Here is a 230686-nt window from a genome sequence, read left to right as displayed (position 1 = left end):
TAAATTGCGGTCGAAGGCTGTCCGCGGTCGCGCAACTCGCGGTGCAGTTCCGTCAGGCGCACGCGCATCGAGGCGCGCAGCTTGGCGTCGAGGTTGGACAGCGGTTCGTCGAAGAGGAACACTTCCGGCCGCTTGACGATGCAGCGACCAACGGCAACACGCTGCGCCTGTCCGCCGGAGAGTTGGCGCGGCAGGCGGTCGAGCAGGTGCTCCATTTCCAGCATTTTGGCCGCCTGCGTGACCCGCTCGTGGATCTCCTGCTTGGGAAGACCGGCCAGTTTCAGGCCGAAGGCCATGTTGTCATAGACTTTCATATGCGGATAAAGCGCATAGTTCTGGAACACCATGGCGATCCCACGTTCTTTGGCGCGAAGGTTGTTGACGACCGTATCGCCGATTTTCAGTTCCCCGCCGGAGATCGATTCCAGTCCGGCGATCATGCGCAGGATGGTGCTTTTCGAGCAGCCGGAAGGGCCGACGAAGACCATGAACTCGCCGTCGCGCACTTCAAGGTCGACGCCATGCACCGCCTCGAAACCGTTGGGATATGTCTTGACGATCTTTTCGAGATTAACGCTAGCCATGATTGGCTCCTTTTCCTCAACCCTTGATGCCGCTCGAGGTCGCGCCCTCGATGAAATAGCGCTGCGCCAGGAAGAACACGGTCAGTGACGGCAGCAGGGCTACGATGGAAATTGCGATGATATTGGCCCACTCGACCTCGCCGCTGACGTCCATGCTCATCTTGAGCGCCAGCGACACGGGGTATTTCTCGACGGTCGAGATGTAGATCAGCGGCCCGATGAAGTCGTTCATCGTCCAGATGAACTGGAAAAGCGCGACGGAAATCAGCGCCGGTTTCAGGAGCGGTACGACAATGTGCCACAGGAGCTGCAGCGCGTTGCAGCCGTCGATGATCGCGGCCTCTTCCATGTCGCGCGGTGTGCCGCGCAGGAACTGGACAACGAGGAAGGTGAAGAAAGTATCGACGGCAAAGGCCGAAGGCAGGATCAACGGCCAGTAGCTGTCGATCATCCCCAGTTCCTTGAACATCAGATATTGCGGCACGCGCAATACGATCGGCGGCAGGAGCATGGTGCCAATCATGATCGAGAACAGGAATTTGCGGCCGGGATATTCAAACCGGGCGAAGGAATAGGCCACCAGCGTGCACGAGATCAGCGTGACGATGACCCGCGGGATAACGATCAGGAACGAGTTCAGGAAATAGGTGGCGAAGGTGTATTCGGTCCGCGTCATCCAGCCGTTGTAATAGGCGCTGAAATCGAGCAGCCGGGTGAGGTCGCGCGGCAGGAACCAGATCGTGGTGAAGATTTCCTGGTTCGACTTGAACGACGCGCCCAGCAACCAGAACAGCGGGTAGAGCATCAGCAAGCCGACGCCTCCCAGTATGAGGTAGCGCAAGGCAAGCGAGATCCGCTCCTTGCGTTGCGTGCGCAGCACTTCCGCGTTGGACGGAATTCGTGTTTTCGGCATCACGCTTACGGCCGTGTCGCTGCTCATCGCGCTCTCTCCTTTTCGCCTGAATAGAAGACCCAGTATTTCGAGGACCAGAACAGGACGCCTGCAATACCAACGATCAGGAAGAACAGGACCCAGGACAGCGCACTGGCGTAGCCCATGTTGAAATATTTGAAGGCTTCGTCGTAAATGTAGAGGGCCATGAAATAGGTGGAATAGAGCGGCCCGCCCTCGGTGATCATGAAGGGAGCGTTGAACTCCTGGAAGCAGTTGACGATCTGCATGATCATGTTGAAGAATATGACCGGCGTGATGATCGGCAGGGTGACATTGCGGAACTGCTGCCAGAACGAGGCGCCGTCGATTTCCGCCGCTTCATAAAGCGATTTCGGCACGCCCTGCAGGGCTGCGAGAAAGATCACCATGGCCGCACCGAATTGCCACGTGTTGAGCGCCACGATGGTCCAGACGGCATAACGCTCGCTCGCCAGCCACGGGATCGGATCGATGCCGACGGTGTCGAGGATGATGTTGACCAGCCCCTTTTGCTGGAAGAGGAACTTCCACATGACGGAGATGGCGATCGAACCGCCGAGGATCGTCGGCAGGTAATAGGCGGCGCGGAAAAAGTTGATGCCGCGCAGCTTGAAGTTCAGCACCTGCGCGATGAAAAGCGCGACCGCCAGTCGTGCCGGAACGACGATCAGGGCGAAGGACACCGTAACCGTCAGCGACTTCCAGAACAGATCATCGTCGAAAACCATTTTTTCGTAGTTTTCGAACCCGATATAGGTCGGCGATCCGATCAACGGATAGTCGGTAAAGCTCAACGCGAACGAGGCCGCGAAAGGAAATAGATTGAAGGCGAGGATGCCCAGAATAAAGGGCAGCACAAAAAGATAGCCTAGGCGTTTGCTTTCATACATCCGCATCACCTGAGAAATGTTCGGCAGCTGGCCGTGTGGAAGGGCGAGTGCTCCGGCAAAAGCCGCTGCACTCTTCCGGAAAAGTCAGGCAGATCCGGCCCTTGCGGGCCGGAGACCGCTGCCGCGCTAAAGGCGGGACAATATCCGGTTGGCTTCCTTGATCAGCTTCGGTGCAGCTTCCTCCGGCGTGGTCTTGTCGAAGGACAGTTCCTCGAACGTGTTGAACAGAAGCTTGTAGATCAGAGGATGCTCGAAATAGAGCGAGAAGCGCGGCACCAGGCCTTTCTCGTCAAGTTCCATGATCTGCCCCGTACCGATTTTCTGGATTGCCGGGATGAGATTTTCGTTGGTCAGAACATCCCACTGCGTTTTCGAGGCAGGGATTGCACGTGCTGTGCCGATGATACGGGCGGCTTCCGGGTCGGTCGTCAGGAAGTTGATGAACTTTGCCGCCGCTTCCGGTTGCTTGCTGTGTTTACTGATCGAATAGACGAAGCCGGTGCGGCTCATCGTGCCGGCGGTCTTGGCGTCCGGCAGCATGATGTAGGGGCCGACTTCCAACTGGTCGAGACCGCCTGTCAGCGTGTCGGCGCGCGATGTCAGCGTCGAATCCTGGGAGTAGACGCCACCCCATTTGCCTTCCACCCAGTCGGGCATCTGCGATGTCGGCTTGGAGGCACCACCCATGGCGGCGCGTGCTCTGATGCTGACCAGTGCATGCTCGTTTTCGAGCCTCTTGAAGAAGCGCAGCCAGTCGGTGACCTGTTCTTCATTCATCGAAACCTTGGGCTCGTCGGGATCGATGAAATTGACATTGTATTTCTGCATCGCCCAGGACAGTGAAATGAGGAAGCTGCCCTGCGTGGTCGGATCAAGCGGGTAATATTCGTCACCGAGGCGCTCGCGCATCAGTTTTGCAGCTTCGAACAGTTCGTCCCAGGTTTTCGGATAGGCGATCTTGGCCTTCTGCCATGGCTCCTTGTTGTAGAGGAACAGGAAGCCGGTCGAGCCGATCGGCACGCCCTGTATCTTGCCGCCGACCGTCACCTGCTCCAGCGTGGTCTTGGGGAACTCCTCAAGATTGATCAGGTTGGAGAACTTGTTGATATCCGCGAAGCCGTCGCCATTCTTCGAGAACATCGGCAGCCATGCCAGCAGCATCTGCATGATGTCGGGCTCGGCGCCGCCGGCAAATTGCGTGCTCAGGCGTGTCTGGTAACCGTCATAGCCGGAATATTCGGCTTTCACCGTGATGCCCGGATTCTTTTCCTCGAAAAGCTTGATGACCTTCAGCGTGTTTGCGGCACGTGCTTCGTTGCCCCACCAGGCGAAGCGGATTGACGTATCCTCCGCGAAGGCCGCGGACGTCAATGAAACCAGCGCTGTGAATGTCAGCGCCGCCAGTGTCTTTCGTTTGAACATTGTCTCCTCCTCAATATCCTCTTTAACTTGTTATGATCGCCCTCCGGCGGTCAGGTATGTGCGCAGCAGACTGCGGCCGGCGGGTATGGAGCCGAGCAGGGCAGGCACTGCGGAATGGGGGTGGATAAGATTGGTGTTCGGCGCGCTTGGCAGTACGCGGCGCAGCAGTTTTCCGTCGAGATCGCGCAGATCGCTGAACAGCGTGGCGCCTTCGGCTGCCGGCTTGTCGTCGCGAAGTTCGTCTCCTTCGATCACCTGCTGCAAGGACCGCGGCGTGATCCAGAGGTCTGCGGAATGGCCCGTTGCAAGAACCTTGAGCGGAAAATCCGCTTCAACCGTGCTTTCGCGCAGCTCTCCCGCTTCGCTTGGGCGCTGTCGGGTGGTCACGCGGCAACCGGCAAAGGGCGACCAGACCGTCGTCAGTTCACCACCTTCGAGAAAGGCCTCTTCGACCTTCGTGCGAAATGCCCAGCTGAGACCATCGCGACTGAAAGCGAGAATGTTGTCGCCGGCAAAGCCGCTTGCGATCCAATCCAGCGATTCCACGCAAAAGCCGTGGTGCGAGGAATAGGCGAATTTGGCGTATTTATCGGAGACATGCCGGACCTCGCGATGTTTCGGCGGGGCCGCGGCCAGATAGGCGATACCGTTGGTGCGCCAGGTGATCTGGTGCGATACGGCAACGGTATGGGTTGCGGCTGGTTCGTCTGCTTCTTCTTCTGCGCTCCAGAACGGATGGTCAGCCGGCAACGCCAACGGCGCAAATGCCTTCAGTGCCCAGAGCGGCGACTGCGCGCTGTTGTAGAACTCGCTCATCAAAAGATTGGGGTAGCCGTAGCCAACCGTCAGCTGTCCTTCGGCATCAAAGACCGGCTGCGCAAGCCACCAGCGCATCGCGCGTGACCAGAGCCCACGCAGTGATCCGGCACTCAATTCGGGATGGTCGACTTCGGCAAGTAAGCCCCAGAAACCGGCGGTTCCGAAGCGATAGGTCATCGAGCGGCCATAGGCGATTGCGGCGCCGTCTTCTGCAAACCAGTGACGGTAGGAAAGGGCAAACGTTCGCGCCCGTTCGATATAGCGCGCCGAGCGTTCGGGATCGTCGGCCGCGTGCCAACGTGCATAAAGAAGGCCGTAGAAATGAAAGGCGAAGGGATTGTAGTAGTCGAACCGTCCGACCTCGGCGCCGTCCTTGTACCATCCGTCGCCGACATACTGGCTGTCGATGAAATCAAGTTCTTCGGCGAGGCGATTGCGGTCGACCGGCCAGCCAGTGGTTGCGAGTGCATCGATCACCAGAATCCGAAAGAAGCGCCAGTTGCTCGGATTGATACGCACGTCCTGGATTTTTGACAGCCAGCGGAAAAGGTTCTCTTTCGCCGCCTGCGGCATCAGCCTGTTCAGAACATCGGGCGCCTCACGCAGGAAGACCGCGATTGCGGCCATCTCGACCAGGCGCTGATCCATGTCTCCGGCCTCGCCCCAATAGGTCGGGTGGGCCGGGTCGGTGCCGTTGGCGAGCCCTTCAACAATACTTTCCACTCCCGGCATCGGGCATCCGCCGGCCAGCGCAGGCACCACGCCCCATAGCAGGCGCGAAAGCCCTTCGAGACGGGCAGCACCTTCATCATAGGCCGCAACAGTCGATCCGAGCTTTAGCCCGGCATTGCCTTGCGTGAAAGCGCCAAGGTGATTGCCGACAAGCCAGGACAAAAGGCGTGCGGCGGCATCCCGGTTTATTGGAGCATCTGGATCGATTGGAAGGGGAGGGTGCATCATCGATCTCACCAGCAGAAACGGGAATGGCCGAGCGACCGCATCAGCGCTTCCATGAAATAGTAGTCGCCATAGGGCAGCATGTTGCGCACCGAGCCGCGCCGCACATGGGCCGCGCCATAATCGAGCAGTCCCTGTGCCCCTTCAATCTGCGTAAGGTCGCAGGTCTCGATCAAGCCATTGAGCAGTCGTTCGGCAAAGGCGCGCCAGCGGATTTTCTCGTCTCCGCTGGTCATGTCAGCCAGAATGAACAGCCCTGCCGAAAGAATGGCGCCGGCCGAGCTGTCGAGATGTTGCGGCGCATCGGCAGGCAGGCGGAAGTCCCAAAGAGGAACGGCGTCATCGCCCATCAACTCTTCGGCCTTCGCCGCCACCTGCCGTGCCGCATCGAGATAAGCGGGATTGCCGGTCGTGCGAAAGGACTGGGCAAAACCATGGACAAGCCATGCCTGACCACGCGCCCAGCAGGAATCATGTGCATAACCCTGATGGGTTTCACCGCGCAGCGGTGCACCAGTCGTGGCGTCGAAGACGAATGTGTGGAAGGACGTGCCGTCATCACGGATCAGATGGCGGCGGGTTGTCTCCGCATGGGCGTCGGCGATCGTCTTGAAGTCAGGTGTACCCGTTTCTTCATGCGCCCAGTAAAGCAGCGCGAGGTTTTGCATCGTGTCGGCAATGATGCGGCCGGCCACAAATTTGGATCGCGCCGTATCGGACGTTCCGTGAGCGTTCCAGGCCTGGATATAACCGCCGGCTGGCCGGAAACGGGCACGCAGCGCTTCGGCCGCACGCAATGCCATCTGCCGCGCCGTCTGCGACCCGGTCAGCTTCCAATCCGCGACGCAATTCAGCGAGAAGATGAAGCCCAGATCATGATCCTGCGCGGCAAGATTGGAGAGAAGCAGATTGAGATCGGCCTGGCGGGCACGGGCAAGATTGGCCAGTCCTGGTTCGCCGTTGAACTGATAGGCAAGCCAAAGCTGGCCTGCATAAAAGCTGATGACCCAATCGAACGGGTTGCAATATTCCCAACCCTTTTCCGCGCTGCCGATCTGCGGGTTGCGCAGTCCGAAGATGCGCGATGTAGACCGGACCCGCTCGACAGCCCGCTCAAGAACTGCCTGGCGGCTATGTGGCGTCGCCAGAGCAGGTGTTGGGGCGGAATGGGAAAGGGTGGCGGTGAGCATGCAGGTTTCCTCGCTGACTATGGCGAAGAGTTTGGCATCAACGAAAATTTTGTCAATTAAGAAAAACTTTCGCACTTACAGCGAAAAATATTCGCACTAGATGATCCTTAGCTAGTTTTCGAAAATGAAAATGGACAACGAGTGTTGATTAAACTAGGAAAATTCACGAAAACTTCGACTTGATGGGAGCAGCTTTTATCCCGAAAATTTTCGTGATAGACATTCTGTCGCGCAATGTGTCGATGCCTGTGACGACCGCAGAAACAAAGTAGACGATGAGCGATCCAGACTCGTATCTTTCAACGGCGACCCTTCACGATGTTGCAGCCGCAGCCGGAGTATCGGTGGGGACCGTATCGAAGGCGCTCAATCGGCGCGGCGGTGTCAGCCAGACCGTTGCCGCACAAATCATCGATACGGCACGCCGGCTCGGGTATCAGAAGCGCCAACTGCCGCCTGAGCCTGCCTACACCGTTGCGGCCACGACGATCATCACCTTTGACCGCTTTGTCGTGAGTGGTCAGTTTTACGGCGAGATCCTCGAATCGATCCTCAAGGAGGCCGAAAGGCGCGGTATTGCCACCAATGTGGAACTTCTCCCCTCCGTGGAAATCCCGACGCTGCTCGCCCAGGAAAACTGGTTCGGACAGCAGCGCCCTGAAAGCTTGATCGTACTCGGGATCGACACACCGGAAATGCTGGATGCAATCAGCGAACTCGGCTGTCCGGCAGTGATCGTGAACGGTGCGGACCGCCGCATGCGGATCCCGAGCGTGTCACCCGACTATCACTTCGGCGGCTGGCTGGCCGCACGTCACCTTCTGGAGCAGGGGCACCGCAAGATCGTGCATGTAACCCATCCTTGGCGCGTATCCTTCGCGCTTCGGCTTGATGGCTTTCGCGATGCCCTGTCGGATTTCGGCATCACTTTCGATCCGGAGGTTCATCTGATCGACACGCAGAGCCGGGCGTTGATGAGCCTCGATGCGCGCCGTGCGGTGGAGGCGAGGCTGGCAGCAGGCACGCTCGATTGCACAGGCTTCGTCTGCGCGGCCGATATGCTGGCACTGGGGGTCATACAGGCCGCGACAGCGGCAGGTCTCTCGGTCCCAGGCGAGATCTCGGTCATCGGCTTCGATGATCTGCCGGTCAGCAGCCATTCGACGCCACCACTCAGTTCGATCCGCATCGACAGGCAGGAAGTGGGCCGCACGGCCGTCGATCTTCTGCTCGAGCGGGCTGCAATGCCGGATCGCGTGGCGCGCCGCGTCGGTATCGGCGTCTCGCTGGTTGCCCGCGCGTCCGTCAAGCCTATCTAGGCTGCACCGGAATACATATAAACGGTCGCGCCAACGCCGCTCGGATGAGCGCTTAAACGCCTGGTCACGTTGACCCGCAAAGCGAGATAATTCGTGTTCCCGTAATTTTGGATCATTCTTCTGCCACATGCGTTAGTCAACGCTGTGAACCATCCGCACCCGAACGGATGAACATAATATTATAAGGAGTACAGGGATGAAAAAGACAATCGCCGCGGCTTTGGCCGCTCTTCCGGTCGCATTTGTTGCAACGGCAGCTCCGGCAGCCGACGTCATCAGCCGTCGCGATACCGTGCCGACCTATCAGGAGTCTGATCAGCGCGGCGGTGTTCGGATCGGCTATCTCGATTGCTCCATCGGTGGCGGCGTCGGTTATGTCCTGGGTTCTGCCAAGGAAGCAGATTGCGTCTTCAAGTCGACCATGGGCAGCGAGCCGCTTGATCGTTACACTGGCGTTGTCCGCAAGATGGGCGTCGATCTCGGCTTTACGACACGTAGCCGACTGATCTGGGCGGTGTTCGCGCCGACTGCAGGTTATCACCATGGTTCGCTCGGCGGCCTCTATCAGGGCGCGACCGCGGAAGCCACGGTTGGAGCCGGCATTGGCGCCAACATTCTGGTTGGCGGTACCTCCGGTTCGATCCATCTCCAGACGGTCAGCGTGACAGGCCAGCTCGGCCTTAACGTTGCCGCCACGGGTACGTCGGTAACGCTGTCTCCGGCTGATATGTAAGCCATAAAGTGGCCTGCCTCGTTAATTTGGCGAGGCAGGCCGAAATCTATTCCGCAGCAGAAGTTACTGTGACAGCAGCTTTGCCTGACGTAGGCAAATCCTCCGATAATTGGCCGAATTCAAAGCGACGCCGCGGCGCGGGCGGCTTGGTCATAATGTCCAGAGAGTGCGCGCAGCCTCGCTGCGACCTGTGAAAGGCTATCGGTAGAAACCTCGGTCGACAGGACCGACTTGACCAGAAGGCTCTCACGCGTCGCCTTGTAGCGGGCACACGCATCCGCACCGGCCTCAGTCACCATGACGAGCTTTTCCTTGCCGCGTCGGCCGGACTTGATCAGCTTCAGCCGTTCGAGCTTTTTCAGCGCATAAGTCACGACATGAGTATCCTCGATGTTCAATACGAGGGCGATATCGGCAAGCGTCTTCGGCTTGTTGCGGCTGTTGATATTGTGCAGGACGAGGATATCGACCGGCGACAGATCCGGCACGCCGGTCGCCGCCATGCAGCGAACCATCCAGCGGCTGAAGGCGTGATTGAGCATAACAAGGCCGAATTCGATCTCGGACAGAGCGGGCAATGCGCCGCTTGCCAGATGTTCCGATGACACGATCGGACCAAGGCTATGTTCTGCCAAAGGCTCTTTTTCTTGTGACATGCTCCTCTCCTATTCAAGAAAAGCGCCACGGCGTGATCGCCGCGGCGCCGTTCGATTACTTCTTGTAGGCGTCGAGAATGGCCTGACCTTCGGCACCGGCCTTTTTCGACCAGTCTTCCGTCAGCTTGGCACCGACCTCTGCGAGGCCGCTCTTCAGTTCGGCGCTCGGCTCAAGCACCTGCATGCCGTTCTTCTTGAGCGTATCCATGTAGGACGCGGTCTTTTCGGCAGCGAGTGCCCAGCCCCGGGCTTCGGCCGCGGCGGCTGCATCCGTCACCGCTTTCTGGGTGGCCGGGTCGAGAGCGGCGAAGGCGGCCTTGTTGACGAAGATGGCGTTCTTCGGGATCCAGGCCTGGGTATCGTAGTAGTGGGTCAGCGATTCCCAAATTTTGCTATCGACGCCGGTGGCCGACGAGGTCATGAGTCCATCGACAACGCCTGTTGCCAGCGCCTGCGGCAGTTCGGCCGCCTGGACGGTGACTGGCTGGGCGCCGACGATTTCGGCGATGCGCGAGGTACCGACATTATAGGCGCGCCACTTCAGGCCCTTGAGGTCGGCAACCGAGCTGACGTCCTTCTTGGTGAAGATGCCCTGCGGCGGCCATGGGGTCGTGTAGAGAAGTTTCAGTCCCTGCTTGTCCAGTGCCTGCTCTATTGCCGGCTTCGAAGCGGCGTAAAGCTTCTTCGACTGTTCGAAGCTGGTTGCCAGAAAGGGGACCACGTCGAGGCCAAAGACCGGGTTTTCGTTTTCGTGCAGCGACAGCAGAACTTCGCCGACCTGCGCTTGGCCGGTTTGGACGGCACGCTTGATGTCCGGCGCCTTGAACAGCGAGGCGTTCGGGTGAACGGTGATCTTCAGCTCACCCTTGGTCGCCGTATCGATATCCTTGGCGAACTGGTTGAGATTCTCGACATGGTAGTTCGCCGGCGGATAAGCGGATGGCAGAACCCAATTGGCCGCGAATGACGGAGCGGTGGTTGCAAGGAGCGTGGCGGCAGCAAGACCCCAGCGCGCAAATTTTGCAGTGACGTTCATGGTGTTCAGTTCCCTCTCTCTTGTTATCCCGGAAACGCCATTCTCGGCAGTACCATCACGATATCCGGGAAAACCGTGATGATGGCGACTGTCGCCACAAGCAGGAAGAAGAACGGCAGCGAGGCCTTCGCCACCGTCAGGCTGTCACGCCCGCTCATCGTCTGCAGGACGAAGAGGTTGAAGCCGACCGGCGGCGAGACCTCGGCCATCTCGACGATCAGCACGAGGAAGATACCGAACCAGACAAGGTCGAAACCGGCCTGCTGGATCATCGGCAGGACGACGACGGTCGTCAGCACGATCATCGACAGGCCGTCGAGTGCGGCGCCAAGCAGGATGTACATGACGGTCAGGACCGCGATCAGCGCGAATGGGCTCAGGTTGAAGCTGTCCACCCAAGCGGCGAGTGCGTTCGGAATACCCGTATAGCCCATGGCAATCGACATGAAGCCGGCACCGGTGAGGATCAGCATGATCATGCAGGTCAGACGGGTTGCCCCCATCACGCTGTCCCAGAAGGATTTCCAGGTCAGAGACCGCGACCATGCCGCGATGCCGAGCGAACCGAGCACGCCCCAGGCGGCGCATTCCGTGGCCGTCGCCCAGCCGAGCAACAGCGTCGCGAAAACGAGGATGATCAGCAGCGAGACGGGGATGAGATTGGCCGATTCCTTCAGCTTTTCCTTGAAGCTCATCTTCGGCGGTGCCGGCGGCGTCTTGTCCGGGTTGAGCAGCGACCAGACAGCGATATAGCCGCAATAAAGAACCATCACGATCAGGCTCGGCAGAAAGCCGGCGAGAAAAATCTGGATGATCGAGACATTGGCGGCCACCGCATACACCACCATGGTGATCGATGGCGGAATGAGAATGCCGAGTGTGCCTGCGCCGGCAAGCGAACCGAGGCTGACCATTTCGTCATAACCACGCTTCTTCAATTCCGGCAGGGCAATCTTGGCGATCATCGCCGTCGTCGCGGCCGAAGAGCCGGAGATCGAGCCAAAAAGGCCGCAACCCAAGACGTTGACATGCATGAGGCGGCCCGGAAGCCAGCCGAGCCACGGAGCAAGGCCCCGGAACATCTCTTCGGACAGTTTTGTCCTGAACAGGATTTCGCCCATCCAGACGAACAGCGGCAGAGCCGCGAGTGACCACGAAGCGCCGTTGCTCCAGGAGTTGGTGGCGAGCACGGCACCGATCGGGATACCCGGCATGAACAGCATGGCGATGAAGCCGCAGATCAAAAGGGAGAAACCGATCCACACGCCGCTTGCCAGCAGCGCCAGAAGGGCAACCAGGATGATGCCCGAAATTTCAACGAGTTCGACTGTACCCATAAGATCAGGCCCCGCTCTGTATGGCGCGTTCGATGGCTTCTTCAGGCGTGTCCGGTGCCGGCTTTTCGTAGCGGGGGAGGCCGCCAAACAGCACATGCACAAGCTCGTCGACCATGGCGATAGCAAGGATGATCAGCCCGCCGGAAAAGCCGATCTGCGGGATCCATAGCGGCATGGCGATGACGCCCTGGGCGAGGTCGTTGAATTCCCAGGAAGTGCGGTTCATGTCGAACGCATACCAGGCGAAATAGACCGCCGCGGTAGATCCGATCAGCAGGGCCAGGATTTCGAAGAGCTGACGGGTCCTGCCGGTCAATCGTTCGACGAGCAGGCCGACGCGGATCATCTCTCCGGAGCGGAAAGTGTGCGCAAGGCCCAGAAAGGCGGATGCCGCCATGGCCCAGGAGGCGAAGTCGTCACCGGCCGGCACGTCGATACCGAGAGGCCGGCCGGCGGAAAGTGCCAGCATGATGACAAAGATCGAAATGAGGAAAAGCCCGGCCGCCCAGCCGGAGAGGAGATAAAGTCCGTCCAGCCCCTTGCGGAGCCATTCGGGAAAAATGCTGTGGTGCGGATCAGCGGCGGACATGGGATGTCCTCCGCTCGAAAATGCGGAAATCGCTCATGTGGCTTCCCCTCGGTTGCCGTTGCGAGCGAGGCTCTTTGAGGCCTTTTGCCCGTTCGATAGGCATGATGCAGCAATAGGCATTTTGCTGTCAATCAATCATTGACGTTTTGTCGACGAACTGTTTTCGTTAGGTCGGACGCAGCTTTCAGAGGGGCGGAGATGACCGGCAACGTATTCGGCGCGAAATGGGATTTCTGGATCGATCGCGGCGGCACGTTTACCGATATCGTTGGCCGCAGGCCGGACGGATCATTGGTTGCGCACAAACTTCTCTCTGAAAATCCAGGGGCTTATCGGGACGCCGCGGTGCACGGCGTTCGCGAACTTCTCGGTGTCTCCACCGGGGATACCATTCCGTCCGGCCTGATCGGCGCGGTGAAGATGGGAACGACGGTCGCCACCAATGCGCTTCTGGAGCGCAAGGGCGAAAAGACGCTACTGGTCACCACACGCGGTTTTCGCGACGCTCTGGCGATCGGTTATCAGGCCCGAGCCGACATCTTTGCCAAGAAGATCGTCAAGCCCGAGTTGCTCTACAGCGTAGTGGTCGAGGTTGACGAGCGCGTCCGTGCCGATGGCACGATCGAGGCGGTGCCGGATGAAACCGCCGTTCGCACCGATCTGCAGGCACAGTTTGATGCCGGCACCCGCGCCATCGCTATTGTTTTCATGCATGCCTATCGTTACCCGGCTCATGAACGGCTCGTTGCCCGCATAGCCGGCGAGATCGGCTTTTCCCAGATCTCCGTCAGCCACGAGGTTTCGCCGCTGATCAAGCTTGTCGGTCGCGGTGACACAACGGTCGTCGACGCCTATCTTTCGCCGATCCTGCGCCGTTATGTGGAGCAGGTGGCGGACGAGCTGGGAGCGGACGCCAACGGCACCGGTGATAGCGGCCCGCAGGTGATGTTCATGCAATCTTCCGGCGGCCTCACGGCAGCGCGGCTGTTCCAGGGCAAGGATGCGATCCTTTCCGGTCCGGCCGGCGGCGTGGTCGGCGCGGTGGAAACCTCACGGCTTGCCGGTTTCGACAGGATCGTCGGTTTCGATATGGGGGGCACGTCCACCGACGTTTCCCACTATGACGGGGAGCTGGAACGCTCATTCGAAACAGAAGTGGCCGGCGTTCGCATGCGTGCGCCGATGATGTCGATCCATACGGTTGCGGCCGGCGGGGGCTCGATACTGCATTTCGAGAACGGCCGTTTTCGTGCCGGCCCTGATTCAGCCGGCGCCAATCCCGGCCCGAAGGCCTATCGCCGTGGCGGGCCGCTGACGGTTACGGATGCCAATGTCATGCTCGGCAAGCTGTCGCCCGATCTCTTCCCGAAAATCTTTGGGCCTAATCGCGATGAGCCGCTGGATGCGGATGCGGTGCGGATTGCCTTCGAGGAGATGGCGAAGGTGGTCGGTGATGGTCGCACGCCGGAACAGGTGGCCGATGGCTTTCTTGCCATCGCGGTGGAGAATATGGCCAATGCGGTAAAGAAGATCAGCGTCCAGCGGGGTTACGACGTTACCCATTATGCGTTGACCTGCTTCGGCGGCGCCGGTGGCCAGCACGCCTGCCTGACAGCGGATGCACTCGGAATTTCGACGGTTCTGATCCACCCGTTCTCCGGCATTCTTTCGGCCTATGGCATGGGACTTGCCGATATTCGCGCCACCCGTCAGCGCACGGTTTCGCAAGCTCTTGCTGCAGCGCTCGCTTCGCTTGGCCCGGTTCGCGACGAGCTGACCGCTGCAGTTCTCACCGAAGTGAAAAGCCAGGGGGTTGCCGAAACGGATACGCAAGTGCTGCACCGTGCCCATCTTCGCTATCAGGGCACGGACACGACCTTATCCATACACATTTCCGACGTGGCCGAGATGAGCGCCGCTTTCGAGGCCGCACATAAAAAGCAGTTCGGTTTCATCTTCGAGAAACGCGAGATCATTTTCGAGGCTTATGAAGTCGAGGCGATCGGTGGGGGTGCGGATTCCTTCGAGCCGGAATTTTCACTCGACATGGCGGCTCCTGCATCCAGCGACGCGACGAAATTTTTCTCAGGCGGCGCATGGCGCGACGCTCCGATCTATCGCCGCGCAGAGATTGCACCCGGTGCGCGCGCCACCGGCCCCTGCCTGATCGTAGAACCGCACCAGACGATTGTCATCGAAGATGGCTGGGCCTTCGAAATTACAAAGCTGAACCATGTGGTTCTGAAGCGCGTAGCGGAACTCTCCCGCGCCGGTGCCGTCGGCACGCATGCCGATCCGGTTCTGCTCGAAGTGTTCAACAACCTGTTCATGTCGATCGCCGAGCAGATGGGCGTGACGCTGCAGAATACGGCGTCCTCGGTCAACATCAAGGAACGGCTCGACTTCTCCTGCGCCGTGTTCGATGAGAACGGCGCGCTTGTTGCCAATGCTCCGCATATGCCGGTGCATCTCGGCTCGATGGACCGTTCGGTCGAAAGCATCATTTCGCAGAACCATGGCAAGATCCGCCCCGGCGATGTGTTCGCGCTCAACGCGCCCTATAATGGCGGCACGCATCTACCGGATATCACCGTCGTGACGCCGGTCTTTGATGAGGTCGGCGAAAAAATTCTGTTTTACGTCGCCTCTCGCGGTCATCACGCCGATGTCGGCGGCACGGCTCCGGGGTCGATGACGCCGCTTGCGACCACCGTTGACGAGGAAGGCGTGCTGTTCGACAACGTTCTGCTCGTCGATCGTGGAAGATTCAATGAGGGTAGCATCACGAAACTGCTTTCCGATCATCCATACCCCGCCCGCAACGTCGCCCAAAATGTTGCCGATCTTCGTGCCCAGATCGCCGCCAACGAAAAGGGCGTGCATGAAATGCGCAAGATGATCGCGCAATTCGGGCTGGATGTGGTGCAGGCCTATATGGGCCATGTGCAGGACAATGCGGAGGAAAGTGTCCGCCGGGTGCTGGAAAAGTTGAGCGACGCGGAATTTTCCTATGCTACCGACCAAGGCAGCACGATCCAGGTGAAGATTTCGATCGACCGGGAAAGGCGCGAGGCGACCGTCGATTTCACCGGCACCAGCGAGCAGAAAACGAACAATTTCAATGCGCCGGAACCGGTCACGCGGGCGGCGGTTCTTTATGTCTTCCGGGTGATGGTGGAAAGCTCGATCCCGATGAATGCCGGCTGCCTCAAGCCGATCAGGATCATCGTGCCGGACGGCTCGATGCTGAAGCCGCAATATCCGGCAGCGGTCGTAGCCGGCAATGTGGAGACCTCGCAGCACGTTACCAATGCGCTGTTCGGTGCTTTGGGGGCGATTGCCGCGAGCCAGGGGACGATGAACAATCTCACCTTCGGCAACGCGACCTACCAGTATTACGAGACGTTGTGCTCCGGGTCTCCGGCCGGGCAGTTTAACGACGGCACCGGTTTTGCCGGCACGGATGCGGTGCATGTGCACATGACCAATTCACGGCTCACCGACCCGGAAATCCTGGAGACCCGCTATCCGGTCCTGCTGGAGGATTTCCATATCCGCGAGAATTCCGGTGGCAAGGGTGCGTTTCCATCTGGCGACGGGACGAAGCGGACGATCCGCTTCCTCGAAACGATGGATTGCGCCATCCTGTCGTCGCACCGGACGATCCGGCCGCACGGGCTTGCCGGCGGTGGCGAGGGTGAGCTTGGCCTGACCACTGTGCGCCGTCTCGACGGTTCGGTGGAGGAACTGGCCGGCTGCGCCCAGACGCTGATCGAGGCTGGCGAAGCGGTGACCGTGGTGACGCCGACGGCCGGAGGTTATCTAGGGACGGAGTAACGGTCACTGACCACGCCGTAGGTGTTTGATCCCGTCAATTGCCTGACCGGAAGGCCCCGCCTTGTCTTTGGCTCCAAGTGTTGTGCTCAGCGTCGGACCACCGAGGCCACGGCCTTTTCGGCACCACCATCTCGCTCCAGTTCTTCCACCAGCATGGCAAGAAGACCTGGAAACCGGGCCTCGATGTCGTTCTTTCGAAGCGATGAAGCACGCCGATTTCCATAGTCGATCTGGCTTATAAGGCCCGCTTCGCGGAGAACCTTGAAATGATGGGTGAGGGACGCTTTCGCGACCGGAAAGCCGAATGAAACGCAGTTGCGCTCCGTGCATTCGGGAAGTGTTGCCAGAATGGCAATTGCGGTGCGCCGGAGAGGATCGGACAGTGTGGAAAAAACGACACTGAGGTCGATCTCATCCCTTGCAGGCTGGGGAAGCAGATCTGGCATGGGCTGATTCTACCGGGAAGGACGCTTATGCGCAAGCATAAGGTACGACTTGACGCATACCTTGAGGAGGATTAGGTATGGATTTCACCATACCAATATGTCTCTGTGAGATTGATGGTACCGGTCAAGATCGTACGTCGTCCCTGGCGTCCCTTTTCGGGCCGTCGGGATAAGAACGTCAAACTCGTCATGCTAAGAGTAAGTCAAATGCCCCAGCCGCAGCTTTTCACGCCGTTCAAGATCCGCAACCTCGATCTCGAGAACCGTATCACGATCGCTCCGATGTGCACCTATTCCGCCGTCGACGGTTGCATGACGGACTGGCACCTGATCCATCTGGGGCAGCTCGCCCTTTCCGGTGCCGGCTTGCTGACAATCGAGGCGACAGCGGTCGTTTCCGAGGGTCGCATCAGCTACGCAGATGTCGGGCTCTATAACGACGCGACAGAGGCCGCTATGCGCCGGACGCTGGATGGTATCCGCAAGTGGTCGAATATTCCCATTGCCGTACAGCTCGCCCATGCCGGTCGGAAGGCGTCTTCGGATCTGCCGTGGCGCGGTGCCGCGCAGATTGCGGCCGACCGCAAGGACGGGTGGCAGACCGAGGCCCCGTCTGCGATCCCCTTCAAATCTACGGATACGGTACCGACGGAACTTACCCGCAAGCGTATGGAGGCGATCCGAGATGCTTTCGCACAGGCGGCCGTCCGTGCAGCGCGTATCGGGATAGACGCCGTACAGATCCATGCCGCGCATGGCTATCTCCTGCATTCCTTCCTGTCGCCACTCTCAAATCAGCGGACTGACGAGTATGGTGGAAGCCTCGAGAATCGCATGCGTTTCCCGCTCGAAGTTTTCGACGCGGTGCGGGCTGCCTTCCCGGCCGACAAGACCGTAACGGTTCGTGTTTCCGCAACCGACTGGTATGATGGCGGCTGGGATATCAACCAGACGATCGAGTTCGCGAAAGCCCTGGAGCTTCGCGGTTGCGATGCCATCAACGTATCGACCGGCGGCCTGCATATCGATCAGAAAATTGCGGTCTCGCCCAGCTATCAGGTGCCTTTCGCGCGTGCAGTCAAGGCCGCGGTAAAGATGCCGGTCGTGGCTGTCGGGCTGATCACGGAACCTGCCCAGGCTGAAGCGATCATCGCGACGGGTGACGCCGATCTGGTGGGGCTTGCCCGTACAATCCTCTATGACCCGCGCTGGCCGTGGCACGCCGCTGCAGCTCTCGGTGGAGAGGTTTCCGCAGCTCCTCAATATCACCGCAGCCAGCCCTCGACGCTGAAGTCGCTGTTCAAGGTGTGATCATTTGTTATGGAGGGGCTGCGGCAGATCCGATGCCGTAGCCTCAGCTGGCTCCCCTTTTGAAGGATAACTCAGCGCTCAATGAGATGATGAATGACACGCTGGCGAACTTCAGTAAGGATATGCCAGCTGAGATGCCGGTAAGAGCTAGCCTGCTGCGTTGTTGATAACGGGCCGGGGCTTGATTGTCGATGACGTCGTGCATGCGAACGGTGGTGCGATCGAAGTGATAAACATAGCGCCGTATGGGGACCTACCGTCGCGGAAACGGCCTATGCCCAGCCAAGCTTTGGGGTGCTTGGCCGGGCTGCTGGGATCAGCCGAGAAACTCAATCAGATCCTTGTTCAGACGGTCCGGCACGGTGGCGAACAGGCCATGCGGCTCGCCGTCATATTCAATCAGTTTCGCGCCGGAGATGCCGCGTGCCGCGGCCCGGCCTGCGGGATCGATCGGCACGGTCTTGTCGGATGTGCCGTGGATGACGAGCGTAGGAACCGAGAATGAAACAAGGTCCGGGCGAAAGTCCGTTTTGCCGAAAGCATCGATGCAGTCAGTCGTCGCCTTGGGGCTGGCCATGACGCCGAGCACGAACGACCAGTCAAGCACGCCCTGACTGACAGGCTTGCTGACAAGACCCACGCCGTAGAACGTTTTGGCAAAACTCTGGAGGAAGGCGAAGCGGTCCTCCCGAACCTGCTTCTTCATGTCGGCGAAGATGCTGTAATCGACACCGTCAGGGTTGCTGTCGTCTTTCAGCAGATACGGCACGACCGACGACACGAGTACAGCTTTCGAAACACGAGAAGCACCATGTCGGGACAGATAGCGGGCGATTTCGCCACCGCCCATCGAAAAGCCAACCAGATGGACCTTGTCGACGTTCAGGCCTTCCAGCACCGAGGCAAGATCGTCGGCGAAGACGTCGTAATTGTAGCTGTCGGCCGGGTGGCTGGACTGACCAAAGCCTCGGCGGTCGTAAGTGATCACCCGGTAGCCGGCTTCCAGCAAAGCGACGGTCTGGTATTCGAACATGTCGCCGGTCAACGGCCAGCCGTGGATGAGAACGACCGGATGGCCCTTGCCCATATCCTTGACGTGCAGCTGCGTTCCGTCTTTCGCTTCGATAAATGCCATGTTGGGATCCTTTTAGATGACGCAGGACAACCTGTTCGTTTGATCTTGGTTCCTTACCTCTGCAATATCGTGGATCGCCGATACCAATCCCGCATCCCGTGTTTTTAGATCTCCCGTCGCGGAACAGCCGTGCCCGTCGCGCATTGTGCTGCGCGATAAAGCCCCGTTTGACAGGAGTTCGATCATGAAATTTTCCACCAGCATTCTTGCGCTGATATTGCTGGGGTTTGGGACAGGAGTCTGCCATGCTCAGACCAATAACGATGCGGCGGCTCAGGCATGCAAATCGACCGGGCTTCTTGCCTTGAAGGAAAAGTCCCCAGACATCACAGACCTCGTGCTGGATATGGAGACACTGGCGGTCAGTGCTGCTGATACGAAGGTAGAGGACGTCCCGGTCAAAACCGTGATCATGGGAGATGCTTATATCGCCAGAAAAGGGCAGACTGGAAAACCCGATAGGTTCGTCTGCCTGCTTGGCGAAAAGGGCAAGGTGTTGCTGACATTCTTCACGGCTCAGTAAGTTGGTTCCTTCCGGCTTGGTCGCCGTTGGGTGTGTCGGCCGAACCTATTCGCACCACGTTCCGTTATCGTCCAGAACGGCGACGCTCACACCTTCGTCGATGCCAGCGATGGCTGTGCCACAGATTTCATGGGACGCAACGAGGCGTAAATGGCGCTTGCCATTGGTATCGCACGGGCAGGTTCATCATTCTGTCGAGCTTAATGCTGGCGATCCGGGACGGTTATTCTCGCGGTGTTGGTTTGGCGCAATTGCGCCTCCATCGTCAGGATTTCTTCGGTCGACAGCAGGTTCTCCTGCCCGCGTGGTGCCAGCAGGCCCTTTAACTGCAAATCGATATAGCGCAGGCAGCACACCCGCAGGAACGACGTGAAATTGCCGAGATCGTGCCCTTCGTCGATCGACTCATTGTAGAGTTGATGCAGAAGCTGCGGCACGTTCATGTCGTCTTTGGCGGCGATCTCTTCCAGAACCGTCCAGAACATCGTTTCAAGGCGGACGCTGGTAACCATGCCGTCCATGCGGATCGACCGCGTCTGGCTTTCCCAAAGCTGGGAATTGGCGCCGATGAACAATCTACACATGTTTCTCTCCTCAATCGCGCCCTTCGCCACGACGATAGGACAGCCTGACGATCGGGAGGGGCCGCAGCAGGCGGCGGCCCCTCGAAGGTTTTAGAGAGTGCCTTTTTTCAGCTCGCCGGCGATGTACTCAGCCTGCCGGATGGCCAATGCGACGATGGTGAGCGTCGGATTGGCAGCAGCTCCTGTCGTCATCACCGAGCCGTCCGAGACGAACAGGTTCGGCACATCATGGGCACGGCCCCAGCGGTCAACGACACCATCTTCGGCCTTGGCGCTCATGCGGCAGGTGCCGAGATTGTGGGTGGACGGATAGGGCGGCGTCCGGTGCGAGTCGATCGCGCCAACCGCTTTGTAGAGTTTCTGGGCATGATCGTAGGCGTAGTTTCGCATGGCCACGTCGTTCTTGTGGTCGTCGAAATGGACGTTCGGGGCGGCAAGGCCCCATTGGTCTCTGACCGTTTCGGATAGGGTCACGCGGTTGGTGGCTTGCGGCATGTCCTCGCCGACGATCCACATGCCCGCCGTCCTGTCATAAGCGTCCATGATCTCGGCAAACTCCGGCCCCCATCCACCCGGCTCGGCAAAGGCCGCCAGGAAGGACGGACCGAGAGACAGCGTTTCCATGTAATAACCGCCGACGAAACCGCGGTCAGGCTTGTGAGCCGCCTCGTCGGCAATGATGCCCGCCATCGTCTCGCCGCGGAACATGTGGACCGGCTTGTCGAAGCGCGCATAGACCGAACCGGTCAGGTGCCGCATGTAGTTGCGGCCAACCTGGTCAGAGCTGTTGGCAAGCCCTTTGGGGAAGCGGTTGCTTTCGCTGAGCAGCAGCAATCGCGCCGTCTCGATGGAGTTGCCGGCAACGCAAACGATATGGGCAGCCTGCTCGTGCAGAGCGCCGCTCTTGTCCGCGTAAACCACGGTATCGACCTTGCCGGAGGCGTCATGGGTGATCCGCACGACGTGGCTTTCAGGGCGAAGATCGAGCAGCTCGGTTTCCAACGCGCGCGGAATTTCACGCACAAGCGTGCTCCATTTCGCCTTACTCTTGTCGCCTTGGAAGTTGAACCCGTCCTGGATCGAGGCGGGCCGACCGTCATAGGGCTCGGCATTGGTGGCATAAGGCCCGGTTGCGTAGAGCTTGTAACCAACCCGCTCGGCACCGTTGGCAAACACCTTATAATTGTTGTTTGCCGGCAGGGCCGGGCGACCGTGGCGATGTGTCGATCCCATCGCGATCTCGGCCTTGTCGTAGTAGGGCGCAAGGTCCTCAAGCGTGATCGGCCAGTCGAGGAGCGTCGCCCCGGCAACGTCGCCATAGGTGGTGCGTGCCTTGAACTCGTAGTCCTTGAAGCGCGGCGTGGCCCCTGACCAGTGCGTCGTGGTGCCGCCGACAGCCTTGACGATCCAAGCCGGCAGCGTCGGAAAATCCTTGGCGATCCGCCACGAGCCGCTGGTGGTGCGGGCATCGAGCCAGGCCATCTGCTTGAAGGCTTCCCACTCGTTGTTGTGGTAATCCTCGTTTTTCAGATAGGCGCCGGCCTCGAGAAGCACGCAAGCGATGCCTGCCTTGGTCAGTTCATAGGCCAGCGTACCACCGCCGGCGCCCGAGCCGATGATGACAACGGCCTTTTCGTCCTTGGCAATCTGTTTCATTGGCCAGCTCCCGCGTATTCCTCGATCCGTGGTTCCGGCAGCCATGTCAGGTCGTTGAACCCTCTCTTGACATAACCACCCTTGTCGAAGCTCGGCCCCTCGTAGCCAAGCAGGCCCCAGACCTCGGGATCGTCATAAAGCGTGGTGACAGTGGTGCCCTTGACCAGCTTGAAGAAGGCTGTGTCCTCGATGGACTTCAGCTTTGCGAGAGCGGCCTTGTCGTCGAGTTCGGTAAAGCCGCTTGCCTGAAGGTCGTGTAATGCCGCCGAAAAAGCGACCCTGTCAGCAGGCGTTTTGCCGGCTGCGGCCAGTACGGCATCGGCCGTGCGCTGGTATGGGCCGTCGCCGAAACGCTTGTGGGGAAACATCACCCGGATCATACGGACCAGAGCCTTATCGCTTGCAGGATCTCCTCCCCGCGCAAGCGGCAATTTGGCAATGGCCACTTTGGCGAACGTCGATGCCATCATCGTCGCCGCCGCGCTGCCGATCAGCAGTCGCCGTTTTGTGGTTTTCATGGTTCTCCTCCCATATTGAAAACGAAATGTCAGTTCGCCGTCAGCGATATCGTCCGTGTTTTTGAATGACCTCGATCTGATAGCCGTCCGGATCCTGGACGAAGAAAAAACGCGCAAGCCTGGTTCCATTGTGCTCGAAATCCACGAGCTTGCGCGGGGCTAAACCGGCCTCCTCAAACCGGGCATGTTCGGAAGCGACATCGTCCACGACGAAGGCGGAATGGCCGTAGCCGTCGCCAAGTTCGTAAGCCTGCTTACGATCCTTGTTGATGGTCAGTTCCAGTTCGAAAGTGTTTTCGGCATTGGATAGATAGACCAGCGTGAAGCCATCGAAATCCAGCCGTTCCGCGACCTCCAGTGCGAATGCGCGATGATAAAAATCCACCGACCGGGCCTCATCGAGTACCCGGATCATGCTGTGCACGAACTTCGCCATGCCCCTCCCTCTTCGTTGTCTCCTGGTCCAGACTATAGAGACGGAAAAGAACTGCGGGTATTATTCTGCTACTACCTAAGCGATTTTGCTAGAGGTTATGGTTCCTTGGAGAAAATGCGACCTTGACTCGCACTATTCCACGTCTTGGGAGGGACCATGAATTACGACAGTCTGATACGGACGGTGACGGCCATCGTCGGCACCGCACACTGCTTGACCAGCCCGCGACAGACGGAGCGGTTTCGCAAGGGGTTTCGCTCGGGCGAGGGCGATGCCGTGCTGGTGGCGATGCCCGGCAGCCTTGTCGACATGTGGAAGGTCCTGCAGGCGGCGGTGGCGGCCGATTGCGTTGTCATCATGCAGGCCGCTAATACCGGGCTGACGGAAGGTTCGACCCCGAATGGCAGCTATGACCGCGGCGTTGTTATCGTTTCGACCTTGCGGCTGGACAGGATCCACGTGCTCGACGAGGGACGGCAGATCGTCAGCCATGCGGGAGGCACGCTGTTTCGTCTGGAAAAACTGTTGCAGCCCTATGGGCGACAGCCGCATTCGGTGATTGGTTCATCCTGCATCGGCGCGTCTATCGTCGGCGGCGTCTGCAACAATTCCGGTGGCTCTCTGGTACGGCGCGGCCCGGTCTACACAGAGCTTTCGCTTTATGCCCAGCTGACGGAACTGGGCGAATTGCGGCTCGTCAACCATCTCGGTATCGATCTCGGCAAGACGCCGGAAGAGATGCTGGCGCGGCTCGATCGCGGCGACATCGATCCCAGCATGGTAAGGGACGGTCGGGGCCGTGCTTCGGACGACGGTTACGCATCGCGCGTCCGGGATGTCGATGCACCGACGCCGGCGCGTTTCAACGCCGATCCCCGCGGCCTCTTCGAGGCATCGGGTTCGGCGGGCAAAGTGGCGGTGTTTGCGGTGCGCCTTGATACCTTTGCGATTGAAGCCGACACACGGGTCTATTATGTCGGGACGAACGACACGGCCCGACTGACAGCGCTGCGACGCAGTTTGCTGACCGCTTTTCCGGAACTGCCGATCAGTGGTGAATATCTCCATCGCGATTGTTTCGACGTCACGCGGCGATATGGCAAGGACACCGTGCTGATGATCCATTGGTGGGGAACAGACAGGCTTCCGACATTTTTTGCACTTAAGGGTGCCATCGATGCATGGCTGAAGAAGGTACGGTTCCTGCCGCGTAACCTGACGGACCGTCTTATCCAGGGTCTGACGAACTTGCTGCCGGAAGTTCTGCCGCACCGACTTCTATCGTTCCGCGAGATGTTTGAACATCACCTTATCCTCAAGGTTCCAGGAACGATGGCGGAAGGGGTGGACCAGGTCCTCAACGCGGCCGTTGGGGAGAGTTCGTGGTTTCTCTGCGATGCGGAAGAGGGCAAGAAAGCCATGCTCCATCGTTTTGCCGCTGCCGGTGCGGCCATTCGTTATGCCGCTGTAAACCCGCAGGTGGGCCAAGACATTCTTGCGCTGGATATCGCCCTGCGTCGCAACGATACCGATTGGTTCGAGCACCTGCCGGCCGACATAGACGACTTCATTGAAAAAAAGCTCTATTACGGCCACTTCCTTTGCCACGTCCTTCACCAAGATTATATCGTGAAAAAAGGTATTGACGTGAGGGCGCTCAAGCGGCGGATGCTGGAACGTCTCGATGCGCGCGGGGCGGAGTATCCGGCGGAGCATAATGTCGGTCATGTCTATCACGCCAAGCCAACTCTGTCGGACCACTATGTTACGCTCGATCCGACCAACAGTTTCAATCCGGGGATCGGGCGAACCTCACGCGTAAAATTTTATCAGCAGGCTTGCTCATGCGAAAAAAAGCCCACAATCCACCAAAACGGCTAGGGGGAAGACCGACCAGCATGCCATTTGCGGCCGGTGCTTTGTTTGCGAGGGATTCATGGGTTTCCGTCCCTCCAACGGAAAGATCAATACCTCTTTCGCGATGATGGCGATTGATGTGGCTGCGGTTCAGTCTCTGGAGCACGGCGACGAACCGAAGCTGATTCACCATCCCAACCGAGAAGTGGATGATCGCACAGACATTGAGCGATGATCTTCGACTAAGCGTGTTGACAGCATCGGCGGCAGGCAGGGCGGCTATACCAGGCGGCGTTCCGTTGTGAGGTTGGCATTTTGGCACCGGCTACGGCACGTTCGGGCTGGCATATCCATATTATGAAAAGCTGCGGGATATTTATCTGGCATACGTGAACCATGCCCATAATGTTTTTCTGGAAGTGGCGCTGGAAGGCGGTCTGATCGAGGCCGCTCTCGTGATGTTTTACCTAGTCGTGGTTGTCCAGCGCCTTTCTAGAGTAAGTGACAGGCTGTTACCGCGGCTGTCGTTTCTTTCGATCTGCGTCGTGCTGGTGCATTCCACAGTCGATTAACCGCTGCGAACAATGAGGGATGCCGTTTCCTTTGCATTTTTCAACGCAATCTTTTTCGTCAGAAACAGAGATCCGGCATCGGATTCGAAGTTGTCGCCCGACGTTTGGAATGGAAAGACCGATGTCTCGGGGGTGGCTCTATATCGGCGTTAGCTCCCGGGAACGCAAACCTCGCGTCGTTCGGCCCTGGAGTGCTGCTCGTCAGTTGCTATGCAATAATCAGATTTGCGTCGGTAAAGTTGTACATTGCATGCCGCTTGGGATCGACATTGTTTATAGCGACGAGAATATCCGTGCTGCGCGATCTCTGCAGATGCTGAACGCCAATTTCAACGGTTCTGCACGTCGTTTTTGCCCATTTTACAACCAGAATCGTTCGCTCCACCAAGCTCGCCAGATGCATCGTGTCGGCCGATTCCAGCGCAGCCGCACTGTCAAATATGACCGTTTGACCTTTGATGCGTGCCATCTCGATAATTTCAGAGACATCTGCCAAATATGCACGCCGATAGAGATCGGGCGTTCCCGCCGGAATGAAATCTATGCCGGTTGGGCCATGATGATGCACGATATCCGTCAGTCTCGTCTTGCGCCTTATGAATTCATTTAATCCATGCACCTGCTCGGAATTGAACAACGAAACAAGATTTCCACTTCGAAGGTTGCCATCAATGAGAATTACTCCAACGCCGCTCGTAGCGATTTCAATTGCGAGCGATCTGGCGATGGTAGACTTGCCTTCGCCCTTCTGAGATGACGTCACAATGATGCTGCCGGGCAACTTCCCTCCACAGGATTGCTTGAGCGAAACGATAAGCGTTTGAATAGCGTCATCGAACTTGCCGCCCCGCATCCGTCTCAGTAGCTGCAATCGCTCTTTGCGCCGTAAACGTGGAATAAGGCCGATTGGCACGATGTGGTTTAGGCCGGATAGCTGGTCGAAGCTGCGGACAGTTTTATCGAGCATCTCGATGACAAACGCGATGGTCACAGCGAAAGCAACTGACGCGATGAGGGCGCCAAGAAAATAAAACAGACGGCCGCGTCCCTGTGGTGCCAGTGGGGTCGTTGCCGGCGACAACAGTTCGATTTCCGCTCCTGGTGAGCGGGCTTGATCGGCAAGGACGCGGCGCTGCTCCTCGATCTTATCCATTGCCAATTGTTCTTTTTCCACCGCACGTTCTAAAAGGACGGCTTTGGTTTGCACCTCTGAGTTGCGGGATCTCTGTGCTTGAGCAGTTGCTAGTGACGACTGGATTCCGGCACCTTCCTGATCGAGATCATTCAGCGTGACGCGCAGCGTTTCGAGGTATCGATCGAGTGCCAGATCAAGGTCCATGCGAGACCTGGCAACCCGCGCCCGCAAGTCGATCACTGCCTGAGCCGCTTCGCCATATACCTCAAGAACACGGTCAAGATCTCTCTGTTGGGCCGTCAGCTCGCGTTGCATTTCGCCGAGATTTTCCGGAACGGACGCACCCGGGATGACAAGCGCGGTCGCACCAGCACCTTCCAGATGAGAGATTGTCAGGCGTGTCTGAACTCGAGCCTGATCGAGTTTTAAGCGTCGGTCGTTCAAATCCGCAATCAACTTTGCCGTTGTGCCCTGAGCGTCATCGCTTAATATCACGCTCATTGTATTTCGATATCGATCAAACCTGTCGCGCGCAGTGGTGAGGCGTTCTTGCTGTTCGCCGAGACGCTGCTGAACCCATTTCTCTGCAGCATCCAAACGAATGAGAAGCCGATCTTTCCGCTCATCAAGATAGATGCTGATCAGGTAATTCGGAATCGCCGCTGCCAGCGCCGGATCACCGGACGAGAAACCAATCCTGATAACGTTCGCCTGGCCATCGCGCTGTACGCTCAACGCCCCGTAATATTCGAGGACCACGCCATCGATTCCGGTTGGCTGCGGCAAGGGAGATGTCTTGCTGCCTGTCGGGTTTCTCAAAATCTCACGCACGCGGTCAATAAGCGAGGCTTTCCGCAGGGCCGGATTAAATTCCGGCCGCTCGTCGAGCCGCAGATCGCGAATGACCCGCTCCGCGGTGCTCCTCGACAGCAGCCGTTCCGTTTCCGCCGTAAGGTCAAGCGAACCGGTGTGGTCGGATGCTTCTGCGGAGAGCGATATCGATAGAGGTGAATGGATCATCAGTCGAGATTCGGCGTGATAGATCGGAAGCAGTCCCCGAATGACGGGAAAGGCCGCGGCCATCAACAGTATCGTGAGCGCGACGATCAACATGATCCTTCGTCGGATGAGGCGAATGCCGGCCATCAGATCAAAGTCGTCTGCCGCCTCATGCCTCTGAAATCGCGGATCATATCGCATTGGCGACAGCGACCCGTTGCGGTCCATCGGGAGAGTTGTAATTGTCATGAGGCACCGGCAGATGTTTGAGGTTGCGCGGAGACGGCGTCGTATAATTTTTCCAGTGATCGCATGTAGGTTTTCATGCTGAAGTGATTGAGGTAATGAAGACGGGCTTGGGTCGACAGACGATTGCGTTGTTCGCGATCGCAAACCAATTTTGCCAATGTGGCCGCCAGCGCGTCCTTGTCTCCAACCGGTACGAAAACACCGGTATCACCGTCAGAGATCACCTCCTCATGCGCCCCGACACGCGTGGTCACAACCGCTAGCCCATGAGCAATGCCTTCGATGACCGCCATGGCCATGCCTTCGGCATATGACGGCAGAACCAGAATATCTGCCTGCGAGCACAACGCCCGTGCCTCGTCGGCGCCAAGCCAACCCGGCATCACCACCAGGTCGGAAAGCGCCAGGGCTGCCGCCTGACGACGGTAATCCTCCACCGGCCCGTCACCTGCAACAACGGCTTTCCAATGAAGCTCCTTCATTACAGGATGGCTCAAAGCAAGAAGAAGCTCCGGGACGCCTTTGCGTTCACTTAGCCTTCCCAAGAAAATAATGAGCGGCGGTTCGCTACGTCGATCCTCGCGGACCCGGACAATGCGGTCGGCGGGATCCGGGACACAGTTGCGAATAACCGCGATGCGTTGCGGATCAACACCCAAATCACCTGTCAGCGTCAGATGATCACGTTGGCCCAAAACGACGACATGATCAGCGCCTTGGAACATTCGGCGTATTCGCGTTTTTTGTGTCGAAGTGCGTCTAGAAAAGTCGCGCGCGTAATCGTAGTCGTGCAGATGAAGTATATGACGACAACCGAGAAGACGAGCCACTCCCGTCAGGATCAGCTTTCGTGAAGTGCTGCCGCGACCCGCAATATGAATGTGATGTATGCGGCCAGGATCCGCGACGCGATCTTTCGCCATTATGACGACCGCGGCCAATAAGCGTGCTGGCGACGTCGCAGGCGACCATTTCTGCCCCCGCGTGTCGGTTATCAGGTGTTCCCGGTCAGTATCCTTCGCTGCGTTCGATATGTAACCGACCAGCCTGCCAATGCCGCCGCCACTTTCACATCCTCCCGGTAGATAATGGCGCACGGATGAAGGGGGCGATTGTGGTATGCGGGATATTCGGGAAAGCGCGTTCACGTGCATGGTTCCACCACTTTGCGGTAAAGGGATGCTGCCTGTGCACCCACTTGCTTGGGCGAATTCGCTCCCAGGGACCAGGCGAGGGCATTTGCTCCAAGCCTGCATCGCAATTCTCTGTCTTGTGCCAAAGTCAGTATGGCTCGCGACAGGCTCTCCCCATCCGCGGGCGGAACTACAAGTCCCAATCCGTTGGACAAGACGGTAGTTGGCAATTCGCCAACATCGGTCACGATGACTGGTTTGCCAAACGCTGCAGCCAGATTAAGCACCCCGCTTTGGGACGCTTCCGTATACGGAAGAACCACGATGTCCGTATCGAGAAAAAGCTGAGCGACTTCAGCATCCTCGATAAATCGATTGCGGATGTCATAGCGGTTAGGATCACCCATAAGTGGCCGGTAGACCCACGGATCGTCGCCGCGGCCCGCGATCGTGAAACGGAGGTCAGGTGAACAGCCCTTGAGCAATGCCTCGGCGCGGGCCAGATGCTCCAGACCCTTGTACGCAAAAATTCTCCCGAACAGCAGAATTCGCAAAACTCCATCTGCTCGATATGGAGCCATTTTCTGTCGTCGCGCGAGTTCGGCGTAGCGGTGAATGGCTGGATGAGACAGGACATGGACATGATTGGCGGACTTTGAATACTGGTCGAGCACCAGTTGCTTCAGGCCTTCGCCATGTACGACGATATGCCGTGACTGATGCACCATCAGTTTGGGCGCCCAGGCAGGCAGCGTAAGTGTATCACTGTCACCAGGATGCACATTCACGTCATGGATGGTGGTCACCAAGGGGATCGGGCGCCAAAATGGCACGGCAAAATTCAGCCACAACGTACTGTTGCTCAAAAGATGGACGAGGTTCGGTCGCTCCTGCCTGATCAGGCGGGTAAGCCCTCGCAAGAACCATGGATTGAGCAGTGAACGGTGTCGTGGCCACTCCAGGAGACGCAGATCGACTGCCGGGTCGAACCAGGACGCAAGATGCTCGTAACGCCGGCGAGGAACGGCCAAAACGACCTTCAAATGCTGCGCTAGGCCGCTGGCAAAGGAAATCGTGTAGTCTTCCAACTCGGAAGCCAGAAGCACCACCTTCATTTGACATCCTCCGCCCATCCGAGGTCCTCGCCGCGGCGCGGTAGGGTATAGGCCGCGCGCAGTGCGTCACGCATGCGCCTCATCAGGTTCGGTTCTCCGGCGAAGGTAATCCCTTTCACGGCAAGCTGAAGCCGGGTGCGCATGGTGCCCCCTTCAATCCGCGCAGATGCCACCTGATAGGGAAAGTGATCTGTCAATCGCAGTCTTGCAGGCAAGTTGCGGGACGACAGGAACTGGTTTGTCACATTGACGGTCGCGACCCAGTGCGCCATGCGTTTGCGCAACATGGCTGCATCATCGACCGGTCTATACCACGTGTTGTTATGGATTCTGTAGCACCCAAGCGAGCTTGGTAACGCAGCGATATGCCCCAAGAACGGATAGATGCCCGTAAGCCAGAAATCTGCAGATATTCTGAACTGCTCGGGGATGTCGCCTGCCGCGTTCCATGCACTTCGCCGGACTGCGATGGCAGATGTCATTGGAAAAGGCCAGCAGCCTGCGGACCTACTGATCCAAGACGACATGTCGCCAGAACATAATGTTCGAGGGATTGGTTTCAGAGTTGGTGTGCCGTCGCTGAACGCGGGCTGAAGTCGGTGATACACAAGTGATAGGCGATCATCCGCATCAAATGTCGTTGAAATTGCTGCCAGCTTTTCCGGAGCCCACCAGTCATCCGCATCCAGGAAACAAAGAATGTCGCCTGCGCTTGCTCTGACAGCAGCATTTATAGCCGCGGCTTGTCCCTTGTTTTCCTGAAAGAGTAATGTTGCCTGCTTGCCGTAGGGTTCAAGCACTGTGCGCGACTGGTCGCTTGAACCATCGTCCACCACAACAATTTCTACGTCCGGCACTGTTTGCGCCAGCACGCTGTCAATTGCGCGTCCGATGAAGCGACCGTAATTGTAGTTATTGATAAGAACACTGATGGTCGGTCGCGTCATGACACTTCTCAAAAGGTCGATGGGCTCTGTGCTTGCGGTCAGAAAAGTGGAGGAGGCGCGTATTTTCCCATTCGGCTGAAGACTGTTCGCACCGCTGAGGCTGAGTGCCAGACGTTGCGAACACCATCAGTTGCCGTAATCCCTCAGCTTGAATGTCCATTGACAAATTACCGTCGAATGAAGCGACACATAACCTGCTCTTATGGGTAGGCCGATTTGATTATTGCTCCACTTTGGGAACCAAGTATCTCCCAATGGTGTAAGGGCACCGATACTTTCGCTCACCACTAAGGCGTTCGACGTAGTCCGTTCTTCAGGCGCGCATATCTCGCGGCGTTTATATCAGGCCAATTTTCTGCACAGTTATTGCTGCCATGTTCATGCAGCTGGGCTATGCAGTCTCGTCAAACTCGGGAGGGGATGGGCTCGCTCGATCGCAAGCGAGGATCAGGAATGAGACGTATATGGAGGCGTTGTTACCGGCATTGCGTTTGTCTCCGGCGAAGCTAAGCCGCACAACCTTGCCCAATGTGATCTCCAAATTCGATCGAACAAGATTCTATGTTTGTCCGGATGGAGACGATACCGGGGCTGGGCTCCCACCCTTTCGCCAACCCGGATTACGCCGTGAGTTGGCATGCGTAGGCTGAAATTGGGACACGCATGGCGTCAAGGCCGTGGTTTAAGGGCGTGGCGACGACGGCACTCCAATAACGGGTAGCGCAACCTTATTAAGCGCTAGCCGTGTCATCACCTCCGCACTGAGCGCCCCGTGGACCGCAGGATGCAGGTTGCGCCCTTCCTCGGCGTAGGAATAGGTCCACGCTTCAGCCGGGCCGAACGTCATGAAAACAGCAACGCGGTCCGGAATACCGGTAGCGCGTCGGATGATTGCTCGTGTTGAGGTAAACGCCTTTTGAGCGTCCAGATGAAACCACGGCCCGATCCGCTCAATGAATTTTCGCACCGCACGGTCGGTAAATGTAGGCAATTGCCCGGCGTGTTCGATGCGCACATCGAAGACGATGGCATCGCCAGCTCTCACCGCAATTGGCCTGTCCGGCAGACTTTGGTTGCGTCCTTTAAGATGAGATCTCGGACGAACCTTCAAGGTTGTCAGCGCGTCTTCATCCTGATCTTGCAAGTAAAAGGCGATCTTGTAGACCCTGAAACTCTCATCGTTGAAAATGCGCCCATCTCGACTGGCCGGATGGTGAGGTACGTCGTTATGCCATGAAGACGTCGTGTTGATCATCAAGTCGCATTCGCCCGTCAGGATAACGTCCAGCGGCTGGGTGATTTCCCTCAAGCGATCGAGGATCGCATCGGCGGTCAGAGTTTTGGCAACTTCCTCCACCGAGTACATGGCATAAAGCTGGAATTTTCCGCCGTACTTATAGTCGCCGCTCGATTTCAGATGTTTTGTGACTGTCCGCCGCAGAGCTTCTACCTGCTCGCGCGAAAGGAGGCCGCGAATGATTGCGTAGCCATCCGACATCAAGTCGTGCTGCAACTGGCTGGCGGTGCGAGGCGCTTTCAATGTGCTGTCAAAAGGCGCTCCGGCATGACTCGTTTCGTGAACCATTTCTCCCTCCGGCGTTTTTGAGGCATCAAAGAATATCGTCTCCCCCTCCATAAAAATCAAATTATCCAATTGGAGTAAATTCGCGTACGGAGGCAGCAAAATTGTGCACATAGGGCGATGCCATCTACGGCCAGAAGGATATAATTCCGATCCTTGATTGACGTATGTGTCACAGTACTAAGGAATATAGCTGTATACCAAAATATTGATGAATTCTAACTTCCGAGATAACTCTGATCCCCGTTCAGATCGAGGAAGTAAAACTCATGAAAGCCTCGTCAGTTGATCCAAACCACACGCCATCCGGTGCGTCGGAAACGTCCTTGACCTGGGTCAACGTCCTGGGTGTTCGCATCTCGGCAGTCAATCTTAAAACGGCTATCCGACTTATCCAGACATCTATTGAACGTGGCGAAAAACAGTATGTGTGCGTTCGTGATGCGCACGGTGTTGTCCGATGTCAGAATGACCCTGTTCTTCGGTCCATCCATAACCGGGCCTTTCTCGTGACCCCTGATGGCATGCCGTTGGTATGGGCTTTGAAACATGCGGGTCACTCGCAATGCGGCAGGGTCTATGGACCCGATCTGATGTTATCACTCTTTGACGAAGGGCGATCTGCGGGCCTGCGCCACTTCCTTTATGGTGCAACGGCACACACATTGGAAAAGCTTCAGGCGCGCCTTCTGAAGCGGTTTCCGGGCGCACAGCTCGCCGGCTCCTATTCGCCACCTTTTCGCGAGTTGTCGCGGCAAGAGGATGCGGATGTCGCTGACCTGATCAACCGCTCTGGCGCAGATGTCGTTTGGGTCGGTCTCGGCAGTCCCAAGCAGGAGGCCTGGATGGCGCGCATGCGTGACCGTCTGGACGCTTCGATGCTTATCGGGGTTGGAGCAGCTTTTGATTTTCACGCCGGCCTCGTACGCCAGGCTCCGCGCCTGATTCAGCAGAGCGGCTTTGAATGGGCGTTCCGGCTCGCGTGCGAACCGCGGCGGTTGTGGCGTCGTTACGCGCGTGTTGTTCCGACCTTCATATCGCTGAGTGCAGCACAAAGACTGGGTCTTAGAGAGTTTCCGATCGATGACAAGATTTCGGGGGCAACGGATTAGGAACGGTGTCTAAGGGGAGTAGGGTCATCATGCCATTTCCATTCCTAGCAAGGTTATCCGGACTGTCGAACGTGACCGCCGTCAGCGGTCTGGGCGGAATTCCGGCCAATCCCGTCCGGTCTGCAACACGCCAAATTGGGCCTGCGAAACTCAACCAGCAGCAAGCGTTGAACATACCAGCCGCGCTGAAGCGCAGACTAGCTTGGTTTGCCGTATCGTCACTTCTGATCCTGGCTGACATTGTTGCGTATATGGCGTCCTATAGTCTTCTCCTGCCATATCTTTCCGGCACCTCGGATAGTGTGCCGTCAGAGCGTATTTTCGCTCTCGCAGCACTGGCCGTAATTGGTCTCAATATGCTCACGGGGCTTTATCCCGGGTATCGGCTCCATGAGCAGGAGCATCTACGTCGGCGCGTCACAGTCTTCACCAAGATAACACTCCTTTCCACCGTCGGAACGGTACTGCTACCCGACGGATTGGGAGCGGTTTCGAGTGTTATCCTCTTCCTTTTCCTCGGCCTTTTCTTTCAACCGGTTCTTCATAGGGCCGCGCGGCGCTTGTGCCGCAGACTTGAAATTTGGGGTGAGCGGGCCGTGATCCTGGGGGATGCCGGCCAGGTCTCAAGGCTCATGATGCATTTTACTGATCGCTGGCAGTACGGAATTCAGCCGGAAGCATCACTCGCCGACGCAGTGGCGTTTTCTTCCGACAGACCCGCGATCGCCTTGGTCGCGGGCGGCGTCGACGCAGCGATTGCGGATCTGCCGGCACTTCGCCGAAAGTTCGATGAAGTCATTCTTCTCTGCGATACGCCAGACCTGAAGGTTAGTGGCCTGCAGCCCGCAGACGCTGGAGGAGAGATCGGAATACGATTGGCCAGAAGCAGTGGCTTGGCCACTCCCCAATTTGCTCGTCGCGTACGGGATCTCGCGATCGCCATGCCCGCATTGCTTATACTCACGCCGTTTATTCTGGTCGCTGCGGCCGTGATATATGCCATTGATCCCGGCCCGGTATTCTTCAGGCAGGCGAGGGAAGGACTGTCGGGCAAACCGCTGCGAATCCTGAAGCTCAGAACGATGTACCAAGATGCCGAAAAGCGTCTCGAAACATTGTTGCGAACCAATCCAGCCATTCGGGTCGAGTGGGAAACCAGCTTCAAGTTGAAGAAGGATCCGCGCATCCTGCCCTTCATTGGGCATATCCTTCGCTCCAGTAGTTTTGACGAACTCCCCCAACTGGCAAATGTTATCTCCGGAGAGATGGCCATCGTCGGGCCGCGACCGTTCCCGGAGTATCACCTGAGGGCGATGGATGGGAAATTCCGCGAAAAGCGGCGTTCGATAGCCCCTGGGTTGACCGGACTGTGGCAGGTCTCCGCCCGAAGCGATGCGGATATCAAGCTGCAGCAGCAACTCGACGAATTCTACATCGACAATCGCTCTCTCTGGTTCGACTGGCACATCCTCATCAGGACAATTCCCGCAGTCTGCAGGCGCAACGGGGCTTACTGACCCTTTGCAAGGCCTCTCATCAACTCACAAGGAGTACGTCTATGCACGGACAAAAACGCGTTATGGTTAGCGGTGGCACCGGCTTTTTGGGGTCGTTCCTGTGTGAAAAGCTTCTGAAAGAGGGCAACGATGTCTTGTGCGTAGACAACTATTACACGGGTTCACGTAACAATATCATACACCTTCTCGACGATCCCCACTTCGAAGCCATCCGCCACGACGTCACGGTTCCACTCTATGTCGAAGTGGACGAGATCTACAATCTTGCCTGCCCGGCATCACCGGTGCATTACCAGTTCGATCCAGTCCAGACCGTGAAGACCAATGTCCACGGTGCGATCAACATGCTCGGTCTGGCCAAGCGCACCAAGGCAAAAATCCTGCAGGCATCGACAAGTGAAGTCTACGGTGATCCGGCTGTCCACCCCCAGCACGAGGACTATCGAGGCAGCGTCAATCCGATTGGCCCACGGGCCTGTTACGATGAAGGCAAACGATGCGCCGAGACGCTGTTCTTCGATTACCATCGCCAATATGGCGTAAGCATCCATGTGGCACGAATTTTCAACACCTATGGGCCGCGGATGCACCCCAATGACGGCCGCGTCGTCTCGAATTTCATCGTCCAGGCGCTTCGCCACGAGCCGATCACCGTCTTTGGAAACGGCACGCAAACCCGGTCGTTTTGCTATGTGGACGATCTGATCGACGGGTTGGTCAGGCTGATGGGTGCGCCCGCAGCATTGACGGGTCCCATCAATCTCGGCAATCCGGGCGAATTCCAGGTCCGTGAACTGGCCGAGATGGTGATCGAGTTGACGGGGTCGCAATCCGCCATTGTCTTCAAACCCCTCCCGATCGACGATCCTACGCAGCGAAAGCCGGATATCACTCGTGCAAAACAGGAGCTCGGTTGGGAGCCGAAGATAACCCTGCGCGAAGGCCTTGAAAAGACGATCGCCTATTTCGAGTGGATACTGTCGGCGGGAACAAAGTCGATGCAGGGCGAAAAGCCGAGAGAAAAGTCTGTCCCTTATCTGCCGGTTCAGGACCCCGGGCTGATCGCCCAAGACATTGCGCGGTAGTCCAATGGACGCCGGCACCAGTCAATCAGGCCAAATGTCGGCTGCCTTGGAGGCAGGGGCAGGGGATGAGCTTGCGGCGGCCCCTTTGAACACAAAACAGGCGTTTGGTCCCATCGTGTTCGCAGCTGACGCTGCATTTGCCGCGCCCCTGGCAACCGCGCTCAGGTCCTTGGCCGAAAGCAATATGCAGGCGTGGCCCCTGGATATCCATGTCCTCAGCGAGGGGATGGATGAGGCCACAAAACAGCGTATTGCCGGTTCTATGCCGGAAAATTCCGCAGCGATAAAGTGGCATTCGATTGAAACGCTGTCCTTCGCCAGCCAGTTCGCCACCCGCCCGGGCGTTTCTAAAATGACATTCGCAAGGCTTTTGCTGCCGCGCTTCCTGCCCGCTACATGTGACAGAGCGCTCTATCTGGATGCGGATGTTCTTGTGCTCGATACACTGGAACCATTGTGGGATTTGAACCTGGATGGTGCCGTAATCGCCGCTGTTCCCGACTATTGTCTAGACAGGGCTGCAGCAAAGAGCAGTCCGGCCCCCGAAACCAGTCTTTCGGTCGAGCGATACTTCAATGCCGGCATGATCTTTCTGGACTTTGAAAAATGGCGCAGCGAGCGGATATCGGAGCGTGCCCTGGAATATCTCGATCATTTTCCGACGACGGAATATGCCGATCAGGATGCCTTGAATTTCGTCTGTGACGGACGATGGAAAGAGCTGCAACAAACCTGGAATTTCCAGTTTGACCCGTCTCAGGTGATCGCACGCACTTTGCGCGAGCAGAACCTCAAGATCGTTCACTTCGTAACCAACGTGAAGCCATGGAGGTCGGGGAGCCTCAGCCCGAACGTCGGGTTTTACGATGCCTTTCGATCTCGGACCCGCTTTGCTCTTACACATCGCGAGCGGCTCTCCAGTGCGTTGAAGCGGGTTTGCTCCAGGCTGGTTGCACGCTCAGCGTTGCTGACGAGCATGAAATCTCGGGTGAGGTCGATTGGACAAAGGCGTTCCTTCAGGGCTCTAAAGGTCAATCGGGGATTCGACCATGGATGAGAACAAAGCGTGCTGGGAAAAAATGCCTGGCGATAGTCTTCAGCGATGGCGCTGGCAGGCCGCGGCGGCGCCCCAAGCGCACGTCGCAGAAGCAGCTGTCGGCTCTGCCCAAACGCGCTTTGCACGGGTTGATGTCGTGGTCCCTTGCTACAACTACGCCCATCTTCTGCGAGAATGCGTTGAAAGCGTCCTTTCGCAGGTGGGCGTGGATGTTCGTGTGCTCATTTTGGATGATGCATCCCCTGATGACACGCACGCCGTCGGTACGGATCTGAGCTATCGAGATAAAAGGGTCATCTATCGACGACACAAGGTCAATCTGGGTCACATCGCCACCTATAATGAAGGCATAGATTGGGCTGAGGGCGATCTGTTTCTTCTCCTGTCTGCAGATGATTACCTTCTGCCCGGTGCACTCGGCAGATCGGCGCAATTGATGCTCGACCAGCCAAATGTCGGGTTCACTTTCGGTAACGCCATCATTGCCAAGCCGGATGGAACGACCCAGCGCTTCGATCCAGCCGGTACCAGCAGCGTCAAAGACTTCAGGGTGTATTCAGGAGCGGAATTCATCCGACTGAGCGGAGCGACCAACATTGTTCCCACCCCGACAGCTGTGACCAGAACAGAACTCCAGAAATATGTTGGCGGCTATCGCAGGGAGCTGCCTCACGCAGGCGACATGGAAATGTGGTTCAGGCTTGCCTCTCATGCGAACGTGGGGTTCATCAACAGAGACCATGCCGTGTATCGCAGACATGAAACAAACATGTCCCTGAAATACTGCGTGGATGACATTCTTCCGGATCTTCGGCAGCGGAAAAAGGCGATCGAGCTGTTGTTTCAGCATGCCACGTCCGGCATCCGAGACGACGAGACGTTGCGGCGTTTTCTTGCCAAAGAGCTCGGACGAGAGGCAATCGGACAGGCAAGCGCCGCGTTCAACAAATTCGACATTGCTGCGGCTGCTGTCATTCAGCGTTTTGCCTCGGAGGTCTATCCGGAAGGGCGCAACTCGTTGCCTTGGATCAAGCTGGCATTGAAGCAGGCTGTCGGGCCGCGATGGTGGAATGTTTTGAACTCCACATATCGGCGATCCGTTGAATGACGGGCGACCGGCGGCGCAGCACCTGACCGGATGCGCATTCAAGCTTCCTAAAAAGCTTCGAAGTCGAACCCATTTTACCCGCTTGAGGGCGCCAGTCCGGCCGCTGGAAACTGAGTTGGTATGCGCATGTCTCGGCCAGTTGACGAGCGCACAGGCCGCGGCTGATCCATCACTCACGTCGCTCTGATAACCACGTTTTTCCCCGCTGATCCTCGTGCCAAAATTGCGGACAGATACGCCTTAAGGTGAATCTGCCTCGCCGTTTGTGTTTCTTTACTCGGACCACCAAAACCAATCTTCTGGGACGACAGATGCTGGCCCCGCAAGCGAAGCTATTGATGCATCGCTTGGCTGTCACGCCGGCAAAAACGGGCTTTTGAGCGGGGTGGCGAAGGGGGCATGCAGAATGATTTCAAGCAGCGTCATTCTTAAACAGGGTGTAATCATCCATCATCCCGATCTGGTGAACCTTTACGGCTGTACGATCGGCGCGGGTACAGCCATCGGCACCTTTGTTGAAGTTCAGAAAAATGTCCTGGTCGGGCGCAATTGCAAAATCTCCAGCCATTCTTTTCTCTGCGAAGGTGTGACCATCGAGGACGGTGTCTTTGTCGGACACGGCGTGATGTTTACCAATGATATCTATCCGCGCGCGGTCAATCCGGATGGCAGTCTTCAAACCCAGGCCGACTGGGTCGTTGTTCCCACATTGGTCAAGCGCCACGCCTCGATCGGCAGTAACGCCACTATCCTTGCCGGCATCACAATTGGTGAAGAGGCGCAAATCGGCGCCGGCGCCGTTGTAACCAGGAATGTTCCCGATCGCGCTATCGTTGCTGGCGTTCCGGCAAGGATAATCGGTCGGGTCGGCGACGTTCAACCTGCATTGCAGTCAGTGGGGAAAACACGATGATCGGTTTTGCTGTCGTCGGATACGGCTACTGGGGTCCGAACCTTGTGCGCAATATTTCCGAAACTACCCGTGCCGACGTCGTCAGCGTCTGTGATCGCGATGGAAGCCGATTGGACGGTGTTCGCGGTCGATACCCGTCCGTCAAGACCACCACGGATTTCGAAGAGGTTCTGCGCGACCCGAAGGTGGATGCGATCGCAATCGCCACCCCGGTCTCCAGCCATTTCAGACTGGCAATGCAGGCTTTAATGGCCGGCAAGCATGTCTTCGTCGAAAAGCCGATGGCAGCGACGGCCGAGGAGGCTTCGCGCATGGTCGAAGAGGCCCTGCGGCGTCGCCTCGTTCTGGCTGTCGATCATACATTCGTCCACACCGGGGCAGTCCGCAAGATGCGGGAGCTTGTCGATAGCGGTCTTGGAGACATGTATTATTATGATTCCGTCCGGGTCAATCTCGGCCTGTTCCAGCACGATGTCAGCGTAATCTGGGACCTCGCGGTCCATGATCTCTCCATCCTGGACTATGTCCTGCCGGAAAAACCGGTTGCCGTCTCCGCGATCGGGATGAGCCATGTGACGGGCGAGCCCGAGAACATTGCCTATCTGACGCTCTTCTTCGAGAGCAAAATGATCGCCCACATTCACGTCAACTGGCTGGCTCCCGTCAAAGTCCGCCGGACCCTGGTTGGCGGCAGCAGCAAAATGATTGTCTACGACGACCTGGAGCCCAGCGAGAAAATAAAGATCTACGACAAGGGTATCACCATGAACGGTAATACCCATGCCGGGTACGGCGAAAAGGTTCACCAGATGCTCGTCGGTTATCGCAGCGGCGACATGTACGCTCCCAGGCTCGATATGACCGAGGCGTTGAAACACGAACTGAACGAGTTCATCGACTGTATCGAACAGAATGAACGTCCGATTGCAGACGGCCTTGCCGGGTTGCGTGTGGTTCGCGTTCTCGAGGCGGCGACCCGTTCGCTCGCCCAGCGCGGTCGTGTGATTGAACTGGAAGAGATGAGGCGAATAGCATGATCCCGTTGCTGGACCTCAAGGCGCAATACGCGTCGATCAAGAGCGAAATAGATGCCGCAGTCCTCGGTGTGCTTGCTTCCGGGCAATATACGTTGGGCGATGAAGTCGCGAGTTTTGAAAGGGAGTTTGCAGACTATTGCGGGGTCAGACATGCAGTTGCCGTCAATACCGGCACGAGCGCGCTCCATCTTTCCCTGCTCGCTGCCGGTATTGGCTCCGGCGATGAGGTCATCACCGTGCCATTCACTTTCGTCGCGACCGCGTCGGCGATCTGCTACACCGGCGCGCGGCCGGTGTTCGTCGATGTGGAGCCACAGACGCTCACCATCGATCCAGCGCAGGTCGAAGCAAAGATCACGTCCCGCACCAAGGCCATCATTCCCGTCCATCTCTATGGCCAGATGGCGGATATGGATGCGCTGAGCGCGATTGCCGAGCGATATGGCATCGCCATTATCGAAGATGCATGCCAGGCGCACGGGGCCGAATACAAGGGACGCCGCGCCGGCAGCATCGGACTGTCCGGCTGCTTCAGCTTCTATCCCGGTAAAAACCTCGGCGCTTGCGGTGAAGCTGGCATGGCTGTCACCAACGATGACGATCAGGCCCACGCGATGCGAATGCTGCGGGATTGGGGGCAGGCACAGCGCTATCATCACGCGTTGAAAGGTTTCAACTACCGCATGGACGCCATTCAAGGTGCCATCTTGCGGGTCAAGCTGCGGCATATCGAGGACTGGACAGAGAGGCGTCGCGCCCATGCCAGCCGCTACACCGGCCTGCTTGAGGCGATGGCGGATCTGACGACACCTGTCGAGACAATCGGACGGCGTCATGTCTATCACGTCTATGCCATAAGATCCCGCGGCCGCGACAGATTACGTCAGGCGCTCGCCGAACAGGGTGTTCAGTCCGGGCTGCACTATCCCATCCCCGTCCACCTGCAACAGGCGCATGCCGACCTGGCCTACAGAGAGGGTGACTTTCCTGTCTCGGAAACCGCAGCACGCGAGGTTCTTTCGCTGCCGATCTATCCAGAGATGAGTGCGCCGCAACTCGAAGCAGTGGTCGAGGCAATGGAGAGTGCCTATGTCGAGTGATATCATGGGCAAGGTGCGACGCGTGCAGGCCGTTCATGGTCGCGTCGAAAAGCCTGAAGATCCCGCTTATCAAGTGGCGTTGACCGAACAACTGAAGCTGACTTACGGGCACACTGGCCTGATCGAGATCTATGGCCGCTTTGCAAACGGCGAGGGCTTTATCGACAACACGATGCGCATCGCCATCTGGCAAGGTCTTGCCCGTCGCTGCGGCTCGTCTCTGCGGGTCGCAAGCGGTGCGGGGTTCAAGCACCCGGAAACCTTCGAAATCGGCAATGGGGTCTTCATCGGTTCCCAGGCCTACATTCAGGGGCGTTTCGACGGCCGTTGCATCATCGGCGATCATGTCTGGATTGGTCCGATGGCTTATTTCGATGCGCGTGACCTGATCGTCGAGGAATATGTCGGTTGGGAACCCGGTGCCAAGCTGCTTGGCTCTTCCCACACCGCTGTCCCGTTGAACGTGCCAATCATCCGCACCGATCTCGAGATCAAGCCGACCCACATCGGTGCCTGGGCTGATATCGGAACAAATGCGACGATCCTTCCGGGCGTGCGCGTCGGCAAGGGCGCCATCGTTGGTGCTGGTGCGGTGGTTGTTTCCGATGTCGAACCCTATGCAGTTGTGGCTGGCGTCCCGGCAAAGTTCATGCGATGGCGCATGGATACCGATCCCAGCGTGAAGACATCTGGCGAGGCGTGTCATGAGGGATAAGCGCATACTCATTACCGGCGGTGCCGGGTTGATCGGTTCGCATATTGCCGATCTTGTCGCCCGAGAAAAACCGCGCAAGATCGTCGTCCTTGATAACTTCGTGCGTGGGCGCCGTGACAACCTTGCCACGGCGATGAGCATGTTTCCTATCGATGTCGTAGAGGGAGACATCCGGGACCGGGCCCTGCTCGAAACCGTTTTTCAGGACATCGACATCGTGTTTCATCAGGCAGCCATCCGGATCACGCAATGCGCCGAGGAGCCGCGGCTCGCCTTCGAGGTTCTCGCGGAAGGCACCTTCAATGTTCTCGAAGCAGCCGTGAATGCGGGCGTTTCGAAACTCGTTGCCGCCTCCTCGGCGTCCGTGCTCGGGCTTGCCGACAGCTTCCCGACCACTGAAGCGCATCACCCCTATAACAACCGTACGCTCTATGGCGCAGCGAAAACATTCAACGAAGGTCTGCTGCGCAGCTTTGCCGACATGTACGGGCTTCGGTATGTCGCGCTCCGATATTTCAATGTCTATGGGCCGCGCATGGACGTGCATGGCGTCTATACCGAAGTTCTGATCCGCTGGATGGAGCGATTGGCGGCCGGATTGCCGCCAGTTATTTATGGGGACGGCAGCCAGACCATGGACTTCGTGCATGTTCGCGATATTGCCCGGGCAAATGTGCTGGCTGCGAACTCCGACGTCAGCGACGAAGTGTTCAATGTCGCAAGCGGTGAGGAAACCAGCCTTCTGGAACTCGCAAAGCTTCTCAGCAAAGTTATGGGCGTTTCACTCGAACCGCAGCATCAGCCTGCGCGGGCGGTTAACGGCGTTACGCGCCGCCTTGCCGACACGACCAAGGCGCAACGGCGGCTTGGTTTCAAGGCGGACATTCAGATGGAGGACGGCTTACGTGAGCTCGTCGCCTGGTGGCGGCTCAGCATGGCTTTGGCAGGAGGTCGGGCTGCATGAAAGCGTCGATGTCTTCCATTCCCGTTGCCAGGCCCGCTTTAGGAGAGCAAGAGGCTGAGGCTTTGCGGCGAGTGATCCAATCGGGCTGGGTGACGCAGGGGCCAGAGGTGGCAGCGTTCGAGAGCGAATTCGCAGCCTTTGTCGGCGCTGCTCACGCATGTGCCGTTTCAAACTGCACCACCGCGCTGCACCTTGCCTTGAAAGCGGTTGGCGTCACCGCGGGCGACGAGGTCATCACCGTCAGTCATTCTTTCATCGCGACCGCGAATGCGATCCGTTACTGCGACGCGCTGCCGGTGTTCATCGATATCGAGGCGGACGGTTACAATATCGACCCAAATCTCATCGAAGCGGCGATCACGCCACGTACGAGGGCAATTCTGTGCGTGCATCAGTTGGGCATGCCTTGTGATCTGCGCGCGATCGTGGAAATCGGAAAGCGCCATTCCATACCGGTTGTCGAGGACGCAGCGTGCGCGATAGGCAGTGAAATCCTCTGGGACGGGCAATGGGAAAAGATCGGGAAGCCGCATGGAGACATTGCCTGCTTCTCCTTCCATCCGCGCAAGGTGGTCACCACTGGTGACGGCGGCATGTTAACAACCTCCAGTCCGGAATTCGATCGCAAGTTCCGGTTATGGCGCCAGCACGGCATGAGCGTCACCGATGCCACGCGTCATGGGTCTAAACAGGTTATATTCGAAGACTACGATGAGCTGGGCTACAACTATCGCATGACCGATCTGCAGGCCGCCATCGGCAGGGAGCAGTTGCGGCGCTTGCCGGGATTGGTCCAGGAGCGGCGGCAGCTTGCCGAGGCATATCGCGAGCAGCTGTCATCGATCGGCCTGTCGCTCCCCACCGAGCCGCGTTGGGCTCGCAGCAACTGGCAAAGTTTCTGTGTGGGATTGCCTCCTGGGATGGATCAGCGAGCCGTCATGCAAATGCTGCTCGATCAAGGGATTTCCACCCGACGCGGGATCATGAATATTCATTTGGAAAAAGCCTATGGCAGTCAAGACAGCCATCGCGCGGCAACACGCCTAAGCCGAAGCGTATCAGCGCAGGAGAGAACTATCATCCTACCGCTCTTCAGCCGAATGACAGATGTCGAGCTTTTGCGCGTGGTCGAGGCTTTGCGTCAGCATTTTGCCGCGGTGATGTCGGAAGACTACCCTCTTGTGATTTCATAATCTGGCGTCTGTCCTGCATCAGCCAGTCTGGCCGCCCGTTGGTTGGCCCAATGGATGATGCGTTTCTTACGCCCATCTGGTGATCCACCCCCTGACAACGGCCGGCAGAGCTTCCGGTGGAAGCAGTCGAACCAGCATGCGCAGCGAATAGATCGTCGTCAGAATCACCGCGACCGAGCCTGTCAACATGGCTTGCCAGGGCGGCAGGTTTCCAAAGGCCAGAAATACCAGTGCCGAGAGGGATAGCATGATCACCCCATGCCGGCGGTTGGCGGCAGACCAGCGGAAACCGGTGAGGCGCCGCACGACCGCGTAAATCAGCACACTGTGCCAAAGATAAAGACCGAAAAAGGCGACGCCGGCTCCCGACACACCAAGCTTAGGCACAAGAAGCCAGGCCAGACCCAGATGCACCACGGTTGCAGCCACTTCTGTGCAGAGGAAGATCTTCTGCGCGCCTTTCGCTACGATGATGAAGCCGGCCGGCCAGACGACAATTCGGAGCATCATGCCGAGACAAAGCCACCGCAGAAGCTCCACCGCTCCCTCGAACTCTTTGGAATAGAAGAAATTCATGACGAATGGCGCAAGTGTCAGCGTGGCAAGCAATCCTGGGCCGGCCAACAGCATGCTCACTTCGGCTTGTTCATTGACCAGCCGGTTACAGTCTTCCTCATTACCGATCGACGCCGTCAGGCGTGGATAAAAGTCGGTCCCCATCGCCTGCAGAATGAAGCCGGTGTAAAGGCCGCCGATGGCCCAGGCGGCCTGATACAATCCCGCGGCCTGTACGCCGCCTTCTGTCAGGACAATGATGCGGATGGCATAAGCTGCGCCGAACGTGAGCAGAGTGCTTATCATGAACGCGAAACCGAGACGAAGCAGGGCGGCCGATTCCGCGCCGAACTGGCGGGCTGACAGCATCGCCACCGGTAATCTGATCTGTCTGCTGAACCACCATACCGAAAGAGCGGAAAGTGCAGCGGTCCCTACGAGCGCCGGTGCAATTGCCTGCTCCCCGAAGCAGTAAACCAAAGGAATGGTGACAATGGTAGCAAACAAGCCCGAAAGGACGTTGATGCGTGCAAGACTTGAGATGCCGCGCAAGCCCTGGATCAGTGCGGTTTCCCCTGACGACACGAGTCTGAAAAATGCAGCAAGTGCAAGCAAGACTATGGCGCCGACATGCTGATGGTTGCCAAATGTCAAATTCGAGATCGGAAATGCCAGCCCGGCAAGAAGCAGCAGACCGAGCAAACCGAGTAACACTGACAGGTGTCTAAGTGCGGCTGCCGAGCGCGAAATCCGTGTGTCATCACCGGTACCCGCAGCCTCGGCAATCTGACGCACTCCGCTTCCGCCGACACCAAGACCGGCAATGGCCTGCGCGATATCGATCATGGACCCGTACAGGCCCATCAGCCCCACTCCTTCCGGGCCGAGAACAATAGCCAAAGCCTTGTTGCGTGTAATGCTAAGTGCCACGTTGATGAGGGAGGAACCACCCATCCAGATCGTGGACTTAAGGATCTGCGTATATGTCTGACTGCGCGATGGTGTCAGGTGAAAAGTCATCGAGGTTTCCTGCTGGATAGAGCTTAGGCGCGGGTCTCAAACCTGGGTTGCCGACACCATTTTTACCGATCCAAAATGCGAGGGAGGAATTTGCTCAAGATAGATGTTTCACTCGTCCCTGCTGCCTGCCTCGTTTCCGGACATAGATGCAGGGATGAATAGCTTGCGTCACTGGCTTGCCTGATCGGGCTGCGTTGCCGTTTCGGGAGGTGGGACGGGCGTGGCCCTGGACGATCCGCCGGAAAGCAGAGGTTGGACAACCTTGACGACATCACCCGGAGCCAATGCCGTTGTCTCTGAAGCCACAAACTGAGTGATCTGTCCGTCTTTCCGTCTGCTCACGGTAAAGACGAGCGGCAGGTCTTCGCCTGGTCTTTGTGAACGGTCGTCATCCAGGAGGTTTTCGATGAGCAGCTTCTGTGTTGTTTCCCTTTTCATTTTCAGCTGATCGAAATTTGCTTGTTCTGCCTGCAGTTCAGACGCGATTTCGCTTCGTCGCGTGTCATGGAGACCTTCCAGGTTTCTCCGTGCCTCGCTGATCCCCTGACGGGCTCGCATCATTGAAGTGAGAATATCGAGACGATCTGAACGATAGGCCGTGAGCAATCGCTCCAGCTCCAGCTGACGCGACGCAATTGCGAGACCCTGCTCAACCAGGGTCTTGACGCTGTTCAGCTGATCTTCCACCGATTTGATGTTGTTTTCCGCACCTTCCAGCTTTTGGCTTAGGGTATCGACCTCGGTGTTCAGAAGGTCGCCCAATTCCGCAAACGCTTTTAATTGTCTGGCCAGTGCATTTGAACGGGTCTGACTGATCACCCGCTCCTGGTCAAAAATTGCTGCAGCGTAATGCGGGTCCATGTCCAAAGGCTGTTCGAAGGTGATGTCGGTGGATCCTTCCATCTCTGCTCGCAGCCGCGCCAACTTCGCAGAGCGTCGCAGGAGAGACTGTTCGATCTCTTGCAGTTCGCCTTTAAGATTGATTGTCTGCAAATGCTGCTGGCTTGTAATGCGTAGCGGCCCGCCACTCATCGTCAGAGATTGCAACACGGTAAGACCAGGGTAGAACTTGTACTCTCCAGGCCGGGATACCGCCCCCGCGACATATACCGGCGGGTATTCGATAACCTCGAGAGTGACCGTCGGTCGCTGAACCAAGCTGATTTTCTGCTGCAGGCGCTGGGCGATTTCGTCTGCCAACTCGGTGACATCCATCAGCCCAATCGGGACGGGACCAAGAAAGGGTAAAACAAGAGCGCTGGTATCAGAGACCGTATATTCACCACTGATCGCATCCCATCGCTCATACTGACTTTTGGATGGAGACCATTGTACGATCGTCATTCGCACCTTGGACTGTGGTGCCAGCGGGATGTTATCGGCCAGCGCCGGCGGCGCGATGCCGGCGAGTACAACGCTTAATGTAGAAGCCATAACCGCGCGGAACACACGCGGGTTGCAAAAGAGATGCCTCATATCAGTCCCGCCTGAAAGCCACAGCGCCAGTATGCTGTTTGCACGGTCTTTGTGGAAGCCGGAGGTGTCCCGGTCGGCCTCATCCTTAATGATGAAGGAATATCTAATGTCTAATCCGGCTGCCCGTTTCAGTCGACCGCACACAATCAGTGAGCGGCCGTCGGCGGTAGGGCAAAGCATTATCTGTGGGGAAGATCATAAGCCTGTCAGACGTCTGGTTTGGAGGCCGAACCCCTTGAACGGCATGCAGCTATCGTTCGCACACAATGTCACCGAGCTTGTAGGCCACTTCGGTACGATTAGTCGCCCCGAGCTTCCGCATGATGTTGCGAACATGGACCTTAATTGTGCTTTCGCACAGGTTGAGTTCCGAGGCTATATCCTTGTTGCCCTTGCCACATCGCAGTGCCTCGGCAATGGCGAACTGACGGCGCGTGAACTTCACCGCAGACAAAGGCTTGTGGGATGTCAGGCCAAGCACATTGCCGATGTTCAACAGGCTGCTTGCAGGGATGAACCGGCCGCCGGCGATTGCAAGGCTGATGGCCTGAATGCAGATGTCGATGCTGACAGAGTTTGGTAGGTAGCCTCTCGCGCCCAGGGCAATAAAGTCGAGGACTGCACCAACGTTCTCATCATCTGACATGACCACGACAGCGGCTGGCGAGACGGCAGTTACCACCTGGGCAATCTCGCTCGTCGCTTCGTCCCGCACGTGGACGGCATAAAACAGGACCACGGCTGGCAAACCGATGCTATCCTTCGAGGCCTCCCAATCGCGCAAGTGGGCGAAGGTCAGAATACGTCGGCTTATGTGATGAGATCCCAGACTGTGGGCCAAGCATTCCCGCTCCAGCGTCCGCCGGTCAATCAGGGCGACGTAACCCCCGTCTGCATGAAAGCCTGGGCCGAATTCTGCCTGATGAGAAGCATTATCGTCTTTCATCATCATCGGATTACTCCTCTAACGCTGCACCGACAATCAATCGAGTTTTCTTTCTGATCCGGAAGTGGTCATGGACGCTTCCCATCAACCCGGCTTGCGGCATCCTTCATCTTGAAGACAAACCATTCGGTGATGGAACGGGATACTATCAGTGGGGGAGGGCCATTGCCGGCTTCAATGTTGATACATGTCAGATATCTTGAAGATAACTTCAGTGCGGTTTTTCGCGTTCAGTTTCTTCATGATATTGCGGATATGGACTTTTACTGTGCTTTCGCGAAGCGTGAGCTCGTAGGCAATGATCTTGTTCGGTTTGCCGTGGCTCAGTGCGTCAATTACATCCGCCTCGCGCTGGGTGAACATGGCTGCGCGGTGACGTTCACGTTTCTCTGCTATGGCCATAAGTTGCGGAAGGTCATCAAGGGTCTCAGCGGAAATGAATGCGCCTCCGGCCAAAGCCAGCGAAATGGCGCTGACGCAGACCGTCAACCCTATCGCGGAAGAGATATAGCCTTGAACACCCACTTCAAAGGCCCGCAAAACCTGGCGAAGGTCGCGGTTGTCAGCGAGAATGACCACATATACGGCCGGAAAATCCTTGATCAAATTCTGTAGATCATGAAGGAATGTGTCGTTGTGGAAGTCGCCGTGCCCAATGTTGATGAGTATACCTGCGTGACGCGGGCTGAAGGCCTTCCTCCAGCTGTCGATGGATGAAAATACGTCGACTGACATATCGAGGCCATGGGCAACAAGACTTCGTGCCAGGCATTCGCGATCCAGGGCGCGATCATCGATAATGGCCAATTTCCGCGGATCCTTCTCAGGTCGCGGCGCTATTTGCGCTTGAGAATTGACCAGCGAGCCGAATTCGGTCGGAGCCGGGGTCTGACTATATGTTGTGATGGCGACGGACATTTTTTTCTCCCCCATTGGATCGCAGCCCCGAGATGCTCGTCAGCTTAACCGATCCGTTTCAGTTCGCCTGTTCTGATCCCCCAAATTGAGAGTGCTTGTGCGCATGAAGTAAGGACATTCGAATGATATCCTGCATTTCGGGCGAGTACCCCTCCCGCCGAAACCTGGTCCCGCCACCGCGCCACGTCATAATTTCTTAAGCGCCTGCGACAATGTGATACTACGATGGAGTAGTACAATTGTGAAAGCTTCGGAAAATACCTATGGATGTACTGATGTATAATTTGTACAGATTGCTAGGTGCGTGTTTTTGCAGTGCAAAAATTAGTATATTTTAGAAATCTACGTCGACAATTATCCCTATGACTTATATTGTCTCGATACGATACACCTTAAGCGCATATAAACCGCAGGATCGCGGGGCGGTAACATGCGCGAGAAGAGCCGGATAGCCGGCCCGAGACGACAACCTACAGCAATATGATTTGCACGACGTTTCAAGGTGCCTGCCGCGTCGGTCCTCGGTCGCAAGGGGTCGTTCTGTCGGTCTATGGATATGGTCGGCACGCGCCTCAATGTGGAAGATGCTGGCTCGGGGAAACCGGTAAAACGCTCACGTGAAAACAATGCCAGAGGCAAACACCGACTTCAAGGTTGTGGGAATTGGTGCCTCATCGGGCGGCCTCAGCGCGACAAGAGCACTTCTGCGGGAACTGCCTGCCCGCACCGGATGTGCTTTCCTGCTTGTGCAGCATCTTCACCCTGCACAGGAGAGCATGATTGCCGAATTGGTGGCTGACGTCACCACCTTGAAGGTCGTTCAGGCAGTCAATGGTGCCGATCTGAAGCCCGAACACGTGTATGTCATACCTCCCGGCGTCTACATGTCCGTCGAGGCACAGAAAATTCGTCTGAGTCGGGACCCGGAGCGGCGTGGAGTGCCGCTTCCATTCGATTTCCTAATGCGGTCTGTGGCAAAAGAATACGGCTTCAGGGCAATCTCGGTCATTCTGTCGGGGACCGGATCTGACGGCTCGATCACGGCAGGCATCATCAAGGCTGCTGGTGGACTGGTCTTAGTGCAAGACCCAGAAGAAGCTGAATTCGAAGGGATGCCGCGGAGCGCAATCGCCGCTGCCGCGGGCGCTGTCGTCCTTCCGATCGTAGGCATTGCCGAAGCAATCATCGGTTACTTGCCGTCAGCCGCCAATAGTCCTTCAGGTATGCTTGACCGAAAAAAAGCAGAACTCCTGCCGCGGATCATTGAGTTGTTGAGACGCTCCACCCCGAACGACTTTTCGTCTTACAAACACGGCACCCTGCAGCGCCGTATCGAAAAACGCCTCACCATTCTCGGCATTTCTGCAGACCAGCCAGAGCAATATCTCAATGTGCTCAACAATAGCGAAGAAGAACGACGGTACCTCGCAAACGACCTTCTGATCAATGTCACGGAGTTCTTCCGTGACATCACAGTTTTCGATTTTCTTCGTTCACGCATCATCCCCGACCTCATGCGAGGCAGGCTCAGTGACGATACGGTGAGAATATGGGTTGCAGGCTGCAGCACCGGCGAGGAAGCCTACTCGATCGCTATGCTTTTTCTCCACCATATCAAATCTCTAGGACTGTCGGTCAAATTCCAGGTATTCGGTTCGGATGCCGATCCCGACGCCATCGCCATTGCGAGGCAAGGGGCCTATCCGGTCTCTGCGGTCCAGACTGTTCCGCCTCAGCTTCTCAAGGACTATTTTATCCGCACTGATTCCGGTTACAGCGTTGTGGCCGAACTTCGTGCGAGCGTTATTTTTGCCGTCCACAACGTCTTGAGCGACCCGCCTTTTTCCAGCATGGACCTCGTTTCCTGCCGTAATCTGTTGATTTATTTGGAGCCAGATGCCCAGGACGAGGTACTCGCCTTGTTTAATTTTACGCTGCGCGAAAATGGTGTGTTGCTTATCGGGAAGTCCGAAACCGTTGGTGGAATGGAAGATCGCTTTAAGCTTATTTCCAAAACCGAGCGTGTTTATCGTCGGCTCGGAGGCCACATTGCCGACGATCTTCATTTCAAGATGACCTCTATCAATAATTCCCTGGTTACGGCATTGCTTGGCAAGGTGGGCAAGGCTGAAAAGCAGGACAGGCTGGGCGATATCGTTTCACAGGCTTTGCTCGACCGACATATCCCCGCGGCTATTCTGATCAATCGCCAATGTGAATATCTTTACTCAATCGGTCCGACCGAGAAATTTCTTCAGTTTGCCCCCGGTCCCGCATCCCACAGCCTTTATGCCATCACGCCAAAGTCCCTGCACAATAAGATCCGCTCGGCAGTCCATCGTGCTGCCCGGGACGATAAAAGGTTTGTGGTCCGCGGCGCAAAAATAGAAGTTGACGGCGTCGAGTTGCAGTTCAGCATCGATGTCGATCCTCTTTCCGACCACAATAAGGAGCTGTTCCTGATATGCTTTATCGAGGAACTGCCCCGGCGTGGATCGGCGTCTCCTCAGGCAAGTGGCAGCACCGATACCGCACGCATGGTCGAGCTCGAGTTGGAGGAGACCCGTACCGAACTGCATGATGCCATCCGTGGCCTAGAAATTGCCGGGCGAGAGCATAAGATTATCACTGCTGAAGCACTGTCGCTTAATGAAGAGTATCAGTCGACAAACGAGGAGCTCATAACCTCCAAGGAAGAGTTGCAGTCGCTGAATGAGGAGTTGACGTCTCTGAATAGCCAGCTGCACGAAACATTGGAGCGCCAGCAGTCCATCTTCAACGACCTCGAGAATGTTCTTTTCAGCACCGACGTTCCGATGCTCTTTCTCGACGTAGCGCTTAAAATCCGGTTTTTCACACCCGCAATGCGATCGCTCTTCAACATCTTGCCCTCAGATGTTGGTCGGCCGTTTTCTGACCTGAGCCCGTTGGCTGACGACATTAGTTTGTGGACAGACGCAATCACAGTTCTCGAAACCGGCGGTTCGGTCGACAAGGAAACTGCGGCACGCGACGGCCGCTGGTATATTCGCCGGATCAAGCCTTACCGCATGAAGCAAGGCGGTATTGAGGGTGTGGTGATCACCTTCATTGACATGAGTGTCCAGAAACAAATCGCCGAGAGCCGAGAGTCTGCAAAGAGAGCAGCGGAGCTTGCGACGGAAGCCAAGTCAAAATTTCTGACAGCCGCAAGCCATGACTTGCGACAGCCTCTGCAGACATTGAAACTTCTCCATGGGCTTTTGGAAAAAAGCGCAGAAGACCCTCAGTCGCGCATTTTCGTCAAGCGCATGGAGGAAACGCTAGCCTCGATGTCGGGCATCCTGAACACCGTACTGGATATCAACCAGATTGAAGCCGGCATTGTGCATCCCCACCTCGAAATTTTTCCTTTAAATGACATTCTCGCGCGGCTGGAGCGGGAATTTTCTTACCAGGCCAGAGCAAAGGGATTGGAGCTGCGGGTCGTCCCTTGCCAGCTTTTGGTTTATACCGATCCCCGTCTTCTGGAACAGATCATCCGCAACCTCTTGTCCAATGCGTTGAAGTACACGCTGAAAGGCCGGGTCCTGGTCGGTTGCCGGCGCAGGGGCGAGAAGCTCAAATTGCAGGTGTGGGACACTGGAATTGGCATCCCCGAAAATCAGATCGACAACGTTTTCGACGAATACCATCGGGTCGACGTGAGCCATGAAGGCAGAGAATACGGGCTGGGACTTGGCCTTTCAATTGTTAAGAGGCTAAGCGATTTGACTGGTCTTGACGTATCCGTTCGCTCGACATCTGGAAGAGGGTCGGTTTTTTCGGTCGAGATCAATACGTCGCTTGTGGGAAGTCCACGTGTGTCGCTACCTCAGACGACGCGTGAAACTCCGAGTGCCCCGAGCGCTTCCATACTCGTGATCGAGGATGAGGACGGGATGCGCGATCTTCTGGAGATGGGATTGGAACAGGCTGGTTATGTCGTGGCGGCAGCGGCAAATGGCTCCCAGGCCATCAGTCTCGTGCAAAACGCAGAGTTCGTCCCGGACATAATTCTCGCCGACCTCAATCTGCATCCGGGAATGGACGGGATCACGGCGATCACAAATATTCGTGGTCTTTTGGGCCACGCAGCCCCTGCGCTGATCCTGACGGGCGACATCTCCAGCAATACATTGCGCAAATGCGCGCAGCACAAAGTCAAACATTTGAACAAGCCGGCGAAGCTCAATGATATCGTGAGTGCGGTAGACGGCTTGCAGACTTACGTCCGAGATTTGAAGACCCTAGGCGACCCTGTTTCGGTTGAAAGCGGCGTTTGCACGCTGGTCGAGATTATTGACGACGACTCAGGAGTAAGAGACAGCATCCAGGTCTTTTTTGGTGACGGCGTTTGGTCCGTCATAGCCTACATCTCGGCGGAAGAGTATCTGGCAGGATATGATCCTGACCGGGCAAGCTGCCTGCTGATTGATGCCCATCTGCCGGGTATGAGTGGCCTTGAGCTTTTGAGCACACTTAGGGAAAAGCACCATCGGTTTCCGATGATTATCGTGACCGGGCACAGCGACGTGCACATGGCGGTCGAGGCCATGAAACGCGGCGCGGTTGATTTCGTCGAAAAGCCGTTTTCTTCACAAGAGATCCAGCTGAGCGTTCGAAAAGCCTTGCTTTCGTCCCGCAGTATCAACGAACGTTCCGAACGACGTGACGCTGCCAGAAAGACTCTCAGCGTTCTGACAACACGGCAGCGCCAGATCTTGGATCGCATTTTACGTGGCCAACCCAATAAGATCATCGCTGCGGAAATGAAGATCAGTCAGCGAACAGTGGAAAATCACCGCGCGTCGATCATGCGTCGCACGGGGTCGACCTCTTTGCCCGTTCTCCTTCGCATCGTCGTCGCTGCCGAGGAGTAACCGGTTCGGTTTACCGCGTGACCACGAAGGGTTCTGTGACCGTTTGCTACATGCTTAATTTCAAATTGAGATTTGGATTTGAGGTCGGCCGATCTCAAAGCGGATTAGCCGTCTGCAGTTTACATTCCTTCTCTGGCGTGGCCGAGGTGGATGAGGACGCTACTGGTCGGAAACCATCACAATCCCAGATCCTAGAGACTCAGTTTCTTGAACAAGTTTTCAGGGATTGACTGGATGATCGTCATGACGAGGCGCCATGCAGGACGTACATAGATGACATTCTTGCGCTTTTCCACTGCGTCATAGATGGCTTTGCCAAGCTCTTGCGGCTCGGCAGTCAACGCCATTGGAAGTTTCATGCCCGCCGTCATCCGCGTCCGCACGAAGCCTGGTTTGACAGTCAGCACATGAACGCCGTTCGCGGCCAGTCGGTTACGTAGCCCGGAGAGAAATGCCGTCAAACCGGCTTTGGCAGCACCATAGACATAGTTGGAGGCACGGCCGCGATCGCCGGCCACGGACGAAATCCCGATAATTGTGCCTGAACCCCGCTCCTCAAATCGCGATGCAATCAATCCTAACAGGAGACACGGCCCTTCGAAGTTCGAGCGCATAATGAGTTCGGCATGATCTGTATTACGCTGAGCCTGTACCTGGTCTCCCAGCAATCCCACCGCCAACAGAACGGCATCTGGTAGCGCGGACAAGCTGCCAAGAAGCGGCCCGAAGCTGGCGGTGTCTAGAACGTCGAGCGCGACGGCCGTGATGGTGCTTCCGGGCGTGCGTATCTCAAGATTGGCGGCTTCCGCCTGGGCAATAGTGAGATCTCGTCCGCTGATCGTCACATTCCAGCCCTTTCTGGCGAAAGTGATCGCTGTCGCTTTCGCAATATCGGACGTACCACCGACGACCAGCAGGGACTTTCTTTTCCCAAGCATTGTTTATGACCCTTTCGTTGATGAACCGCGGAGAGGTTCAAAGTGAAAGTCTTTTGGATTGAAGCGAAAAGAAGCTGGCTGCGGCACCGGAAGCGCGACGCATCTCGCGGAAGGCGGAGAGGCGGGGATCGGCCGCCTCAAGCGTTGTGCTGCTCATGCGCGCATCCTTGGCAAGGTAGAAGCGGCCGCCATGGGCAACGGTGATCGCGTCGAGCTTCTGCATCAGCGCAAGGCTGGCCGTATTGGCGGGAAAGTCGAGGGCCAGCGTGTACCCTTCCATCGGGAATGAAAACCGGCTTTCCTGCGCGCCCATCCGTTTCAGCACAGCAAGAAACGATCCCTGGCCGGCATAAGCGGTCGCTTCCAGTAATTCTGTGATCCCTTTGGTGGTTGTAGAAAGTGGAAGCACACATTGGAATTGCGCAAAGCCACGCCTTCCATAGATCCGGTTCCATCCGAGAATTGCATCGAGTGGATAGAAGTATCTGTCCCATTCGACAAAGCTGTCGCCGGCATTGTGGCGCCCCCTTGCGTAATAGACTGCGTTGAAAGCGCGGACCGAAAAGCGATTCAGTGCGAATTGGGGCGCGTCGAACGATACACGCCGCTTGCGCGTGACGGTGCCAGGATATGGGACAGCCCTTTGCCGGTCGCCAAGCTCGTCATACCTGGCGTGTTCACCCAGTATGACGGAAGATCGCCCGAGCATTTTTTTTGGTGCGAGGCAATCGATCCAGGCGACCGAATAGGTCCAATCTACGGATCGTTCAAATATTTCGATCGCATGTTCAAGACAGCGGGCGGGGACCGTCATCTGCCTTATCCAGCCGCTTTCCACTGGGGTTAGCCGGATGGCTGCGCGCAGGATGATCCCAGTCAGACCCATGCCACCGATGGTGAAGGCAAAAAGATCCGGATTTTCTGTTCGCGAACAGCGTAGCACGCTGCCGTCGGCGATCATGAGGTCTATCCACTCAACAAAACTTCCGAAAGATCCGTGCTTGTGATGGTTTTTTCCGTGAACGTCGGTCGCTATCATACCCCCGATCGTCACGAATTTTGTGCCTGGTGTCACGGACGGGAACCAGCCGCGGGGCAGGACTGCCTCGATAATATCGCCGAGAATGACACCAGCCTCGACCGTTAGCACACCGGACGTGGGGTCGAACGCAATCATTCGGTTGAAACCGGTCAGATCGATTGTGAGCGTTTGATTGAGGGCGCTGTCACCATAGGCGCGCCCGTTACCGCGAGCGATACATGGCCCGGAAAGAATAAGTTCACGTAATGATGTTTCGTCATGAGGAAAGCTGATACGGCAGTCGGCCTTCGGGAAGCGCCCCCAGCCGGAGATCTCCATTGGTCAAACCTCCACTTTGCGAGAGGGGAAGACAAACCTGCGATCAAGATTGTATTTGACCCAATATCCGATCGTCAGGCCAATAACAGCGCCAAGTTCCCGTGCCTGATTTGTGTTCCATGTGAGCCAGAACGCAGTCTCTGTTCCCCAGAAGATAAGCGTCGTGACGACGCCGGTGAGCGTATAAAGGCCAAACTTGCGGCTTTCTACTCCACGTCCGGCCGCATTATCGAGAAAAATCCACCTCTTATCCAAGGCGTATTTGGTGAGGAGGCCGGTTGCCGTGCCTGTCAACATCGCCAGCGAGAAACCCCATCCGTCGCTCCACACGGCGAGTAACGTGCGTTGTGTCAACAGATTGACCAGTGTCGCAACGACGGCGAAAAGAGCGTAGCGAACTATCAGCTGCAGCATGGTTCAAGTCCATCCAACAAGACAACGGATCTTCGCCAAGACTGAAGGAAGCTCCGTTTTTCCGGGTGGGCAGACGTGATCTGAGCTGGTTGCTTTGGGAACATCTAGAAAGTGCGCTGACGCTTCAGGCATGGGCTCACATAATCCCTGCAATGATGACGATCAGGATGAGAACGCCGCAATAGCGGCTGACCCGATCTTTCATCGCAAAAACAATCGGGTCGTCGTCCATTATGCCGCGATGGGCCATCATGACCATTCGGCTGACCCAATAGAGTAGGATAAGGCAGATGCCCCAGAGGCGAGCCGGATGGTTGTAAAGCTCCTGGACCGCAGGGGAATCGAGGTAAAGCGCAAGAACCAAGACTGCGATGTAGCCGGAGCTGAGAGCCATCATCGACACAACGAGTTGATCTTCACCTTCGTAGCCCCGGCCATTGGCTTTGCCCCGCCCGGATTTGACGACGTCGACCAGTTCCCCCTGCCGTTTGACGGCGGCGAGCGAGAAGAAGAAGAAGATCGAGAATGCCAGCAGCCATTCCGAGATCGGCAATCCAGTCGCGGCTCCGCCAGCGAAGATCCGCAGCGTATAGAGACCGGCCAGCGCGCAGATATCGACGATGAGCTTACGCTTCAGGCAGACGGAATAGATCATCGTGGTGGCGTAATACAAAGCCATGATTAATAGGAATTGCGGTTGCTGGGCCCCAAGCCCGAACAGCAATCCTGCCAACAGCAAGGCAGGTACCATCAATGTCCCGTGTTGCAATGAAACCGCGCCGGAGGCAAAGGGCCGATTGCGCTTCCTGGGATGAATTCGATCAGTGGAGAGATCCAGCAAATCGTTCAGCACGTAAACGCTCGACGCGACAAGACTGAAGCAGAAGAAAGCGAAAAGTGCTTCAACCCAGACGTATATCGACGCCTCGTGGGCCGCGATAAGAGGCAGAAAGACAAGTATGTTCTTCGACCACTGATGCGGTCGAATGGCGTTGAGATAGGATAGTCTGCTATATTCCGGGTCAGAAAGATGCATGACCTCGCCGCTAAGCGAATGGACTTGTCCTCTATCCTTCGGTGAGAGCCCAACGGTGATGGCTCGTCGAGCCGAATTCCACACTGGAATGTCTGCATGCGCATCGCCGATATAGTCGTAATTGCCCGCACCATAACGTTCGACGAGGAAACCCGCCTTCACGCGTCCTTTCAAATTGCGCGTGCCGTCCGAGCCATAAACCTCATCGAAAAGCCCAAGATGATGCGCTGTAGCATTGGCGATTGACTGATCCGTGGCGGTGACGAGAACTGCCCTGCCACCTCGCTCGCGCCATTCCTTTATGTACTCCAGAACACTGTTGTTATAGGCGAGCAAAGCCGGATCGATCGCAGTATTTCGCGCCAGATTTGCCTTAAATCGCGCTTTTCCAGCCGTGAGCGAGCCAACTACCTGCAAGAGCGCCCAAAGATCTTTTGACGCGCACTCCCAAAAGGATTCGTAAAGGAGATCGCCTTTTATGAGCGTCTTATCGAGATCCACAGCAAGTATAGGCAAGTCACCCATTGCTGCACCTCTTCGCTACAGCGTCGTTTCATCATAGTGAGTCCTTCGGCGAGAAGCCGAATGACGCCTGAAGATTAAATTGCTGTTATCCAGCTTAAGTTACCCGATCGTTCCAAGGTAGATCGCCCATGGTGGGGGGACTTACTGCGTTCGGTGAAGCGCGGGGAGCCGAAAGCATGAGCGCGGCGACATTTATACCAGGAGGATAGTGCGTTCGAGGTAGGCAAGCCCCGTTTGTACGACTTGCGCTTCGGATGTGGGTAAATGAAAATAACATGCTGCCGTCGGGTACAATGCAATGTTCAGCATTTTCCCGGGACCATCCCTGCTCGCTAAGCTCTTGGGCCGCCGTTGATGAAAGTTTTTCAAAGAACAGCGAGCGGGCTAGCCGTCGATTGGCGAGCCATGGAATGCTGGGGTGCTGGTATATCCCTTTTCCTTCAGATGGGTGCCTTTTTCCCGCTCTTGTTGACAGATGCCGACGGAGCATTGGGCGATCCGGCCAAGGCCAAGTTGCGTCTGATTTGCCTGCCCGTATACGCTTTTGCCGGCCTGATCGTGATACGAAACAGCCGGCAATTTCTCATCGCGGTCCGGCGGAACCTGCTGTTGCCTGTCATCCTTGCATTGCCATTCTTGTCTGTGCTTTGGTCTGTAGGACCATCGACGACACTGAGACGCGCGGTCGGCCTTTTGTTTACCGTGCTCCTGGCCTATGCATTGGCGATACGCTTTACGCCGCGACAGTTGCTTCTGATCGTATTCGCGACCTTGGGCGTGTGTATCGTCCTCAGCGTGGCGATGCTTGCAGTATCGCCGGAGCTTGCCCGCATGCCGGGGGATGGTGCGATGCGCGGGGTCTTTATCAACAAGAACAGTCTCGGCTGGTTCGCCTGCATGATGCTGCTTGTGGCGACGATCGTTCTCCTGGACGGGACCTTAGGTTTGCGGCGAACCGCCTTCGTCTTGCTGGTTGCAGGCGGGATTTGCCTGGCAGGCTCCGGATCGATGACGGCGATGATCGCGACCGGATCGGTGTACTGCCTGATCGGATTTTACACCATATTGCAGCGAACCCGCGGCATCGGCCGCGTGGTTATCATCCTGGTATCTCTCCAGTTTTCTGTCGGTATTCTTATCTTGCTTCACGAGTTTCTGGTGCCGTTCCTGGAGGCGCTCGGGAAGGATGCGACCTTGACGGGTCGCGTGCCGCTGTGGGAGCTGGTCGATCGTCAGATAGCCGATCACCTGCTGTTCGGTTACGGCTATCAAGCCTTCTGGACCGAAGCCAATCCCTCCGCATGGGCTATCTGGTCAAAAATCCTGTGGCAGGCTCCCCACGCCCATAACGGTTTCCGCGACACGATGTTGAGCTTCGGATTGTGTGGAATGATGCTCTTTGTCATTCTGCTTGTGCGGGCGGTGTACCAAGGCGCCGTCCTTCAATGCCGCGATCCGTCTTTTGGATGGCTTTGGCTGAATGTCTACACGGTCATGATGCTGGTGATGAACCTGACCGAAAGCCTGTTTCTGATCCAGAATGACGCCATCTTCATTCTGTTCGCGACGGGCGTCATCATGTTCTCGCTACACGCGCCTGCTGTTTCGTTAAATCCGTACCCTCACATCTATGCTCGGACGCGAGGCTTCACAGTGGAGTTACAGGTCTCATGAGGCTGGGCTCTGTACTGATCTTGAGTATTTCTCTTGCCGCGTTTTTTTCGCAGGCAGGCAGATCGGCACCAACAGATCTCGGCGAAACTGCTCCCGACCGCGTGCGGGATCGGATCAGGGACACAACCTGCGTGAAAACCTCTGTTACGGCGAGGTCAGCCCCGGGCGATATTTCAATCAGTACGTCAACAACCCGTACCATATTTTACGTTTCGCCAGATGGCGACGATGCCTGGAGCGGGTCCAGTCCGGAACCAAATTCTCAGCGAACCGACGGACCTTTTGCCAGCCTTGAAAAAGCTCGGGATGCCGCGCGTGATAAGGGTGGCGACAGCACCATCGCGATGGGCGACGGAGATTATTATCTGGCTCGGCCAATAATATTCGACTCTCGCGATGCCGATCTTCTCATCACGGCAAGATGTAACGCAACACCGGTGCTACACGGTGGCCCACGCGTTCTCGGCTGGGTGGCGCAAGCCGATGGCCGCTGGACTGCGCCACTGATGCTGCCCCCAGGCGAAGAAGTAGGAGACCTGTTCGTCAATGGAGGGTTGCAGACCCAGGCGCGCTTTCCGAATGCCCCGCTTGACGGAGATCCAACCAAGGGATGGCTGTTTGCAGCAAAGTGTGGGCCGAGCATCGATGCCGGGAAGGGGGATACCAGCTTTTGCTTTCACGCCGGCGATTTTCCTAGCTTGAAAGACGCCGCAACCCTTGTCGCCAATATCGTCGGTGGTTTCCATCCTGGCAGTCAGTGGGGCAGTGATACTCTCCCGGTGGTTGCGATCGACGGCAAAACTATGACAGTGCATACGAAGGGTACCCCATATTTTTTTACCGCAGAAGGCAGCCGCTATTTTCTAACCGGAGCGTCCGTCTTTCTCGATGCTCCGGGCGAGTGGTGGTATGATTCCGCTGCAGGGCAGATCGAATACATGCCCGCCGACCGGAGATTTCCCGACGCCACAGTTGTTGCTGGTATACTGCCGACATTCTTCAAGCTGGAGGGTGCCGACGGATTGATTGTTGCAGGCCTCCAGTTTCGACATGGATCTCCCCTCGGCAGCGGCAAGTTCATGACGGAAACCAGAGGGTATGGCGCCATACGGCTCGAACACTCGGATCGGGTCATGCTGCTCGGCAACTCCATTGACAATGTCGGGGTCGGTATTCACGTATCCGAGAGCGATAATGTGCTGATTGCCGGCAACGAGATCGGGGATGTTGCCGGCAACGGAATTTACCTGGGTACGACCTATGGCAGTTTCGGCAAATCGAGCGGCGCCAGAATTCTGTCGAACCATATCCATGATATCGGAAAAACATATTACGAGACGGCAGGGATAACATTTCAGGCAGCAAGTAATCTTCGCATCGCCCACAACCTTATAGAAAATGCTGCGCAGTTTGGGATCGGCGGTGGATCCTCGTGGGGGCCGCAGGACGCCGTGCATGACGTGGTCATCGAATATAATGTCCTGCGCAACGCCAACCAGAAGACGGCGGATGGCGGTGCAATCAAGATGATGGGCGAGCAGGGAGACGTTCTGAACTGCAGAATTCGCTATAATCTTGTCACAGGCACCGGTCATCTCATGAACAGGCCCGATGGTACGTTCTGGCCTCGCGGATATGAAAGTACCATCGAATGGCCGTCACCCATCAGTTGGGCGATCTACACCGACGGCAAGGCCAGCGGCGTTCGCATCGAAGGAAACACTCTTTCGGACAATGTATCTGCGATTGGTATCAATGGCGGGTGGAGCAATGTGGTGACCGGAAATTTCATAACGCGCGGATCGGGAGCCGCCTTTCGTATCGACGAAGGGACAGGCAAAGGGTGGCGCCCTCAATGGGCCCGTCCCAATCGTATCGAGGAGAATGACGTATCGGTCGACAGCGACCGCGGTCCCGTCGCATTCGTCAATGCTCCTGATCATGGGCTTGGATTTGTGCAATTCGCCCGCAACCGCTACAGCGGCGCCCTGAACGGTCGGAGCTTCCAGCTCAATCCGGGGATAATGCCTTGGGAAAATTACACGAGCCTGAGCGGTCTTCAGAAGGCTGGGATAGATAAAGACAGTGTAATCCTCAAACCGAACCGCGGGAGAGAACACTGACATGGGATGTCTCTGGTCGGTGTTCTCCGACCGTCGCAGAGGGCTGAAAACGCTCTATCCAGATCCTGTCATACGCCAGATGGTCAGAGCGAAATAGCCCGCGAAAGCCATGATCATAAAAGCATCGTGACGGGGGTGCTTATTCTTCAGCCGCGCCATTCCGAGGCAGAGGAGAAGCAGAACGGGAATCTCCGCGTAGCGCTGAAAACTGAACTTTTGTGCTGCTTGAGCTGCAAAATAACAAGCGAATAATGATAATTCCGGACTGAGCCGATATCCATCTCTCCACCCGCGCCGCCAATAGGCGAACACTATGATTACGCCCATTGTCAGCAATGGAAGGGTCAACAGGGGGCGACCGTAAAACGCTGGCAGCGATGCCGCGACTTTCCAAACAACCGAATGAGGTCTCGTGCCGCCATCTTCCGGGAGAGCGAACCACAGCGCGAGAGAAAATGCGACTATTACGGCGATATTCCGTGCCAGCGTACTCACGTCGTCGGCGAAGTCTTCTCTGCGAAGGAATAGCCAGCCGAAGATGCCGAGAAGTGCCAATCCATGCAGGACGGGTCCGGGCGAAAACCCCGCATGCATCTCTTTCCATTCCGGAGGCGTCAGTCCGCCCCATTGCAGTATTAGTGCTGTTGCAACTACCAAGGATGGCCCCAAGGTCAGAATTGCCGGGCCAACCACCCGCCAGGTGAAAATCCTGGGCCATTGTTCGCTCACGGTCATGAGTGCAAAGGCACCGGCTGTACTCAGGAAGCTTTGTCGCGCGATTGTGGACGCTGCAGCCGCGATACCGAACGTGAGCGGCTGACGCGGAGAGGCGGCAAGCGCATAGGCCATCGCAAATAGACCAAGCATCGAGAGGCACTCGGTTACCGGGTACAGAGCGGGTGTCCAGAAATATGTCGATGAGATCAGCGGGAAGCCGAATGCCAGTGTGCGCAACGGAGATGCGCCGCTGGATCGCAATGCTGCGTAAAAGAAAAGAAGCGCGGTCGCCGTGAGGAAGGCAGGCCCGTAAAGGCACTGCCAGCTACTCCGGTCGAGCGCCTCGGCTCCGGTTAGCTGAGCAAAGGCAGCCATCAGCCAGTGAAAACCGGGACCGGTCGCCGACCACGCGGGGTAGTTCAACTGTATACCCCACTCCATGAACCAATTGATTTGAGGTAAGTGATACAGTTCGGCGTCGAGCACGCCCCATTGTCTCGGATTGAGGTCCAAAGACATCAAGGCAACGACTGCCGAATAACCGAAGAGCAAAGCTGAACAGGCGTAAATGTCGCGATTTAACAAGGACGTTTTCATGGCTTGCCTGGATCCATGGCTATGCGAAAGCCGACATCGGGTCTGCGTGCACCGGGCGTGAGTCTGTAACGCGCGCTCGCTCGGGCAAACCCCGAAGGAAGCAGGTAGGACCCACCCCGCACTACGCGTACTGTGCAATTCGCCGGATCCTGCGCAGAGCCATCCCGTGGAGCATGGTCATATTCACCGTAGCAGTCCTGTATCCATTCCCACACATTGCCGTAGAGATCGTGGAAGCCTTCCGGCGTAGGTTCAAACCTGCGCACAGGTGCCGTGGCTTCGAATGTGTCCGGACCTTCGACTGCCGTGTGGCAGCAGTCCTCGTCGCCAAAATTGCCGAATGCATGATCGGAAACGTTGCCCCACCAAAAACGGGACTGCATTCCTGCACGGGCAATACGCTCCCACTCTGCTTCGGAAAGTAAGCGGTATCGAAGCCCGGTCTGCGCGCTCAACCAGGCGGCATAGGACTGCGCATCCCGCCATGACACACCGGTTACAGGATGGTCATCGTCTGGCGCCTTCACAAACGGTGCCCGACAGGCCTCGGCGCGAACACATGTGTCATATTGCAATGCCGTGATTTCGGTCGTTGAGGCGGCGAACGAACTCAGTTGAATAATACGGTTACCCCGCTCATCGGGGGCAGCCCAGTCATCGTGATCACCGCCCATCTCGAACTTGCCGGCCGGCACCGTGATCATAGTCGGAAAGTGCTCAACTGTTTCAGCTGCTGAGGTGCTGCATTCAAGGACCAAAAATCCGAGTGTAATCCGCCCAATTGCGAGCAAATCTATTCTTCTCTCAGAGCAATGAAGAGTACCGATGTGGGATCCACGCGGCGTCGGGTTCAAAGACCAATCCCCCTTATCGTTCTCTGATCTGCGTGGACGCTAATTATCGTCGATGTGTCGAATAATAACATAATGTAATTCATGCGATGAATTACGTCATATGGCGGATGTGAAGTATATTATCGATTATATCATGAGTTGTTTTGCTCGAATGGGTGTGCCATCGAATGCCGCGGATTTCCTGATAATCAGAATTTTTCCGGTCTGACGGCAGCATGCCCGTCCTGCCGAGATCACCTGAAAGTATGTCGTCTATAGTCCGAATGGGTAGGATATAGGCCGTTCTTTTTCGGCTATAGTTCCGAAGTGTCGCTTGGAACGAATTTCATGGATTTCATTTTAGAATGTCGCGAGAGGGGCATGCCATGTATCGCAGCGCTCGCCGGTGGGCTTCGAGCTCACTTTGGGTGGATTCTTTAATTCCCAAATATTTGAATATTGGTGGAAATGAGAGGCCACGCAAGCCTGCAGACAGGCGCGATGACAAGGGTCAGCTTGCGACATCTGTATGGACCGCAGGTGGCAATAAGAATGCCGCAGTTGTCGAAAATTCCGACCACAATTCTACGCTGAGCGAGGATGCCGCTGAACAGCGGGCGGCACTTGTCCACGACCCTGATGCCGAGATCAATATCGACGGCACTGGCTACGCGACGTCGGCGGCGGAGACGGTTGTGCCGAGTGATGGAGTGAGGCTGATAAGCGGTGGTGCTGATGCATCCTTGTCTGCTGCCGTGCCGCAACATTTCACGTCCCAGCGGAATGCAACAGGCACGACGTTCCGGGGGCAATCGGTTCTCCATCGCACCTATACGGCAACCGCTCCAATCACCGAAGACCCTCTGGCTGCTTATCTGCCACAGAACCTGGTATCGGTAACGCCAGGCCAAGGGGCACCGCTGGATTTGAACGTTGCGGCCAGCAAGACGACCTCTTCAGGCAATGTCGTCATTCTCGATTCAACGCCGTCGGCGCAGGCGGCCGCGCATCTTGGCGGAGTTAATTCATTAGCCGTTGGCATGCCGTTCGGTGTCTGCGGATGCGGCTATCTCACGTCGCCTACACGGATGCTCGACTGGGCGCAGAAGGGAGGAATACTGCGGGAGGACGGTCAACTGCCCGGTACCCGGCTGACCCAGGCTTCGGACCATGTGGCGACATCCAGGTCGATCATGGGGGCCTCCATCAGCGATCCCCTGCTCAATCGCGACCTGTCATCGGCCTTAGACTGGCGAGGGACTGCCAGTGGGACCCAATCGAAGGTCTGGACCGGATCGTTGCCGGGCGGCGGGGAGACGGGAACAGGTCGAACCAACACCAAAGGCATTGGTTATCTCGGCGGGTCAGTCACGACAGTCACCGCAGGAAGACCGGGCACCCCTGCGGCGGTCACCGCCATCAACCCGATCGTGCTGGAGAACCAACTGCAGGGCAATCCAGAAAGCGAGTGGGGTATCGACGGTTCTGGCAGCACCAACATCGAGGGATTTGCAACCGATATCAGCGTCGACAACGGCAACACAATCAATTTCAAGATAAACACGAATTCGACGAACTATCGGATCGATATCTACCGGCTTGGTTATTACGGTGGAATGGGCGCTCGCAAGGTCGATACGCTCCAGCGTACGGGGTTGCAGACGCAGCCGACAGCGCTCCGCAATGCTGCGACCGGCACGGTGGACGCCGGAAACTGGTCAGTTTCTGCTTCTTGGGCCGTGCCCAACGATGCCGTTTCCGGCGTCTATGTCGCCAAGCTCGTGCGCCAGGATGGCACGTTCGGAGAGAACCACATTCCGTTCATCGTGCGCGATGATTCCAGCCGCAGTGACATCGTCTTCCAGACCGCCGACCAGACCTGGCAGGCCTATAATGGCTGGGGTGGAGCAAACTTCTACGGTGGAAACGGTCCTGCCACGGGGCAGGGTGCCGGACGAGCCTATGCAGTCAGCTACAACAGGCCGATCGCGACCCGCGGCGGGGTCGGCACATTCGCCGGTCCCCAGGATTATCTGTTCGGGGCAGAGTATGCCGGCATCTATTGGCTGGAACAGAACGGCTACGACGTGTCCTACATGGCGGGCGTCGATGCCGATCGTTATGGAAACCTGCTTCTCAATCACAAGATGTATCTCGATGTCGGGCACGACGAATATTGGTCCGGGCAGCAGCGGGCCAATGTCGAGGCGGCCCGCGATGCCGGCGTGAACCTGCAATTCTGGAGCGGCAACGAGGTCTATTGGCGTACCCGCTGGGGTAACAGCTACAGCAGTGACGCGACACCCTATCGTACGCTGATCTCCTACAAGGAGACCTGGGCACCCGGCAGCAGCATAGATCCCTCGAACGAGTGGACCGGAACGTTTCGCGATCCGCGCCAGAGCCCGCCCGCCATTGGTGGCGGAAGTCCGGAGAACTCGCTTACAGGGCAATTGTTCAAGGTGGACGATGTCGGTACCAATCTTGGGTCGATCACCATCCCCTATGACGATGCCAACCTGCGCGTCTGGCGCAATACGAGTGTCGCCAATCTCCAGCCGGGCCAGACGGCAACGCTGACCAAAAACTATCTCGGCTATGAATGGGACGAGGCGGTCGATAACGGTTTTGACCCCGCCGGGCTTGTTAAATTGTCGTCAACGACGCTTCCGGTTGGCACCTATCTGCTCGACTACGGCAACACGACCGGCAGTGGCGTCGCGACCCATAACCTGACGCTCTATCGGGCGCCGAGCGGGGCGCTGGTATTCGGCGCAGGTACGGTCTACTGGTCCTGGGGATTGAGCGACAATCACGACAAGGAAGTGACGCCCACGGATCCGCGCGTGCAGCAGGCAATGGTCAACCTCATGGCCGATATGGGCATTCAACCTGGCACGCTGCAATCGGGGCTGATCGCGGGCACTGCGTCCAGCGACCAGACGGCCCCCACTTCGGTCATCAACGCACCCACCAATCTGGTAATCGGAGCTGCCGTCACCCTGACTGGCACTGCCACCGATACCGGTGGCGGTGTAATCGCCGGTGTTGAAGTATCCACCGACAATGGCGCCAGCTGGCATCCAGCAACAGGCGACGAGAACTGGACATATTCCTGGACGCCGCTGACGGCCGGAACCTTTACCATCCGGTCTCGTGCGGTGGACGACAGCATCAATCTTGAAACGCCGGCGGCGGGGCGCACCGTTACGGTCAGCGGACAGAGCTACACCTCGCTGTTTTCTGCCTCGGCTACACCAGCCGTCGTCAACACCGCCGATACGTCGCCGGTCGAACTCGGGGTCCGTTTCCAGACCTCGGTGGCCGGCACGATCAGTGGCATTCGGTTCTACAAGGGCAGCCAGGACACCGGTACACATACCGGATCACTATGGAACAGCGCCGGGACGCGAATGGCGACCCTTACCTTTAACAACGAAAGCGCGAGTGGCTGGCAGACGGCCAATTTCTCCAGTCCCGTGACGCTGACGTCGGGTCAGATCTACACCGCCTCCTATCACACCAATGCCGGAAACTATTCGGCGACCACCAACTACTTCACGTCGAATATAACGAGCGGCTCGTTGACGGCGCCGGGTACCAACAACGGCGTCTACGTTTACGGCAGCGGCAACGTGGCTCCAACGCAGACCTATCAAGCGACGAACTACTGGGTCGACGTGATGTTCAATCCGTCGACGGCGACGCCCGGTAATACAGCGCCGACTGCAGTTGCCGACGCGGGCGAGGCGACCGAAAAGGGCGGTGTCGCCAATGGTTCGGGCGGCGCGAATGCCACCGGCAACGTGCTCACCAATGATACCGATCCTGATGCCGGCGATACCAAGACCGTCACGGCGGTACGTTTCGGCACCACCACCGGTACACTCGGAACCGCCCTGACCGGAACCTATGGCAGCCTCGTGCTCAATGCGGCCGGCACCTATACCTACACGATCAACGAGAACAATGCCTCCGTGCAGGCGCTGCGGCTGTCGACCACCACTTTGAGCGACGTCTTCAGTTACACGATGCGCGACACTGCCGGTGCCACTGCCGTGGCCAACCTCACCGTCACCATTCGCGGTGCCAACGACGCACCGGTGCTTGCAGCCCAGACCGCCAACCAGAATGCCACGATCGGCTCGGCCTATTCCTTCGTCCTACCGGCCAATACCTTCACTGATGTCGACAGTGGCGACACGCTCACCTACACCGCAACAGCGGCTGATGGGTCGGCGCTGCCGGGCTGGCTGAGTTTCAATGGCGCAACCCGCACGTTCAGTGGCACGCCGACGGTAGCCAGCACCTATAGCATCAGGGTCGCCGGAACCGACATTGGCGGCCTTGCCGCCAGCGAAAACTTCAACATCGTCACATCGACGACGCAGCAGCCCACCACCTACAGCCTGTTCTCCGCCTCGGCAATACCGGCCGACACCGGCCTCAATGATGGTCAGCAACTCGGGCTCGGCGTCAAATTCCAGTCGAGTGCCGTCGGACAGATTACCGGCATCAAGTTTTATCGCAGCCCTGGTGATACGGGGCAGAACGTCGTGGACCTGTGGTCCGCGACAGGCACGAGGCTGGCGACCGCCACCTTTACCAACACCGCGGCAACCGGCTGGCAGACCGTAAACCTCGCGACGCCTTATACGATCGCAGCCAACACTACCTATGTCGCATCCTACCACACGACCGGCACCTACGTGGCGACCGATGGCTTTTTCGGCAGTTCCATCACCGGCGGCCCATTGACGGCGCTTTCGAGTGCCGCTGCCGGTGGCAATGGCGTCTATGCCTATGGCGGATCCGCCGCCCTGGGCGTTTTCCCGAATAGTACCTATGACTCATCAAATTATTGGGCCGATGTCGTCTTCCGGCCGCAGCTCGCCGCGTAACGCATCAAATGGGGCAGAGCAGGGTGCAGCACGAAGCCGATACCGCGCAAACACCTCCGATGAGCAGGGACGACCGGCTGCCGGTGACCGTGCTCGCTGGGTTTCTCGGAGCAGGCAAGACGACGCTCCTCAGTCATGTGCTCACCAATCGCGAGGGGCTGCGGGTCGCCGTCATCGTCAACGATATGAGCGAGGTGAGCATAGACGCCAGCCTCATTCGCAACGGCAACTGCAACCTCTCGCATACGACGGAGACGCTGGTTGAGCTCAGCAATGGCTGCATATGTTGCACCTTGCGTGAAGATCTTCTGGCGGAGGTGCGGCACCTGGCCGAAGAGAGGCGATACGACTATCTTCTGATCGAAGGAACCGGCATTGCGGAACCGCGCCCGATCGCGGCGACGTTTTCCTTCCGGGACGAGAACGGCAGTTCACTTTCCGACTTCGCCAAACTCGACACGATGGTGACCGTTGTCGATGCTGCCAGCCTTTTTGCCGATTACAGCAGCGCCGACCTGCTCCGTGACCGTGGCCTGGAGCGCGACAGCGAGGACCAGCGGACACTGATCGATCTGCTGGTCGATCAGATCGAGTTTGCCGATATCGTCGTGATCAACAAGATCTCTGACGTGACCGAAGAGATCCGGGCAGAGGTCAGGAAGACAGTTGCTGCGCTCAATCCTGATGCACGCCAGGTGGAGGTCGACTTCGGCGAGGTCGCTCTGGCGACCATTCTCAATACCGGTCTCTTCGATGAAGAGAAGGCTGCGGCCCATCCGTTATGGCACAAGGAGCTGTACAGCCCGGGCGACCATGTACCCGAGACCGATGAATACGGGATTTCGAGCTTCGTCTATCGCACCAGGCGTCCGTTCGATCCGGAAAAATTCAGGGCGTTTCTGGACGAGACGTGGCCCGGCGTCATTCGCGCCAAAGGCCATTTCTGGCTTGCGACGCGTCCGCGTCACGTCGGGTTAATGTCAGTCGCCGGGGTGCAGCGCCGCTGCGAGCCCATGGGGCTCTGGTGGGCGGCCGTTCCCCGGCAGGACTGGCCAAGCCATCAGCAGTTTCGTCAGCATGTAGAAAGCTGGTGGGACAATGCATGGGGCGATCGCCGTCAGGAACTCGTGTTTATCGGTGTGGATATGGATGAGACCGGCATACGAGCCGGATTGGACGGATGTCTGGCCAGCTCTAATCCGCGCGGCTGGGGCAATCTCAAGGACCCGTTTCCTGCTTGGTAGAAATGTCTGTTTCCTGTTTGCCCGGCGAACTACAATCGTTATTTTCTATCTGCATTCGGGATAACAGCAAAGGCAAGCGACGCATCGGTAGGTCGCATCAGGTATGCTGCTGCCCATCTCTTTCGCATTTTTTAAGCCGAGGCAGCGAGGCGTTACGGCTCGCGCAGGGCACTATCGAGGCCTTTGATCAGCGGATACAGAATATACGAAATAATGGTGCGACGTCCTACTTTGATTTCGGCAGAGACGGTCATGCCAGGTAGCAACCTGACGGCTTCCTCCGGTGCGCGAAGGCGGGTGTCGTTGAGAGCGACCCGGGCCCTGAAGAATGGCAGGGGAGACCGCCCTGCCGTTACCTCCTGCTGGGTCGGTTCGAACGTATCTCTGCTGATAACCTTGACGCTGCCGGAAGCGGTGCCGAATTTCTGGAACGGATAGGCATCCAGCTTGATGCGGACATCCATGCCGTCGGCGATGCGGGCGATGTCGAGGGAACTGACCGATACCTCGGCTTCCAGCGGAACATCGAGGGGCACCAAGGTCACGATCGGTTCGGCGTCGCGTACGACTGAGCCGACCGAGCGCTGGGCAAGATCGAGTACCACCGCATCAGCCGGCGCCTTGAGGGTCACCATCATGCGCCGCAATTCCATCTTTTTGAGTTCCTCGGTCGCCGTATCGCGCTGATCGCGCAGTTCGACGAGCTGTTCCATTGTCGCCCTGCGAAAGTCCTCCAGAAACGCCTGTTTTTCTGCCGTCAGCTTTTTCAGCGCGTGCTCCGCTTCAGCGCTCTTGCCGCGAATGGCCGCTAGATCGGCATCGACATCGAGACGCGCGTCTCTCGCGACGAGAAGCAGAAGCAGCGAGCCGGCGTCTCTGCGGTAAAGACCCTCACGGGTGGTCTCGATCTGGCCCAGCGTGTCCAATCGGCCCTGAAGTATCCTGGCCTGGTCATTGCCGGCGGAAATCGTTGCCGACTGACCCGCAATTTGCGAGTCGTAATTCTGCACCTGCGCACGATGATAGGCATCCCTCTGTCGAAAGAGTGCGGCTTGGAGCTGCTCGTCGGACGAAGTGCCGGCCAGTGCCGGATAATCTCGCCCCGCCATTTCTGCTTCGAGCCGTTTCACCTGCGCATCGAATGCGTTGAGCCTCGATCGCTGCTGGACCACGTCGGCCTCGCTAAAAGTCGGGTCAAGCGTCGCAAGATTTTGGCCGGCATGAACGATCTCGCCGACGGTGACGTCGAGAGTGCGGATGATGGAGGTTTCCAATGGCTGGACAACCATGGTGGGCTGGCTCGTGACAAGCTTGCCCGTTGCGACAACGACCTCATCGACTTCCGATACGGAAGTCCAGAGGATTATGGCACCAATAAGTGTCGAAAGCGCATAGAGCGTCACCTTCGCTACCCGCGGCGGCGGTCGTTCTTCGAGCTCGACGGCATCCGACTGGAAGTCGATGATCACTGCCGAAAGCTGCTGCTTCGATACGAGGGCAGATCCGCGCTTCGAAATGGGAACGGGCAAGTTTTCGCCCTGAGGCGCCGGCGTCATGCCACTTGCCTCATCTGCTGTGCCCACAGGTGACGATAGGTCATGCAGCGGGATACGAGCTGATCATGCGGGCCGATATCGGCAATCTTGCCTCGTTCCAGCACGAGGATCGCGTCGGCATCGACCAACGTCGAAAGACGGTGTGAAACGATGATAACCGTACGACCTGCGGCGATCTTGCTCAGGTTTTGCCTGATGATCGCTTCGCTGTCGGGATCGAGAGCGCTGGTTGCCTCGTCGAGGATAAGCAGTTTGGGATCGGTGATCAGGGCGCGGGCGATGGCAAGACGCTGCCTCTGGCCGCCGGAAAGGTTGCTGGCATTTTCCTCCAGCATCGTGTCGAAGCCCCGCGGCAAACGTTCGATGAACTCTTCCGCACCGGCCAGTTGGGCCGCCGCGATGATCTCTTCGATTGTTGCGCCCGGCTTGGTGGCCGCGATATTGTCCCGCACGGTTCCGCGGAAGAGGAAATTGTCCTGCAGCACGACGCCTATATTCGTCCGCAAATGCACGAGATCAATCTCGCGACTGTCATAACCGTCAACGCGAATGATGCCCTGCTGGTTCTGGTAGAGACCCTGGATGAGCCGGGTTACGGTCGTCTTGCCTGAACCGCTTCTACCCACGATGCCGAACAGGGAGCCGGCCGGAATAGTAAAGGTGACATCGTCGAGCGCCGGCGCGCCATCCGGCCCGTAGCGGAACGAGATTTTGTCAAATTCAATGCGGCCGGTGAGAGCGGGGCTGATGCCTCTGCCGCGGCCGAACTGTTCCGGTCGCTGGTTCATGATCTCTCCGAGCATGCGCACAGATAAAGCGACCTCTTGGTATTCATGCACCATGGTAACGATCTGCAGCAGGGGCCCCGAAACCCGACCCGCCAGCATGTTGAACGCCACAAGGGCGCCGATCGTCATTGCGTTGTCGAACACGGCCAGCGCCCCGAGCCCGATGATGGCGACACTCATCAGCTTTTCCAGGAGCCCCGTCAGCGCCTGGGCAGCCGTGGAGATCTTGTCGACATGGAAGCGGACGGAGATGGACCGCGCCGACTGGTCGTCCCACACCTTCCTTTGACGCGGCTCGAGGGCCAGCGATTTCACTGTCCGCATTCCGTGCACGGTTTCTACCAGAAGGGCCTGGCGTTCTCCTTCCGCTTGATAAAGCGCCTGGAGCCGTCGTTGAAACGGCCCGACCAGCAAGGCCACGACAAGCGCGACAAGAGCCGTGAAGCCCAGAACAACAAGTGTCAGCTTGACGCTGTAGAGGAAAAGGATGGGCACGAAGACCAGCAGCGACAGTCCGTCCAGTAGCGTCAGGAACAGGCGACCGGTCAGGAATTCGCGAATTCGGCCAGTCTGCTGCATATGTTTTACCAACACGCCCGCCGACGCCTGCTCGAAGAGGGCAATCGGCAAAAACAGCAAATGGCCGAAGGTTCTGGTCGCGACCCGGATATCTATCCTGTTCGTCGCGTAAAGAAGGATATAGCGGCGCAGAAAGGTGAAGATCGCGTCGAAAACCAGCGCGATCGCAATTCCCACCGTCAGCACCGCCAGTGTCGCATAGCTCTGGTGAACCAGAACCTTGTCGATCACGAGCTGAAAGAACAGTGGGGTTGCAAGGCCCAGCCCATAGAGGATAATGGCCGCCAAGCCGACATCGCGAAAAAGACTGCGCTGGCGAATGATATCCGGGACGAACCAGCGAAGCCCGAACGGCTGGTCGTCGTCCATGATCCTGTATCCGCGCTTGATCAGGACGACGCTGCCGCGCCAGCGGATCGAGAACTGGTCCTCGGTCAAGATGAGGGATTCCGGCCGTTGGGCAAGCGGATCGAGAACCCGTATGGTCTCGACGCCGTCTATCGCATATGCGCCTGCGATCACGATCCAGTTGCCGTTTTCCAGCTCGGCAAGCACCGGGTAGGCTTCGCCGAGTTTGAAGAGTGAATGCCAATTCAGATTCAAACTGCGTGCACGCAGGCCCGCATCCTTCGCCATCAGAAGCAGCTGGCGTGTCGATATCGGTGCGTCTCCCACGTCGTAGTCATGCTGCAGTCGTTCAGGTGAAAGGTCGACCCCATGATGGCGGCCGACCAAGCAAAGACAGTGAAGGTTGGTGTGTATGAGCTCGCTCATGGCTTCAGTCGGGGCCTTTTGCGATTTGCCGTCAATTAAAGTTCGGCGATGTATTTGCCGACGGCGGCTCAAGAAGAGCGCCATCGCCCGCAGGCGTCACGGGAGAATTCCGCCGCAAGGCACCGGCCTCGACCAGCCCGGTCAAGGCCTTCTGCATGAGATCGACGGAATTGGCGAAAGCTTCTATCGGCATGATGACCCGCTGGCGGAGAACCGGTTCCGGGTTTCCGTTGCTGTCGCGTTTGCTGGGAGAAAGGGACGTCATGTCCAAACGGACGATTGGACCCGTTACGGTGATCTCGCTGATGCCGTCGCAATACAACTCGTCCGTCATCTCAATCCTCATCTTATGACAATTGTAGATTTGCCGGCACCGTTGCGGCCTCATCATCCTGCCCGATAAATCCCGCAGGCGGACGTCAGCAATTAGGATGGCCTGGTTCGCCGCACACCTCAAATGTGATGGGTGCGCATCAACCGAAAGACGGAGATCCTGCAGGTGGCAAGTGTGTCGGTGGCGAACATTTGTATGGGGTACCTGGCACCGTCAGGCGCAATCGTGAGCGTTCACGAGTTCGGGGCATTTCTCATCGAGCCAGTCGTTCTCTGTCGCATCTTGGCAACGCTCGCCGAAAAGCGTGCATCGGTACAGCACTGAATATGCGTGCCGAGAGCGGAGTCTGAAACCAGCATATCCCGATTTTTACTGAAAAAACATGAGGATATAAGGAAGGATTTAGAGAGCGGGAAAACTCTCGGCGGAGTTTGTCTAAATTGTAGAGGTTGCGTCACTTCCGCGACTTTCGTAGCAATCCTTAATCCCTTTTTCAGAGTGTCGATTTTCATAATGAGTATAACGACAGATCAAGTTGCTGCATTATACGCAGCCGAACATGCCAGGCTCGAACGGCAGATCTGGCGGCGTGTAGGATGCCGATCGACGGCGTGCGATCTGGTTCACGATATCTTTCTTCGACTCTGGGAAAGGGCAACCGAGCGCAGCGGGCTCGAAGCCGCCTATCTTACCCGGTGCGCGCGCAACGCGGCGATCGATCATGTCCGTGCCGAACGGCGGCGCCATGAGTTTTTCAGCCGAATTCTGCCGGAGCAATATACATCGACGCCATCTTCTCCGGATGAGGTATTAGCGGCCCGGCAGTCCATTCGCAGCATTGATGACGCCTTGGCTGCGTTGCCCAAGCAAACGCGGCACATCTTCCTTTTGAATCGGATCCACGGTAGGAGTTTTTCCGAGATCGCCGGGGTCCTCGGCATCTCGCAACGGGCGGTGGCCAAGCACATGGCACGGGCCGTCGCCGCCTGCGAGCGCGTCGCCTGACCGGTGGAACCCAACGGTGGACTTCTGGTAAGCCATGAACCCGATTGAAGGTCAGTCCCGCGGGAGAACGCACAAGGACCCTCGCGAAACTGCTAGGGAATGGTTCATCGCGTTGCTGGCAGAACCGACTGCGGCGCGACAGGCCGAGTTCGAAAGATGGTTGCAGGCGGACCCCGCGCATTTCGAGGCTTACCGCTCCGTCGAGGCGCTCTGGCATGCAATGGAAAGTCCGGGACAGCGGTTGGCCGAGCAGGAGGCAGACGAGTTGTCGGGCTACCTTGAGGCAATGGACCGGGCCAAGCGCGATCGCAAGACGACCAAGCGGCTCGGGGCGCTGGCGATCGTGATGGCTGTGCTCCTATCGGGTGCCGTATGGCTGGAACGACCGGGCCTGATCGAGGACTTTGGTGCGGATTACATAACAGAACGCGGGGAAAGGCGCAGTGTCATGCTCGCGGACGGATCCTCGGTCCTTCTCGATGCAGACAGTGCGCTGGCGGACACGTCTGTAGCGGGCGAGCGTCGCGTAAGATTGATCCGCGGCGGTGCGTTTTTTGAAGTGGAACCTTCCAAAGTGCCCTTCGTCGTGGACGCTGCGAACGGTGAGGTCCGCGTGCTGGGAACAGGCTTCGACGTTCGGCTTCTGTCCGATGGCGCCTCAGTGACGCTCGCTCATGGCAGGGTTTCCGTCACGGCCAATGGGCAATTGGAGCCGAAGGTTCTGGAGCCCGGCCAACAGGTTCATTTCGGCCCCAAGGGCATTTCGACGGTCCAGCCGGTCGAACTGGACGATGCGCTGGCATGGCGCGGCGGACGATATACGTTCTATCGCAAACGACTTGCCGACGTCGTTCAGGAGATCGGGCGGTATCGCAAGGGGCGCATCGTGATCGCAACATCGTCGCTTGCTGACGAGCTGGTTACCGGAAGTTTTTCGCTTGAAGACACTGACGAGGCGCTCTCGTCGCTTCAGGCCAGCGTCGGGTTTGGAATGCATAGCCTGGGTAGTCGTCTCACGGTGCTAGGCCCATAATTTTGCATCGTAAAATCATATAGTTAATCGATTTTCGAAAAAAATCCACGTGTCAGGGTTCAGTGATTGGCCTTCTTGTACGTGAACGCTTCAGTAGCAGGAATGACCACCGACAGGTCGTTCGTGCAAATGGGGAAGAATGTGCAGGGGTCGATCGGCATGGCGAGATATGGAGTGCGTGGAACGCGGGGCGTTCTGGTGGCGGCGTTTTTGACGGGCATGAGCAGCGGTTCAATGGCCATCGCTCAGGTGGTGGAGCAGAGCGTCTCGCGCCAGTTCGGGTTCGATATCCCGGCCAAGCCGGTGCCGCAGACCGTCAACGACATCGGGCGCATAACCGGCTTTTCGGTCGTCTTCCGGGAAACACGCAGCATCACGGTGCAGGCCCACCCGGTTCGCGGCTCGATGACCGCCGAACAGGCACTTTCCGCAGCGCTTTCCGGGACTGGCCTGTCCTACCGCTTCAGCAACGAACGAACCATACAGATCTTCGATCCGGCCGCGGCTGTCGACGGAGAAGGTACCACAGGCGATGCGACGGCGCTTCAGCCTATCGTGCTGCAGAGCGGATCCGCGATGACGGAAGGAAGCGGTTCCTATCGAGCAGAAACCGTGACCATCGGAAAGATGGAACGAAACCTCCGTGAAATCCCCAACTCGGTCTCCGTCGTCACCCGGCAGCAGATCGATGATCAGAATCTCACCAGCGTGCAAGACGTCGTTGCCGCGACGAATGGTGCCACGACGCTCAAGAACGACGAACTCAACGAGCGTACACAGATTCAGTTCAGGGGCTTTGAAGCGTCAAGTCTTCAAGTCGATGGCAGTTCGATTTCCAGCAATGCCGACGTCATGACTTTCGATACGGCGATTTATGATCGCGTCGAGGTTCTCAAGGGGCCGGCCGGCATTCTGCAGGGTGCGCGCGAGCCTGGCGGTACTGTCAACCTGGTTCGCAAGCGGGCTACCGATGAACGGCAGATCAAGATCGACGCTACGGTTGGTTCCTGGGACCGGCGCCGTATGGATGTCGATGTCAGTGGCTCGCTTAGCGTGGATGGAGGGGTACGCGGGCGTATCGTCGGCGCCTGGGACAAGGGAGTTTCATTCGTCGATCTCGTCAATCATGATCGGAAGCTGATCTACGGAACGCTGGATTTCGACATCACGGACCAGACGACGTTGACGGTAGGCGGCACCTGGCAGGAAAGCGAGGGCCGCAATTCGCGTGGTTTGCCGGCCTATGCCGACGGCAGGCTTCTGGACGTTCCGCGTTCGACTTTCGCGGGAGCGGACTGGAACCATAGCAAGACCAAGTCGACCGACGTCTTTGCCAAGCTTCAGCACGAGTTCGATGGTGGAGCGATCCTGAACGTCAATACCAGCTATCTCGACCGCATTCGCGACGGCAGGCTGGCCTGGGTCGATGGCGCCGTCGATCCGGCGACCGGAATGACGCAACTTGTACCGGAGCATCGCATCGATCGGGAAAACAACTTCAATTTCGATACATCGGTCGCCCTGCCATTCGATGTCGGTGGTCTGGAGCAGAAAGTGCTCGTCGGCACGGACTATTACCGGTCCAGCGAGGAAATGGACCAGGGGCGCGCTGCCAAGGTTCCCTTCGACATCTATGATCCGGATTACAGCTTTCCCGAACCGGACATGCCGTTCACCAAGTTCGAGGGTGTGAAGAGCAGCCAATACGGACTTTACGGGCAGGCGCAGATCAAGCCGGTGGAATGGGGCACGATCATCGCCGGCGGGCGCCTGAGCTGGTGGGAAAGTCGCTCATCCAATCGGGCGACCGGAGAGGAAACCTCAAGCGCCTCCATCGACAGCGAATTCACGCCCTATCTGGCTGGCATCATCGATATCTCCGACACGACATCGGTCTACGCGTCCTACGCCTCGATCTTCGTACCCCAGGATGCCGTCACCTTCGATAACCAGGTCATCGATCCGCGCGAAGGCAAGCAATACGAGATCGGCGTCAAGACCGAGCTGTTCGACGGTGCGGCCAATGCCAGCCTCGCACTCTTCCAGATCGAGGACCAGAACCGGGCAGTCGAGGATATTTACTATCCGGGCTCTTCGATCGCGACAGGCAAGGCCCGCAGCCGCGGCATCGAGGCGGAGATCAGCGGCGAGTTGCTGCCATCCTGGGAGGTGACGGCTGGTTACACCTACCTCGCCAGCAACTATCTGAATGATGCCGACAAAGGTGATGCGGTATTCGAGCCCCGGTCTCCGAGGCATTCATTGCGCCTGTGGAACAAGTATACGTTCGATACGGGAAAGCTTGAGGGGCTGAGCATCGGCGGCGGTATCCGGGCCTTCAGCGGCGTCTATTACATGGATGGCGATACCCGTTTCAGTCAGGGAGGCTATGCCGTCGCCGATCTGCAACTCGCTTACAAGTTCAACGAACATCTTCGCGCGAGCCTGACCGTCAGCAACATTTTCGACAAAAGTTATTACCAGTCGATCTGGAACGCCAGGCGCCAGAACTATTATGGCGAACCCCGCGCCGTGACATTCAAGCTTTCCTCGACCTTCTAGGGGAAGATCATATTGCACGGTCATCAGACGCCTGTCTTGCCGGTTACGCTCAGCGCACGAGACGTGACGTTCTCCTATGGAAAGACGGAGATACTCAAACGGGTCAGTGCTGCGATTTCGCCCGGCAAGCTGACGGCGCTTGTCGGGCCGAACGGATCGGGAAAATCCACATTGCTTGCGGCACTTGCCAGGTTTCTCTCTCCGTCCTCCGGTTCTGTGGAACTGGACGGCCGACCGATCCTGAGCCAACCGACCAAGGCGGTTGCCCGCAGGCTGGCGATCCTGCCGCAATCGCCGCCCTTGCCGGAAGGGATCACCGTCTTCGAACTCGTCTCGCGCGGCCGATATCCGCATAGTGGCCTGCTCGGCCTGTGGAGTGCAGCCGATCTTGCGGCGATCGATACCGCCATGGGCATGACCGGCGTACGCGACTTTGCCGATCGTCCAGTGAGCGGGCTTTCCGGCGGGCAGCGCCAGCGTTGCTGGATTGCCATGGCTTTGGCACAGGAAACACCTGTCCTGCTGCTGGATGAGCCGACATCGGCACTCGATCTGCGTTATCAGCTTGAGATTCTGGCGCTGCTGAAGATCCTCAGTGCCCAGCATGGCCGAACCATCGTCGTTGCGCTGCACGACCTCAATCTCGCAGCCTCCCATGCCGACCATATGATCTTCTTCCGCGAGGGTGTCGTGCATGGCGCAGGCGCGACACGGGACGTGTGCACGGCAACGATGATAGAAGCCGTGTTCGATGTAGCCGTCGATGTATTGGTTGACCCGTCAAGCGGGAGACAGGTCTTCGTGCCGAAACTGCCGGATGTTGGCGAAGGCGGGCGGCATGGCTGAGAGTGCATTTGCTGGAGCACGCTATCGGACTTTTTCTACCGGCAGGCTCCTTGTCCTGGCTGGCCTCTTATGCGCCGTTGCCTGCGCTGCACTTCTGTCGCTCGTCATCGGCGCGCGGCCGATTTCCAGCAATACGATCCTGACCGCTTTCACCGCCTATGACCCGACAGATTTCGATCATCAAGCGCTGTTCCTATTTCGCCTGCCGCGCCTCATTGCTGCGATTCTCGTCGGTGGAGCGCTGGCGCTGACCGGTGCGCTGATGCAGGCGGTGATCCGCAATCCGTTGGCCGAACCGCAACTTCTTGGCCTGAATGCGGGCGCGGCGCTGGCGGTGGTCGCCACATCGGCCGCCGGTCTCGACGTTGCCGGGCTGACCCGGCCGGCGATTGCCGCCCTCGGCGCCTTCGCATCCTTCGCCATCGTGCTTGCCCTGTCCGGTATCGGCCGCTCCGGTGCGACTCCCCTGAAGGTCACGCTGAGCGGCGTCATCGTGTCTGCCTTCGCAGCATCGGTGACCTCGGCGCTTCTCCTGATCGACGATCAGGCGCTGCAGGATCTGAGGCTCTGGCTTGCCGGTGATCTGGCGGGGCGGTCGAGCGACAATCTCGCTATCACCGCTCCCGTGAGCGTGGCCGGTACGGTGGCCGCTTTTTTGCTGGCCCCCCGGCTTTCTGCGCTGGCGCTCGGCGACGAGGTGGCGCGCGGGTTGGGCATCAATGTCAAAAGAACCCGCCTTGCCGCACTTTCGATCGCCGCAATCCTGAGCGGGACTGCCGTGACGCTGGCCGGCCCGATCGGTTTCATCGGCCTGATCGTGCCGCATCTTGTAAGGCGTATCATGGGGGAGAACATCCGGCTTCAATTCCTGGCCTGCCTGCTTGGTGGCCCGGTGCTTCTCCTGGTCGCCGACATGCTGGCGCGACGGTTGATTGCACCCGCCGAGATCGCCACAGGCGTCATTACCGGTGCCGTCGGCGCGCTTTTCTTCATCATTCTGGTCGCACGGCATTTCCGATGAACCAGCCTCACCTCCACTCTGGATATCGAAAGGCAGGAAATGGGACCTCGTTCCTGATCTTTCGACCTTATGTAGTGGCCGTCCTGCTTGCCATGGCGGCCATTGTTTTCGCCGGAGCGATCGCAGCTTCGATGATCGGAAGCGTGACGACCTCGGTGACGGCAGCTTTTGCCTGGCTCATCGGCACCGGAGAGGATGAGCTGCTTGCCTTCATAATCGGCCAATTGCGCCTTGCTCGCATTCTGCTTGCTTTGCTTTGTGGCGCAGCCCTCGGAGCGGCCGGTGCCGCGATGCAATCGGCGACGCGCAACGGTCTGGCGGATCCCGGCCTGATCGGCGTCAAGGAAGGGACCGTGATCACCGTCGTTGCAATGCTGTTGCTCTTTCCACAGGCACCGGCCTTCTGGCGGCCGCTGCTCGGCCTTGTCGGAGGCGGCGCCGTCGCGATCACTGTCATCGGTATCGCGCGCTCTGTTTCGGGGCTGCGTTTCGTGCTGATCGGTATCGGCGTCTCGTGGCTGCTTTCATCTGTCATCGCGCTTTTCATGACTATGGCTGCGATCAGCGAAGTGCAGACGGCGATGATCTGGCTTGGTGGCAGCCTGCATGCCGCCTCCTGGCTCGATCTGAAGCTTGCCTTGCCATGGACCCTTGCAGGTTTTGCCATCCTGTTCGCGACGACACGATCCGCCGATACTGCCATGCTTGGCGACATGGCAGCGGTCGGGCTTGGCATCCGGTTGCGGCAATTGAATGCAGCCCGGCTTTTTTCCTCCGTCCTCCTTACATCCGCCTGCGCATCGGTCGTGGGAGGGTTGGGTTTTGTCGGCCTCATAGCCCCGCATCTTGCACGCCTCTGCTTTGGGTCGTCGCAAATGCCACTTCTGTTCGGCAGTGCCGTTTTCGGCAGCCTTCTCGTCCTTGCCGCAGATACGATTGGCCGTACTGTTTTTGCTCCGATCCAAATCCCTGCAGGGATACTGATGGCCATTCTGGGCCTGCCGTTTTTCGTCGGCCTGATGTGGCAGAGAAGGGACGCATTATGATCTCGTCGCGTGGTCAAGCCGTGGTCTGTGCCGCGTTGATGATGGCCAGCTTCTTTCTGTCTGTGTCGTCCGTGTCGGGACGATCCATCACCGACGATGCGGGGCGGATCGTCGACGTTCCCGACAGACCATTACGGATCATATCGCTGGACGATGCGGATCTCACCGTTCCGCTGCTTGAACTGGGCGTGATTCCGATTGCCAGCCTCGGTCGCCTCAGTCGGGATGGCCGCCATTTCCTGCGATCCAGCCTGACACTGACGGGACTTGATTTCGACAATACCGGAATGGCCTTTCTGGGCCTGCAGCCGATCGACGTTGAGCGTGTAGCGTCGCTCAAGCCGGATCTCATCGTGACGCTGAAGGGACGGCCGACACCGGCAGAACAGTTACAGGCCATCGCACCAGCCATTGTCATCGACGATATCCGGCGCGGACCGGATGGTGTTTACGACATTCTGGCCGAACTGACGGGACGGCAGGATGCGCTCAAGATCCTTCGCCGACGCTATGCGGCACAGGTAGAGCATCTGCGCAGGCTGGCGGGAGACAATCCGCCGATGGTCTCGGTCATCGCCGCCACATCTGACGGAAAGATCAGCGTTGAGCATAGCTATGGCAGCATGGGACTTGTGCTGCGCGAGGCGGGGTTTCCGTCTCCGAAATTGACCGAGACGATTGCGGAAAATTCCGGCGCCGTGTTCAGTCCGGAAGCGTTACCGGAGTTCGATGCGGACGTCATTTTCGACACGTTCCGCAACGATCGGAACGAGACTGCCAGGGATGCGGAAAAACGCATGGAGGCAATGATGCCGGACTACTGCCGGTTCCTTCGCGCGTGTCGCAACGGTCGCTATTATTTCCTGCCGCGGGACGAAGCCAAATCCACCACCTACGCCGCACGGATGATGGCCGTCGCCATGCTTAGCGGGATTATTTCCTCGCGGCCCTGACGACTAGAAAATCTGAGCTGACAAAAGTATCGCCCCAGATGCTGGCCCATTCCGCGTAGGCATCCTTGTCGTGCTTGAAATTGATGGCATCTGTCATCCACGCACCGCGAAGGCATCTTTGATTGCTTGTGGAGCCCGTGACCCGCCAGTGAACTTCCATCCGGCCGGTTCAGATCCCGTCAAGATCATGGCAACGTTTAAAGGCGATGTGCGTAGGACAGGCCGTGCCCGAGCTCTATGGAGGCTGATTCGATCTGCCCAAAACGTTCAAGCAGGACTGCAGCATCGTCACGGTTGACCGCTTTGGAAAAGAGATATCCCTGTCCTAAATTGCATCCGAGATTCAGGAGCCGCTCGGCCTGATTCACCTCTTCAATTCCCTCGGCAACGACGCGGATTCCCATTTTCCGGGCGATCTGGATAATGCCTTCCACAATGAAACTGGCTGGTTCGAGCGGGCCCAAGCGGTCGACAAATGATTTGTCGATCTTGATGACATCGACGGGCATGGTCAGAAGATGAGTGAGCGATGCGAAACCGGTACCAAAATCGTCCAGCGCGACGCGCAGGCCGCGTGCCCTCAGCATTCTGATCTGATCTGCAATCTCGCTGCCTCTCTGTCCCAGATAAACGGATTCCGTGACTTCAAGAATGATGTGCTCAAGCGAGACGCCAGCATCGGCGAACGTGCGGCACAGTCGATCACCGAGGTTGCCTACATGCAGATCGGCCGCAGAAATATTGACGCCGACATGCTGAAGCGGCAGTCCTCGATCAAGCCAGTTTCTGATATCTGCTGCCACATGAACAAGCATTTGTTCCGTGAGGTCGGAGGCAACTTTGGCATCTTTTGTCGCCTCGTGAAACGTTGCGGCGGCAACGAAGTCACCGTTCGGAATCTGCATGCGGCACAGTGCTTCAAAACCGACGATCTCCCTTGTATCGAGGCGAAGGATTGGTTGATAAAAGGCGTGGATGCGGCCTTGCCGCAAAGCCATCTCGGCCTCTCTTATCGCACGAAAGCGCCGGGTAATGGCGGTTCCGAGGCCGGTCGAATATTCCACATAGTGGCCTCTGCGTTCCTCCTTTGCATGGTATAGAGCTATATCGGCATTCTTGAGAACGAGATCCGGAGAGGATGCCTGGTCGTTCCTCGATCCGCCGGCGGTGGCGGCCGGAAATACAACGTGGCCAGCGCATTCGGCAGTCTGTTTCAATGCCTTCAGGATCTTGTTCGCACATGCCTCAAGGTCGATATGCTTACCGCTCGCGCCGACAATGATTGCGAATTCGTCACCACCCAATCTAAAGGTCTTGTGCGCGCCGACAACGGAAGACGCCCTGCGCGCAACTGTCCTTATCAGATCGTCCCCGGCAGTGTGGCCGAATGTGTCGTTCACAAGTTTAAGGTTGTCGAGATCGAAGAGAAGAATGCCCCACGGTTCCCGGGATGCTGCAAGCTCTGACAGTCGCTGGTGAAAACACAACCTGTTCGGCAGGCCGGTCAGCCAGTCGGTGAAGCCCAGGCGCTCGCGCTCGATCACGCGAAGATTACGTTCGATGGCAATCGCACACAAATGAACGCAGGCGTCGACAATCTGCTGTTCGCGCACTGTCGGGCCGCGTTTGGTGCGAAAATAGAAGGCGAAGGTCCCGACGACGTTGTCGCCGCTCAGGATTGGGGTCGACCAACATGCCTTAAGGCCATGCGGCAGAGCCAAGTGACAAAACAGCTCCCAGCGATGATCATTCGCGATATCGGTGACGACAACGGGCTCACCGAGAAAAGCGGCGGTGCCGCAGGAGCCGACCGTTGGCCCTATCTCCAGGCCGTTGATTGCCATCGAGAAATGATCGGGTAACGAAGGCCCCGCAAGTGTTTGCAGTCGGCCATCCTCAACGGTCAGAACCGAGCAAATTGATTCTGGCGCGATAATTTCGACAGCGCGACATAGCTGATCAATCGTAGTTTGAAGGGGTTCTCCCCGAGCAATCATTTCGAGAATGGCGTTTTGCAGTTCCAGTGTCATCAGCCGCACCTCTTGCGAGAGCATGGTTTATCCGATGCGGATTGCTGCTATGTTTCATATATAATTAAAGTCTAAATTATTGCCGTTTTTCTAACGTTGGACGCGGCTATATCTCTTTGCCGTATCGGTGGAGGCGGCCTCGTGATCGATACCGATCTTGAAAATGTGCCTTGTTTCTGGTGCCGCATCCGCAGCTGATCCGGTGGTCACGGCATCGGGGCTGTGATCAGGAACTCAGCGCCTTGATGGGAAGAGGTTCCCAGCGTGATATTACCCCCATGCGATGCGAGCATCGTGCGTGCAATTTCGAGTCCCATGCCTGTTCCGCCCTTCTCGCGCCGGGTCGAGAAAAACGGCTGAAATATGCGTTCGCGGTTTGCTTCCGAAATCCCGTCGCCATCGTCGATCACAAAGATTTTCGCGGAGGGTCCGTCGGTCTCCACGGTAAGATCGAGGCGCGTTGCGCCATTCTGGAAGGCGTTTTCTGCGAGGTTACCGAATACCACATTTGCGGCTTCTATCGGAAGTGCAAAGCAAACCGTCGATTGCCCTGAGACGGTGATAGCAAACCCGGGAAAGCGCTCCCGAAGCATTCTGCAGACATCGTTGGCACAGATCCTGTCCGCGGGGAGCGGAGTTTCGGCGTAGGCAAGCTCCCTCAGCCTGGCCAGCAACAAATCCAGCCGCTTTGAATCGGCGATGATGTTGTCGAGAAAACGTCGGCGCTCGGCGTCGGTCATGGGCTGCTCGCCGTCATCGTCGCGCATCAGTTCGGCCGCGCCGCGGATCGAGGTCAAAGGTGATTTGAGTTCGTGCGATACATGCGCTGCGAAAGAGCGCACATATTCGCTGCGATCGACAAGCTTGCCGGCGAGATCCAGAAAGCTCTGCGACAAGGTGGCGATTTCAAGGGTGCCGTAACTGCCGAGTGGCTGGATCGCAGCCCGTCCGCCATGCGCAATCTCATGTGATCGCACAATCAGTGCATTGACGGGACCGGCGATGTTTCGATTGAGGACGTAGGCCACTGCCAGGGTCACGAGGAGCACGGCAAGAAGCGCTGCGACCTCGGCCGACGTCGTCAAAGACGCACTGTCGGTAGCTCGAAACCAGATGATGCAGACGATCGGAAGCGCCATGATCGACAGAAGGACGGAATAGACGATAAGCGCCATCGGCGGGCGCCATTTTGGTTTCACTTGCGGTGCGGACATGTCAGCTACTCCGCTCATCTTTGGCATGTAGCCTGAAGCCGACGCCGTGAACTGTGGTGATGACTCCGTCGGCACCGATGGCGGCTAATTTTGCCCGGATGTTCCGGATATGGCTGTCGATCGTCCGGTCGGCGACATATGTTCCAGGTCCATAAGCCGCTACCATCAATTGTTCACGGCTTAACACCATGTCCGGGCGTATCATCAGAGCCTCGAGAATTGCGAATTCGAGCGCGGTCGGCGTCATGGATGTGCTCCCGAAGGTTACGGAGCGGCCGGCCCGGTCCAGACGTAGGCTGCCCGCTGTCAGGTCCTGTTCGCTTCTTTCGTTTGCGCCTGCAGCGCCACTGCGTTTTAGAATGGTTTTGACCCGTGCAACGAGTTCACGCGGGCTGAAGGGTTTGGTGACATAATCGTCGCCGCCGATTTCCAACCCCAGGACCCGGTCTATTTCTTCATCGCGTGCGGAGAGAAAGAGGATCGGGATCGACGACGTTTTGCGGATTTGACGACATACATCGAGACCATCCATATCCGGCATGCCGATATCAAGCACAATCAGATCGGCCTTGCCGGAACGAAACGCCATCATGGCTTGCGTGCCGTTAGCCGCCGTTGTGGTTGCCATGCCGGCCCGTTCGAGCGCAAAGCAGATCACGTCGCGGATGTTCGACTCGTCATCGACGACCAGGATGCGGAACGGCATGACGTCTCCAGAAAAATTCAACGGTATCGGTGATATCGCCGTTCATCTTTCAATCAAAGCGGCGGACCGCAGATAGTTCTCCATTCTATGCGCCCGATAGCTCCAGCTGCGCCAATCCTGCGAGCGCGCCTCGAACCTGGCGGCCAGGCGTTGCCGTGCGAAACTCGCAAAGCGCCGTTTGTCGTTGTCATCGGAAGTGGCCGACAGATAAAGATCGATGGCTGGAATGGCTGAGGGGCCAAGCGAGGCGAGGTATTGGATATCGAGTGGCGGCCCCTGTTGGCCGACTTCCATACTGTTTTCGACATTGAAACGCGCGATGAAGCCTGAAGAATCGAAGAATGCTCCAAGATAGAGAACCGTTGCCAGGGTAACGAGGTTCATCGAGATCAGCCATTCGTTGGATCGGCGCGATGCAATCTGCAGCAGGATGAAGACCAGGCCAGTGGCGACCAGACCCATCCAGATGCCGGCGGCAAATCGCAGTCCCGTCAGCGAGTAGGTTTCGACATAAAGATCGAGGCGGAGGATGGAGGAGAGGCAGAGCATGACGTTCTGCAGGATCCATGCGATGACGAGGGTTCGGATCAGCCGGCTTGTATCTCCCGGTCCGCCCCGGCGCATCGCAATCAGTACGAACGCTGCGGCAAGCAATGCCGTTGCCACCAAAGGATAGGCGCCACGATGAACATATTCAGCGTGGCTCATTCCTGAAGGAAGTTCCGCGCCACACCAGAGATACATCAGGTCGAGCAGGGTCTGCAGCGCGAAAAGCAGGTTAAATATCAACAGGCAGCGAACCAGCGCCGTATGATCGAGGAAACGGCTTGCCGGGTTATCTGTCTTAACATTTATCGAGGAGCGCCTGCATTTGCGCAGCAGGCGCGGACGCATCACCGCCCAGATGAATGTTGCGGCTACCAGCCAGAATGCGAACCTGCCGATATCGAGAAAGTTCAGCATGAACCGGAGATCGATGTTGTGCAGGCCCATTTCGATCAACGGATTGGCCGCGCTGAACAGCAGCAAGAAGACCACTCCCATCGCCAGCGGAAGCATCCAGCCAGTCAGCGATTTCAGCACTGTTCCGAAGATCGTTCGGCCTGAATGTGAGCGTAGATAAAAGCGGCAGGTTTCCGGCAGCCTTATCAATATCACCGGCATGAAACGTAGGAGCGTCAACGGAATTGCACTCGGTGTTTTCGGCAGAAGTCGAGCGCTTCTAAGGGCGATAAGGATGATGGCCATCATGGAGAGAATGAAGCCGCTCACCGACGGCGCTTCCAGCAGTGGCGCTACTGCAAGGGCAGACAGGCCGAGATAGAGAGCAGCGACGGTCGGGCTTGGTCGTTTGCGTGCTGTAAGCAGAACGGCAGCGGCGAGCGAGATTGAAAGGAGGAAAAGATTAAAGCCGGGAGCCTGCTTGAAGATCAGAAAATCCGTGAGAGCGATCATCGCAATAAAAACGGTTGCGCGCCGTTTGACGTGGAAGGAACGACCCATCACGAGCCACTCAGCATTCATCAGTTGCATCTTGAAACCTCGCGCAGGCGTGACAGGTCTTTGATCTCGCGACGGCACGTGGGCGGAGGTGCGTCATCATCGGGGCGAAAATCTTCGTCCAGCCACCAGTTCTCGGTGAGTAGACGATAGGGGAGGCGGGGAAGGGCGGAGCGGTTGGGGATGAGGTGTTTTTTCATACCGGCAGGATGCCCGCGACGTTTGCAGATTATGTGCAGACCATGAGGAGCTATTCAGGATTCTGAGCCGGAGGTGAAAATGCAACTCAGGGCGTGGGGCCTCGGCATCGCGACCTCCTGTCTGATGCAGTCCAGGCCGTATCGCGCATCGACTTCTATGCCGATGACAAGTTGTCCAACATCTCGCCGGGTTTTCATCACCGGGCGACTTTCTCGCTGCGGCTCCAATTTCCTATTGACTTGCAGCGGCTAACCAGTGCTAATGCGCATTAGCAGCTAATACGTATTAGCAGAATTACGGATGTTTGGGAGGACATTACGTGAGAGGTCACAGGCGATTAACCCAGAACGATATTGCGAAGCTGGCCGGTGTTAGCCAGGCAACGGTATCGCTCGTTCTGAACGGCGCGCCGACCGCAATCGCGCGTATTCCTGCGGAAACCCGCGAGCGGGTTCAGGCCGTCATCCGTACGACCGGTTATGTGGCCGATCCGATCGCCCGACGCATGGCCAAGGGTCTCAACCGTATCCTCGGCGTCTTCACCTACGAACCGGCATTCCCAAGCGAACAGGCAGATTTCTTCACGCCCTTCCTGCTCGGGATCGAGGAAGAGGCGCAGCAACAGAATTACGACCTCCTGCTTCTGACCAGCGCCGGGGTTGGCGATAATCGCAAGATCTTTTCCGAAGGCAACCGGCTGAGGATCGCCGATGGCTGCCTCGTGCTCGGGCGAGAATTCGACCGCAAGGAGCTGGTCCGACTGGTGGCGGAGGATTACCCGTTCGTGGCGATCGGCCGACGTGAGGACGCAGGCGGACCCGTTCCTTACGTCGGCGGCGACTACGCGGCGGGCACGCGACGGCTGGTCGAGCAAGCAATCGCGCTCGGGCATTCGAGACTTGCCTATATCGGGCCTGATGGCCCGGCGGAATCCGTTGCCGATCGCTGGCATGGTTTTGCCTCGGAGCTCGGAACGATGGCCGAACTCACTCTGCATGTCGACGCCGTCAATCGGCCGGCGGACGAAATCATTGACGCGATAGAGGCACGTGGCGTCACCGCTGCTTTCTTCATCGAACTGGCGGATGCCGTTCGGGTGGAGGCACGTGCCCGGGAGCGCGGCCTTGTCGTGCCGCAGGATTTTTCGATGGTCGTGCTCGGAAGCCATATCCGCGCGGCACGAAGCCCGGTGCGGTTCACGTCCTACGAAATCCCACGTGAAGAGATGGGGCGGCAGGCAACAGCGATGCTGGTCAACCGTATCGAGACCGGCGGTGCCGGCAGCCAGATCCTGCTCACCTGCCAGCCCGTAGAAGGCGAGACGCTCGGACCTGCCGTGGCAGGCCGGGCGCAGACATCAATCAAAAAACGGATGTGATGACGTGAAAGAGTTGCAAGCAGATATTCTTGTCGTGGGCGGCGGGCTCGGTGGCGTGGCAGCAGCATTGGGCGCGGCACGCGCCGGCAAGCGCGTCATCATGACGGAGGAATTCGACTGGATCGGCGGACAGCTGACCAGTCAGGCGGTTCCCTCCGACGAGCATACCTGGGTCGAGCAGTTCGGTATTACGCGGTCCTATCGCAAACTGCGCAGCGGTGTCCGGCAATATTACCGCGACCACTATCCGTTGACCGAAGGCGCCCGCGCCTGGGGTGACCTCAATCCCGGCGGCGGCTGGGTGAGCCGCATCTGCGCCGAACCACGCGTCAGCCTGGCGGTGATGGAAAGCATGCTGATGCCTTATATCGGTGCCGGCCGTCTGACGGTGCTGAAACCCTACCGGCCGGTTGCGGCGGATGTCGAAGGCGACACGGTTCGCTCGATCACGGTCCGCCACCGCGATACGGATGCCGAGATCGTCATTTCCGCCGACTACGTTCTTGACGCGACCGAACTCGGCGATCTTCTGCCGATGACGGGTACGGAATACGCGAAAGGCTTTGAGGCGCAGTCCGACACGGGCGAACCGAGCGCGCCGGCACAGGTCCAGCCCGACAATGTGCAGGCGGTGTCGATCTGCTTTGCGATCGATCATGTCGACGGCGACCAGACGATCGACAAGCCGGAAAACTACGACTATTGGCGCAAGTACCAGCCGCATTTCTGGGGTGGTCCGCTGCTCGGCCTGACGGCGCCGCATCCGCGCACGCTGGAACACACGACCCGGTCGTTCACGCCGAACCCGGATGATGATCCGCTTCTCGTCGATGCCGACCAGCGCAAGGGCGGCGGCGACGAAAACCTCTGGATCTTCCGTCGTATCGCCGCACGCAAGAACTTTGCGCCGGGTTTCTATCAGTCCGACATCTGCCTCGTGAACTGGCCGATGATCGACTATATGGACGGCACCATCGTCGACGTCTCGGAAGAGGAAAAGGCGCGGCACCTGAAATCGGCGGCCGACCTTTCCTATTCGGTCTTCTACTGGCTGCAGACGGAAGCGCCGCGTCTCGACGGCGGCCAGGGTTACAGCGGCCTGCGTCTGCGTGGTGATATCACTGGCACCGAACATGGCCTTGCCATGGCGCCCTATATCCGCGAGGGCCGGCGGATCAAGCCGGTGACGCGGATCGTCGAACAGGACCTGTCCTTTACCGTGCGCGGTGAAAAGGGCGCGATGCGGTATCGCGACAGCATCGGCATCGGCATGTACCGCATCGACCTGCATCCTTCGACCGGCGGCGACAACTATGTCGACGTGCCGTCCTGCCCGTTCGAGATTCCGCTCGGTGCGTTGCTGCCGCAGCGGATGAAGAACCTTATTCCTGCAGGCAAGAATATCGGCACGACGCATATCACCAACGGTTGTTACCGCCTGCACCCGGTCGAATGGAATATCGGCGAGGTGGCCGGCATGCTGGCGGCCTGGTGCCTGGAGAAGGGGCTGACGCCGCATCAGGTGCAGGAGGCTGACAGCCATCTAGCAGAATTCCAGGCGGCCTTGACCCGCGAAGGTATCGAAATCCGCTGGCCGGAGATCGCCGCCTACTGATTGTTGATCGAACCCATCTTTGGAGGAGGACTGGGAATGCTTTATCAAAGGACTTTGAAAACAACTGCCTGCGCGCTGGCAATCCTTGGAACGTTCGCGCTCGGTGGAACTGCCTTGGCACAGGACGCGGTCAATCTGCGGATGACCATCTGGAGCGCTAACGAGGCGCATCTGAAGCTGTTCAACGAGATCGCGTCAGGCTTCAAGAAGGATCATCCGAACGTTTCCGTCACCTATGAGTCGTTGCCTTTCGAGACCTATACGACGGCGCTGACGACCCAGATCGCTGGTGGAAACGCGCCCGACATGGCGTGGATCTTCGAGACCTCGGCCTATGATTTCGTCAAGTCCGGTGCGCTTTATCCGCTGACCGACACATTGAAGGCGGCAGAAGGCTACAATCTCGACGAGGTCAGCGCCGGCGCCACCGAACGCTGGACGGAAGACGGCAAGCTCTACGCCTATCCGTTCTCGACGTCGCCATTCGCAGTCTTCGTCAACAACGACCTGATAAAGGCCGCGGGCGCGAAAACACCGGCCGAAATGATCGCTGCCGGAGACTGGACGTGGGACAACGCGATCGCAACCGCCGCTGCCGTTGCCAAATCCGGCAAGGGCGGACTGGTGGTGCGCGACTTCAACTATCAGGCATGGCAATATCTAACCTCGGTGTGGAACGGCTGGGGCGCCTCGCCCTGGAGCGCGGACGGCAAGACTTGCACCATGGCCGACAAGCCGATGGCGGATGCGCTGGCCTTCATTCATGATGCCGTGTTCACCAAGAAGGCGATTCCCGGCCCTGGCGAGACAGTGGATTTCTTCGCCGGCAATGCGGCGATGACGATCACCCAGATTAGCCGCGCCTCGCTGTTGCCGAAGGAAAAGCCGTTCAGCTGGGATCTCGTGCCGCTGCCGAAGGGATCAGCGGGAGAATACGCGCTGATCGGCCAGGCGGGTATCGGCGTCATGCAGTCTGGCAAGAATGCCGAAACGGCCGCCGATTTCGTCGCTTACATGACCAATCCGGAAAATTCGGCCAAGCTCAGCCAGTTCTTTCCATCTGCGCGCAAGTCGCTGCTGAATGCCGATATTCTGAAAAAGACCAATCCCCTGCTCACCCAGGAACAGATCGAAAAGGTCGTGATTTCAGGCATCGCCACCGGCAAGGTCATGCCTGGCCATACCGGCTTTGCACAGATCCAGCAGATGGTACGCTCCAATCTCGACGCCGTCTGGCGGCCGGAAGCGGACGTGCCGGCGACTCTCCAGAAGATCTGCGGCCAGATCGGCCCCTTGCTGAAGCGCTGAAGGAGGTTGTTCATGGCTGTCGCGCAGGAAAACGCCCATCCGGAAGGTCGCTCCTCATCGCCGTTCTGGACGATCGCGCGGCGCGACAGCCTCGCCGGCTTCCTCTTCATCGCGCCGCAACTGATCGGGATCGTCGTGTTCGTGCTGATCCCGCTCGGGCTGGTCTTCTGGTATTCGCTGCATGAGTGGAACGTGCTCGCCAACACCTTCACCTATACCGGTGCGCAGAATTACCGGATGCTGATGGAGGACGAGAGCCTTCTCGAAGTGCTGGGCGCGACTGCGATCTTTTCCGCCGGGCTGGTGATCTTCAACCTGTCGCTGGCGCTTCTTCTGGCCGTGCTGCTCAACCAGAGACTCGCCGGCATCGCGATCTTCAGAACCCTGTTCTTTTCGCCGGTCGTCGTCTCGCTGGTCGCCTGGACGATCGTCTGGGGTTTTCTTCTGCAGAAAAACGGCGGTATCAACGGCATGCTTCTGACGTTCGGCATCGAAGGTCCGAACTGGCTCAGGGAAGAGACGACCGCGATGATCTCGGTCATCGTCGTGCAGGTGTTCAAAAATGTCGGTTTGAACATGATCCTGTTCCTGGCCGCCCTACAGGGCGTGCCGAAGGAACTCTACGAAGCGGCGCGGATCGATGGCGCGCCGGCCTTCAAGCAGTTCCGCCGTATCACCCTGCCGCTGATCAGCCCGACCATTTTGCTGACCTCGATCATCACCATCGTCGGGTCGCTGCAGGTTTTTGCCCAGATCGCCGTGCTGACCCAGGGTGGGCCAGGCCTCTCGACGACGGTGCTGGTCTACTACCTCTACCAGCAGGCGTTCCAGTTTCACTTCTTCGGTTATGGCTCGACGCTGTCCATCCTGCTGTTTGCCATCGTCGCCATCCTGACATTCGCCCAGTGGCAGATGCGCAAGAGGATTGTCTTTTATGAGAGCTGACATTTCCCCCCGTGCGAAAGTGGGGCTTTACGGGCTGATGTGCGTCTTGCTCATTCCCTTCGTCTTCCCGACCTGGTGGATGGTGACGTCGTCTATCAAGCCGATCAGCGATATCTTCGCCTTCCCGCCGCAGCTCGTGCCGCAAAACTACGACTGGACGACCTATTCGAAGGTTTTCGAACTGCAGCCCTTCGTCCGGCAATACTGGAATTCCGCCTATATCGCAGCGGTGGTGACCGTCGGCACGATGATCATCTCGTCCATGGCGGGGTACGCCTTCGCCCGGATCAGATTTCCCTATGCGAATGCGGTTTTCATGATCGTGCTGCTCGGCCTGCTGATCCCGTCCGAAGTGACGATCGTGCCGCTGTTCCAGATGTTTCTGAAAGCCGGCATGGTCAACACCCACTGGCCGCTGATCCTCGTGCCGATCTTCGGCGCGCCAAGCGTGTTCGCCACTTTCGTCATGCGGCAGTTCTTCGTGACGCTTCCGGCCGAACTGGAAGAGGCAGCTCGCGTCGATGGTCTCGGACGCTTCAAGATCTTCACCAAAATCGCCCTGCCGCTGGCAAAGCCTGCACTGGCATCGGTGGCTATCTTCACCTTCCTGCATTCCTGGAACCTGTTCCTTGAGCCGATCGTGTTTCTTTCCAGCGCCGATATGTTCACCCTGCCGCAGGCGCTTACCCAATATACCGACGCCTATGGCGGGCCGATGTGGAACATCCAGCTCGCCGCGGCCACACTGACGGCGCTGCCCGTCCTCATCGTCTTCATCATTGCGCAGAAGCAATTCGTCGAAGGCCTCGCCCATACCGGCCTCAAGGGCTGAACAACCGGATCAGATCATGGCAGACGTCACCCTTTCCGACATCCGTAAAAGTTATGGCGCCGTGAAAACCATTCACGGTGTCGACCTCGACATCAGGGACGGTGAATTCGTCGTGCTGGTCGGGCCATCCGGCTGTGGCAAGTCCACACTTCTGAGAATGATCGCCGGTCTGGAAACGATCACCGGCGGTATGCTGAAGATCGGCGACAGAATGGTCAACGACCTCGATCCGAAAGACCGCGACATCGCCATGGTGTTCCAGTCCTATGCGCTCTATCCCCATATGACTGTTGCCACCAATATGGGGTTTTCGCTGGAGCATCGCGGCGCGGCAAAGACCGAGATCGCCGAGCGGGTGAATTGGGCGGCCGGCATTCTGGGCCTGACCGATCTTCTCGATCGTTATCCGCGCCAGCTTTCCGGCGGCCAGCGCCAGCGCGTTGCCATGGGCCGTGCCATCGTGCGCAATCCGCAGGTCTTTCTATTCGACGAACCACTTTCCAACCTCGATGCCAAGCTGCGCGTCGTCATGCGCGGCGAGATCAAGGCGCTGCATCAGAAACTGAAGACGACGACCATCTACGTCACCCACGACCAGGTGGAAGCAATGACGATGGCGGACAGGATCGTCGTCCTTTCCGGCGGCAAGGTCGAACAGATCGGCGCGCCACTCGATCTTTACGACCGGCCGGCCAATCAGTTCGTCGCCGGGTTCATCGGCTCGCCCTCAATGAATTTCATCAAAGGGACGATCACCGGCCAAGGTTTCGCAGCGCCGGGTATCACCCTGCCGCTACCCGCTGCAGCAATGCCGCTTGCGGGCCAGTCTGCAATATATGGCATTCGTCCTGAACATTTTTCCCTCGACGAAAATGGCGTACCGGTTGAGATCGTGCTCGTTGAGCCGATGGGTTCCGAAACCCAGGTGACGATGAAGTTAGGGGAGACCAAAACCACGGGCGTTTTTCGCGAGAGAATAAATGGCGCTCCCGGCGACACGATACATGTTCTGCCGAATGTCGAGGCAGTTCACTTATTTTCCGAGGAGCGTGGAATCCGGCTGAACTGAAACCATCAAGTCAATATCCGCGCCTTTCGGAGATTTGGTCCGGTAACCGATTGGCGGTTCACCACATGGCAGGCAAGTTCGAGTCTGCGTGGCAGTGCCGGTGCGCCGGAACAGAGATCCCGTAGCAGATCGACCGCAGTCATGCCGATCTCGCGCATCGGGATGTGCACGGTGGTGAGCGGCGGGTTGAGGAAGGATGCCTGTGGCAAGTCGTCCATCCCCATCACGGATACGTCTTCCGGTACGCTGTAACCCGCTTGCTGCACGGCCATCATCGCGCCGGCCGCAAGGCTGTCGCCGGCAGTCAGAATGGCGGTGAAATCGAGACCGTTGTTGGCAATGCGTTCGGCGATCGCTTGGCTTGCCAGTTCCGGTAGCCAGTCGTCGACGGCGACGGTCATGTCCGGTGTGGGAGCGATACCACGATGGCGCAAGGCATCCCAAAAACCTTCCTGCCGGCGCTCGATGGTTCTGCGGCCGGGACGCATCAGGAACAGGATGCGGCGGTGGCCGAGATCAAGCAGCATATCTGTGGCAAGCTGCGCCGCCGAGCGATTGCAGGGTGTGACGCTGGAAAGCCGCATATGCGGATCGTCGCCATTGATCAGCACCACCGGCTTGTCGAAAGATCGGGTCGCCGCCAGCATGCGCTCGTCGTCTACAGTCAGGAACAGCAGGCCCGTCACGTCAGGATCACCGTCCGCTTCATCGAGAACGGAACGTTCGTCGCTGGCATCGGCAATCGGCCGGGTGATGATATCGAGGCCAAGCGCATGGGCACGGTCGCGAGCACCCTCCAGAACATGCAGGGTGAACTGGTTGCGAATATAATCGATCATCGCCGCACTTGAGGCGGCAATCACGATCTTCTTGCCAGGAACGGGTGCAGGCATCGGATAATTGGCATCTTTTGCCGCTTCAAGAATACGCTGGCGAATATCCGCGCGGACGCCTTTTTCGCCGGTCAACGCGCGCGAGACCGTGCTCAGCGAAACCCCGACTTTTTCGGCAATATCCTCAAGCCGGACACGTCGGCTCTTCTTGCCTTTCTTGTTCACGATTGCGGGGCTTGTCATGGTTTCCTCCAGCCTTGGCAATCAGACTGCAAAAAATTTTCAGATTGCGCAATCGCAATTCCGATGTTTACATCGTCTCACCGCTCGGGAGAAGCGGATAGGAGGACCGCTTTCGAAAGAGAGCGGAAGGAGGACAAGAGGATGGGCCTTTCTGCCCGGCAAATCCGTGAGAAGCTTGATCTGCTCGTGGTTGGCATGACCGGCCTGCGGGATGATGGTCGCTTTCACGAACCCAATCTTGATGGCACGGCCGGCGACTATATTTCCTTCGAAAGCTGGGAATGGCCGCAGGGTGTCGGCCTTTATGGCCTTATCCGCCTCTGGCTGTTCACCGGCCGCGATGACCTGAAGGCGCTGATCGAGAACTGGTACGCCGCCCGCATCGAAGCCGGCCTGCCAAAGCTCAACGTCAACACGACTGCACCGATGCTGGGGCTTTCCGTTCTGTGGCGCGAAACCCGCAATCCACGCTGGCAGCCTGTTCTAGACGCCTGGGCCGACCGCGCCGTGGCTGAAATGGGCCGCACACCAGAAGCTGCCTTTGCGCATCACGTCTCCGACAAGGTCAATGACGACGAGCTCTGGGACGACACGCTTTATATGGTGGCGCTGTTCCTGGCCTCTTATGGGCAGGCAAGCGGCCGCACCGAATTGGTGGATGAAGCCACAAGGCAGTTCCTCGTCCATACCCGCTACCTTGCCGACAAAAAGACGGGCCTTTGGTTCCATGGCTGGACCTTTCAGGGGCACCACAATTTTGCCGAGGCACGCTGGGCACGCGGCAATGCCTGGATCACCGCCGGTTTGCTGGATCTTTTCGACCTTGCCGACATTCCGGCACCGGTAAAGGATTTTCTGACCGGCGTGCTGGTGGCACAGGTCGATGCGCTTCTCGAATTGCAGACGGCCTCCGGCGCATGGAGAACCCTGCTTGATGACCCGACCTCCTACGAGGAAATCTCGGCCACGGCCGGCTTTGGTTATGGTCTCCTCAAAGCCTATCGTCTTGGTCTCGGCACCCCCGAATGGCGGGCGGCCGGTTTTCGTGCGGTCGAGGTATTGCTTGCCAATATCGATGACAGCGGCACCGTGCTGAACGTGTCCTACGGCACCCGCATGGGCCATGACCTGCAGTTCTATCGCGACATTCCGATCCAGCCGACCGGTTACGGTCAGGCGCTGGCGATCCTCTGCCTGTCCGAGGCGCTTCAGCATGTCGAAGGAGAGGTTCCATGACGATGAAGGTTCTGTATGGCGCTGGCCCGGATGACATCAAGACTTTCGATACGGCACGGCTGCGTAAGGAATTTCTGGTCGAGGATCTGTTTCAGCCCGGTGTGGTGAGTTTTACCTATACCCATGTCGATCGGCTGATCCTCGGCGGAGCTGTGCCGGGCACGACGGCGCTGACGTTCGGTTCGGGCGAAGAGATCGGCACGCCGTTCCTGCTGTCTGCGCGCGAGATGGGTGTCGCCAATCTCGGGGGCAAGGGCACGATCACCGTCGATGGTGAGGTTTTCAAGCTGGAAAACCGTGACATTCTCTACATTGGCCGTGGCGCGAAAGAGATTTCCGTCGTCAGCGAAATCGCCGATACGCCGGCACGCTTCTACATGAATTCGGTGCCGGCCGGTGCCGATATCCCGCACCGGCTGATCAAGCAGGCCGAATCCAAGCCGCTTGATCTTGGAGAAGCAAGACGCTCCAACAAGCGGAACTTGCGGATGTACATCCACCCGCAGGTGGCGCCGTCCTGCCTGCTGCTGATGGGCATTACCGATCTGGCCGAAGGCAGTGTCTGGAACACCATGCCGCCGCACCTGCATGAGCGGCGCATGGAGGCTTATTGTTATTTCGATCTCGCCCCGGAAGAGCGCGTCATTCACCTGATGGGACGGCCGGAAGAAACCCGGCATCTGCTGGTCAAGGATCTCGATGCGGTGCTGTCGCCGGCTTGGTCGATCCATATGGGGGCAGGCACTGATGCCTACGCTTTCGTCTGGGGAATGACCGGCGAAAACCAGGAATATAACGACGTGGCCCCGGTGGCCCTCAGCCAACTCAGATAATGCGGAACGGCATCATGAATCCCGAAGCGAACTATATGCGAAAGACGTTGAAGCCGGGCGAGGCCGTGCGCTATTGGCAGCTTGGCCGGGTGAACGAAGAGCGGTTTGATGTGCCAGATGCGCCGATGAAGGGCGAAATGGACCCATTCTTCTTCCTCACCAAGGTGAAGAATTTCATTCCGCACGAATATCCCTGCCGCACGATCTTTGCCGAAACCTATCGCGGCAAGCGGCCGGATGTGCGCGGCGAATTCGAAGCGGCCCGCTGGTGGCTGCCATTCGGCTCACCGCGGCTCGATCTCTCCGGTTTCTGGTTCCGTCCGACCCGGCTTGCGACATGGACACGGACCTATATCGAGGCCGAGACCGCGGGCATTGCAAAAATCCGGCTTGGCACGTGCGGCGGTGCGGTTCTCTGGCTAAACGGCAGCGAAATCGGCTGGATGGCGCCCTATAGCCGCAATCTGGAAGCCAAGCAGGAGTTCGAGCTGGAGCTGACGGCGGGCCTCAACGAGATCGTGCTGTTCTTCGATGATCTGGCCGAGCGTGACGCCCGTTATTTCTACCAGTTCGATTATCTTTCCGGCCCTTCGGCAAGCGTTGCTCTGCCGGTTCCGGTGGCAGGTAACGTGGCCGAAAGCCTGGAAGCGGCGCTCGACGGCATGCATCTCGACCGCCAGCATTATTTCGGCGGTGATATCACCGTGCAGTTTGCACAGGCGCTGCCGGTGGAGGCGCAGGTCAATGTCGCCATCGAAGGCGATTTCATGTCGCGCGAGCGCTTCGACTATGATTTCGATCTGGCCGCAGGTGTTGCCAGTCTGAATGTCGGTCCATCGGAAAAGGCGCCTGCTGATTTTCGCCACCTCAGGGTGACACTGAATGCCGGAGGTTTCGTCGCCTCGCGTTCGGTTGGCGTCGAAATCTGCCACGCAGCGCGACAGGGGCAGGCATCCACGGCACTGGCAGAGCGCATCACCGAGACACTTGCGGAAGTGTCCGAATATTCGGAGCGTGACACGGTTCGCGCTTTTGCGCGGCTGGCCAGTGATCGCGGTGGGCCTGACACCGATGCGATGATCGAGGAGATCCTGCCGTCGATCGAGGATTGCCACGACTGCGCCGATTTTTCGCTGGTGCCGCTGATCTGGTCGCGCACGACGTGGGGCGCCGATATCAATCAGAAGACCCGCGACCGCATCGATGCCGCCATCCTCAACTACCGCTACTGGATGGATGAACCCGGCAATGACGTGCAGTGGTATTTTTCCGAAAACCACGCGCTGCTGTTTCACACCTCGGCCTATCTCGCCGGTCATCTTCTCCCCGAAGCCACCTTCGTCCGTTCTGGCCGCAAGGGCCTTGAGCAGGCGAAGGTCGGCGCGGAGCGGGTGCGGGCCTGGCTCGACCATTTCGAACATTGGGAAATGGCAGAGTTCAACTCGGCGCCGTATTTCCCGATCGATCTGAAGGGTCTGACGGCGCTGGCGGCGCTTTCGCCGGACAGGGACATCGCCGAGCGTGCCAAGGCCGGCATCGTTCGGCTTGCCGAAATCATTGCCCGCTCGGCACATCACGGCATGGTCACGGCGGCACAGGGGCGTTCCTACGAACATACGCTGTGCGCGGGCCGTTCTCTGGAGCTTTCGGCCGTCGCCCGCTTGCTCTGGGGCAAGGGTTTTTACGGCCGCCGCGTGCACTGCCTGCCGCAGATGGCAGTGTGCTTGCGCGATCATGGTCTGGTGATCCCGGCTGAGTTTGCAGCGATTGCCGATCATCAGGGTGCGGAGCATCAGGAATGGCGGTTTGCCCAGGGCGAAAATGCCTTTGCGGCGCTTTATCACTACAAGAGCAGAAATTTCGCCATGGGCTCGACCGCGCATTACCGCTGGGATGAGTGGGGATATCAGGAGACCGTTCTTCACCTGCGCATCGGAGATAAGCCAGAAGCGGCGATCTGGATCAACCATCCGGGCGAAACCATCCAGTTTGGGTATGGACGGCCATCCTATTGGGGCGGTTGCGGTACCATTCCGCGGGTGCAGCAATATCGCGGCCTCGCCGTTCTGGAATTCACCACTTACGAGGAACAGCCCGACTTTACCCATGCCTGGTTTCCGAAGGCCGAGTTCGACGAAAGCCGCGTTTCGGGTCGTCTGGCAATCGCCCGCTCGGGGCAAGGAGCGGTGTTGCTACAGGCAGGCTCCGATCTCCACGCAACGGATGAGGGGCCCTCTGCCGGTGCAGAATTGCGGCAATACGGCCAGAAAACCCGCTGGATCGTGCGGGTATGCGAAGCCGGCGACCTGACTTCCGTGGAGGACCGTTTCGGCGACCTTTCGGCCGAACATGAAGCGGATAGCACGATCGTTGTCGAAGACCCTGAATATGGTAGCGTGCGGTTCCGGGCCGATGGCGCCGTGGAAGCGGAAGGCCGCGTGATTTCGCGGGCAGACTATAGTGTCAAGGGTGAAGCAATGATGCTTCGGGCCTGAATGTGTTTACCGGACGGGTTGGGAGGCCTTGTCCACAAAGGGAGGAAATACGCATGAAGACCAGATCGCTTGTGGCGGGCCTTGCGCTCGCACTTCTCACATCGACGGCGGCACATGCCGGCGATGTGCGTATCATGTGGTATTCCGATGGCGTCGAAGGCGAGGTGATGAAGGACCTCGTCGGGCGTTTCATGAAGGAAAACCCCGGCATCAACGTCATCCTCGACAATGTCGCCTACAGCGTCATCAAGGAACAACTGCCGGTGCAGCTGGAAGCCGGCAACGGCCCTGATATCGCGCGCGTCACCGCCATCAAGGACCTGTCGAAACATTGGCTGGATCTTCGACCGCTGGTCAAGGACGCCAAATATTGGGACGACAATTTCGGGCTGCAGGCGGACTGGATGCGGCCTGACGGTTCCAAGCAGATTTCCGGTTTCATGACGCAGATCACGCTGACCGGCGGTTATGCCAACAAGACCCTGTTCGATCAGGCCGGCGTGTCGATTCCCGGCCCGAAGGCGACATGGGAAGACTGGGCTGCTGCATCGAAAAAGGTGCAGGAAAGCCAACAGGTACCGTTCGCCATGGCGATCGACCGTTCCGGCCATCGCATCACCGCACCGCTTCTTTCTTATGGTGCCAATTACATCGGTGAGGGTGGCAAGCCTGCGCCGCTCGACAAGGGCGCCAAGGATTATCTCACCAAATTCGTCGGATGGGCCGGTGACGGCACCGTCAGCAAGGACGTCTGGGTATCGGCGGCCGGCAGCACTTACCGAGCCGCGGCAGACGATTTCATCAACGGGCAGCTCGTCTTCTATTATTCCGGCTCCTGGCAGGTTGCGAACCTTGCTACCAAGATCGGCAACAATTTCGACTGGGTCGCGGTCGGCAGCCCCTGCGGTCCGGCTGCCTGCACAGGCATGCCCGGCGGTGCTGCATTGGTGGCGGTAAAATACACCAAGAATCCGAAGGACGTCGGCGTGGTCATGGACTGGTTCGCGCAGGAAAAGATCGTCAAGGAATTTTCCGAACGCACGCTGTTCCTGCCTGGCCACAAGGGTGTGGTCGATAAGGGCGGTCTCGATTTCAAATCGGACAATGCACAGGCGAAAACCGCGCTCAACGTCTTCGTGGAATCCACCAAGACGACATCCGAAGCTGCGCTGAAACTGCCGGGCTGGCGCTGGTCGGATACGGTTTATGCGGCGATCGTGACGCGTATCGGCCAGACGCTTGCGGGTGAATTGAAGATTGATGACGCGTTTGTGCGTATCGATGCGGATATCGCCCAGAAGGTGAAGGATGCGGGGCAGTAATTTGCCCTGATGCGTAAGGGACCAGCTTCTCCGTTCGTGTGTGGCTGGGCTTGGCGTGTAGAAAAGACCTCGCCCCAAACCTGACCGGGGCGAGCCACGGGTCTCGCCCGTCCTTCGGACCCCCACAAAGGGGGAGGGGCTTACCCGGTCGCTCCGCTGTGGCTCAATTGGCGAAGGTGGTTCCCGCAAATTTTCTCCCCCCTTGTGGGGGAGATGGCCGGCAGGCCAGAGGGGGACTTGTCACAAATGATTACCTCACCGCACACGGCATGCGCCAAACGCTGCATAACACCAGAGACAATATTGGGAGGGATAAAAAAAGCATGACCACACCATCTCTCTCCGCCATCCTGATGGCGCCCGTCAACGCTGTCATGCGGATGATCGACGTACCGCTGCGCCGGTTGCAGAAGGCCACCGGCATTGGCGGCATGGCGGCGTTTTTCCTCGCGCCGAACATGCTGATCTTTGGCGTCTTCGTGCTGCTGCCTCTCGTCATCAACTTCGTCTATTCGATGACCGGCGGCACCGCCTTCTTCCTGTCCGAGCGCGATTTTATCGGCGGCCAGCAATATTCCCGCCTGTTCCAGTGCCAGAACTATCTCGATCCGATGTCGTGCCAGGAGGATGCCTTCTGGACGGCGGTCGGCAATACGTTCTGGTTCGTGCTGCTGCAGGTATCGCTGATGATCCTGACGGCGCTGATCACGGCGCTGATCCTCAATCGCGAGCTGGCTGCGCGTTCCTTCTGGCGCGCCGTGTTCTTTTTTCCGGTGCTTCTGTCACCTGTCGTTGTCGGGCTGATCTGGAAGTGGATTCTTCAGCGCCAAGGCCTGCTGAATTTCGGCCTCTACCAGTTCGGCTTGGACCCCTATACCTGGCTGACCGACCGAAACTGGACCTTTGCCGCCACGATCGGCGTATCGCTCTGGGCGCATATGGGGTTCTACGCGCTGATCATTCTGGCCGGTCTGCAGGCGATTCCGAAGGACCTCTACGAGGCCGCCGAGATGGACGGCACGAAACCGGCTCGGGTCTTCTGGCGCATCACCTTGCCGCTTCTGGCGCCCAATCTTTTGGTCGTCGTGGTGCTGGCGCTGATCAAGTCCGTGCAGGTGTTTGACGAAATCTATGTGCTTACCGGCGGCGGGCCGGGCACCAGCACGCTGTTCCTGACGCAATATATCTACGAAACCGGCTTTGCCTCGGCGCTGCGCAATCCCGGCCTGGCGGCGGCCGCCTCCATCCTGATGGGCGGCGTGCTGGTGGTGCTGACGCTGATCCAGCTCGGCATCGGCAAACGTGGTGAAAACAAGGGGAAACGCTGATGGGTAAGGTTGCGCGTTTCATCCTGCGCCGAAAGGGCGGGCAGGGCTGGCACTGGACGGATATCGTCACCTGGTTCTGGCTGGTCGGCGGCCTGATCATCATGTTCGGCCCGGCGATCTGGCTGGTCTTCTCCTCGCTGAAGACGCCGGCAGCACTGGCCGAATTCCCGCCGTCCATCCTGCCTTATGTAACCCAGCAGGTCACAGTCGAGGGCCATGACAAGCCATTGATGCTTTACAACGCCAAAATGCCCGATGGTTCGACACGGGTATTGGCGGAAGTGCGCCGTATCGGGCTGGTGGCGCAGATGGTCGATCCGAAGGCGCCGGCCGAGATCGTCCGCGTGAATATCAACGATCGTACGCCGGTGCGCACCATGTCGTTTGCCACGGAAAACTATACCCAACCCTTCGTGCATTTCGATTTCCTGCGCTACCTGTGGAACTCGGTATTCGTGACGGTGGTGGCGACACTGATCACGCTGGTGGTCAATTCGATGGCGGCGTTCGCGTTGTCGAAATACGAGTTCAAGGGCCGTTCGATCGCCATGCTGGTCATCCTCGCGACGCTGATGGTGCCGCTGTCGGTGATCATGGTGCCGCTTTATTCGATCATCTCGACACTGGGTCTGTTCAACAGTTTGTGGGGCGTCATTCTCCCGACGGTGGCGACGCCGACCGGCGTCTTCATCCTGCGGCAATACATGCTGACCATTCCCGATGAACTGATCGACGCTGCACGCATGGACAAGGCTTCGGAATGGCAGATCTATTGGCGCATCGTGCTGCCGCTGACCGCACCGGCGCTGGCGGTGTTGGCGATTTTCTCCGTCGTCTGGCGATGGAACGATTTTCTGTGGCCGCTGATCGTGCTGTCGCGCCGTGAACTCTACACGTTGCAGGTGGGGCTCAGCATCTATTCCGGCGAGCTGAACGTGCAGTGGCACTTCATCCTCGCGATGACCGTGGTCACGATGATCCCGGTCGTGCTCGTTTTCATCTTTCTGCAGCGTTTCATCACCACCGGCATTGCCGGCACCGGCCTGAAGTAAGGGACACCGATGGGCGAAATCAAACTCACCGACGTCAAGAAATCCTTTGGCGCAGTCACGGTCCTCAAGGATATCAACCTCCATATCGAGGATGGCGAATTCGTCGTGTTCGTCGGTCCCTCCGGCTGTGGGAAATCGACATTGCTGCGGACCATTGCCGGGCTGGAAAAGATCACCGGCGGCGAGATCGCCATCGACGGCAAACGCGTCAACGACGTGACGGCCGCAGATCGGGGTCTTGCGATGGTATTCCAGTCCTATGCCCTTTATCCGCATATGAGCGTGCGCCAGAATCTCGCCTTCGGGCTGGAAAATTCAAATATGCCGAAGGCGGAGATTACCGAGCGGATCAACGAAGCCGCTCGCATGCTGGAGATCGAGGCCTATATGGACCGCCGCCCGGGCCAGCTGTCCGGCGGCCAGCGCCAGCGCGTCGCCATCGGCCGCGCCATCGTGCGCCGCCCGACCGCTTTCCTGCTGGATGAGCCGCTCTCCAACCTCGATGCCGAATTGCGTGTCTCGACCCGCGCCGAGCTGGCGGCGTTGCATGTGCGGCTGGGCTCGACGATGATTTACGTCACCCACGATCAGGTCGAGGCGATGACGCTTGCCCACCGCATCGTCGTCATGCGCGCCGGTACGATCGAACAGGTCGGCACGCCGCTGGAGCTTTATAATAAGCCTGCCAATCGGTTCGTTGCCGGCTTTATCGGCGCGCCGCATATGAACTTTCTGAAGGCTGATGTCGTGGCAGTGTCTGCAGGCGTCGTGACCCTGGCTTTTGCCGGCGGTTATCGTGGAGAACTGCAGATCGGGCAGGCGAAGCTGCATGTCGGCGAAAAGGTAACAGTGGGCGTGCGGCCGCAGCATCTGATAGTCAGTGATGACCCGCAGCATCCGACCGTCAAGATCTATCTGGTGGAGGCGCTCGGCTCTGAAACCGTCGTGCATGGCGATCTCGGAGGCGAAAAGGTACTGGCGGTGCTGCCCGGCCAGCAGCGGCTGAACGCCGGCGACACCGTCCGTTTCGATCTTTCGAAACCGGTTCTGCATGTGTTCGATGACAACGGTTTGCGCCTGTTCACCCACCCGGGACAGGAAGGCTGAAGCAGGGTTACCGGCGTTCGCCGACGCCAAGCGGCGTCGGCGGTGTTTGCTTCGGCACACGCCCATATTCATGCGGCAGCGAGCAGGTTTTCAGGTGCGGCAGAACTTTTCTGCCGAAATGCTCGGCCTCGTCCAGATGCGGATAACCGGAAAAGATGAAGGCGCGGATGCCCATCTTTCGGTAGGCCTCGATTTCGGACAATACCTGATCCGTGGAGCCGACGATCGCCGCGCCGCAGCCAGAACGGGCACGGCCGATGCCAGTCCACAAATGCCGTTCCACATAACCGAACTGGTCGGCCAGTTCCCGCGCTCGCGCCTGATGCGACACGCCGAGCGAGATGCTGTCATGCGCGCGTTCGCGGATCAGTTTGCCGTATTCGTCATCGAGCCTTGAAACGAGATGTTCGGCGTAGTCGCGCGCCTCCTGTTCGGTATCGCGCACAATCATGTGCACCCGCAGGCCGTAATCCAGCACTCGTCCGTGGGCTTCGGCGCGGGCATGCACGGCGCGCATGCGCTCAGTCAGTTGCTCCTTCGGTTCCGGCCACATCAGGTAGACGTCGCATTGCGCCCCGCAGAGTTCCAGCGCATCCGGAGAATACCCGCCGAAATAGAGAAGCGGCCCGCCATTCTGCTGATAGGGGCGGGCAGGTTCGGTGGAAACGCCCTTGAACTGGTAGATCTCGCCGTCGTGGTCGATCGTCTCGCGCGTCCAGGCCTGCCGCAGGATCTGAACCACCTCATGACTACGGCGATATCGGTAGGCGCTGTCAGCCACTTCGCCTGGAAAATCCGAACTGATGACGTTGAGCGTCAGCCGGCCTTTCAGCATGTGATCGAGCGTGGCGACGGTGCGGGCCAGCATAATCGGCTGCATCTCGCCGCAACGGATTGCCGCCAGCAGGTTGATACGTTCGGTGATCGGCGCGCAGGCGGCCACAAAATTCAGCGTATCCTGCCCCACCTGATAGGAGGAGGGGCAGAGAATATTGCGAAAGCCAAACGCCTCGGCCTTTTTCACGATCTCGGAGCAATGTTCGAAACTGGAGCGCAGGGCGCCGTCCGATACGCCGAGAAAGGCATAGTCATCCGAACACAGCGCGGAAAACCATGAGATTTCGCAGGCATCAAGATCGACGGATCGAACGGGCACTGATGTCATCGGAATTCTCCTCCCCGAGACGATTGCCTGTTGCGTAACATCTGAATTGATGTAAATCAATAGTGTATCAATTTGGCTGTGCGCGCATCGGAGTAGGCATGCAGCAGACATCCGGCAGCCTGCCGATCTACCTGCAAATAACTGAGCTTCTGATCCGTGACATCGCCAGCGGCCGCCTGATCGACGGCGAAAAGCTGTCGCCGGAACGGGAGATGTCGGAGCGGCTGGGCATCGCCACCGGCACCTTGCGCAAGGCGCTGGCGGAACTGCAATCACGCGGCATGCTGGAGCGCGTGCAGGGGTCTGGCAACTACGTTCGGGCCGTCAGCAATCCACAAAGCGTCTATGCGATGTTCCGGCTGGAGCTGCTGGAAGGCGGGGGCCTGCCCACAGCAGAGGTTCTGGATGTGCAACGGCTGCCAAAGCCGGCTAATTTTCCCGCATTTGGGACATCAGGCGAAGGGCACCGCATCCGCCGCATCCGCCGTCTGTCCGGCAAGGTGGCGGCGCTGGAGGAAATCTGGCTGGACGGCGGTTATGTGGATGTGATCGAGCCGGCAGATTTGTCCGAATCCCTTTACCTCTATTACCGCACGCGGCTCGGTTTGTGGATCGCGCGGGCGGAGGACCGGATCGGTCTCGATATGGTGCCGGATTGGGCGCCCGACACATTTGGTCGCCGGGCGGGAGAGCCGGCGGTGCAGGTATTTCGCATCAGCGAAGCGCAGGACGGAAAAAGGGCGGAGGTTTCGCGCACATGGATCGACCATTCGGTTGCCCGTTATGTGTCGCGGCTGAAATAATAGGGAGGAGAGATGGCAGTGAATTACGGTGTGATCGGCTGCGGCATGATGGGGCAGGAGCATTTGCGCAATCTGGCTCTGTTACCGGATGCCCAGGTGGCTGCGATTTTCGAGCCCGATGCGGAGATGCGACAGCGCGCCGCCGCTTTGGCTCCCAATGCGCGCATGGTCGGTTCCGTGGCGGAGCTTCTTTCCGTCGACACCGTTGATTGCCTGCTGATCGCCAGCCCAAACCATTTTCATCTCGGCCAGCTTGAGGAAATCGCAGCGATCAGACCGCTGCCCGTTCTGATTGAAAAGCCTCTGTTTACCGGTGCCGCCGACATGGCCCGCATCGAGATTCTGCGTCAAAAATATCCGGCGCCCATCTGGATCGCCATGGAATACCGCTACATGCCGCCGGTGGCGCGACTTATTGCCGAGGCGGATATGGCGACCGGTGGCGTTCGTATGCTGACCATCCGTGAGCACCGTTTTCCGTTTCTGAAAAAGGTTGGCAACTGGAACCGCTTCAACAGTCGCACCGGTGGCACGATGGTCGAAAAATGTTGCCATTTCTTCGATCTCATGCGGCTGATCCTGAAATCTGATCCCGTTCGCATCATGGCCTCGGGCGGGCAGGCGGTGAACCATGTCGACGAGCGGTATGACGGCAGGCAGCCGGACATCTGGGACCACGGATATGCCATTGTCGATTTCGCCTCCGGCGCCCGTGCCATGCTGGAATTGTGCATGTTCGCAGAAGGCTCGCGATATCAGGAAGAGATTTCAGCGGTCGGACCAGAGGGCAAGATCGAGTGCAAGGTACCGGGTCCGGTCCGTTTTTGGCCGGAGCATCTCGGTGCGTCACCCGTTGCAAAGGTGACCGTGTCCCCACGCGAGCCGCAGGGACCGCGGTCGATCGATATTCCGGTCGATCCGGCTTTGTTGGAGGCCGGTGACCATAACGGTTCCACCTTTTTCCAGCACCAGCGCTTTCTGCACGCAGTCAGAGGCGAAGGACCGGTGGAGGTGACGGTGGACGATGGATGGTGGGCTGTGGCAATGGGGTTGGCAGCGCAAGAATCCGCTGTAACCGGTCAGGTGGTGAACCTTTCCGCTCGAAGGCAGATTAATGCTTTTCAGACACAAGAGTGAGCAGTGACTTGACTGTTACTAGCCTGTAACCGAAAGCGACACTTCATACCCTGTTGCATCAAAGTCGGTGGCTGGTCCGATTGCCCTTGCCGCGCCGCAAGTGGTGCGGAGCCTGACGGGAGCGCCCCAGGTGATACTGGTTTCGGGCCTGCCATCCTTCTCTCTACAGCTCTTCTGGCCTAGACCGCGCTGATCAATTTCGACCTGCCAATTCGTATGATGATCGGAATCGTCAGTTGGATCTGTTTTCTGCATCTCCCGAGCCGCCGGCCGCGCTGATCTTCGGATACAATCCAGGAAGACTAGCGCGACGGACAGCTGATTACGCATCGGAAAGCTGCTAACGATGTACCGGCTATGTCGAAAATCCGGGATACGCTTTTGCCAGATCATGAAATTTTAGTGCAGATCTGGAGCGCTCTCCTTTCTGATGCCTGCGAGTTCCTGCAACACACGCCATTGGCGCAGGCGCTCTTCCACCAATCTGACGATCGGTTCTCCGACACCGATGCGCACGAGCTTGTTCTTGCGAACCTGCCATATGAAAGGCTTCTGGTCCTGGCGTTCCTCCATGCCAAGATCGATATATTCATGCACCGCGACCCCTGGCTCGTCAAAGCCAAGCGGCTTGGATCGAAACTGCTTTTTGAACCGCCCTTCCTGAAAAGCGAAGTCTGCCGGCGTCAGTGGTGTCTCCAGGGAGTGTTCCTCTCCGTCCTGTCCGATATAGTCGAGCACGTGACGGGTCGCCCGAACATGCTCGCCGGGCTGGATGCCGGGGCCCTGCGTATCTCGACATCCTGCTCGCGTCCAAGCCCCATGAGGCGCACTCCTTTGACATGCTTCTCTCGTCAAACAACCCGCTGTAGCCAGATCCGACCGCAAGTCAGGCAGGCACGCAGGTTTTCGGCACCGGACAGACCGCCGCGCATTGCTGGGTCTCGAAATACCCCTCGCATTCAATGCATTTCTTGGGGCCGATCACATAGTTCTCACCCTTGAACCGGATTGCCGTCACCGGGCATTCGAACTCGCAGGCGAAACACTGCGTGCATCGTGATGTGATGATTTGGAAAGCCACTTTTCATCTCCTGTCTGCTGTTTGCATGGTTCAATGGCGGTGGTTCAAGCGCTTGTTGCACTGGGTTCAACCTCGAATTCCGCCGCGTAGAGCGCGCCGATCGCAGCTTCGATGTAGTCGAAGCCAAAAGCGTCGGTGACGCGAATGCCGGCGGCAGTTAGGCTATCGCGCGGGCAATCGCCGATCTTGGCGCAAAGCACCACATCGATGCCCTCCAGCGCTTTGATGACGCCATCCAGGCTGGCATCCTCGCCGAACTGTCCGCGCAATATTGCTCCACCTTGCGGTGGCCGACGAAAGGATGCCGCTGGATGAGGCTTCGTAGATCTGGAATTCATTGGCGTGGCCAAAATGCTCGTTGATCCGGACGCTGCCTCCGGGCGCAACAGCCACCAGCATCGACGCTGTGGCTTCGGTGCCGATGACACTGGCAACGGCGGCCTGCTTTGCAGCCACATGATCACCCCTCTCGCGCGCCACCACATCGCGATGTGTCTCGTGCTTCGAAGGATCATAGGCTAGGTCGTTAGGGATCTGGTGGAGCATGAACTCCTGGCCACGATCTTCTCCCAGCAGACCGACGGCATCTGCCCGGCACTGACGACAGTGGCGCATCAGTTTGGCCCCGCCCTCAAGCTTGTCCTGCACTTCAATTCGATCGCTTTCGGCTCACGCTGGCCGGTCAGTCCGTAATGGGTCCCGTGTGCCGGATCGGAGATCAGTGGCATGACATTGTGCAGGAAGGCCCCGCACTGCTTCACCCATTTGTTTATCCCGACCAGATGCTCGTCATTGATGCCCGGAATCATGACGGAATTGATCTTGGTAAGGATGCTGCGGGCTGTCAGCATTTCGAGCCCTAGCATTTGCAGCTCATGCAGGATCTGCGATGCTTCGACCCCATCGTAGCGGCGTTTGTTGAAAAAAGATCCACGGATAGATTTTTGCGTCGATCTTCGGATCGACCGTGTTGATGGTGATCGTCACATGGTCGACATTCATCTCTGCCAGTTCATCGACATGATCCGGCAGCGCCAGACCATTGGTCGAAATGCAGAGCTTGATGTCGGGTCAGATGCTTAATTGAAGTATGTGTCGTATGTGCAGTCGCATTTCGGTAGGTCTTGTTGGATGATCGACAAACGTGTCAAAGCCGACAGGGCAGAAACCTGGGACGGATGGCAGTCCATCCCATGTTTGCAATCAAAGAGGGCTGAACTCTCCGTAATAGCTGTGTCTTTCGCCCGGATCGATGAACCGTGTTGACGCGCGCTCATGGAAACTTCCGGTGAAGCCCTCCATGTCACCGTGGCCCGTCCAGGCCTCGATCGAAAGAAATTCGGCCCCTTGTGCAGCCCAAAGGACGAGATGGGGAAAACCTCCGACGCGGACCTGCATGCCTCTGCCATCGCTGTCGCAGAATACGAGGCCGTTGCTACTTGAGTTAAAAAAGCACAATGCCCCCAACTTGAAGCTTTCCTCCGTGTCGATGACGACCTTGCGATCGACTACGCCCGAGGGTTTTGTTTTGCCGGTGACAAGCCGGTTGCGCACGAGCGGGATTTCTGAAGCCTCGTCGTGGTCGAACAGAACGTCGCCGCGGCCTCCGACGAAGCGGAAAGCCGGATGAATGCCGACAGAGTACGGCATGGACCGGTCGCCCATGTTTGTGACGGAGACCGATTGAGTTAGTCCGTTTCCGTCCAGCGAGACCTTTACCTCAAGACGAAATGCATACGGATATACCGCATGGATCTCGTCATTACCGACAAGTTGAAGGACAACGCTGTCGTCCGTTTTTTCCGACACCACGAAGGTAGAAGCCGCCGCGAAACCGTGCGTTGTCATCTCCCTTTCAATTCCGTCGATCCGGATTTTTCCGTCCTTTGGAGTTCCACAAACCGGGAACAAGATCGGCGCGGTCCCAGCCCACCATCGCGGGTCCCCGGACCAGATCAGTTCCTCGCCTTTGCGGACCCAGCTTCGAATTTCGGCCCCGAACAGAGAAATCTCGACCCTGTGATCACCGTGCTGAATGCAAACCTTTTCATTTCCAACTGACATCTGTCTCTTTTCTCACGGTAACAAATCACACGACTCACGTTGATGTGTACCCCGCCCACCTTTGTTCTGTTTTCTATGCTGAGTGTCCAATAACGCCGGGACCTATGCCGCAATCGGCGGCTTCACGAGACGGAACACTGTTTTTATGTCGCGATAATAGGTCAGGTCAGCCGCGTAATCCGTCGGCCACCTATTTCGGGAATATGGAATGAAGCCCTCAAAACCAAGCTTTCGGGCCGCGACCTCGAAACCGGCATCCAGGAAGGTCTGGGCATACTGCGCGATCGAGCGATCGTAGATGACGGTATCGGTTCTGCTGCGGACGATGTGTCGCCACGCCTCAAGATCCGGATTGCCCGAATGACATCCCGTGACGGCGTAGTAAACGCCGCCAGCGTTCAAGACGTTGAATATATCGGCGGCATGCCCCTCAATATCCTCCAGGAGATAGATAACCTCATGGCTTGTCACGAGATCGAAGGTCTCTCCGAGACCAGAGACTGTGCTCCTCGCATGATAGACCAGAGGCAGATCACCTTTCAGGGCATTCGCTTTTTCGATCGATCCCGTTGCCACGTCCGCGCCGACTCCTCGCAAGAATGGACGCTGGTCATACAGGAGGCGAAGAAAGCCGCCCTGATTACAGCCGAAATCCAGAACGGTGGCTTTTGTCAGGTCCGTCTCCCTGATCAGACCGATCAGATGCTTCCAGACAGGTGCGTGGCCCTTCGCCATAGCATCTTCCGCTTCCGTGCTGTCATACCAGGTTTTTGCGTCACCAGACGTCATCTTCCCATCCAAAATCCTATTGCGATCAGAGCAGGCTACATCATAATATTTTTTTGGAAACACTATTGCCATTTAAATGGAAACTATTTTACAGTTTGGCTGTCCTGATGGATCAATCAAAAAAGGGAACAGGTGAAATGAAAGCGAAATTTGGTTTTGCGCGTCTCTCCATGATGGGTGCCATGACAGCCCTGGTGCTGTCCGGCCAAGCCATGGCCCAGGAAGCCTTCAAGGTCGAACCTCACATGGAAGCCCAGGCATCCTGGGTCGATAAACTGCCAGCAGCGGTCAAACAGCGCGGCGTATTGAATGTCGGAACGACTGACGGATATGCGCCTTGGGCGTTCATCGACCGGAAAACCAATGAGGCATCCGGTGCCGATGCCGATCTCATCAACGAGGCAGCAAAGCGGCTTGGATTGACAGTGAAATGGAACGATATCCAGTTTACTGCCGGCATACCCGGCGTCGAGTCCGGCCGGTTTGATTTCTACGTTAGCGCCATGGCCAACACGAAGGTCCGCGAAGAAGTCGTCAATTTCATTGCCTATTCGACGGAAGGCTCCGGTGTCATCGTCGGCAAGGGCAACCCGCAAGGCATCAAAGAGATGGCTGACCTTTGCGGCAAGCGTGTCATGATCGTGACCGGCTCGATTTTTCCCAAAGTCATCGAGGAGTTGAACAAGAGCTGCACGACCAAGATCAACATGCTCGAAGCTCCCGACAAGACAGCACCCCTTCTGGCTGTGGCAAGTGGCCAGGCTGATGCGACCATGACGACTTTCGGTGTGTCTACCTACACGTTCGCAGTCGCAAGTGAAGGTGTGCAGACGCGGCTGGAAGTATCCCCGGTTCCTCGTTTCGCGCCGGCCAACCAGGGAATAGCATTCTCGAAAAAGACCCCCGAACTCATGGCGGCCGTAGCCGGCGCATTGCAGAGCATGAAAGAGGACGGCACGTACACAAAGATCATGCAGAAATGGTCACTGGGCGAGTCCGATCTCGATCGCGTCCTGCTCAATGCTCCAATCCTGTGATCCGCACTGATGATTAATGTGGATCAACAAGCAAAGGATCTGCGAATTCATCGCAGATCCGGCCCACGCATTGCGAACGCCATCATTGCGGTCATCGCTCTTCTCATCGTCGGCATCGCCGTCAAGGTTTTCATCGGGGCCGGACAAATCCGCTGGGATATCGTCTGGGAATATTTCTGGTCGCCCGCCGTCTTTTCCGGTGTCGGCATCACACTGATGCTGACGTTGATATCATTGGTCGGCTCGATCATTCTGGGCACAGTCCTGGCCGCGATGATGATTTCCGGCAATCCGGTTCTGAAGCTCATCGCGTCCTCTTATATCTGGTTCTTCCGCGGAACGCCGCTTCTGGTGCAGATTGTCTTCTGGTTCAACCTCGGACTGTTTTTGCCGACGATCGACCTGTTCGGTGCATCCGTTAACACCAATACCATCATAACGCCGTTGACGGCTGCACTCCTCGGGTTGTTACTGAATGTCAGCGCCTTCATGTGCGAGGTCATTCGCGGTGGCTTGATCTCAGTGGATCAGGGGCAAACCGAAGCAGCGTTGTCGATCGGGCTGACGCCCAACAAAGCGCTTCTGCGCATTGTGCTTCCACAGGCCATCCGGGTCATCCTTCCGACAGCCGGCAACCTGGCTATCGATCTTCTCAAGACGACGTCACTTGTCTATGTGATCGGCACGCGCGAAATCATGGGAACAACCCAAAGTATCGCGGCGCAGACGTTTTACGTCATCGAGACGCTTGTCGTTGCCTCGCTCTGGTACCTCGTGCTGGTGACGATCTCGTCGTTCCTGCAGTCACGCCTGGAAAACTACCTCGCGCGCAGTGACATCAGGACCACGAGCAAAATCCGGAAAGTCATATGACAATGCAAGAGACCGTCGATGTTTCACGCAACGATCTGGACAACATTGTGCGCGTCCGGAATCTGCGCAAATCCTATGGTGACCTGGAAGTATTGAAGGGTATCACCCTGAACGTCCGCAAGGGTGAAGCAGCCTTCATCATTGGCGCTTCGGGATCCGGCAAAAGCACGTTCTTGCGGTGCGTCAACAGCCTTGAGACGTATCAAGGCGGAGAGCTTTGGGTCGAGGATTATCTGGTCGGAGCCGAGTGGACGGGCAAACGCTGGGTGGAAGCCAGGGCGGCAACCACAGCGTCACGCCGTTCACGCATCGGCATGGTATTTCAGCGCTTCAATCTTTTTCCGCATATGACCGCGCTGGAAAACGTCATTTCCGGCCTCGTTATGGTTCATGGAGTTGAAACCACACAGGCACGCAAGCGCGGCATGGAATTGCTCGACAAGGTAGGCCTTGCCGACCGCGCCGAGTCCTATCCAGCCCGACTTTCAGGTGGGCAGCAGCAGCGCGTCGCAATCGCAAGGGCACTGGCCGCAAACCCGTCCGTGATCCTGTTCGACGAGCCGACATCGGCGCTGGACCCGGAACTGGTCGGCGAAGTCCTGTCTGTGATGCGGCAGCTCATTCGTGACGGCATGACGATGCTGGTCGTCACACACGAGATCACGTTTGCCGAAGAAGTCGGCGACACAGTCTATTTCATCGACAAGGGAGTGGTGGCCGAAGCCGGCGCGCCGGCGGACGTCATCCGCAATCCCACCAATGCGCGAACTGCCGAGTTCCTGGCACGAATTCGCTGAAGGAAATTATCCATGCCAAGCCCCTACACCTATGTAAATTCAGTTCTTCCGACCTCTTGGGCGCCGCCTCGCATAGTGCGCGAGCGCATTTGCAGTGAAAGCGAACTGGCGGAGCTGGTTCTCAGCAATGATCCGGCCATCGCCGCAGCCAGGGATGGCTCGATAGAGGAGCGTATCCTCTCTGTCTTTGTGCATGAGGAAGTCCTGTTCGGCGATCCAGGATTCATCCCTGCCAACAGAGATCGCTGGCTGGAGAATATAGGCCATTTCGTGAAACAGGATCTGCCGCTGCAGTTCGTCGCGATGGCCTTCGCCTACAAGATGCCTAACCCGTTAAAGACGAACCGTATGGCGCCGGACATCGGTGAAGTGCTTATGCTACGGCGCTTCAAGGCGGTGCTCGACACGATCGAAACCATCTATGCTCCGGGCGGTCGTCTGACAATTCTGGAGGAGGGGATTCTTGGACGTTGCCAGGGCGTGGACCAGGCCAGCATCGACGCATATCGCCGAGGAACGCCTGCATGTGCACGTATCGCCAATCTGAAGGAAGGCCAGCTCGACTTTCACAGTCTCGACGACATGGTACACCAGATTCCGAATTTCGAGGCTCGATGGCTTTTTGAACAGGAACGCATGCGAGAGCTTTGGCAGCAGGACGATCCGGCTGTTCTCGACGCCTACAATGTTACATTCCCCAATGCCCGAACATCTGTTCCGATGCTGGATTACCCGCACGCCGTCGTCGCTGCAGCCTATGATGCCTCGCAGACGGATTCCGCCTTGCGTTATCCCCGCGACTACATCGACAAGATCGCGCATCGCAAATTCTTCGCCTACCGCTCCTTGCTGGCCCTGCGGGATGCGACAGGATTCCTGCATGATCTGCGCCCGCATGCATTGAAGCTGACGGTTTCCCCGAAGCCGGAAAACCTCTCGGTCGTTCCCATCAATCGCTGGTCGGGCATTCTGCCCTATCACGGTGTGCCGGTGCTGCATGCGGACGGTCGATGGGAGATCCTGTACCTCGGAAGCCTTGGAAGTGCCGTCGGTCATGTCGAGGCATTGCATCTTGATGGTGACGAGGATGCAGCCCCGATTGCCTACCGCGTGGTTTCGGAATGAAGACCACCCTTGGTGTCGATATCGGTGGTACGAAGATACAGCTCTCGCGGATAGAGCCGGACTACTCCGTCAGCTTTCTCAAAAAAATTCCGACAGCCCTGATGCGGCGCGGAACACCGGCGTTCGCATCCGATCTGGCGGACCTGATCCGGGCAAATATGCCGCTTTCCGCAACAGGGGTGGCGGTCAGTTTGAATGGAGCTCTCAATGGAGGGCTGGTGGTCTACAGCTCGCTGATGGGCGGCCGGGTCGATTTCGATCTTCAGGACGCTCTGACCCGGAAGCTGGGGCTGCCGGTGCACGTGGATGATGATATCCACGCAATGACTGTGGCAGAGGCAAGGCTGGGGGTGGGGAAACAGACATCCAGCTTCGCGATGCTTAATCTTGGGACGGGTATCGGTGTCGGGGGCTACGACGATCGCGTGATACGCGGCCGGTTCGGCGCTGGCCTCATCTCCGAGCAGATCATCTACGTCCATGAACTTGGAGAGTACAGATCGCTCGATCGGGTGACATGTGGACGCGGGCTTCGCGAGTTGTACTTTGCCCTTACCGGTCGTTATGTGGAGGCGGTGAACATCTTCGATATGGCGAAGGCGAATGACGAGTCTGCCGTAAAGGTGCTCGAAATATTCTCCCGCTGTCTTGCGGTCGCGCTGGGCATGATCTCCAAGTTTTATCACCCGGAAGTAATTGTGATAAATGGCTCGATCAAACGCGCTGCGGGCCAATATCTCGACGCGGCGGAAAAGCACTATCGATCGCTGATCGGCGAAATTTATCAGGCGAAAATTGCAGTTTCCAATCTGGACTTCGCCGCTGAGATCGGAGTAGCGCTCCAGGGAGCGGCGAGCTTCAACGAAGGTACAAAATGATGCGGGCTAACAAGAGCGAGACGGTAGCCACCAGGCTGGAGGACAACTCTCCAACGCGCATGTTTGCGCCGATCCGGGTTCACAGGACTTTCGAAGCGGTTGTCGAGCGGATTGTCGATGCAATCGACGCGCAAGGCCTTCGTCAGGGAGACCGGCTGCCAAACGAAAGCGAAATGGCAAAGATGCTGGAGATCTCGCGCCCGACTTTGCGGCAGGCGTTCCGTATCCTGGAGAATTCCGGCGTCCTGCAGATCAAGGCGGGGCAGTCTGGTGGCGTGTTCGTTGCAGCCGACATCATTCCCTTCGACGTTGTCGGCAAGAACATCGCTTCCGAAGTCATGCACATCGAAGAGGTCATTTCCTCACGACGTCTGCTGGAGCCGCTGGTCTATCATCTGGCTGCAGAGAATGCGACCGAACAGCAATTCGCTCAAATTCAGGAAACGATCGAACTTGTAAGGCATCATCGCCACGATCCGCGCATCGTGCAGCAGGCAGATGGCATGTTCCACCGCCGGGTCGCCCATGCATGCGGAAACCAGATGCTGTTGAGCACAATGACGACCATCTATCGGCAATTGGCGCCGCTCAGGGGGGCATTGCGCCGCGACGCTGACCGTGCCGACCATATTATCGATGTGCATACGCGGCAGCTGGAAGCGATGCGCAGGAAAGATCATGCGGGTCTTGAATCGATCCTCGATGAAACATTCATCGACCTTGAAGAGGAATATGGCGTGAAGCGGAAGTTTTCCATTCGCTGGCATTCCGGCGAGTAGCTCACCGCCAAGTCTATAACGCAGATAGCACTGCGGCCCTTCCGGGTAGGCAAGGCATCGAGGTCCTTAAATCATTGTATTTTCGGGCGCCTCTCCGGCGCACGGAAATCGTTTGTCCAAAAACCAACGGAGCGACAGAAATGAGACATCTGAAATACGACCAGTTGCGGGTCGAAGTGGCATCGACGGACGAGGAACTCGGCGAAGCTGCAGCCGCGGATCTCGCATCCATCATCCGTGAGGAACTTTCCAAAAAGAGTGAAATCGCTATCATTATGGCGCTGGGCGCTTCGCAGGCGACTTTCTTCAAGGCCATCATGGCCCGCACCGACATCGAATGGTCGAAGATCACGGTTCTCCATGTCGATACCTATATGGGTGTCGCGGAAGAGCGGCCCGAGAGCGGCGCATCGCGCATGCGCGTCAATCTGCTCGACCATGTGAAGCCGAAGGCATTCTATCCGATGCGCGGCGATCATGAGCCAGTCGAAGAAGAATTGGCCCGGTACACAAAGCTCTACAACGAACTGGACCCGGTTCTCTGCGTGATGGGCATCGGAAACAGCGGCCATCTTGCTTTCAACGACCCGCCGGCCGATTTCGACACCAAGGACATCATCCGTGTCGTCATTCTTGATGAAGCCACGCGCAAGCAGATCGACAGCCGCGGATATTTCAAGACTTTCGACGACGTGCCTCACTACGGTTTGTCGTTGACAATGCATGCTCTGCTCAAGCCGAGCCGGGCATTGGTGCTCGTGCACGAACCAGAGAAGGGCAACATAGTGAAGAAGATCCTTGAGGGTCCGATCACCTTCATGTGCCCGGCAACCATTCTGCGGAATGCACCTCACGCGATCGTCTACACCAACGAAACCATCGCTGAGAAACTTGAACCCGCCGCGGGTTGAAAATAGCTTCTATACGGACTCACCTGGGCACTTCTGTTTTCGAACAGCGGTAGCCCGGGATCCCGTATTCGCGGCGTAGTTAGCTCCGAACCCGGAGTATTCCGTTCGGTCTTTTAAACCGCAGTTTATTCGAAGCCTCTGGTCGACCTGCCACGAGGTCGAAATGGCAGTCGGTGCAGGCCGAAACGGACCGGCCGCACATGACGGTAGGCAGTGAGATGACAGGCGGAGAAAATTGTCACCCGGCTCAAGGTTCAGCCGTGCATCACCGTTCCCGGCGAGCAAGTGGAAAGGCGGCGGATTCGTAGAGTTCCACGATCTGCGTGTGATTAAGGCGCAATTCGTCCATCTCCAGCACGCAACCGCGTTGCGTCGCACCGGAGAGTTCCTCAACGGCGAACTGAACTGCCTCGGCGGCAGTTTCAAAGCGCCTGTAACGAGGAGCCGAGGCTGATCTGAATGTTGTTTTTCCGCTGTAGATCCCAGCAGCCCGTTTATAATTGAAGTTAGGCAAGTATTTTTCCTTTAACTCGTCTGGATATTGAAATCGCTGGATCGTTAAGGAAACGGCGCTTTCTTCTTGCCGCAACCCGTTAAATCATTTCCAGTCAGCCCGACCTGCGAAGCGGCTAGGAGGATCCGCTGCTCCGTCTTCGTTGCGATGATTTGCCTGGCACATCGAGGTCTCTCGTGTCGTCAGCCATCCAGCGTGTTTAGAAGGTCATAGATCCTTATAGTCGAAAAATTCGAGCACGTATCGCAGATAGCGTTGGGCAGAACGATCTGATGATTGTGCCGCATGGCACCGCCCATAAACGCAGATCATCGGATCGAATAAGGTAAGGGGTTTATTGTCCCGGCGACCGATCATCGCGTATCGGCCACGGGCTACCGCCTTCACGATCAGCCGTGCCTTAAAAGCTGTCTCCATTACCATTCCTTGCTGACACTTGAGCCGCGCGTACGAGCTGCATTATGCAACCAATAGGCGCCATAACGACGCAGTATTGATTGCCGCATTGTCTTCACCCACGAGAGGTTTACCTTATAATGATAGCGCTAGCATTATGGCGTTTGGAAAGAGTGCGAGGGGCTGCGGGGGAAAGCATCTGCGGGCGGACTCGCTGGAGGGAGATGTCATGAATATCGTGAATGCGTCTCAGACGACGCCTGCTGCGTCTATGGGCAAATTGCTGAAGAAAACGAATGTGCGGTGGACGATCCTCTGCATGCTGTTCGTCGTCACTTCGATCAACTATGCCGACCGAGCTGTCCTGGCTATCGCCGGACCTGCGCTCAGCAAGGAAGTTGGACTGACGCCCGCTGAAATGGGGCTGATTTTTTCAGCTTTCGGCTGGGCTTATGTGGTTGGGCAGCTGCCGGGAGGCTGGCTTCTGGACCGTTTCGGTTCGAAGCTCGTGTATGCCCTCTCGATATTCTTCTGGTCCCTGTTCACGATTCTACAGGGTTTGACAGGGTTCGTCACCGGCGGAGCTGTCGTCATCGTGCTTTTCGCGCTGCGATTCCTCGTCGGTCTAGCCGAGGCGCCCTCGTTTCCGGGCAACAGCCGCATCGTGGCAGCCTGGTTCCCGAGCCACGAACGGGCCACGGCATCCGCCATCTTCAACGCGGCGCAATATTTCGCCACCGTCATCTTCGCGCCGGTCATGGGCTATATTACCCATTATTTCGGCTGGCATTGGGCCTTCGGTTTCATGGGCGGCCTCGGCATCGTGATTGCCGGGATCTGGCTCAAGGTGATCTATAATCCGTCCGAACACCCGCGCATCAACCAGGCTGAGATCGACTACATCTCGTCCGGCGGAGGCTTGGTGAATATGGACAGTCCCGGCAAGAAAGACACGGCCGGTGGCTCACAGATGGGCTATGTGCGCCAGCTGTTTTCCAACCGGATGATGGTTGGCATCTTCATTGGCCAGTTCTGCATCAATGCCATCACCTACTTCTTCCTGACCTGGTTTCCCGTCTATCTGGTACAGCAACGTGGCATGTCGATCCTCAATGCCGGCATCGTCGCCTCCATTCCTGCTATCTGCGGTTTTGCCGGCGGCATTCTCGGCGGCATTATTTCCGACACAATGCTCAAACGCGGCTTTACGTTGACGGTCGCAAGAAAGACCCCGATCGTGCTCGGTATGCTGCTATCGATGACGATGATCGCCTGCAACTATACCGACATCCAGTCAGTCATCATTTTCCTGATGGCACTGGCCTTCTTCGGGAAAGGAATCGGCGCTCTCGGATGGGCGGTGATATCGGACTGTGCACCGAAAGAAATCACCGGCCTGGCTGGCGCCGTGTTCAACATGTGCGGCAACATTGCCTCGATCACGACGCCGATCGTCATCGGCTACATCGTTCAGGCCTCTGGCTCCTTCAACGGCGCACTCGTCTTCGTGGGTGCGAATGCACTGGTGGCTGCCATAAGCTACCTCGTCGTTGTCGGCGACATCAAACGCATGGTCCTCAGGACCTGACAGGCAGCGGACTGTGCGGCGCCTGTGTCCGCGCAGCCCGTCCCAGCCGATTGAAAGGCCGACGTGTTCGGCATCCGAAAGCCATAAATTACAGACAGAGACACTCTCATGATAGAAGCACCACTCTATATCAAGGTCCATGACCGCGACAACGTCGCGATCGTTGTCAACACGCTGGGTCTTCCGGCGGGAACCGTGTTTTCGGATGACCTCGTGTTGAACGAGTTCGTTCCCCAGGGGCACAAGGTTGCACTGACTACCATCGCCGAAGGTGAGGAAATCCTCCGTTACGGCGAAGTGATCGGATATGCCGTGTGCGACATTCAGAAAGGCAGCTGGATTGAAGAATCGCTGGTCAGACTGCCAACGGCCCCGGTTCTCGACACGCTGCCGCTGGCAACTGCGGTGCCTGCTCCCCAGCCGCCGCTCGAAGGTTACACATTCCAGGGATTCCGAAACCCGGATGGGTCAGTGGGTACGAAAAACATCCTCGGCATATCGATGAGTGTCCAGTGTGTTGCCGGCGTGCTCGATATAGCATTGCAGAAGATCAAGAGCGAATTGCTACCGAAATATCCCAACGTCGATGATGTGATCGCGCTCGAACACGTCTATGGTTGCGGCGTCGCGATCAATGCGCCGGAAGCGATCATTCCCATTCGCACACTGCAGAACCTGACCACGAACCCCAATCTGGGCGGAGCAGTCATGGTCGTCAGCCTGGGCTGCGAGAAGCTGCAGCCTGAACGGCTGCTGCCTAACGGCCATTCTGCATCGATCGTCACCCTGCAGGACGAGAAGCATACCGGCTTCGGTGCGATGATTTCCTCGATCATGGAGATGGCAGAAATCCGCCTGACCGAACTGAACCGGCGCAGGCGCGAGACGTGTCCCGCCTCGGATTTGGTCGTCGGCATGCAGTGCGGCGGTTCGGACGCGTTTTCGGGAGTTACCGCAAACCCGGCACTCGGCGTCGCAGCCGATCTTCTCGTGCGTGCCGGTGCCACTGTAATGTTCTCGGAAGTTACCGAGGTTCGTGATGCGATCCATCTGCTGACGCCACGAGCTACCAACGAGGAAGTCGGGCGAGCATTGATCCGTGAAATGGACTGGTACGACAAATATCTTGCAGCCGGTCAATCGGATCGCAGCGCCAACCCGACGCCTGGCAACAAAAAAGGCGGCCTTGCCAATATCGTGGAAAAGGCCCTGGGCTCGATCGCTAAGTCCGGATCGAGCGCCATCGCGGGTGTTCTGTCGCCTGGTGAAAAAGCGGTACAGAAGGGACTGATCTACGCCGCGACACCGGCAAGCGATTTCATCTGCGGCACGCTGCAGGCTGCATCCGGCTGCAATGTCGAGATTTTCACTACGGGTCGCGGAACGCCCTACGGCCTGGCCGTCGTGCCGGTGATCAAGGTCTCGACACGCACAGACCTGGCTCGACGCTGGCACGATCTCATCGACTTCGACGCAGGCAGGATCGCAACCGGCGATATGACACTGGAACAGGCGGGCATGGAGATCCTGCAGCTTATTCTCGACGTAGCGAGCGGCGAGAAGCAGGTCTGTGCGGATCGGTGGCAGATCCGCAACTCCATGGCGCTTTTCAATCCGGCCCCGGTGACCTGATCTGCCGTCTCCGTTGCGGCAACATCAGTCATGGGTCGATCGACCAGATTTGAATTATGGGAACGTTGCCTGGCAGGTTGCGTGGCCTCCGGCAGCTCCCTGTCAGATCATCAGGTGCTGCCACGCCCGATGACGCTAAAGCCTATATCGACGATCTTTTCGATCTCGCGCTCTTCGATCCGCGCCAATACCATTTCGGCGGCACGAAGGCCAATGGCGCTGCGATCTATATGCACGGTTGACAGGGCTGGAAAAGTGTAAGGAGCAAATTCCAGATCGCCGAAGCCGATCACGGCAAGGTCCGCGGGGACGGACATGCCACGCGTCTGCGCTTCCGTCAGCACGCTATGGGCAAGAACGTCCGAGCTGCAGAACACCACTTCGGGAAGTTCGCCTGCATCCAGAATCTCTATGATGCCGGCCCGGCCTTTCTTGAAGTTGCCGGGTGACGTGATCGTTGCGATACGCACATCGGTGATGTCACGTTCTGCCAGCGTCGCGAGAAAAGCCGACTTGCGTATATTCGCCCGCTCGTCCTCGGTCGAGATCATGCCGAACCGGCGGTAACCTTTGTCATGAAGGTATTCGGCGACCGTGCGTCCCACCTTTTCATGAGAAAAGCCGACCAGCATGTCGATCGGTGTCGGCGTGTAGTCCCAGGTTTCGACAACGGGGATTCGGGCTGCGAGAAGGCGGCTGCGCGTGGTGCGCGAATGATTGACGCCTGTCAGGAAAATCGCATCGGGCTGGCGCGAAAGCACAGCAGCAATAAGGCCGTCTTCATTCTCCGCACGGAAGCCCGAGAGGCCGAGCATGACTTTGTATCCCGCCGTATCCAATCGGTCGGTGAATTTTTCAATCACCTCGGCGAACATAGAGTTGCTGATGATCGGCACCATCGCGGCGACGAGGCGGCTTTTCTTCGAAGCCAGGCCTCCGGCCAGAAGATTGGGCACATAGCCGGTTCGCCTTATGGCGGCCTGTATGGCTTCGAGTTTCTGCGGCTTTACCATTTCCGGACGGTTGAGCGCGCGCGAGACGGTGATTGGCGAAACGCCTGCAAGTTTTGCCACTTCCTGCAAAGTTATGGCGCCGGAGGACCTGGGCTTACGCAGTTTTTTTGGGGGAGGGGCGTGCGTCGACAATGTGTGCGTATCTCATTCTGCAATCGGGGAACGATAACAGATGATGCCATCTCTTACAAATTGAGCCAAAGCCCGAGCGGTTCCTCCGAACGACGAATTGCCGCACAGAAGAGAGCTAGGCAAACGTCTTAAAACCAAGAATGATAGCGGTATCAGGAATATATGGAGGACGGCGCTGCTGGTACTTCCTGAGAACAATCCACACGAGAATGCGTCGAAGATCTTAAAGGAAGAAAGACATGAATCTTGGTTTCATCGGTTTGGGGATCATGGGGACGCCGATGGCGGGTCATTTGCAGGCTGCGGGCCATGCTCTTTTTGTCAACAGTATCGGCGCAGTTGCCGAAAGTCTGACGTCTGGCGGCGCCATTGTCTGCGCCTCGGGCAGGCAGGTGGCCGAACAATCCGAGATCATCTTCGTCATGGTGCCCGATACGCCGGATGTGGAGAAGGTTCTGTTTTCGGAAGGCGGTGTGGCCGAGGGCCTGTCGCCCGGCAAGATCGTCGTCGACATGAGCTCGATTTCGCCGGTCGCCACCAAGGAATTCGCCAAAAAGATCGCAGCGCTGGGCTGCGATTATCTCGACGCCCCGGTATCCGGCGGTGAGGTGGGCGCCAAGGCGGCGTCGCTGACGATCATGGTCGGCGGCCCGGATGCGGCCTTTGCCAAGGTGAAGCCGCTGTTCGAGCTGATGGGCAAGAACATCACGCTCGTCGGTGGCAATGGCGACGGTCAGACGACCAAGGTCGCCAACCAGATTATCGTTGCGCTGACCATCGAGGCCGTTGGCGAGGCCCTGCTTCTGGCCGCCCGAGCCGGCGCCGATCCGGCACGGGTGCGCGAGGCGCTGATGGGCGGCTTTGCCAATTCCCGCATTCTGGAAGTCCATGGCGACCGCATGGTCAAGCGTAGCTTTGAGCCGGGCTTCCGCATCGCCCTGCACCAGAAGGATTTGAACCTCGCGCTGTCGACTGCCCGTTCGCTCGGCCTGTCCTTGCCCAATACCGCAACCGCTCAGGAATTGTTCAACGCCTGCGCTGCCAATGGCGGTTCGGCCTGGGATCACTCCGGCATGGTCAAGGCACTCGAGCTGATGGCCAATTTCGAAATCGGCCAGGTGCCGAAGGCCTGATTGAGGAAGGGATGGGCCTGATGGCTGTCGCACCGAAAGACCTGCTTCGACACATGTTCGATGCCGCAATCGGCGCCGCCCAACCGGCCCGTTGCGTGCCGGCCAACCTGCCCGAGCCGCCGAAAGGGCGGCTCGTGGTGATCGGCGCCGGCAAGGCATCGGCTGCGATGGCGAGAGCCCTCGAAGATGCCTGGACCGGCGACCTGTCGGGCCTGGTGGTCACCCGTTACGGGTATGCCGTCGCCTGTGACCGGATCGAAATCGTCGAGGCGGCCCATCCCGTGCCCGACGCGGCAGGCCTGAATGCCGCCAACCGCATCCTCGGCCTCGTCGCCGGCCTCAAGCCCGACGACCTAGTGCTCTGCCTGATCTCGGGCGGCGGTTCGGCACTTTTGCCGCTGCCGCTCGACGGCCTGACATTGGAAGACAAGCAGGCCGTCAACCGGGCGCTGTTGAAATCCGGCGCGACGATTTCGGAGATGAACACCGTGCGCCGGCATCTGTCGGCGATCAAGGGCGGACGGCTCGCCGCCGCTTGCCACCCGGCAAAGGTCATATCGCTGCTGATTTCCGACGTGCCGGGCGACAACCCGATGGATATCGCCTCCGGCCCGACGGTCGCCGACCCGACCACATGCGACGATGCCCTGGCAATCATCCGCCGCTACGGCATCGAGGTCCCTGAGACTGTAATCGAGATCCTTGAAAGCGGACGGGGAGAAAGCATCAAGCCTTACGACCCACGGATCGCCGATTGCGAGGTCCGCATGATCGCCACGCCGCAAATGGCGCTTGAGGCAGCGGCCGAGCTCGCAAGGCAGGCCGGATACACGCCCTTCATCCTGGGTGACGCCATCGAGGGTGAGGCGCTGGATGCCGGCAAGGTGATGGCCGGCATCGCCCGCCAGGTCACGGTGCGCGGCCAGCCGTTCACGCCACCCTGCGTGCTGTTGTCCGGTGGTGAAACCACCGTCACGGTCCGCGGCAACGGGCGTGGCGGACGCAATGTCGAGTTCCTTCTGTCGCTCGCCATTGCACTGGATGGAATGCCCGGCGTTTCGGCGCTTGCCGGCGATACGGACGGGGTGGACGGAATCGAGGAAATCGCCGGTGCGACTTTCGATCCGGACACGCTGACCAAGGCCTGGGGCCTTGGATCGAACCCCAATGACTGCCTGGCCGCCAATGACGGCCACGGCTTTTTCGAAGCCCTTGGAGAGAGCGTCGTGACCGGCCCGACGCTCACCAATGTCAACGACTTCAGGGCGATCTTGATTGAGGCGGCCGGACACGCGCCGGCGACCGACGACTGACAGACCGAGCCGGCGCGTGTCCGGCAAAACGAGAGAGGATAAGGGAGAGACAATGTCCATTCATGTGCCGTACACGGCCTTCCCAAACAAGTTCCGGCAGGATCTTCTGGCCGGCAAAACACTGATCGGATGCTGGAGCGCGCTCGGCAGCCCGATCACCACCGAAGTGCTCGGCCTTGCCGGTTTCGACTGGCTGCTGATGGATCTCGAACATGCGCCCAACGACATCCTGTCGCTGATCCCGCAATTGATGGCGCTGAAGGATTCATCGTCTGCGCCGGTGGTGCGGCCGCAATGGAACGACACGGTGCTGATCAAGCGCCTGCTCGATGCCGGCGTCTATAACTTCCTCGTCCCCTTCGTGCAGACTGTCGAGGAAGCCAAGGCTGCGGTCGCCGCAACCCGTTATCCGCCGGAAGGTGTACGCGGCGTGTCCGTCGCCCAGCGCTCCAACCATTACGGCACCGTCACCGACTACATGAAGGTGATCAACGACAACGTCACGGTCGTGGTGCAGATCGAAAACGGCGCAGGCGTCGAGGCCGCCGAAGCGATTGCCGCCACCAAGGGCGTCGATGGCCTGTTCGTCGGTCCCTCGGATCTTGCCGCCGCCTGCGGTTATCTGGGCAATGCCGGCCATCCCGAAGTCCAGGCCGCGATAAAGTCCGTCTTTGCCGCCGCCAAGGCGCAGGGCAAGCCATCCGGCATCCTCGCCCCCGTCGAGGCCGATGCCCGCCGTTATCTCGACATGGGCGCCACCTTCGTCGCCGTCGGCTCCGACCTCGGTGTCTTCAAGGGAGCGACGCAGGCGCTGAAAGACAAGTACCTGTAGGTTCGCCGGAAACGTCGCCTTTGTCATCGCGGGGGCTAGGTGAGTGCGATGGTTGAGGCAGGTCACGATGATTGGTGAGGTCGTGTCCCGTCTCCAAGGCGACACCCGGAGTTTCAGTTACCTGGTGACCCCGTCATTGTTGCGGAGTCACCACCTTCATACAATCGGTCAATTGGTGAGTTTATACATTCTGATCATCTAGAAATTAGGCGAGGTCTTCGCTGAAGTGTTTCACGGCCTCCAGCCGGGATATGTTGACGGCGGTTTCACGGTTCAGGCGTTTGAGGCCGGCAGCGCGGTCGATTTATCTGATCCCTGTAAAAATCCATCGCCAAGCGTTACGCCTCCTGCGTTTCAGTCTTACCAAAGCGTGATACCGGATATCCCCAAGCGCAATTGACTTATTGCAATTCGGCGGGCAAAAGATGATGAAATTTGTCATCAAATGATCGAAGGGAGGCGATCTCACGAAGGACGAGCGATCGTTTTCATGAGTTGCAGCCCCCTCGAACATGACGCATTTGCAGCGGACCAAGCGCCTACCGCACGTCAAAACGGGAAACGTCTCGGCCTTATCGCCGCCGCCATCGTCCTCGTTTTCGTCATCTGCCTGAGTCTCGCGATCGGTGCGCGCACTATTCCTGTCATTGATGTCGCTTCATCATTGTTTGGCGGCAACGTCAGCATAGACAGCGAAACCATCTGGTCGCTGCGCCTGCCGCGCACGCTGCTCGGCCTCATGGCCGGCATTGCCTTTGCGCTGTCAGGCGCGCTGATGCAGGCGCTTACCCGCAATCCGCTCGCCGATCCCGGCATTCTCGGCATCAATGCGGGAGCCGCCTTCGCGATGGTGGCAGCGATCGGCCTTTTCGGCATCTCGCATCCCCTTTCGCTGATCTGGTTCGCTTTCGCCGGCACCGGACTTGCAGCGATCGGTGTTTATGCTGCCGCCATGGGCGGCCGCGCCGGTGCCACGCCATTGCGGCTGACGCTCGCCGGTGTCGCCATAGGCTCCGTGCTGCGCGGCCTCACGTCGACACTGATCTTTCTCGATCCCAACACGTTCGATCATATGCTGAACTGGGAAGTAGGCTCGCTGGCCATCACCGGCTACGACAATCTTGTCTACACTGCCCCCTTCGTCGTCATCGGCGTTCTTCTTGCCCTTATCTGCGCGCCCGTTCTCAACGTCGTTGCCCTTGGAGACGATCAGGCCCGTTCGCTCGGCGCAGGTCTCCGCAGTGCGCGCATCATGGTCGTGCTGGCGGTGATGTTACTGACGGGCGCGGCGACCGCTGCCGCCGGCCCGCTTGGTTTTCTTGGTCTGATGGTTCCTTATGTCGCCCGCTGGATCGGCGGCAGCGACCAGCGCTGGATCTTTGCCTATACGCTTATCTTGGCGCCGATCGTGCTTCTGACCGCCGATATCGTCGGCCGCCTCAGCATGCGTCCTGCCGAAATACAGGTCGGAATCGTTACCGCCTTTATCGGTGCTCCGGTGCTGATCTGGCTGGTACGCGCCAGAAAGGTAACGGCGCTATGAGCCTGCATCCGTCCTTCATCCGCCGGCGCTTTACCATTCGTGCGCTCGGCGGACGTATCGGTTTTTCGATCGACAAACGGCTCCTGCTGGCGTGCTCTGTCCTTTTCACACTCGCCGCCGCAGTCTTGATGGCCGCTCTGGTCAGCGGGCAATTACGGATACCGGTCATGGATGTGATCGACGTGCTGATTGGAAATGGCCAACGCCGTACCCGGCTGGTCGTTCTCGAATGGCGCTTGCCGCGGGCGGTGGCAGCTGCTTTGTTCGGCGCTCTGCTTGGTCTCGGTGGCGCCGTCTTCCAGTCGATCACGCGCAATCCGCTCGGCAGTCCCGATGTCGTCGGGTTCGATGCCGGCGCCTATACCGGTGCCATCCTCGCCATCACCTTTGCCGGCGGCGGCTGGCTTATCTTGGCCGGCAGCGCCATTGCCGGCGGTCTTCTTACCGCACTTGCCGTTTACCTGCTGACATGGCGCAATGGCATTCAGGGGTTTCAGCTGATCGTCGTCGGCATCGGCGTCAGCGCCATGTTGACCTCCGCCAATCACTGGATACTGCTCAAATCCACGCTTTCAACTGCAATGGCGGCCAACACATGGGGCATGGGAACGCTGGCCAAGGTGAACAGCCAGCAATTGATGCCGATCCTGTGGCTGGCTGTGCCAGTCATCGTCTGCGCACTGTTTCTATCGCGCCCGCTCAGGCTGATGGAAATGGGTGACGCCCGCGCCCGCGCACTGGGCATCAAGGTGGAAACGGTTCGCTTGTCGCTGATGGCGCTTGCCATCGTCGCGACCGCGCTGGTCACAGCCATAGCCGGTCCCATTCCCTTCGTGGCGCTCGCAGCCCCACCGATTGCCCATGTCATCACGCGTACGGCCGGCACGTCACTCGCCGCATCGATGGCGACCGGTGCCCTTCTTCTCTCCGCCGCAGACTATGCCGCCCAGCATGGTTTCGCACCTATTCAGCTGCCGGTCGGCGTGGTGACGTTATGCATCGGCGGCACCTATTTTCTCTGGCTGATCATTAAGGAGGCACGCCGCACGTGACCCCGCAAGCCGCCCCCCGCCTCGAAGCACAGGCCATCGAACTCGCCTATGGCAAGTCGGTCGTCGCGCAGGACCTTACCGTCACGGTACCTTCAGGTTCCTTCACGGCCATCGTCGGCCCGAATGCCTGCGGAAAGTCTACACTGCTGCAGGCTCTTTCGAGATTGCTGGCACCGGGTCGCGGCTCGGTATTGCTCGACGGTCGCGCAATCTCGGAAATTCCAGCCAAGCAATTTGCCCGCCAGGTCGGCTTGATGCCGCAAAGCTCAATCGCACCGGATGGTATCACCGTCACCGAACTGGTCGCCTGTGGCCGTTATCCGCATCAAAACCTGCTGCGCCAATGGAGCCGCGCCGACGAACTGGCGGTCGCCGCCGCCATCGAAGCCACCGGGATGAATGAACTTGCGGACCGCCGGGTCAGCGAGTTGTCGGGCGGCCAGCGGCAGCGCGCCTGGATTGCAATGGTTCTTGCCCAGGAAACGCCGCTTCTCCTGCTCGACGAGCCGACCACATTCCTCGACATCGCCCATCAAATGGAGCTGATGCTACTCCTGGAAAAGCTCAACCGCGAGCGCGGTTATACTATTGCCGCCGTGCTGCATGATCTCAATCAGGCCTGCCGGCACGCCACCCACATGATCGCCATGCGCGGCGGCCATGCCGTTGCAGAGGGACGCCCGGGTGACATCGTTACCGAGGCGCTGGTGCGCGACGTGTTTGGCCTCGACAGTATGATCATTGCCGACCCCGTGTTTGGAACACCGTTGGTGGTACCGCGCGGCCTGCACGACAACTCCCCAAAACCGACACCCACATTCTGACGAAAGGATAACGACCTTGTCCCTGCATCTGACGCGCCGCGAGATGATCGCCGCATCGCTTGTGTTCGCCGCAAGCCCCGTACTCGCCCAGGAAACGATCACGGTAACAGACGCCATCGGCTCCGTAGAAATCCCGAAAATTGCCAAGCGTATCGTCGTGACAGACGGCGATGATGTGCTGCAGCCGACGGTCGCGCTCGGAATCAAGCCGGTCGGCGCCTCCCGTCCGAATTTCACCGGCGGTTTCGCCAAGGGTGTTGTAGAGCGGCTGCCTGCCGATATCGGCTATATCGGCACTTCAGGCGAACCAAACTACGAGGCCGTTCTGACGATGGAACCGGACCTCATCCTGATGAGCAATGACGACCTTCCCGACCAGCAGGGCATGTATGATCGCTACAGCCAGATAGCGCCGACCGTCCTTATCGACGTGCGCCCGGCAGAATGGCGCAAGACGCTGACGACGGTCGCCGATGTCACCGGTCGCCAGACCGAGGCACAGGAACTGCTTGATCGTTACGACCAGCGCGCCAAACAGGTCCGGGACGCTATCGGCAGCAAGATAGGCACTGCAACCATCGCCCGCGTGCGCACCAATCTGGTGCGCTACATGCTTCAGGATACGTCCTTCACCTGGAGCGTTCTGAAGGATCTCGGCTTCAAGGCGCCTCCACAGCAGGATGTCACCGGCAACGACGGCTTCATCAACATCAGTCTGGAACGACTGGATCTGCTGGAAGCGGACATGATCCTGTTGCTTGAAGACGAAGGCGCCAAGGGCGCGGGGGCGATGAGCGAGAAGCTGAGAACTCTGCCGACATTCGCCAATCTGCGCGGAGAAAAGGTCGAACTGCCATCGGCCGACTATCTCTTTGGCAACATCCTGACGGCGTTCAATCTGCTCGACATGCTGGAAGCTAAGTTCAAGGCATAGTTCATCATCAATCGACGCGGGCCGTCGCGGCCCGCGTTGCTGCTCCCGATTTCTGTGCGCGATCGCCGCGGATGATAGCCTGCGTCGAACGTCGGCTCGCTCTTGCCGGCATGGGGATGGCGGCGAAAGAATGATTTCGTATCATCGGGAACGGAGTGGCCAGCGGTTTGAGGCCTATCCAAAGCAGGTTACGCCATTCGTCACTAGACAAAATGTACGTTACCAGCGCGGCACACGCCGTTCGTAGGCTGGGTCGAACAGCTTCATATAAGCGGTATCATCCCGCTCCTTCATCGCAGTTTTTTCATACAGGGATGCGAGATCAGCGAGTTTTTGCCGGTCAAGCGATACGCCAAGGCCAGGTTGCTTGAGCACATCCAGCTTGCCGTCTCGGAATGTGAAGGGAGATCCCTCGACTACGTCAACGCCGGTCCAGGGATAATGGGTGTCGCAGTCGAAGCTAAGGTTCGGCGTGGCTGCTGCAACATGCGTCATCGCCGCAAGAGTGATGCCGAGATGCGAGTTCGAATGCATGGAGACGCCAAGCCCCAATGTCTCGCATATCTTGCCGAGATGGGTCGAGGCGCGTAGTCCGCCCCAGTAATGATGATCGGACAGGACGATCTGCACCGCCTGTCTGCGGAAGGCTTCGGCGATCTGGTCGAATTCCAGCACGATCATATTCGTGGCGAGCGGGATAGAAGTAGCGGCTGCAACCTGCGCCATCTGATCCATACCGATGACCGGATCCTCGAGATATTCCAGAACGTTTTCGAGCTTGCGCGCGATGTGAATAGCGGTCTCGACCGTCCAGCCGCCATTGGGGTCGATACGCAGCGGGTGATCCGGAAAGGCCTCCCTAAGCTTCAGCATCGTCTCTATTTCGAGATCCGGATGCAGCACGCCGCCTTTGAGTTTCAGCGATCGGAAGCCGTAGTTGTCCACCATCTTGTAGGCTTCCTCAACCATCTGGTCGGGAGTGAGCACTTCGCCCCACTCGTCCGGTGCTTCGCCGATGTGAGCGGCAAACTTGAAGAAGAGATAGGCGCTGAACGGAACATTGGAGCGAACCGCTCCACCAAGCAGGTCTGAAACCGGTCGTCCGAGTAGCTTACCCTGAATGTCCATGCAAGGGACCTCGAAGCCTGAAGCAACCACATCCGTTAGCTTGTGATCGGCTACCGCCGATTTGGCATTGATGCCGCCGCCACCAGGCAATGCGGCAATCACGCGAGATTTCAATTCGTGGAGATGGAAAGGGTCGAGTCCGACCAACGCCGGCGCCGCACGGCGCAAGCCATCCAGCGCCTTGATGCTTCCATAACTTTCACCCAGACCGACAGTCCCGTCGTCGCAGATAACTTCGATCACTGTCCGCAAGGCATAAGGTTGGTGTACGCCCTTGCAATTCAATAGCGGCTTGTCCGGGATTGCCACGGGCGTGAGGTGGATTTCAGCGATACGCATCAAGAAACTCCTTGTCGCCACCAATTGCGTGCTGCGATCAGCGCGTCTTCCAGAGGTGGCAGTTCGGGATGCCAATGGCGCTCCCATTCGAGGCTGAGGGGGATGTGTCGTTCATTCTGTCGAAGAAGTGAGATCAGTTCAGCCATGGGAAAATCGCCATCGCCGGGCAGCACGTAGTGTCGGCGTCCATCACCATCGACCGTGCTGTCCTTGACGTGCAGATGGACAATGTTTCGGGCGATACGATCCCAGACTGAAGTGGGATCAGCACCACGGGACCATGTGTGATGCGTGTCCCATAATATTTGCGCAGTCGGCACAAGCTCGACGAGTGCGACAAGCTGCTCGACATCGGTTAGGGTATTGTGGGTCTCGATCATAAGGTCGAAATCAAATCCTGATGACTGCCGCGTAGCCTGCCAGTCATCGATAATATCCGCTGCACGTTTCATATCGTCGGCGCCCAACTGCTTGCCCCCGTCGAAGATACGCAGATGAGCGGCACCTGCCGCCTCCGCCCACGGAATGAACGGCTCGATGGCTGCAAGGTCGGTGCTTTCGAACAGCTTGATGGATGTATTGAGGGCAGCAATTCTGAGATTGCGCCCGGCCAGAAATGCTGCAAGCCCGGCAGGATTTTCAAATTCGGCAGCCAATGCCGAAATCAGGTCGATAGTGCCGGATAATGTTCGTAGTTCAACCGCAGCGATATCATGTCGATCCGCCAAATCGGCGACTTCATGCAGGCTCATTTCCGAGCAGCCGAGTGTCGAAAAGCAATAGTCGAACGCGCTCATGCTACACGCTCCAGATCCTGCTTCATCACAGGGTGAAGTGGAGAAATGCCGGCGACAAATCGTTCGATTTCGGTGATGGCAAGGTCGGACAGCGCTCGCAGCTCGTTGCCCAGCGCACCGGCGATATGCGGGGTGAGCACGACGTTCGGCAGATCATAGAACGGGCTATCAGTCGGTAATGGCTCCGGCTCTGGAGTATCGATAAGGATACGCAGCCGGCCGGATTGCGCTTCCGCAAGCAAGGCGTCGTGGTCGACAAGCCAGCCGCGCGCCGTGTTGATGAAGATTGCATGATCCGCCATCAGCGCCAACTCGTGTGCGCCGATCATATGACGGGTTTCAGGCAGGATAGGCGCGTGCAGCGAAACAACATCGGACCATGCGAGAAGTTGGTGCAGCTCCATTTTCGTTGTGCCGAGGGTTGTCGCTTCGTCTGATGAAAGGAAGGGATCGTAAACCGCGATCTCGAATGTGCCGCGTGCGAGCATGTCGATAACCAGGCGGCCGATGCGGGAGGCGCCGACAATGCCGATCCGGCGGGCATGATTGCCGAGATGGGGCTGGTTCATGCCGCGGCGGCTGCCGAAGCCACCTGTGCCGCGCTCTGTCCGGTGCGCGTCGCGCAGCCGGAAAACATTCTTGCCGCACATGATGATTGCTGCATAGGTGAACTCAGCCACAGGTACGGCCATGGCGGATGCCGCCGTGGTGACGAGAATATTGGATGTTTCCCAGAATTCCGTGGGCGTAACGGTTCGCACGGAGGACGCCGCATAGGCGACCATCTTGAGTTTCTTCGCGTGCGCAAGACGCGCTTTCGTCAGGGATGGCGTGCCCCAGGCCGCCAACAGGATATCGGCCTCGGCCAGGGCTTTTCCGCCCTCGACGGTATCGAAATCCGTATAGGGAAAACCTGGAATGACATCTGTTACCGCGTTCAACCGCGCCCATTCGCGCGGGCCGAAGAAACCTTCGGGAAGTTCGCTGCGCATGGCGATCAGCAATTTCGGTTTGCTGGTGTTCATGCGCGCACCGGGCTCGAAACGGGGCGGACGTCAATGCGCGACACGTCGATCCCGAGCGGTCTCGAACCGGGTCGCAGAATGACGTCGAGATAAAGTTCAGGTTCCGTATCGCCGGGGCGAAGTTTGAGGGGAGGGGTTCGCAATGCACCCTTCCATTCAGTGTCAGGGAAGGGGAAAATTGTGCCGTCGTCTGCACGGAACGGGCCGAGCGCGATTGTTTCTTGCCCTTCGGGAGCAACGTCATTTAACCGTAGTGTTATGCCGAAAACACCTTCGTGTGCAGGCACGTCGATATCGCAGATCGCTTCCACCCAGACACCGACGCCAGGATGAACCAGCTTTCCGCCGAGACGATGGCTTTGCTGTTCGCCTTCCGTCGTCGTTCGAGCGCTAAGATCCGATGCCAGATTGCCCAGCGGGTTGTTCACGGGGTCGAAGCGATCGTCTCTCGCCAAGATGCGTTCCGACGCGCGAGGCACGATCGTTCCGAGATAGTCTGCCAGCAGCTTTCCAACGGCAAAACCACCCTGCACGGAAAAATGGGTCCCGTCGTTGGAATAACCGGCATAGGGCTCGCCGAATTCGCTCTGCGGATCGAGCCAGGCGGAATTCCAGTCGAAAACATGGCAATTAGCATGGCTGGCTGCGAATTCGATGCTTTGACGGTTGATCCAATGCGCCTTTGCCCGTTCCGCGCCGCCAGCGGGCCATTTTTCGATGCCGCGGGCGAGGATCGGTAGCAGGATGACGGTCTTGCCGGCGGCGAGCAAAGCCAAGGCGATCCTTGCTCGCGTACCGGCAATCGTCTGTCGGGTCTCCACCATCATGTCGTTGGTGCCGGCATCGACGACGATCAGGTCGAAATTCGATTGCAGCAAATGCGGCAGCCGCCGTTCTATCTCGATCGCCTTCTGCCCGGACACTCCGAAATTGAGGCCGGAGAAAAAGCGGCTGACGCCTGGCCGGTTACCGGGCTCCCAGCCGTGCGGGGCGGATGGGTCGTGGTGCACAGGGCAGGAGAGCCTGCCGTGTGACAAGACCTCGGCCCAGCTCATCCAGCCGCGTGCCGAAGTCGCCAGCGAAGTCTCGTTACCGATGTGGTTCTGCTGGACGAGTGAAGTGCCGAGAACGGCAATCCGGCTCGCCCTTGGGTGAGATACAGACATGTTCATACCGGGATATCAGGAGTACAGGACGCCGCCGTTGATGTCGTAGCAGGCTCCGGTGATATAGGCGGCGTCGCCCGATGCGAGGAAGGCCACCAGACCGGCAACATCTTCGCTCACACCTTCTCGCTTCAGCGATGTGGCTCCGGCCACCCGCTCGCGCACCTCAGGTTTGGTGAAGGTGTCATGGAAGGTCGTCGAGATCATGCCGGGGCAAACGGCATTGACGCGGATATCCGGGCCGACCTCTTTGCTGAGCCCGCGGGTAAAGGTCATCACTGCCCCCTTGGACGTCGCATAGGCGATCGCGCCGGGTCCGCCGCCATCACGACCGGCCTGCGACGAAAAGGTGACGATTGCCCCGCCTTTTGCCATCTTCGGTAGCGCAGCCTTGGTTGTCAGGAAAAGCGAGGTCAGATTGACGTTGAGGACCTGATGCCAGAAGGCCTCATCCATATCCGCAATCGTCTTGCGCGCGATCATGCCGCCAGCCACGTGGACGAGGCCATGGATGGCGCCGAACTTGTCGGTTGCGGCAGAAATTGCGGCCTCGACTTCGGCTGCATTCGTCAGGTCAGCCTTGATTGCCAAAGCGGAGCGGCCGAGTTTGTCGATGTCTGCCACCGCTGCAGCGGCGCCTTCTGCCGCACCGTTATAGGTGAGCACGACATTGGCGCCTTCCTGCGCAAAACGAACCGCGCATGCCCGGCCGATATCACGGCCTGCACCGGCGACGACAATAGTCTTGTTGGTAAAACGTTGCATTTGAAAACCTCGCATTGGTTAGAATTGTTTCGGCAGAGAAAGCTTGAAACGCTCGTCGTCGACATCGCTGAAATAGATGTCAGTCGAAAACCCCTGATCGTCGATGAAGCTGAAGATCCGCTTCGGTTCGGTCAGGCTGTAGGGCACGAGAAGGGTCACGAGGCGATGTCTGGCGGCGGCGGGAACCGTGGCGCAGACATGGTGATGTATTTCGAGTCCCTCGTATTCCTTCGGCTCGATTTCTGGAAAGCCTTCAACGGCGGTGATCTGCGGATTGCCGGCGGAGGAGAAGACGAACTGGCCGTAAAAGCCTGCCTTTTTACCGTTGTAGCGAAAGCTTGAACGCCCGGTCTGCGGTGCGCCTGTCGTGTGGCAAAGCCATTGCAGTTCCTGCGGCTCGGCGCATTCCACCTCATCGACAATGACGAAATAGCTGTCGTTGACGAAGTGGATTTCGCGCTCTGCCTTGCGCACCAGCGGGTTTGCCACCTGGTAGGCGGCCGTTGCATCGCCCAGCATGCGTATATGCCCGGGCTTCTCCTCGACGGAAACGATACGGCCCGCAGCGCGTCGCGCCAGCGCCTTGTCCTTCTCCGCATATTGTCCTTTGCCGCCGATCAGGACTGCGTTCTTCGACCGGGTCTGTCGGCGCCAGTTGATGTGCATTTGCGAATTGAAGGCGATGTAATAACCGGACTGGATCGCCAGATCCTCACCATAGGCATAAAGAACAAAAGCGTTCTGGTCGCCATGGCTGTGGCTGAGTGAGCCGTATGGGCTCGATTTGAAGACGAACTGCAGATGCCGGTCCGGATCTTCCATATGTTTCTGGATCGTCACCCAGCCAATATCATCAAAGACGGCAAGTGCGGGCAGGTCTGCGGGCGAGGCGGCTTCCACCTGCGGGTAGTCGTGACGGTAGACAAGATCATCGAAATTCAGATCCCACCAGCCGTAATTGTAGAAGGCCATCTCGGTTCCGGCCGCATCCTGCTTGATGCGGTCGAAATACCATTGATAGTGACCGTTGCCGGTGACGCCCGCGAACTGGCGGACATTGTAGCCCACCTTCAGTCCGGGCAGGTCACCCATGGTGGAATCGTCCCCGAAATTGGCGCGGCGGGTGCCGGGCGCCTTGGTATAAAGGGGGAACCGGCCAGTGTTCTGGAAGAAAGGCCGCTGGTAGAGGTCATAGCCGATATAGGAGCGGATCAGGTTAGCGGCCTCGATGAGATAGGCCATGCCGGTCATCCAGTAATGTGGACCCTCCGCCCAGCCACCATCCGTTCCCGCCCAGGGGGAATAGAGTGTGGCCAGGAACTCGACGGTATAATCGAGCCATTCGCCGGCATCATCGCTTTCGCCCATAAGGGAAATGCAGGCGGGCGTGAGCACTGCAGACAACGAGCGCACCGCGTGGCTGTCATAGGGGAACAGGTGAATGCGCGCATGGGCAATCACATGGTCTGCGACTTCACGCGTACGGCGCAGCAGAACTGTTCGAACGGTCTCCCGTTCATCCTCGCTCAGATGGTCGTAGAGCCAGTCGTATCCCCATGCCAGAGCGACGACGACGCGGAAACCGGCCTCGTCATTATAGGCGCGAGAGGTTGCTCCATTTGGATCCCATGCGGCAACCGAAAGCAGCCAGTCGCGTGAGGCATCGAGGAGATCCTCCCGCCCTAGAACGCGGCCGGCAATTGCCAGATGGCGGATAGCATAGATCGCCTCCTGGCAATCGATATACATTTGTCGCCAGAGCGTCGCGACGCGGACGTTGTTGGGATAGGGCTGCGGTTCCGGCATGATCGGCCGGTCGAGCCAAGGCTTTACGGATTTCTCGAAGAATTCGGACCATCCGCAATGGTTCGGGTCTGCCGCCACGGCTTGCGAAAACGCTTTCAGTTGCTCGGGGTTGAGCCAAAGCCGCGGATGGCTCGTATGGGCCGCGGCATGGCGGGCCGTTCTGCCGGGCAAAGGCGTTTCCGGCAACGCAGCGGTGATCTCGAAAATGCGCACTGCACTCCAGTTCGACAGGGGCTTTGCGGCGTTCTGGTCCCAGAGCGCATAACTCCAATGATAATTGCCTTTCGGCAGCGTTTCATCCGGGGTGAAGAAATTCCACGCGAGGTCTTCGAATGTACGCGTCTTTGCACTGGCAAATTCGGCATCGGTCGAGATGCGCAACACGTAGCGCGCACCGTCATCGATATCGGGAAGCCAGGAAAAACGCGGCGGGTTTTCGGTGGGCGGGGTTTGCTCGCTCGGCACGTAGCCAATGGTCAAGGAACCCGGTCGGGGCTCATCGAGATGAGCTTGTCTGGTGATGGCCGAGGCAGAGGGACGCATTGCGCTCTAACTCCTGTAAAAAAATCAAAAGGGAAAAGGATGGCGGCGACAGGGCCGCCATCACGATCGAAGGATTATTGGGCCGCCTTGTACTGGCGGTCATAGGCCGACTGCATCATCTTGATGACCTCGTCGTAGCCGAGAGCCGTCAGTCGCTTCTTGTAGGCATCCCAGCCTGTATTGACGTCCTGGGCGCCAAGCACCCAAGTCTGCTGCATCTCGGTCATGTAGGTGAGAAGGCTCGGCCAGTAGCGGTCGAAGGTCGCCTTCTCTTCGGCGTTCAATGAAACGCCCATGAACTCGTCCTTGAGGCAGTTGCACTTGTCGTAGAGATCGATGCCATCAAGTGCGATCTTGTTGGTCCATTGGCGCTCGTACTCATAGTCCATCCAGTATCCGCGCGGGACCTGTGCGCCCACCGCCCATAGCTGGGCGTTGACCGGATCCTTGTTGTCCAACACTTCCTTTTTGAACTGCGGCTTGCCATCGACCATCTCGAAGGTCTTTCCCTCGACACCGAAATTCGACAGCAGGCGCCCCTGCTGGGAGAACCAGAAATCGAAATACTTGATCGTTTCGACGGGATGTTCGTTGGTGGCCGAGATCGCCCATCCGACGGGCTGAACGCGCAGTCGGCGGGAATCCTCGAACCGCTGGCCGGACGCCGTCTTCGGCGGCAGCATGGGCTTCAGCGCAAAACCTTCGATCTTTGGCGACAAGGCGTCGTTATAGGTCGAGGTGCTGGCAAACCAGTCATGGGTCATGCCGCCGAGATTGTTGCCCAGAAGATATTCGCGCGAACGGGCGCCGCGAGTGAAGATCTCCTTGTCGATCAGGCCTTCCTTGTACCACTTGGCGACATTCGAAATGCCGGTCTTGTAGTTCTCCTCGGCCCAGGGGTGACGGAGCTGCCCGTCATAGACGGCGAAGTCGCCATATCGCTCGGACCCGGAAACGCGTGCGTCCCACAGATTGATGAGGCGGACGGCATCGATTTCCTCGCGGGCAAAATACGGAACTTCGTCCTTCTTGCCGTTGCCGTTGGGATCCTTGTCGCGGAAAGCCTTGAGAACCTCGTAGACCTCTTCAGGCGTTTCCGGCTGTTTCAGGCCGAGTTTATCGAGCCAGTCCTGGCGGATGAACCAGCCGCGAGAGTATTTTCCATCCGGGACATAGGGGATGAAGTAGAGCTTGCCGTCCGGTCCGGAAATTGCGTTGCGGATGTCCTTATGGCTGTCGAAGAACGCCTTGAGGTTCGGGGCGTTTTCCTCGATCAAGTCGTCGAGCGGGATGAAAGCACCTTCCAGCCCGTAGCGGATGAAGTCCTCCTTCAATCCGCCATTGGCATCGCCGCCGACGATGTCCGGAAGATCGCCCGATGCGATCAACAGGTTGAAGGCATCGCGGCTGCTCGTGGTCGCCAGTGACGCGACGTTGCGCACGTGGATATTGGTAATCTCTGCGGCCTTCTGCTCCACGGGCCACTTTTCCGAATAGACGTATTTGTCGCGGAAGTGGAAATGGATCGTCAGTTCCAGAGGGTCTTCGGATATCTTGCCGGCATCCTGTGCGGAGGCGGGCAAGGCCATTGTCATGGCTGTCATCAACGCCAGAAGGGGCGCGCCTTTTCGCAGTGTTCTCACAGGTTCTCCTCCCATGTGCAGCTACTCTTTCACTCCGCCCAGCAGAATTCCCTTGGTGAAATATCTCTGTGCGTAGGGGTAAATGATGAGGACGGGGATGATCGACGCGATCATGATCGCGGAGGTAACCGTCTCGAACGAATAGTGGGCCGTCAGCAAGCTCGAGGCGAATTCGTCGTTCGAATTGAGATCGACGATCACGCGCTTGAGATAGACCTGCAACGGGATCTTCTCTTCGCCGCGCAGCAGAACCATGGCCCAGAAATAGCCATTCCAGCGCGAGACGATACAGAACAGCGCCACGGTGACGATGGCCGGTTTGGAAAGCGGAATGAAGACCTTCCAAAGCAGTTGCAATTCGCTGGCGCCGTCCATCTTGGCGGCTTCCTCGAAGGATTTCGGTACCGCCTCGAAGAAATTGCGCAACAGGATGACATTGAAGGCACTGGCCGCGAAGCCGATGATGATGCCGAAACGGCTGTCGAGCAGTCCGAGATCCCGCATGTTCAGGAAGAACGGGATCATGCCGGCATGGAACCAGAGCGTGAAGGCGATCGCGATATTGAAGAAGGTGCGGCCGCGCAGACGTTTGCGCGACAGCGCATAGGCGCCAGGGATCATGATCAGCAGGCTCATGAACGTGCCGCCGAATGTGTAGATGAAGGTGTTGCCGTAGGCGACCCAGAACATCCTGTCGGACAACACATGCTCGTAGGCCGCAAGCGTGACATCGACCGGCCAGAACGTTACCCGGCCGGCAGTGACAGCCGCACCGGACGACAGCGAGACCGCGGCCACATAGATGAACGGATAAAGCGTCGACAGGACGAACAGGCTCAAGAGAATGGCGTTGGCCCAGCCAAAGATCTTGTCGCCACGGGAATAGAGATTGAAACTTGCCATCTTCAGCTCCTCACCAAAGCGACGTCGACGAGACTCTTCGGCTGATACGATTGGCCGAATAGACAAGGACGAAAGCGATAACCGCATTGAACAGGCCTGCAGCCGTTGCCAGGTCGTACTGGGTACCCTGCAGGCCGGTGCGGTAGATGAATGTCGAGACGACGTCGGCCGACTCATAGGTGGATGGGCGATAGAGAAGGATGATGTATTCGAAACCGACCTCGACCAAATTGCCGATGCGGATGATCAGCATGATCACAATCGTGGGCAGGATACAGGGCAGCGTAATTCGCCACATCATCTGCCACCGCGAGGCACCATCGACCCGTGCGGATTCGTAGAGCGTCGGGCTGACGCCGGCGATGGCCGCAAGATATACGATCGACTCGAAGCCCGACTCTTTCCAGACCGACGAACCGATAAAGATCGGTCGGAACCACTCGGGTTGGGTCAGGAAGTAGATCGACTCCAGACCTAAACTTTTAAGGAAGAGATTGACGATGCCGATGGAGGGCGAAAGGAAGTTGATGACGATGCCCGCAACGATGACCACCGAAATGAAATGCGGCAGATAAACGATCGTCTGCGCCCAGCGACGTGCAGCCTCGTTCTGAACTTCGTTGAACATCAGTGCGAGAATGATCGGCACGGGAAACGCAAAGATCAGTCCGAGGCCGCTGATGGTGATCGTGTTCCAGAAGGCGCGGATGAACATGTCATTCTGGAAAAGCTCGGCGAAGTTCGCAAAGCCGACCCATGGGCTTTTTTCGATGCCGCGGAAAATCGAAAAATCCTGGAAAGCGATAACCAGCCCGTACATCGGCTTGTAGAGAAACAGCGCGAACCAGATGGCCATCGGCGCAAGCAGGAGATAGAGCTGCCAGTCGCGGCGCATATCTCCCCACAGATCATGCAGGCGTTCCTGATAAGTCTGTTTCATGACCGCGCCCCGCCTGCGGTCTTGAGTGAACGGCCGGTTGTCGCGTCAAAGATCTGGATGCGTGTCGTGTCGATGCCGAGCTGGGTGACGCCGTTGAGGGCATGATCGGCGTAGAGTGTTTCTGCCTTGGCAATAAAGGATTGGCCATCCGCCTTGCCATGAAGCAGAGCCTCGGCGCCGAGGGGCTCCACGAGATCGATGCTGCAGTTCAGCACTTCACGGCCATCGCCGGTTTTAACCGACATGATTTCCGGGCGTAGGCCGAGCTTGACTGTCTGCCCCTCTGTGGCGCCCTTCGCAAAGGCATCGGGAATGGTGAAGCGCTGTCCGGCATTACCGCCAAGTATCGCGCTGACAATGCCATCCCGCTTTTCGATTACCGCATCGAGAAGGTTCATCGGCGGTGAGCCTATGAAGCTGGCGACGAACGTATTTGCCGGTTCGAGAAACACTTCCATCGGCGAGCCGACCTGCTCGATATTGCCGCCATTCATGATGACGATCCGGTCGGCAAGCGTCATTGCCTCGACCTGGTCGTGGGTCACGTAAACGCTGGTGGCCTGCATGCGCTTGTGGAGCAGCTTGATCTCGGCGCGCATATGGGTGCGCAGCTTGGCATCGAGATTGGAGAGCGGCTCATCGAAGAGGAAAATCTTGGGGCGACGGACGATGGCGCGACCCATGGCCACGCGCTGGCGCTGGCCGCCGGAAAGGTCTGCAGGCTTGCGGGCCAGATATTCCGTCAGGCTCAAAATCTGGGCAGCTTCCGCGACGGCCTTGTCGATCACGTCCCGTTTCTCGCCTCGAACCCGCAGGCCAAAGGCAATGTTTTCCGCTACGTTGAGGTGCGGGTAGAGAGCATAATTCTGAAAGACCATCGCAACGTCGCGGTCTTTCGGAGCGACCTTGTTGACCACCCGGCCATCGATCGAGACCGTGCCGTCGGAGATATCTTCCAGTCCGGCAAGCATGCGCAACGTCGTGGACTTTCCGCATCCCGAAGGCCCGACGAGCACCACGAATTCCTGCGGCTGGATGGAAAGATTGATGCCATGGACAACTTCGAGAGCACCGTAGCGCTTGACGACGTCGTTGATTTGAACTGCAGACATGTAAGGCCCCTCCTCAAAAGCCTTGAATGTTACGTCAGTCGGGGGCCTTGGCTCCTCGTGACACGCGCTTCCTCGTGACGCGCGTGTTTACCTGTTCGATGAAGGTCCAGATTTTCGGGTTCTTGGAGAGTTCTGCGATCTTGGATTCAAGCGATCCCAGATGGCGCTGAATGGCTTCGCGCGCTGCCTCCACATTGCCGGACTCGATCGCGTTGACGATCGCTTCGTGTTCTTCGATCACCTTTTCGGTGCGACGGACCGCAAAAACGCGCTTTAGGTGGCGCATGCGGTCCATTTCGCCTTTTGCTTGGTTGACGACGCTCCAGGCTCCGGGCAGGCGGGCCGCTGCGAAGATCGTGCGGTGAAATTCTTCGTCCAGCAGAAAGAAGTCCGTAAACTCCTCGTCGTCGGCCGCGGTGCGCTGCTGTGAAAGACAGGTTTTGAGGCGGGCGATATCCTCAAGCGAATGCCGCTTCGTTGCCTCTATGACGGCGCCTTCTTCCAGCTTGAAACGGATGAAACAGGCTTCCATGTAACGCTGCACGTCGATTGGCGAAATATAGGTACCGCCCTGCGGTACGACCGTGACGAAACCTTCTTCTGCAAGGCGGATAATCGCTTCACGCACCGGCGTCTTGCTGACATGCAGAAGTGCCGCGATTTCCTTTTCCGAAAGCGCACGCCCTGGAAGCAGCTTTACCTCGACAATCAATTTGCGAAGCAGCGCATGGATCCGGTTTGTCATGTTTCCATCGGCCGGCAAATCTCGCGGGGTCACGAGATCGAATAGCGGCAGCGATGGAAATTCAAGTGGATTAGACATATCAATTGCCATACTGAGATATCAGAATTGAACTTGACATATCTGTTGTATTTTTGAGAGTCAAGCTTATGGCGTGCAGCAAATGTGTGATTGCTTGTGTGGCACGTCAGAACCGGGCTCCAGTTCCGCAGCCATCAAGGAGAGACAATGAATCCCGCAACCCGTGAAAAACTGATGGGCGTTTCCGTCGCGACGCTCTGCTCGGCGCTCTACAAACGTGGCCTGAAAAACCAGACGATCCAGGATGTGCGTCCTGTTTGGCCCAAGGGCCGAAACATGGTCGGCCCCGCGTTCACCCTGCGTTACATGCCGGCGCGCGAGGACCGCAATCCGATGACGGTGTTCCGCGATCCCAAACATCCGCAGCGCCATGCGATCGAGACCTGCCCGGAAGGCCATGTGCTTGTAATGGACAGCCGCAAGGATGCGCGTGCGGCATCCGCTGGCGATATCCTGATCACGCGGCTGATGGTGCGCGGTGGGGCAGGGGTGGTCACCGATGGTGGTTTTCGCGATGCGATGACGATTGGGGAGCTGGATATTCCCGCCTATCACAACCGGCCTTCCAGCCCGACGAACTTGACGCTGCACGAGGCGATCGACATCAATGTTCCGATCGGTTGCGGCGATGTCGCGGTGTTTCCGGGCGATATCATGGTTGGTGACGACGACAGCGTCATCGTTATCCCGGCAGAGATTGCTGATGAAATTGCCGACGAGGCCGTCGAGATGACCGCTTACGAGGATTTTGTCCTCGAGCGGGTGAAAGCCGGCCACACGATCATCGGGCTCTATCCGGCGACCGACGAGGATAATCTCACGCTGTTTGCCGAGTGGCGCAAGGCCAAAGGAAGGTGACTACGTCTACCTTGCCCCTTTTCTTCGCCGATCCAGCCGGGCATGGAGATCATTCGCCCTCGATAAGCGTGCGAAGGAAGAGGCCGGGAAACAGAAAATGCAATGTGATTGAAGCAGTCTCCTGCGGGATCCTGGCGGTCATGTCAAAAAATGGAAGGCCGAGCGGAGACGTGCTCGGCCTTCCATTCGCCGCGCTTCAGGGCGGGGTGATTTTCCCCGATGCGCTGCTTCGCCGCTCCCCTGGAGGTCGAGATCGGCATGTAGTTGGTCATCAGGACGCAAGATGGATGAGCCCTTCAAAGCTTTTTGCGAGCATGGATATGCCCAGAAGCACGAGCAATATACCCGCGCCTCGATTGGCAAGCGTAAGGGTCTCGATGTTCAGTCGCTGCCTCAGCAGTGATACACCGACCGCAAGCACCAGCCACCATGTCAGCGAGCCGGCGAAAACTCCAAGCGGCAGAAGTCCACCAGGAGCCGCGATCTGGCTCGCGAATGCCGTGAGACTAGCGGCGCAAAGTGCTGGCGTCACCGGATTGAGAAAACCAAGGCAGATGGCGCCGCAATAGGCGCGCCGAAAGCTCAGTGCGCTGCCGCCTTGAACGAATACGACGTCGCGGCGCCACAGGCGGGCCGCGAAATATAGGAGGAGTAAACCTGCGGCGAAGGTTAGCAGGTTTGCAGTTTCCGGCTGGCTCATGAGTGTCATACCGCCGACGAGCGCAATGGTGCTGTAGCTGAGATGTACCGTCGCGACGCCGAGCCCGGCCGCCATCCCGGCCCGCATCCCGTCGGCAAGGGTGCGTTCGACGCACATCATGCTTGTGGGACCAAAAGGTATTGCAATCGAAAGCCCGGCGCCTGCGCCCGCCAGTAGGCATGCCATCTCGCTCATAGATTTCCTCACCCTTGTCCGGTGGAGTAAACCGTGAGCAGCGCGGATTTATTCGCGACGATTAGAAAATTTTCTAACCGGCGCCGGCAAGTCGCTTCCGATATAGGTCGGCGAAGGATGACAATTCGCCGGAGTTGAGATCAGAAATCGCCCAGTAGGTCAGGTTGCCGTTAGTCCAACTGGTCACGTTTGTACCGTCGATGACGTCATTTGCCCGCGTAGCCATGTTCTTAGAAGCCGTGACGGTGACGCTGATCGTGTGCTGGCGGCGTTTGTAAACCATGACGGGGACAGGTTGGCGATCGATTACATCGACCCGGCCGCCGACAAGAGGGAAGCCTTGGGCCGCAAGATCCGGCGTCGTTGGTGCAATGGTCGTTCTACCATTGAACCACGGCTTCACAGTATGGCTTTCGGAGGAGGCTATATCGAATGGTTGTGGGGCGATCAGCCCTCTTAGATGCGCAGCGAGGATCTCGTTCTCGATTGTCGCTTCCAGAGTTTCATTCTGCGCCAGATGAGCAAGGTAACTACCACCGAGTCCGCCGCCGACAAGGCCAATCATTAGAGCCGCCGCTAACGACGACCAAGGTGCGCGAGTTGAGAACATAGCGTGCTGCGAAACCTTTTCTGCCGCGCGCTCATCTGCATTCGTGTCGTGTATCAGATCCGGCGAAAGCGAAGCGAATATTGCGCCACGCAAGCGTTCAGGAGCGGGCTCGCCGGGGAGAACATCCACCAGCCCGGAGGACAAATCAGCAAGACGGCGTGCGAAAGCTGCGAGTTCCGGCTCTTCTTCGATCCGCCGTTGCATGGAGAGCGCTTCACCGGGCGAAAGCTCACCATCGTGATAGGCATTTAAAAGCAATAGCGTCTCGCTGTCGATCGTCATTGTTATGCCTCCCTCAAACGCGACAGTAGCGTCTGTCTCGCTTTGGCGAGGCGTGACATTACAGTTCCAACAGGTATGTTGCTGATTGCAGCGATCTCTCGATAACTCAGTCCGTGAAATTCGCGCAAGACCAGGGTCTCTTTCAGGTGCAGTGGCAAGGTTTCCACTGCATCCTGCAGTTCGGTTGAACGCTGTTTTGCAAGAAGCAGGTCTTCCGGCGTTGGCACGGCATTCGCCATCAAACCGCCGGTCTCGATTTCCTGCTGAGCTTCGGGCGAAAGATCTTCAAGCGAGACGAGCTTCACAGGCCTGTGACGCTGCAGCCAGGAATAGGCGACGTTACGAACGATCGTCAGAAACCAGGCTCGCGCATTGCCTTCGGCAAAGCTTTCTATCGCGCGAAAAGCCTTGATGCAGGCTTCTTGCATCACGTCTTCCGCATCGGTGGCGCTTCCGGTCAGCCATCGAGCCAGCCGATAGCCTTCGTCGATCCTGGGCAAAACGATCTGCGCGAAGCGCGCCTTGGCCAACGTCGTCATCGGCTCGCATAATCGGTGAACGGAAGCATTGCGTCAGCCTCGTGGTCCAAACGGCTTCTGGCTTACAACAAAAGACACCGAAGTTTCCTCGAAAGTCAACGTCGGCGGCGAAAAGGAGCCTGCCTCCGGTCTTCACGGGCCGAGCGGAAAGAGCCTTTTGTTGATTACGTCGAGAGCCCGACCGTAAATGCGAAGAGTTTGCTACCAGATCATCCAAAGGACGCAATACGCCACAACTGTAACGCATATGACAGGAGACAGAATCGCCAAGTTTTTGCCCCGATGCGACGGCGTGGGTTGTGGCTGTGGCTCTGAGGAACGGCGGCTGGCGAGGTAAGGCATGAATTCTCCTGTTTTCAGGAGAACTGAAAGATACTCAGCTTGCTCCGTTGATTTGTAAGCCTTGAAAAGGTCAGGAATACCCGACAGGATAGAGCCTTACCGTGAAAAGAAGTTCGATTTCGTCACGTCGATCAGCTCATCTCCACGTCCGCTCATCACCGCTTTGGCAGCCCAAAGGCTCATGCCCATCACCTGCGCAGCCTTTATCTTTGGAGGAATCGACAGCTCTTGCGGGTTGGTGACGACATCGAGCAGCGCCGGTCCCGGATGGCGCAGAACGGCTTCGATGCCGCGTTCAAGATCTGCCGGGTCCTCGACGCGCACGGCGTGAATGCCAGCCGCGCGCGCAACGGCCGCGAAGTCGGGATTTTCGAGGTCTGTTCCCGTTTCAAGATAGCCCGCTGCCTTCATTTCCATAGCGACAAAGCCGAGAGATGAATTGTTGAAGACGATGACCTTCACCGGAAGATTTTCCTGTTTCAAGGTCAGGAAGTCTCCCATCAACATGGTGAAGCCACCGTCTCCGGACATGCTGATGACCTGTCGATCCTTATCGGATGCCTGCGCTCCGATTGCTTGCGGTAGGGCGTTTGCCATTGAGCCATGAACCAGTGATCCGATCAGACGCCTTTTTCCGTTCATCTTGAGATAACGGGCGGCCCAGACCGTTGGCGTGCCGACGTCGAAGGTGAAGACTGCGTCTTCCGATGCCTGCTCGCTGAGAAGGCGCGCAACATGTTGGGGATGGATCGTTCCGCCCGGCTTTCCTGTCGCCAGATCATCCAGTCCATCTCGCGCTTTCTGGTAAGCGGCGAGGCAGCGCTCGAGGTGCTTGAGGTCGGTTCGTTCTTGCAGCCGGGGCAAAATTGCTCCGAGCGTGGATTTGACATCGCCGACGATCGCCAAATCGAGCGGTGTTCTTCGTCCGAGGTGTTCGGGTCTTATGTCGACCTGTACGACTTTCGCGTCCGTCGGATAAAACTGGCGGTATGGGAAATCGGTGCCGAGCATGATCAGGGTGTCGCATTCGAGCATCGCCTTGTAGCCGGAGGAAAACCCGATCAGGCCCGTCATGCCGACGTCATAGGGGTTTTCCCATTCGACATGCTCCTTGCCGCCGAGGGCGTGAACGATGGGTGCCTTAATGTGCGATGCGAAAGCAACGACCTCATCATGTGCGCCCTCGCAACCGCGACCACATAGAAGCGTGATTTTGGAACTGTCGCCCAGCAGCGCTACCAAGCTGTCGACCTGATCGTCGGCTGGAACAACACTCGGCCTGGAAAGACGGAGGGCCGCGGGGGACGAAATCTTGGCCGAGAAATCAGCAAGCGCGACGTCGCCGGGGATGACGATGACTGCAACACCACGCTTGCCAATGGCCGCTCGAATAGCAGCCTCGAGAACGCCGGGCAATTGCTCCGGCTTGCTGACGAGTTCACAATAATGGCTGCATTCCCGGAATAACTGATCCGGATGGGTTTCCTGAAAATAGCCTCGCCCGATTTCCTCTGATGGTATCTGCGCTGCGATCGCCAGAACCGGCACGCCCGATCGGTGGCAGTCAAACAACCCGTTTATAAGATGCAGGTTGCCGGGACCGCAGCTACCCGCGCAGACGGCAAGCTCACCGGTGATATGCGCCTCCGCACCCGCTGCAAAGGCCGCGGTTTCCTCGTGGCGCGTGTGCACCCACTCGATATCCCCGCGTTTGCGCAAAGATTCGGTCAATCCGTTCAGGCTGTCGCCAACGACGCCATAGATCCGCTTCACACCTGCAGAGTGCAGGATCTCGGTCATTACGTCGGCAACCTTGGACTTCATCGGGATACTCCTTTGAAAAGAAAGCAGGCATGCGTTTGATCAGGGTCTTCAGAACACTTAGTTCCCGAGTACCGCTTTCCAACCCTCAAGCCGACGCATGCCCTGCCGATTAGGATGAATCCAGAGGTTTTGTCCCTAAGGTTTGATGACTGTCTGTGGGTTGATCGAAAATACCGCACGACATCTTGAAGCCGTTGCATACTGCCGTTCACACTCCACCGCGATCGAGGCGCTGATAGCCGAAACAAACTGCGGCATCTTGGCGGCTTGCGTCCTATCAAAAGCACAGAGAATTCAAGTTAACCTCGCCGCGGTGTCACCGGGTCGCAAAATGGCAGCGTGCTGGCTCGGCGGATTGCCTGCGCGAGACGATCGTTGGTCTCGGCCAATGTCGGCACCTGACCATATTTTACCGCCGCCCGGCTGATCGTCTCATCGATGATCCGCATTGCCGCGGCAACGGTCGCGGCGCACAGTCTGACTTCGAAATCCGCCGGAGACAGATCCAGTCGTGACGCAATAACGTCAGCCAGCAGTATCTCCGTCATCCGCGTCGCCATGAAGAACGGTTCCAAGAGTGCCGGCTCTTCTTCCAGCCGGGCGATCAGGTGAACGACGAGAGCACCGTCTTCAAGTTCCTGCTTCTGCATCTTGCTGAAATCATAATTGATCTCAAGAAAACGCTCCACGGAGATATCGAGCGGCCAGTTCCGGAGTTTGGCCGCGAAGCGCTGCGAGGTGAGCGCGAACAACGGCTCGATACAGCTCTCCTTGCTGCGAAAATAGCGCCATAGCGTCCGCTTGGATATGCCCGCGGCCTCAGCGATCTCGTCGCCGCTGGTGTCTGCAACACCCTTTTCCAGAAACAGGCGTGCGGCACTTCTTGCCACGTCAATATGGGCTCCTTCCCGTATCGTCCTGCTCATCGCGATCTCCGGATTGCATCTTTCATCATGCAGTATATGGCATCAAATGCCAATTCATTAACGCGAACTTCGAATTTCAAGCATGGTTTTGGGTGCTGCACGACCATAATAATGACACTAAGTGCCATTATGTAAATTGGCGCAATGAGGCATTGGGACTCGTCACCACGATTCCGCGGGAGACATCGATGAAAGCATTCACGCCGTCGTCGTGTCGCCTTCTGTCTGCGGAGCCGTGTGTTCACCCAACCATTGGAGGATGGAATGTCGGAAATCACTTATCCAACGACGGACCGCATCGACGTGGCGGAAGAGCACTTTGGCGAGACTGTAGTGGACACGTATCGCTGGCTTGAAAATGACGCGCCCAATGATCATGCCGTAACCGCTTGGATCAAGGCTCAAAACCAGGTGACGCGAGGCCATCTCGATACGCTTGCCGGTCGCGATATCTTCGAGGGTAGGATGAAGGCGCTGTTCGAATATGAGCGTTTCACCGTCCCGCGAAAGCGTGGCGATCGTTATTTCCTCACCCTTCACAAGGGGATCGAGAACCAGCCTTCTCTGTATGTTCGCCATGGCGCTTTCGGCGAAGCCCGTGTTCTGATTGATCCAAATGCCTGGTCGGACGATAATGCGGACGCGATAGGAGAGTGGAGTGTTTCAGACGACGGTCGCTACGTGGCCTTCAGCGTACAGAAAGGCGGGACTGACTGGCGAACCATCCGTGTGCTCGACATCGAAAGCGGTAGGGAGTTTGAGGATTTCGTCGAATGGGCCCGGTTCACGCGCATAACCTGGGCTCCCGATGGGGCCGGCTTCTTCTATTCGCGCATGCCCGCGCCTATTCGCGGAAACACCGCAGGCGCGGCCATTGCCGATCATGCCGTTTACTTCCACAGGATTGGTACCCGCCAGGCTGAGGATCGTCTGATCTATGCCACTCCGGATAGGCCCGGCCTGCTGCATGTCGCCGATCGGGCTGAATATGGATATTATCTCGCCATTTCATCGACGCCGGGTACGAATGAGAACGCGCTCACCGTTGTCGATCTCGCGTCGAGGGATTGGACGCCACGCACAGTCGTGCCGGATATGAAGGCTGAATGGTCCGTTATCGGGCATGACGGCAGCAAGCTCATCCTGGTCACCACCGATGGCGCAGAACGCCGGCGCGTTGTCTCGCTCGACCTGGCCGAGCCCGATCCGCGGCCCAAGGAAATTGTGGCTGAAGATGCTGGTAACGCGGTTCTCAACGATGCCGCCCTGCTCGGCGACAAGCTTCTCATCGGATATCTTGTCGATGCCAAGACAGAAATTCGTCGCTTCAACGTAAGCGGCGCACCCGATGGTGCGGTCGCCCTGCCGGGCATCGGGACCGCCGGTGGGTTTCAGGGGCACCCGGGAGACAGTGAGGCGTTCTTCGGATTTACCGGTTTCGACGCGCCGATGGCGATCTATCGCTATGACACAGCGTCCAATGCTGTAACGCCTTGGGCGGAACCGAAGGCTCCGATCGATCCGGACGGGCTTGCGGTCGAACAGCGCTTCTATCGTTCCAAAGACGGGACGGAGGTCCCGCTTTTTCTGATCCGCCGGAAGGACGTCACGAGAGCGGCGCCGACCTTGCTGTATGGATATGGCGGCTTCGGTATCCCGCAGGTTCCTTATTATAATCCGATCCAACTTGCCTGGGTGGAGCAGGGCGGGGTGCTGGCGATCGCCAACATTCGCGGGGGCGGCGAATATGGCAGGGCGTGGCACCGGGCCGGGCAGCTTGAGGAGAAGCAGAATACGTTCGACGATTTCATCGCTGCCGGCGAGTTCCTGAAGCGGACAGGCATTACTTCACAAAAGGGCCTCGCCATCCAGGGAGAGTCCAATGGCGGATTACTGGTCGCAGCCGTCACCAACCAGAGGCCCGATCTCTTTGACGTCGCGTTGCCGGGCGTGGGGGTCTTGGACATGTTGCGGTACGAGAAGTTCACGGCTGGCGCATTCTGGGCAAGCGAGTTCGGCAGCCCATCTGAGGATCGGCATTTCCGCAATCTGATGACCTATTCGCCCTATCATACGGTCAGGGATGGTGACGACTATCCGGCAATTCTTGCGACGACGTCCGACGCTGATGATCGTGTCGTTCCCGCCCACACGTTCAAATATGTCGCTGCTCTTCAGGCGGCCGACCTCGGCTCGAAACCACGGCTGGTCCGGATCGAGACGCGCGCCGGACACGGCGCCGGCATGCCGCTCGACAAGATGATCGCGCAGCACGCCGACATGTGGGCTTTCGCCGCGCACTGGACCGGCTTGAGCATCGCCCCAGCAAAATGAAATTGATCAATAGGAGCAACGACGTAATGAAGACTAACCGTATGACCCAGACAAACAAGGCTGCGTTCTCGGTTGGGGGCGCTGTTCTTGTTGCCCTGACTTTCGCCGGGTGCACCACCGACGGGAAGGAGCGCTATGAAGAAAGACACAGATGCTTCGATTCCGGCTCTCCAAATCACGACAGTTGCATGTATATGCAACAGGTAAGTCGCGACCGCGAGCAACTCATGAACATGGAGCGCGCGCGCATCAACTCCGAGCAGGCCCGCAATAATCTTGAAATGCTACGAGAAATCAGGCGCAGACGCGGAGAATGATGATGATCTATCGGCTTTGCCCTTCCTTTGCGATTGCAATCACCCTTCTCGCTCTTCTGGTCGTCGCCAGTCCCCTCTGGGCGCAGGCTCAAACGTTTGCGCCGGTAGAGCTTTCTCGGGCTGACGTAAGTATCGCCGTCCGGCAGGACATCGCCAACGAAGTCCGCATTGCCGGTTCGCTCACGCCGATCCGACGCGCGACATTGACGGCGCGTGTCTCCGCCACCGTCGTGGATCTGCCGGTGCAGATCGGCGACGTCGTAAAGGCCGGAGACCTGCTGGTACGGTTCGACACCGAAGCGCTGGCATCGGCGGTGACGGCGCGCAAGGCAGAGATCGACGCTCTCGGTGCCCAGATCGAGCTGGCGGAAGCGGTGCTTGAACGGAATACATCGCTTGGCGAACGAGGTGCCGCGTCTGAAGCCACGAGGCTCGAAGCGCGGTCGAACGTGCTCAATCTGCGCGCGCAGCTACGCTCAAAACAGGCCGACGTCGCCGACGCCGAGCGATCGCTTGCCTATGCAGAATTGCGGGCCGGCTTCGATGGCGTCGTTTCATCCCGTCCGGTCGAACAGGGACAGACCGTGCCGCTGAACACCGAATTGATGACCATCGTGGATCTGAGCCGGATGGAAGTCGATGCGGGTGTTCCGACAAGCCGCATCCCTCTCGTTCGGATCGAGCAGCCCGTCGAATTGAGCGTAGAAGGGTTTCCGGGCCGCACCTTCGTCGGCAAGGTCACACGCATTTCGCCAACGGCGGTCGCCGGTTCGCGGGCGGTACGGGTCTTCATCGCCATCGCCAATGACGAGCGACTGCTCAGGGGCGGCATGTTTACCACTGGAATTCTCAAGGTGGATGATCAGAAAGGTGTTATCGCCTTGCCGGCTGCTTCCATCCGTCACGACGCGGAAGGAGCCTTTGTCCTTAAAGTCGAGAATGGCAGCTTGCGAAGGCAGGTCGTCGATCTTGGCATGAGCTGGACGGACCGCAATCTTGTGCAGGTCTCGGGTTTAATCGAAGGTGATGTGATCGTCACGGCGCCTTTGCCGACCCTCTCCACCGGTACGCCGGTTACGGTCGAGGGGAACTGATCCATGCTCCTGACCCGTATCAGCGTCGCCCATCCGGTTTTTGCCACGATGATGATGGTGACAATCCTTGTCCTTGGCCTGTTTTCCTACAATCGCCTCGGCGTCGACCTGTTTCCCGAGACGGATTTTCCGATAGTTGTGGTGTCAGCCACCTATTCCGGCGCATCGCCGGCATCGGTGGAAAGCGAAATTTCCCGGCCGATCGAACAGGCACTGAACACGATCGGCGGTATCGACACCATTACTTCGGAATCCTACGAAGGCCGGTCAATCGTCGTTGTGCAGTTCGATCTGGATGTGGATTCGCAGGTCGCGGCGCAGGAAGTGCGCGACCGTGTGGCGCGCTTGCAGGCGGGTTTTCCTGACGGTGTCGACGCGCCGCAGGTTACGCGTTTCAATCCCGACGACCAACCTATCTTGTCGGTCGCCGTCTCGTCGCCGACCCGGACGCTGTCGGAGATCACCACGCTTGCCGATCGCGTCATCACCAACCGGCTCACCGTCATCGCCGGTGTAGGGCAAACGACGCTGGTCGGCGACAGCAAGCGGCAGGTCCTTGTCGTCGTCGATCCGGATCGACTTGAAGCTTATGGGGTGAGTGTCGTTACCGTCATGGACGCGATACGGCGCGAGAACCAGGATCGCGCCGCCGGAACGCTGATTTCCGGCATCAACCAGCGGATCGTCACCGTCGAAGGGCGCATCGGCGACGCTTCGGGCTTCAACAGCATCATCGTCACCCAAAGCGGCGGCTATCCCGTCTATCTTTCGGACGTGGCGACGGTGCTCGATACTGGTGCCGAGGTGACCAGCCGGGCGACCTATCAGGGCGTCACGTCCCTCGGTCTCGATATCGTCAAGGTGCAGGGTGCCAACACGGTGCAGGTGGCATCGGCGCTGCGCGCGGAAATTGCGGCGCTGAATGAGGAACTTGCCAAAGAGAACGTCAAGTTGACCATTACCCGAGACAATTCGCGGGCGATTGCAGCACAGGTGTCGGAAGTCCAGCGCACGCTAATCGAGGGCGGCGTGCTGACCGTGGTGATTGTGTTTCTGTTCCTCAACTCGTGGCGTTCCACGGTCATCACGGGCCTGACGTTGCCGATTTCGGTCATCGGTACGTTTGCGGTCGTGCATGCACTCGGCTTCACGCTGAACACCATGACGCTGATGGCGCTGTCGTTGTCGATCGGCATCCTCATCGACGACGCGATCGTGGTTCGGGAAAACATCACTCGCCATCTGCAGATGGGTAAGAATCACGTCCGGGCGGCGCTGGACGGCACCAACGAAATTGGACTTGCGGTCCTCGCGACGACGCTCTGCATCGTCGCGGTCTTCCTTCCGGTTGCGTTCATGGGCGGGTTGATTGGCCGTTTCTTCCTGCAGTTCGGCGTCACCGTCGCCGTCGCCGTGATGATCTCGCTGTTCGTGTCGTTTACGCTCGATCCTATGCTGTCAAGCGTCTGGCACGATCCACAACCCCAAAAGGGTGCGAAACGCGGCTTCATTGGCCGGGCGGTCGAACGCTTCGACCACTGGTTCGAGGGATTGGCAGCACGTTACCGGTCGCTCATCTATTGGACCTTCGCTCACCGCAAGACCACGATTGCCATCGTCGCTGTGATGTTTGTCGGCAGCTTGGCTCTTGTGCCGCGCATTGGAGCCGAATTCCTGCCGCCGGCCGACCAGGGAGAGATAAGCGTAACGCTGAAAGCCAACGAGGGCTCTTCGCTCGATTACATGGCGGCCAAAGTTGGACAGGTCGAAAAGGCGCTGCGCGAGTTCGACTATGTCTCGACCACCTATTCGACGATCAATTCCGGTGGCGCGCGCGGCTTCAATCAGGCGATGGTGGCGGTGCAGCTTGTGCCGAACAATGAGCGTCAGTTGACAACGGCGGCGAGCATCGAGCCGATCCGCCAGCGGCTTGCGAGGATCGCCGGGCTGGAGATTTCCATCGGCCAGTCTTCCGGCGTCGGGGGCTCGCAAAAGCCGCTCCAGCTTTCCGTGCTCGGTGACGGCGATCAGGAGTTGCGGCGGATTTCCGACCAGATCACCTCTGCGCTGAAGGCAATTCGCGGTGCGACGGAAGTGGAATCGTCGATCGAAAACGTGCGGCCGACGCTTGCGGTCCGGATCCGTCGCGAGGCAGCCAGCGATCTCGGCGTCTCGATCGCGACGATCGGCGATACGTTGCGGCCGCTGGTGGCCGGCGATGCGATTTCGGTCTGGAACGCTCCTGATGGAGAATCCTACGATGTTATGGTGCGCCTGCCGGCAACGGGCCGGCGTGATGCTGCCCAGCTTCGCAACCTCACGATCTCGACCGGTCGTACCGACGACAATAACAAGCCGATCACCGTTCTGCTTGATCAGGTGGCGGACGTCGTCGAAAGCACCGCACCGGATGCCATCACCCGCAAGGACCTGTCCCGCGAAGTCCGAATTTCCAGCAATATCGAGGGCCGGGCGCTCGGTGATGTAACCGCCGACCTCAACGCCGCGATTGCCCAAATGGACATACCGATCGGTTACCGCATCTCCTTCGGTGGCGACGCGAAAAGCCTGGTAGAAAGTACGGGTTATGCTCTCCAAGCTCTGGTTCTGGCGGTGATCTTTATCTACATCATCCTGGCATCGCAGTTCGGCTCTTTCATCCAGCCGATCGCCATCATGATGACCTTGCCGCTATCGCTGATTGGGGTTCTGCTTGGCCTGCTTTTGACGGGATCGACGCTCAACATGTTTTCGATGATCGGCTTCATCATGCTGATGGGGCTGGTGACGAAGAATGCGATCCTGCTCGTCGATTATTCCAATCTGGGCGTGCGGGAAGGCAAAAACCTGCGCCAGAGCCTTGCTGATGCCGGGGCAGTGCGTCTCAGGCCGATCGTGATGACCACGCTCGCGATGATCTTCGGCATGCTGCCCATGGCACTCGGACTGGGTGAAGGCGGCGAACAGCGCGCACCCATGGCCCATGCCGTCATCGGCGGGCTGATCTCCTCAACCCTACTGACGCTGGTCTTCGTGCCGGTCGTGCTGACCTATCTCGACGGCATGGCACGGCGTGTGAAGCAGCGGTTCGGGCGAAAACCTGTGACCTCGCCATCGATTTGAAAAGGTTTTACTGCGTAATCTCCCAATATGCTTGCCAGAAAGACGAAGGAACAGTCGATGAAAGGCCACCATCTACGATGAACCCGGTGCGCCGGATGTCTTCGGGTATGGCGATCTGACGGACCCGGAGAGTGGTTCCCGTGATGTCCCTACTGCTGTCGAAGCCATTTTCATCGAGGGCCGTGATCTCATCAACAGTCCTGCGTTTGTATGCGTCGCGAGCCAGGGGATAGGGTCTCATTCGAGGTCACGTCGGCGTTGAGAGGGATCATCTCGACATCATTCGGGCGCTGGAAAATCGGGATTCGGATGCGGCGACCGTGCTGAACACGGTACATAATTTAAAAGCCAAATTCGCACTGCTCGACCGGGTATTGCCTGACGGCGCCTAAGCTAGGGGCAAAGGAAGGAAAGCAAGTTCGATGGCAGCCAAGATGGTCGTTTCAGATCAAGTCCCAAAGCCGAACCGACGAGACCATCATAGATAAACGGGACGCCTCACCCAAGCCGTCCCGAAGAGTTTGTCAGCCAAGCGGCCGATTGGCAACCAGAAGAAGATCTTCCTCTTCGTCACGTTGTCGGCCACCAAGTGCAGCCGCAGCAGATGCGATGAACGCGCCTACGAGCAAGGATATTGCTCCAACCAGCGCGGTTGTCGCAGCGGTCTTCCTGGCGGTATCGGCAACCTTTTGCGCGGCAACTTTTGCCTCTTCGACCTGACCGAGAACGTTGTCCACTCTTGCGCGGGCATCGGCCTCATTCAAGCCAGTGCGAGCGGAGACAATGCTTGCGATATAGGTGCGATCGGAATCCGGGACTTCTCCCTTGGCTGCTCCCTGAATAAGGATACGCGAAACTTCGGCCGTGGCTGCACCATCGTTGCCTCTGGCTTCGCCTGTGACCCGTTCCGGTCTCAACAAGGCGTCCGTGAAATAGGACGTCGACAGATCCGTGCCACCTGATGACGACGCTGCAGAAACGGTTCCGGCCGCTGTTGCTGCAGATCCGACGGCGCTCGCGCCCGCACCCGCAAGTGATGTCAGCGACGACGCCAGTACGCCAACAACTAATACTGTCGCCAAAGCCCAGCTCAGGAAACCGTGCGCGGTGTCGCGGAAGAACACTTCATCGCTGTGGACCGCGGCCCATTTCGTCCGAAGCCTGCCGGTCAGATATCCACCGAGTGCCGACGAGAGCCACTGCACGGCGACCAGCCAGATCGCAGCGGTAACCCCGATAGCGGTCGCTGAACTGCTTTCTCCTGACCATGGCGAGACCATCGTCAGCCCGAGCCCTGAACCGAGAAGCAAAAGGATCAAGGTGACGCCAGTTGCGGCGATCGCGCCTCCGATGATCGGCCCCCAGGATAAGGCCGTCTGTGAAGATTCAATAGGCGTTACGCCTGTTGTGCTGGAAAGGGACATCGCCATTCCTATCGTACGAAAATCGCGAGAAGGATGATGATCGGCAGCGGTACGCCCAGCAGCCAGAGTAGAATGCCACGACCCATTGGAGTGCCTCCTTGTTGAACTGTTATGGTTAGGATCGAGCAACGCTGCCCTGACCTAATAGTTCCAGAAGGATCGTTTGGCCCGTGGTTTAGATGTTTGATTTCAGGATTGTAAAAGGTTGCATGTCATCGATTCGAAAGCGTCGCACATCTGTAAGATGACCGGTCTCGGCTGCTGCCGCGATAATCGCGGGTGACATCATATGCTTTCAGCTTCCCGGTCCCTGCCGATCCTTGAAGTTGCTATTTGTCCTCAATGCGCCAGTGCCTTCGTGTTTTACAATCCTAAGCGCCCTGTGATAGCATCGCTTTTGTTCGATTTCGGCCGGCGAGCTTGGCATCGTAAAGCAATCTGTCTGCCTGTCTGTAAAGCTCTGCAAAACCCGCGCCCACATTCGCCGGCGCATTCGTCATGCCCATGCTGGCGGTTACCTGTTGCCCAAGGCCTGGCAATGCGTCCGCGACAGCGGCAGTGATCGCCTGGCGTCGACGTTCGGCACGCAACTGGGCATCCTCGCCGCGAACAAGCAGTACGAATTCTTCGCCACCCAAGCGGAACGCATGAATCTGGGAGTCGGCCTGAATAGTTTCGGCAACTGCTTTCAGTACTTCGTCACCAACTCCGTGGCCGTAAACGTCATTGATTGCCTTGAAGTGATCGAGGTCCAGTACCGCAAGCGCGCGATAACCTTCAGCGCAATATGTTTCAAAATTCCGCTCAAGTGCTCGCCGGTTGAGCAGCCCCGTCAGTGCATCGGATTCCGACAGGCGTTCGAACATATCCGCCTCGAAGCGTGCGCTGTCCCTCTGGCGCTTCATCGTCATGAAGCGGTCCGCCACGCCGAGAGTGGTGAACAGGACTTCGCATACGCAACCCACATAGAAGAGCAGCATTGCATCATTGCTCTCCAGCCACGGAATCACGCCCGTGATCAAGCGCACTGATCCGGCCACTATGACCGGTATATATCCGACTGCCTGGAATTTTGCCGCACGACTTCCACGCCGCAATGCGTCGGCGACGGACAGGATGAAAATGCCGAGAACCGGCGCAAAAGCCGCTGTGTACAGCGTCGACTGGATGGGGCGCGCGACGAAAGGAAATATTGCGTGAAACGTACTTAGGAACATTGCCCAGGCGGCGCAATAAAGCAGTGCCCGCCGAAGCAAGGGATGCAGGCGACCCGGTTCGATGAAGCTATAGGTAAACATCGCGCCCGAAGCGACGGTCAGTCCGAAAATAACCGTCGTCATCCAGCTCAATGTCATTGCGGGCGGATCAAAGAGAACGACGGCAAGTCCCGATGAGACCACGATCGTCAGCAGCAACGAGATCGTTAGGGTGGAATGCCAGATCACGAATGACTCGTGCAGTACCCGGTAGAAGGCCGCGTTGAAAATGAGCGGCATGGACAGCATGCCGGCAAGTATGGCCAAGAGCAGGAGTGATCGTAGAAGGTCTGGGCCAAGAGGAAGGTCTGACGGTGACAGATAAGCTCTTTCCAGCGTCATTCGGTGGCTTGGCAAATCGAACGCGACGACGACCTGCCGTGTGTCGCGCGTAATGTTCGGCAGAGAAGCCTTGAAATATCCGCCACGCAGAGAACTTGCCAGTTCACCCGCGGTGAAGGAGGTTTGGCGTATGGCGCCATCCCTGTCTATTGCTAGAAGATGAATGGATTCAAGCGCACTTCGTCTGGAGAAGAGATATCGGGGCAGCGCATCATCGTGGCCGATGTCAAAGCGCAGCAACGCTCGTTCGTCTTCAAGTGAATAGGCCTGGTCTCCGCAAATCCAGCGCGCGGGCGACTGGACAATGGTGACAAGGTTGGCCGACAAGTCGCTGGACGCCGAGCAGGAGCTGCGAATATCCAGAGATTCATCCGCGTGTAGGGGATTGGCAACCAGAGATGCCAGTACCACAAGACCCAATACGGTTATCAAAAACGCTTTTCGGAGACTGTCCCACAACATTGCTCGACGCTACACACCAAACATTGCAATGAAGTTACACAAAATGGGGACATGCGGATCGCAGGTGTGTTCCAATTTAAGCATGCCGCTTTTGATAAGCTTGATTGTGTGTCGCTGGCATTTGAACAGGTTTCCATTCACCAACGCCTTGCATCCTGGCGGTCATTTTAGCCCGATTGTGTGTTGCGTAACCGTTCGACAGAATGCAGTTCTGCCAAAGCAGAATATGGATGAAACCTATAAAATATCAGTAGTTTATGTTACGGCGCCATTTGCAAAGGAGGAGCGTCGCATTAACAGGATTACAAAAAACAAAGCCTTATCCTGTGCGACCACAACCGCGCTGGGGTGGGCGTAGCATCCGCAGGTTTTTTCGTGTCAATCTAGTGCTTCTGGTCTCGCTTAAGTCCATATTGGCGAGGCGGCGGTGACGCTTTTACTAGTTTATTGGATGACAATTCGCTTGGTTGAGACTAGCTGTCGCTTACAGAATCGATGGGAGCCAAGTTTGATCTCTGGGGTCACAAGCGTGCGACGCACGTTACATAGCGAGATTGTCGATGCCATCCGGGAGATGATCGTAGACGGGCATCTGGAGCCGGGCCAAAAGGTCCCGGAAAAGGAGCTATGCGACAGGTTCGATATTTCCCGTACCCCGTTGAGGGAGGCTCTCAAGGCGCTTGCTGCCGAAGGAATGCTTGAGCTTTTGCCGCAGAGAGGTGCCAGGGTCGCCATTCTCGGCGAAGAAGAGCTGGTCGAGCTTTTCCCGATCATTGCTGCCATGGAGGCGCTTGCTGGCGAACTTGCATGCGACAGGATCACCGATGCCCAGGTCGCAGAAATCCGGCAGATGCATGGGCGGATGTTGATCGCCTTTGAGCAATCCGACCGGCTGGAATATGCCACACTCAATCGCGCCATCCACATGGCGATCTTTGATGCGTCGGGCAATGCGGCGCTGCTTGTGCTCTACCGCAACATGGAACTCAAAATCCGTAATATTCGCCATACGATGCGCCAGCTTCCGCAAGACTGGAAACAGGCGCTTGATGATCACGATGAGATGCTGGATGCGCTCAGTGCACGCGACAAGACACGTCTTTCGGCGATCATGAAGCAGCATGTGTTGAACACAGCTGAGGCCGTACGTCATTCCGTAGATGATCTCAAAGGGCAAAAGAGCACCTTAGAAATTGATGCCTAAACAGGCGATCGCCGCCTATGATTAGGGCAATTCTATATTTTCTGCTGATACTTTGATCGAAAAAATAAATTTATAATTCATTATTCCGTTTTTGGTTGACGGGTGAAGTTGCGTGGCCAAGCATGCGGCTCTTGTCACTGATCTCCTCATCTGCCGCCTGGCAAATGGGCCAATAAACCGGGGAACATTCATGAAGCTGAAACTGCTCGCAGCTCCGCTGCTGACGCTGGTGCTTGCCGCATTGCCTGCGCATGCTGCCGAAGAAAGTGCCACTCTTGCAAAAATTGCGGAGCGCGGTGAAATCACCGTCGGTCATCGTGATGGCGCAGTACCGTTTTCCTATTACGACGACCAGCAGAAGCCGATCGGTTATGCGATGGAAGTCTGCGCGCGCGTGGTCGATGCGGTGAAGGCGAAGCTCGGCAAGCCGGATCTGAAGGTCAGCTATATGGCCGTGACGGGCACGACCCGCATCCCGCTTCTGGTCAACGGCACCATCGATATGGAATGCGGCACGACGACCAATAATGCCGATCGCCAGAAGCAGGTAACCTTCTCGACGACGAACTTCGTCGCCGGCATCCGAATCCTGTCGAAAAAAAGCGCGCCGATCGCCTCGATGTCCGATGCCAAGGGCAAGACGGTGGTGACGCTTGCCGGCACCACGAGCGTGAAGCTGATCAACGCGGCCAATACCGCCGACAGCCTCGGTCTGAACATTCTGTCGGCCAAGGATCTGGCTGAAGGCATGCTGACGCTTGAGACCGACCGCGCCGTGGCACTGATTTTCGATGACGTGTCGATTGCCGGTGCTGCTGCCACATCCAAGTCTCCGCAAGACTACCAGATGTCCGCAGATCCGCTTTCGGTCGAGCCTTACGGCGTCATGCTTCGCCGCGACGATGACGGCTTCAAGTCATTGGTCAACGGCACGATCGAGGGGCTTTACAAGAGCGGCGAGATTAACGGCATCTACGAAAAGTGGTTCACCCAGCCTATCCCACCGAAGGGCATCAACATGAACTTCCCGATGTCGGCCCAGCTGAAGAAGGTCATTGCCAATCCGACCGACGATCCGAACCCGGATCTCTATCGCTGACCTTTTGTATTCTCTCGGTCGCGATTATCGGCTGAAGCCGAAACCGCGATCGGGAGTATCTCGCATTCGACGGACACCCTGATGAATTATCACTGGAATTGGTGGATCTTTTTCGAGCCTTCGCTCGATGGCACCAATACATACCTCACGACGCTCTTCTGGGGGCTTGGCTGGACCGCAGCGACCGCGATAGTTGCGTTCGCCATTGCGCTGGTGCTCGGCTCCATTGTCGGCGTGGCGCGTACCGCGCCAATTGGCTGGATGCAAAGGGCCGGCACGATATTCGTCGAAATCTTTCGCAACATTCCGCTGCTGGTGCAGATGTTCCTGTGGTATTTCGTGCTGCCGGAAATACTGCCGCGTGATGCAGGCATGTGGCTGAAACAGTTGCCCAATGCCCAGTTTTATACGGCAGCGGTCTGTCTCGGCTTCTATCACGCGGCCCGCATGGCCGAAGTCGTTCGCGCCGGGCTCTTGAGCCTCTCCAGGGGGCAAAAGATGGCGGGGCAGGCGCTCGGCCTGACCTTGCCGCAAACCTATCGTTATGTGCTTCTGCCAGTTGCCTATCGCATCGTCGTTCCGGCGATCACGTCGGAATTCCTCAGCTGCACAAAGAACACGTCGGTCGGCATCGCGATCGGCTTGGTCGAGCTGACAGGGACTGCCCGGGCGATGCAGGAAAACACGTTTCAGGTCTTCGAGGCTTTCGCCGCCGCGACTGTGCTTTATCTGGCGCTCAATATGGTCATCGTGTTTGCCATGCGCGCGGTTGAAAAGTCTGCGGTCATTCCGGGGCTCGGCAATCGCGTTGCGGGAAGGGGGCGCTGACATGCTGTCCGGTTTCGATTTTCAGACCATAGTCAACGCGCTTCCCTACCTGTTCCTGACAGGCATGACGTTCACGTTGACTTTGACTCTTTTCGCCACGATCGGCGGAATGATATTCGGCACGCTGCTTGCGGTGATGAGGTCGTCCGACAATCGAATTCTATCAGGCATCGCGGGCGGCTATGTGAATCTCCTGCGTTCCCTGCCGCTCGTGCTGGTCATCTTCTGGTTCTATTTTCTGGTGCCGTTCCTGGCGCAGTGGTTGACCGGCTCATCGAGTCCGGTTCGGGTAGATCCGTTCTGGTCGTCGGTGATCACTTTCACCCTGTTCGAAGCCTGCTATTTTTGTGAGATCGTGCGCTCGGGCATCCAGTCCCTGCCGCGGGGGCAGACACTTGCCGCGAGCGCGCTCGGCATGACCGACCGGCAGGCACTCATCTACGTGATCCTGCCGCAAGCTCTGCGAAACATGCTGCCGTTGATCCTGACCCAGACCATCATCCTCTTTCAGGACACGTCGCTCGTCTACGTGCTGTCGATCACCGACTTTCTCGGTGCCGCTGCCAAGATCGCCCAGCGCGATGGCCGGCTGCTTGAAATGTATGTGTTCGCCGCATTCGTATATTTCGTCATCTCCCTCATCGCATCGCAGGCAGTCAAACGGCTGCAGAAGCGTGTCGCGATCATCCGCTAGGGGCACTCCATGAGCATGATTACACTTCGAGACGTCAGCAAGACCTACGGAGATTTCCGGGTCCTGTCCGGTTGCTCTACCTCGGTTTCAAAAGGCGAGGTCGTCGTGGTTTGCGGACCATCCGGATCGGGCAAATCGACGCTGATCAAAACGATCAACGGGCTGGAGCCGATAGACAGCGGCAACATTACCGTCGACGGCACCGCAGTTTCTTCGCCGACCACAAATCTGCCGCTGCTGCGCGCAAAAGTCGGTATGGTGTTCCAGCATTTTGAACTTTTCCCGCATCTTAATATCCGCGAGAACCTGGCACTGGCGCAGATCAAGGTGCTGAAGCGCCCGCGGGACACGGCGCTGGAAAAGGGGGCGGCACTTCTGGAACGGGTCGGCCTTTCCGCCCATGCGGAAAAATTTCCGGGCCAGCTTTCCGGTGGGCAGCAGCAGCGCGTGGCAATCGCCAGAGCGCTTGCCATGGATCCGATCGCCATGCTGTTCGACGAGCCGACATCGGCGCTCGATCCGGAAATGATCAACGAGGTGCTCGACGTGATGGTCGAGCTTGCTCGCGACGGCATGACGATGATGGTCGTCACCCATGAGATGGGCTTTGCCCGCAAGGTAGCGAACCGGGTGATCTTCATGGATCGCGGTGAAATCGTTGAGGATGCCGACAAGAACGAGTTCTTCGGCAAGCCGCGCAGCGAACGGGCGCAGCAATTCCTTTCCAAGATCCTCGTGCACTGACTGATAGACTGGCTTGAAAATGGATATTGACGTCTCGAACGAAAACGGGCTGCTGCAGGCTGCGGCGAACCGAGCCGACGTGTTGGCGCACGAACGGATCGTGCTTTATGCAGGGGCAAACCTGCCAAGCAAGGCGGCACAGGATGCCTATGCGACAGGACTGAGCGCCTATCCGGCGATGGGGCCGAGTTTTGACAAGGAACAGCCGGAGACGGATCTCGTCTCACAGCTTGAAGTCGCCGTGAGGTCAGAGATCTGCGCGCTGTTTTCCTCCCAATGGGCGGAACCGCGGCTGCCAAGCTGTACGATTGCCAACATGGCGGTTTTCCATGCCTTTACCAAACCGGGTGATCTCCTGCTTGCGCCCTCTGCCGACCACGGTGGGCATCTGAGCCAGCGGCGCGGCGGGACGCCGGACCTTGCCGGGTTGGAGGTCCAGGATCTGCCTTTCGATATGGAGCGATGCCGACTCGATGCCGATGCGACGGCAACACTGATCCGAAAAACATCTCCCGCCATGGTCATGCTTGGACGCTCGGTGATGATCAAGCCGGATGATTTGGAGCCGGTCGTCAAGGCGGCCAGGCAAGTGGGCGCGAAAACGGTTTTCGATGCCTCACATGTCTCGGGTCTGATTGCTGGAGGAGCATTTCCCAATCCGCTTGCGATCGGTGTCGATGTGATGACCAGCTCGACCTACAAGACGATCGCGGGGCGACCGCACAGCATTATCGCAGGGCGAAATCGGGAGGACGGTGAACGACTGGCGGATTTCATCGACCGGAAATTCCTCGCCAATTACGATGCCGGCAAGCTGCCTCCGTTCCTCGTGACACTCCGGGAGACGCGCGAAGGTGCCAGAACCTATGCCGCGAAGGTTTGCCATAATTCGCGACTTCTCGCGCAAGCGTTGAGGGAACGGGGTGTCGAGGTTTTAGCACCAACCGAAGGCGAGCAGTTTACTCACCAGATCCTTGTGCCACTCGCGGCGCATCTCAGCCCGTTGCAGGTGATGAAGGGATTGGAAAAAGCCGGAATTCTGGTTGGCACGTGCAGAAATCCGATAAAGCCTGGCGAACATGCGCTTCGGATGGGTACGCAGTTCATCACTGCCCGGGGCTGCAATGATACCGACCTTCAGAAGATAGCGGAAAAGGTGAACCTGGCTCTCGCAACTTTTTGATGAGGCTATGGCGACGGAAAGGAGTTCGATGTATCCGGGTTGTCGAAACTGGTCGCACCACTCGCCCTTCCGGTATTGGATTGTCTGCACCTTAAGTGCCGAATGGCCACCTCTGTTACGGCGCTACCGCGAGGAGCTTGGGCCGATAGTGCGTCCCTCCATTCGATGCAAAAGATTGAGCGGTTAAAGCCCTGGATCCGACATCTGGGACATAGGCTCTACAAATAAAAAATATTGGAACGCCTCCAAAACCTGGCGGTCATGCAACGCAAGCGGTGCGCTGATTTGGTCGGAATCGGCAATAGTGTCGATTGTATGTGGCATCAAACACAAATTGTTGCGCATAAACTTGGGTTGCTAAAAGAGCAGAGTTAATGCAACACCTGACATATCTCGACACTGCACCTGGGATTAAAGCTGAATGCGCATTCGAACCGGTTTCATCGGCCTGTTTCTTCTACTGGCCCCGTCGGCATATTCTCTGGAACTCAGATCTCCGCCGGTTCTCTCGCCTCTGCAGAACCAGGCGGAAGCCGCTCAGTTGAGTGCGCAATTCCTGGGGCGATACGCATACAAGCCGGTTCCGCTCGATGATGCCCTGTCCGCAAAGATCATGGACCGGTACCTCAAAGCTTTAGATCCGGACCGGAGCTTTTTCCTGAAAGCCGATATCGACACGTTCATGGTCGACAGGACCAGGATCGACGATGCCATCATTGGCGAAGACCTGAAAATCCCGTTTTCGATTTTCAACGTTTACTCGCAGCGCGTTGTCGACCGCATGACGTTTGCGCGCAGCGCGCTCAAACAGGGCTTCGATTTCAGCGTGCAGGAAGACTACCCGCTTTCGCGGGAGGATGAGCCGTGGCCGCAATCGGAAACGCAGATCCATGACCTGTGGCGCAAAAGCGTAAAGAACGATTGGCTGCGGCTGAAACTGGCGGGCCAGTCAGATGCTACAATTCGCAATACGCTCGACAAGCGTTACGAGAACATCCAGCAACGTGTCTACACTTACAAGAGTGACGACGTGTTCCAGTCCTTCATGGCGGCCTACACGACCTCCGTCGATCCGCATACGGACTATTTCGGCGCTGCCGCCTCGGCTGATTTCGACATTTCGATGAAGCTTTCATTGGTCGGCATCGGAGCGGTCCTGCAGGAACGCGATGGTTACACGACCATTCGTGAGCTTGTGCCTGGGGGGCCGGCGCAATTGTCCGGGCAACTGGCGGTCGGGGATCGCATTATCGGTGTCGGTCAAGACAAAGATGGCGCAGTGAAGGAAGTGGTGGGGATTCGTCTCGACGAAGTCGTCCAGTTGATCCGTGGCGAGAAAGATTCCGTTGTGCGGCTCGATATCCTGCCGGCCGAGACTGCCGGGAATGGAACCCATCGCGTCATCAGTCTGGTCCGGGACAAGATCAGCCTTGAAAAGCAGGCTGCAAAAAAGACCATCCTTCCCGTGGAGGATCGTGGTGTCGCTCGTAAAGTCGGGGTGATCACCTTGCCGGCGTTTTACGAGGACTTTGAGGCACGGCGAAAAGGCGACAAGGACTACAGAAGCGCAAGCCGGGACGTCGCCAAGCTTCTGGGCGAACTGAAGCAGGAAAATGTCGATGGCGTTCTGATCGATCTGCGCGACAACGGTGGCGGTTCGCTGGCCGAGGCGATCGATTTGACTGGCCTGTTCATCGGAAAAGGTCCCGTTGTTCAGCAACGTGATGCCACGGGCAGGGTCGAGGTCGAAAGCGATAATCTATCCAAGCCTGCATGGGCTGGCCCGGTCGGCGTCTTGATAAATCGAGGTTCAGCATCGGCCTCTGAAATCTTTGCCGCCGCCATACAGGATTACGGCCGTGGCGTTATCATCGGCGAACCCAGTTTCGGCAAGGGGACGGTGCAGACCGTGATCGATCTTGATCAGGCAGCCCACAACAGCACGCCGAAATTCGGTCAGCTGAAGTTGACGATTGCCCAGTTCTTCCGGGTCGATGGCGGTACGACACAGCTGCGCGGCGTGACGCCCGATATAAGTCTGCCTGGTCTTTCGGACCCCAAAACTCTTGGCGAGGCGAGTTACGACAATGCGTTGCCATGGGCCAAGATCAAGCCCGCGAAATATACCGCGTCCGGCAAGACGGCCGCGTTGCTGCCGCAACTACAAAGCCGCCATGAAGATCGAGTGAAAAACGATCGGGATTTCCAGCGCTTTGTAGAGGACGCCGCCGAATTGAAGGCGCAGCGAGAAAAGCGCGTGATTTCGCTCAACGAGACCGAGCGCCGAAACGAAATGACGGCTCTCGCAAACCGCCTGAAGGCGCGCGAGCAGGCGGATGACGGTTTTCTTCGTAGCGAGGACGATGGTCTGCAGGCAAACGAACGTAGCCTGAGTGCCGATCTTGCGATCGAGAATGCTCGCAAGAACGCGAAGGACGTCTTGAGAACGGAAGCTGCCTCCATCGTTGCCGACGAGGCGGAGTTACTGGCATCCGGGCGAAAGGCAAGCGTGCGGCCGTAAGGGCTCAACGCAACCTCAACGGCCTTCGGCAGGACGTACTGAGCAGCGGGCGGGACCAAAATTGGCCTGCCTGCTTTGGCACCGAGCGGATCGCCGCCACGGCTCTGCTCGATACTCGCAGGCAGCTATTGATCCTGCATCAGATGCTGGATCCGGCTGATGATCTCATCGAGGATTGCGATCCGCTGCCCACCACTTGGGCGTATCGCGAAATAGGAAACCTCGATGCTCGGTTCGAAGGGAATCGCAACCACCTCCGCTCCCGCGGATCTCAGGCTCGTCTGATCGACAATCCCAATTCCCATGCCGGCAGCGGCGAAGTAGCAGCAGTTCAGCATGGATGTCTCCATCGTGCTGACCGGCTGATGATCCTCGCGCGAGAAGGCTTTGTCCAGAGAAAGGCGCAAAGGGGAATTCCTGCCCGGTATAAGCACGCGCTCATCGATCAGGTCGGCCGGCGTGATAACGGAACGTCCCGCCAACCGGTGGCCCGGTGCCATCGCAGCAACTGCAAGCGCGCTATGGAGGCGAACGACGTTTTTTTCCGCCATGCGCGGCGAGGCGAAGACCAGACCGAGATCGTAGCGGTTCTGCTCCACCATGTCCCAGATATAGCGGCTGTTTTCGACCTCGATCACCAGCGGGATATCGAGGCGCTGACCGATCACGTCAATGATAGCTTGGTGCAGATAGGGACGGACGAGCGATGTTACGCTGGCGATACGCAGGACTGTATTCTTGTGCAGGCGTATATCGTCGGCGGCTTGAGCAATCTGGTCGAGGCCAAGATAAAGGCGCTCGACCTCGCGATAAAACTGCGTCGCCTCCGCAGTGGGGACAAGGCGTGCGCCGATCCGCTCGAACAATGTCATCTGGACGATATCTTCAAGGTCGCGGATGAGCCTGCTTACGGCCGGTTGGGTAACGTTCATCGCATCTGCAGCAGCGGTAATTCCGCCAGCCATCATCACAGCCCGAAAGGCTTCGACCTGTCTTGGTTTCAATCGCATGCTTCAAGTCTCCTCCATAACATTTAGGCATGGATCGAATACGAAATGCAATTTTTCTTTCTCGTAAGAAAGCTTTAACTCATTTCCACCCCGCAGGGAGAGTGCGGAGGTCGGACAACCCGGAGGAGTCCCCATTATGAAGTTTTCTGTGTTCGCAGCCGCAATGGCAGCATCCGTTTTCGCCATGCCGCTCGCAATCCAGGCCCGGGATCTTACCGTTGGTCTGTCCGCCTCGACGACGTCCATGGACCCGCAGTTCTATGTCGTCGGCCCGAACAGCGCGATGGCGCGCAATATTTTCGACGGTCTAGTCAACCAGGATGAGAAGCAGCAGATCCAGCCGGCATTGGCTGTTTCCTGGAAGATCGTTGATGAGACGACCTGGGAATTCAAGCTGCGCGAAGGCGTGAAATTCCACGACGGCAGCGATTTCACCGCTGAAGACGTGGTGGCCAGCATCAAGCGCATTCCGCTTGCCTCGACCAACAGCCCGAGCTCGTTTGCCGCTTACGTCAAGGCGATCACGGAAGTCACCGCCGTCGATCCGCTGACCGTGCGGATCAAGACGTCGGGTCCGACGCCGCTGCTTTTGAATAATCTCAGCCGTATCGCCATTCTGCCGGCCGAGATGGAAAAGGTGACGACCGGCGAGATGAATACCGGCAAGGGTGTCATCGGCACCGGCCCGTTCAAGTTCGTTTCCTGGTCACCGGATGACAATGTCGTCGTTGCTAAGAACGCTGACTACTGGAGCGAAAAGGCCGCCTGGGATAAGGTCACATTCCGCGTCTTCAAAAACCCAAGCGCCCGCGTCGCCGCCATGCTTTCCGGTGATGTCGACATGATCGAGAACATCCCGACGGCCGATACCCGCCGTCTGGAGGCGTCGGACAAGATGAAGGTCGTCAACATTGCCGGCAACCGCATCATGTATCTGCACATGGACCAAAACCGCGCGGAATCGCCGTTTGCCAAGGGTCCGGACGGCAAGAACCCGCTGCTGAATGCCGATGTACGCCGGGCGCTGTCGCTGTCGATCAACCGCGAAGCGCTTGTCGACCGCATCATGGACGGCCAGGGCGTGCCGGCCGGTCAGGTCGTGCCTGAGGGCTATTTCGGTTATGATCCGGCCATCAAGGTCGATGCCTATGATCCGAACAAGGCCAAGGAACTGCTGGCAAAGGCCGGTTATCCGAATGGCTTCTCGCTGACCTTCCATGCCTCGAACGACCGTTATCCGAACGATAGCAAGGTTGCACAGGCGATCGGCCAGTTCTTCAGCCGTGTCGGTATCAAGACGGAAGTCGCGACATTGCCGGGTAGCGTTTATTTCACCCGCGCCTCGAACCTCGAGTTCTCGTTCATCATGGGCGGTGCGGCGGTCGAAACCGGAGAAGCTTCCGGCGTTCTCGGGCCAATTCTCGAAAGCTACGGCGAGAAAGCCGGCCAGGGCAATCGTGGTCGCTATTCCAACCCGGAATTCGACAAGGCTCTGAATGAAGCCCGTTCGACGCTCGACGATGCCAAGCGTGAAGAGTTGCTGAGGAAGGCAACGGAGATCGCCATGACGGACCTCGGTGTCATCCCGGTCTTCTATCTGGCCAATACCTGGGCGGTGAAGAGCGACATCGCCTATGCCGGCCGCTCCGATGCCTACACGCTTCCTTATTACGTAAAGCCGAACTGAGCCCGGCGTAACAACGATAAACAGGAGCGGTCCACCATGTCCTTCAGCGGTGTATTCCCCTATCTCGTCTCGCCGATCGACCAAACCGGCAAGGTGATGCAAAACCTTCTGACGGATCTGGTGGATCATCTCATCGATGAGGGTGTCCACGGTCTGGCGCCGCTCGGCAGCACGGGTGAATTTGCCTATCTCTCCCAAGAGCAGAGACGCCGCGTCGTCGATACTGTGATTTCGGCCAGCAGTGGCCGGGTCCCAGTTGTCGCCGGCGTGGCGTCGACCTCGACTGCCGATGCCGTCGCCCAGACGGAATATATGGTGGATGCAGGAGCGGACGGTATTCTGGCAATCCTCGAAGCTTATTTTCCGGTGAGCGACGAGGGCGTGGAAGCCTATTTTACAGCGATTGCCAAGGCGGCCAAAGGTCGACCGGTGGTGCTCTACACCAATCCGCAGTTCCAGCGTTCCGATCTGTCACTGCCGGTGATCGAGCGGCTGAGCCACATCGAAAACATCCGCTACATCAAGGATGCCTCCACCAATACCGGTCGTCTTCTTTCTATCATCGAGCGTACCCGTGGTCGGATGGAGGTGTTTGCTGCCTCCGCGCATATTCCGACCTGCGTGATGATGATTGGCGGTGTTGGCTGGATGGCCGGTCCAGCCTGTATTGCGCCAAGACAGAGCATCGAACTCTACGAAGCTGCCAAGGCGGGTGACTGGACGCGCGCAATGGAGTTGCAGCGGCCGCTGTGGAAACTGAACGAGATCTTCGCGAAATATTCGATCGCCGCTTGTGTCAAGACGGCGCTCGACCTGCAGGGTTTTGCCGTCGGCGCACCGATGCATCCGCAAATGCCGCTGAATGATGCGGCGCGGGCGGAAATTGCCGGCGTGTTGCGCGATATAGGCGCGCTCTGAAATTTCTGATCCCACACATTGAAGGCATTTGAGAATGAAGCCGATTTCGATCATCGTCGATTGTGATCCCGGTATCGACGACACGATTGCGCTTTTAACCGCATTCGTGTCGCCGGAACTGAACATCCTCGGCATTACGCCGGTCAGTGGCAACCAGCCGCTGGAGCGGACGGTGCGCAATGCGTTGCAGGTCTGCGAACTCGGAAACCGCACCGATATTCCCGTTTATGCCGGCTGTTTCCGGCCGATGTTACGCGAGCCGATCCATGGCCAGTTCCATGGCAAGACCGGGCTTGGCAACACGACCTTTCCGGAGCCGGTGAAAAAGGCGGAAGACATGTCCGCTGTCGATTTCCTGGTCGAGGCGCTTGGCAATGCCGCCGAAACCGGCGAGCGCATTACGCTCTGCTGCCTTGGCCCGCTTACCAATGTCGCCGTTGCCTTGCGCATGAAGCCGCAACTCGCAGACGGCATCGAACGTATCGTCATGATGGGCGGTGCCTATCGCGAGCCAGGCAACCGGACGATGACCTCGGAATTCAACGTTCTGGCCGATCCGCATGCAGCCCATGTAGTATTCTCGAGCGGCATCCCGATCGTAGCGCTGGCGCTGGACGCCACCCATCAGGTCATGCTGAAGCCTGAACATGTCGCCGAGTTTTCCCGCGTCAGTGGCCGCATTTCGCAAACGCTTGCCGAACTCATGGCCTTCTGGGACCGCAACGACGTGCGCCGTTACGGCTCGCGCGGTGGCCCGCTGCATGATCCGCTGGTCATGGCCTATATCCTGACGCCGCATCTCTTCGAAACACAGAAGGCGCGCGTTTTTGTCGAATACGAAAGCGAGCTCTGCATGGGCCAGACAATTGCCGACTGGTATGGCAAGAGCGGCTTGGAGCCGAATGCTGATATCGTCACCAAGGTCGATGCGGAAGGCGTGATCGCCTTCTTCCTCGAGCGTCTTTCGCGTTACGCAGAAAAGGCTGTCGCATGAGCATCCACAAGGTCATCATCGATGCGGATCCGGGCGTGGACGATGCCGCCGCCATCCTGATGGCGCTTGCTTCGCCGGAAATCGAGGTGCTCGGATTGTCGATCGTGGCCGGCAATGTCTCGCTCGAACATACCGTGACGAATGCCTGCAAGCTGGTTGGCGTGAGCGGTCGTCGTAACGTGCCGGTTTTTGCCGGTGCCAGCGGCCCGCTGGTGCGCGAGCAGGTTTTTGGCAAATATGCCCGCATCGGCTCGTTCGATGATAGGCTGGTCAAGGCGGGCGATATCTTGCCTTCGAAAGAGAGTGCGATCCAGTTTATCGTGCGTTCGGCCCGCGCTGCTGTAGCGGCGGGCGAACAGATCACCATCTGTGCCATCGGCCCGCTCACCAATCTGGCGCTGGCGCTGATCCAGCACTCGGATGTCGCGCGCGGCATTCGCCAGATCGTATCGATGGGCGGTGCCTTTACCGCACTCGGTCACCGCACACCATGGGCCGAATTCAACATCTATGCCGATCCGCATGCGGCCGAGATCGTTTTCCAGTCCGGCGTGCCGATCGTGCTGATGCCGCTCGACATGACCTTCCAGGCTCTCTTTACCACCGAGCATTTCAAGCGGTTTCGCGCCGGCGGCGAGGCGGGTGCAGCGCTCCATAACCTCTTCTCGACCTTCGATCGCAGCGACGAAAAACGCTTCGGTCGTCCAGGCGGGCCGATCCATGACGCGACGACGATCGCCTGGCTGATCCGCCCCGAACTGTTCACCAGCCGTGAGGCTTTTGTCGGCGTGCAGGTCACCGGCCTGACGATGGGTTATACCTATGCCGATTTCTACAAGAAGATGGACCGGTCGGCCAATGCCACCGTCGTCACCGAGGTCGACGAGGCCGGGTTCATCGAATTGCTGATCGAGCGCATCGCTCGCCATGGCGGCGAAGCGATCGACGGACAAACCCTTGGAGGCTCACACGCATGAGCGGATATCTTTTAAGCCGGTCGCTGCAGACCGTGCTCACACTCCTCGTCATGTCGGTTCTGGTCTTTGCCGGCCTCTATCTGGTCGGCAACCCGGTCGACGTGCTCCTGAGTTCGACGGCGACGCCGGCCGAACGTCTTCAGGTCATCCAGTCCTTCGGCCTCGATCGGCCGGTGTGGGAACAATACTGGCTCTTTTTGACCCGTGCGCTGTCCGGCGACCTCGGCAACTCCTTTGTCTTCAACCAGCCTGCTCTAACGCTGATCCTGAACCGCATGCCTGCGACGCTGGAACTCGCGTTCGTCGCGTTGTTCATGGCCCTGGTCATCGGCATTCCGCTTGGGGTTTATGCTGGCCTGAAGCCGAAGGGCTTCATTTCCAAGTCGATCATGACCTTTTCGATCCTTGGATTCAGCCTGCCGACCTTCTGGATCGGTCTGGTGATGATCATGCTGTTCAGCGTCTATTACGGCTGGCTGCCGTCGTCCGGTCGCGGTGATACCGTCAACGTACTCGGCGTGCCGCTTTCGCTGTTTACGCTCGATGGCCTGTCGCATCTGCTGTTGCCGGCCTTCAATCTGGCGCTTTTCAAGATCTCGCTGGTCATTCGTCTCACCCGCGCCGGCGTGATGGAAACCATGCAGCTCGATTTCGTCCGTTTCGCCCGCGCCAAGGGCCTGACGGAACGCCGCATCGTCACCGTACATGTGCTGAAGAACACGCTGATCCCGCTGATCACGGTCATTGGTCTCGAACTCGGTTCTCTGATCGCATTTGCCGTAGTCACCGAAACGATCTTCGCATGGCCGGGCATGGGCAAGCTGATCATCGATGCCATCGGCGTTCTCGATCGCCCAGTCATCCTCGCCTACCTGATGATCACTGTCGTGATGTTCAGCGTCATCAACCTTCTGGTCGACATTCTCTATTCGATCGTCGATCCCCGCGTCCGTCTTGAGGGGAACTCGTAATGACCGACAAGAATGCACCCTCGACCGTTTCGGTCCATGCCGCTGCCAATAGCGGCGCCAAAACAGCCTCGCGCTCTCCGACATGGGAAGTCATCTACGCGCTTCTGCATGACAAGCTGGCTTTGTTCGGTCTGGTTCTCGTAACAATCTTCATTCTCGCCGCCGTGTTTGCGCCGCTGATCGCGCCACAGAACCCTTACGATCTCGCACAGCTCGATATTCTCGACGGCCGCCTGCCGCCGGGTTCGGAAAGCATGTCGGGCATGACCTATCTGATCGGCACCGACACGCAGGGCCGGGACCTGTTCAGCGCCATCCTTTACGGCCTGCGCACCAGCATCCTCGTCGGCCTGTCGAGTGCGGCCATCGCGCTCGTCATCGGCGCCTCGATCGGTCTCACCAGCGCCTATGTCGGTGGGCGGACGGACTCGATCCTGATGCGGATCGTTGATATCCAGCTCAGCTTCCCCGCCATCCTGATCGCACTGATCTTTCTCGCCATTCTCGGCCAGGGCGTCGACAAGATCATTCTGGCACTGGTCGTGACCCAGTGGGCCTATTACGCCCGCACCATTCGCGGTTCTGCGCTGATCGAGCGCAAGCGTGCCTATGTCGATGCCGCCCGCTCGATGGCGCTGCCGGATCGCAGCATCCTGTTCCGCCATATCCTGCCAAACTGCCTGCCGCCGCTGATCGTCGTCGCGACCATGCGCGTTGCCTATGCCATCATGCTGGAAGCGACGCTGTCCTTCCTTGGGATCGGCCTGCCGGTTACTGAACCGTCTCTCGGCCTGCTGATTTCGAACGGCTTTGAATATCTGCTGTCCGGTGACTACTGGATCAGTTTCTTTCCGGGCCTTGCCCTTCTGTTGCTCATCGTCGCGATCAACCTGATCGGTGATGCCCTGCGCGACATCCTCAATCCGCGCCGGGAGGGCTAAGCCATGACCAATACGAACACTGGCCCTATACTTTCGATTTCCAACCTCAACACGGCTTTCCGTGTCGGTGGAGAGTGGCGCAATGTGGTCAACGATGTCAGCTTTGACATCGCACCGAAGGAGACCGTCGCCGTCGTCGGAGAATCCGGTTCGGGCAAGAGCGTCACCGCGATGTCGATCATGCGGCTTCTGTCGCCCGGTAATTCCCGCGTGACCGGCAAGATCGAGTTCGAGGGCAAGGACCTTCTGTCCATTCCGCTTGAAGACATGCAGAAGATCCGCGGCAACCGCATCGGCATGATCTTTCAGGAGCCGATGACGTCGCTCAACCCGGTGCTGAAGATTGGCGATCAGATCACCGAGGTCCTTCGCCAGCATCGCGGCATGTCCGAAACACAGGCACAGGCGGAAGCCGTGCGGCTTCTGGAAAAGGTCCGTATTCCGTCGGCAAAATCGCGCCTCAACGAATACCCGATGAATTTTTCCGGCGGCATGCGCCAGCGCGTCGTCATCGCCATCGCGCTTGCCTGTGATCCGAAGCTCTTGATCGCTGACGAGCCGACGACGGCGCTGGACGTCACCATCCAGGCGCAGATCCTCGAGCTGATCAAGACGCTGCAGGAAGAGGAGGGCATGTCTGTCCTCTTCATCACCCACGACATGGGGGTGGTTGCGGAAATATCCGACCGCACGGTCGTCATGTATCGCGGCGAACAGGTGGAAACCGGCACGACGCACGACCTCTTCGCCGGTGCCAAACATCCCTATACCCGCGCGCTTCTGTCGGCCGTGCCGCAACTCGGATCAATGACTGGCAAGGACCGCCCGCTGCGTTTCCCGCATGTCGATATGGCAACCGGCGAGATTCATGCGGTCAAGCCGACCGAGGACACCGTCAAGCGCGATCAGCCGCCAATCCTCAAGGTCGACAATCTGGTAACGCGGTTCCCCATCAAGGCTGGTTTCCTGCGCAAGACGATTGGGCGCATCCATGCGGTCGAAGGCGTGTCGCTGGAACTGCGTCAGGGCGAAACTTTGTCGCTGGTCGGAGAATCCGGTTGCGGAAAATCCACCACCGGTCGCTCGATCATCCGGCTGACCGACCCGGTCTCCGGTGAGGTCCAGATCGACGGCAAGAACGTGCTGAAGGCTGGAAAGTCGGAACTTACCGATATCCGTCGCGAAGCACAGATGATCTTTCAGGATCCGTTCGAAAGCCTCAACCCGCGCATCCGCGTCGGTCAGGCGATTGCCGAGCCGATCATCACCCATGGTCTCGTCAAGGCGTCAGACGCCCGCCAACGTGTCGGAGAACTGCTCGAACGCGTCGGCCTTTCCGCCTCGATGGCGGATCGTTTTCCGCATGAGTTTTCCGGCGGTCAGCGGCAGCGCGTCTGCATCGCCCGCGCGCTTGCTCTGGAACCCAAACTGCTGATCGCCGACGAATCCGTCTCGGCGCTCGACGTGTCGGTCAAGGCGCAGGTTATCAATCTGATGCTCGACCTGCAGGAGAAACTTGGCCTTGGTTATCTCTTCATCAGCCACGATATGGCGGTGGTCGAGCGCATCAGTCATCGGGTCGCGGTCATGTATCTCGGCGAAATCGTCGAGATAGGCCCACGTCAGGCCGTGTTCGAGAACCCGCAGCACGACTATACCAAGCGCCTCATGGCGGCCGTGCCGATCGCCGATCCATCGCGTCGGCAGACGCGCCGTATCTCCAATGACGAGATCAAGAGCCCGTTCCGTGCCGCCGATTACGTTCCGCCGAAGCGCACCTACGAAGAAGCCGGCGAAGGCCACTTCGTCCAGGTCGCGTAAGGAAACATGCCATGATCATCACTTTCGGCTCCATCAATGTCGACTTTGTCTACGAAGTCGAGGACATGCCGCAACCGGGCCAGACGCTGCTCGCCAAAGGTTTTCGCACGGAATCCGGGGGGAAGGGCGCCAACCAGGCGCTGGCGGCGGCGCGTGATGGCGCTGAAGTGGTGATGGTGGGTGCCGTCGGCAACGATGGTCTGGCCGAGATCGGTCTGCAGAACCTGACTTCGGCGACCGATATCAGCCGGGTTTCTCGTGTTTCCGAACCGACCGGCAGTGCCTCGATCCACATCGATGCCAAGGGCCGCAACATGATCGTGGTTGCGGCATGCGCCAACCTCGTCGCGTCATCGGATGCAGTGGAAGAAAACCTGTTGCAACGGGCAAATGTCGTGCTGTTACAGATGGAAAACGACATTGTGGAAGTGGAAAAGCTGATCCGCCGCGTCAGTGCGACGAAGGCCATGTCGATCCTCAATCTCGCCCCCGCATATTCGCTTGCGGAAGAAGTTCTTTCGCTGTGCAGCCTCGTTGTCGTCAACGAAGACGAGGCGGAAGCGTTATCCGGTTGGCTCGGCTGCGGATCATCAGCGGCGGCACTTTCGGTGCGGCTCGGCACCGGTGTCCTGAGAACGCTGGGCGGGGATGGTGCTGAGGCCTGTGTCGAGGGAAAAGATATCCGCGTCGCGGCACTGCCGATCGACGTGAAGGACACGACCGCTGCCGGCGATTGCTTTGTCGGCGTGCTTGCTTCTGCGCTTGATCGCGGGCTCTCGCTTGAGGCTGCCATGCAGCGTGCTTCGGTTGCCGCCGGCATCGCCTGCTCCCGACCGGGCAGCCAAAGCAGCATTCCTTCGGCTGCAGATACGGACGGGCATCCGGGGCTTGCCGTTACGCTGGCTTGAGGATCGGTTCAATCACCTGGATCCATTAGGGACGGTATTTCATGAGTTGAGGCTTCGGGCGTGTAAAAGTTTTTCGCCCGCGCTTCCATCCTGCAAGGGCGAGGGGCGAGGAGCGCACCACCTCGCATGAATCTACCGCATCGAGAGCCACGATATCCGCCGGCCCGCCGACTGCCAGATCATATCGCGCGCCGATAATCGCCGCGGCCTGCGACCCTACCATATCGAAGACAAGTTCGATGTCCGCGTCACGCGAGAGCTGCATGACGTTGGCATAGAGATTGGCCATGCGTGCCAGCGAGGCGTCGCCGAACGGGGTGAAGGGGTTCAGCACATTGTTGGTGGCGATTGCCGTTCTGACGCCCAATGCCGACAGAAGGTGGGCCGGCGCGATACCGCGCGGAACATTCGAACTATATTGCCGCCCCATGAGAAACAGATCCGTGGCCGGCAGTACGGTCAGCGCGATGCCCGCGTCGGCAATCCTTCTTCCTATTAGGGCAAGGACGTCCGGATCAAGAGCAGACAGATTTGTGACGTGGCCGATCGTGACGCGACCGCCATAATCATTCAGTTGCGTTGCTTCGATCACGGCGGGCAGATCGGTTTTCGTCGGATCAAGGCTGAAGTCGAGGTGAAAATCGACATCGACATCATGTCTCCGCGCAAGCGCGAAGATCCTGCGAACATGTTCCGCCGGATCAGCATCGGTGTAGGGGCATCCGCCAATCAGATCGGCACCTGAGCGGAGAGCCTCATCGAGCATTGCCTCGGTTTCGGGCTCCTGCGTCAGTCCTTCCTGAGCGAAAGCACAGATCTGGATGTCGATAGCGAAAGCATAGTCTTCACGAACCCGCTTGATCGCTTCGAACGACCGCATGCCTGCGCGGGGATCGATTTCGACGAATGTCCGCATCCGATTGGTGCCGTGCATGATCGCCTTGCTGACAAGCGCCGATGCCCGCTGGTAAACGTCGTCCTCGGAAAAGCCCGCTTTTGCCTTTGCCGTTTCGCGCACTGCCTCTTCGAGCGTCCCGGCGCAGATCGAACAGCGGTCCAGAATGCAGGCCTTGTCGAGATGGATGTGGCTATCGACAAAACCGGGGAAGGCGAAGGCTCCTTCGAGATCGTCTTCCTCCACGGCGTCGCAACGGATCTTATGTTCAATTCCGGTGATCAGGCCATCCTTGATAGCGATATCAAACAGATCCGGATGTCGCGCGATCCGCGCATTACGAAGAAGAAGATCGACCTTCATCTCAAACCCTATATGGCAATGGCGCAGCCGTCGCTGCGTGGATCATGGGCGCCTTCCATCCATCCGTCGTCGTTCAATCGAATGACGCCGGCTTGTCCGGAGAGGGCATTCAGGGCGGGGATTGCAATGACTTCATGACCGCGGGCGGCGAGGGCGGCAAGAACAGTGTCGCCGACCGCATCCTCTATTTTCAGATTGTCGCGCGTGTCGGAGAAGGTTCTGCCGAGAAGGAAACGCGGCGCGGAAAGGGCCGCGAGCGGGTCGAAGCCGTGATCTATCAATCGGCTGAGCAGCACGGTCAGCGTCTGCGGCTGGCCGTCGGCGCCCTGGGTGCCGTAGAGAAGATGCGGCAGTCCGTCTTTCAGCCCGAGGCCGGGGTTGAGTGTGTAGAAAGGACGCTTGCCGGGGGCCAGGACATTCGGGCTCGCAGGGTCGGTGCTGAATGCGGCTCCGCGGTTCTGCCAGAGAATGCCGGTATCCGGCAACAGAACGCCGCTGCCCCAGTCATAATAGGTACTTTGCAGCACACTGGCTGAACGGCCTTCGGCATCGACTGCCGCGAGATAGACCGTGTCGCCGGTCTGGAAGCGGTGAGGCCAGGGCATGGCGGACTTCGGATTGATAGCCGTCGCCTTGGCTGAGAGGTGATTTTTGTCGAGCCACTCGGTGCAATGTTGCGCGACGAAATCCGGATCGGCGATCTGTCCCCGGTCGAGAAACGCCTGTTTTACCGCCTCGACACAGAGATGGTAGAAATCCGCAGACGTTGGATCGACGTCCCGCATCTGAAAATTCGACAGGATGCCCATGATAGCGAGCGTCGAAATGCCTTGCGAAGGTGGCGGTGGCGCCAGAAGTTCGATGTCGCGATACGTGATTGAAACCGGATCGGTAAGGGTGGCCGCGGTCCTTGCCAGATCGCCCATCCGGATCGGGCTGCCTGCGGCCTCCAATGCCTTTGCTATGCGATGTCCAAGTTCGCCCTCGTAAAATTCGCGGTGTCCGCGCAGGGCGATCGTTTCCAGCACTGCTGCGAGCTGCGGCTGGCGCTGCTGTCCCTGCGTCACGAAAAAGTCGGCGACGCCTGGCCAGGCTTCGATTTCTCCATTTCGGAACCTATGCCAATGCTGTTGCGACCGGCTGACGGGAAAACCGCCAGCCGCCAGCTCGATCGCATCGGCAAGAAGAGATTCGAAGCTTTCCTTGCCCCGCCAATTGTCTCGCGAGTAACCAAGGGCTTGCCCCCAGCTATCGACGACTGCGGCGGTGGTCAGTGCTGAAAGCGGGCCACGCGCAGGGATGGTTTCAAGATCCGGCAGCACCTGTGCCGCCTGACCTATCCCCATGATCGCCTTACGCCGGCCGGCGCGGTCCGCAACGATCCAGATCGCATCGCCGCCGAGCCCGCAAAAATGCGGGTAGAGAACCGTGAGTGCTGCGCCTGCCGCGATCACTGCTTCGATTGCCGTTCCGCCACGACGCAGAACCTTGGCGCCAGCCTCGCTTGCCAGATGGTGCGGGCTTGTCACCATGCCGCGCCGGGATCGCGCAGCGGCCTTTTCCGTCTGGTTCATGTTATTCGGACGCCGACATGTAGCGGTTGAGGATCTCGGTGATGTCGGGACCATCGTCCTTGTCATCGGTCTTGGCGCGGTCTTCGACAGCATGCAGATGGTGGTCCATGATGCGGCTTGCGGTTTCCGGATCCTGTTCCTTGAGCGCTTCGATCAACTGGACATGTTCATCGATACCGCATTCAGCAGAATGCGGGCGACCGAAACGGGCAAGAATGAGCGACGAGCGCGAGACGATCTGACTAATGAAGTCGATGAGCAGTTTCGAGCCGGTAAGCTCTGCAAGCAGGATGTGAAACTCACCGGCAAGCCGGATGGAGCGCGGAGATGATGCCTGAAGCGCCCGTTCTTCTTCCCGCACATGGCTGATCAGCGCATCGATGCCGTCGCGCGGCATGCGCTTGCAAAGCCGTTCGATCACCTCACGTTCCAGGCATCGCCTCAGGGCGAAGACTTCTTCTGCCTCTTCCAGCGTCGGCATGGCAACGGCGGCACCACGGTTCGGCTTGATCTCGACAAGGCCATCGGAAGCAAGCCGCAGAAGCGCATTGCGTGCACTCGTGCGGCTGACGCTGAACGTATCGCCGATGGAATCCTCCGGCAGCTTCGTGCCTGGCTTTAGCGCCTGTTCGAGGATTGCGCGGCGAAGCGACGCGTAAATCGCATCGCTTCTGCTGAGATTCGTAGACATCGCTGCAGCTCTTTCCCTTGAATGCAGTTTTGTCTGCATATCGCATAAAAATCGTATTTCATCCAGACTAATAAATTGCATGCAATTTTGTATTGAATTTGTATCCGTTCTGATCTAGCCTGAGGCCAGACTGCCAGAGAAAGTGCGAAAAGCCGCCTGCAGTAACCGGTTTTAACGTCATGGCGTCCGGGTTCAAGCATCGCCTTGCGGACATTGCATGCAATCCGAGGGGAATTAATCAATGCAATTATCGAGAATTCTAGTGACGGGCGTTGCCCTGCTTGCCTTGGCAATACCGGCCACGGCCGGAACGTTGAAATGGGGTGCATCGCGCGACATCAGCTCGCTCGACCCTTATTCCTACGGCGACAGTTTTGCGCTTGGCGTCCTCAACCACGCCTATGAAGGGCTGGTCCGTTACGACCGCAATCTCAAGATCGAGCCTGCACTTGCCTCGTCCTGGGAGATCGTCTCGCCGACAACCTGGCGCTTCAAGCTGCGGGAAGGTGTGAAATTCCACAATGGTGCGGATTTCACCGCCGAAGACGTACAGGCTTCGCTGCTGCGTGCAACGAACCCGAAATCGCCGCTTCGCGGCAATATCCCGGCCTACAAAGGGTCGCGCGTCATCGACGCGCACACGATCGAGATCGACGTTTCCGCCAATTATCCGCTTCTGGCGAATGACCTTACGACTATCTACATCTTCGATGCAGGCTGGCTGACGGACAACAATGCCGAAGCTCCGACGGATGTCGGATCCGGCACCGAAGGTTACGCGACCTACAATGAAAACGGCACCGGCCCGTTCAAAGTCGAAAGCCGCCAGCCGGATGCAAAGACGGTCTTTACCAAGTTCGATGGCTGGTGGGACAAGCCCCAGCACAATATCGACCGGATCGAGCTGACCCCTATTGCCTCGCCGGCAACTCGTGTTGCCGCCCTTCTGGCCGGCGATATCGATTTCACCGACCAGGCGCCGGTGCAGGATATGCCGCGGCTTGCGGCTTCTCCCGAGGTCAAAGTGCTGGAAGGCACCGACCTTCGCACCGTGATGATCGGTTTTTCCCAGCGTGATCAGCTTCTGTCCGGTGCTGCAAACCCGATGAAGGATCTGCGTGTTCGTCAGGCAATGCAGTTGGCCATCGATCTCGACCTCATCAACAAGAAGGTCATGCGCGGAAAATCACGCAATGCCGGTGCACTCGTCGCCCCGCAGATCCCCGGTTATGACGCGGCAATCGATACGCCGGTCAAGGCCGATCCGGAAAAGGCCAAGGCGCTGCTTAAGGAAGCAGGCGCCGAAGGTTTTGAATTCGAGTTCAACTGTGCCGACAGCCTCGTCAACGAGGAACAGGTCTGCCAGGCGGTCGCTTCGATGTGGTCGCGCGTCGGCCTCAAGCCGAAACTGGATCAGGGCACCCGTGCGGTTCAGACGCCGAAGCGCTCGTCGGGCAGGGTGGATGTCTACACACTCGGCTGGGCAACGCTTCCCATGCTCGACACCTACAGCCTTACCTCGCAGGTCCTTCACACGAAGGAAGGTTCGTTCGGTATCTTCAACTGGGGCGGCTGGTCCGACAAGGAATTCGACAAGGTGACGGAAGCCTCTGCCGTCGAACTCGACCAGACCAAACGGCTGGCGATGGAGGCGCAGTCGCTGAAAATCGCCAAAGACCATGCCCTGATGATCCCGCTGCATCAGCAGCCGCTCGCTTGGGCGACAACCGCGAAGATCAAGGATTTCCCGCTCTTCTCGGACAACCTTCCCCGCCTGTGGCTGGTGAAGATGTAAGTCGCCAAGTCCCTTGCCGTCGATCACACCGGCAAGGGACATTCTTCGCATCTTCAAAACCAGGGACGTTGCGGCCATGATCGCCTTCCTCGTAAAACGCATCGGCAATGCCATCCTGGTGATGCTGACCGTTGCCTTTTTCGCCTTCCTGATCTTTCGTTTCCTCGGCGATCCCGTCGAGATGATGGTGAACGAAAGCGCCACCCAGGTGGAGCGTGACGAGCTTCGCACGCGCCTTGGCCTGAATGACGGCTTTTTAGCGCAGTATGTCCGCTTCGTTACCAATGCCGCTCAGGGCGAGTTCGGTCTTTCCTGGCGCAATCAGCAGAACGTCATCACCCTGATTGCAGACCGCTTTCCGGCGACGTTCGAACTGGTCATCATCGCGACGATATTGTCGCTGGCGATCGGCATTCCGCTCGGTGTCTTCACCGCGATCGGACGCGGGCGCTGGTGGGCCGAAGGCCTGCAGTTCTCCTCGATTGTCGGGGTTTCTCTGCCGAGTTTCTTTGTCGGCATCATCCTGATCCTCGCCTTCTCCGTCAGTCTCGGCTGGTTGCCGGGTTACGGCCGCGGCGAGGTTGTTCAGCTCGGATGGTGGTCAACGGGACTGCTGACGCCTTCCGGCCGAGCCGCTGTTGTGCTGCCCGCTTTGTCGCTGTCGCTTTTCCAGATCACGCTTGTCATGCGGCTTGTCCGGGCTGAAATGCTAGAAATATTGAGGGCCGATTTCATCAAGTTCGCCCGTGCCCGAGGGGTGAAACGGCAGGCGCTGTGGTTCCGCCATGCGCTTAAGAACTGTCTTATGCCGGTAGTGACGCTGACTGCCATGCAGGTGGGCAACCTGATCGCGTTTGCGCTCGTCACCGAAACGGTTTTCCAGTGGCCGGGCATGGGCATGCTGTTCATGCAGGCGGTCACATTTGTCGATATTCCCGTGATGGCGGCCTATCTCTGCATCGTATCCTTCATTTTCGTAACGCTGAACACGTTCGTCGACATCGCCTATGCCGTGATCGACCCGCGCCTGCGCGCTGCGTGACGGGAGCCAATCATGACTATCGTCGACCAGACCACCAAAAATATCGTCCGCTCCGCTCCTTCCCGGCTTGCCCGGCTGCGGGACTCCGATCTGTGGTGGAGTTTTACGCGCCACCCCTCTGCCGTTGCAGCCGCGACCCTTTTGCTGCTGCTCATTGGCTCGGCATTTTTCGCGCCTTTCATCACTGTCCAGAACCCCTATGACCTCGCTTCGCTCGACCTGCTGAATGCCGAGATACCGCCGATCTGGATGGAGGGTGGCCAATGGCCGTTTCTGCTTGGGACCGATACGCAGGGGCGGGATCTGCTTTCCGCCATCCTCTATGGCTCGCGCGCCTCGATCGTCATCGGCGCGGCCTCGGTTGCCGTGTCGCTGATCGTCGGTTCTTCGCTCGGGCTGGTTGCCGGTTATTATGGCAAATGGGCGGATGGTCTTCTGATGCGGGCAGGCGACGTGCTTCTGTCGATGCCGACGATGCTGATCGCCATCCTGGTCTCGGCGCTGGCAAGGCAGGCATTGCCGCCGTCATTGCGTGAGGTCGGCGCTTCCGGCGTCATCGTGCTTGCCATCTCGCTTTCCGCGTGGGTGCAATATGCGCGCACGGTCCGGGCACTGACCATGGTCGAGCGCAACAAGGAATATGTACAGGCCGCAAGGCTGATCCGTGTGCCGACCTGGCGAATTTTGGTCAAGCATATCCTGCCCAATACAACCACCCCACTTCTGGTGACCGCGACGCTGAATTTCGGCCTCGGCATCCTGATCGAGGCGACGCTCTCTTTCCTTGGTGTTGGAATGCCGCCGGAACAGCCGTCGCTTGGCACTCTGATCCGTATCGGCAACCAGTATCTGTTCTCCGGCCAGTGGTGGATCGTGCTTTTCCCGGGCCTGCAGCTCTGTCTGCTCGTCGTTTCCATCAACGTCCTGGGCGACTGGCTGCGTGACGCTCTCAATCCCAAACTGCGCTGAGGCATTTCCATGAGTGATCTTCTGATTAAAAACGCCAGACCCATGGCTGGCGAGCCGTCCGACATCCTCATCAGGGACGGTCGCATTGCGGCGATCGGAGTTGGGCTCGCTGCCGAGGGTGTTCCGACGGAAGAAGCGGGTGGCCGCATCGCCATTCCCGGTCTTGTGGACGCACATACCCATCTCGACAAGTCGCTGCTCGGTTATCCCTGGTACGTAAACGAGGTCGGACCCCGGCTCATCGACAAGATCGACAATGAACGCAAAGTAAAACGCGACTATGGCCTCGACGCCCACGTCCAGTCCATGCGCCAGTCGCTGCAATCGGTCGGTTGTGGTACGACGCTGATCCGCACCCATGTGGATATCGATACGGATCAGGGACTCGTCGCGCTTGAAGGCGTGATGGAGACCCGCCGCCAGCTTGCCGGCGTGGTCGAAATCGAAATTGTCGCTTTCCCCCAATCAGGCCTGATGCGCCGGCCGGGAACGGCCGAATTGCTTGATCGGGCGATGGCCTTAGGTGCTGATCTTGTCGGCGGCCTCGACCCCTGCGGGATGGACCGCGATCCGAAGGGGCATCTCGACACGATCTTCGCGCTGGCGGAAAAATACGGCAAGGGCATCGATATCCACCTGCACGAGGGCGGTGAATTGGGTGCCTTCTCGATGGAGATGATTTTTGAGCGCATCCGCGCAAGGGGAATGCAGGGCAAGGTGGCGGTCAGCCACGCCTTCTGCCTCGGACTGCCTGACTGGAACGTCTCGCAGGCACTGATCGATACTTGCGCCGAGCTCGACGTCCCGATCCTGACGACGGCGCCGCCATCTCGCGAAGTCCCGTCGCTGAAGCGGCTGCGCGCCGCCGGCGTGCGCTTCGGTGCAGGGGTCGATGGTTTCCGCGACACCTGGGGGCCTTACGGTAATGGTGACATGCTGGAACGCGCGATGCTGCTCGGCATGAAGAACAATCTGCGCCGCGACGATGAATTGCTGATGGCGCTCGACGTCTGCACGACCGGCGGAGCGGCAGTGATGGACCGCGCAGACCATACCCTGGCCGTCGGTGGACGGGGTGATGTAGTCATTGTCGAAGGCGAAAGCGTCGGCGAGGCGATCGTCACGCATCAGCCGCGCAAATTGGTGGTCGCCGCCGGAAACATCGTTGCCCGAGATGGCAAGAGCCTACGGGAGCGGCCATGATCACCAACAGGAATTGGTCAGATCTCCCGCTCGGAAAACGGCCGCCTGGCCGCTGGGCGCTCAAGGCGCGTTACGTCGTCTTCGATCTACCGGAAGGCAGGCGTCTTCTCGACGGTGGTGAGGTCGTGATCGAGAACGACCGCGTCATCTGGATCGGCAAACGGTTCGAGGGCGAAATTGCAGCGCGCTACGACATGGGCGAAGCCATGGTGGGCCCCGGTTTCGTCGATCTCGACGCGCTCTCCGACCTCGATACCACAGTGCTTGGTATGGACAACCAGCCCGGCTGGAGGAAAGGCCGCGTCTGGCCGAGCGATTATGCCGCGCGGGCCTATGAAATGTACACGCCCGACGAGCTGGCTTTCCAGAAACGGTATGCTTTTGCGCAGCTGCTGCTGAACGGCATCACCTCGGCGCTACCGATCGCATCGCTTTTCTACCGCGCTTGGGGCGAGACGGTTGCGGAATTCGAGGCGGCAGCTGTCGCGGCCGAAGATCTTGGCCTGCGCGTCTGGCTCGGACCGGCCTATCGCAGCGGCGGCGTGATCCTCGATGAGACGGGCGCGATGCAGCCGGTCTTCGACGAGGAGCGGGGATTAGAGGAACTTGAGGCGGCTGCGGCTTTCACCGGTCGCATTCACGGCACCGCCGGTGGCCTGATCTCCGGCATGTTCGCGCCGGACCGGGTCGAGACCTGCACCGAAACCTTGCTGCGGCGGACATTCGCCCATGCCGATGAGATGGATCTGCCGGTGCGCCTGCATATGGCGCAGGGTGAGATGGAATTGCAGACCGTGCGGCGCCTACATGGCGTTACCTCGCCGGAATGGCTGGATCGTCGCGGCCTGCTTTCCTCCCGCCTGATCGCACCGCATGCGACCGTTGCCACCGATGAAGATCTGGCCCGATATGCCGAAAACGGCGTCACCGTCGCCCATTGCCCGCTGGTCTCCGCCCGGCACGGTTCGGCGCTCAGATCCTTCTCAAAGGTCAAAGCCATGGGTGTCCGCATCGGAATGGGAACCGACACCGCACCACCGGACATTATCTTGAACATGGCGGTCGGGCTGATGGCGAACCGTATCGCCGAGGGTCGCGGCGATGCCGGATCTGCCGCCGAATTTTATGATGCAGCAACGATTGCCGGTGCCGACGCGCTGAACCGGCCGGATCTCGGACGGCTCGCCGTCGGATCAAAGGCCGATATTGCCGTCTTCGACATGGCTGACCGGATGATTGCGCCGCGCATCGATCCGATCCAGACGCTCGTCTACGGAGCGACCGGCCGCGTTACCCGCGCGACGATCGTCGATGGTCGCCTGTCGATGCGTGACGGTCAGGTTGCCGGCATCGATCTGGTCGCCGCACGAAAGCAGGCACAGACGCAATTCGACGGTTTGATTGCCCGTTATCCCGAACGCACTTTCGGGCATCCACCGGTCGAGACGATCTTTCCTTCAAGCTATCCGTTGCATCACAGCCAGAGCGAGGTTGCGTCATGAGCATTCCCAGCCATTCCCCGGCTTCAGACGTCCTAGCGCTGGACGTGAGGGGGCTTTCGGTTGAATTTCCTACCTGCAGAGGTGTCCTCACAGCGCTCTCGGATGTTTCGCTGACGATCAAGCGCGGCGAAATCCTGGGCATCGTCGGCGAATCCGGTGCTGGAAAGTCGATGACCGGCATGGCCGTTCTCGGCCTGCTCGAGCCGCCGGGCCGGATCGCCGCCGGCGAGATTCGCATCGGCGGGAAGCGGACCGATAATCTGAGCGAAGCGGAAATGGCATCAATCTGCGGCAGCATGGTCGGCGCGATATTCCAGGATCCGCTTACCTCGCTCAATCCGTTGTTCTCGGTCGGTCAGCAATTGGTAGAAACCGTCCGTCTGCATTCGAGCAGAAGCCGGGCCGAGGCGCGCGATCACGCCGTTGCGCTACTGAAACAGGTTGGCATCCCCGGTGCGGACGAGCGCATCGATCATTACCCGCACCAGTTTTCCGGCGGCATGCGCCAGCGTGTCGTCATCGCACTGGCGCTTGCGGGCAATCCGCAACTGATCATCGCCGACGAACCGACGACGGCGCTCGACGTTTCCATTCAGGCGCAGATTACTGCATTGCTGCGCAGGCTTTGCCGCGAACACGGAACGGGCGTCATGCTGGTGACGCATGATATGGGTGTGATCGCCGAGACCGCGGACCGGGTCGCCGTGATGTATGCCGGGCGCGTCATCGAAATCGGTCCGGTGGAAGAGGTGCTGAGCCGGCCGAAACATCCTTATACGCGTGGGTTGATGGGATCCATTCCAGCACTCGGCGCCCGCGTCGAGCGTCTTGCCCAGATCGATGGTGCAATGCCGCGGCTGAACGCCATTCCGACCGGCTGTGCCTTCAACCCGCGCTGTTTCGATGCCGGGACCCGGTGTCGCGAAGTCCGCCCCGTGATGGTTGCCGAAGGGCACGGTAGCGTCGCGTGTCTGGTTCATGATGGAGGTGTGTTATGAGAAGCACGAGCAACGCCCTGGAAGTCGATCAGCTCTCCCGCGTTTTCGATGTCTCCGCGCCTTGGCTGAACCGGATGATCGACCGCAAGCCGAAGCGCTATCTACGCGCCGTGCAGGACGTCACTTTCGTTGTCGAGACGGGCAAATGCCTGGCGCTGGTTGGTGAATCCGGTTGCGGCAAGTCCACCGTCGCACGCTTGGTCACCGGGCTCTATGCGCCAAGCGAAGGCGCAATCCTGTTTGCGCCGGCGGTCAAGGGCAGGGGGCGCGGCAAGCCAATGGAAGCGCAAATGATCTTCCAGGATCCGCATGCAAGCCTCAACCCGCGCTGGCGCGTCGGCGACATCATCGCCGAGCCGATCCGTGAATTCGGCCTGCGCAACGGTACAGAAGCGATCGACACGCGTGTCGCCGAATTGCTGCGCATAGTCGGCCTGTCGCCGGATGATGCGAGACGTTACCCGCATGAATTTTCCGGGGGGCAGCGGCAGCGCATCTCGATCGCTCGGGCGCTTGCCAGCGAACCGGAATTCCTGGTCTGCGATGAGCCGACTTCGGCGCTCGACGTGTCGGTGCAGGCACAGATCCTCAACCTGATGCGCAGTCTTCAGGATGAGCTTGGCCTCACCTATCTTTTCATCAGCCACAACCTCGCCGTCGTGCGACACATGGCAGACCGTATTGCGGTCATGTATCTCGGCCGGATTGTCGAGGAGGCCGATACCGAGGCGCTGTTCGCAAATCCACACCATCCGTATACGCAACTGCTGCTCCAGACGATCCCTGATGTCGCCGCTCCCAATCGCGATCGGGAGCTTATGGGCGGTGAGCCGCCGAGTCCGCTTGATCCGCCGACTGGCTGTGCCTTCCATCCGCGCTGTCCTATGGCCACGGATCTGTGCAGCAAAACAGCGCCTGAGGTTCGAGCACGCAAGGGCGGCGGTGTGGTTGCCTGTCATCTGGCGCCCGCTGTCTGACCTTTTCAACGATAAGATTCTGAGGAAACTCCCGATCATGACGAAGACGATTTTCACCAATGCGAAGCTTTCCGATGGGCTGTTGCACGATATTCACGTCGAGAATGGCCGGATAACGAGCATTCAGTCTGCCGCCACCGCATCGGCATCCGGCAATGTCATCAACATCGCGGGCGACCTGCTCGTTCCGGGCTTCGTTGAGGGGCATATCCATCTGGATACGAGCTTCTATGGCGGGAAATGGGTGCCACATCGTCCCTGCACCAACGGTTTCGATGTACATGAACGGGTCGCCTTCCAGGCGGACAACATGGCGAAAGCCGAACCCATGGCCGAGCGCGCCATCAAGCAACTCGAGCTTTGCATCTCTCATGGCACGCTACAGATGCGCAGCCATGTGATGGTCGATGGTTCGGTCGGGCTTAAATCGCTGGAGACGATCCTGGCGGTGAGGGAGAAATACAGGGATATCATCGATGTCCAGCTCGTTGCCTTCCCGCAAAGCGGCATCCTGAAAAGTCCTGGCACAGCCGAGCTGCTGGACGAAGCGATCGGTATTGGTGCCGACCTGATCGGCGGGCTTGACCCGGCAAGTTTCGACCGTGACGTCAGTGCTCATCTTAACGTCGTCTTCGGCATCGCCGAAAAACGCGGTGTCGATGCGGACATCCACCTGCACGAAGGCGGCAGCATGGGGGCCTTCACAATCGAGGAAATCTGCACCCGGACGGAGGCGCTTGGCATGCAGGGGCATGTCTCGATCAGCCATGCCTATGGTCTCGGCGATCTGGCGCCCGACGCGGCTCGCAAGATCGCGGCAAAGATTGCCAAAAGTGGCATCTCGATCATGACCAATGCACCGGGGCATCACACGTTTCCACCCGTCGCGCTGTTGCGCAGCGAGGGTGTCAACGTTTTCAGCGGCAGCGACAATATCCGCGATTCCTGGTGGCCTTATGGCGATGGCGATATGCTGCGCCGGGCGGAGATCATCGGTTACCGTTCCGGTTTCTTCACGGACCAGGAGCTGCAGACTTCATTCGATATCGTCACCACGGCAGGCGCAAAGGCGCTCAGGCTTGAAGGGTACGGCATCGAAGTCGGGGCCAAGGCAGACTTCGTGGCGATCGCAGCCGAACATGTTCCCGAGGCTGTGGTTGGCTTCCCGGGAAATCGCAGAGTTTTCAAGCAGGGACGCCTGGTCGCCGAGGGCGGAAAAGTCCAGAAACAGTAGCTGACGGCAAATAGCTTTTTCGATCGAATTAGGGACCAGTGCAATGGCAGCTGCCCCTATAGGATTGCGACTGGAAGCCACGAGAGACCGCGGCCTTGTTTCAGCGGGGAGGGGGCTCCGACGATATGGCGCGGAGATTTTCTCATCCAGCAGTTTTCTGGCAGAAAACCTTTTCAATCAACGCAATCATCTCGTGACGGCAGATTGAACGCTTTCTATGCCCGAAGACGGTGGTACTTTGGGGGCTATCCACTTCCGGTCAGGGAAAGATACCGGAAGCCTCACCAAATTGACCGGATGGAATTGACCCTGCTGGTTCGGCGGCTGACCCGCGTAGCGAAATCGTACCCGTCTGTTTGCGAGCCATCAGTATGTCTTCTGGTTGATGGCAGAGGCCGCATTCCCTAGAAGCGAGTAAAAAAGAGCGGCAATAACGCGTCTCTCTGTAGCGCAATGACGCCTTGGTATTTGTCAGTTCGACTTATATCTATGTTGACATTTAAGCATTTTTTTGTGGTATAAAGATTACAACATAAGTGGGCGGAGACACATGTTAGCCATTCTCGCGGACGATCTGACCGGTGCGCTCGACTCGGCGGCGCCTTTTGCAGGGCGTGGTCTTCACACGGAAGTGGCGCTCAGCCGAGATTCGATTGTCGGGATCGTCGAAGACCGCCCCGACGTCCTGTCCATCAATCTCAACACGCGCGAAATCGGTGCGGATGAAGCGCGTGCCGCGACTGCTGCCGTGATGGCTCTGCTGCCGATTGGCACGCAACTGTTCAAGAAGGTCGATTCCCGCCTCAAGGGCAATATCGTTGCCGAGCTGGATGCCATACCCTTCCGCCAAGCGCTCGTCGCACCGGCCATCCCGGAATTCGAGCGGATCGTGGAGGATGGCCGTGTCACAGGCTTCGGTATCGACACCCCGATCGTGATCACCAACCGGCTCGGCCCACACGCGGCCCGCGCCCATGCGCCGAATACCCGCACACCCGCCGACATGGATGCGGTATTGGCTGCAGCGGAAAGTGACGGCACCGATCTGTTGATCGGCGCCCGCGGCCTTGCCGAAGCGCTTGCCCGTCGCATGACAGCCGGGATTTCGGCGCAGGCGGCAACCATCCCGCCCGGCCGGATCACCTTTGTGATCGGCTCGCGCGATCCTATCACGCTCAAGCAGATAGATGCCCTGCGCGGCAGCCATAGCCTGAATTATCTGCCTGCACCCAATGGCACTCTGGGGGCGGCACCCGACACAGGTACTGATTTGACTCTGGTGCAGGCGACGCCGGCCGCGGAAGAGCTGGACCCGCAGCTCGTTTCGGAAGCTCTGGCTGATGGCCTGAACCGGAATTTTGCCGGTTATGACGGCACGCTGCTTCTTTCGGGCGGTGCGACGGCAGAGGCTGTACTGCGCCGGTTAGGGCTGTCGCGGCTGCGTCTGCATGGCGAATGCCTGCCGGGTCTCGGCGTAGCGTCGGCGCAAGGGCGTTGCATCATTGCAAAATCGGGTGGTTTCGGTCATCCCGATACGTTGAAGCACATTGCAGACATGGTCCTGCGGAAGGCCGGTTGAAGATGGGACTGGAAACAGGAACCGCCCGCAAGGGGCTTGCCGATATCGTTTTCGAGCGCATGCTGCGTGCCATCAAATCCGGCGCCTACAAGCCGGACGAACGCCTGCCGACAGAACACGATCTCGCTGCCGAATTCGAGGTGTCCCGCCCGGTTATCCGTGAGGCGCTGAAACGTCTGCGCGACCAGAGCCTGATCTATTCCCGCCGTGGTGCAGGCAGCTTTGTCCGCTCGATGGGCTTGAGAAACCCGCTCGGTTTCGGCCAGCTGGAAAACGTCGCGGATCTTCTCAACTGTTATGAATTCCGGCTGACGCTGGAGCCAGCCGCTGCAGCTGCCGCGGCGACCCGCCACGATGCCGAAAGCCTCAAGGCGATCCGTCAGGCGCTGGAACTGCTGCGTGACGCAACCAACCGCCAGTCGCACCGCGAGGATGCCGATTTCCAGTTCCACCTCGCCATCGCCCGCGCTGCGCAGAACAACTATTTCTCCACCGCCATGGAAGCGCTGAAGGACCACATTGCTGTCGGCATGAAATTCCACGGCGCCTCGATCAAGCGCGAGGCATCGGGTCTCACCCGCGTTTTCGCCGAACACGAGGCGATTGCATCAGCGATCGCCAACCGTGACGAGGACGAGGCACGACGCCTGATGCTTGAGCATTTGAAGGGGTCACGCGAACGGTTATTTCAGTCGTCGCATCAGTAGCTTTCAGGCGCCGCCCAGATAGGCTGTTTTCGAAACATCGTTGCTCCCCAGCGGCAGAAGCGGTATCTGGCGGCATCGAGCCCGTATCGATCAGATCGATACGGGCTCCGGCACGCATCCTTTACAAAAAACGGCAGAATACCAATGGCCCGCAAAATCAGAGAGGATTTCGCTTCGTCGCAGGAGGAGCCGGAACCGACGCTTTGCGCCCTGTGCGACCGTATCATCCCGGTTGGCGATGAAGATGCACATCACCTTGTTCCGAAAAGCAAGGGCGGCAAGCAGACCGTTCTGCTGCATAGGGTCTGCCATGACCAGATTCATGCCGTCTTCACGAATTCGCAGCTCGCCAAGACATTTTCGACGATTCAGGCTCTCCTTGAGAGCTCCGACATTCAGAAATTCGTTGCCTGGGTAAAAAGCAAGCCTGCCGGCTTCTGCGGCTCGGCGAAGGAATCGCAGCAGGGCCGAGGACGGAGATAAGAGACGTCGTCCAGCCCGTGTATATGAAAACCAGCTCTAGAGTCTGTCCGGGCTGGATATGAAAAAGGCGGCACGATCGCTCGCACCGCCTTCCCTCCTCCAAGGCAGCTTTTTAGAAGCTTGCCCGGTAAATCCCCAGAACGTCATCGACGCTCATGTCGGCAGGGTTATTGTCCATCAGTCTGCGGATGGCATGCGCATCCGCCGCAAAACGCGACAGATCTGCTTCGGTCGCACCATGCCTGGCCAGCGACATCTCGATGCCGAGATCGGCGCAGAATGCATGCGCAGCCCCGCTGAGATCCGCCTGCGAAAGATCCTTGCCAAAGCCAAGTGCTTCGGCCACTTCCGCCGTCTTGTCTGCCACGACTGGCTGGTTGAAGGCCAAAACATGCGGAAACACAATGGCATTGGCGAGCCCATGCGGCAGATGCAGAAGCGTTCCAAGCGGATAGGCGATGGCATGGCCTGCCGCCGTGTTGACTGGTCCAAGGCATATGCCGCCGTAGTAGGAGGCGAGCATCAGGCCTTCGCGGGCTTCACGATCCGATCCGTCCTTCACAGCGCGGGCCAGAAACTTGCCGACGAGGTGAAAGCCCATGCGGGCAAAGCCGTCTATCATCGGATGCGCGCGCTTACTGGTAAACGCCTCGACGCAATGCGCCATGGCATCTACGCCGGTTGCTGCGGTTACGGCCGGCGGCACAGAGTAGGTGAGTTCCGGGTCGAGCACGGCGAGATCGGCGATCAGATAAGGGCTCTCGACCGCAATCTTGGCGCCCTTCACGGGATCGGTGATCAACGAGCGGATGCCGGCTTCCGAGCCTGTGCCAGCCGTGGTCGCCACCTGCGCCAACAGAGTTTTGCGGCCGGCCACCTTATTGGGGCCCGCGACATCGGTCAGCGTCTGTTCGCCATCCCAAAGGGCCGCAACCAGCTTGGCGACATCCATCACCGATCCGCCGCCGAGACCGACGATGAGATCCGGCTTTGCGACCCGCGCCGCAGCCAAGGCAGCATCGAGTGTTGCAATCTCCGGCTCGCCTGGGATGGCATCGAACAGGGCGACCTTGCCTGGCAACTTCAACCGGTCGATAAAGCCGGCGGTGATCGGCGTTGCAATCACCAGCGTCGAGGAAACGTCTGCGGCCCATGGGCCGACTTCACCAATCGTGCCGGCGCCGACAATCAGCCGCTTGGGCTGATGCAGAATGATGACGGGAGCGCTGCTCATACCTGCTCTCCCTTACCGCCAGCCACCAGCTTGCGCGCATAGGCGATTGCCGACAACATGTTGCCATGGTTGGCGATGCCCTTGCCGGCAATGTCGAAGGCGGTGCCGTGGTCGACCGAGGTGCGGTCGATCGTCAGGTCGACGGAGACGTTCACGGCCGTATCGAAGGCGACGAGCTTGATCGGGATATGGCCCTGATCGTGGTATTGCGCCACGACGAGATCAAAGCCGCCGGAATAGGCGCGGTGGAATACGGTATCGGCCGAAATCGGACCATAGGCATCGATGCCTTCGGCACGCGCGGCGGCAACGGCTGGTGCGATCTGCTCGTCATCTTCGGTGCCGAACAAGCCATTTTCACCGCAATGCGGGTTGATGCCGGCAACCGCGATGCGCGGAGCCGCATAACCGGTGCGCTTCAGGTGGTCGTTGCCGGCCTTGATCGTCGCCAGAACCCGCTCGGTGGTGGCGCGGCGGATGGCTTCCTGCAAGGACACGTGTGTGGAAACGTGGATGACCTTCAGCTTTTCCGAGGCCAGCAGCATATAGGCGGCCGCCGATTTCGTCAGGCTGCGCAGCATGCCGGTATGACCATCGTAATGGTGGCCGGCAAGGTTGAGCGCTTCCTTGTTGATAGGTGCTGTCACGATGCAGCCGATCACGCCGGATTCGGCATCACGCACCGCCTTTTCGATGAAGCGGAAGGCAGCATCGCCAGCAACCGGCGACAGCGTGCCCCAGGGCAGCGGTGCGCCTTCGATCGGCAGGTCGACGACGTAAGGGGTCAGATCGATGTCGACGTTGAGCGCCTTTCGGGCCGCTTCCAGCGTCGGCAAGTTGCCGTAGATGCGGGTGGCAGCGCGGTCCGCGTCGCCCATTTCGGCCAGCGCCCGCACCGTGATTTCCGGTCCGACGCCGCACGGGTCACCCATGGTGATGCCGATGATATTGCTCATGATTATTCTCCCGCTTTTACCGCATCAGCCCAGCCTGGGGCGAGACGAACATATTTGATGGCGCGCCTGTAATAGGTGTAGGCGATGTGAAGGCTGCCGTCGGTGCCTTCCAGCAGCCACGGATAGGACATTTCCTTGTTGTGACCGTCGATGGAATTGTTCGACAGGCAGGTGCCCGGACCATCCTCGATGAGGATCCGCTGCGAAAAACTCTTGGCTCCGTCATCGGAAATGCAGACGGAAACCGGCGCGCGCGGCACGCCCCAGATCGGCACGCAGCCGCCATCCGGGTTGGCATCTGGCCGGTCGTCGTCCTCGCCCAGCTCGTCGTAAAGCGAGGCGCGGCGGTCGCTCGACATCTCCGCATTGGTCGGGTTGCAGATCATCGCGATGCGGCCGTCCTTCAGGCGGATAGCTGCGATCGAGGAATTGTTGTTGGGCACATCGGTTGCCTGCGGTGCGGACCATGTGCGGCCGCCATCGGCGCTTTCGGTGCGATAGACGAAATCGGCCTGACGGCGGCGGAACACAGCCGCCAGCTTGTTGTCACCGATCGATACCGGGCTCATGTGTACGCAGCCGGTCGATTGGTCGAGGTCTTCGAGCGCCCAGGTCTTGCCGCCATCCTGCGAAATGCCGACCGCGGCGCGGTCATGGCTGCCGTTCCATTTCTGGCCCGGCCGCTGGATGCAACGGAAGATCGGCAGAAGCCATGCGCCATCGTCGCGAATGGTCAGCGGAGCACGAACGAAACAGCCGCGCGGCAGGTCGAGATATTGTCCTTCACCCGCCGTCAGCATGGTCGGGTCGGCGGCATCGCGCGAGATTTCTGCCATGCGGATACGGCATTCGTCCTGATTGCCGGAGGGCTGCGAGGTGTGGAACAGAAACAGGCCGCCACCAGGCGCGGTGAACAGAACCGGGTTCTGTTCGGAATGGCTCGGGTCAAAACTCAGCCGCTGCGGCTCGCCCCACTGGTCGGACCCGTCAGCCAGAACCGAAGCAAAGATCGAGATATCCGATTTCCCTTCCAGCGTGCCGCCGAACCAGGCGCAGATGAGTGCGCCATCCTCGGTCAGGTGCAGGAAGGACGCGTGGTTCTGGATCATCGGTGAAGCCAACATGGCCTCGTGTCGTCCACTCCCAGTGGCTTTCACCGCACCGGTCATGACGGTTGCTATTTGTTCAGGCGTCATCAGGGTCTCCTCTTACCCACATGAAAATCACCCAAATAACAAAGTTGTCAAGTTTGAAAAATCTGCAAATTTGCTATTGACGATCCGAACGGACGATACATGTATTTGAAATTAAATCGTTTTATGAAAGGCAAATTTGTACAAATTGATAGTTCTGAATATTTAATTTGACAAACTTGCCGAGACATCCGATGGTTTGCGCCAGCCCGCTCATGGCGACGAAAAGGACGGAGGCATCCCGACCGACGCATAGGGCTTCAAGGAGGAATGCCTTCAGACCGCGTGAGCCGAACAGGCCGGCGCGAGATGAACAGCAAGCGGTGCGACCCGCACCCAGAGGGAGGAGAATGACATGAAGACTTCGCATTTGCTTGGAGCCCTGTTGGGTTCTGTCCTCGCATTCGGCACTGGCGTAGCGCCGGTTCATGCCGCATCGACGGATATCAAGATTGTCCTGCCGGAAGAAGCGGACCTGCTCGAACCGTGCATGGCGACCCGTTCCAATATCGGCCGCGTCATCATGGAGAACGTCAGCGAAACACTGACCGAGCTCGACGTTCGCGGCAAACAGGGCGTCATGCCCCGGCTGGCCGAAAAGTGGGAACAGACCGGCGATGGCGCCTGGCGTTTCCATCTTCGTCAGGGTGTTAAATTTTCCGACGGCAAGACCTTTGGCGCCAAGGATGTCAAATACAGCTTCGACCGCATTTTCAGCGACAAGAACATTTGCGAATCCCGCCGTTATTTCGGCGGCATGAAGTTCGACGTTAAGGTCGTTGACGACAACACCATCGATTTCAAGGTCGATCCGGTTCAGCCGATCCTGCCGCTGCTTCTGTCGCTCGTCACTATCGTCCCGGAAGGCACGCCGCTCGAATTCATCCGCGAGCCGGTCGGCACCGGCCCTTACAAGCTGTCCAACTGGACGCCGGGCCAGCAGATCGTTCTCGACGCCCGTGACGACTACTGGGGCAAGAAGCCCGCCGTCACCAAGGCAACCTACCTGTTCCGTACCGATCCGGCCGTTCGCGCTGCCATGGTTCAGGCCGGTGAAGCCGATCTCGCACCATCGATCTCTCAGGTCGAAGCTACCAACGAAAAGACCGACTTCTCCTATCTCGACAGTGAAACCGTCTATCTGCGCATCGATGGCAACATTGCGCCTCTCAACGATGTCCGTGTCCGCAAGGCGCTGAATCTGGCCATCGATCGTCAGGCGTTCATCGGCACACTGGTTCCACAGGATGCCGTTCTTGCCACCGCTCTGGTGCCGCCGACCACGCTTGGCTGGAACCCGGACGTGAAGGTGTTCCCGTACGATCCGGACCAGGCCAAAAAACTGCTTGAGGAAGCCAAGGCTGCCGGCGTTCCTGTCGATACGCCGATCACCATGGTTGCCCGTACAGCCAATTTCCCGAACGTCACGGAGATCATGGAGGCCGTCCAGGCACAGCTGCAGGACGTCGGTTTCAAGGTTGACCTTAAGTTCGTCGAAGTCGCGGAACACGAGGTCTATTATTCGAAGCCGTTCAAGGAAGGCCGGGGCCCGACGATTGTCGCTGCAATGCACGACAATTCCAAGGGTGATCCGTCCTTCACCATGTTCTTCAAATACGACTCGAAGGGCACGCAGTCTGGTTACGCCGACCCCAAGGTCGATGATCTCATCGCCCGCGCCTCGGCTGCCACCGGTGACGAACGCGCAAAGCTCTGGTCGCAACTGATCGCCTATGTCCACGACGATCTCGTCGCAGATGCCCTTCTCTTCCACATGGTCGGTTATTCCCGCGTGTCCGAGCGCCTGGACTTCAAGCCCAGCATCGCCACCAACTCCATGCTGCAGCTCTCCGAGATCGGTTTCAAGCAGTAACCATCAGGCGATCGCTATCGCCCCAGTCGAAGCGAAATGGACGGCGGTCCGCCGCCGTCCATTCCACCAAGATCGAGGTCACCATGCTCAGTTTTATCCGCAAGCGCGCCTTCGCCAGTCTCATCTCGCTCATCGGGTTGCTGGTCATGGTCTTCTTCCTGTCCCGTCTGACGGGTGACCCGGCCTCGCTGTTCCTTCCCGTAGAAGCTTCCGCCGAAATGAAGGCTGAGTTCCGCGCCCTGCACGGGCTGGATCAGCCGCTGCTCGTGCAGTTCGGCCAGTATGTCGGCAATGTCGTAACCGGCGATCTCGGCGAAAGCCTGCGCAAGGCCCGCCCGGCGCTCGATGTCGTTCTCGAAGCTTTCGTCTGGACGTTGTGGCTCGCCGTCATCACCATGACCCTGGTCACCGTCTGCGCCATCGTCGTCGGCTCGCTCGCTGCCTTCCGCACCGGCGGCTTCTTTGACCGGTTTTCTTCGATGGTGTCGCTGATCGGCGCTTCAGTGCCGGATTTCTGGCTCGCCATCGTGGCGATCGTTGTATTTGCCATCCAGCTGTCCTGGCTACCGACGTCCGGAACCGGCACGCTGTCGCACTGGATCCTGCCGATCTGCGTCTTGTTCGTGCGGCCCTTCGGCATCATCGTTCAGGTGGTGCGTGGCTCGATGATCTCCGCACTCTCTTCTGCCTATGTGAAGACGGCCCGCGCCAAGGGCGTGAAATCCGGCCCGATCATCTTCATCCACGCCCTGCGCAACGCCATGCTGCCGGTCATTACCGTCATTGGCGACCAGGCCGCCAGCCTTTTGAACGGCGCAGTCATCATCGAGACCATCTTTGGTTTCCCCGGCGTCGGCAAGCTGATGATCGACAGCATCCTGCAGCGTGACTTCAACGTCGTGCTGGCGGCGATCCTCGTCACTGCTTTCGCCATCTTCCTCATGAACCTCGTGATCGACCTTGCTTACGCGCTTCTCGATCCACGCATCCGCTACTGAGGATCGACATGACCATGGCCATTCAATCCACTCCCACCAAGGAAACCGTCGCAGCCGAACCGAGCGCTTTCGTGCGCATGGCGCGCATGCTCTGGGCCGACAAGTTCGCGCTCTGTGCCGCGATCTTCCTCGTCTTCGTTATCGTCATGGCGATCATCGGCCCGAGCTGGCTCGATGAAATCGCCACGAAACAGAACCTGCGCGGCCGCAACCTCGCACCGTTCGATTTTTCGCGCGAATGGTTCATGTGGCTCGGCGCCGATGCGCTTGGCCGCCCACTCTGGCCGCGCATCATTGTTGCCACCCAGAACACCATCATGGTGGCCGCCGGCGCCGTCTTCATCTCTGCTGTCGTCGGCACGCTGCTCGGCCTGATCGCCGGCTTCGCGTCGGAGCGCGTCAGCCAGGTCATCATGCGCATCGCCGACGTCATCATGTCCTTCCCGTCGCTGCTCGTCGCGGTGATCGTGCTCTACATCCTCGGATCGTCCATCCTCAACCTGATGCTGGTCCTGTCGATCACCCGTATTCCGGTCTATCTGCGCACCACCCGCGCCGAGGTTCTGGAAATCAAGAGCCGCATGTTCGTGCAGGCCGCCCGTGTCATGGGCGCATCGTCGAAGCGCATCCTGTTCCGCCACATCCTGCCGGTGGTCTTCCCGACGCTGACGACGCTCGCCACGCTCGATTTCGCCTATGTCATGCTGGCGGAAAGCGCGCTTTCCTTCCTCGGTATAGGCATCCAGCCGCCGGAAATCACCTGGGGCCTGATGATTAGCCAAGGCCGCCAGTACCTCACCAATGCCTGGTGGCTGTCCTTCTGGCCGGGTCTGGCGATCATCCTCACCACACTCTCGCTCAACCTTCTGTCCAACTGGCTGCGTATCGCGCTCGACCCCGTCCAGCGCTGGCGCCTGGAAATGAAAGGACCGAAAAATGGCTGATCATCTTCTCGAGGTCCGCAACCTCTCCGTGGATTTCCACACAGTTACCGGCACAGTTCATGCCGTACGCAACATCTCCTATTATCTCGACCGTGGCGAAACGCTTGCCATCCTCGGCGAGAGCGGTTCGGGCAAGTCGGTATCCTCGTCGGCGATCATGAACCTGATTGACATGCCGCCGGGCAAGATCACGTCCGGCGAGATCCTTCTCGAGGGCAAAGACCTGCTGAAAATGTCGGCCGAGGCTCGCCGCGAGGTGAACGGACGTCGCATCGCGATGATCTTTCAGGACCCCCTCAGCCACCTCAACCCGGTCTATACAGTCGGCTGGCAGGTGCGCGAAGCGCTGAAGACCCACGGTATAAGCACCACGCAGGCTCAGGCCGAAGCGTTGCGTCTGTTCAAGCGCGTTGCGCTGCCAGACCCGGAACGGGCGCTCGACAAATACCCGCACGAGTTTTCCGGCGGCCAGCGTCAGCGCGTGATGATCGCCATGGCACTGGCGCTGAAACCGGACCTTCTGATCGCGGACGAGCCGACCACAGCACTTGACGTGACGGTGCAGGCGGAAGTGCTGGCGCTGCTTAAGGAATTGCAGCGCGAAACAGGCATGGGCGTGCTGATCATCACCCACGACCTCGGCGTCGTATCGGAGGTCGCCGACCGCGTCGTTGTGATGGAAAAAGGCCAGCTGGTCGAAAGCGGCACGGTGCGTGACGTCTATCGCAATCCGCAGCATCCCTACACGAAAAAGCTCATCGCTGCCGCACCGGGTAAGGGCGAGATGCATGAGCCGGAAGCGCAAGGCGAACCGATCCTCAGCGTCAAAAATGCCCGCAAGTCCTACGGCGGCTTCGATGCGCTGAAGGGCGTTTCCTTCGACCTTAAGCAGGGCGAGACCGTTGCCGTCGTCGGTGAAAGCGGCTCGGGCAAATCGACGCTCGCACGCATCCTTCTGCGCCTCGAAGAGCCGGATGGCGGCACCGCGCACTGGAAGGGCAAAGACCTTTTCACCATGTCGCCGGGCGACCTGTTCAAGCTGCGCCGCGACCTGCAGATGGTGTTTCAGGACCCGACCCAGTCGCTCAACCCGCGCATGACCGTTTACCAGCTGATCTCGGAGGCCTGGGTCATCCATCCGGAAATTCTGCCCAAGGCCAAATGGCGCGAACGGGCCGCCGAACTGCTAGGCCAGGTCGGTCTGTCACCGGAACATATGGGCCGCTATCCGCACCAGTTCTCCGGTGGCCAGCGCCAGCGTATCGCCATTGCCCGCGCGCTTGCGCTCGAACCAAAGCTGATCGTCTGTGACGAAGCCGTCTCGGCGCTCGATGTGTCGGTCCAGGCGCAGGTGATCACGCTGTTGGACAAACTGCGCAAGGAGATGGGCATCGCCTTCATCTTCATCGCTCACGACCTGCCGCTGGTTCGTGACTTTGCCGATTACGTCATGGTCATGCAGAAGGGCGAAGTGGTCGAATTCGGCACCGTCGCCCAGGTCTTCGACAACCCGCAAAAGCCCTATACGCAGGCGCTTCTCGCCGCCAGCCTCGATCCCGACCCGGACGTGCAGGCGGCAAACCGCAACGCGCGCCTCGCAACCGCATCCTGATTTGATTGATACCGGAGTAGAATGATGACCAAGAAAGCCTTCGTCGCGATCGTGACCTGCTTCAACGACGACGAGACCATCAATTACGAAGCCACCCGCGCCCAGGTGCGCCGTCAGGTGGCGGCCGGCAACAACATCATGTGCGCCGGTACAAACGGCGATTTTTCGGCGCTGACCCACGGCGAAAAGGTAAAGCTGCTCGAGGAAGTGGTCGATGAAGTCGGCGGTAAGGTCGATGTCATCGTCAACGCCGGCATGCCCGCGACGTTCGAGACGCTGCAACTCGCCAAGGAATTCGATCGCATCGGCGTCACCGGCATCGCCGTCATCACGCCTTTCTTCATCGCCTGCACGCAGGATGGCCTGATCCGCCACTTCTCCACCGTGGCCGACGCCGTCAATACGCCGGTCTATCTCTACGACATCCCGGCCCGCACACAGAATCACATCGAACCGGAAACCGCCCGCAAGTTGGCCACCCATGGCAACATCGCCGGTATCAAGGATTCGGGTGGCGCGCAGGAAACGCTGGCTGCCTATCTGCAGGTTTCCAAGGAGGTCGAAGGTTTCGAAGTCTATTCCGGCCCGGACCATCTGGTGCTCTGGTCGCTGCAGAACGGCGCCGCGGGCTGCATTTCCGGCCTCGGAAATGCCATGCCGGACGTTCTCGCCGGCATCGTCGGCGGCTTCAACTCGGGCAATATCGAAGAAGCCCAGCGCCAGCAGGAAATCTACACCGCCTTCCGCACCGACCTCTACGCCCACGGTTTCCCGCCGGCCATGGTCAAGCGTGCGCTTTATCTGCAGGACTCGTCCGTTGGCGCCAGCCGCCAGCCGGCTCTGCTGCCGAACGCCGAACAAGACGCCCGTATCGGCGAAACGCTGAAGAAATTCGGCCTGCTGTGAGGGAAGAGCTGATGTCCATTGTCGTCGCAACGACGTCGCCCGGCTTCGGGCGGCATGGTCGGCTGCCGCAATTGCTTGAGGAAACCGGCTGGGAAATCATCCGTTGTACGGATACGGCTCTGCCGGATGGCGGCCTGTCTCAGCATATCGGGCGAGCGGACTTCCTGGTTGCCGGGCTGGTACCGGTCAACGCTGCGACGATCAAGGACGCGCCGAGGCTCAAGGCTGTGCTCAAGCACGGCGTCGGGGTCGATAATGTCGATATTCCGGCCTGCACGACAAAGGGATATCCGGTCACCAGCACGCCGGGCGCGAACTCCAATGCCGTGGCCGAACTGGCCGTAGGGATGATGTTCTCCATGGCCCGCAACATCCCATATGGTCATATGAACGTGATCTCCGGCGGCTGGGACCGCAAGCCGGGAACCGAGATTTCCGGCAAGGTGCTCGGCATCGTCGGGCTCGGAAATATCGGTAAGCTGCTGGCGCGCAAGGCGATTGCGCTTGGCATGACAGTGGTCGCTTCGGACCTCTATCCAGATCAGGCATTCATAACCGAGCACGGCATCGAGATCGTCGAACTCGACACGCTGCTAGCCCGTTCCGACTACGTGTCGCTGCACATTTTCGGCGGCACCGGAAACACAGCACTGATCGGGGCGGAAAAGCTCTCTTTGATGAAACCAAGTGCGTGCCTGCTCAATCTCGCGCGTGGTGAGGTCGTCGATAATGATGCGCTGGCATCCGCTCTCTCGCAGGACCGCCTGCGGGGTGCCGCAATCGATGCCTTCGTCACCGAACCACCGGATGTGTCGCATCCGCTCTTCAAGCTCCCGAATGTCGTCTTCACGCCGCATAGCGGAGCCGACAGCCTGGAAGCGCTTGAAAATGTCGGCCTGATGGTGATCAGCGACATAAAGGATTTTATTGCCGGGCGTCGGCCGCCTCGCGTTCTCAATCCGGAGGTTTACGACAGATGACCGATCCACGTTATTCGAGCGACGCCTTGCTCACGTTCGCCCATTCGCTTTTCGCTGGCGCTGGTCTTGAAGACGACAAAGCGACAGCAGTCGCCACCTATCTCGTCGAGGCCGATCTGATGGGGCATTCGACCCACGGCCTGGCACTGGCCGGCTGGTATCTGCAAGGCATTGCCGACGGCATCGTGACAAAGACGGGGAGCTATGAGACCATCAGCGATCGCGGTCCATCCGTCTGCTGGAACGGCAATCGTTTACCCGGAGCGTGGTTGACCTCCGAAGCCGTCAAGCTTGCCATGGAACGGGCAGGGGAGTTCGGCACCGCCACAGTCGTTATCGGCAACAGCCATCATATCGGAGCACTGGCCGCCTATCTGCCGATCGCGACCGAAAAGGGCCTGTTGGTATCGATCGCGTCCTCATCACCGTCCGGCGCTCAGGTCGCGCCGTTCGGCGGTACCAAGGGCGTTTATACGCCGGACCCGGTCGCGCACGGCATCCCGACGCCGGGCGATCCAATCCTCATCGACATCTCCGCCTCCATCACCACGGTCAACATGGCGCAGCGGTTGATCCGCGAGGGTAGGCAATACGAGGCCGACTGGCTGATGGATGCAGAAGGCAATCCGTCCCGCAACCCCAAAGTGCTTGAAACTGGCGGCACGCTTCTGCCGACAGGCGGTATCGACCATGGCCAAAAAGGTTATGGGATGGCGCTGATCGCCGAAGCCCTGACGCAGGGGCTGGCCGGTTATGGCCGCGCCGACGCGCCGAAAGGCACCAATGCCGCCGTCACGGTTCAGGTGTGGGATCCCAAAGCTTTCGGAGGCAATGCCGCGTTCCTGCGCCAGACCGGCTGGCTGGTGGACGCCTGCCGCGCCAATCCGCCAAGGCCGGGTATCACGAAGGTGAGATTGCCCGGCGAGGCGGCGATGTCACGCAAGAGAAGCGCAATCGAAGCGGGCGTCGTGCTGCATGCCGGAATTATCGATTCGCTTGTGGCGCATGCCGAACGCCTGGGTGTCGAAGTGCCGGCGCCGATTTAACACGGTCTTGGTCAATTTGGCCGAGCGCTATACCCTGGCTCCGCTCATTTGAGCCTCAAAACATCCCGGAGGATACCCATGACCGATATTTCGTCACCAGCTTTTGACGCCAATGCGCTTGCCGACGCGTTGTATACGTTGCGCGCGGCAGGCGGGTCACAAGCCACGGCGGCATTCTCCCAACCTCGGGATCTCGCTGAGGCGGTGTTGGCGCAGAAGGCGCTCGCCGCGCGTGAAGGGGCTTCAACAACCGTATGGAAAGTGGCGATGTCGCCCGATCAGCAGGCCGTTGTCGCGCCACTGCATCCTTATGTTGAAACGTCTCGCGATGCGGAACTGCCCTATCTGCCGGGCATGAAATTCGAAGTGGAAATCGCCCTGCGTCTCGGCCGGGATCTTCCGGTCAAAGCCTATCCCTATTCCCGAGACGATATCTATGAGGCGGTTTCGGAGGCTTACCTTGGTGCGGAGCTTTTGTCGTCTGCAGTAGATGAAAGCGGAAAGCTGTCCTTCCCACTCTATGTTGCGGATCGTATCGGCAATCGCGGCTATGCACTTGGCTCGGTCGTGCCGAAAAAGCTTATCGATACGGTTGGAGAGGTCGAGGTGAAAGTCATCCAGGGCGCCAACTCAATCTATGAAGGGCCGGCAAAACACCCGGTCGGCGACGTTTTGGCTTGGCTGGTCGCCTATGCCAACGACAGCACCCGCACCGCCAATTCGCTGGAAGCCGGTTCGGTTATCACGACCGGCGCACTTTCCGGCGCAATGCTCTTGCCGGGACCGGGCAAGGTCGAGGTCTTGCTTGCAAAAGATTATGTGCTGAACGTCACGCTCTCGGCGTGAAATTTCGGATCCTTCGGCGCCGTTGTAAGCTCTATGGTCCGCGATCTCTAATTTCCGGCCACGCCAGCTGCAACTATGTCCAAGGCACAAAGGCCTCTTGATCCTACCCTCGCTAAACTTCCGATCACTAAGAAGATTTATTCTTGGAGCGCTGCCGTTCATCGTAACGGCAGTCTCCTGATCAGGAGGAAGAAACGAGATGGCATTTCGACTGTGTTTTCCAAAAATCAACATCAGCGGCGCCGGTAGCCTGGCAGAAGTTCCCGGTGAACTCGCAGCGCGCGGCTTGAAGCGTCCAGTCATCATCACGGACGAGACGCTGGTAAAGTTCGGCCTTGTCGCACCGCTGCTTGAGGGGCTGAAGGCCAAGGGCATCGAAGCTTTCGTTTATGATGGTGTCGTTCCCAATCCGACCGTCCCGATCGTCGAAGCCGCCTACAAGGTTTTTGTCGACAACAAGTGCGACGCGATTATTGGCGTCGGTGGTGGCAGCCCGATCGATACGGCCAAGGCCGTGCGCATCCTTTCAGCCAATCCGGGTCCGATCACGCTCTATGAAGGCGTCGGCAAAGTCGCCAAGTCGGGTGCCTTCCTGGCCGCCGTCAACACAACGGCCGGCACCGCCGCTGAAGTGACGTCCAACGCGGTCATCACCGATCCCGTCGCGCAGGTGAAGATGGTCATCATCGACGCCAACATCATCCCGGACATCTCGGTCAACGATTCCGCCATGATGACCGGTATTCCGGTTGCCACCACGGCAGCAACCGGCATGGATGCTCTGACCCATGCTATTGAAGCTTATGTAGCCAAGGGCGCGCATGTTCTCACCGACTATGCAGCGCTTGAAGCGATCCGTCTGATTTCGGCTTACCTGCCTCGCGCGGTTGAAAACGGCCAAGACCTCGAGGCACGTGAGATGATGGCTTACGGCCAGTTCATCGCCGGTCTCGCCTTCAACAGCGCAGGTCTTGGTCTCGTTCATGCGATGGCGCACCAGCCGGGTGCAGTGAAGGACTTGCCGCATGGCGTCTGCAACGCCATCCTGATGCCGCTGGTAGAAGAGTTCAACCGTCCTTACGCGGTCGAGCGATTTGCCCGGATTGCGGAAGCTATGGGAGTCGACGTCAAGGGCCTGAGCACCGAAGATGCCTCGAAGGCTGCGATCAAGGCAATCCGCGATCTGTCGGCAACGGTCGGGATTCCCAGCGGCTTTGCGGAACTTGGAGTGACGGAAGGTGACTTCCCGCTTTGGGTCCAGAAGGCACAGAAGGATCCTTGCGCACCCGGCAACCCAGTCGCAGCCACGGATGAAGACATTCTGGAGCTTTACAAGAAGGCTCTCTGACTACGAACGGAAGCTTGATTTTCTACCGATTGCGGAAGGCCTGCCTTATGGCGGGCCTTTTGATTTTGTAAGGTGCCGCCCTGCTGAAGGCAGGCGATGCGATGTTCAGGCGTAATTCGGGCGGGGCATGCGACGATATTCGCTGGGCGCCATGCCGGTCATCTTGCTGAAACTGTAGGAAAAGTAATTGCTGTCGTTGAAGCCGCAGGCAAAAGCAATGTCGGTGACACTGTCATTCGTTGCACGCAGCGCCCGCATGGCTTTGCTCAGCCGAAGCTTGACGAGGTAATTATGCGGCGTCGTTGCCGTTGCCTCGCGAAACAGCCGGCTGAAGCTGCGCGAGGAATATCCGAAGCGCTGAGCGACACTCTCCAGATCGATTTCCTCGGTGCAATTATGCCTGAGATAATTCAGGACATGCCCCAGTCGCGCCGCGTTCGGCAGCCCTCGTGCATCAGTGGCGAATTGCGAGCGTGACAAAACAATGGCGAGTTGGCTGAACAACGCCTCCGACATTGCACCCGAAAGCGGATCAGATCGGCGGGCCTCGTTTTCCAGGGCCTCGATCAGCGGTTTGACCTTTGCAAGAACATCCTCCGTAACCTGCCAGTGCTGCCGGCTCCCCTGTTCGTTATCTGCGGACCGCCGCATGATATCGAGAAAATCGTAGCGACCCGAGGCCCTGTCGGGCCGAAACAGGATATTTGTCAGGTAGAGGTCATCGACCTGTTCGTAGGCGTGATGGTCTTCCGCTTTGATATAGAAAAGCTCGCCGCAGGTGATGAAGTGCGGCTCGTCGTTCAACATATGCCAGCCATTGCCGGAAAGGACGATCATGACCTCTTGAAAGTCATGATCGTGAAGAGGAAACGCCGTCTGCGGCGATCGTTCCTCCACGATGACCGTTTGGGCGTCCGAATGAAAAAATTCCTTGGCCAAGAGCTTCATCGAATCAACACTGCATAATCACGCACAAGCTGACAGGTAACGCATTCGAAAGTGCCGGTCCCCGATCTGCATCAATGCGGCGCTCCGGCCTCCATCAATACGGGCGGGCGCGATGATGCAGAAGCTCTACCGTCATCTTCGAATAATGACGCGTATCATCAAATCTCATGTCTGCTTCTTCAAGGCGCCATGTCCCTGACTGCGGCTAAGGTGCTGAAAACGATGAAGAGAACATGCATGAGAATGCCTGAGAAAATCGCCGCCGTCGATATTGGTGCCAGCAGTGGCCGGGTCATCCTGAGCGAGCTGAAGGATGGCATTTTGTCGCTGACGGAAGCCCATCGTTTCGAGAACACTCTGCGTAACGACGATGTTTTCGGCCATCAATGCTGGGATCTCGATTTCCTCGAAACCGAAATGCGCAAGGGCCTTGCCGCCGCCCAGGAGAAGGGTTCTCTGGTAAGCGTCGGCGTCGATACCTGGGGTGTGGACTATGTGCTGCTGGATGAGGACCTGCAGCGGATTGGTCCGGCTGTATCTTATCGCGATCACCGTACGGACGATATGATGGAGGCGGTCTTCACGCAGATTTCCCGTCCGGAGATCTATCGCCGCACCGGCATCCAGTTCCTGCAGTTCAACACGCTTTATCAATTGGCGGCAACGGTTCGCCAGCATCCTGATTGGCTGGCTCGGGCTCGCCATTTCCTGATGATCCCCGACTATCTGCACTTCCGTCTCTGCGGCGTGCTTTCCAACGAATACACCAACGCGACGACGACACAGCTCTTCAACCTGCACCAGGATGATTGGGATGCCGATCTGCTCGAAGCTGCGGGCCTGCCGAAAGACGTGATGATACGGCCGGTTGAGGCGGGTACTGTTCTCGGTAACATGCCTTCGTTGCATAGCGGTGACCCCATCAAGGTGATCGCCCCAGCCACACACGATACCGGTTCGGCGGTCGCCGCCGCTCCACTTGAGACCGAGGACGAAGCGTTCATCAGCTCGGGCACATGGTCGCTTATGGGTATCGAGAGCAAAACCCCGTTTGCCGATGCGCAAGCCCTGGACGCAAACGTCTCCAACGAGGGGGGCGTCGAGCGCCGTTATCGCATCCTGAAGAACATCATGGGCTTCTGGCTGATCCAGCGGGTCCGGAAGGAATTGGGTTCGCCGGATCATGCCGGGCTCGTAACGGCGGCAGGCGATGGCATGCCTTGGCAAAGCCTGATCGATCCCCAGGACGCGCGTTTTCTCAATCCGGCCGACATGACCGCGGAAATCCAGGCATTCTGCCGGGAAACGGGTCAGCCTGTACCGCAGAGCGCAGGCGCCCTGTCGCGCTGCATCTTTGACAGCTTGGCCCTGTCCTATCGCCGCGTGAAAGAGGAGCTGGAAACTCTGCGCGGGCGTCCGGTCAATCATATTCGTATCGTTGGTGGCGGTAGCCAGAACGATCTCGTCAACCAGCTCTGCGCCGACGCCTGCGGCATACCGGTGACGGCCGGACCGATCGAGACGACGGCGCTTGGAAATGTCTGCGTACAGATGATCGCCTTGGGGCAGCTCTCCGGCCTCGATGAGGCACGCGCCGTCGTGCGGCGCTCATTCCCTCTAACCGAATATGTTCCGCGTCATTGCGTGCCCGAAACTGTCTGGGATCGTTTCCAGTCTTTCAGCCCGCTGCCTGCTCAAGAAGGACAAGCTTGATGAGCCAATCACAAAAAGTCGAAGCCGCTTATGCCATAGCGCGTGATGTCTTTGCCGCCGCCGGTATCGACACCGCGGTCGCACTGGACCGCCTCGACACCATTCCCATCTCAATGCATTGCTGGCAGGGCGATGACGTTCGAGGTTTTGAAAATCCGGCCGGACAGCTGACCGGCGGTATCCAGGTCAGCGGCAATTATCCGGGCCGTGCAGGCACTCCGAGCGAGCTGCGTGCCGATCTCGATTTCGCCATGGCACAGATTCCCGGCCAAAAACGCCTCAACCTGCATGCCATTTATCTGGAGAGTGACACACCAGTTGCTCGTGATGCGATAGAATCTCGGCATTTCCAGAACTGGGTAGATTGGGCCAGGAAAAGCCAGATCGGCCTCGATTTCAACCCGACCTGCTTTTCGCATCCTTTGAGTGCAGACGGGCTAACACTCAGCCATCCCGATAAAGCCGTGCGCGATTTCTGGATTTCTCATTGCAAGGCAAGCCGCAAGGTCAGCGAGTATTTCGGCAAGGAACTCGGCACGCCATCCGTCATGAATATCTGGGTGCCCGATGGCATGAAGGATCTTCCGGCCGACCGGTTTGCGCCGCGCGAGCGTCTTGCCCAGTCGTTGGACGCAATTATTGCCGAACCGATTTCGCGCGATTTCCACAAGGATGCAGTCGAGAGCAAGCTGTTCGGCATTGGTGCCGAAAGCTACACGGTCGGCTCCAGCGAATTCTGCATGGGCTACGCCACCAGTCGCAACATCCTGCTTTGCCTCGATGCCGGTCACTTCCATCCGACCGAGGTCGTATCCGACAAACTGTCCTCGGTGCTGCAATTCGTCGATGAAGTACTGCTGCATGTCTCGCGCCCGGTGCGCTGGGACAGCGATCACGTCGTGCTGTTCGACGACGAACTTCAGGCGATCGCCAACGAGCTGATCCGTGGTGACATCCTCGGCAAGGTGAATATCGGCCTCGATTTCTTCGACGCCAGCATCAACCGTGTGGCTGCCTGGGTGATCGGCACCCGCAACATGCGCAAAGCGTTGTTGCGCGCCCTGCTTGAGCCGGTTGCCAGGCTGAAAAAGGCTGAAGGCGAGCGGGACTTCACGACGCGGCTGGCCATGATGGAAGAAGCCAAATCAATGCCGTGGTCCGCGGTTTGGGATTTCTATTGCCTCAGCAGAAACGTGCCGGTCGGCATAGCCTGGCTGGACGAGGTCAAAAATTATGAACGCAACGTGCTGAGCAAACGAAAGGCCGCATGATCATGACACTGCATACTGCAAATTCCTGGTTTGTAACCGCCATGGTCAAGGCGACCTCGGACATGTGGCTGAAGGGGTGGGACGAGCGCAATGGCGGCAATGTCAGCCTGCGTCTGCTGCCGGAAGACGTCGCACCCTATCTGGCGCAGTGGCCGGCTAACCGTAGTGCGCCGATCAGCGATCCGCTGCCGGAACTGGCCGGCCAGTATTACATCGTCACCGGAACGGGCAAATATTTCCGCAACGTTCAGCTTGATCCTGCAGCCAATATGGGTGTTGTTCAGGTCGCGCCCGATGGCGCATCGGTCAAAATCCTATGGGGCTTCACGGATGGCGGCGCGCCGACTTCCGAACTTGCATCCCATCTGAAATCCCATGGTGTCCGTCAAAAGGTCAGCAACGGCCGCGACCGTGTCATCATGCATTGCCATGCCACCAACCTTCTGGCACTGACCTTCGTGCTGGACCTCGATCCGGCCAACGTTACCCGGGCGCTCTGGGAATCAAGCACCGAATGCCTTGTCGTTTTCCCGCAGGGGGTCGGTACGATGGGATGGCTCGTACCGGGTACGGACACGATCGGTGATGCGACCGCCAAGGAAATGGCCGATCATACGCTGGTTATGTGGCCATTCCACGGGATCTTCGGCACTGGCGATACGCTCGACGAAGCTTTCGGCCTGATCGACACTGCCGAGAAAGCAGCCGAGGTTTTGGTCAAGGTCGTATCGATGGGGGGGGCTCGCCAGACGATTACCACCCAGAACCTTCGCGATCTTGCTGCGCGTTTCGGCGTCGAACCGTTGCCGGAAGCGATGGCACTCGAAAACTGGCGTCTCGCCGCGCAATAAGAGGGAACACCATGGTCAGCCAGGCATCAAGGATCCGAAAAGCATTCGTCATGCAGGTCTTTCCCGACAAGCATGACGAATATAAACGTCGTCATGACGAGATCTGGCCGAAACTGGCCGAGACCCTGAAAGCGCATGGTGCCTTTTCCTACGCTATTTATCTTGACGAGGCGCGGAGCCTGCTCTTCGCCTCGGTCGAAATTGAATCGGAGGAGCGTTGGGCCGCTGTAGCGAATACCGCGGTCTGCAAGGAGTGGTGGGCTTTTATGGCGGATGTCATGGCCAGCAATTCGGACAACAGCCCGGTTTCGCAGGAATTGAAAGAAGTCTTCTATCTGTCTTAACTCGCTAAATGCAGCGATCGAGGCATGTCACTATCTCGCGAATGAGTGCCGCCAGGAATGGACAAATGGCCGAAGCCGCATGCTTTTAAGGCTGCCGTACTTCGCCTCAGAGCACATTGAATAACAGGATTTCCGGGCCGGCAAAGAACCGAGGCTCGAAGGGAGGAATACGCCATGGGATCGGTACCGAAGCCGCTTGTTGCCGGGAACTGGAAAATGAACGGTTTGCGCGACAGCCTCGCGCAAATAGAGAAAGTGGCGGCCAGCGAAGTCCTCGCCGCCTGCAACGTCGATGCCCTGATCTGCGTACCGGCCACATTGCTCCATTCCGCGGCAGTGATGACCGCTGGCACGCCGTTGCGGATCGGGGCGCAGGATTGCCATCATCAGGAAGGCGGCGCCTATACCGGCGATATTTCCGCCAGCATGATTGCCGACAGTCTCGGCAGCCACGTCATCGTCGGCCACTCGGAACGACGCATGGGATATAGGGAAGACGACGCATCGATCCGTTCCAAGACCGTCGCCGCGCACAAATCCGGCTTGACTGCTATCGTTTGTATAGGTGAAACGGAAGAGGAGAGGTTGGGCGATCAGACGTTGGACGTACTCCGCCGTCAATTGGCGGGATCCTTGCCGGATGACGTGACGGCAGAAAATACAGTCATTGCCTACGAGCCGGTCTGGGCAATCGGGACCGGTCGCACGGCCTCGATCGCCGATATCGCAGAAGCGCACGCCTTTATCCGCTCCGAACTCAGTCATCGCTATGACGATGAGTGTAGTCTCATGCGGCTCCTGTATGGCGGTTCGGTCAAGCCATCGAATGCTGCCGAAATTCTGCGCGTTGAAAACGTAAACGGTGCCCTTGTCGGTGGTGCCAGCCTCGTAGCCAGCGATTTCCTGGCCATTTGTAGCGTCTATTGATCGTGACCTCCGATCTCGATGGATGCAGGAGTTGGCCGCGATAACCAGTTGTGTCAAAAAACGTCTCGGCTTCGCTGCCAATGTAACATCATGAGTTCATGGCAGCACGCCGTGGCAAGGTCCCGTCCGGTATCGCCTGGATTGTCATGGGCCGGCTTACAAAGCTGTAGCGTCCTGCCAGTCGAGGAGGCCGTCATTCGCTGCCTTCCTGAATTCGAGCTGTGTCCGTGGCCGCTTGAGCCCAACGGCGACCTGCGCCCCTAAGTCCGCCAACACATACCAGGCTTCGCTTTTGCCGCTCGCCATCCCCATCGATTTTGCGGCGGTATCATCAAGATGAACCTGTATGGACAGCTTTTCTGTTGTGAACAGAAGCTTCAAAAGCAGCAGGTAGTCCCGTCCCGCCGCATCGCCATAGTCGATGAGATTTCGCTGACCGGGTTGTCTTGGTGCTTGTTTGATGATCGCGGCAACCTACAGCTTGCGCCCTACAGTTTGAGCGTTGTTCTCAAGGTGCGTGGTCGAATGTCATATGTGGTCTCCTTGCTCTCTCCGCTCGGCTGCGGCAATCATGGAGCTTCCATGATGATCACTCAACGGAAGTGCCCGAGGTCTAGAGTGATGGCGTTGCTCTTCGACTTCCCATAAGCCATGACCGCGGCCTTCAAAATTCTCGCTCACAAAGCATCGAAGGATGCCAGAAGATCTGCCTCGTTTGCAGTGCGGTGAGGCGTCTCGCTGGAAAGAACTTCGCTGGCGACAAAAAATTTGATCTCAAACATCCCGTCGTAGCCGGTAAAGCGGACGCAACGATTTTTCGGGTCAAAGCTGCGGCTCGCGTTGGGAAAGGAAATGCCCATCAGCACCCGCCGCCGTAATTAATCAATTTGCCAAATTTTCCATTATCACTCATCGCGTATCCGACGCGAATAAGCCTGGCAGAACCAAAATACGGTTCGTTTCGATCGGAAGACATATTGTCCTCCTTGACAACGCCCTGAAGATGAGCTGCCTTAAAACGATAAGTCGTGCCGTTTTTTGAGATTGCAAGCTCAGGTCGTGCAATGGGTCCGATTTTCACCGAATGACACACTCTGAATAGATGCCCGTGTTGAGATCACACGCCTGTCTATGTGTGATGTCTTTTCAAGAATTCCCTCGAAAAGCGGGATCGGTAGATCGTTCCCCATCGAGACCTTCACGGTCGTTGCCCACATCGGCCGATGGTTATTTTCCAGCTAAGAGTTGAGAAATATCGCGCAACGAACCAGGCTCGCCGAATTGCCAGGCCGCCCCGATAATTGTTTTGGCATTCGCCTCTCCGAGAACCGGCCGTACCAGACTGTTGAACTTTTCTTCCAGACCCTGGTCGCTGACCGGGTTGTCCGGGTGTCCGAGGATAATTGCGGTTTTCGCATGTAGGACGTCATTGGTGTCCAGGATCACATCGACGTAAGCAGATGCCGGCGATTGCCCTTCGACCGCCTCAACGACTACTTTCTTGCAAAGCGAAGTCACGCGCTCGTCCGCGAATACGGATTCGGAAAAATCGGACCAAGCAAGGCGGTAGCCGGAGAGCGCCATGGCAACGCAGAACGCCACGCTGAATTTTGCCTCGAGCGGCGTCTTCGGATCGGGATTTCCGGCTGTCACCAGTGCACCGGCATGAACTTTAACGTGAACGCTTTGGACTGACGAGTGCGAGATTTTTTCCGCAAGTTCCATCGCTGCCTGCGATGAGGCGTGCGTGGCACGGCAGCTGGCAAAAAGCTTGTAGCCGTTACGCAGCAATTCGGAGCCAGTGTCGAAATCGAGAGGCGGCACTTCGACCTGTCGATCCTGAATAAATGCGTCGAGCCAGCCATGTTCCAGCTCGAAGAGATGTATTGCAGCCACGTGACCTTCGCTCGCCAGGTCTGCGGCCAGAATCCCATCCATGGCCGCCTTGCCGGCATGGAACGGTTTTCCATGGGTTCCGAATGATCCCACGAGCCCGCCGGCTGTCGTCGCCGTATTTGCAAGTGCATGCAACGACTGCGACGCGTCCAGTCCATAGAGCGCTGCGGTAACCGCTGCAGCGCCCATCCGGCCGACCACGGATGTTGGATGAAACCCTTTCCGCTGAAGACGCCTGCCGACCCCCGGCACGCCTCCGCCTCCCAGCTTCGCCATAATCTCGAACCCAGTGATGAACGCACCGAGTGCTGCCTGGTCAGGCGCGTCGATGTGTTGAGCGACGGCAAGTGCTGTCGACCAGCAAGGGCCGCCCGGATGCCCCGCTCCCAGATAATGAACGTCGTCATAATCCATCGCATGGGTGGCCGTTGCGTTTATCAGCGCCGCAAGCGCCGGAGTCGTCGTGCCGCCAAGCACGATCCGGGATTTGCCTGACGCGTTCCATTTTGCCGCGGCGCGCCGGACGGGTTCTACCGTCTCGTCAAACGCGGCCACAATCGTTACGCCGAGATAGTCGACAAGTGAGCGTCTTGCCTCGTGAATGACATCGGCCGCGTACTGCCGGCTTCCCGCTTCTGCTACATAGCGTCCAAGGCTCAGGCCTCGCGGGATATTCGTCGTTGGCATCAATCTGTCCTGTTGTTGCTTAAGCTGCCGACTAACCACGCAATGCACTCCAGATGATCTGCAGGCTGAGAAGGGTCATGACCAGCTTAAAGGCGATCTTGAATTTGGCTTCCGGCACATTGTCGAGCGCGCGGCTGCCTATCCAGGTGCCGAAAACTCCGCTGAAAATCATGGCGGCGAGAAGCGGAGCCCAGCTTGCATAGGCAAAGCCGAGCAAACCGAAGGCCAGGATCTTCAACCCATGCTGGACCACCATGCAGGTCGCGTGTGTCGCGATCAAAGGCTGCCGTGTCAGACCTCGCGCGGATAACAGGGCAGCAACCAAAGGGCCCGTCGCACCGACGATCATTGTGCCGATTGAGGTCACTGTTCCGCCGGCAACAAAAAACAGGCTGCTTACATTTTCGGGCTTCGGCTTGCGTCCGTGAACGGACCAGAGGATGAAGAGCGCAAGAACCACTTTCGCAGCCGCCTCCGGAATCATCACCGCGACCGGCGTGCCGATTATTATGCCGATCACGCTGCCGATAAAGAACCAGCCGACAAGGCGCCAGGTGACGAAGCGATTTTGAATGACGGTACGGCCAAAATTCGAGCCCAGCTGCACGATCCCATGCACTGGCATCAGGCTTGCCACCGGAAGACCAATGCTCATGATTGCGAGCATTGCGACGCCGCCACCGAGACCCAATGCGGCAGTCAAGGCGGACGTGAAAAAGCTCGCGAAAACCAGAATGAAGGCAAAACTAACTGAGGTTTCCGGGGGAACGAAATTGAGCAGGTTCATGGATGCATAGCGACCTTCATCAGGCGAACTCGTCCGTTTCTAGACGCTTGAGCAAGTTCTCTGCTTCATTGCTGTTGAGCGCCAAGGCGGCGCAATCGAGAAATTTCCGCCGAATTGCCTGTTCCGGAATAGGATGGTCATAAGTGGATCCTAGGGCTGCCTCGACGAATCGCTCAAGCTGCTGTCCTCCGGTCGTCTTGATGATCACCGAGGCTCCGCTTGGGTTGTCATTTTCGTACCGATGCAGACTGACACGCGGCATGAGCGATCGCGTCGCAGGATCGTTGAAATGGGCCTCATCTTCGAAATCTTCCATGGTGACCGTACCGGTCACCAGAGCACGGGCGATCGTGTAGCTGGTCGAGAATTTTGCCGCGAGCGGTGTATCCGGGCTCTGTACGTTGATGTGAGGAAAGCGGATGGGATGAACGCCGATTTCAACCGAGGCGATCTGCTCGGGCAGCAACCGATATTCCTCTCGCAACGCTAGTACGCCGTCCAGAGGCGGGGCCAGCGCATAGCAGCACGGAAAGCGTTTTTGCTTGATGCCCTTGTGGCGGTCGAGAATCCGCAACGGACCGGACCATGGTTCGACAATAAAGCTGGCATCGTAGCTCTCGGGTGCGCCGTTGAAGACTGCGAAGAAGCCCTGGTGATGCTCGAAGGTAGTTGGGCCGGATGAAAAACCTGCACGCGCCAAGGCTGTGGCGGTCAGTGCGTTGCGGTTGGCATGACCCACGATCAGCGGCTTGGTCATGCTGCCGAAATTGGATTTGATGCCGGATGCAAAGGAAGTGGCAATGCCGAGAGCGGTCGCGGTTTGCTCTTGTGTCAGCTCGAGAAGTACGGCTGCTGCGGCTACTGCACCGAATATCCCCACGGTGGTTGTCGGATGCCAGCCAAGTGTGTATTGGCGCCGGCTCACGGCATTCCCCATACGTGCTGCAGCCTCGAAACCGGCGATATAGGCATTGAGTACCGCTGGTCCGCTGATGCCGTGTTCATCCGCGAGCGCAAGAATTGCCGGAAGGATTGCAACCGACACGTGACCATGCATGTGAGAATTGGAGTCGTCGTAATCCAGCATATGTGCAGCCGTCCCGTTGAGGAGCGCGGCATCAAGGCTGTTGAGAGTGAGATCGGTGCCGAATATCCGTGACTTGCCCGTGGCGGCGGTCGGCAAAACGACCGATCTCAGGATCTCGCTGCCCTGATGTCTGCTTCCCGCCAAGGTTACGCCGATCGTGTCGATGATGGCGTTGCGCGCTCGGTCGAAAGCTTCCTCCGGTAAATCCCGTCTGGAAAAATCGAGAAGATTGCGGGCAAAGGATTGGGATACGGTCAGGGAGGTCATCGGAAGTCCGGCACGGTCAGGCGGGAGCCCTTTGGGGGCTCCCGGGATTGGAACGATTGCTTACTGGCTGATGGAGCCGAGAAGCTCGCGATAACGTTTATCTTCGCTTTCGAGATAGGCCTTGGTTTCGACACTGGTCAGGCGATGCGGGACGAGAGATTCCTTTTCGAGCATTGCCTTCCATTCGCTCGTATCCGTCACGGCTGCGATGGCCTTGTCCCAATAGGCGATTTGCTCCGGCTTCAGGTCCGGCGGCGCGACGATGAGGCGCCATGCCGGGACCACGATATCGTAGCCAAGCTCCCGCCATGTCGGCACCTGGGCCAGCAGGCCTCCCGAACGCTCGGCGCTTGCGGCCGCGATATATTTCAGGTCGCCGGATTCGACGAACGGGTTGAGAGCAAACGGGGTGGTCACGACGACATCGATATGTCCACCGATCGTTGCAGTGACGCCTTCGGTGGAGGAATTGAAGCTGACCGCCTTGATCTTCTTGATGTCTGCGCCGACCTGCTTTGCAAGCTGCAGTACGCTGATATGGTTAGTTGTGCCGATGCCGGTGGAAATCGAGAACGACACCGATGCCGGATCCTGCTTCAGCTTGTCGACCAGATCCTGAGCCGTCTTGATCGGTGAGTTCGCACCGACGGCAAACACCATCTGCTCATCGAAAAGGGTGCCGATCGGTGTAAACTGCGCGAACGAGATCGGGCTGCGGCCCAGAATGTTGTTCGACAACATCACGCCGCCGACGACTTGCAGAATATTTGCTTCGCCGGGATGGGCGAGCGTGTAGGCAAGGGCGACCGCGTGCCCGCCGCCGGGCTTGTTGGAGACGACGCTGCCAGCCGGGGTGAAGCCGCCATCTTTCAGGAACCGCTCGATATCGCGAGCGGTTCGGTCGTTCGCGCCTCCCGGACCCACGCCGACGACGACTTCGACCGGCTTGTCAGGCGCCCAGGACGAGGATTGTGCGGAGCCGAGGCCGGGAAAGGCGGCAAGGCCGGCCACGGCCAGGGAGGAAACTAGGGCCTTGCGGCGCGTGATAGCGAATGTGGACGTCATGGAATTCTCCGATTGAGATTGATGGGTCAATTTTTCGAAATGGCGCGGGATGGCCGCAGGAAGCCGAAGATGGTGTTGCGGTGTTTCCATGCGAAAGGCAGGAAGAACATCGCGACCGCCAGGATAAGGAAGAAGACCGACAGCGCGCTCGACAGGAATATGTCGAGATCGCCACCGGAGATCGTGATCGACTGGCGGAACGACTGTTCGAGGCTCTTGCCCAAAACGACGGCGAGAACCATCGGAGCAAGAGGGACGTCGAGCTTGCGGAAGATGTAACCTACGATGCCGAAACCCAGGACAAGAGCAAGATCGAGTGTGCTCGCGTCGATTGAAAACACGCCGATGGTCGCGATCGTCAGGATGAGCGGTAGGAGAATTCCGGTCGGAATATACAGCAGCCGAACGAAGATGAAGATCAGCGGAAGATTGAGGATGAACAGCATGACGTTGCCGAGATACATGCTGTCGATCAGCCCCCAGACCACGTCCGGGTTGCGGCTCATCATCAGCGGCCCCGGCTGCAGCCCGTACATCACAAACGCACCGAGCAGGACGGCAGTCGTGCCGCCGCTTGGAAGTCCCAGGGTCAGGAGAGGGACCATGGCGCCGCCAGCCGCGGCGTTATTGGCGGCCTCCGGCCCTGCGACACCTTCGATCATGCCGGTCCCGAATTTTTCCTTCTCCTTATGAAGCCCGCGTTCGAGGCCGTAAGAAAGGATCGTCGAGATAGTTGCTCCCGGACCGGGAAGAACGCCTTTTGCAAAGCCGATGAGGGTGCCGCGAATGATCGGCATGATCGACCGCCGCCATTCTTCCCGTGTCAGCCACAGGCGACCTTGGATTCTTAAAACGGGCGCACTTCCGCGGACGTGCTCTTCAAACGTGATCAGCACTTCGGAGATAGCAAACATTCCCACTGCAATGACCAGAAAGCTGACGCCATCCTGCAACTGCGGAATACCTCCGGTGAAACGCGGTGACCCGCTCTGGAGATCGATTCCGACCGTGGCTATCATCAGGCCGAGGATCATCGAAAACAGACCCTTCGTGACTGATTTGCCGGTGAGGCTCGAAACCGCAGACATCGAGAAAAGCATCAGGCTGAAATATTCGACCGGCCCGAATTTGAGGCCGAAGCGAGCGAGCGGCGTGGCGAGCAGGCTGAGAGCGATGACGCTGAAGGTTCCGGCGATAAACGACCCGATCGCGGAGACCGCGAGTGCTGCACCGGCGCGGCCGTTTCGTGCCATCTGGTAGCCATCCAGTGTAGTCATCACCGACGAGGATTCACCCGGCGTGTTGATCAGGATCGAGGTCGTCGACCCGCCATACATGGCGCCATAATACATCCCCGCAATCATGATGAGAGCCGATGTCGGATCCATCCCGAAGGTCAGCGGCAAAAGGAGCGCGATGCCTGCGGAAGGCCCAAGGCCGGGCAGAACCCCGACGATCGTGCCGAGTATGCTTCCGATCAGGATGAACAGGAGGTTCCAAGGCTCAAGCGCTGTCGCAAAGCCGTCGAGCATATGCTGAAAATTGGTCATTTCGCTCTCGCGTCAAAAAGGAAGAATGCCGCGGGGGAGCGGAACGGCGAATAACAGTGCGAAGAGGAGATAACTGCCGACGGAGAACGAGATTGCGACCGTGACGGCTACAAGCCGGTTACCACGGTGGGCCGTAGCCATTAATACCGTCAGGAAGAGTGACGTCGAAAGCAGGTAGCCGAGGTAGGCGAAAGCCGTGAAATAGAGGGCTGTCCAGCATGTAACCGCTGCGATGAGACCGAATTCGCGCGTTCTTACGAAGGTGCTAAAGCGGGTAAAATCCGTCTTGAGCCCCGCAATCGACCGCCCCTCGACAAGGAGCGCACATCCTACAGCTACGAGGGCAGCAGCGAGAAAACTCGGAAGAAGTTTTGGACCAAGTGGGTCACCGAAGCCGAGCAGTGGAATCTGCGTTATTCCAATCCAGTATGCTCCAGCTATAACAAATGCCGTGGCGGCTAGAAAGACATAGGTCATTGGCGCCCTGGCTGGATTCGCTCATGGGGGCCAGTCAGCTGAATGGCATATTGTGCCGCGTGTGGGCAGGATGCCGTCCGAAACGTATCAAGCGAAGAAAATTGTAGGGGCAATGACATCACATATGCTGGTAGAAAGAACGATCTGTCTACCAGCATATGGAAAATCGATAAATTTTGTAGGGATTAGAATCTTTAATCGCTAGTTCAAATGGAATGGCTTTTCGCATATCACCGCGGCGTAGAAGGGATTTTCTAAAAGCCGCTAGCAGTGACTGCGGACCTAATGTCTCGATACCAGCGTTCAAAAGATTACAATCTGGATTTGAAGGCGCTTCGTCGATCAGCGAATATGACAAGCCCGCAGGGTATCAGAAGCGCCAGAACAGCCGGCGGAAATGTTGACACTCCGCCGCTCTCGAGCAGGACGCCTCCCATCAAGCCGCCGCCCGCGATCGCAAGGTTCCACGCAGTGACCAGCATCGATTGGGCGAGATCGGTTTGACGCGGCGCAGCGCGTGCAATGGCCGTTTGGAATATTGTCGCAGCCCCACCGAAGGCGAGCCCCCATAGGCCGACAGCCAGATATGTGGCCGTACGAGACGCGGGCCAGAGACCAAACATCAAGACGGATGTTATGAACAACCCGCAAGCGATGATCGCCAGAGCGCGCATTCTTCGGTCGATGGCAATCCCGACCAACCAGATGCTGGCGAGCGAGCAGCAGCCAAATATCAACAGGATGATATCCACCGTGCTCTGCATATCTGCACGATGAAGCAGAGGCACGATGTATGTATAAAGGAGGTTGTGCGCGAGAACGAACGTCAATGTCACGAACAAGATGGAGGCGACGCCCGGAAGTTTTCCAACCGACATCAAGGACTTTTTGTCTTCAGTTGTCTGTCCCGGAAAATCTGGCAACCGCGTCGCGACCCATATCATCAATAGAGCAGCGGCTACGCTGATGGATGCGAAGCAGGTTCTCCATCCGACGAATGTTCCCAGAAAAGTGGCCGTCGGCACGCCGACGGATAGGGCCAGAGGGGTTCCGGCCATGGCGACTGCGATTGCTCGTCCCTTCTGTGCATCCGGTACCATTCGGGCAGCATAGCCGGCCAGGAGAGCCCATAGAAGCCCGGCAGATACGCCGGCAATGAACCGTGCCGCCATTGTGAGAATGTAAGACGGCGAGAATGCCGTCACCAGGTTGGCGAGTGCAAATCCAGCAATGGCCAAGGTCAGAAGAGGGCGACGGCGCCATCCTTGTGTAGCACGGGTCAAGGGTATTGCAGCCAGAAGAGATCCAATCGCATAGGCTGTCACCATCTGACCAGCCGCAGTCTGCGAAACGGAAAGCCCCTCGGCAATTTGGCTGAGCAGGCCGGCGGGCAGGGCTTCTGTGAGTATAGTGATGAACCCCGAGAGGGCCAGCGCAATCAGCGCCAGCAGAGGAAAAGCTCCTCCACCGTGGTGTTGCGACCCGGACTTATTTTCACCTGCATGGAAGTGGGTCATGCCGATCGCGCGGCTCCGATCAATTTGGGCAGAACAAGATCGTCGACCGAATAGGTGTGGAATTCACTGATCGAGACCGTATCGAGCCGCTTGAACTTCTCGACGAAAACAGGATCAGAGAAGAATTCGTCGACATTTCCTGCACCCTGGATTGCTTCGATGTTCACCACGGTCAGGCCATCCGTGCTTTTGGCAAGGTTGCTCCAAAGAAAGCCTTCCTTCCGTTCGGCGACGTAATGCACGACGTCCTGAATGATGTCGAATGCCTCCTGCTGTTTGCCCGGATGGGCGTGAATGACGTTGACGATGAAGGTAGTTGGGGCAGGTTCGCCGACAAATGCGGCGGCAGGTCTCGATGCCATGCTGATCTCCGTTGATTTGCGCCATCACAATCGGTGCGGCGCCATCTGGATACCGGAGCGAAAATATCGGATAAACAGGCCTCATCTCTCGACATATCGGAAAAAAAGTCCGCAATGGAGCGCGTGTGGAAAAGCTCGGAACACTTGGCATATTCATTCAGGTTGCAGAGGTTGGGAGCTTCATCGCAGCTGGACATCGATTGGGGATTTCCGGATCCGCCGTTGGAAAGGCCATCGCCAGGCTTGAAGAGGAGCTTGGGGTCAGGTTGTTCAATCGGTCTACCCGCAGTATGGCGCTCACCGAGGACGGAAGCTTCTTTCTCGACACATGTCGGCGGATACAGGCCGAGTATGAGGAGGCGCAGGCAAAGCTGTCACGATCGCAATCGGTTCCTCGGGGGCAGTTGCGCGTCAGCCTGCCGCTCGCCGGCATGCTTTTGATGCCGACGATTTCGAAGTTTATGAGCGCCTATCCGCAGGTCAATCTTGATCTAGATTTTACGGATCGTATCGTTGATGTCATCGAGGAAGGATTTGACGCAGTAATCCGGACCGGGGAGGTGAAGGACACCAGGCTGATGAGCCGGAAACTAGGCTCGTTCCGTCATGTGATCGTTGCCTCTCCCGAATACCTTGCAGTGAACGGTCATCCGCGCGTCCCGGAAGATCTTGTTGATCACCGCTGCATGCACCATCGTTTTGCGAATTCGGGCAAGCTTGAAGCATGGCCTTTGGTGCGAGACGGATGTGGCATCAAGCTGGATCTGCCAATAACAACAGTGGCGAGTACGCTCGAGCCGCTTGTCTATCTCGCACAGCAGTCGTTCGGCATCACGTGTCTTCCACCGTTTGCGGTCGCGCAGGAGATTGGCGAGGGAAAGCTCGTTCCGTTGCTCGATGACTATCTGGCAGGGACCGGCACGTTCAGGGTTTTGTGGCCCACCAGCCGGTTCCTTTCGCCAAAGGTGCGGGTGTTCGTGGATTATATGGCCGCCAATCTGTTCAGCATCTGAATTGCGCGCGCGATCGGTACGCCTCTCAAATCAAAACCTAAGTAAACAACACAGGTCGCTGAGCTGTCAGGTCGAGCATTTGCTTCTTTTCAATAGCAAAAGCCGGCATCATCCGGTCTCAACATCGTCTTCCTTCGACCAGATTCCAGCCAATAAAGAAAGCATCGACCCGGCGCGTGGCATACTCAAGAGTTGCTCGTATACAGAATTTGCTGGTCGACCTGCCCACTCAAGGCAGTCGATGAATTTTGCTTTTCTTTGATCCTCGCCGAGAGCGTCCTCACGCGCGCCCTTCGCATGGAGGCGAGAGCGCCGTAGGATCTCTCCGTTCGTCAGGGTAACGGTGAGTTCATGCGGCAGGCGTTCATGACCGCGTTCCTCGTCGGCGGTGAAGGAGTGCATATTGATCTTGTCCATCAGCAAGCTCTTCTTCCCATCGCTCAGCGCGGACATCGTGAAGTCTGCAAGGCTGAGTGCCCCCCGTCTAAAGGCCGTCGCCAGGCAATATTGCATCGAGAAACGGGCCTGCATTTCATCGCTTGGTTTGGGGTAGGGAAGGTTCTTGACTGCAGAAATTCCGACCTTGGCGTCTATCGTGGCAATATCCTCTTCCCTCAGGCCGTATTCCGCCTTGAGATCAAGCAGCATGTCGATGGCTCTGTGAGTAGATGCGCAGCAAGGGTGACGTTTGGTCACCAATCCACGCGTTTCGATGATATGGCGGCCGTTGGGCTTGTTGTCGGCCCAACCCACCGGCTCGTCGCCCCCAAACAGGTCGAGAAACCCCTGAGGCTTCTCCAGCACGTCGATCGCACCGGTGGCTCCAGCCATGGCAAGGCGAGCGGCTTCCACGGCATTACGGGCAGCAATGCCTGCATGGATCGGCTTTACCAGAGTGCCGAATTGCGCCTTGGGACCGCAGGCCATGGAGGTTGCCAGGCTCATTGATTGCCCCGTCTGTTCGGTATTGGCTCCGAGGAGCCTGGCAACACCAGCCGCCGCCCCGATAGCGCCCACGGTCGCCGTCCCATGCCAACCTTTGTTGTAATGTGAAGGATTGACACCGGATCCGACAGCGCTCTGCGCTTCAAGGCCTGTCATATACGCTTCCAGGAATTGGCGCCCCGTAACCGGATGATCTCTGCTGATCGCTGCGAGTAGTGCCGGAACCAGAACCGCCGATGCATGGGCACGGGCGGGATGAAAGTTGTCGTCGAAATCGAGAGCGTGTGCTGCGGTGCCATTCACGAGCGCTGAGATTGAAGACACGGTTCTACCGCCAGTGACGAGCCAATGGGTGCCATTGCCATTCATCTCCGCGGCGAATGCGGTTGTTACTGCTTGGACGCTGGCATCCCTGGCGCCTGCGATCATGCAGCCCAGCGTATCGATCACGGCGTCACGCGCCAACTCAATCCAATGAGGGGAAAACTCGGTCCGCGATGTAAGGTGGTTGGCAATGTTGGAAAGTGCGCTGCTCATTGACGAATGCCTCTCGCTGGGCTTGTTTGCGGCAAACGTGTTCGACTTTTGGCAGCGCCGCAATCTTATGCGGTTCCGCGATAGGGTTACCGAAAGGACAGGGAGTTGGATGGCGAAGACGGTGAGCGCGGCGATCAGTCTGAAACATATCGAGGCCTATGATGCCATTGCCGCGACGGGCTCGACGGTTGCGGCGTCAGTGGAGCTCGGCATTTCGCAATCGAATGCAAGCCGGCTTCTGCAGCAGCTTGAGGCATATCTCGGTGTGCGCCTGTTCGAGCGCGACAAGAACCGGCTGTCGCCGACACGCGAGGGACTGCAGCTCGGGCCGGAAATCCGCATCATTTCCGACAGGCTGAGAGCCCTGAAGACGGCTGCGATCGAGTTGGAGAACGGCCGTTCCCGCGACATGCTGCTGCGGCTTGCCTTTCCCGCTAGCCTGTCATCGACACGGGTACCGAAGATGATCAAGGCGTTTCTCGCCACCAATGGCCTGATGCGGGTTGAGATTGCCTCCGGCAGCTATCTGGCTATCGAGCGCATGATTGCCGATGGGGAGGCGGATATCGGTTTTTCGCGGTTGCCGCTGACGACGCCGGGACTGCGGCAAGAAAGGACCTTTCGGTCACGTATCGTCGCGGCCCTACCTCACACGCATGCTCTGGCAGACCGCGCGCGGCTGTCGATTGCCGATCTCAAGGGGCACGATCTCATCGTCCTCAACCGCGAGCGGCCTGTGCGCCATCAGCTCGAAGCCGAGTTCTACCGGCACGGTCTGCGCCAAAGACCGCTGCTCGAAGCGCATTCGGTTGCCAGTGCTTGCGCGCTGGCGGCCGAGGGGCTGGGGATCGCGCTTGTCGGCGATTTGATTGCACGCGAATATGTCAATCTGTCCCTGGCTCTGATCCCGCTCGAGCCAGAACTGCCGGTGACCTACTGCCTTGTCAGCGGCGAAAAATATCCTCTGCCGAAAACGGCCGGGCTTTTCCTGCAAAGCATTGCCGGTTGGCCATGATGCGCCCCATTCCGTTGAAAGTGTCTGCCGCATGAACATCAAGCAACTCGAAGTGCTCCGCACGCTTCTCGCGACCGGGTCGACCATCGCGACGGCAAAGGCGATGGGGCTCAGCCAGTCGGGTGTCAGTCGAATGTTGCAGCAGCTGGAGCAGGATCTGTCCATCACGCTTTTCGCCCGCGACAAGGGGCGGCTGATCGCGACGCCGGAAGCGCTCGCGCTGGGGCGGGATGCCGAAAACGTGCTTCTGGCGGTGGATCGCATGTCGGGCCATGCCGAAGACATGCGCAGCGGCGCATCCGGTCCCGAGATCGTCCGCATCGGTTTGCCGAGCAGCATGTGGGAAAATTTTGCCCCCGCCATGCTCGTCGACTACATCCATGATTTTCCCGGCGTCCGCATCGAGACCTTTTTCGAAACTACCACGGCGATCAACAAGCTGGTCGGGGAACGCGTCATCGATATCGGCTTTCTGCGCATGGAGGGCGAGACCGGGCCGGGTATCGTGGTGGATAAGGTGGCGAGCGGCAAAAGTGTCTGTGTTGTGCCCAAGGATCATCCATTGGCTGAACTCGACGAGATTTCCGCAAAGGATCTCCGCAATGTGCCGCTGATTCTGATCGGACGGCAAAGACCCAATCGTATGGCGCTGGACCAGACTTTCGCGCGCGCCGGCGTCAAACAGATGGTGAAGATCGAAACCCATACCAACAGTTCGGCCTGCGCCTATGTTGCGCAGGGGCTTGGCGTGTCCATCATCAGCAGTTTTTATGCCAACCTTTATCGTCACCT

General features: G+C 58.2%; 193 protein-coding genes and 1 pseudogene (2 of these 194 only partly in view). 110 read left to right on the top strand and 84 right to left on the bottom strand.

Annotated elements, in window-relative coordinates; translation table 11 throughout:
- The 6 genes from FHP24_RS12655 to FHP24_RS12630 form a co-directional block, all read right to left on the bottom strand.
- Positions 1-584, bottom strand: partial view of an ABC transporter ATP-binding protein gene (locus tag FHP24_RS12655; protein WP_139676553.1) — the 5' portion only. 580 nt of this gene lie to the left of the window's left edge; 584 of the gene's 1164 nt are visible here — the first part of the coding sequence; it begins with the start codon at positions 582-584; the stop codon falls past the left edge of the window.
- Between the two features lie 16 nt (positions 585-600).
- Positions 601-1524 carry a carbohydrate ABC transporter permease gene (locus FHP24_RS12650; RefSeq protein ID WP_139676552.1) on the bottom strand — a complete coding sequence of 308 codons (924 nt, stop codon included), beginning with the start codon at positions 1522-1524 and terminating at the stop codon, positions 601-603.
- Complete coding sequence (locus tag FHP24_RS12645) at positions 1521-2408, bottom strand: carbohydrate ABC transporter permease (RefSeq protein ID WP_139676551.1); 888 nt, start codon at positions 2406-2408, stop codon at positions 1521-1523. The genes FHP24_RS12650 and FHP24_RS12645 overlap by 4 nt, the downstream gene beginning before the upstream one ends.
- Before the next feature lie 126 nt (positions 2409-2534).
- Positions 2535-3830, bottom strand: coding sequence for an ABC transporter substrate-binding protein (locus tag FHP24_RS12640; RefSeq protein ID WP_139676550.1), 1296 nt, complete (start codon positions 3828-3830; stop codon positions 2535-2537).
- Positions 3831-3860: 30 nt separating this feature from the next.
- Positions 3861-5609: a DUF2264 domain-containing protein gene (locus FHP24_RS12635; RefSeq protein ID WP_139676549.1), complete on the bottom strand. Its 1749-nt coding sequence runs from the start codon at positions 5607-5609 to the stop codon at positions 3861-3863.
- A gap of 5 nt (positions 5610-5614) precedes the next feature.
- Positions 5615-6796, bottom strand: a complete 1182-nt coding sequence (locus FHP24_RS12630) for a glycoside hydrolase family 88 protein (RefSeq protein WP_139676548.1) — start codon at positions 6794-6796, stop codon at positions 5615-5617.
- A gap of 275 nt (positions 6797-7071) precedes the next feature.
- Here FHP24_RS12630 and FHP24_RS12625 point away from each other — a divergent pair, with 275 nt between their 5' ends.
- Together FHP24_RS12625 and FHP24_RS12620 are read left to right on the top strand one after the other, a co-directional pair.
- On the top strand, positions 7072-8115 hold the full coding sequence (locus tag FHP24_RS12625; protein ID WP_139676547.1) for a LacI family DNA-binding transcriptional regulator: 1044 nt from the start codon (positions 7072-7074) through the stop codon (positions 8113-8115).
- A 196-nt stretch (positions 8116-8311) separates the two neighbouring features.
- On the top strand, positions 8312-8848 hold the full coding sequence (locus tag FHP24_RS12620) for a DUF992 domain-containing protein (protein WP_139676546.1): 537 nt from the start codon (positions 8312-8314) through the stop codon (positions 8846-8848).
- Between the two features lie 119 nt (positions 8849-8967).
- On the opposite strand, the gene FHP24_RS12615 is transcribed toward FHP24_RS12620, so the two are convergent.
- The 4 genes from FHP24_RS12615 to FHP24_RS12600 are packed head-to-tail and all read right to left on the bottom strand — an operon-like array spanning position 8968 to position 12466.
- Positions 8968-9504, bottom strand: a complete 537-nt coding sequence (locus tag FHP24_RS12615; RefSeq protein WP_139676545.1) for a winged helix DNA-binding protein — start codon at positions 9502-9504, stop codon at positions 8968-8970.
- 55 nt (positions 9505-9559) lie between these two features.
- On the bottom strand, positions 9560-10540 hold the full coding sequence (locus tag FHP24_RS12610; RefSeq protein WP_139676544.1) for a TRAP transporter substrate-binding protein: 981 nt from the start codon (positions 10538-10540) through the stop codon (positions 9560-9562).
- A 23-nt stretch (positions 10541-10563) separates the two neighbouring features.
- Positions 10564-11877, bottom strand: coding sequence for a TRAP transporter large permease (locus FHP24_RS12605; protein ID WP_139676543.1), 1314 nt, complete (start codon positions 11875-11877; stop codon positions 10564-10566).
- A 4-nt stretch (positions 11878-11881) separates the two neighbouring features.
- A complete protein-coding gene (locus tag FHP24_RS12600; protein WP_139676542.1) occupies positions 11882-12466 on the bottom strand; it encodes a TRAP transporter small permease in 585 nt (194 codons plus the stop codon).
- Positions 12467-12664: 198 nt separating this feature from the next.
- On the opposite strand from FHP24_RS12600, the gene FHP24_RS12595 reads away from it, so the two are divergent.
- A complete protein-coding gene (locus tag FHP24_RS12595) occupies positions 12665-16303 on the top strand; it encodes a hydantoinase B/oxoprolinase family protein (protein WP_139676541.1) in 3639 nt (1212 codons plus the stop codon).
- 86 nt (positions 16304-16389) lie between these two features.
- On the opposite strand, the gene FHP24_RS12590 is transcribed toward FHP24_RS12595, so the two are convergent.
- The gene (locus FHP24_RS12590) at positions 16390-16749 is read right to left on the bottom strand and encodes an ArsR/SmtB family transcription factor (protein ID WP_139676540.1); all 360 of its coding nucleotides are present in this window, start codon (positions 16747-16749) and stop codon (positions 16390-16392) included.
- A 207-nt stretch (positions 16750-16956) separates the two neighbouring features.
- Between FHP24_RS12590 and FHP24_RS12585 the strand changes: the two genes are divergently transcribed.
- A complete protein-coding gene (locus FHP24_RS12585; RefSeq protein ID WP_139676539.1) occupies positions 16957-18060 on the top strand; it encodes an NADH:flavin oxidoreductase/NADH oxidase in 1104 nt (367 codons plus the stop codon).
- A gap of 316 nt (positions 18061-18376) precedes the next feature.
- Here FHP24_RS12585 and FHP24_RS12580 read toward each other — a convergent pair whose 3' ends face one another.
- Positions 18377-19195, bottom strand: coding sequence for an alpha/beta fold hydrolase (locus FHP24_RS12580; protein WP_139676538.1), 819 nt, complete (start codon positions 19193-19195; stop codon positions 18377-18379).
- Between the two features lie 184 nt (positions 19196-19379).
- Here FHP24_RS12580 and FHP24_RS12575 point away from each other — a divergent pair, with 184 nt between their 5' ends.
- Positions 19380-19718, top strand: coding sequence for a hypothetical protein (locus tag FHP24_RS12575; RefSeq protein WP_139676537.1), 339 nt, complete (start codon positions 19380-19382; stop codon positions 19716-19718).
- A 200-nt stretch (positions 19719-19918) separates the two neighbouring features.
- Here FHP24_RS12575 and FHP24_RS12570 read toward each other — a convergent pair whose 3' ends face one another.
- The 4 genes from FHP24_RS12570 to FHP24_RS12555 form a co-directional block, all read right to left on the bottom strand.
- Positions 19919-20302, bottom strand: coding sequence for a ribbon-helix-helix domain-containing protein (locus tag FHP24_RS12570; RefSeq protein WP_139676536.1), 384 nt, complete (start codon positions 20300-20302; stop codon positions 19919-19921).
- Positions 20303-20392: 90 nt separating this feature from the next.
- Positions 20393-21958, bottom strand: coding sequence for a GMC family oxidoreductase (locus FHP24_RS12565; protein WP_139676535.1), 1566 nt, complete (start codon positions 21956-21958; stop codon positions 20393-20395).
- Complete coding sequence (locus FHP24_RS12560; protein WP_210237829.1) at positions 21955-22476, bottom strand: hypothetical protein; 522 nt, start codon at positions 22474-22476, stop codon at positions 21955-21957. Before FHP24_RS12560 ends, FHP24_RS12565 begins: the two co-directional genes overlap by 4 nt.
- Positions 22477-22516: 40 nt before the next feature.
- Complete coding sequence (locus FHP24_RS12555; protein WP_139676534.1) at positions 22517-22912, bottom strand: VOC family protein; 396 nt, start codon at positions 22910-22912, stop codon at positions 22517-22519.
- A gap of 156 nt (positions 22913-23068) precedes the next feature.
- Here FHP24_RS12555 and dld point away from each other — a divergent pair, with 156 nt between their 5' ends.
- The 3 genes from dld to FHP24_RS12545 all read left to right on the top strand — a co-directional run bounded on the left by dld (position 23069) and on the right by FHP24_RS12545 (position 25341).
- Entirely contained in the window at positions 23069-24793 is a 1725-nt protein-coding gene (gene dld / locus FHP24_RS12550) for a D-lactate dehydrogenase (protein ID WP_139676533.1), read from the top strand.
- A gap of 55 nt (positions 24794-24848) precedes the next feature.
- Positions 24849-25004 carry a hypothetical protein gene (locus FHP24_RS28720; RefSeq protein ID WP_180355984.1) on the top strand — a complete coding sequence of 52 codons (156 nt, stop codon included), beginning with the start codon at positions 24849-24851 and terminating at the stop codon, positions 25002-25004.
- A gap of 154 nt (positions 25005-25158) precedes the next feature.
- Positions 25159-25341 carry a hypothetical protein gene (locus FHP24_RS12545; protein WP_139676532.1) on the top strand — a complete coding sequence of 61 codons (183 nt, stop codon included), beginning with the start codon at positions 25159-25161 and terminating at the stop codon, positions 25339-25341.
- A 208-nt stretch (positions 25342-25549) separates the two neighbouring features.
- Here FHP24_RS12545 and FHP24_RS12540 read toward each other — a convergent pair whose 3' ends face one another.
- The 5 genes from FHP24_RS12540 to FHP24_RS12520 all read right to left on the bottom strand — a co-directional run bounded on the left by FHP24_RS12540 (position 25550) and on the right by FHP24_RS12520 (position 32573).
- Positions 25550-27724 carry a GumC family protein gene (locus FHP24_RS12540; RefSeq protein ID WP_139676531.1) on the bottom strand — a complete coding sequence of 725 codons (2175 nt, stop codon included), beginning with the start codon at positions 27722-27724 and terminating at the stop codon, positions 25550-25552.
- Positions 27721-28878 (bottom strand): glycosyltransferase family 4 protein, encoded by a 1158-nt coding sequence (locus tag FHP24_RS12535; RefSeq protein WP_139676530.1) that lies wholly within the window; start codon positions 28876-28878, stop codon positions 27721-27723. The genes FHP24_RS12540 and FHP24_RS12535 overlap by 4 nt, the downstream gene beginning before the upstream one ends.
- Positions 28869-29972 carry a glycosyltransferase family 4 protein gene (locus FHP24_RS12530; protein ID WP_139676529.1) on the bottom strand — a complete coding sequence of 368 codons (1104 nt, stop codon included), beginning with the start codon at positions 29970-29972 and terminating at the stop codon, positions 28869-28871. The genes FHP24_RS12535 and FHP24_RS12530 overlap by 10 nt, the downstream gene beginning before the upstream one ends.
- The gene (locus FHP24_RS12525; protein WP_139676528.1) at positions 29969-30919 is read right to left on the bottom strand and encodes a glycosyltransferase family 2 protein; all 951 of its coding nucleotides are present in this window, start codon (positions 30917-30919) and stop codon (positions 29969-29971) included. The genes FHP24_RS12530 and FHP24_RS12525 overlap by 4 nt, the downstream gene beginning before the upstream one ends.
- A gap of 682 nt (positions 30920-31601) precedes the next feature.
- Positions 31602-32573 (bottom strand): phytanoyl-CoA dioxygenase family protein, encoded by a 972-nt coding sequence (locus tag FHP24_RS12520; protein WP_139676527.1) that lies wholly within the window; start codon positions 32571-32573, stop codon positions 31602-31604.
- Positions 32574-32770: 197 nt separating this feature from the next.
- Between FHP24_RS12520 and FHP24_RS12515 the strand changes: the two genes are divergently transcribed.
- The 11 genes from FHP24_RS12515 to FHP24_RS12465 all read left to right on the top strand — a co-directional run bounded on the left by FHP24_RS12515 (position 32771) and on the right by FHP24_RS12465 (position 44302).
- Positions 32771-33613 carry a WecB/TagA/CpsF family glycosyltransferase gene (locus FHP24_RS12515; protein WP_139676526.1) on the top strand — a complete coding sequence of 281 codons (843 nt, stop codon included), beginning with the start codon at positions 32771-32773 and terminating at the stop codon, positions 33611-33613.
- A 29-nt stretch (positions 33614-33642) separates the two neighbouring features.
- Positions 33643-35130, top strand: coding sequence for a sugar transferase (locus FHP24_RS12510; RefSeq protein WP_139676525.1), 1488 nt, complete (start codon positions 33643-33645; stop codon positions 35128-35130).
- 41 nt (positions 35131-35171) lie between these two features.
- Positions 35172-36215, top strand: coding sequence for a UDP-glucuronic acid decarboxylase family protein (locus FHP24_RS12505; RefSeq protein WP_139676524.1), 1044 nt, complete (start codon positions 35172-35174; stop codon positions 36213-36215).
- 4 nt (positions 36216-36219) lie between these two features.
- Positions 36220-37272, top strand: coding sequence for a glycosyltransferase family 8 protein (locus FHP24_RS12500; RefSeq protein WP_246091724.1), 1053 nt, complete (start codon positions 36220-36222; stop codon positions 37270-37272).
- Positions 37265-38380, top strand: a complete 1116-nt coding sequence (locus FHP24_RS12495) for a glycosyltransferase family 2 protein (protein WP_246091723.1) — start codon at positions 37265-37267, stop codon at positions 38378-38380. The genes FHP24_RS12500 and FHP24_RS12495 overlap by 8 nt, the downstream gene beginning before the upstream one ends.
- A gap of 406 nt (positions 38381-38786) precedes the next feature.
- On the top strand, positions 38787-39293 hold the full coding sequence (locus tag FHP24_RS12490; protein WP_139676523.1) for an acyltransferase: 507 nt from the start codon (positions 38787-38789) through the stop codon (positions 39291-39293).
- Positions 39290-40330 (top strand): Gfo/Idh/MocA family protein, encoded by a 1041-nt coding sequence (locus tag FHP24_RS12485; protein ID WP_139676522.1) that lies wholly within the window; start codon positions 39290-39292, stop codon positions 40328-40330. The genes FHP24_RS12490 and FHP24_RS12485 overlap by 4 nt, the downstream gene beginning before the upstream one ends.
- Positions 40327-41430 carry a DegT/DnrJ/EryC1/StrS family aminotransferase gene (locus FHP24_RS12480; RefSeq protein WP_139676521.1) on the top strand — a complete coding sequence of 368 codons (1104 nt, stop codon included), beginning with the start codon at positions 40327-40329 and terminating at the stop codon, positions 41428-41430. Before FHP24_RS12485 ends, FHP24_RS12480 begins: the two co-directional genes overlap by 4 nt.
- Positions 41420-42145 carry an acyltransferase gene (locus FHP24_RS12475; protein ID WP_139676520.1) on the top strand — a complete coding sequence of 242 codons (726 nt, stop codon included), beginning with the start codon at positions 41420-41422 and terminating at the stop codon, positions 42143-42145. The genes FHP24_RS12480 and FHP24_RS12475 overlap by 11 nt, the downstream gene beginning before the upstream one ends.
- The gene (locus tag FHP24_RS12470) at positions 42135-43109 is read left to right on the top strand and encodes an SDR family NAD(P)-dependent oxidoreductase (protein ID WP_139676519.1); all 975 of its coding nucleotides are present in this window, start codon (positions 42135-42137) and stop codon (positions 43107-43109) included. The genes FHP24_RS12475 and FHP24_RS12470 overlap by 11 nt, the downstream gene beginning before the upstream one ends.
- On the top strand, positions 43106-44302 hold the full coding sequence (locus FHP24_RS12465) for a DegT/DnrJ/EryC1/StrS family aminotransferase (RefSeq protein ID WP_139676518.1): 1197 nt from the start codon (positions 43106-43108) through the stop codon (positions 44300-44302). The genes FHP24_RS12470 and FHP24_RS12465 overlap by 4 nt, the downstream gene beginning before the upstream one ends.
- 66 nt (positions 44303-44368) lie before the next feature.
- On the opposite strand, the gene FHP24_RS12460 is transcribed toward FHP24_RS12465, so the two are convergent.
- From FHP24_RS12460 to FHP24_RS12445, 4 genes are all read right to left on the bottom strand, one after another.
- Complete coding sequence (locus FHP24_RS12460; protein WP_139676517.1) at positions 44369-45877, bottom strand: O-antigen translocase; 1509 nt, start codon at positions 45875-45877, stop codon at positions 44369-44371.
- Between the two features lie 168 nt (positions 45878-46045).
- Positions 46046-47353, bottom strand: a complete 1308-nt coding sequence (locus tag FHP24_RS12455) for a polysaccharide biosynthesis/export family protein (RefSeq protein ID WP_139676516.1) — start codon at positions 47351-47353, stop codon at positions 46046-46048.
- Positions 47354-47603: 250 nt separating this feature from the next.
- Positions 47604-48305: a response regulator transcription factor gene (locus FHP24_RS12450; protein ID WP_139676515.1), complete on the bottom strand. Its 702-nt coding sequence runs from the start codon at positions 48303-48305 to the stop codon at positions 47604-47606.
- 168 nt (positions 48306-48473) lie between these two features.
- Positions 48474-49217, bottom strand: a complete 744-nt coding sequence (locus tag FHP24_RS12445; protein WP_139676514.1) for a response regulator transcription factor — start codon at positions 49215-49217, stop codon at positions 48474-48476.
- Between the two features lie 626 nt (positions 49218-49843).
- On the opposite strand from FHP24_RS12445, the gene FHP24_RS12440 reads away from it, so the two are divergent.
- Entirely contained in the window at positions 49844-54118 is a 4275-nt protein-coding gene (locus tag FHP24_RS12440) for a CheR family methyltransferase (RefSeq protein ID WP_139676513.1), read from the top strand.
- A gap of 191 nt (positions 54119-54309) precedes the next feature.
- Here the strand turns inward: FHP24_RS12440 and FHP24_RS12435 are convergent, their stop codons facing one another.
- The 4 genes from FHP24_RS12435 to FHP24_RS12420 all read right to left on the bottom strand — a co-directional run bounded on the left by FHP24_RS12435 (position 54310) and on the right by FHP24_RS12420 (position 58391).
- A complete protein-coding gene (locus FHP24_RS12435) occupies positions 54310-55056 on the bottom strand; it encodes an SDR family oxidoreductase (protein ID WP_139676512.1) in 747 nt (248 codons plus the stop codon).
- A gap of 37 nt (positions 55057-55093) precedes the next feature.
- Complete coding sequence (locus tag FHP24_RS12430) at positions 55094-56416, bottom strand: FAD-binding oxidoreductase (protein WP_139676511.1); 1323 nt, start codon at positions 56414-56416, stop codon at positions 55094-55096.
- A 3-nt stretch (positions 56417-56419) separates the two neighbouring features.
- Complete coding sequence (locus tag FHP24_RS12425) at positions 56420-56830, bottom strand: GtrA family protein (protein WP_139676510.1); 411 nt, start codon at positions 56828-56830, stop codon at positions 56420-56422.
- A gap of 136 nt (positions 56831-56966) precedes the next feature.
- Positions 56967-58391, bottom strand: a complete 1425-nt coding sequence (locus tag FHP24_RS12420; protein ID WP_139676509.1) for a UbiA family prenyltransferase — start codon at positions 58389-58391, stop codon at positions 56967-56969.
- Between the two features lie 354 nt (positions 58392-58745).
- Between FHP24_RS12420 and FHP24_RS12415 the strand changes: the two genes are divergently transcribed.
- Together FHP24_RS12415 and FHP24_RS12410 are read left to right on the top strand one after the other, a co-directional pair.
- Complete coding sequence (locus tag FHP24_RS12415) at positions 58746-60065, top strand: O-antigen ligase family protein (protein WP_139676508.1); 1320 nt, start codon at positions 58746-58748, stop codon at positions 60063-60065.
- On the top strand, positions 60062-62188 hold the full coding sequence (locus FHP24_RS12410) for a right-handed parallel beta-helix repeat-containing protein (RefSeq protein WP_139676507.1): 2127 nt from the start codon (positions 60062-60064) through the stop codon (positions 62186-62188). Before FHP24_RS12415 ends, FHP24_RS12410 begins: the two co-directional genes overlap by 4 nt.
- A gap of 54 nt (positions 62189-62242) precedes the next feature.
- Here the strand turns inward: FHP24_RS12410 and FHP24_RS12405 are convergent, their stop codons facing one another.
- Together FHP24_RS12405 and FHP24_RS12400 are read right to left on the bottom strand one after the other, a co-directional pair.
- Positions 62243-63502: a hypothetical protein gene (locus FHP24_RS12405; RefSeq protein WP_139676506.1), complete on the bottom strand. Its 1260-nt coding sequence runs from the start codon at positions 63500-63502 to the stop codon at positions 62243-62245.
- Positions 63499-64293 carry a formylglycine-generating enzyme family protein gene (locus FHP24_RS12400; RefSeq protein WP_139676505.1) on the bottom strand — a complete coding sequence of 265 codons (795 nt, stop codon included), beginning with the start codon at positions 64291-64293 and terminating at the stop codon, positions 63499-63501. The genes FHP24_RS12405 and FHP24_RS12400 overlap by 4 nt, the downstream gene beginning before the upstream one ends.
- Before the next feature lie 428 nt (positions 64294-64721).
- Here FHP24_RS12400 and FHP24_RS12395 point away from each other — a divergent pair, with 428 nt between their 5' ends.
- Both FHP24_RS12395 and FHP24_RS12390 read left to right on the top strand, forming a co-directional pair.
- Complete coding sequence (locus tag FHP24_RS12395; RefSeq protein WP_139676504.1) at positions 64722-69236, top strand: N,N-dimethylformamidase beta subunit family domain-containing protein; 4515 nt, start codon at positions 64722-64724, stop codon at positions 69234-69236.
- A 59-nt stretch (positions 69237-69295) separates the two neighbouring features.
- Complete coding sequence (locus FHP24_RS12390; RefSeq protein WP_139676503.1) at positions 69296-70480, top strand: GTP-binding protein; 1185 nt, start codon at positions 69296-69298, stop codon at positions 70478-70480.
- Positions 70481-70632: 152 nt separating this feature from the next.
- On the opposite strand, the gene FHP24_RS12385 is transcribed toward FHP24_RS12390, so the two are convergent.
- From FHP24_RS12385 to FHP24_RS12375, 3 genes are read right to left on the bottom strand one after another with little or no spacing between them, the layout of a single operon-like run.
- Complete coding sequence (locus FHP24_RS12385; RefSeq protein ID WP_139676502.1) at positions 70633-72036, bottom strand: HlyD family type I secretion periplasmic adaptor subunit; 1404 nt, start codon at positions 72034-72036, stop codon at positions 70633-70635.
- Entirely contained in the window at positions 72033-74177 is a 2145-nt protein-coding gene (locus FHP24_RS12380) for a peptidase domain-containing ABC transporter (RefSeq protein ID WP_139676501.1), read from the bottom strand. The genes FHP24_RS12385 and FHP24_RS12380 overlap by 4 nt, the downstream gene beginning before the upstream one ends.
- 31 nt (positions 74178-74208) lie before the next feature.
- The gene (locus FHP24_RS12375; protein WP_139676500.1) at positions 74209-74511 is read right to left on the bottom strand and encodes a hypothetical protein; all 303 of its coding nucleotides are present in this window, start codon (positions 74509-74511) and stop codon (positions 74209-74211) included.
- Between the two features lie 513 nt (positions 74512-75024).
- On the opposite strand from FHP24_RS12375, the gene FHP24_RS12370 reads away from it, so the two are divergent.
- The 7 genes from FHP24_RS12370 to FHP24_RS12340 all read left to right on the top strand — a co-directional run bounded on the left by FHP24_RS12370 (position 75025) and on the right by FHP24_RS12340 (position 82977).
- Positions 75025-75516 carry an RNA polymerase sigma factor gene (locus FHP24_RS12370; protein WP_210237828.1) on the top strand — a complete coding sequence of 164 codons (492 nt, stop codon included), beginning with the start codon at positions 75025-75027 and terminating at the stop codon, positions 75514-75516.
- Positions 75517-75550: 34 nt separating this feature from the next.
- Positions 75551-76549, top strand: a complete 999-nt coding sequence (locus FHP24_RS12365) for a FecR family protein (protein ID WP_139676499.1) — start codon at positions 75551-75553, stop codon at positions 76547-76549.
- A gap of 159 nt (positions 76550-76708) precedes the next feature.
- Positions 76709-79111, top strand: a complete 2403-nt coding sequence (locus FHP24_RS12360) for a TonB-dependent siderophore receptor (RefSeq protein ID WP_180355983.1) — start codon at positions 76709-76711, stop codon at positions 79109-79111.
- A 12-nt stretch (positions 79112-79123) separates the two neighbouring features.
- On the top strand, positions 79124-79957 hold the full coding sequence (locus FHP24_RS12355; RefSeq protein ID WP_246091722.1) for an ABC transporter ATP-binding protein: 834 nt from the start codon (positions 79124-79126) through the stop codon (positions 79955-79957).
- Positions 79950-80978, top strand: coding sequence for a FecCD family ABC transporter permease (locus FHP24_RS12350; protein ID WP_139676497.1), 1029 nt, complete (start codon positions 79950-79952; stop codon positions 80976-80978). The genes FHP24_RS12355 and FHP24_RS12350 overlap by 8 nt, the downstream gene beginning before the upstream one ends.
- Positions 80979-81052: 74 nt before the next feature.
- On the top strand, positions 81053-82024 hold the full coding sequence (locus FHP24_RS12345; RefSeq protein WP_246091721.1) for a FecCD family ABC transporter permease: 972 nt from the start codon (positions 81053-81055) through the stop codon (positions 82022-82024).
- On the top strand, positions 82021-82977 hold the full coding sequence (locus FHP24_RS12340) for an ABC transporter substrate-binding protein (protein WP_139676495.1): 957 nt from the start codon (positions 82021-82023) through the stop codon (positions 82975-82977). The genes FHP24_RS12345 and FHP24_RS12340 overlap by 4 nt, the downstream gene beginning before the upstream one ends.
- A gap of 197 nt (positions 82978-83174) precedes the next feature.
- On the opposite strand, the gene FHP24_RS12335 is transcribed toward FHP24_RS12340, so the two are convergent.
- The 4 genes from FHP24_RS12335 to FHP24_RS12320 all read right to left on the bottom strand — a co-directional run bounded on the left by FHP24_RS12335 (position 83175) and on the right by FHP24_RS12320 (position 88451).
- Positions 83175-85007 (bottom strand): putative bifunctional diguanylate cyclase/phosphodiesterase, encoded by a 1833-nt coding sequence (locus tag FHP24_RS12335; protein WP_139676494.1) that lies wholly within the window; start codon positions 85005-85007, stop codon positions 83175-83177.
- Between the two features lie 206 nt (positions 85008-85213).
- Positions 85214-86221: a sensor histidine kinase gene (locus FHP24_RS12330; protein WP_139676493.1), complete on the bottom strand. Its 1008-nt coding sequence runs from the start codon at positions 86219-86221 to the stop codon at positions 85214-85216.
- Between the two features lies 1 nt (position 86222).
- Positions 86223-86927: a response regulator transcription factor gene (locus FHP24_RS12325; RefSeq protein WP_139676492.1), complete on the bottom strand. Its 705-nt coding sequence runs from the start codon at positions 86925-86927 to the stop codon at positions 86223-86225.
- Positions 86928-86969: 42 nt separating this feature from the next.
- Positions 86970-88451 (bottom strand): DUF4153 domain-containing protein, encoded by a 1482-nt coding sequence (locus FHP24_RS12320; RefSeq protein WP_246091720.1) that lies wholly within the window; start codon positions 88449-88451, stop codon positions 86970-86972.
- Positions 88452-88947: 496 nt separating this feature from the next.
- Here FHP24_RS12320 and FHP24_RS12315 point away from each other — a divergent pair, with 496 nt between their 5' ends.
- Genes FHP24_RS12315 through FHP24_RS12290 form a run of 6 tightly spaced genes read left to right on the top strand, consistent with a single transcriptional unit; the run spans position 88948 to position 95775 of the window.
- Positions 88948-90006, top strand: coding sequence for a LacI family DNA-binding transcriptional regulator (locus FHP24_RS12315; protein WP_139676490.1), 1059 nt, complete (start codon positions 88948-88950; stop codon positions 90004-90006).
- A gap of 4 nt (positions 90007-90010) precedes the next feature.
- A complete protein-coding gene (locus FHP24_RS12310) occupies positions 90011-91621 on the top strand; it encodes an FAD-dependent oxidoreductase (protein ID WP_210237827.1) in 1611 nt (536 codons plus the stop codon).
- A gap of 36 nt (positions 91622-91657) precedes the next feature.
- Positions 91658-92929, top strand: coding sequence for an ABC transporter substrate-binding protein (locus FHP24_RS12305; protein WP_139676489.1), 1272 nt, complete (start codon positions 91658-91660; stop codon positions 92927-92929).
- 12 nt (positions 92930-92941) lie between these two features.
- Complete coding sequence (locus tag FHP24_RS12300; protein ID WP_139676488.1) at positions 92942-93874, top strand: carbohydrate ABC transporter permease; 933 nt, start codon at positions 92942-92944, stop codon at positions 93872-93874.
- Positions 93864-94706 (top strand): carbohydrate ABC transporter permease, encoded by an 843-nt coding sequence (locus tag FHP24_RS12295; protein WP_139676487.1) that lies wholly within the window; start codon positions 93864-93866, stop codon positions 94704-94706. Before FHP24_RS12300 ends, FHP24_RS12295 begins: the two co-directional genes overlap by 11 nt.
- A 16-nt stretch (positions 94707-94722) precedes the next feature.
- Positions 94723-95775: an ABC transporter ATP-binding protein gene (locus FHP24_RS12290; RefSeq protein WP_139676486.1), complete on the top strand. Its 1053-nt coding sequence runs from the start codon at positions 94723-94725 to the stop codon at positions 95773-95775.
- A 5-nt stretch (positions 95776-95780) separates the two neighbouring features.
- Here the strand turns inward: FHP24_RS12290 and FHP24_RS12285 are convergent, their stop codons facing one another.
- A complete protein-coding gene (locus FHP24_RS12285) occupies positions 95781-96851 on the bottom strand; it encodes a LacI family DNA-binding transcriptional regulator (RefSeq protein ID WP_180355982.1) in 1071 nt (356 codons plus the stop codon).
- Positions 96852-96992: 141 nt separating this feature from the next.
- Between FHP24_RS12285 and bglB the strand changes: the two genes are divergently transcribed.
- The 7 genes from bglB to FHP24_RS12250 all read left to right on the top strand — a co-directional run bounded on the left by bglB (position 96993) and on the right by FHP24_RS12250 (position 106224).
- A complete protein-coding gene (gene bglB / locus FHP24_RS12280; protein WP_139676485.1) occupies positions 96993-98087 on the top strand; it encodes a beta-galactosidase BglB in 1095 nt (364 codons plus the stop codon).
- Entirely contained in the window at positions 98084-98920 is an 837-nt protein-coding gene (gene kduI / locus FHP24_RS12275; protein ID WP_139676484.1) for a 5-dehydro-4-deoxy-D-glucuronate isomerase, read from the top strand. The genes bglB and kduI overlap by 4 nt, the downstream gene beginning before the upstream one ends.
- 14 nt (positions 98921-98934) lie before the next feature.
- Positions 98935-101415 (top strand): hypothetical protein, encoded by a 2481-nt coding sequence (locus tag FHP24_RS12270; protein WP_139676483.1) that lies wholly within the window; start codon positions 98935-98937, stop codon positions 101413-101415.
- Positions 101416-101468: 53 nt separating this feature from the next.
- Positions 101469-102737, top strand: coding sequence for an ABC transporter substrate-binding protein (locus tag FHP24_RS12265; RefSeq protein ID WP_139676482.1), 1269 nt, complete (start codon positions 101469-101471; stop codon positions 102735-102737).
- Positions 102738-103060: 323 nt separating this feature from the next.
- The gene (locus FHP24_RS12260) at positions 103061-104065 is read left to right on the top strand and encodes a carbohydrate ABC transporter permease (protein ID WP_139676481.1); all 1005 of its coding nucleotides are present in this window, start codon (positions 103061-103063) and stop codon (positions 104063-104065) included.
- Positions 104065-105117: a carbohydrate ABC transporter permease gene (locus tag FHP24_RS12255; RefSeq protein WP_139676480.1), complete on the top strand. Its 1053-nt coding sequence runs from the start codon at positions 104065-104067 to the stop codon at positions 105115-105117. The genes FHP24_RS12260 and FHP24_RS12255 overlap by 1 nt, the downstream gene beginning before the upstream one ends.
- A gap of 9 nt (positions 105118-105126) precedes the next feature.
- Positions 105127-106224: an ABC transporter ATP-binding protein gene (locus FHP24_RS12250; protein ID WP_139676479.1), complete on the top strand. Its 1098-nt coding sequence runs from the start codon at positions 105127-105129 to the stop codon at positions 106222-106224.
- Between the two features lie 7 nt (positions 106225-106231).
- Here the strand turns inward: FHP24_RS12250 and FHP24_RS12245 are convergent, their stop codons facing one another.
- Positions 106232-107389 (bottom strand): LLM class flavin-dependent oxidoreductase, encoded by a 1158-nt coding sequence (locus FHP24_RS12245; protein ID WP_139676478.1) that lies wholly within the window; start codon positions 107387-107389, stop codon positions 106232-106234.
- Positions 107390-107487: 98 nt separating this feature from the next.
- Here FHP24_RS12245 and FHP24_RS12240 point away from each other — a divergent pair, with 98 nt between their 5' ends.
- Both FHP24_RS12240 and FHP24_RS12235 read left to right on the top strand, forming a co-directional pair.
- Positions 107488-108192, top strand: coding sequence for a GntR family transcriptional regulator (locus tag FHP24_RS12240; RefSeq protein WP_139676477.1), 705 nt, complete (start codon positions 107488-107490; stop codon positions 108190-108192).
- A gap of 12 nt (positions 108193-108204) precedes the next feature.
- The gene (locus FHP24_RS12235; RefSeq protein ID WP_139676476.1) at positions 108205-109329 is read left to right on the top strand and encodes a Gfo/Idh/MocA family protein; all 1125 of its coding nucleotides are present in this window, start codon (positions 108205-108207) and stop codon (positions 109327-109329) included.
- A gap of 399 nt (positions 109330-109728) precedes the next feature.
- On the opposite strand, the gene FHP24_RS12230 is transcribed toward FHP24_RS12235, so the two are convergent.
- The 5 genes and pseudogenes from FHP24_RS12230 to FHP24_RS12210 all read right to left on the bottom strand — a co-directional run bounded on the left by FHP24_RS12230 (position 109729) and on the right by FHP24_RS12210 (position 113263).
- A complete protein-coding gene (locus tag FHP24_RS12230; RefSeq protein WP_139676475.1) occupies positions 109729-110067 on the bottom strand; it encodes a hypothetical protein in 339 nt (112 codons plus the stop codon).
- A gap of 148 nt (positions 110068-110215) precedes the next feature.
- Complete coding sequence (locus tag FHP24_RS12225) at positions 110216-110410, bottom strand: 4Fe-4S dicluster domain-containing protein (RefSeq protein ID WP_139676474.1); 195 nt, start codon at positions 110408-110410, stop codon at positions 110216-110218.
- A 44-nt stretch (positions 110411-110454) separates the two neighbouring features.
- Positions 110455-111481, bottom strand: a pseudogene (nifB, locus tag FHP24_RS12220) (nitrogenase cofactor biosynthesis protein NifB); the annotation flags it as partial.
- 132 nt (positions 111482-111613) lie between these two features.
- Entirely contained in the window at positions 111614-112474 is an 861-nt protein-coding gene (locus FHP24_RS12215; RefSeq protein WP_139676473.1) for an aldose epimerase family protein, read from the bottom strand.
- A gap of 102 nt (positions 112475-112576) precedes the next feature.
- Positions 112577-113263: a class I SAM-dependent methyltransferase gene (locus tag FHP24_RS12210; RefSeq protein ID WP_139676472.1), complete on the bottom strand. Its 687-nt coding sequence runs from the start codon at positions 113261-113263 to the stop codon at positions 112577-112579.
- A 137-nt stretch (positions 113264-113400) separates the two neighbouring features.
- Between FHP24_RS12210 and FHP24_RS12205 the strand changes: the two genes are divergently transcribed.
- The 7 genes from FHP24_RS12205 to FHP24_RS12175 all read left to right on the top strand — a co-directional run bounded on the left by FHP24_RS12205 (position 113401) and on the right by FHP24_RS12175 (position 119663).
- A complete protein-coding gene (locus FHP24_RS12205; RefSeq protein WP_180355981.1) occupies positions 113401-114300 on the top strand; it encodes an ABC transporter substrate-binding protein in 900 nt (299 codons plus the stop codon).
- A gap of 18 nt (positions 114301-114318) precedes the next feature.
- The gene (locus FHP24_RS12200) at positions 114319-115173 is read left to right on the top strand and encodes an amino acid ABC transporter permease (RefSeq protein ID WP_180355980.1); all 855 of its coding nucleotides are present in this window, start codon (positions 114319-114321) and stop codon (positions 115171-115173) included.
- Positions 115170-115970, top strand: a complete 801-nt coding sequence (locus tag FHP24_RS12195) for an amino acid ABC transporter ATP-binding protein (protein WP_139676469.1) — start codon at positions 115170-115172, stop codon at positions 115968-115970. The genes FHP24_RS12200 and FHP24_RS12195 overlap by 4 nt, the downstream gene beginning before the upstream one ends.
- Before the next feature lie 12 nt (positions 115971-115982).
- Entirely contained in the window at positions 115983-117095 is a 1113-nt protein-coding gene (locus FHP24_RS12190; RefSeq protein ID WP_139676468.1) for an L-tyrosine/L-tryptophan isonitrile synthase family protein, read from the top strand.
- Positions 117092-117973 carry an ROK family protein gene (locus FHP24_RS12185; RefSeq protein WP_139676467.1) on the top strand — a complete coding sequence of 294 codons (882 nt, stop codon included), beginning with the start codon at positions 117092-117094 and terminating at the stop codon, positions 117971-117973. The genes FHP24_RS12190 and FHP24_RS12185 overlap by 4 nt, the downstream gene beginning before the upstream one ends.
- Positions 117970-118752 (top strand): FadR/GntR family transcriptional regulator, encoded by a 783-nt coding sequence (locus tag FHP24_RS12180; protein WP_139676466.1) that lies wholly within the window; start codon positions 117970-117972, stop codon positions 118750-118752. Before FHP24_RS12185 ends, FHP24_RS12180 begins: the two co-directional genes overlap by 4 nt.
- A 140-nt stretch (positions 118753-118892) precedes the next feature.
- Complete coding sequence (locus tag FHP24_RS12175) at positions 118893-119663, top strand: 6-phosphogluconolactonase (RefSeq protein ID WP_139676465.1); 771 nt, start codon at positions 118893-118895, stop codon at positions 119661-119663.
- Between the two features lie 265 nt (positions 119664-119928).
- Here the strand turns inward: FHP24_RS12175 and FHP24_RS12165 are convergent, their stop codons facing one another.
- Complete coding sequence (locus FHP24_RS12165; RefSeq protein ID WP_246091718.1) at positions 119929-120252, bottom strand: hypothetical protein; 324 nt, start codon at positions 120250-120252, stop codon at positions 119929-119931.
- Positions 120253-120802: 550 nt separating this feature from the next.
- Here FHP24_RS12165 and FHP24_RS12160 point away from each other — a divergent pair.
- Together FHP24_RS12160 and garD are read left to right on the top strand one after the other, a co-directional pair.
- The gene (locus tag FHP24_RS12160; RefSeq protein WP_180355979.1) at positions 120803-122161 is read left to right on the top strand and encodes an MFS transporter; all 1359 of its coding nucleotides are present in this window, start codon (positions 120803-120805) and stop codon (positions 122159-122161) included.
- Positions 122162-122269: 108 nt separating this feature from the next.
- Positions 122270-123793 carry a galactarate dehydratase gene (garD, locus tag FHP24_RS12155; RefSeq protein ID WP_139676464.1) on the top strand — a complete coding sequence of 508 codons (1524 nt, stop codon included), beginning with the start codon at positions 122270-122272 and terminating at the stop codon, positions 123791-123793.
- Between the two features lie 110 nt (positions 123794-123903).
- On the opposite strand, the gene FHP24_RS12150 is transcribed toward garD, so the two are convergent.
- Positions 123904-124866 (bottom strand): LacI family DNA-binding transcriptional regulator, encoded by a 963-nt coding sequence (locus tag FHP24_RS12150; RefSeq protein ID WP_246091717.1) that lies wholly within the window; start codon positions 124864-124866, stop codon positions 123904-123906.
- A 311-nt stretch (positions 124867-125177) separates the two neighbouring features.
- Between FHP24_RS12150 and glxR the strand changes: the two genes are divergently transcribed.
- The 7 genes from glxR (at position 125178) to FHP24_RS12115 (ending at position 132569) form a co-directional block, all read left to right on the top strand.
- The gene (gene glxR, locus FHP24_RS12145; protein WP_139676462.1) at positions 125178-126071 is read left to right on the top strand and encodes a 2-hydroxy-3-oxopropionate reductase; all 894 of its coding nucleotides are present in this window, start codon (positions 125178-125180) and stop codon (positions 126069-126071) included.
- A gap of 20 nt (positions 126072-126091) precedes the next feature.
- On the top strand, positions 126092-127384 hold the full coding sequence (locus tag FHP24_RS12140) for a glycerate kinase type-2 family protein (protein ID WP_139676461.1): 1293 nt from the start codon (positions 126092-126094) through the stop codon (positions 127382-127384).
- A 52-nt stretch (positions 127385-127436) separates the two neighbouring features.
- Positions 127437-128216 carry a 2-dehydro-3-deoxyglucarate aldolase gene (gene garL / locus FHP24_RS12135; protein ID WP_139676460.1) on the top strand — a complete coding sequence of 260 codons (780 nt, stop codon included), beginning with the start codon at positions 127437-127439 and terminating at the stop codon, positions 128214-128216.
- 490 nt (positions 128217-128706) lie between these two features.
- Positions 128707-129759, top strand: coding sequence for a FecCD family ABC transporter permease (locus tag FHP24_RS12130; RefSeq protein ID WP_139676459.1), 1053 nt, complete (start codon positions 128707-128709; stop codon positions 129757-129759).
- Positions 129756-130811 (top strand): FecCD family ABC transporter permease, encoded by a 1056-nt coding sequence (locus FHP24_RS12125; RefSeq protein WP_139676458.1) that lies wholly within the window; start codon positions 129756-129758, stop codon positions 130809-130811. The genes FHP24_RS12130 and FHP24_RS12125 overlap by 4 nt, the downstream gene beginning before the upstream one ends.
- Positions 130808-131635: an ABC transporter ATP-binding protein gene (locus FHP24_RS12120; protein WP_139676457.1), complete on the top strand. Its 828-nt coding sequence runs from the start codon at positions 130808-130810 to the stop codon at positions 131633-131635. Before FHP24_RS12125 ends, FHP24_RS12120 begins: the two co-directional genes overlap by 4 nt.
- 16 nt (positions 131636-131651) lie before the next feature.
- Positions 131652-132569 (top strand): iron-siderophore ABC transporter substrate-binding protein, encoded by a 918-nt coding sequence (locus tag FHP24_RS12115; RefSeq protein ID WP_139676456.1) that lies wholly within the window; start codon positions 131652-131654, stop codon positions 132567-132569.
- Positions 132570-132788: 219 nt separating this feature from the next.
- On the opposite strand, the gene FHP24_RS12110 is transcribed toward FHP24_RS12115, so the two are convergent.
- The 11 genes from FHP24_RS12110 to FHP24_RS12060 form a co-directional block, all read right to left on the bottom strand.
- Positions 132789-134036, bottom strand: a complete 1248-nt coding sequence (locus FHP24_RS12110; RefSeq protein WP_139676455.1) for a glucarate dehydratase family protein — start codon at positions 134034-134036, stop codon at positions 132789-132791.
- Complete coding sequence (locus tag FHP24_RS12105) at positions 134036-134833, bottom strand: sugar phosphate isomerase/epimerase family protein (RefSeq protein WP_139676454.1); 798 nt, start codon at positions 134831-134833, stop codon at positions 134036-134038. The genes FHP24_RS12110 and FHP24_RS12105 overlap by 1 nt, the downstream gene beginning before the upstream one ends.
- Positions 134830-135858 (bottom strand): hydroxyacid dehydrogenase, encoded by a 1029-nt coding sequence (locus FHP24_RS12100; RefSeq protein ID WP_246091716.1) that lies wholly within the window; start codon positions 135856-135858, stop codon positions 134830-134832. Before FHP24_RS12100 ends, FHP24_RS12105 begins: the two co-directional genes overlap by 4 nt.
- Positions 135855-137024: an SGNH/GDSL hydrolase family protein gene (locus FHP24_RS12095; RefSeq protein WP_139676453.1), complete on the bottom strand. Its 1170-nt coding sequence runs from the start codon at positions 137022-137024 to the stop codon at positions 135855-135857. Before FHP24_RS12095 ends, FHP24_RS12100 begins: the two co-directional genes overlap by 4 nt.
- Positions 137025-137039: 15 nt before the next feature.
- Positions 137040-137789: an SDR family NAD(P)-dependent oxidoreductase gene (locus FHP24_RS12090; RefSeq protein WP_139676452.1), complete on the bottom strand. Its 750-nt coding sequence runs from the start codon at positions 137787-137789 to the stop codon at positions 137040-137042.
- An 18-nt stretch (positions 137790-137807) separates the two neighbouring features.
- Positions 137808-140138 (bottom strand): alginate lyase, encoded by a 2331-nt coding sequence (locus FHP24_RS12085; protein ID WP_139676451.1) that lies wholly within the window; start codon positions 140136-140138, stop codon positions 137808-137810.
- Between the two features lie 74 nt (positions 140139-140212).
- Positions 140213-141742, bottom strand: coding sequence for an extracellular solute-binding protein (locus FHP24_RS12080; RefSeq protein WP_139676947.1), 1530 nt, complete (start codon positions 141740-141742; stop codon positions 140213-140215).
- Between the two features lie 60 nt (positions 141743-141802).
- Positions 141803-142684, bottom strand: a complete 882-nt coding sequence (locus FHP24_RS12075) for a carbohydrate ABC transporter permease (protein WP_112458693.1) — start codon at positions 142682-142684, stop codon at positions 141803-141805.
- A gap of 10 nt (positions 142685-142694) precedes the next feature.
- Complete coding sequence (locus tag FHP24_RS12070; protein ID WP_139676450.1) at positions 142695-143624, bottom strand: ABC transporter permease; 930 nt, start codon at positions 143622-143624, stop codon at positions 142695-142697.
- Positions 143621-144736 carry an ABC transporter ATP-binding protein gene (locus FHP24_RS12065; RefSeq protein WP_139676449.1) on the bottom strand — a complete coding sequence of 372 codons (1116 nt, stop codon included), beginning with the start codon at positions 144734-144736 and terminating at the stop codon, positions 143621-143623. The genes FHP24_RS12070 and FHP24_RS12065 overlap by 4 nt, the downstream gene beginning before the upstream one ends.
- Positions 144737-144770: 34 nt before the next feature.
- Positions 144771-145481 carry a GntR family transcriptional regulator gene (locus FHP24_RS12060; RefSeq protein WP_112458696.1) on the bottom strand — a complete coding sequence of 237 codons (711 nt, stop codon included), beginning with the start codon at positions 145479-145481 and terminating at the stop codon, positions 144771-144773.
- A gap of 225 nt (positions 145482-145706) precedes the next feature.
- On the opposite strand from FHP24_RS12060, the gene FHP24_RS12055 reads away from it, so the two are divergent.
- On the top strand, positions 145707-146417 hold the full coding sequence (locus FHP24_RS12055) for a ribonuclease activity regulator RraA (RefSeq protein ID WP_139676448.1): 711 nt from the start codon (positions 145707-145709) through the stop codon (positions 146415-146417).
- Positions 146418-146688: 271 nt separating this feature from the next.
- On the opposite strand, the gene FHP24_RS12050 is transcribed toward FHP24_RS12055, so the two are convergent.
- The 5 genes from FHP24_RS12050 to FHP24_RS29015 form a co-directional block, all read right to left on the bottom strand.
- A complete protein-coding gene (locus FHP24_RS12050) occupies positions 146689-147312 on the bottom strand; it encodes a LysE family translocator (RefSeq protein ID WP_139676447.1) in 624 nt (207 codons plus the stop codon).
- A gap of 73 nt (positions 147313-147385) precedes the next feature.
- Positions 147386-148204, bottom strand: coding sequence for an anti-sigma factor family protein (locus FHP24_RS12045; protein WP_139676446.1), 819 nt, complete (start codon positions 148202-148204; stop codon positions 147386-147388).
- A 2-nt stretch (positions 148205-148206) separates the two neighbouring features.
- Entirely contained in the window at positions 148207-148743 is a 537-nt protein-coding gene (locus tag FHP24_RS12040) for a sigma-70 family RNA polymerase sigma factor (RefSeq protein ID WP_139676445.1), read from the bottom strand.
- A 438-nt stretch (positions 148744-149181) separates the two neighbouring features.
- Positions 149182-150909: a ubiquinone-dependent pyruvate dehydrogenase gene (poxB, locus tag FHP24_RS12035; protein ID WP_139676444.1), complete on the bottom strand. Its 1728-nt coding sequence runs from the start codon at positions 150907-150909 to the stop codon at positions 149182-149184.
- Between the two features lie 299 nt (positions 150910-151208).
- Positions 151209-151835 (bottom strand): TetR/AcrR family transcriptional regulator, encoded by a 627-nt coding sequence (locus FHP24_RS29015; protein ID WP_139676443.1) that lies wholly within the window; start codon positions 151833-151835, stop codon positions 151209-151211.
- Positions 151836-152099: 264 nt separating this feature from the next.
- Between FHP24_RS29015 and FHP24_RS12025 the strand changes: the two genes are divergently transcribed.
- Genes FHP24_RS12025 through FHP24_RS12010 form a run of 4 tightly spaced genes read left to right on the top strand, consistent with a single transcriptional unit; the run spans position 152100 to position 158703 of the window.
- Positions 152100-154169, top strand: coding sequence for a prolyl oligopeptidase family serine peptidase (locus tag FHP24_RS12025; RefSeq protein WP_139676442.1), 2070 nt, complete (start codon positions 152100-152102; stop codon positions 154167-154169).
- Between the two features lie 26 nt (positions 154170-154195).
- Positions 154196-154486 carry a hypothetical protein gene (locus tag FHP24_RS12020; RefSeq protein ID WP_139676441.1) on the top strand — a complete coding sequence of 97 codons (291 nt, stop codon included), beginning with the start codon at positions 154196-154198 and terminating at the stop codon, positions 154484-154486.
- 2 nt (positions 154487-154488) lie between these two features.
- A complete protein-coding gene (locus tag FHP24_RS12015; RefSeq protein ID WP_246091715.1) occupies positions 154489-155580 on the top strand; it encodes an efflux RND transporter periplasmic adaptor subunit in 1092 nt (363 codons plus the stop codon).
- Positions 155581-155583: 3 nt separating this feature from the next.
- Complete coding sequence (locus FHP24_RS12010) at positions 155584-158703, top strand: efflux RND transporter permease subunit (protein ID WP_139676440.1); 3120 nt, start codon at positions 155584-155586, stop codon at positions 158701-158703.
- Between the two features lie 524 nt (positions 158704-159227).
- Here FHP24_RS12010 and FHP24_RS12005 read toward each other — a convergent pair.
- Together FHP24_RS12005 and FHP24_RS12000 are read right to left on the bottom strand one after the other, a co-directional pair.
- Entirely contained in the window at positions 159228-160127 is a 900-nt protein-coding gene (locus FHP24_RS12005; RefSeq protein WP_180355978.1) for a hypothetical protein, read from the bottom strand.
- A gap of 371 nt (positions 160128-160498) precedes the next feature.
- Positions 160499-162187 (bottom strand): sensor domain-containing diguanylate cyclase, encoded by a 1689-nt coding sequence (locus FHP24_RS12000; RefSeq protein WP_139676438.1) that lies wholly within the window; start codon positions 162185-162187, stop codon positions 160499-160501.
- Between the two features lie 427 nt (positions 162188-162614).
- Here FHP24_RS12000 and FHP24_RS11995 point away from each other — a divergent pair, with 427 nt between their 5' ends.
- The 7 genes from FHP24_RS11995 (at position 162615) to FHP24_RS11965 (ending at position 170460) form a co-directional block, all read left to right on the top strand.
- On the top strand, positions 162615-163391 hold the full coding sequence (locus FHP24_RS11995) for a GntR family transcriptional regulator (protein WP_210237826.1): 777 nt from the start codon (positions 162615-162617) through the stop codon (positions 163389-163391).
- 190 nt (positions 163392-163581) lie between these two features.
- Entirely contained in the window at positions 163582-164490 is a 909-nt protein-coding gene (locus FHP24_RS11990; protein WP_139676437.1) for a transporter substrate-binding domain-containing protein, read from the top strand.
- A gap of 81 nt (positions 164491-164571) precedes the next feature.
- Complete coding sequence (locus FHP24_RS11985) at positions 164572-165318, top strand: amino acid ABC transporter permease (RefSeq protein WP_139676436.1); 747 nt, start codon at positions 164572-164574, stop codon at positions 165316-165318.
- Position 165319: 1 nt separating this feature from the next.
- Complete coding sequence (locus FHP24_RS11980; protein ID WP_139676435.1) at positions 165320-166012, top strand: amino acid ABC transporter permease; 693 nt, start codon at positions 165320-165322, stop codon at positions 166010-166012.
- 15 nt (positions 166013-166027) lie between these two features.
- Positions 166028-166756 (top strand): amino acid ABC transporter ATP-binding protein, encoded by a 729-nt coding sequence (locus tag FHP24_RS11975; RefSeq protein WP_139676944.1) that lies wholly within the window; start codon positions 166028-166030, stop codon positions 166754-166756.
- Between the two features lie 19 nt (positions 166757-166775).
- Entirely contained in the window at positions 166776-167939 is a 1164-nt protein-coding gene (locus tag FHP24_RS11970; protein WP_210237825.1) for a PLP-dependent transferase, read from the top strand.
- A gap of 421 nt (positions 167940-168360) precedes the next feature.
- Positions 168361-170460, top strand: a complete 2100-nt coding sequence (locus FHP24_RS11965; RefSeq protein ID WP_139676434.1) for a carboxy terminal-processing peptidase — start codon at positions 168361-168363, stop codon at positions 170458-170460.
- A gap of 125 nt (positions 170461-170585) precedes the next feature.
- Here the strand turns inward: FHP24_RS11965 and FHP24_RS11960 are convergent, their stop codons facing one another.
- Complete coding sequence (locus FHP24_RS11960) at positions 170586-171470, bottom strand: LysR substrate-binding domain-containing protein (RefSeq protein WP_139676433.1); 885 nt, start codon at positions 171468-171470, stop codon at positions 170586-170588.
- Between the two features lie 136 nt (positions 171471-171606).
- On the opposite strand from FHP24_RS11960, the gene FHP24_RS11955 reads away from it, so the two are divergent.
- The 8 genes from FHP24_RS11955 to FHP24_RS11920 are packed head-to-tail and all read left to right on the top strand — an operon-like array spanning position 171607 to position 180687.
- The gene (locus tag FHP24_RS11955) at positions 171607-173157 is read left to right on the top strand and encodes an ABC transporter substrate-binding protein (RefSeq protein WP_139676432.1); all 1551 of its coding nucleotides are present in this window, start codon (positions 171607-171609) and stop codon (positions 173155-173157) included.
- Between the two features lie 36 nt (positions 173158-173193).
- A complete protein-coding gene (locus FHP24_RS11950; protein WP_139676431.1) occupies positions 173194-174075 on the top strand; it encodes a dihydrodipicolinate synthase family protein in 882 nt (293 codons plus the stop codon).
- A gap of 34 nt (positions 174076-174109) precedes the next feature.
- Positions 174110-175069, top strand: coding sequence for a nucleoside hydrolase (locus tag FHP24_RS11945; RefSeq protein WP_139676430.1), 960 nt, complete (start codon positions 174110-174112; stop codon positions 175067-175069).
- Entirely contained in the window at positions 175066-176046 is a 981-nt protein-coding gene (locus FHP24_RS11940; protein ID WP_139676429.1) for a nucleoside hydrolase, read from the top strand. The genes FHP24_RS11945 and FHP24_RS11940 overlap by 4 nt, the downstream gene beginning before the upstream one ends.
- A complete protein-coding gene (locus tag FHP24_RS11935) occupies positions 176043-177017 on the top strand; it encodes an ABC transporter permease (protein WP_139676428.1) in 975 nt (324 codons plus the stop codon). The genes FHP24_RS11940 and FHP24_RS11935 overlap by 4 nt, the downstream gene beginning before the upstream one ends.
- Positions 177017-177958: an ABC transporter permease gene (locus FHP24_RS11930; protein ID WP_139676427.1), complete on the top strand. Its 942-nt coding sequence runs from the start codon at positions 177017-177019 to the stop codon at positions 177956-177958. The genes FHP24_RS11935 and FHP24_RS11930 overlap by 1 nt, the downstream gene beginning before the upstream one ends.
- Positions 177959-177961: 3 nt before the next feature.
- Positions 177962-179779, top strand: coding sequence for an ABC transporter ATP-binding protein (locus FHP24_RS11925; RefSeq protein ID WP_139676426.1), 1818 nt, complete (start codon positions 177962-177964; stop codon positions 179777-179779).
- 11 nt (positions 179780-179790) lie between these two features.
- Complete coding sequence (locus FHP24_RS11920; RefSeq protein ID WP_139676425.1) at positions 179791-180687, top strand: ribokinase; 897 nt, start codon at positions 179791-179793, stop codon at positions 180685-180687.
- Between the two features lie 25 nt (positions 180688-180712).
- Here FHP24_RS11920 and FHP24_RS11915 read toward each other — a convergent pair whose 3' ends face one another.
- Genes FHP24_RS11915 through FHP24_RS11905 form a run of 3 tightly spaced genes read right to left on the bottom strand, consistent with a single transcriptional unit; the run spans position 180713 to position 184210 of the window.
- Positions 180713-181945 (bottom strand): amidohydrolase family protein, encoded by a 1233-nt coding sequence (locus FHP24_RS11915; protein WP_139676424.1) that lies wholly within the window; start codon positions 181943-181945, stop codon positions 180713-180715.
- Between the two features lie 8 nt (positions 181946-181953).
- Positions 181954-183519, bottom strand: a complete 1566-nt coding sequence (locus tag FHP24_RS11910; protein ID WP_246091713.1) for a gamma-glutamyltransferase family protein — start codon at positions 183517-183519, stop codon at positions 181954-181956.
- Between the two features lies 1 nt (position 183520).
- Entirely contained in the window at positions 183521-184210 is a 690-nt protein-coding gene (locus tag FHP24_RS11905; protein ID WP_139676423.1) for a GntR family transcriptional regulator, read from the bottom strand.
- A 241-nt stretch (positions 184211-184451) separates the two neighbouring features.
- Between FHP24_RS11905 and FHP24_RS11900 the strand changes: the two genes are divergently transcribed.
- From FHP24_RS11900 to FHP24_RS11850, 11 genes are all read left to right on the top strand, one after another.
- The gene (locus tag FHP24_RS11900) at positions 184452-186005 is read left to right on the top strand and encodes an ABC transporter substrate-binding protein (RefSeq protein ID WP_139676422.1); all 1554 of its coding nucleotides are present in this window, start codon (positions 184452-184454) and stop codon (positions 186003-186005) included.
- A gap of 76 nt (positions 186006-186081) precedes the next feature.
- Positions 186082-187047, top strand: coding sequence for an ABC transporter permease (locus FHP24_RS11895; protein ID WP_139676421.1), 966 nt, complete (start codon positions 186082-186084; stop codon positions 187045-187047).
- Between the two features lie 12 nt (positions 187048-187059).
- Positions 187060-188016, top strand: coding sequence for an ABC transporter permease (locus FHP24_RS11890; protein WP_139676420.1), 957 nt, complete (start codon positions 187060-187062; stop codon positions 188014-188016).
- Positions 188017-188025: 9 nt separating this feature from the next.
- The gene (locus FHP24_RS11885; protein WP_139676419.1) at positions 188026-189219 is read left to right on the top strand and encodes an amidohydrolase family protein; all 1194 of its coding nucleotides are present in this window, start codon (positions 188026-188028) and stop codon (positions 189217-189219) included.
- Complete coding sequence (locus tag FHP24_RS11880) at positions 189216-190721, top strand: amidohydrolase family protein (protein WP_139676418.1); 1506 nt, start codon at positions 189216-189218, stop codon at positions 190719-190721. Before FHP24_RS11885 ends, FHP24_RS11880 begins: the two co-directional genes overlap by 4 nt.
- Positions 190718-191719: an ABC transporter ATP-binding protein gene (locus FHP24_RS11875; RefSeq protein WP_139676417.1), complete on the top strand. Its 1002-nt coding sequence runs from the start codon at positions 190718-190720 to the stop codon at positions 191717-191719. The genes FHP24_RS11880 and FHP24_RS11875 overlap by 4 nt, the downstream gene beginning before the upstream one ends.
- Entirely contained in the window at positions 191716-192696 is a 981-nt protein-coding gene (locus tag FHP24_RS11870; protein ID WP_139676416.1) for an ABC transporter ATP-binding protein, read from the top strand. The genes FHP24_RS11875 and FHP24_RS11870 overlap by 4 nt, the downstream gene beginning before the upstream one ends.
- A 37-nt stretch (positions 192697-192733) precedes the next feature.
- The gene (locus FHP24_RS11865) at positions 192734-193930 is read left to right on the top strand and encodes an amidohydrolase family protein (protein ID WP_139676415.1); all 1197 of its coding nucleotides are present in this window, start codon (positions 192734-192736) and stop codon (positions 193928-193930) included.
- Between the two features lie 550 nt (positions 193931-194480).
- The gene (locus FHP24_RS11860) at positions 194481-195509 is read left to right on the top strand and encodes a four-carbon acid sugar kinase family protein (protein ID WP_139676414.1); all 1029 of its coding nucleotides are present in this window, start codon (positions 194481-194483) and stop codon (positions 195507-195509) included.
- Between the two features lie 2 nt (positions 195510-195511).
- A complete protein-coding gene (locus FHP24_RS11855) occupies positions 195512-196216 on the top strand; it encodes a FadR/GntR family transcriptional regulator (protein ID WP_139676413.1) in 705 nt (234 codons plus the stop codon).
- A gap of 144 nt (positions 196217-196360) precedes the next feature.
- Positions 196361-196699: an HNH endonuclease gene (locus FHP24_RS11850; RefSeq protein ID WP_139676412.1), complete on the top strand. Its 339-nt coding sequence runs from the start codon at positions 196361-196363 to the stop codon at positions 196697-196699.
- Between the two features lie 112 nt (positions 196700-196811).
- Here the strand turns inward: FHP24_RS11850 and FHP24_RS11845 are convergent, their stop codons facing one another.
- From FHP24_RS11845 to FHP24_RS11835, 3 genes are read right to left on the bottom strand one after another with little or no spacing between them, the layout of a single operon-like run.
- Entirely contained in the window at positions 196812-197933 is a 1122-nt protein-coding gene (locus FHP24_RS11845) for an iron-containing alcohol dehydrogenase (protein ID WP_139676411.1), read from the bottom strand.
- Positions 197930-198889, bottom strand: coding sequence for a 4-hydroxythreonine-4-phosphate dehydrogenase PdxA (gene pdxA / locus FHP24_RS11840; RefSeq protein ID WP_139676410.1), 960 nt, complete (start codon positions 198887-198889; stop codon positions 197930-197932). Before pdxA ends, FHP24_RS11845 begins: the two co-directional genes overlap by 4 nt.
- 2 nt (positions 198890-198891) lie before the next feature.
- Positions 198892-200085, bottom strand: coding sequence for a sialidase family protein (locus tag FHP24_RS11835; RefSeq protein WP_139676409.1), 1194 nt, complete (start codon positions 200083-200085; stop codon positions 198892-198894).
- Between the two features lie 352 nt (positions 200086-200437).
- On the opposite strand from FHP24_RS11835, the gene FHP24_RS11830 reads away from it, so the two are divergent.
- The 9 genes from FHP24_RS11830 (at position 200438) to FHP24_RS11790 (ending at position 210635) form a co-directional block, all read left to right on the top strand.
- The gene (locus FHP24_RS11830; protein WP_139676408.1) at positions 200438-201955 is read left to right on the top strand and encodes an ABC transporter substrate-binding protein; all 1518 of its coding nucleotides are present in this window, start codon (positions 200438-200440) and stop codon (positions 201953-201955) included.
- An 83-nt stretch (positions 201956-202038) separates the two neighbouring features.
- Positions 202039-202953, top strand: coding sequence for an ABC transporter permease (locus FHP24_RS11825; protein ID WP_139676407.1), 915 nt, complete (start codon positions 202039-202041; stop codon positions 202951-202953).
- 14 nt (positions 202954-202967) lie between these two features.
- On the top strand, positions 202968-203897 hold the full coding sequence (locus tag FHP24_RS11820; protein ID WP_139676941.1) for an ABC transporter permease: 930 nt from the start codon (positions 202968-202970) through the stop codon (positions 203895-203897).
- Positions 203890-205509, top strand: coding sequence for an ABC transporter ATP-binding protein (locus FHP24_RS11815; RefSeq protein WP_139676406.1), 1620 nt, complete (start codon positions 203890-203892; stop codon positions 205507-205509). The genes FHP24_RS11820 and FHP24_RS11815 overlap by 8 nt, the downstream gene beginning before the upstream one ends.
- A 24-nt stretch (positions 205510-205533) precedes the next feature.
- Positions 205534-206415, top strand: coding sequence for a dihydrodipicolinate synthase family protein (locus FHP24_RS11810; RefSeq protein WP_139676940.1), 882 nt, complete (start codon positions 205534-205536; stop codon positions 206413-206415).
- An 11-nt stretch (positions 206416-206426) separates the two neighbouring features.
- The gene (locus tag FHP24_RS11805) at positions 206427-207395 is read left to right on the top strand and encodes a phosphoglycerate dehydrogenase (RefSeq protein ID WP_139676405.1); all 969 of its coding nucleotides are present in this window, start codon (positions 206427-206429) and stop codon (positions 207393-207395) included.
- Positions 207392-208441, top strand: coding sequence for an Ldh family oxidoreductase (locus FHP24_RS11800; protein WP_139676404.1), 1050 nt, complete (start codon positions 207392-207394; stop codon positions 208439-208441). Before FHP24_RS11805 ends, FHP24_RS11800 begins: the two co-directional genes overlap by 4 nt.
- A gap of 78 nt (positions 208442-208519) precedes the next feature.
- On the top strand, positions 208520-209287 hold the full coding sequence (locus FHP24_RS11795; RefSeq protein ID WP_139676403.1) for a fumarylacetoacetate hydrolase family protein: 768 nt from the start codon (positions 208520-208522) through the stop codon (positions 209285-209287).
- A gap of 199 nt (positions 209288-209486) precedes the next feature.
- Positions 209487-210635, top strand: a complete 1149-nt coding sequence (locus FHP24_RS11790; RefSeq protein WP_139676402.1) for an iron-containing alcohol dehydrogenase — start codon at positions 209487-209489, stop codon at positions 210633-210635.
- Positions 210636-210740: 105 nt separating this feature from the next.
- Here FHP24_RS11790 and FHP24_RS11785 read toward each other — a convergent pair whose 3' ends face one another.
- Entirely contained in the window at positions 210741-211583 is an 843-nt protein-coding gene (locus FHP24_RS11785) for a helix-turn-helix domain-containing protein (RefSeq protein WP_139676401.1), read from the bottom strand.
- Between the two features lie 243 nt (positions 211584-211826).
- On the opposite strand from FHP24_RS11785, the gene rhaB reads away from it, so the two are divergent.
- The 5 genes from rhaB (at position 211827) to tpiA (ending at position 216689) form a co-directional block, all read left to right on the top strand.
- Positions 211827-213296, top strand: a complete 1470-nt coding sequence (rhaB, locus tag FHP24_RS11780; RefSeq protein ID WP_139676400.1) for a rhamnulokinase — start codon at positions 211827-211829, stop codon at positions 213294-213296.
- Entirely contained in the window at positions 213296-214567 is a 1272-nt protein-coding gene (locus tag FHP24_RS11775) for an L-rhamnose isomerase (RefSeq protein ID WP_139676399.1), read from the top strand. Before rhaB ends, FHP24_RS11775 begins: the two co-directional genes overlap by 1 nt.
- Entirely contained in the window at positions 214564-215418 is an 855-nt protein-coding gene (gene rhaD / locus FHP24_RS11770) for a rhamnulose-1-phosphate aldolase (protein ID WP_246091710.1), read from the top strand. Before FHP24_RS11775 ends, rhaD begins: the two co-directional genes overlap by 4 nt.
- Before the next feature lie 11 nt (positions 215419-215429).
- On the top strand, positions 215430-215762 hold the full coding sequence (gene rhaM, locus FHP24_RS11765) for an L-rhamnose mutarotase (RefSeq protein ID WP_139676398.1): 333 nt from the start codon (positions 215430-215432) through the stop codon (positions 215760-215762).
- Positions 215763-215936: 174 nt separating this feature from the next.
- The gene (gene tpiA, locus FHP24_RS11760; protein WP_139676397.1) at positions 215937-216689 is read left to right on the top strand and encodes a triose-phosphate isomerase; all 753 of its coding nucleotides are present in this window, start codon (positions 215937-215939) and stop codon (positions 216687-216689) included.
- A gap of 156 nt (positions 216690-216845) precedes the next feature.
- Here the strand turns inward: tpiA and FHP24_RS11755 are convergent, their stop codons facing one another.
- From FHP24_RS11755 to FHP24_RS11710, 10 genes are all read right to left on the bottom strand, one after another.
- The gene (locus FHP24_RS11755; RefSeq protein WP_139676396.1) at positions 216846-217070 is read right to left on the bottom strand and encodes a hypothetical protein; all 225 of its coding nucleotides are present in this window, start codon (positions 217068-217070) and stop codon (positions 216846-216848) included.
- A gap of 296 nt (positions 217071-217366) precedes the next feature.
- Positions 217367-217549, bottom strand: a complete 183-nt coding sequence (locus tag FHP24_RS11750; RefSeq protein ID WP_139676395.1) for a DUF1488 family protein — start codon at positions 217547-217549, stop codon at positions 217367-217369.
- Positions 217550-217916: 367 nt separating this feature from the next.
- Positions 217917-219272, bottom strand: coding sequence for an MmgE/PrpD family protein (locus FHP24_RS11745; protein WP_139676394.1), 1356 nt, complete (start codon positions 219270-219272; stop codon positions 217917-217919).
- A 31-nt stretch (positions 219273-219303) separates the two neighbouring features.
- Entirely contained in the window at positions 219304-220059 is a 756-nt protein-coding gene (locus FHP24_RS11740; RefSeq protein ID WP_139676393.1) for a sulfite exporter TauE/SafE family protein, read from the bottom strand.
- A gap of 19 nt (positions 220060-220078) precedes the next feature.
- On the bottom strand, positions 220079-221413 hold the full coding sequence (locus FHP24_RS11735) for an MmgE/PrpD family protein (protein WP_210237824.1): 1335 nt from the start codon (positions 221411-221413) through the stop codon (positions 220079-220081).
- A 60-nt stretch (positions 221414-221473) separates the two neighbouring features.
- Positions 221474-222478, bottom strand: coding sequence for a tripartite tricarboxylate transporter substrate binding protein (locus FHP24_RS11730; protein ID WP_180355976.1), 1005 nt, complete (start codon positions 222476-222478; stop codon positions 221474-221476).
- 26 nt (positions 222479-222504) lie between these two features.
- A complete protein-coding gene (locus FHP24_RS11725) occupies positions 222505-224028 on the bottom strand; it encodes a tripartite tricarboxylate transporter permease (protein ID WP_139676391.1) in 1524 nt (507 codons plus the stop codon).
- Between the two features lie 12 nt (positions 224029-224040).
- Entirely contained in the window at positions 224041-224505 is a 465-nt protein-coding gene (locus tag FHP24_RS11720; RefSeq protein WP_139676390.1) for a tripartite tricarboxylate transporter TctB family protein, read from the bottom strand.
- A 311-nt stretch (positions 224506-224816) separates the two neighbouring features.
- Entirely contained in the window at positions 224817-226022 is a 1206-nt protein-coding gene (locus FHP24_RS11715) for an MFS transporter (RefSeq protein ID WP_139676389.1), read from the bottom strand.
- Positions 226019-226384, bottom strand: a complete 366-nt coding sequence (locus FHP24_RS11710) for an antibiotic biosynthesis monooxygenase (protein ID WP_139676388.1) — start codon at positions 226382-226384, stop codon at positions 226019-226021. The genes FHP24_RS11715 and FHP24_RS11710 overlap by 4 nt, the downstream gene beginning before the upstream one ends.
- A gap of 125 nt (positions 226385-226509) precedes the next feature.
- On the opposite strand from FHP24_RS11710, the gene FHP24_RS11705 reads away from it, so the two are divergent.
- Positions 226510-227397 (top strand): LysR family transcriptional regulator, encoded by an 888-nt coding sequence (locus tag FHP24_RS11705; protein WP_139676387.1) that lies wholly within the window; start codon positions 226510-226512, stop codon positions 227395-227397.
- A 108-nt stretch (positions 227398-227505) separates the two neighbouring features.
- Here FHP24_RS11705 and FHP24_RS11700 read toward each other — a convergent pair whose 3' ends face one another.
- Positions 227506-228879, bottom strand: a complete 1374-nt coding sequence (locus FHP24_RS11700) for an MmgE/PrpD family protein (protein ID WP_139676386.1) — start codon at positions 228877-228879, stop codon at positions 227506-227508.
- Positions 228880-228916: 37 nt separating this feature from the next.
- Here FHP24_RS11700 and FHP24_RS11695 point away from each other — a divergent pair, with 37 nt between their 5' ends.
- Complete coding sequence (locus tag FHP24_RS11695) at positions 228917-229894, top strand: LysR family transcriptional regulator (protein ID WP_394344621.1); 978 nt, start codon at positions 228917-228919, stop codon at positions 229892-229894.
- A 31-nt stretch (positions 229895-229925) separates the two neighbouring features.
- Positions 229926-230686, top strand: partial view of a LysR family transcriptional regulator gene (locus FHP24_RS11690; protein WP_139676384.1) — the 5' portion only. The gene runs 145 nt beyond the window's last position; the window shows 761 of its 906 coding nt (coding positions 1-761); its start codon is at positions 229926-229928; its stop codon lies beyond the right edge, outside the window.

It is taken from the genome of Aliirhizobium smilacinae, assembly GCF_006335145.1.
GTDB lineage: Bacteria > Pseudomonadota > Alphaproteobacteria > Rhizobiales > Rhizobiaceae > Neorhizobium > Neorhizobium smilacinae.
Note: the sequence above shows the minus strand (reverse complement) of the source record. Positions and strands in the feature narration are given on the sequence as shown.

What these genes read in the sequence shown, in the direction of transcription:
- FHP24_RS12650 (WP_139676552.1), bottom strand. Translation starts at nt 1,524, where the DNA reads ATGAGCAGCGACACGGCCGTAAGCGTGATGCCGAAAACACGAATTCCG.
- FHP24_RS12645 (WP_139676551.1), bottom strand. Translation starts at nt 2,408, where the DNA reads ATGTATGAAAGCAAACGCCTAGGCTATCTTTTTGTGCTGCCCTTTATT.
- FHP24_RS12640 (WP_139676550.1), bottom strand. Translation starts at nt 3,830, where the DNA reads ATGTTCAAACGAAAGACACTGGCGGCGCTGACATTCACAGCGCTGGTT.
- FHP24_RS12635 (WP_139676549.1), bottom strand. Translation starts at nt 5,609, where the DNA reads ATGATGCACCCTCCCCTTCCAATCGATCCAGATGCTCCAATAAACCGG.
- FHP24_RS12630 (WP_139676548.1), bottom strand. Translation starts at nt 6,796, where the DNA reads ATGCTCACCGCCACCCTTTCCCATTCCGCCCCAACACCTGCTCTGGCG.
- FHP24_RS12625 (WP_139676547.1), top strand. Translation starts at nt 7,072, where the DNA reads ATGAGCGATCCAGACTCGTATCTTTCAACGGCGACCCTTCACGATGTT.
- FHP24_RS12620 (WP_139676546.1), top strand. Translation starts at nt 8,312, where the DNA reads ATGAAAAAGACAATCGCCGCGGCTTTGGCCGCTCTTCCGGTCGCATTT.
- FHP24_RS12615 (WP_139676545.1), bottom strand. Translation starts at nt 9,504, where the DNA reads ATGTCACAAGAAAAAGAGCCTTTGGCAGAACATAGCCTTGGTCCGATC.
- FHP24_RS12610 (WP_139676544.1), bottom strand. Translation starts at nt 10,540, where the DNA reads ATGAACGTCACTGCAAAATTTGCGCGCTGGGGTCTTGCTGCCGCCACG.
- FHP24_RS12605 (WP_139676543.1), bottom strand. Translation starts at nt 11,877, where the DNA reads ATGGGTACAGTCGAACTCGTTGAAATTTCGGGCATCATCCTGGTTGCC.
- FHP24_RS12600 (WP_139676542.1), bottom strand. Translation starts at nt 12,466, where the DNA reads ATGTCCGCCGCTGATCCGCACCACAGCATTTTTCCCGAATGGCTCCGC.
- FHP24_RS12595 (WP_139676541.1), top strand. Translation starts at nt 12,665, where the DNA reads ATGACCGGCAACGTATTCGGCGCGAAATGGGATTTCTGGATCGATCGC.
- FHP24_RS12590 (WP_139676540.1), bottom strand. Translation starts at nt 16,749, where the DNA reads ATGCCAGATCTGCTTCCCCAGCCTGCAAGGGATGAGATCGACCTCAGT.
- FHP24_RS12585 (WP_139676539.1), top strand. Translation starts at nt 16,957, where the DNA reads ATGCCCCAGCCGCAGCTTTTCACGCCGTTCAAGATCCGCAACCTCGAT.
- FHP24_RS12580 (WP_139676538.1), bottom strand. Translation starts at nt 19,195, where the DNA reads ATGGCATTTATCGAAGCGAAAGACGGAACGCAGCTGCACGTCAAGGAT.
- FHP24_RS12575 (WP_139676537.1), top strand. Translation starts at nt 19,380, where the DNA reads ATGAAATTTTCCACCAGCATTCTTGCGCTGATATTGCTGGGGTTTGGG.
- FHP24_RS12570 (WP_139676536.1), bottom strand. Translation starts at nt 20,302, where the DNA reads ATGTGTAGATTGTTCATCGGCGCCAATTCCCAGCTTTGGGAAAGCCAG.
- FHP24_RS12565 (WP_139676535.1), bottom strand. Translation starts at nt 21,958, where the DNA reads ATGAAACAGATTGCCAAGGACGAAAAGGCCGTTGTCATCATCGGCTCG.
- FHP24_RS12560 (WP_210237829.1), bottom strand. Translation starts at nt 22,476, where the DNA reads ATGAAAACCACAAAACGGCGACTGCTGATCGGCAGCGCGGCGGCGACG.
- FHP24_RS12555 (WP_139676534.1), bottom strand. Translation starts at nt 22,912, where the DNA reads ATGGCGAAGTTCGTGCACAGCATGATCCGGGTACTCGATGAGGCCCGG.
- dld (WP_139676533.1), top strand. Translation starts at nt 23,069, where the DNA reads ATGAATTACGACAGTCTGATACGGACGGTGACGGCCATCGTCGGCACC.
- FHP24_RS28720 (WP_180355984.1), top strand. Translation starts at nt 24,849, where the DNA reads ATGGGTTTCCGTCCCTCCAACGGAAAGATCAATACCTCTTTCGCGATG.
- FHP24_RS12540 (WP_139676531.1), bottom strand. Translation starts at nt 27,724, where the DNA reads ATGACAATTACAACTCTCCCGATGGACCGCAACGGGTCGCTGTCGCCA.
- FHP24_RS12535 (WP_139676530.1), bottom strand. Translation starts at nt 28,878, where the DNA reads ATGCACGTGAACGCGCTTTCCCGAATATCCCGCATACCACAATCGCCC.
- FHP24_RS12530 (WP_139676529.1), bottom strand. Translation starts at nt 29,972, where the DNA reads ATGAAGGTGGTGCTTCTGGCTTCCGAGTTGGAAGACTACACGATTTCC.
- FHP24_RS12525 (WP_139676528.1), bottom strand. Translation starts at nt 30,919, where the DNA reads ATGACGCGACCGACCATCAGTGTTCTTATCAATAACTACAATTACGGT.
- FHP24_RS12515 (WP_139676526.1), top strand. Translation starts at nt 32,771, where the DNA reads ATGAAAGCCTCGTCAGTTGATCCAAACCACACGCCATCCGGTGCGTCG.
- FHP24_RS12510 (WP_139676525.1), top strand. Translation starts at nt 33,643, where the DNA reads ATGCCATTTCCATTCCTAGCAAGGTTATCCGGACTGTCGAACGTGACC.
- FHP24_RS12505 (WP_139676524.1), top strand. Translation starts at nt 35,172, where the DNA reads ATGCACGGACAAAAACGCGTTATGGTTAGCGGTGGCACCGGCTTTTTG.
- FHP24_RS12500 (WP_246091724.1), top strand. Translation starts at nt 36,220, where the DNA reads ATGGACGCCGGCACCAGTCAATCAGGCCAAATGTCGGCTGCCTTGGAG.
- FHP24_RS12495 (WP_246091723.1), top strand. Translation starts at nt 37,265, where the DNA reads ATGGATGAGAACAAAGCGTGCTGGGAAAAAATGCCTGGCGATAGTCTT.
- FHP24_RS12490 (WP_139676523.1), top strand. Translation starts at nt 38,787, where the DNA reads ATGATTTCAAGCAGCGTCATTCTTAAACAGGGTGTAATCATCCATCAT.
- FHP24_RS12485 (WP_139676522.1), top strand. Translation starts at nt 39,290, where the DNA reads ATGATCGGTTTTGCTGTCGTCGGATACGGCTACTGGGGTCCGAACCTT.
- FHP24_RS12480 (WP_139676521.1), top strand. Translation starts at nt 40,327, where the DNA reads ATGATCCCGTTGCTGGACCTCAAGGCGCAATACGCGTCGATCAAGAGC.
- FHP24_RS12475 (WP_139676520.1), top strand. Translation starts at nt 41,420, where the DNA reads ATGTCGAGTGATATCATGGGCAAGGTGCGACGCGTGCAGGCCGTTCAT.
- FHP24_RS12470 (WP_139676519.1), top strand. Translation starts at nt 42,135, where the DNA reads ATGAGGGATAAGCGCATACTCATTACCGGCGGTGCCGGGTTGATCGGT.
- FHP24_RS12465 (WP_139676518.1), top strand. Translation starts at nt 43,106, where the DNA reads ATGAAAGCGTCGATGTCTTCCATTCCCGTTGCCAGGCCCGCTTTAGGA.
- FHP24_RS12460 (WP_139676517.1), bottom strand. Translation starts at nt 45,877, where the DNA reads ATGACTTTTCACCTGACACCATCGCGCAGTCAGACATATACGCAGATC.
- FHP24_RS12455 (WP_139676516.1), bottom strand. Translation starts at nt 47,353, where the DNA reads ATGAGGCATCTCTTTTGCAACCCGCGTGTGTTCCGCGCGGTTATGGCT.
- FHP24_RS12450 (WP_139676515.1), bottom strand. Translation starts at nt 48,305, where the DNA reads ATGATGATGAAAGACGATAATGCTTCTCATCAGGCAGAATTCGGCCCA.
- FHP24_RS12445 (WP_139676514.1), bottom strand. Translation starts at nt 49,217, where the DNA reads ATGTCCGTCGCCATCACAACATATAGTCAGACCCCGGCTCCGACCGAA.
- FHP24_RS12440 (WP_139676513.1), top strand. Translation starts at nt 49,844, where the DNA reads ATGCCAGAGGCAAACACCGACTTCAAGGTTGTGGGAATTGGTGCCTCA.
- FHP24_RS12435 (WP_139676512.1), bottom strand. Translation starts at nt 55,056, where the DNA reads ATGCTTGGGAAAAGAAAGTCCCTGCTGGTCGTCGGTGGTACGTCCGAT.
- FHP24_RS12430 (WP_139676511.1), bottom strand. Translation starts at nt 56,416, where the DNA reads ATGGAGATCTCCGGCTGGGGGCGCTTCCCGAAGGCCGACTGCCGTATC.
- FHP24_RS12425 (WP_139676510.1), bottom strand. Translation starts at nt 56,830, where the DNA reads ATGCTGCAGCTGATAGTTCGCTACGCTCTTTTCGCCGTCGTTGCGACA.
- FHP24_RS12420 (WP_139676509.1), bottom strand. Translation starts at nt 58,391, where the DNA reads ATGGGTGACTTGCCTATACTTGCTGTGGATCTCGATAAGACGCTCATA.
- FHP24_RS12415 (WP_139676508.1), top strand. Translation starts at nt 58,746, where the DNA reads ATGAAAGTTTTTCAAAGAACAGCGAGCGGGCTAGCCGTCGATTGGCGA.
- FHP24_RS12410 (WP_139676507.1), top strand. Translation starts at nt 60,062, where the DNA reads ATGAGGCTGGGCTCTGTACTGATCTTGAGTATTTCTCTTGCCGCGTTT.
- FHP24_RS12405 (WP_139676506.1), bottom strand. Translation starts at nt 63,502, where the DNA reads ATGAAAACGTCCTTGTTAAATCGCGACATTTACGCCTGTTCAGCTTTG.
- FHP24_RS12395 (WP_139676504.1), top strand. Translation starts at nt 64,722, where the DNA reads ATGTATCGCAGCGCTCGCCGGTGGGCTTCGAGCTCACTTTGGGTGGAT.
- FHP24_RS12390 (WP_139676503.1), top strand. Translation starts at nt 69,296, where the DNA reads ATGAGCAGGGACGACCGGCTGCCGGTGACCGTGCTCGCTGGGTTTCTC.
- FHP24_RS12385 (WP_139676502.1), bottom strand. Translation starts at nt 72,036, where the DNA reads ATGACGCCGGCGCCTCAGGGCGAAAACTTGCCCGTTCCCATTTCGAAG.
- FHP24_RS12380 (WP_139676501.1), bottom strand. Translation starts at nt 74,177, where the DNA reads ATGAGCGAGCTCATACACACCAACCTTCACTGTCTTTGCTTGGTCGGC.
- FHP24_RS12375 (WP_139676500.1), bottom strand. Translation starts at nt 74,511, where the DNA reads ATGACGGACGAGTTGTATTGCGACGGCATCAGCGAGATCACCGTAACG.
- FHP24_RS12370 (WP_210237828.1), top strand. Translation starts at nt 75,025, where the DNA reads ATGAGTATAACGACAGATCAAGTTGCTGCATTATACGCAGCCGAACAT.
- FHP24_RS12365 (WP_139676499.1), top strand. Translation starts at nt 75,551, where the DNA reads ATGAACCCGATTGAAGGTCAGTCCCGCGGGAGAACGCACAAGGACCCT.
- FHP24_RS12360 (WP_180355983.1), top strand. Translation starts at nt 76,709, where the DNA reads ATGGCGAGATATGGAGTGCGTGGAACGCGGGGCGTTCTGGTGGCGGCG.
- FHP24_RS12350 (WP_139676497.1), top strand. Translation starts at nt 79,950, where the DNA reads ATGGCTGAGAGTGCATTTGCTGGAGCACGCTATCGGACTTTTTCTACC.
- FHP24_RS12340 (WP_139676495.1), top strand. Translation starts at nt 82,021, where the DNA reads ATGATCTCGTCGCGTGGTCAAGCCGTGGTCTGTGCCGCGTTGATGATG.
- FHP24_RS12335 (WP_139676494.1), bottom strand. Translation starts at nt 85,007, where the DNA reads ATGACACTGGAACTGCAAAACGCCATTCTCGAAATGATTGCTCGGGGA.
- FHP24_RS12330 (WP_139676493.1), bottom strand. Translation starts at nt 86,221, where the DNA reads ATGTCCGCACCGCAAGTGAAACCAAAATGGCGCCCGCCGATGGCGCTT.
- FHP24_RS12325 (WP_139676492.1), bottom strand. Translation starts at nt 86,927, where the DNA reads ATGCCGTTCCGCATCCTGGTCGTCGATGACGAGTCGAACATCCGCGAC.
- FHP24_RS12320 (WP_246091720.1), bottom strand. Translation starts at nt 88,451, where the DNA reads ATGAATGCTGAGTGGCTCGTGATGGGTCGTTCCTTCCACGTCAAACGG.
- FHP24_RS12305 (WP_139676489.1), top strand. Translation starts at nt 91,658, where the DNA reads ATGCTTTATCAAAGGACTTTGAAAACAACTGCCTGCGCGCTGGCAATC.
- FHP24_RS12300 (WP_139676488.1), top strand. Translation starts at nt 92,942, where the DNA reads ATGGCTGTCGCGCAGGAAAACGCCCATCCGGAAGGTCGCTCCTCATCG.
- FHP24_RS12295 (WP_139676487.1), top strand. Translation starts at nt 93,864, where the DNA reads ATGAGAGCTGACATTTCCCCCCGTGCGAAAGTGGGGCTTTACGGGCTG.
- FHP24_RS12290 (WP_139676486.1), top strand. Translation starts at nt 94,723, where the DNA reads ATGGCAGACGTCACCCTTTCCGACATCCGTAAAAGTTATGGCGCCGTG.
- FHP24_RS12285 (WP_180355982.1), bottom strand. Translation starts at nt 96,851, where the DNA reads ATGACAAGCCCCGCAATCGTGAACAAGAAAGGCAAGAAGAGCCGACGT.
- bglB (WP_139676485.1), top strand. Translation starts at nt 96,993, where the DNA reads ATGGGCCTTTCTGCCCGGCAAATCCGTGAGAAGCTTGATCTGCTCGTG.
- kduI (WP_139676484.1), top strand. Translation starts at nt 98,084, where the DNA reads ATGACGATGAAGGTTCTGTATGGCGCTGGCCCGGATGACATCAAGACT.
- FHP24_RS12270 (WP_139676483.1), top strand. Translation starts at nt 98,935, where the DNA reads ATGAATCCCGAAGCGAACTATATGCGAAAGACGTTGAAGCCGGGCGAG.
- FHP24_RS12265 (WP_139676482.1), top strand. Translation starts at nt 101,469, where the DNA reads ATGAAGACCAGATCGCTTGTGGCGGGCCTTGCGCTCGCACTTCTCACA.
- FHP24_RS12260 (WP_139676481.1), top strand. Translation starts at nt 103,061, where the DNA reads ATGACCACACCATCTCTCTCCGCCATCCTGATGGCGCCCGTCAACGCT.
- FHP24_RS12255 (WP_139676480.1), top strand. Translation starts at nt 104,065, where the DNA reads ATGGGTAAGGTTGCGCGTTTCATCCTGCGCCGAAAGGGCGGGCAGGGC.
- FHP24_RS12250 (WP_139676479.1), top strand. Translation starts at nt 105,127, where the DNA reads ATGGGCGAAATCAAACTCACCGACGTCAAGAAATCCTTTGGCGCAGTC.
- FHP24_RS12245 (WP_139676478.1), bottom strand. Translation starts at nt 107,389, where the DNA reads ATGACATCAGTGCCCGTTCGATCCGTCGATCTTGATGCCTGCGAAATC.
- FHP24_RS12240 (WP_139676477.1), top strand. Translation starts at nt 107,488, where the DNA reads ATGCAGCAGACATCCGGCAGCCTGCCGATCTACCTGCAAATAACTGAG.
- FHP24_RS12235 (WP_139676476.1), top strand. Translation starts at nt 108,205, where the DNA reads ATGGCAGTGAATTACGGTGTGATCGGCTGCGGCATGATGGGGCAGGAG.
- FHP24_RS12215 (WP_139676473.1), bottom strand. Translation starts at nt 112,474, where the DNA reads ATGTCAGTTGGAAATGAAAAGGTTTGCATTCAGCACGGTGATCACAGG.
- FHP24_RS12210 (WP_139676472.1), bottom strand. Translation starts at nt 113,263, where the DNA reads ATGACGTCTGGTGACGCAAAAACCTGGTATGACAGCACGGAAGCGGAA.
- FHP24_RS12205 (WP_180355981.1), top strand. Translation starts at nt 113,401, where the DNA reads ATGAAAGCGAAATTTGGTTTTGCGCGTCTCTCCATGATGGGTGCCATG.
- FHP24_RS12195 (WP_139676469.1), top strand. Translation starts at nt 115,170, where the DNA reads ATGACAATGCAAGAGACCGTCGATGTTTCACGCAACGATCTGGACAAC.
- FHP24_RS12190 (WP_139676468.1), top strand. Translation starts at nt 115,983, where the DNA reads ATGCCAAGCCCCTACACCTATGTAAATTCAGTTCTTCCGACCTCTTGG.
- FHP24_RS12185 (WP_139676467.1), top strand. Translation starts at nt 117,092, where the DNA reads ATGAAGACCACCCTTGGTGTCGATATCGGTGGTACGAAGATACAGCTC.
- FHP24_RS12180 (WP_139676466.1), top strand. Translation starts at nt 117,970, where the DNA reads ATGATGCGGGCTAACAAGAGCGAGACGGTAGCCACCAGGCTGGAGGAC.
- FHP24_RS12175 (WP_139676465.1), top strand. Translation starts at nt 118,893, where the DNA reads ATGAGACATCTGAAATACGACCAGTTGCGGGTCGAAGTGGCATCGACG.
- FHP24_RS12160 (WP_180355979.1), top strand. Translation starts at nt 120,803, where the DNA reads ATGAATATCGTGAATGCGTCTCAGACGACGCCTGCTGCGTCTATGGGC.
- garD (WP_139676464.1), top strand. Translation starts at nt 122,270, where the DNA reads ATGATAGAAGCACCACTCTATATCAAGGTCCATGACCGCGACAACGTC.
- glxR (WP_139676462.1), top strand. Translation starts at nt 125,178, where the DNA reads ATGAATCTTGGTTTCATCGGTTTGGGGATCATGGGGACGCCGATGGCG.
- FHP24_RS12140 (WP_139676461.1), top strand. Translation starts at nt 126,092, where the DNA reads ATGGCTGTCGCACCGAAAGACCTGCTTCGACACATGTTCGATGCCGCA.
- garL (WP_139676460.1), top strand. Translation starts at nt 127,437, where the DNA reads ATGTCCATTCATGTGCCGTACACGGCCTTCCCAAACAAGTTCCGGCAG.
- FHP24_RS12130 (WP_139676459.1), top strand. Translation starts at nt 128,707, where the DNA reads ATGAGTTGCAGCCCCCTCGAACATGACGCATTTGCAGCGGACCAAGCG.
- FHP24_RS12125 (WP_139676458.1), top strand. Translation starts at nt 129,756, where the DNA reads ATGAGCCTGCATCCGTCCTTCATCCGCCGGCGCTTTACCATTCGTGCG.
- FHP24_RS12110 (WP_139676455.1), bottom strand. Translation starts at nt 134,036, where the DNA reads ATGCGTATCGCTGAAATCCACCTCACGCCCGTGGCAATCCCGGACAAG.
- FHP24_RS12105 (WP_139676454.1), bottom strand. Translation starts at nt 134,833, where the DNA reads ATGAGCGCGTTCGACTATTGCTTTTCGACACTCGGCTGCTCGGAAATG.
- FHP24_RS12100 (WP_246091716.1), bottom strand. Translation starts at nt 135,858, where the DNA reads ATGAACACCAGCAAACCGAAATTGCTGATCGCCATGCGCAGCGAACTT.
- FHP24_RS12095 (WP_139676453.1), bottom strand. Translation starts at nt 137,024, where the DNA reads ATGTCTGTATCTCACCCAAGGGCGAGCCGGATTGCCGTTCTCGGCACT.
- FHP24_RS12090 (WP_139676452.1), bottom strand. Translation starts at nt 137,789, where the DNA reads ATGCAACGTTTTACCAACAAGACTATTGTCGTCGCCGGTGCAGGCCGT.
- FHP24_RS12085 (WP_139676451.1), bottom strand. Translation starts at nt 140,138, where the DNA reads ATGCGTCCCTCTGCCTCGGCCATCACCAGACAAGCTCATCTCGATGAG.
- FHP24_RS12080 (WP_139676947.1), bottom strand. Translation starts at nt 141,742, where the DNA reads ATGACAGCCATGACAATGGCCTTGCCCGCCTCCGCACAGGATGCCGGC.
- FHP24_RS12075 (WP_112458693.1), bottom strand. Translation starts at nt 142,684, where the DNA reads ATGGCAAGTTTCAATCTCTATTCCCGTGGCGACAAGATCTTTGGCTGG.
- FHP24_RS12070 (WP_139676450.1), bottom strand. Translation starts at nt 143,624, where the DNA reads ATGAAACAGACTTATCAGGAACGCCTGCATGATCTGTGGGGAGATATG.
- FHP24_RS12065 (WP_139676449.1), bottom strand. Translation starts at nt 144,736, where the DNA reads ATGTCTGCAGTTCAAATCAACGACGTCGTCAAGCGCTACGGTGCTCTC.
- FHP24_RS12060 (WP_112458696.1), bottom strand. Translation starts at nt 145,481, where the DNA reads ATGACAAACCGGATCCATGCGCTGCTTCGCAAATTGATTGTCGAGGTA.
- FHP24_RS12055 (WP_139676448.1), top strand. Translation starts at nt 145,707, where the DNA reads ATGAATCCCGCAACCCGTGAAAAACTGATGGGCGTTTCCGTCGCGACG.
- FHP24_RS12050 (WP_139676447.1), bottom strand. Translation starts at nt 147,312, where the DNA reads ATGAGCGAGATGGCATGCCTACTGGCGGGCGCAGGCGCCGGGCTTTCG.
- FHP24_RS12045 (WP_139676446.1), bottom strand. Translation starts at nt 148,204, where the DNA reads ATGACGATCGACAGCGAGACGCTATTGCTTTTAAATGCCTATCACGAT.
- FHP24_RS12040 (WP_139676445.1), bottom strand. Translation starts at nt 148,743, where the DNA reads ATGACGACGTTGGCCAAGGCGCGCTTCGCGCAGATCGTTTTGCCCAGG.
- poxB (WP_139676444.1), bottom strand. Translation starts at nt 150,909, where the DNA reads ATGAAGTCCAAGGTTGCCGACGTAATGACCGAGATCCTGCACTCTGCA.
- FHP24_RS29015 (WP_139676443.1), bottom strand. Translation starts at nt 151,835, where the DNA reads ATGAGCAGGACGATACGGGAAGGAGCCCATATTGACGTGGCAAGAAGT.
- FHP24_RS12025 (WP_139676442.1), top strand. Translation starts at nt 152,100, where the DNA reads ATGTCGGAAATCACTTATCCAACGACGGACCGCATCGACGTGGCGGAA.
- FHP24_RS12020 (WP_139676441.1), top strand. Translation starts at nt 154,196, where the DNA reads ATGAAGACTAACCGTATGACCCAGACAAACAAGGCTGCGTTCTCGGTT.
- FHP24_RS12015 (WP_246091715.1), top strand. Translation starts at nt 154,489, where the DNA reads ATGATCTATCGGCTTTGCCCTTCCTTTGCGATTGCAATCACCCTTCTC.
- FHP24_RS12010 (WP_139676440.1), top strand. Translation starts at nt 155,584, where the DNA reads ATGCTCCTGACCCGTATCAGCGTCGCCCATCCGGTTTTTGCCACGATG.
- FHP24_RS12005 (WP_180355978.1), bottom strand. Translation starts at nt 160,127, where the DNA reads ATGTCCCTTTCCAGCACAACAGGCGTAACGCCTATTGAATCTTCACAG.
- FHP24_RS12000 (WP_139676438.1), bottom strand. Translation starts at nt 162,187, where the DNA reads ATGTTGTGGGACAGTCTCCGAAAAGCGTTTTTGATAACCGTATTGGGT.
- FHP24_RS11990 (WP_139676437.1), top strand. Translation starts at nt 163,582, where the DNA reads ATGAAGCTGAAACTGCTCGCAGCTCCGCTGCTGACGCTGGTGCTTGCC.
- FHP24_RS11985 (WP_139676436.1), top strand. Translation starts at nt 164,572, where the DNA reads ATGAATTATCACTGGAATTGGTGGATCTTTTTCGAGCCTTCGCTCGAT.
- FHP24_RS11980 (WP_139676435.1), top strand. Translation starts at nt 165,320, where the DNA reads ATGCTGTCCGGTTTCGATTTTCAGACCATAGTCAACGCGCTTCCCTAC.
- FHP24_RS11975 (WP_139676944.1), top strand. Translation starts at nt 166,028, where the DNA reads ATGATTACACTTCGAGACGTCAGCAAGACCTACGGAGATTTCCGGGTC.
- FHP24_RS11970 (WP_210237825.1), top strand. Translation starts at nt 166,776, where the DNA reads ATGGATATTGACGTCTCGAACGAAAACGGGCTGCTGCAGGCTGCGGCG.
- FHP24_RS11965 (WP_139676434.1), top strand. Translation starts at nt 168,361, where the DNA reads ATGCGCATTCGAACCGGTTTCATCGGCCTGTTTCTTCTACTGGCCCCG.
- FHP24_RS11960 (WP_139676433.1), bottom strand. Translation starts at nt 171,470, where the DNA reads ATGCGATTGAAACCAAGACAGGTCGAAGCCTTTCGGGCTGTGATGATG.
- FHP24_RS11955 (WP_139676432.1), top strand. Translation starts at nt 171,607, where the DNA reads ATGAAGTTTTCTGTGTTCGCAGCCGCAATGGCAGCATCCGTTTTCGCC.
- FHP24_RS11950 (WP_139676431.1), top strand. Translation starts at nt 173,194, where the DNA reads ATGTCCTTCAGCGGTGTATTCCCCTATCTCGTCTCGCCGATCGACCAA.
- FHP24_RS11945 (WP_139676430.1), top strand. Translation starts at nt 174,110, where the DNA reads ATGAAGCCGATTTCGATCATCGTCGATTGTGATCCCGGTATCGACGAC.
- FHP24_RS11940 (WP_139676429.1), top strand. Translation starts at nt 175,066, where the DNA reads ATGAGCATCCACAAGGTCATCATCGATGCGGATCCGGGCGTGGACGAT.
- FHP24_RS11935 (WP_139676428.1), top strand. Translation starts at nt 176,043, where the DNA reads ATGAGCGGATATCTTTTAAGCCGGTCGCTGCAGACCGTGCTCACACTC.
- FHP24_RS11930 (WP_139676427.1), top strand. Translation starts at nt 177,017, where the DNA reads ATGACCGACAAGAATGCACCCTCGACCGTTTCGGTCCATGCCGCTGCC.
- FHP24_RS11925 (WP_139676426.1), top strand. Translation starts at nt 177,962, where the DNA reads ATGACCAATACGAACACTGGCCCTATACTTTCGATTTCCAACCTCAAC.
- FHP24_RS11920 (WP_139676425.1), top strand. Translation starts at nt 179,791, where the DNA reads ATGATCATCACTTTCGGCTCCATCAATGTCGACTTTGTCTACGAAGTC.
- FHP24_RS11915 (WP_139676424.1), bottom strand. Translation starts at nt 181,945, where the DNA reads ATGAAGGTCGATCTTCTTCTTCGTAATGCGCGGATCGCGCGACATCCG.
- FHP24_RS11910 (WP_246091713.1), bottom strand. Translation starts at nt 183,519, where the DNA reads ATGAACCAGACGGAAAAGGCCGCTGCGCGATCCCGGCGCGGCATGGTG.
- FHP24_RS11905 (WP_139676423.1), bottom strand. Translation starts at nt 184,210, where the DNA reads ATGTCTACGAATCTCAGCAGAAGCGATGCGATTTACGCGTCGCTTCGC.
- FHP24_RS11900 (WP_139676422.1), top strand. Translation starts at nt 184,452, where the DNA reads ATGCAATTATCGAGAATTCTAGTGACGGGCGTTGCCCTGCTTGCCTTG.
- FHP24_RS11895 (WP_139676421.1), top strand. Translation starts at nt 186,082, where the DNA reads ATGATCGCCTTCCTCGTAAAACGCATCGGCAATGCCATCCTGGTGATG.
- FHP24_RS11890 (WP_139676420.1), top strand. Translation starts at nt 187,060, where the DNA reads ATGACTATCGTCGACCAGACCACCAAAAATATCGTCCGCTCCGCTCCT.
- FHP24_RS11885 (WP_139676419.1), top strand. Translation starts at nt 188,026, where the DNA reads ATGAGTGATCTTCTGATTAAAAACGCCAGACCCATGGCTGGCGAGCCG.
- FHP24_RS11880 (WP_139676418.1), top strand. Translation starts at nt 189,216, where the DNA reads ATGATCACCAACAGGAATTGGTCAGATCTCCCGCTCGGAAAACGGCCG.
- FHP24_RS11875 (WP_139676417.1), top strand. Translation starts at nt 190,718, where the DNA reads ATGAGCATTCCCAGCCATTCCCCGGCTTCAGACGTCCTAGCGCTGGAC.
- FHP24_RS11870 (WP_139676416.1), top strand. Translation starts at nt 191,716, where the DNA reads ATGAGAAGCACGAGCAACGCCCTGGAAGTCGATCAGCTCTCCCGCGTT.
- FHP24_RS11865 (WP_139676415.1), top strand. Translation starts at nt 192,734, where the DNA reads ATGACGAAGACGATTTTCACCAATGCGAAGCTTTCCGATGGGCTGTTG.
- FHP24_RS11860 (WP_139676414.1), top strand. Translation starts at nt 194,481, where the DNA reads ATGTTAGCCATTCTCGCGGACGATCTGACCGGTGCGCTCGACTCGGCG.
- FHP24_RS11855 (WP_139676413.1), top strand. Translation starts at nt 195,512, where the DNA reads ATGGGACTGGAAACAGGAACCGCCCGCAAGGGGCTTGCCGATATCGTT.
- FHP24_RS11850 (WP_139676412.1), top strand. Translation starts at nt 196,361, where the DNA reads ATGGCCCGCAAAATCAGAGAGGATTTCGCTTCGTCGCAGGAGGAGCCG.
- FHP24_RS11845 (WP_139676411.1), bottom strand. Translation starts at nt 197,933, where the DNA reads ATGAGCAGCGCTCCCGTCATCATTCTGCATCAGCCCAAGCGGCTGATT.
- pdxA (WP_139676410.1), bottom strand. Translation starts at nt 198,889, where the DNA reads ATGAGCAATATCATCGGCATCACCATGGGTGACCCGTGCGGCGTCGGA.
- FHP24_RS11835 (WP_139676409.1), bottom strand. Translation starts at nt 200,085, where the DNA reads ATGACGCCTGAACAAATAGCAACCGTCATGACCGGTGCGGTGAAAGCC.
- FHP24_RS11830 (WP_139676408.1), top strand. Translation starts at nt 200,438, where the DNA reads ATGAAGACTTCGCATTTGCTTGGAGCCCTGTTGGGTTCTGTCCTCGCA.
- FHP24_RS11825 (WP_139676407.1), top strand. Translation starts at nt 202,039, where the DNA reads ATGCTCAGTTTTATCCGCAAGCGCGCCTTCGCCAGTCTCATCTCGCTC.
- FHP24_RS11820 (WP_139676941.1), top strand. Translation starts at nt 202,968, where the DNA reads ATGGCCATTCAATCCACTCCCACCAAGGAAACCGTCGCAGCCGAACCG.
- FHP24_RS11815 (WP_139676406.1), top strand. Translation starts at nt 203,890, where the DNA reads ATGGCTGATCATCTTCTCGAGGTCCGCAACCTCTCCGTGGATTTCCAC.
- FHP24_RS11810 (WP_139676940.1), top strand. Translation starts at nt 205,534, where the DNA reads ATGACCAAGAAAGCCTTCGTCGCGATCGTGACCTGCTTCAACGACGAC.
- FHP24_RS11805 (WP_139676405.1), top strand. Translation starts at nt 206,427, where the DNA reads ATGTCCATTGTCGTCGCAACGACGTCGCCCGGCTTCGGGCGGCATGGT.
- FHP24_RS11800 (WP_139676404.1), top strand. Translation starts at nt 207,392, where the DNA reads ATGACCGATCCACGTTATTCGAGCGACGCCTTGCTCACGTTCGCCCAT.
- FHP24_RS11795 (WP_139676403.1), top strand. Translation starts at nt 208,520, where the DNA reads ATGACCGATATTTCGTCACCAGCTTTTGACGCCAATGCGCTTGCCGAC.
- FHP24_RS11790 (WP_139676402.1), top strand. Translation starts at nt 209,487, where the DNA reads ATGGCATTTCGACTGTGTTTTCCAAAAATCAACATCAGCGGCGCCGGT.
- FHP24_RS11785 (WP_139676401.1), bottom strand. Translation starts at nt 211,583, where the DNA reads ATGAAGCTCTTGGCCAAGGAATTTTTTCATTCGGACGCCCAAACGGTC.
- rhaB (WP_139676400.1), top strand. Translation starts at nt 211,827, where the DNA reads ATGCCTGAGAAAATCGCCGCCGTCGATATTGGTGCCAGCAGTGGCCGG.
- FHP24_RS11775 (WP_139676399.1), top strand. Translation starts at nt 213,296, where the DNA reads ATGAGCCAATCACAAAAAGTCGAAGCCGCTTATGCCATAGCGCGTGAT.
- rhaD (WP_246091710.1), top strand. Translation starts at nt 214,564, where the DNA reads ATGATCATGACACTGCATACTGCAAATTCCTGGTTTGTAACCGCCATG.
- rhaM (WP_139676398.1), top strand. Translation starts at nt 215,430, where the DNA reads ATGGTCAGCCAGGCATCAAGGATCCGAAAAGCATTCGTCATGCAGGTC.
- tpiA (WP_139676397.1), top strand. Translation starts at nt 215,937, where the DNA reads ATGGGATCGGTACCGAAGCCGCTTGTTGCCGGGAACTGGAAAATGAAC.
- FHP24_RS11750 (WP_139676395.1), bottom strand. Translation starts at nt 217,549, where the DNA reads ATGGGCATTTCCTTTCCCAACGCGAGCCGCAGCTTTGACCCGAAAAAT.
- FHP24_RS11745 (WP_139676394.1), bottom strand. Translation starts at nt 219,272, where the DNA reads ATGCCAACGACGAATATCCCGCGAGGCCTGAGCCTTGGACGCTATGTA.
- FHP24_RS11740 (WP_139676393.1), bottom strand. Translation starts at nt 220,059, where the DNA reads ATGAACCTGCTCAATTTCGTTCCCCCGGAAACCTCAGTTAGTTTTGCC.
- FHP24_RS11735 (WP_210237824.1), bottom strand. Translation starts at nt 221,413, where the DNA reads ATGACCTCCCTGACCGTATCCCAATCCTTTGCCCGCAATCTTCTCGAT.
- FHP24_RS11730 (WP_180355976.1), bottom strand. Translation starts at nt 222,478, where the DNA reads ATGACGTCCACATTCGCTATCACGCGCCGCAAGGCCCTAGTTTCCTCC.
- FHP24_RS11725 (WP_139676391.1), bottom strand. Translation starts at nt 224,028, where the DNA reads ATGACCAATTTTCAGCATATGCTCGACGGCTTTGCGACAGCGCTTGAG.
- FHP24_RS11720 (WP_139676390.1), bottom strand. Translation starts at nt 224,505, where the DNA reads ATGACCTATGTCTTTCTAGCCGCCACGGCATTTGTTATAGCTGGAGCA.
- FHP24_RS11715 (WP_139676389.1), bottom strand. Translation starts at nt 226,022, where the DNA reads ATGACCCACTTCCATGCAGGTGAAAATAAGTCCGGGTCGCAACACCAC.
- FHP24_RS11710 (WP_139676388.1), bottom strand. Translation starts at nt 226,384, where the DNA reads ATGGCATCGAGACCTGCCGCCGCATTTGTCGGCGAACCTGCCCCAACT.
- FHP24_RS11700 (WP_139676386.1), bottom strand. Translation starts at nt 228,879, where the DNA reads ATGAGCAGCGCACTTTCCAACATTGCCAACCACCTTACATCGCGGACC.